188 protein-coding genes, 6 tRNA genes, 1 rRNA gene and 1 pseudogene are annotated in these 207,417 nt (G+C 56.3%); 93 read left to right on the forward strand and 103 right to left on the reverse strand.

Features of this window, described 5'->3' with window-relative positions:
• The 3 genes from ACEVJK_RS09295 to ACEVJK_RS09305 form a co-directional block, all read right to left on the reverse strand.
• On the reverse strand, positions 1 to 200 hold a 200-nt coding region (locus ACEVJK_RS09295; protein WP_374740426.1), incomplete at its 3' end, for a hypothetical protein.
• Between the two features lie 68 nt (positions 201 to 268).
• Positions 269 to 973 carry a response regulator gene (locus tag ACEVJK_RS09300; protein ID WP_147572668.1) on the reverse strand — a complete coding sequence of 235 codons (705 nt, stop codon included), beginning with the start codon at positions 971 to 973 and terminating at the stop codon, positions 269 to 271.
• Between the two features lie 41 nt (positions 974 to 1,014).
• Positions 1,015 to 1,557 carry an NUDIX domain-containing protein gene (locus ACEVJK_RS09305; protein WP_147572670.1) on the reverse strand — a complete coding sequence of 181 codons (543 nt, stop codon included), beginning with the start codon at positions 1,555 to 1,557 and terminating at the stop codon, positions 1,015 to 1,017.
• 177 nt (positions 1,558 to 1,734) lie between these two features.
• Here ACEVJK_RS09305 and ACEVJK_RS09310 point away from each other — a divergent pair, with 177 nt between their 5' ends.
• The 7 genes from ACEVJK_RS09310 to ACEVJK_RS09340 all read left to right on the forward strand — a co-directional run bounded on the left by ACEVJK_RS09310 (position 1,735) and on the right by ACEVJK_RS09340 (position 7,063).
• A complete protein-coding gene (locus tag ACEVJK_RS09310) occupies positions 1,735 to 2,247 on the forward strand; it encodes a GNAT family N-acetyltransferase (RefSeq protein ID WP_186852286.1) in 513 nt (170 codons plus the stop codon).
• Positions 2,248 to 2,252: 5 nt separating this feature from the next.
• Positions 2,253 to 2,906: a CatA-like O-acetyltransferase gene (locus ACEVJK_RS09315; protein ID WP_186852287.1), complete on the forward strand. Its 654-nt coding sequence runs from the start codon at positions 2,253 to 2,255 to the stop codon at positions 2,904 to 2,906.
• Between the two features lie 112 nt (positions 2,907 to 3,018).
• A complete protein-coding gene (locus ACEVJK_RS09320) occupies positions 3,019 to 3,951 on the forward strand; it encodes a sugar-binding transcriptional regulator (protein WP_186852288.1) in 933 nt (310 codons plus the stop codon).
• A 225-nt stretch (positions 3,952 to 4,176) separates the two neighbouring features.
• Positions 4,177 to 4,785: a DAK2 domain-containing protein gene (locus tag ACEVJK_RS09325; protein ID WP_186852438.1), complete on the forward strand. Its 609-nt coding sequence runs from the start codon at positions 4,177 to 4,179 to the stop codon at positions 4,783 to 4,785.
• 37 nt (positions 4,786 to 4,822) lie between these two features.
• Complete coding sequence (locus ACEVJK_RS09330; protein ID WP_374740427.1) at positions 4,823 to 5,821, forward strand: dihydroxyacetone kinase subunit DhaK; 999 nt, start codon at positions 4,823 to 4,825, stop codon at positions 5,819 to 5,821.
• A 3-nt stretch (positions 5,822 to 5,824) separates the two neighbouring features.
• Positions 5,825 to 6,706, forward strand: a complete 882-nt coding sequence (lsrF, locus tag ACEVJK_RS09335; RefSeq protein ID WP_186852289.1) for a 3-hydroxy-5-phosphonooxypentane-2,4-dione thiolase — start codon at positions 5,825 to 5,827, stop codon at positions 6,704 to 6,706.
• 33 nt (positions 6,707 to 6,739) lie between these two features.
• Positions 6,740 to 7,063, forward strand: a complete 324-nt coding sequence (locus ACEVJK_RS09340) for a hypothetical protein (RefSeq protein WP_186852290.1) — start codon at positions 6,740 to 6,742, stop codon at positions 7,061 to 7,063.
• A 355-nt stretch (positions 7,064 to 7,418) separates the two neighbouring features.
• Here the strand turns inward: ACEVJK_RS09340 and ACEVJK_RS09345 are convergent, their stop codons facing one another.
• The 5 genes from ACEVJK_RS09345 to dusB form a co-directional block, all read right to left on the reverse strand.
• Positions 7,419 to 9,491 (reverse strand): elongation factor G, encoded by a 2,073-nt coding sequence (locus tag ACEVJK_RS09345; protein ID WP_147572684.1) that lies wholly within the window; start codon positions 9,489 to 9,491, stop codon positions 7,419 to 7,421.
• 268 nt (positions 9,492 to 9,759) lie between these two features.
• The gene (locus tag ACEVJK_RS09350; protein WP_262669414.1) at positions 9,760 to 10,719 is read right to left on the reverse strand and encodes an anti-sigma factor; all 960 of its coding nucleotides are present in this window, start codon (positions 10,717 to 10,719) and stop codon (positions 9,760 to 9,762) included.
• A gap of 6 nt (positions 10,720 to 10,725) precedes the next feature.
• Positions 10,726 to 11,337: an RNA polymerase sigma factor gene (locus tag ACEVJK_RS09355; protein ID WP_147572688.1), complete on the reverse strand. Its 612-nt coding sequence runs from the start codon at positions 11,335 to 11,337 to the stop codon at positions 10,726 to 10,728.
• A 31-nt stretch (positions 11,338 to 11,368) separates the two neighbouring features.
• Positions 11,369 to 11,887, reverse strand: a complete 519-nt coding sequence (locus ACEVJK_RS09360; protein ID WP_374740428.1) for an adenylate kinase — start codon at positions 11,885 to 11,887, stop codon at positions 11,369 to 11,371.
• A gap of 13 nt (positions 11,888 to 11,900) precedes the next feature.
• Positions 11,901 to 12,872: a tRNA dihydrouridine synthase DusB gene (gene dusB, locus ACEVJK_RS09365; RefSeq protein WP_374740429.1), complete on the reverse strand. Its 972-nt coding sequence runs from the start codon at positions 12,870 to 12,872 to the stop codon at positions 11,901 to 11,903.
• 141 nt (positions 12,873 to 13,013) lie between these two features.
• On the opposite strand from dusB, the gene ACEVJK_RS09370 reads away from it, so the two are divergent.
• A complete protein-coding gene (locus ACEVJK_RS09370; RefSeq protein WP_374740430.1) occupies positions 13,014 to 14,213 on the forward strand; it encodes an ATP-binding protein in 1,200 nt (399 codons plus the stop codon).
• Positions 14,214 to 14,263: 50 nt separating this feature from the next.
• Here ACEVJK_RS09370 and ACEVJK_RS09375 read toward each other — a convergent pair whose 3' ends face one another.
• From ACEVJK_RS09375 to ACEVJK_RS09385, 3 genes are all read right to left on the reverse strand, one after another.
• The gene (locus tag ACEVJK_RS09375) at positions 14,264 to 14,725 is read right to left on the reverse strand and encodes a GNAT family N-acetyltransferase (protein ID WP_147572696.1); all 462 of its coding nucleotides are present in this window, start codon (positions 14,723 to 14,725) and stop codon (positions 14,264 to 14,266) included.
• A 69-nt stretch (positions 14,726 to 14,794) separates the two neighbouring features.
• Complete coding sequence (ucpA, locus tag ACEVJK_RS09380) at positions 14,795 to 15,583, reverse strand: SDR family oxidoreductase UcpA (RefSeq protein WP_147572698.1); 789 nt, start codon at positions 15,581 to 15,583, stop codon at positions 14,795 to 14,797.
• Positions 15,584 to 15,646: 63 nt separating this feature from the next.
• Positions 15,647 to 16,711, reverse strand: a complete 1,065-nt coding sequence (locus ACEVJK_RS09385) for a branched-chain amino acid aminotransferase (RefSeq protein WP_374740431.1) — start codon at positions 16,709 to 16,711, stop codon at positions 15,647 to 15,649.
• Between the two features lie 240 nt (positions 16,712 to 16,951).
• Between ACEVJK_RS09385 and ACEVJK_RS09390 the strand changes: the two genes are divergently transcribed.
• From ACEVJK_RS09390 to ftsH, 6 genes are all read left to right on the forward strand, one after another.
• Positions 16,952 to 18,940 (forward strand): DHH family phosphoesterase, encoded by a 1,989-nt coding sequence (locus ACEVJK_RS09390; protein WP_186852298.1) that lies wholly within the window; start codon positions 16,952 to 16,954, stop codon positions 18,938 to 18,940.
• A gap of 51 nt (positions 18,941 to 18,991) precedes the next feature.
• Positions 18,992 to 19,438: a 50S ribosomal protein L9 gene (gene rplI, locus ACEVJK_RS09395; protein ID WP_147572704.1), complete on the forward strand. Its 447-nt coding sequence runs from the start codon at positions 18,992 to 18,994 to the stop codon at positions 19,436 to 19,438.
• A 205-nt stretch (positions 19,439 to 19,643) separates the two neighbouring features.
• Positions 19,644 to 20,996, forward strand: coding sequence for a replicative DNA helicase (gene dnaB, locus ACEVJK_RS09400; RefSeq protein WP_240288641.1), 1,353 nt, complete (start codon positions 19,644 to 19,646; stop codon positions 20,994 to 20,996).
• 25 nt (positions 20,997 to 21,021) lie between these two features.
• Positions 21,022 to 22,422 carry a tRNA lysidine(34) synthetase TilS gene (gene tilS, locus ACEVJK_RS09405; protein WP_243200940.1) on the forward strand — a complete coding sequence of 467 codons (1,401 nt, stop codon included), beginning with the start codon at positions 21,022 to 21,024 and terminating at the stop codon, positions 22,420 to 22,422.
• A 22-nt stretch (positions 22,423 to 22,444) separates the two neighbouring features.
• The gene (gene hpt, locus ACEVJK_RS09410; RefSeq protein ID WP_147572708.1) at positions 22,445 to 22,987 is read left to right on the forward strand and encodes a hypoxanthine phosphoribosyltransferase; all 543 of its coding nucleotides are present in this window, start codon (positions 22,445 to 22,447) and stop codon (positions 22,985 to 22,987) included.
• A gap of 92 nt (positions 22,988 to 23,079) precedes the next feature.
• Positions 23,080 to 24,933, forward strand: coding sequence for an ATP-dependent zinc metalloprotease FtsH (ftsH, locus tag ACEVJK_RS09415; RefSeq protein ID WP_240288645.1), 1,854 nt, complete (start codon positions 23,080 to 23,082; stop codon positions 24,931 to 24,933).
• Between the two features lie 101 nt (positions 24,934 to 25,034).
• Here the strand turns inward: ftsH and ACEVJK_RS09420 are convergent, their stop codons facing one another.
• The 3 genes from ACEVJK_RS09420 to ACEVJK_RS09430 form a co-directional block, all read right to left on the reverse strand.
• Positions 25,035 to 25,712, reverse strand: a complete 678-nt coding sequence (locus tag ACEVJK_RS09420) for an RraA family protein (protein WP_147572710.1) — start codon at positions 25,710 to 25,712, stop codon at positions 25,035 to 25,037.
• Positions 25,709 to 26,893 carry a pyridoxal phosphate-dependent aminotransferase gene (locus tag ACEVJK_RS09425; RefSeq protein WP_147572712.1) on the reverse strand — a complete coding sequence of 395 codons (1,185 nt, stop codon included), beginning with the start codon at positions 26,891 to 26,893 and terminating at the stop codon, positions 25,709 to 25,711. The genes ACEVJK_RS09420 and ACEVJK_RS09425 overlap by 4 nt, the downstream gene beginning before the upstream one ends.
• Positions 26,894 to 27,002: 109 nt before the next feature.
• On the reverse strand, positions 27,003 to 28,217 hold the full coding sequence (locus tag ACEVJK_RS09430) for a dicarboxylate/amino acid:cation symporter (protein ID WP_147572714.1): 1,215 nt from the start codon (positions 28,215 to 28,217) through the stop codon (positions 27,003 to 27,005).
• Positions 28,218 to 28,464: 247 nt separating this feature from the next.
• Between ACEVJK_RS09430 and ACEVJK_RS09435 the strand changes: the two genes are divergently transcribed.
• Entirely contained in the window at positions 28,465 to 29,439 is a 975-nt protein-coding gene (locus ACEVJK_RS09435) for a LysR family transcriptional regulator (RefSeq protein WP_186852302.1), read from the forward strand.
• Between the two features lie 225 nt (positions 29,440 to 29,664).
• On the opposite strand, the gene ACEVJK_RS09440 is transcribed toward ACEVJK_RS09435, so the two are convergent.
• From ACEVJK_RS09440 to ACEVJK_RS09470, 7 genes and pseudogenes are all read right to left on the reverse strand, one after another.
• Entirely contained in the window at positions 29,665 to 30,657 is a 993-nt protein-coding gene (locus ACEVJK_RS09440; RefSeq protein WP_147572718.1) for a biotin--[acetyl-CoA-carboxylase] ligase, read from the reverse strand.
• A gap of 132 nt (positions 30,658 to 30,789) precedes the next feature.
• Entirely contained in the window at positions 30,790 to 31,341 is a 552-nt protein-coding gene (hpf, locus tag ACEVJK_RS09445) for a ribosome hibernation-promoting factor, HPF/YfiA family (RefSeq protein ID WP_147572720.1), read from the reverse strand.
• 157 nt (positions 31,342 to 31,498) lie between these two features.
• On the reverse strand, positions 31,499 to 32,659 hold the full coding sequence (locus ACEVJK_RS09450; protein WP_186852304.1) for an amidohydrolase: 1,161 nt from the start codon (positions 32,657 to 32,659) through the stop codon (positions 31,499 to 31,501).
• A gap of 194 nt (positions 32,660 to 32,853) precedes the next feature.
• Entirely contained in the window at positions 32,854 to 33,297 is a 444-nt protein-coding gene (locus ACEVJK_RS09455; RefSeq protein ID WP_186852305.1) for a S1 RNA-binding domain-containing protein, read from the reverse strand.
• 85 nt (positions 33,298 to 33,382) lie between these two features.
• Positions 33,383 to 33,658 carry a septum formation initiator family protein gene (locus ACEVJK_RS09460; protein WP_147572725.1) on the reverse strand — a complete coding sequence of 92 codons (276 nt, stop codon included), beginning with the start codon at positions 33,656 to 33,658 and terminating at the stop codon, positions 33,383 to 33,385.
• Between the two features lie 235 nt (positions 33,659 to 33,893).
• A pseudogene (gene yabQ / locus ACEVJK_RS09465) lies at positions 33,894 to 34,151 on the reverse strand (spore cortex biosynthesis protein YabQ); the annotation flags it as partial.
• A complete protein-coding gene (locus ACEVJK_RS09470) occupies positions 34,148 to 34,438 on the reverse strand; it encodes a YabP/YqfC family sporulation protein (protein WP_147572728.1) in 291 nt (96 codons plus the stop codon). The gene ACEVJK_RS09470 and the pseudogene yabQ, both read right to left, overlap by 4 nt.
• 165 nt (positions 34,439 to 34,603) lie before the next feature.
• On the opposite strand from ACEVJK_RS09470, the gene ACEVJK_RS09475 reads away from it, so the two are divergent.
• From ACEVJK_RS09475 to gdhA, 15 genes are all read left to right on the forward strand, one after another.
• A complete protein-coding gene (locus ACEVJK_RS09475; RefSeq protein WP_374740432.1) occupies positions 34,604 to 35,377 on the forward strand; it encodes a Cof-type HAD-IIB family hydrolase in 774 nt (257 codons plus the stop codon).
• A gap of 99 nt (positions 35,378 to 35,476) precedes the next feature.
• A complete protein-coding gene (locus ACEVJK_RS09480) occupies positions 35,477 to 37,072 on the forward strand; it encodes an MBL fold metallo-hydrolase RNA specificity domain-containing protein (protein WP_147572730.1) in 1,596 nt (531 codons plus the stop codon).
• Positions 37,073 to 37,180: 108 nt separating this feature from the next.
• The gene (locus tag ACEVJK_RS09485; RefSeq protein WP_374740433.1) at positions 37,181 to 38,065 is read left to right on the forward strand and encodes a DUF975 family protein; all 885 of its coding nucleotides are present in this window, start codon (positions 37,181 to 37,183) and stop codon (positions 38,063 to 38,065) included.
• 159 nt (positions 38,066 to 38,224) lie between these two features.
• Positions 38,225 to 38,842 (forward strand): transcriptional repressor LexA, encoded by a 618-nt coding sequence (gene lexA, locus ACEVJK_RS09490; protein ID WP_374740434.1) that lies wholly within the window; start codon positions 38,225 to 38,227, stop codon positions 38,840 to 38,842.
• 110 nt (positions 38,843 to 38,952) lie between these two features.
• Positions 38,953 to 39,753 carry an RNA-binding protein gene (locus tag ACEVJK_RS09495; protein WP_147572735.1) on the forward strand — a complete coding sequence of 267 codons (801 nt, stop codon included), beginning with the start codon at positions 38,953 to 38,955 and terminating at the stop codon, positions 39,751 to 39,753.
• A 24-nt stretch (positions 39,754 to 39,777) separates the two neighbouring features.
• Positions 39,778 to 39,999 carry a DUF4177 domain-containing protein gene (locus tag ACEVJK_RS09500; protein WP_147572737.1) on the forward strand — a complete coding sequence of 74 codons (222 nt, stop codon included), beginning with the start codon at positions 39,778 to 39,780 and terminating at the stop codon, positions 39,997 to 39,999.
• A gap of 13 nt (positions 40,000 to 40,012) precedes the next feature.
• Positions 40,013 to 40,216, forward strand: a complete 204-nt coding sequence (locus ACEVJK_RS09505; RefSeq protein WP_147572738.1) for a DUF896 domain-containing protein — start codon at positions 40,013 to 40,015, stop codon at positions 40,214 to 40,216.
• A 114-nt stretch (positions 40,217 to 40,330) separates the two neighbouring features.
• Positions 40,331 to 41,194, forward strand: a complete 864-nt coding sequence (locus tag ACEVJK_RS09510; RefSeq protein WP_186852312.1) for a DegV family protein — start codon at positions 40,331 to 40,333, stop codon at positions 41,192 to 41,194.
• Between the two features lie 145 nt (positions 41,195 to 41,339).
• A complete protein-coding gene (gene ytvI / locus ACEVJK_RS09515; RefSeq protein ID WP_186852313.1) occupies positions 41,340 to 42,497 on the forward strand; it encodes a sporulation integral membrane protein YtvI in 1,158 nt (385 codons plus the stop codon).
• A 138-nt stretch (positions 42,498 to 42,635) separates the two neighbouring features.
• Positions 42,636 to 44,009: a S1C family serine protease gene (locus ACEVJK_RS09520; RefSeq protein ID WP_374740435.1), complete on the forward strand. Its 1,374-nt coding sequence runs from the start codon at positions 42,636 to 42,638 to the stop codon at positions 44,007 to 44,009.
• 244 nt (positions 44,010 to 44,253) lie between these two features.
• Positions 44,254 to 45,435, forward strand: coding sequence for a DEAD/DEAH box helicase (locus tag ACEVJK_RS09525; protein ID WP_147572744.1), 1,182 nt, complete (start codon positions 44,254 to 44,256; stop codon positions 45,433 to 45,435).
• Positions 45,432 to 46,010, forward strand: coding sequence for a hypothetical protein (locus ACEVJK_RS09530; RefSeq protein WP_374740436.1), 579 nt, complete (start codon positions 45,432 to 45,434; stop codon positions 46,008 to 46,010). Before ACEVJK_RS09525 ends, ACEVJK_RS09530 begins: the two co-directional genes overlap by 4 nt.
• A 126-nt stretch (positions 46,011 to 46,136) precedes the next feature.
• On the forward strand, positions 46,137 to 46,346 hold the full coding sequence (locus tag ACEVJK_RS09535) for a PspC domain-containing protein (RefSeq protein WP_147572747.1): 210 nt from the start codon (positions 46,137 to 46,139) through the stop codon (positions 46,344 to 46,346).
• Between the two features lie 58 nt (positions 46,347 to 46,404).
• Complete coding sequence (locus ACEVJK_RS09540; RefSeq protein WP_374740437.1) at positions 46,405 to 47,280, forward strand: GNAT family N-acetyltransferase; 876 nt, start codon at positions 46,405 to 46,407, stop codon at positions 47,278 to 47,280.
• A gap of 260 nt (positions 47,281 to 47,540) precedes the next feature.
• A complete protein-coding gene (gene gdhA, locus ACEVJK_RS09545; RefSeq protein WP_147572750.1) occupies positions 47,541 to 48,893 on the forward strand; it encodes an NADP-specific glutamate dehydrogenase in 1,353 nt (450 codons plus the stop codon).
• 259 nt (positions 48,894 to 49,152) lie between these two features.
• Here the strand turns inward: gdhA and ACEVJK_RS09550 are convergent, their stop codons facing one another.
• Positions 49,153 to 49,476: a helix-turn-helix domain-containing protein gene (locus ACEVJK_RS09550; protein WP_374740438.1), complete on the reverse strand. Its 324-nt coding sequence runs from the start codon at positions 49,474 to 49,476 to the stop codon at positions 49,153 to 49,155.
• Positions 49,477 to 49,614: 138 nt separating this feature from the next.
• Here ACEVJK_RS09550 and ACEVJK_RS09555 point away from each other — a divergent pair, with 138 nt between their 5' ends.
• Positions 49,615 to 50,436 (forward strand): hypothetical protein, encoded by an 822-nt coding sequence (locus ACEVJK_RS09555; protein ID WP_374740439.1) that lies wholly within the window; start codon positions 49,615 to 49,617, stop codon positions 50,434 to 50,436.
• 120 nt (positions 50,437 to 50,556) lie between these two features.
• Here ACEVJK_RS09555 and ACEVJK_RS09560 read toward each other — a convergent pair whose 3' ends face one another.
• The 4 genes from ACEVJK_RS09560 to ACEVJK_RS09575 all read right to left on the reverse strand — a co-directional run bounded on the left by ACEVJK_RS09560 (position 50,557) and on the right by ACEVJK_RS09575 (position 56,480).
• Positions 50,557 to 52,302 (reverse strand): NADH-dependent [FeFe] hydrogenase, group A6, encoded by a 1,746-nt coding sequence (locus tag ACEVJK_RS09560; RefSeq protein WP_340405384.1) that lies wholly within the window; start codon positions 52,300 to 52,302, stop codon positions 50,557 to 50,559.
• Complete coding sequence (locus ACEVJK_RS09565) at positions 52,296 to 54,131, reverse strand: NAD(P)-binding protein (protein WP_374740440.1); 1,836 nt, start codon at positions 54,129 to 54,131, stop codon at positions 52,296 to 52,298. Before ACEVJK_RS09565 ends, ACEVJK_RS09560 begins: the two co-directional genes overlap by 7 nt.
• A 308-nt stretch (positions 54,132 to 54,439) precedes the next feature.
• Positions 54,440 to 55,351 (reverse strand): phosphate acyltransferase, encoded by a 912-nt coding sequence (locus tag ACEVJK_RS09570; protein ID WP_186852336.1) that lies wholly within the window; start codon positions 55,349 to 55,351, stop codon positions 54,440 to 54,442.
• A 166-nt stretch (positions 55,352 to 55,517) separates the two neighbouring features.
• Complete coding sequence (locus tag ACEVJK_RS09575) at positions 55,518 to 56,480, reverse strand: LysR family transcriptional regulator (RefSeq protein ID WP_147572762.1); 963 nt, start codon at positions 56,478 to 56,480, stop codon at positions 55,518 to 55,520.
• A gap of 161 nt (positions 56,481 to 56,641) precedes the next feature.
• Between ACEVJK_RS09575 and ACEVJK_RS09580 the strand changes: the two genes are divergently transcribed.
• From ACEVJK_RS09580 to ACEVJK_RS09615, 8 genes are all read left to right on the forward strand, one after another.
• Positions 56,642 to 57,820, forward strand: coding sequence for a pyridoxal phosphate-dependent aminotransferase (locus ACEVJK_RS09580; RefSeq protein ID WP_147572764.1), 1,179 nt, complete (start codon positions 56,642 to 56,644; stop codon positions 57,818 to 57,820).
• Positions 57,821 to 58,000: 180 nt separating this feature from the next.
• Entirely contained in the window at positions 58,001 to 60,403 is a 2,403-nt protein-coding gene (feoB, locus tag ACEVJK_RS09585; RefSeq protein WP_262669009.1) for a ferrous iron transport protein B, read from the forward strand.
• 54 nt (positions 60,404 to 60,457) lie between these two features.
• A complete protein-coding gene (locus ACEVJK_RS09590; RefSeq protein ID WP_147572768.1) occupies positions 60,458 to 61,276 on the forward strand; it encodes a Cof-type HAD-IIB family hydrolase in 819 nt (272 codons plus the stop codon).
• Positions 61,277 to 61,432: 156 nt separating this feature from the next.
• Complete coding sequence (locus ACEVJK_RS09595; RefSeq protein ID WP_262669012.1) at positions 61,433 to 61,603, forward strand: hypothetical protein; 171 nt, start codon at positions 61,433 to 61,435, stop codon at positions 61,601 to 61,603.
• Positions 61,604 to 61,849: 246 nt separating this feature from the next.
• Entirely contained in the window at positions 61,850 to 63,481 is a 1,632-nt protein-coding gene (locus tag ACEVJK_RS09600) for an efflux RND transporter periplasmic adaptor subunit (protein ID WP_374740441.1), read from the forward strand.
• Between the two features lie 5 nt (positions 63,482 to 63,486).
• Positions 63,487 to 64,227 (forward strand): ABC transporter ATP-binding protein, encoded by a 741-nt coding sequence (locus ACEVJK_RS09605; protein WP_147572772.1) that lies wholly within the window; start codon positions 63,487 to 63,489, stop codon positions 64,225 to 64,227.
• Positions 64,224 to 65,465 (forward strand): ABC transporter permease, encoded by a 1,242-nt coding sequence (locus ACEVJK_RS09610; protein ID WP_147572774.1) that lies wholly within the window; start codon positions 64,224 to 64,226, stop codon positions 65,463 to 65,465. Before ACEVJK_RS09605 ends, ACEVJK_RS09610 begins: the two co-directional genes overlap by 4 nt.
• A 111-nt stretch (positions 65,466 to 65,576) precedes the next feature.
• Positions 65,577 to 67,442 (forward strand): S-layer homology domain-containing protein, encoded by a 1,866-nt coding sequence (locus ACEVJK_RS09615; RefSeq protein WP_374740442.1) that lies wholly within the window; start codon positions 65,577 to 65,579, stop codon positions 67,440 to 67,442.
• 55 nt (positions 67,443 to 67,497) lie between these two features.
• On the opposite strand, the gene ACEVJK_RS09620 is transcribed toward ACEVJK_RS09615, so the two are convergent.
• The 3 genes from ACEVJK_RS09620 to ACEVJK_RS09630 form a co-directional block, all read right to left on the reverse strand.
• On the reverse strand, positions 67,498 to 68,838 hold the full coding sequence (locus tag ACEVJK_RS09620; protein ID WP_262669014.1) for a D-alanyl-D-alanine carboxypeptidase family protein: 1,341 nt from the start codon (positions 68,836 to 68,838) through the stop codon (positions 67,498 to 67,500).
• A gap of 63 nt (positions 68,839 to 68,901) precedes the next feature.
• A complete protein-coding gene (locus ACEVJK_RS09625) occupies positions 68,902 to 69,564 on the reverse strand; it encodes a gamma-glutamyl-gamma-aminobutyrate hydrolase family protein (RefSeq protein ID WP_240288678.1) in 663 nt (220 codons plus the stop codon).
• A 26-nt stretch (positions 69,565 to 69,590) separates the two neighbouring features.
• Positions 69,591 to 70,223 (reverse strand): AAA family ATPase, encoded by a 633-nt coding sequence (locus ACEVJK_RS09630; RefSeq protein WP_240288680.1) that lies wholly within the window; start codon positions 70,221 to 70,223, stop codon positions 69,591 to 69,593.
• Between the two features lie 260 nt (positions 70,224 to 70,483).
• Here ACEVJK_RS09630 and malQ point away from each other — a divergent pair, with 260 nt between their 5' ends.
• Positions 70,484 to 71,992: a 4-alpha-glucanotransferase gene (gene malQ, locus ACEVJK_RS09635; protein WP_374740443.1), complete on the forward strand. Its 1,509-nt coding sequence runs from the start codon at positions 70,484 to 70,486 to the stop codon at positions 71,990 to 71,992.
• An 88-nt stretch (positions 71,993 to 72,080) separates the two neighbouring features.
• Here the strand turns inward: malQ and ACEVJK_RS09640 are convergent, their stop codons facing one another.
• The 6 genes from ACEVJK_RS09640 to ACEVJK_RS09665 form a co-directional block, all read right to left on the reverse strand.
• Positions 72,081 to 73,139 carry a flavodoxin family protein gene (locus ACEVJK_RS09640; protein ID WP_374740444.1) on the reverse strand — a complete coding sequence of 353 codons (1,059 nt, stop codon included), beginning with the start codon at positions 73,137 to 73,139 and terminating at the stop codon, positions 72,081 to 72,083.
• Positions 73,140 to 73,185: 46 nt separating this feature from the next.
• Positions 73,186 to 73,593 carry a hypothetical protein gene (locus ACEVJK_RS09645; protein WP_374740445.1) on the reverse strand — a complete coding sequence of 136 codons (408 nt, stop codon included), beginning with the start codon at positions 73,591 to 73,593 and terminating at the stop codon, positions 73,186 to 73,188.
• Positions 73,594 to 73,691: 98 nt separating this feature from the next.
• Positions 73,692 to 73,922, reverse strand: coding sequence for a hypothetical protein (locus ACEVJK_RS09650; RefSeq protein ID WP_186852348.1), 231 nt, complete (start codon positions 73,920 to 73,922; stop codon positions 73,692 to 73,694).
• Between the two features lie 78 nt (positions 73,923 to 74,000).
• Positions 74,001 to 75,239 carry a lactate dehydrogenase gene (locus ACEVJK_RS09655; protein WP_240288688.1) on the reverse strand — a complete coding sequence of 413 codons (1,239 nt, stop codon included), beginning with the start codon at positions 75,237 to 75,239 and terminating at the stop codon, positions 74,001 to 74,003.
• Positions 75,240 to 75,309: 70 nt separating this feature from the next.
• On the reverse strand, positions 75,310 to 80,109 hold the full coding sequence (locus ACEVJK_RS09660; RefSeq protein ID WP_374740446.1) for a nicotinate-nicotinamide nucleotide adenylyltransferase: 4,800 nt from the start codon (positions 80,107 to 80,109) through the stop codon (positions 75,310 to 75,312).
• Positions 80,110 to 80,250: 141 nt separating this feature from the next.
• Positions 80,251 to 81,129, reverse strand: a complete 879-nt coding sequence (locus tag ACEVJK_RS09665) for a YihY/virulence factor BrkB family protein (RefSeq protein WP_207721904.1) — start codon at positions 81,127 to 81,129, stop codon at positions 80,251 to 80,253.
• Between the two features lie 230 nt (positions 81,130 to 81,359).
• Here ACEVJK_RS09665 and ACEVJK_RS09670 point away from each other — a divergent pair, with 230 nt between their 5' ends.
• Both ACEVJK_RS09670 and ACEVJK_RS09675 read left to right on the forward strand, forming a co-directional pair.
• The gene (locus tag ACEVJK_RS09670) at positions 81,360 to 82,061 is read left to right on the forward strand and encodes a response regulator transcription factor (protein ID WP_147572793.1); all 702 of its coding nucleotides are present in this window, start codon (positions 81,360 to 81,362) and stop codon (positions 82,059 to 82,061) included.
• Positions 82,036 to 84,330 carry a HAMP domain-containing sensor histidine kinase gene (locus tag ACEVJK_RS09675; RefSeq protein ID WP_240288692.1) on the forward strand — a complete coding sequence of 765 codons (2,295 nt, stop codon included), beginning with the start codon at positions 82,036 to 82,038 and terminating at the stop codon, positions 84,328 to 84,330. Before ACEVJK_RS09670 ends, ACEVJK_RS09675 begins: the two co-directional genes overlap by 26 nt.
• A 105-nt stretch (positions 84,331 to 84,435) precedes the next feature.
• On the opposite strand, the gene rpsT is transcribed toward ACEVJK_RS09675, so the two are convergent.
• Complete coding sequence (rpsT, locus tag ACEVJK_RS09680) at positions 84,436 to 84,699, reverse strand: 30S ribosomal protein S20 (RefSeq protein ID WP_147572797.1); 264 nt, start codon at positions 84,697 to 84,699, stop codon at positions 84,436 to 84,438.
• Between the two features lie 198 nt (positions 84,700 to 84,897).
• Between rpsT and gpr the strand changes: the two genes are divergently transcribed.
• The 7 genes from gpr to ACEVJK_RS09715 all read left to right on the forward strand — a co-directional run bounded on the left by gpr (position 84,898) and on the right by ACEVJK_RS09715 (position 92,236).
• Entirely contained in the window at positions 84,898 to 85,788 is an 891-nt protein-coding gene (gene gpr, locus ACEVJK_RS09685) for a GPR endopeptidase (RefSeq protein WP_147572798.1), read from the forward strand.
• A 231-nt stretch (positions 85,789 to 86,019) separates the two neighbouring features.
• Positions 86,020 to 86,295 (forward strand): translation initiation factor 2, encoded by a 276-nt coding sequence (locus ACEVJK_RS09690; protein WP_147573036.1) that lies wholly within the window; start codon positions 86,020 to 86,022, stop codon positions 86,293 to 86,295.
• A 133-nt stretch (positions 86,296 to 86,428) separates the two neighbouring features.
• A complete protein-coding gene (locus ACEVJK_RS09695) occupies positions 86,429 to 88,213 on the forward strand; it encodes an asparagine synthetase B (RefSeq protein ID WP_374740447.1) in 1,785 nt (594 codons plus the stop codon).
• 199 nt (positions 88,214 to 88,412) lie between these two features.
• A complete protein-coding gene (locus ACEVJK_RS09700; RefSeq protein ID WP_186852355.1) occupies positions 88,413 to 88,565 on the forward strand; it encodes a hypothetical protein in 153 nt (50 codons plus the stop codon).
• A 56-nt stretch (positions 88,566 to 88,621) separates the two neighbouring features.
• Positions 88,622 to 89,389 carry an ABC transporter ATP-binding protein gene (locus ACEVJK_RS09705; RefSeq protein WP_147572800.1) on the forward strand — a complete coding sequence of 256 codons (768 nt, stop codon included), beginning with the start codon at positions 88,622 to 88,624 and terminating at the stop codon, positions 89,387 to 89,389.
• Positions 89,379 to 91,226 carry an FtsX-like permease family protein gene (locus tag ACEVJK_RS09710; RefSeq protein WP_374740448.1) on the forward strand — a complete coding sequence of 616 codons (1,848 nt, stop codon included), beginning with the start codon at positions 89,379 to 89,381 and terminating at the stop codon, positions 91,224 to 91,226. Before ACEVJK_RS09705 ends, ACEVJK_RS09710 begins: the two co-directional genes overlap by 11 nt.
• Before the next feature lie 686 nt (positions 91,227 to 91,912).
• Entirely contained in the window at positions 91,913 to 92,236 is a 324-nt protein-coding gene (locus ACEVJK_RS09715) for a TnpV protein (RefSeq protein ID WP_374740449.1), read from the forward strand.
• 284 nt (positions 92,237 to 92,520) lie between these two features.
• Here ACEVJK_RS09715 and ACEVJK_RS09720 read toward each other — a convergent pair whose 3' ends face one another.
• The 6 genes from ACEVJK_RS09720 to ACEVJK_RS09745 form a co-directional block, all read right to left on the reverse strand.
• Positions 92,521 to 93,246 carry an RraA family protein gene (locus ACEVJK_RS09720; RefSeq protein ID WP_147572805.1) on the reverse strand — a complete coding sequence of 242 codons (726 nt, stop codon included), beginning with the start codon at positions 93,244 to 93,246 and terminating at the stop codon, positions 92,521 to 92,523.
• Between the two features lie 30 nt (positions 93,247 to 93,276).
• On the reverse strand, positions 93,277 to 94,248 hold the full coding sequence (locus ACEVJK_RS09725) for a 2-hydroxyacid dehydrogenase (RefSeq protein WP_147572807.1): 972 nt from the start codon (positions 94,246 to 94,248) through the stop codon (positions 93,277 to 93,279).
• A gap of 18 nt (positions 94,249 to 94,266) precedes the next feature.
• Positions 94,267 to 95,796, reverse strand: a complete 1,530-nt coding sequence (locus ACEVJK_RS09730; RefSeq protein WP_240288704.1) for a tripartite tricarboxylate transporter permease — start codon at positions 95,794 to 95,796, stop codon at positions 94,267 to 94,269.
• Between the two features lie 19 nt (positions 95,797 to 95,815).
• Entirely contained in the window at positions 95,816 to 96,277 is a 462-nt protein-coding gene (locus ACEVJK_RS09735; RefSeq protein WP_147572809.1) for a tripartite tricarboxylate transporter TctB family protein, read from the reverse strand.
• 72 nt (positions 96,278 to 96,349) lie between these two features.
• On the reverse strand, positions 96,350 to 97,363 hold the full coding sequence (locus tag ACEVJK_RS09740; RefSeq protein WP_147572811.1) for a tripartite tricarboxylate transporter substrate binding protein: 1,014 nt from the start codon (positions 97,361 to 97,363) through the stop codon (positions 96,350 to 96,352).
• 182 nt (positions 97,364 to 97,545) lie between these two features.
• Positions 97,546 to 98,556, reverse strand: coding sequence for a LacI family DNA-binding transcriptional regulator (locus tag ACEVJK_RS09745; protein WP_147572813.1), 1,011 nt, complete (start codon positions 98,554 to 98,556; stop codon positions 97,546 to 97,548).
• Between the two features lie 859 nt (positions 98,557 to 99,415).
• On the opposite strand from ACEVJK_RS09745, the gene ACEVJK_RS09750 reads away from it, so the two are divergent.
• The 3 genes from ACEVJK_RS09750 to ACEVJK_RS09760 all read left to right on the forward strand — a co-directional run bounded on the left by ACEVJK_RS09750 (position 99,416) and on the right by ACEVJK_RS09760 (position 104,031).
• Positions 99,416 to 100,825 carry an MATE family efflux transporter gene (locus tag ACEVJK_RS09750; protein ID WP_240288710.1) on the forward strand — a complete coding sequence of 470 codons (1,410 nt, stop codon included), beginning with the start codon at positions 99,416 to 99,418 and terminating at the stop codon, positions 100,823 to 100,825.
• A gap of 109 nt (positions 100,826 to 100,934) precedes the next feature.
• On the forward strand, positions 100,935 to 102,911 hold the full coding sequence (locus ACEVJK_RS09755) for a TRAP transporter permease (RefSeq protein ID WP_147572817.1): 1,977 nt from the start codon (positions 100,935 to 100,937) through the stop codon (positions 102,909 to 102,911).
• Positions 102,912 to 102,999: 88 nt separating this feature from the next.
• On the forward strand, positions 103,000 to 104,031 hold the full coding sequence (locus ACEVJK_RS09760) for a TAXI family TRAP transporter solute-binding subunit (RefSeq protein ID WP_374740450.1): 1,032 nt from the start codon (positions 103,000 to 103,002) through the stop codon (positions 104,029 to 104,031).
• 104 nt (positions 104,032 to 104,135) lie between these two features.
• On the opposite strand, the gene mnmE is transcribed toward ACEVJK_RS09760, so the two are convergent.
• Both mnmE and ACEVJK_RS09770 read right to left on the reverse strand, forming a co-directional pair.
• Entirely contained in the window at positions 104,136 to 105,518 is a 1,383-nt protein-coding gene (gene mnmE / locus ACEVJK_RS09765; RefSeq protein WP_147572821.1) for a tRNA uridine-5-carboxymethylaminomethyl(34) synthesis GTPase MnmE, read from the reverse strand.
• 377 nt (positions 105,519 to 105,895) lie between these two features.
• The gene (locus tag ACEVJK_RS09770; RefSeq protein WP_147572823.1) at positions 105,896 to 107,284 is read right to left on the reverse strand and encodes an NAD(P)/FAD-dependent oxidoreductase; all 1,389 of its coding nucleotides are present in this window, start codon (positions 107,282 to 107,284) and stop codon (positions 105,896 to 105,898) included.
• Positions 107,285 to 107,723: 439 nt separating this feature from the next.
• Between ACEVJK_RS09770 and rny the strand changes: the two genes are divergently transcribed.
• Positions 107,724 to 109,271, forward strand: coding sequence for a ribonuclease Y (gene rny, locus ACEVJK_RS09775; RefSeq protein WP_147572825.1), 1,548 nt, complete (start codon positions 107,724 to 107,726; stop codon positions 109,269 to 109,271).
• A gap of 91 nt (positions 109,272 to 109,362) precedes the next feature.
• Here the strand turns inward: rny and ACEVJK_RS09780 are convergent, their stop codons facing one another.
• The 10 genes from ACEVJK_RS09780 to ACEVJK_RS09825 form a co-directional block, all read right to left on the reverse strand.
• Positions 109,363 to 109,674: a YbjQ family protein gene (locus tag ACEVJK_RS09780; protein WP_147573039.1), complete on the reverse strand. Its 312-nt coding sequence runs from the start codon at positions 109,672 to 109,674 to the stop codon at positions 109,363 to 109,365.
• A gap of 253 nt (positions 109,675 to 109,927) precedes the next feature.
• Positions 109,928 to 110,191 (reverse strand): hypothetical protein, encoded by a 264-nt coding sequence (locus tag ACEVJK_RS09785; protein WP_147572828.1) that lies wholly within the window; start codon positions 110,189 to 110,191, stop codon positions 109,928 to 109,930.
• Positions 110,172 to 110,426 carry a hypothetical protein gene (locus tag ACEVJK_RS09790; RefSeq protein ID WP_147572830.1) on the reverse strand — a complete coding sequence of 85 codons (255 nt, stop codon included), beginning with the start codon at positions 110,424 to 110,426 and terminating at the stop codon, positions 110,172 to 110,174. Before ACEVJK_RS09790 ends, ACEVJK_RS09785 begins: the two co-directional genes overlap by 20 nt.
• On the reverse strand, positions 110,410 to 111,063 hold the full coding sequence (locus tag ACEVJK_RS09795; RefSeq protein ID WP_240288718.1) for a MerR family transcriptional regulator: 654 nt from the start codon (positions 111,061 to 111,063) through the stop codon (positions 110,410 to 110,412). The genes ACEVJK_RS09790 and ACEVJK_RS09795 overlap by 17 nt, the downstream gene beginning before the upstream one ends.
• Before the next feature lie 50 nt (positions 111,064 to 111,113).
• Positions 111,114 to 111,914, reverse strand: coding sequence for a YhfC family intramembrane metalloprotease (locus ACEVJK_RS09800; RefSeq protein ID WP_374740451.1), 801 nt, complete (start codon positions 111,912 to 111,914; stop codon positions 111,114 to 111,116).
• A 157-nt stretch (positions 111,915 to 112,071) separates the two neighbouring features.
• Positions 112,072 to 112,407 (reverse strand): cyclic-di-AMP receptor, encoded by a 336-nt coding sequence (locus tag ACEVJK_RS09805; RefSeq protein ID WP_147572836.1) that lies wholly within the window; start codon positions 112,405 to 112,407, stop codon positions 112,072 to 112,074.
• Between the two features lie 108 nt (positions 112,408 to 112,515).
• Complete coding sequence (gene tsaA, locus ACEVJK_RS09810; protein WP_374740503.1) at positions 112,516 to 113,193, reverse strand: tRNA (N6-threonylcarbamoyladenosine(37)-N6)-methyltransferase TrmO; 678 nt, start codon at positions 113,191 to 113,193, stop codon at positions 112,516 to 112,518.
• 338 nt (positions 113,194 to 113,531) lie between these two features.
• Complete coding sequence (locus ACEVJK_RS09815; protein ID WP_240288722.1) at positions 113,532 to 114,221, reverse strand: MgtC/SapB family protein; 690 nt, start codon at positions 114,219 to 114,221, stop codon at positions 113,532 to 113,534.
• 27 nt (positions 114,222 to 114,248) lie between these two features.
• On the reverse strand, positions 114,249 to 115,229 hold the full coding sequence (locus ACEVJK_RS09820; protein ID WP_147572840.1) for a lipoate--protein ligase: 981 nt from the start codon (positions 115,227 to 115,229) through the stop codon (positions 114,249 to 114,251).
• Between the two features lie 165 nt (positions 115,230 to 115,394).
• Positions 115,395 to 116,045, reverse strand: coding sequence for a GDSL-type esterase/lipase family protein (locus ACEVJK_RS09825; protein ID WP_262669036.1), 651 nt, complete (start codon positions 116,043 to 116,045; stop codon positions 115,395 to 115,397).
• 169 nt (positions 116,046 to 116,214) lie between these two features.
• Here ACEVJK_RS09825 and ACEVJK_RS09830 point away from each other — a divergent pair, with 169 nt between their 5' ends.
• Positions 116,215 to 117,033, forward strand: coding sequence for a sugar phosphate isomerase/epimerase (locus ACEVJK_RS09830; protein WP_186852363.1), 819 nt, complete (start codon positions 116,215 to 116,217; stop codon positions 117,031 to 117,033).
• A 90-nt stretch (positions 117,034 to 117,123) separates the two neighbouring features.
• Here ACEVJK_RS09830 and ACEVJK_RS09835 read toward each other — a convergent pair whose 3' ends face one another.
• The 14 genes from ACEVJK_RS09835 to ACEVJK_RS09900 all read right to left on the reverse strand — a co-directional run bounded on the left by ACEVJK_RS09835 (position 117,124) and on the right by ACEVJK_RS09900 (position 133,536).
• Complete coding sequence (locus ACEVJK_RS09835) at positions 117,124 to 118,215, reverse strand: LacI family DNA-binding transcriptional regulator (protein WP_147572846.1); 1,092 nt, start codon at positions 118,213 to 118,215, stop codon at positions 117,124 to 117,126.
• 164 nt (positions 118,216 to 118,379) lie between these two features.
• Positions 118,380 to 119,702: an alkaline phosphatase family protein gene (locus ACEVJK_RS09840; RefSeq protein ID WP_240288726.1), complete on the reverse strand. Its 1,323-nt coding sequence runs from the start codon at positions 119,700 to 119,702 to the stop codon at positions 118,380 to 118,382.
• A 54-nt stretch (positions 119,703 to 119,756) separates the two neighbouring features.
• Entirely contained in the window at positions 119,757 to 121,241 is a 1,485-nt protein-coding gene (locus ACEVJK_RS09845) for an FGGY family carbohydrate kinase (protein ID WP_374740452.1), read from the reverse strand.
• Between the two features lie 32 nt (positions 121,242 to 121,273).
• A complete protein-coding gene (locus ACEVJK_RS09850; protein WP_186852366.1) occupies positions 121,274 to 121,894 on the reverse strand; it encodes a DUF624 domain-containing protein in 621 nt (206 codons plus the stop codon).
• Between the two features lie 24 nt (positions 121,895 to 121,918).
• Entirely contained in the window at positions 121,919 to 122,998 is a 1,080-nt protein-coding gene (locus ACEVJK_RS09855; RefSeq protein ID WP_240288732.1) for a ComEC/Rec2 family competence protein, read from the reverse strand.
• Positions 122,999 to 123,090: 92 nt separating this feature from the next.
• Positions 123,091 to 124,503: an extracellular solute-binding protein gene (locus tag ACEVJK_RS09860; RefSeq protein WP_240288734.1), complete on the reverse strand. Its 1,413-nt coding sequence runs from the start codon at positions 124,501 to 124,503 to the stop codon at positions 123,091 to 123,093.
• Between the two features lie 65 nt (positions 124,504 to 124,568).
• The gene (locus ACEVJK_RS09865; protein ID WP_186852368.1) at positions 124,569 to 125,405 is read right to left on the reverse strand and encodes a carbohydrate ABC transporter permease; all 837 of its coding nucleotides are present in this window, start codon (positions 125,403 to 125,405) and stop codon (positions 124,569 to 124,571) included.
• Positions 125,402 to 126,298: a carbohydrate ABC transporter permease gene (locus tag ACEVJK_RS09870; RefSeq protein ID WP_147572860.1), complete on the reverse strand. Its 897-nt coding sequence runs from the start codon at positions 126,296 to 126,298 to the stop codon at positions 125,402 to 125,404. The genes ACEVJK_RS09865 and ACEVJK_RS09870 overlap by 4 nt, the downstream gene beginning before the upstream one ends.
• Positions 126,299 to 126,352: 54 nt before the next feature.
• Positions 126,353 to 127,489 (reverse strand): GNAT family N-acetyltransferase, encoded by a 1,137-nt coding sequence (locus ACEVJK_RS09875; RefSeq protein ID WP_374740453.1) that lies wholly within the window; start codon positions 127,487 to 127,489, stop codon positions 126,353 to 126,355.
• A gap of 173 nt (positions 127,490 to 127,662) precedes the next feature.
• Positions 127,663 to 128,412: an SDR family NAD(P)-dependent oxidoreductase gene (locus ACEVJK_RS09880; protein WP_147572862.1), complete on the reverse strand. Its 750-nt coding sequence runs from the start codon at positions 128,410 to 128,412 to the stop codon at positions 127,663 to 127,665.
• Positions 128,413 to 128,500: 88 nt separating this feature from the next.
• Positions 128,501 to 129,871, reverse strand: a complete 1,371-nt coding sequence (gene lpdA, locus ACEVJK_RS09885; RefSeq protein ID WP_147572863.1) for a dihydrolipoyl dehydrogenase — start codon at positions 129,869 to 129,871, stop codon at positions 128,501 to 128,503.
• A gap of 13 nt (positions 129,872 to 129,884) precedes the next feature.
• Positions 129,885 to 131,468, reverse strand: coding sequence for a 2-oxo acid dehydrogenase subunit E2 (locus tag ACEVJK_RS09890; protein WP_374740454.1), 1,584 nt, complete (start codon positions 131,466 to 131,468; stop codon positions 129,885 to 129,887).
• A gap of 17 nt (positions 131,469 to 131,485) precedes the next feature.
• Positions 131,486 to 132,556 (reverse strand): alpha-ketoacid dehydrogenase subunit beta, encoded by a 1,071-nt coding sequence (locus tag ACEVJK_RS09895; protein ID WP_340405436.1) that lies wholly within the window; start codon positions 132,554 to 132,556, stop codon positions 131,486 to 131,488.
• Positions 132,556 to 133,536, reverse strand: a complete 981-nt coding sequence (locus ACEVJK_RS09900) for a thiamine pyrophosphate-dependent dehydrogenase E1 component subunit alpha (RefSeq protein WP_240288741.1) — start codon at positions 133,534 to 133,536, stop codon at positions 132,556 to 132,558. The genes ACEVJK_RS09895 and ACEVJK_RS09900 overlap by 1 nt, the downstream gene beginning before the upstream one ends.
• 640 nt (positions 133,537 to 134,176) lie before the next feature.
• Here ACEVJK_RS09900 and ACEVJK_RS09905 point away from each other — a divergent pair.
• Positions 134,177 to 135,373, forward strand: coding sequence for an ABC transporter ATP-binding protein (locus ACEVJK_RS09905; protein ID WP_186852373.1), 1,197 nt, complete (start codon positions 134,177 to 134,179; stop codon positions 135,371 to 135,373).
• A 130-nt stretch (positions 135,374 to 135,503) separates the two neighbouring features.
• On the opposite strand, the gene ACEVJK_RS09910 is transcribed toward ACEVJK_RS09905, so the two are convergent.
• Genes ACEVJK_RS09910 through ACEVJK_RS09925 form a run of 4 tightly spaced genes read right to left on the reverse strand, consistent with a single transcriptional unit; the run spans position 135,504 to position 139,343 of the window.
• Entirely contained in the window at positions 135,504 to 136,466 is a 963-nt protein-coding gene (locus tag ACEVJK_RS09910) for a hydroxyacid dehydrogenase (RefSeq protein ID WP_340405403.1), read from the reverse strand.
• Between the two features lie 11 nt (positions 136,467 to 136,477).
• On the reverse strand, positions 136,478 to 137,329 hold the full coding sequence (locus tag ACEVJK_RS09915) for a DUF6282 family protein (RefSeq protein WP_374740455.1): 852 nt from the start codon (positions 137,327 to 137,329) through the stop codon (positions 136,478 to 136,480).
• Between the two features lie 15 nt (positions 137,330 to 137,344).
• Entirely contained in the window at positions 137,345 to 138,598 is a 1,254-nt protein-coding gene (locus ACEVJK_RS09920) for an SLC13 family permease (protein ID WP_240288746.1), read from the reverse strand.
• Between the two features lie 43 nt (positions 138,599 to 138,641).
• Entirely contained in the window at positions 138,642 to 139,343 is a 702-nt protein-coding gene (locus tag ACEVJK_RS09925; RefSeq protein ID WP_147572873.1) for an RraA family protein, read from the reverse strand.
• A gap of 130 nt (positions 139,344 to 139,473) precedes the next feature.
• Between ACEVJK_RS09925 and ACEVJK_RS09930 the strand changes: the two genes are divergently transcribed.
• Positions 139,474 to 140,442, forward strand: a complete 969-nt coding sequence (locus tag ACEVJK_RS09930) for a LysR substrate-binding domain-containing protein (protein ID WP_374740456.1) — start codon at positions 139,474 to 139,476, stop codon at positions 140,440 to 140,442.
• A gap of 72 nt (positions 140,443 to 140,514) precedes the next feature.
• Here ACEVJK_RS09930 and ACEVJK_RS09935 read toward each other — a convergent pair whose 3' ends face one another.
• From ACEVJK_RS09935 to ACEVJK_RS09955, 5 genes are all read right to left on the reverse strand, one after another.
• Positions 140,515 to 141,120, reverse strand: a complete 606-nt coding sequence (locus tag ACEVJK_RS09935) for an AAA family ATPase (protein ID WP_374740457.1) — start codon at positions 141,118 to 141,120, stop codon at positions 140,515 to 140,517.
• A gap of 543 nt (positions 141,121 to 141,663) precedes the next feature.
• Positions 141,664 to 143,631: a TRAP transporter fused permease subunit gene (locus ACEVJK_RS09940; protein ID WP_186852379.1), complete on the reverse strand. Its 1,968-nt coding sequence runs from the start codon at positions 143,629 to 143,631 to the stop codon at positions 141,664 to 141,666.
• Between the two features lie 136 nt (positions 143,632 to 143,767).
• Positions 143,768 to 144,799, reverse strand: coding sequence for a TAXI family TRAP transporter solute-binding subunit (locus ACEVJK_RS09945; RefSeq protein WP_240288752.1), 1,032 nt, complete (start codon positions 144,797 to 144,799; stop codon positions 143,768 to 143,770).
• Between the two features lie 483 nt (positions 144,800 to 145,282).
• Positions 145,283 to 145,813, reverse strand: a complete 531-nt coding sequence (locus ACEVJK_RS09950; protein WP_374740458.1) for an acetyl-CoA hydrolase/transferase C-terminal domain-containing protein — start codon at positions 145,811 to 145,813, stop codon at positions 145,283 to 145,285.
• A 188-nt stretch (positions 145,814 to 146,001) separates the two neighbouring features.
• A complete protein-coding gene (locus ACEVJK_RS09955) occupies positions 146,002 to 146,940 on the reverse strand; it encodes a LysR family transcriptional regulator (protein ID WP_240288759.1) in 939 nt (312 codons plus the stop codon).
• A 167-nt stretch (positions 146,941 to 147,107) separates the two neighbouring features.
• Between ACEVJK_RS09955 and ACEVJK_RS09960 the strand changes: the two genes are divergently transcribed.
• The 7 genes from ACEVJK_RS09960 (at position 147,108) to ACEVJK_RS09990 (ending at position 155,250) form a co-directional block, all read left to right on the forward strand.
• Positions 147,108 to 148,475 (forward strand): Na+/H+ antiporter NhaC family protein, encoded by a 1,368-nt coding sequence (locus ACEVJK_RS09960; RefSeq protein ID WP_374740459.1) that lies wholly within the window; start codon positions 147,108 to 147,110, stop codon positions 148,473 to 148,475.
• A gap of 58 nt (positions 148,476 to 148,533) precedes the next feature.
• Positions 148,534 to 149,226: an L-2-amino-thiazoline-4-carboxylic acid hydrolase gene (locus tag ACEVJK_RS09965; protein WP_240288762.1), complete on the forward strand. Its 693-nt coding sequence runs from the start codon at positions 148,534 to 148,536 to the stop codon at positions 149,224 to 149,226.
• A 17-nt stretch (positions 149,227 to 149,243) separates the two neighbouring features.
• Positions 149,244 to 151,061, forward strand: a complete 1,818-nt coding sequence (locus tag ACEVJK_RS09970) for an FAD-binding protein (RefSeq protein ID WP_374740460.1) — start codon at positions 149,244 to 149,246, stop codon at positions 151,059 to 151,061.
• A complete protein-coding gene (locus ACEVJK_RS09975; protein WP_240288766.1) occupies positions 151,058 to 151,366 on the forward strand; it encodes a 2Fe-2S iron-sulfur cluster-binding protein in 309 nt (102 codons plus the stop codon). Before ACEVJK_RS09970 ends, ACEVJK_RS09975 begins: the two co-directional genes overlap by 4 nt.
• A 12-nt stretch (positions 151,367 to 151,378) precedes the next feature.
• The gene (locus tag ACEVJK_RS09980; protein ID WP_374740461.1) at positions 151,379 to 152,656 is read left to right on the forward strand and encodes a serine dehydratase subunit alpha family protein; all 1,278 of its coding nucleotides are present in this window, start codon (positions 151,379 to 151,381) and stop codon (positions 152,654 to 152,656) included.
• A complete protein-coding gene (locus tag ACEVJK_RS09985) occupies positions 152,656 to 153,843 on the forward strand; it encodes a M20 family metallopeptidase (RefSeq protein ID WP_240288769.1) in 1,188 nt (395 codons plus the stop codon). Before ACEVJK_RS09980 ends, ACEVJK_RS09985 begins: the two co-directional genes overlap by 1 nt.
• A gap of 312 nt (positions 153,844 to 154,155) precedes the next feature.
• Positions 154,156 to 155,250 carry a homoserine dehydrogenase gene (locus ACEVJK_RS09990; protein WP_374740462.1) on the forward strand — a complete coding sequence of 365 codons (1,095 nt, stop codon included), beginning with the start codon at positions 154,156 to 154,158 and terminating at the stop codon, positions 155,248 to 155,250.
• 143 nt (positions 155,251 to 155,393) lie between these two features.
• Here ACEVJK_RS09990 and ACEVJK_RS09995 read toward each other — a convergent pair whose 3' ends face one another.
• The 15 genes from ACEVJK_RS09995 to ACEVJK_RS10065 form a co-directional block, all read right to left on the reverse strand.
• Positions 155,394 to 155,516, reverse strand: a complete 123-nt coding sequence (locus tag ACEVJK_RS09995; RefSeq protein WP_374740504.1) for an IS3 family transposase — start codon at positions 155,514 to 155,516, stop codon at positions 155,394 to 155,396.
• 1,241 nt (positions 155,517 to 156,757) lie between these two features.
• Positions 156,758 to 157,945, reverse strand: coding sequence for a nickel pincer cofactor biosynthesis protein LarC (gene larC / locus ACEVJK_RS10000; RefSeq protein ID WP_374740463.1), 1,188 nt, complete (start codon positions 157,943 to 157,945; stop codon positions 156,758 to 156,760).
• Positions 157,946 to 157,948: 3 nt separating this feature from the next.
• Positions 157,949 to 158,710, reverse strand: a complete 762-nt coding sequence (gene larB, locus ACEVJK_RS10005; RefSeq protein WP_374740464.1) for a nickel pincer cofactor biosynthesis protein LarB — start codon at positions 158,708 to 158,710, stop codon at positions 157,949 to 157,951.
• Complete coding sequence (gene larE / locus ACEVJK_RS10010; protein WP_374740465.1) at positions 158,707 to 159,453, reverse strand: ATP-dependent sacrificial sulfur transferase LarE; 747 nt, start codon at positions 159,451 to 159,453, stop codon at positions 158,707 to 158,709. Before larE ends, larB begins: the two co-directional genes overlap by 4 nt.
• Before the next feature lie 142 nt (positions 159,454 to 159,595).
• The gene (locus tag ACEVJK_RS10015; protein WP_374740466.1) at positions 159,596 to 160,132 is read right to left on the reverse strand and encodes an FmdE family protein; all 537 of its coding nucleotides are present in this window, start codon (positions 160,130 to 160,132) and stop codon (positions 159,596 to 159,598) included.
• Between the two features lie 9 nt (positions 160,133 to 160,141).
• Positions 160,142 to 160,891, reverse strand: coding sequence for an ABC transporter ATP-binding protein (locus ACEVJK_RS10020; RefSeq protein WP_374740467.1), 750 nt, complete (start codon positions 160,889 to 160,891; stop codon positions 160,142 to 160,144).
• Entirely contained in the window at positions 160,888 to 161,967 is a 1,080-nt protein-coding gene (locus ACEVJK_RS10025; protein ID WP_374740468.1) for a FecCD family ABC transporter permease, read from the reverse strand. The genes ACEVJK_RS10020 and ACEVJK_RS10025 overlap by 4 nt, the downstream gene beginning before the upstream one ends.
• A gap of 6 nt (positions 161,968 to 161,973) precedes the next feature.
• Positions 161,974 to 163,242, reverse strand: coding sequence for an ABC transporter substrate-binding protein (locus tag ACEVJK_RS10030; RefSeq protein WP_374740469.1), 1,269 nt, complete (start codon positions 163,240 to 163,242; stop codon positions 161,974 to 161,976).
• A 2,147-nt stretch (positions 163,243 to 165,389) separates the two neighbouring features.
• Complete coding sequence (locus tag ACEVJK_RS10035; RefSeq protein WP_374740470.1) at positions 165,390 to 166,880, reverse strand: tripartite tricarboxylate transporter permease; 1,491 nt, start codon at positions 166,878 to 166,880, stop codon at positions 165,390 to 165,392.
• An 18-nt stretch (positions 166,881 to 166,898) separates the two neighbouring features.
• Complete coding sequence (locus ACEVJK_RS10040; RefSeq protein ID WP_240288788.1) at positions 166,899 to 167,900, reverse strand: tripartite tricarboxylate transporter substrate binding protein; 1,002 nt, start codon at positions 167,898 to 167,900, stop codon at positions 166,899 to 166,901.
• 42 nt (positions 167,901 to 167,942) lie between these two features.
• Positions 167,943 to 168,398, reverse strand: coding sequence for a hypothetical protein (locus ACEVJK_RS10045; RefSeq protein WP_374740471.1), 456 nt, complete (start codon positions 168,396 to 168,398; stop codon positions 167,943 to 167,945).
• A complete protein-coding gene (locus ACEVJK_RS10050) occupies positions 168,395 to 169,510 on the reverse strand; it encodes a mandelate racemase/muconate lactonizing enzyme family protein (RefSeq protein WP_374740472.1) in 1,116 nt (371 codons plus the stop codon). The genes ACEVJK_RS10045 and ACEVJK_RS10050 overlap by 4 nt, the downstream gene beginning before the upstream one ends.
• A gap of 39 nt (positions 169,511 to 169,549) precedes the next feature.
• A complete protein-coding gene (locus ACEVJK_RS10055) occupies positions 169,550 to 170,326 on the reverse strand; it encodes a FadR/GntR family transcriptional regulator (RefSeq protein ID WP_240288794.1) in 777 nt (258 codons plus the stop codon).
• A 166-nt stretch (positions 170,327 to 170,492) separates the two neighbouring features.
• A complete protein-coding gene (locus ACEVJK_RS10060) occupies positions 170,493 to 170,687 on the reverse strand; it encodes an XRE family transcriptional regulator (protein ID WP_240288796.1) in 195 nt (64 codons plus the stop codon).
• 359 nt (positions 170,688 to 171,046) lie between these two features.
• The gene (locus tag ACEVJK_RS10065) at positions 171,047 to 171,208 is read right to left on the reverse strand and encodes a hypothetical protein (protein ID WP_240288798.1); all 162 of its coding nucleotides are present in this window, start codon (positions 171,206 to 171,208) and stop codon (positions 171,047 to 171,049) included.
• Between the two features lie 1,034 nt (positions 171,209 to 172,242).
• On the opposite strand from ACEVJK_RS10065, the gene ACEVJK_RS10070 reads away from it, so the two are divergent.
• From ACEVJK_RS10070 to ACEVJK_RS10100, 7 genes are all read left to right on the forward strand, one after another.
• Positions 172,243 to 172,635: a helix-turn-helix domain-containing protein gene (locus ACEVJK_RS10070; protein WP_374740473.1), complete on the forward strand. Its 393-nt coding sequence runs from the start codon at positions 172,243 to 172,245 to the stop codon at positions 172,633 to 172,635.
• A 214-nt stretch (positions 172,636 to 172,849) separates the two neighbouring features.
• The gene (locus ACEVJK_RS10075) at positions 172,850 to 174,871 is read left to right on the forward strand and encodes a sigma 54-interacting transcriptional regulator (protein WP_374740474.1); all 2,022 of its coding nucleotides are present in this window, start codon (positions 172,850 to 172,852) and stop codon (positions 174,869 to 174,871) included.
• Positions 174,872 to 175,049: 178 nt separating this feature from the next.
• A complete protein-coding gene (locus tag ACEVJK_RS10080; RefSeq protein ID WP_240288804.1) occupies positions 175,050 to 176,615 on the forward strand; it encodes an AbgT family transporter in 1,566 nt (521 codons plus the stop codon).
• Positions 176,616 to 176,653: 38 nt separating this feature from the next.
• A complete protein-coding gene (locus tag ACEVJK_RS10085; protein ID WP_374740475.1) occupies positions 176,654 to 177,916 on the forward strand; it encodes a M20/M25/M40 family metallo-hydrolase in 1,263 nt (420 codons plus the stop codon).
• A 21-nt stretch (positions 177,917 to 177,937) separates the two neighbouring features.
• The gene (locus ACEVJK_RS10090) at positions 177,938 to 179,224 is read left to right on the forward strand and encodes a serine dehydratase subunit alpha family protein (protein WP_240288808.1); all 1,287 of its coding nucleotides are present in this window, start codon (positions 177,938 to 177,940) and stop codon (positions 179,222 to 179,224) included.
• 1,097 nt (positions 179,225 to 180,321) lie between these two features.
• The gene (locus ACEVJK_RS10095; protein WP_374740505.1) at positions 180,322 to 180,594 is read left to right on the forward strand and encodes a hypothetical protein; all 273 of its coding nucleotides are present in this window, start codon (positions 180,322 to 180,324) and stop codon (positions 180,592 to 180,594) included.
• Between the two features lie 115 nt (positions 180,595 to 180,709).
• Positions 180,710 to 181,183, forward strand: coding sequence for a site-specific integrase (locus ACEVJK_RS10100; protein ID WP_374740506.1), 474 nt, complete (start codon positions 180,710 to 180,712; stop codon positions 181,181 to 181,183).
• A 481-nt stretch (positions 181,184 to 181,664) separates the two neighbouring features.
• Here the strand turns inward: ACEVJK_RS10100 and ACEVJK_RS10105 are convergent, their stop codons facing one another.
• Positions 181,665 to 182,021 carry a hypothetical protein gene (locus tag ACEVJK_RS10105; RefSeq protein ID WP_374740476.1) on the reverse strand — a complete coding sequence of 119 codons (357 nt, stop codon included), beginning with the start codon at positions 182,019 to 182,021 and terminating at the stop codon, positions 181,665 to 181,667.
• 401 nt (positions 182,022 to 182,422) lie between these two features.
• Between ACEVJK_RS10105 and ACEVJK_RS10110 the strand changes: the two genes are divergently transcribed.
• A complete protein-coding gene (locus ACEVJK_RS10110; RefSeq protein WP_374740477.1) occupies positions 182,423 to 183,208 on the forward strand; it encodes a hypothetical protein in 786 nt (261 codons plus the stop codon).
• Between the two features lie 239 nt (positions 183,209 to 183,447).
• Here the strand turns inward: ACEVJK_RS10110 and ACEVJK_RS10115 are convergent, their stop codons facing one another.
• On the reverse strand, positions 183,448 to 184,581 hold the full coding sequence (locus tag ACEVJK_RS10115) for an anaerobic sulfatase maturase (RefSeq protein WP_374740478.1): 1,134 nt from the start codon (positions 184,579 to 184,581) through the stop codon (positions 183,448 to 183,450).
• Between the two features lie 10 nt (positions 184,582 to 184,591).
• Positions 184,592 to 185,929 carry a sn-glycerol-1-phosphate dehydrogenase gene (locus ACEVJK_RS10120; protein WP_374740479.1) on the reverse strand — a complete coding sequence of 446 codons (1,338 nt, stop codon included), beginning with the start codon at positions 185,927 to 185,929 and terminating at the stop codon, positions 184,592 to 184,594.
• A gap of 383 nt (positions 185,930 to 186,312) precedes the next feature.
• Here ACEVJK_RS10120 and ACEVJK_RS10125 point away from each other — a divergent pair, with 383 nt between their 5' ends.
• From ACEVJK_RS10125 to ACEVJK_RS10155, 7 genes are all read left to right on the forward strand, one after another.
• The gene (locus ACEVJK_RS10125; RefSeq protein ID WP_374740480.1) at positions 186,313 to 187,353 is read left to right on the forward strand and encodes a Bug family tripartite tricarboxylate transporter substrate binding protein; all 1,041 of its coding nucleotides are present in this window, start codon (positions 186,313 to 186,315) and stop codon (positions 187,351 to 187,353) included.
• 81 nt (positions 187,354 to 187,434) lie between these two features.
• Complete coding sequence (locus ACEVJK_RS10130) at positions 187,435 to 187,923, forward strand: tripartite tricarboxylate transporter TctB family protein (RefSeq protein ID WP_374740481.1); 489 nt, start codon at positions 187,435 to 187,437, stop codon at positions 187,921 to 187,923.
• A 17-nt stretch (positions 187,924 to 187,940) separates the two neighbouring features.
• Positions 187,941 to 189,413, forward strand: a complete 1,473-nt coding sequence (locus ACEVJK_RS10135) for a tripartite tricarboxylate transporter permease (protein WP_374740482.1) — start codon at positions 187,941 to 187,943, stop codon at positions 189,411 to 189,413.
• The gene (locus ACEVJK_RS10140; RefSeq protein WP_374740483.1) at positions 189,410 to 191,014 is read left to right on the forward strand and encodes a sulfatase; all 1,605 of its coding nucleotides are present in this window, start codon (positions 189,410 to 189,412) and stop codon (positions 191,012 to 191,014) included. The genes ACEVJK_RS10135 and ACEVJK_RS10140 overlap by 4 nt, the downstream gene beginning before the upstream one ends.
• 23 nt (positions 191,015 to 191,037) lie before the next feature.
• Positions 191,038 to 191,988: an N-acetylglucosamine kinase gene (locus tag ACEVJK_RS10145; protein ID WP_374740484.1), complete on the forward strand. Its 951-nt coding sequence runs from the start codon at positions 191,038 to 191,040 to the stop codon at positions 191,986 to 191,988.
• A 67-nt stretch (positions 191,989 to 192,055) separates the two neighbouring features.
• Positions 192,056 to 192,994, forward strand: coding sequence for an N-acetylglucosamine kinase (locus ACEVJK_RS10150; protein WP_374740485.1), 939 nt, complete (start codon positions 192,056 to 192,058; stop codon positions 192,992 to 192,994).
• A 90-nt stretch (positions 192,995 to 193,084) separates the two neighbouring features.
• Positions 193,085 to 194,530, forward strand: a complete 1,446-nt coding sequence (locus ACEVJK_RS10155; RefSeq protein ID WP_374740486.1) for a sulfatase — start codon at positions 193,085 to 193,087, stop codon at positions 194,528 to 194,530.
• A gap of 43 nt (positions 194,531 to 194,573) precedes the next feature.
• Here the strand turns inward: ACEVJK_RS10155 and ACEVJK_RS10160 are convergent, their stop codons facing one another.
• Positions 194,574 to 195,326, reverse strand: coding sequence for a DeoR/GlpR family DNA-binding transcription regulator (locus tag ACEVJK_RS10160; protein ID WP_374740487.1), 753 nt, complete (start codon positions 195,324 to 195,326; stop codon positions 194,574 to 194,576).
• A gap of 120 nt (positions 195,327 to 195,446) precedes the next feature.
• On the opposite strand from ACEVJK_RS10160, the gene ACEVJK_RS10165 reads away from it, so the two are divergent.
• The 15 genes from ACEVJK_RS10165 (at position 195,447) to ACEVJK_RS10235 (ending at position 206,303) form a co-directional block, all read left to right on the forward strand.
• Positions 195,447 to 196,934: a sulfatase-like hydrolase/transferase gene (locus ACEVJK_RS10165; protein ID WP_374740488.1), complete on the forward strand. Its 1,488-nt coding sequence runs from the start codon at positions 195,447 to 195,449 to the stop codon at positions 196,932 to 196,934.
• A gap of 40 nt (positions 196,935 to 196,974) precedes the next feature.
• Entirely contained in the window at positions 196,975 to 198,405 is a 1,431-nt protein-coding gene (locus tag ACEVJK_RS10170; protein WP_374740489.1) for a sulfatase, read from the forward strand.
• Positions 198,406 to 199,200: 795 nt separating this feature from the next.
• Positions 199,201 to 199,548: a hypothetical protein gene (locus ACEVJK_RS10175; protein WP_374740490.1), complete on the forward strand. Its 348-nt coding sequence runs from the start codon at positions 199,201 to 199,203 to the stop codon at positions 199,546 to 199,548.
• Between the two features lie 73 nt (positions 199,549 to 199,621).
• Positions 199,622 to 199,948, forward strand: coding sequence for a LytTR family transcriptional regulator DNA-binding domain-containing protein (locus tag ACEVJK_RS10180; protein ID WP_374740491.1), 327 nt, complete (start codon positions 199,622 to 199,624; stop codon positions 199,946 to 199,948).
• Positions 199,948 to 200,451 carry a hypothetical protein gene (locus ACEVJK_RS10185; RefSeq protein ID WP_374740492.1) on the forward strand — a complete coding sequence of 168 codons (504 nt, stop codon included), beginning with the start codon at positions 199,948 to 199,950 and terminating at the stop codon, positions 200,449 to 200,451. Before ACEVJK_RS10180 ends, ACEVJK_RS10185 begins: the two co-directional genes overlap by 1 nt.
• A 215-nt stretch (positions 200,452 to 200,666) precedes the next feature.
• Entirely contained in the window at positions 200,667 to 201,260 is a 594-nt protein-coding gene (locus ACEVJK_RS10190; RefSeq protein ID WP_374740493.1) for a hypothetical protein, read from the forward strand.
• Complete coding sequence (locus ACEVJK_RS10195; RefSeq protein ID WP_374740494.1) at positions 201,248 to 201,379, forward strand: hypothetical protein; 132 nt, start codon at positions 201,248 to 201,250, stop codon at positions 201,377 to 201,379. The genes ACEVJK_RS10190 and ACEVJK_RS10195 overlap by 13 nt, the downstream gene beginning before the upstream one ends.
• Before the next feature lie 45 nt (positions 201,380 to 201,424).
• Positions 201,425 to 201,787: a hypothetical protein gene (locus tag ACEVJK_RS10200; RefSeq protein ID WP_374740495.1), complete on the forward strand. Its 363-nt coding sequence runs from the start codon at positions 201,425 to 201,427 to the stop codon at positions 201,785 to 201,787.
• Positions 201,769 to 202,005, forward strand: coding sequence for a hypothetical protein (locus tag ACEVJK_RS10205; protein WP_374740496.1), 237 nt, complete (start codon positions 201,769 to 201,771; stop codon positions 202,003 to 202,005). The genes ACEVJK_RS10200 and ACEVJK_RS10205 overlap by 19 nt, the downstream gene beginning before the upstream one ends.
• Before the next feature lie 154 nt (positions 202,006 to 202,159).
• Entirely contained in the window at positions 202,160 to 202,891 is a 732-nt protein-coding gene (locus ACEVJK_RS10210; protein WP_374740497.1) for a hypothetical protein, read from the forward strand.
• Positions 202,892 to 202,923: 32 nt separating this feature from the next.
• On the forward strand, positions 202,924 to 203,721 hold the full coding sequence (locus ACEVJK_RS10215) for a hypothetical protein (RefSeq protein ID WP_374740498.1): 798 nt from the start codon (positions 202,924 to 202,926) through the stop codon (positions 203,719 to 203,721).
• A complete protein-coding gene (locus tag ACEVJK_RS10220) occupies positions 203,721 to 204,200 on the forward strand; it encodes a hypothetical protein (RefSeq protein ID WP_374740499.1) in 480 nt (159 codons plus the stop codon). The genes ACEVJK_RS10215 and ACEVJK_RS10220 overlap by 1 nt, the downstream gene beginning before the upstream one ends.
• A 162-nt stretch (positions 204,201 to 204,362) precedes the next feature.
• Positions 204,363 to 204,815 (forward strand): hypothetical protein, encoded by a 453-nt coding sequence (locus tag ACEVJK_RS10225; RefSeq protein ID WP_374740500.1) that lies wholly within the window; start codon positions 204,363 to 204,365, stop codon positions 204,813 to 204,815.
• 231 nt (positions 204,816 to 205,046) lie between these two features.
• Positions 205,047 to 205,415 (forward strand): hypothetical protein, encoded by a 369-nt coding sequence (locus ACEVJK_RS10230; RefSeq protein ID WP_374740501.1) that lies wholly within the window; start codon positions 205,047 to 205,049, stop codon positions 205,413 to 205,415.
• A 207-nt stretch (positions 205,416 to 205,622) separates the two neighbouring features.
• The gene (locus ACEVJK_RS10235; protein WP_374740502.1) at positions 205,623 to 206,303 is read left to right on the forward strand and encodes an Ig-like domain-containing protein; all 681 of its coding nucleotides are present in this window, start codon (positions 205,623 to 205,625) and stop codon (positions 206,301 to 206,303) included.
• 117 nt (positions 206,304 to 206,420) lie between these two features.
• On the opposite strand, the gene ACEVJK_RS10240 is transcribed toward ACEVJK_RS10235, so the two are convergent.
• The 7 genes from ACEVJK_RS10240 to ACEVJK_RS10270 form a co-directional block, all read right to left on the reverse strand.
• A tRNA-Thr gene (locus ACEVJK_RS10240) sits at positions 206,421 to 206,496 on the reverse strand.
• Positions 206,497 to 206,608: 112 nt separating this feature from the next.
• Positions 206,609 to 206,685 (reverse strand) — tRNA-Asp (locus ACEVJK_RS10245).
• Positions 206,686 to 206,727: 42 nt separating this feature from the next.
• Positions 206,728 to 206,803: transfer RNA gene (locus tag ACEVJK_RS10250), tRNA-Trp, on the reverse strand.
• Between the two features lie 3 nt (positions 206,804 to 206,806).
• Positions 206,807 to 206,883 (reverse strand) — tRNA-Ile (locus tag ACEVJK_RS10255).
• 65 nt (positions 206,884 to 206,948) lie between these two features.
• A tRNA-Asn gene (locus tag ACEVJK_RS10260) sits at positions 206,949 to 207,024 on the reverse strand.
• A gap of 38 nt (positions 207,025 to 207,062) precedes the next feature.
• Positions 207,063 to 207,178 (reverse strand): 5S ribosomal RNA (rrf, locus tag ACEVJK_RS10265).
• A 120-nt stretch (positions 207,179 to 207,298) separates the two neighbouring features.
• Positions 207,299 to 207,373 (reverse strand) — tRNA-Glu (locus tag ACEVJK_RS10270).
• Positions 207,374 to 207,417: the final 44 nt, after the last annotated feature.

Raw genomic sequence — 207,417 nt, forward strand, 5'->3', positions numbered from 1 at the left:
TCCTCCTCTCCGAACCGGACCCGCTTCGCTGGGCTCCGCTTCGGTCTGCCGCCTTCGGCGGCTTTCTCTCCCAAAGTCCGCTTTCCTCGGAACGCCCTGGCGGGCATTCCTCCCTCGCTCCCTTGTTCCTCCTCTCCGAACCGGACCCGCTTCGCTGGGCTCCGCTTCGGTCTGCCGCCTTCGGCGGCTTTCTCTCCCAAAGTCCGCTTTCCTCGGAACGCCCTGGCGGGCATTCCTCCCTCGCTCTTATGGGGCCGGCACTGTAATCTCACTCGCCGAAAAGATAGCCCATTCCCCGCTTGGTGCGGATGAACTCGGGGTTGGCCGGATCGTCCTCGATCTTCTCTCGTAAGCGGCGGATCGCCACGTCTACCGCCCGAACGTCGCCTACATAGCCCTCATAATTCCATACATGCTCCATCAGGGCCTCCCTCGAAAAGACCTTCCCGGGCTGGGCAGCCAGGAAACAGATCAGATCGTACTCTCTCTGGCTCAACTCCAAGGGGAGCCCATCCTTGAATACGGTGGCACGGTCCCGGTCAATATTGACTCTGCCCGCCTTAATCGTGCCAAGGCCGGATTGTGCCGCGGGGACAGCGGGGGACATGGCCACCCGCCGGATATTGGCCTTGACCCGGGCCAGCAGCTCCCGCATGGAGAAGGGCTTGGTGATATAGTCGTCCGCCCCCAGCTCCAGCCCCAGGACCTTGTCCGCTTCCTCCTCCCTGGCAGTGAGCATGATGATAGGGGCGGCAGACCCGCTCTCCCGCACCTTCCGGCACACCTCAAAGCCGTCCATTCCGGGCAGCATCAGATCCAGCAGGATCAGGTCCGGGTCATTTTCCAGGGCCAGCTGTAAGCCGGCGGGCCCGTCGTATGCCTCCAGGGTATCATAGCCCTCCCGGCTCAGGTTGAAGGACAGGATATCCACGATATTCTGTTCATCCTCTACAATCAAGATGGTTTTGCCCACAAGATCCCCTCCTTCTCTTTCTCGCAAATGCCGCCGGTCTCTCACAGGCCCAGCAGCACCTTTACTTTCAGAGTGGTAGCCACGGTCTTTGCGTCTGTGATGGTGCCGTCCATCACCTGCTCCACCAGCTGCTGGAAAGGCATGGTGACCACATCCAGAAACTCGTCCTCATCCAGGTGCTGTTTTTTGCGTGTCAGCCCTTGGGCCAGATACATATGCAGAGCCTCGTCACAGAAGCCGGGCGACGCCAGGGTATAGCCCAGATATGTCCACTTTTCAGCCTCCAGCCCCGTCTCCTCGCTCAACTCCCGCTTTGCCCCCAGCAGACGGTCCTCCTCCGCCCCGTGGTCCAGCTTGCCCGCGGGCAGTTCCAGCAGCTCCTGCCGGATGGGGTAGCGGAACTGGCGGACCAGGCTCACGCTGTTGTCCCTGTCCAATGCCAGGACAGCCACCCCGCCCGGATGGTAGACGACCTCCCGGTCCGCCGTTTTCCCGTCGGGCAGCTCCACCTGGTCCATGTCGACCCGGATGATCCTGCCCTGAAAGATCGTCTGGCTGCTTACCGTTCTCTCGGTCAGCTCCATGTCCTGTCCTCCTTCCGGCCCCTGCCGGGACCCATTTGAAATCAGTATACCACACAAGGGGGAACTGGTAAAGACGCAAGGTCTCTCTCCGCCGCAAAATTTCCCCATCGCCGCTGTACGAGGTAGTTAAAACATAGTATAATGAGTAAACAAACTGAAATGATAGGGGGCCTTTCCATGATTCGTCGCGCCGTTCCGTCCGATCTGCCGGACATTTTGGAGATCTACGCCATCGCCCGCCGCTTCATGGCACAGGCGGGCAACCCGGACCAGTGGCGGGATGTCTATCCACCGGAAGATCTGGTCCAGGACGATATCCGTCAGGGGTTTTGCCATGTCTGTGTCCTGGATGGCCGCATCCAGGGCGTCTTTGCCGCCATGTGCTGGGACGACCCGGATTACCAGGTCATTCAGGGTGCCTGGCTCAACGACCGGCCCTACTGGGCCGTCCACCGAGTAGCCAGCCGGGGAGAGGTCCGGGGCGTAGCCTCCCGGTGCCTCCTCTGGTGCCTGGAGCGGGGCGGCAGCGTACGCATCGACACCCACCCGGCCAACCGCCCCATGCAGCGGGTGTTAGACAAAAATGGCTTCACCTTGTGCGGCACCGTCTGGATGGAGGACGGCTCTCCCCGCCTGGCCTACCAACGTGAGGTCCCGGCGGGCTGGCGCTGGGACAGCGGGAAGGAGTGAGGGGCTTGTTTTCTCCCATCGATCTGGAGCGTTGGGACCGGCGGGCTATATTCGAGGAATTTCTCGGCCTTGACTGCAGCTTTGCTCTGACGCGAGAGCTAACTATCACCCGGTTCCATTCCTATGTCAAGGCCAGGGGCCTTCGATTTTATCCCTCCCTTGTCTGGGCGGTGGTCACCGCGGTCAACCAGCACAAGGAGTTCCGTATGGGGCTCGACCCACAAGGCCGTCCTGGATTCTATGATCTCGTCCATGCGGAGTATACGGTGCTGGACCGGCGCTCCCACAACATGGCCAGCCTGAACACGGAATATGACCGGGACTTTTCCGCCTTTTATCGCGCCATGTCAGCGGCTTTGGACCGCTTTGAAGCGGATGGGACGCTGACCGCCAGCCGGGAAGACTCTGTGCTGCTCTCCTGTGTCCCCTGGTTCTCCTACACCGGCCTCTCCTTTCAGATGAAAAGCAGTCTAAACTTCCTTCGCCCCATGTTTGTCTGGGGCAGATTTCAGGAGCGGCAGGGCAACATCATCCTGCCCTTTACCTTCCAGGTCCACCATGGGGCGGCGGACGGCTATCACTGCCATCTCTTTTTCCAGTCCCTGGAGCAAATCCTGGCAGAGCCCGATCATTTTCTGGCCTGGTCTGGCATGATGTGAATAAAGTCTCCTGTCAGACATTTTGTCCCATCTTGTACTTTGTCGTTGCAAGCGGGCCTCTTTTGTGCTATAAGTAACATATGTAACACTTTTCGGCAAAAGAGGTATAGTCGTGAAAATAAGTCAAGAAAAACGGGCCCGCTTGGCTTACGTAGCCCGCAGGTATTATCTGGAGGATCAGAAGCAGAGCGATATCGCCCGAGAGCTGGGGGTATCCCGTCCTCTCATCAGCCGGATGCTCTCTGACGCGCGGGAGCTGGGGGTGGTGGAGATCACCATCCATGAGCCTGGGGCGAAGGCGGCGAGTCTGCTGGACCGGCTCCGGCTGTCTAGTTCCATCCGGGGCGGTGTCCTGGTAGAGGACGGCGAGGACGACGACGCCACCAATCAGACCCTCTCCAAGGGGGCCGTTGAACTGCTGGGACAGCTCGGTGCCCATCGCCTGGGTGTGGGCTGGGGGCACTTGATCGGACAGTTGGTGACCTGGCTGGAAGAAAATCCTCAGCCCCACAGCGGCGTCACCGACATCTGCCCTCTGGTGGGCAACGCCAGTATCCCAGCCCGGAATTATCAGTCCAACGAAAACGTCCGGCTGATGGCCCAGCAGTTGGGTGCCGCCCCTCACTTTCTCTATCTTCCGGCCCTGCCCGACAGCCTGGAGGAAAAGCAGCTGCTCTGCTCCACGGAGGTCTATCGGCAGATCTACCAACAATGGGAACAGATCGATACCGCACTGGTCAACATTGGAAACTATCCCTCCAGTCCTGACTTCGCCTCCCTGGTTCGGTACGGCAGTCTGCTCCAGCACCACCGCGCCTGTGGGCGGATGCTGGCCTATTATTTCAATGAGGAGGGCAAGATAATCCAGTCGGAACAGGACTTCGCCATTCAGGTCCCCATAGACGTGCTGAGGCGATGCCCCAATCTCATCGGCGTGTGCTCGGCCAACACCAGTGTGCGGGCCTTGCGCGGTGCCCTCCAGTCCGGGTTTTTTACCCATCTTGTCGCCCGGACAGGCCTGGTCAAGGCCCTGCTGGAGCAATAAATAACATATGTAACTTCCCAGAGGAGAGCAGCCTCCTCTGGGAAGTTTTATTTTTGTCTATTTCGTCTAATTTTTTTCGATTTCCTATGTAAATTATAGAGAAAAAACGTTTCATTATTGACTTTTGTTAATTTCTGCGATAGGATTTACGCACAGACGTAACCAATAAATCCAATGTAAACGGCGGGACCCTTTTGGTCACGCACAGAAGGAGGTGACATCGTGATGACGAAACGTGAGTTTCAGGATCGGCTGAAAAACGCCTGTGCCGCTGTCGCGGCGGCGGAGGCTGAATTGACCGAGATCGACTCCAAGTTCGGCGACGCCGACCACGGGCTTACTATGGCCAAGATCGCCGGAGCGATCTCCGCCGCGGTAGACGGGGCGGAAGGCGGAATCCAGTCGATGCTGGACGACGCGGCTACGGCTGTTATGGCGCTCAACGGCGGCAGTGCCGTCCCACTGTGGAACACCTGGTTGGACGGAATGCAGGAGGAGGCCCCCGAAGGAGACGAGATCGACGTGGCGGGCATTAAAGCCATCTTTGCCCGTGCCTTTACCGAGCTAGACGACATGTCCGGAGCGAAGGTGGGGGATAAGACCATGATGGACGCTCTGATCCCAGCCAGCCAGGCCATCGCCGCCTATCCTGGCAGCGACGAGAACGAGCTGTTCACTGCCGCCGCCCAGGCAGCGGTCCAGGGTGCGGAGGCTACCCGCCAGTTTGTTTCCAAATTCGGCCGGGCCAAGAGCTACGGCACACAGACCATCGGAACCCCGGACGCCGGGGCCGCCTCCATGGCCTATTTCTTCCAGGGTCTGGCCCAGATGTAAACGAATAATCCTCAATTTTGAACAGGAGGGATTCCATATGAAAATGAAAAAATTCATCAACGCCCCTGAGACCATCACCGACGAGGAGCTGGTGGGCCTGGGCCTGGCTTACCCCGACATTCTGGACGTAGACGGCCACCTGGTAATCAGCAAGGACCTGGCAGACGCCGACCGGGTGACCATCGTCACCTATGGCGGCTCCGGCCACGAGCCTGCCCAAGCCGGCTTTGTAGGCAAGGGGATGCTGGATGTCCAGGCCGTGGGCGATATCTTTGCCGCTCCCAATGGCCAGCTGGTGTTCGATGCCATGAAGCTGGCTGACAAAGGCCATGGCGTACTGCTCCTCACCCTGAACTACGCCGGCGACCAGCTTGCCGGCAAGCAGGCTATCAAGCTGGCCAAGAAGGCGGGGCTGAACTTCCGCCAGGTAGTCACCGGCGAGGAGATCCAGTACGACCCCAACGGAGAGGACAACAAGCGCGGACTGGCCGGCGCTGTTGCCCTGTACCACATCGCGGCCGCCGCGGCCCGGGAGGGTAAGAGCCTGGACGAGGTGGCCGACATCGCCCAACGCTATGCCGACAGCATGGCCTCTGTCACCGTCAAGTCCACCGACGCCACTCACCCCCAGAACGGGATGTCCTTCGGCGACCTGGGCGAGACCGACCTAATGGAGATTGGTGCCGGCCAGCACGGCGAGGGCGGCGGCGTCCGGGTGCCCATGATGTCCTCCAAGGACACGGTTGCCACCGTGGCTGAGGCCCTGTGCAAGAAGCTGGAGCTGAAGGAAGGGGACAAGGCCTTCGTTATGATCAACGGCTGTGGCGCCACCACCATGATGGAGATGCTGGTGCTGTTTAAAGACACCGTGGAGTTCCTGAAGGCCAAGGGCGTGGAAGTGGTGGCCAGCATGGTGGGCGAGATCCTCACCGTTCAGGAGGCCGGCGGCTTCCAGATGAACATCGCCAAGTGGGACGAGGAGTTCATCCGCCTGTGGAACACCCCCTGCCACACCCCCGCTTACAGCAGGGAGTAAGATATGGCTGACAATATCGGAAACAAGGCCGCCCACGACTACCATCTGGACATCCCCCAGGTCCAGGAGGGATTCTTTGTCAAGGGCGCTTCCCACTGCGACTGGGGCATGAAAAACCGCATGGCCCGCCTATTCGACCCCAAGTCGGGCAACACCGTCATGCTGGCCTTTGACCACGGCTATATCATGGGCCCTACCGCCGGACTGGAGCGCATCGACCTGGTCATCCCGCCCCTCATCCCCCATGTCAACGTGCTCATGGGCACCAAGGGCGTCATCCGCTCCTGCGTCTCCCCCGCTAACCAGGTAGCCAAGTGCGTCCGGGTGACCTATGACACCACCGTCCTGTTTGACGAGATGTCCAACGGCGGCGGTTTCGCCTGTGATATGGAAAACGCCATTCGCATGAACGCGGATTGCGTGGCGGTGCAGACCTTCATTGGCGCCCCCGGAGAGTCCCGCTCTCTGGAGCTGCTGTGCCGCACCGCCGACGCCGGCACCCGCTACGGCATACCCACCTTGGGTGTGGTGGCCGTAGGCAAGCAGATGGAACGCACGGAAAAATTCTTCCAACTGGCCACCCGCGTGCTGGCCGAGAACGGCGCCAACCTCGTCAAGAGCTACTACTGCGACGGGTTCGAGCGGGTAGCCGCCGCCTGTCCGGTGCCCATCGTCATCGCCGGCGGCAAGAAGCTGCCCGAGCTGGAGGCCCTGGAGATGGCCTACAAGGCCATCCAGGAGGGGGCCCACGGGGTGGACATGGGCCGCAACATCTTCCAGTCCGACTGCCCCGCCGGCATGGCCCAGGCCATCGGCAAGGTGGTCCACGAGGGCTATACCCCCCAGCAGGCCTACGAGGTGTATGAGACCGTCAAACACGCCTAAGTTTGGAATACAAATAGGATAGGAGGAACTCTTATGTCCGCTGAGTATATGCACATCGGTATCCCCATCACTAACCGTAAGCCCAATATGACATACAACGAGGGCGCCAAGTTCTGGGTCAGCAACGTGGACGACTACGACTACAAGATCGAGTATCTGAAGTTTGAGGAGGGCACCCCATTCCCCGAGGTGCTCCACCACCTCCCCCATGTGGCCTATAAGGTGGACGACCTGGAGAAGTACATCGCCGACGCCGACAGCGTCATCTGTGGTCCTATGGACGCCAATGGCAAGGGGGACCGGCTGGCCTTTGTCTGGAAGGATGGGGCGGTCCTGGAGCTGTATCAGGAGGCCTGAGCCCCGCCGGGCTCTGGGGTGATTGCCTTCTCTGGCAGTCTTTTTACTTCTGAACTTTTTCTATTTTATATCATAAAAGATATCCCAAATAGAAACTCCCGCCCTGTCATAGGGCGGGAGTTTCTATTTGGTTTTCGTCCCTGCAGGCGCCGCCGGCCTTCCCCTGGGCTGCGGGGGCAGTCCCCTTCACGGCTATGCCGGCGGGTCCTCTTTCTTTTCCGATCCTCATGTCATGCGGGTAAAGCTCTCCTTCCGAAAATTCTTCGCTCCGCTCCGAATTTATGCCATTGAAGCGCCCACCCTGACTGCCAGCCAAACAATGTCCGCCCAGAAAGGGGCGGACATTGTAATCACCTTATTCTTCAGCCATGGCCTTGGCAGCGGCGATGGCCTTCTCCTGAGCCGCAGGGGGACAGTCCTCGTAGCGGACAAAGTGGAACACATAGGAGCCGCGGGATTGAGTCATCGCCCGCAGGTCAATCGCATAGGATGTCATTTCAGCCATGGGTACCTCGGCCTCGATCACCTGCTCGCCGCCCTCAGTGGGGGTCATGCCCATGACACGGCCTCGGCGCTTGTTCAAATCGCCGATGACATCGCCCATGTAACTGTCAGGCACGGTGACCTTCAGCTCACCCACAGGCTCCAGCAGCACAGGGTTGGCCTCAGGCATAGCCGCCTTATAGGCCAGCTGGGCAGCGGTCTTGAAGGCGATTTCAGAGGAGTCCACAGGGTGGTAGCTTCCATCATACAGCACGGCCTTCAGGTTGACCACTGGATAGCCGGCCAGGGGGCCGTGGACGCAGGCCTCACGCAGACCCTTCTCCACAGCGGGGAAGAAGTTTTTGGGCACGGAGCCGCCGAAGACCTCCTCGGCAAAGACCATCTCTTCCTCCTCCAGGTTGGGCTCAAAGCGGATCCATACGTCACCAAACTGTCCGGAGCCGCCGGTCTGCTTCTTGTGCCGGCCCTGCTTCTGGACCGTCTTGCGAATTTTCTCCCGGTAGGGCACGCGGGGCGCCTTCAATTCAGCATCCACGTTGAAACGGCTTTTCAGCTTGGAAACCAGCACGTCTACCTGGATGTCGCCGGCGGCGTAGATGACCATCTGGTGGGTCTCGGCGTTGTTCACCACATAGAAGGAGGGATCTTCCTCATTCAGCCGGTTCAGGCCCTGAGCCACCTTGTCCTCCTGCCCCCGGGTCTTGGGGGCGATGGCCACGGAGTAACAGGCCTCAGCGAAGGGAATCTGCTTCAGGGCTACCACCTTCCGGGGGTCACACAGGGTATCGCCGGTCTTGACTTTCTCCATCTTGCCGATGGCGCCGATGTCGCCGCAGCCCAGCTCCTTGACCTCCTCGGCCTTCTTGCCCCGCATAACATACAGGCGGCCCAGCTTCTCGCTGGCGCCAGTGCGGGCGTTGACCAATGTCAAATCGGAGGTGATGACGCCGGACAACACCTTGATATAGGAGTACTTGCCGTACTGGTCGGACACGGTCTTAAACACAAAAGCGGTGGGCACGCCGCCGGGGGACACCACGAAGGGCTCGGTCTCGCCGTCCTGACGGGTGGCCTTGTGGTAGTTACCTTCCATGGGGTTAGGCAGCAGATCCACAATATAGTCCATCAGCATCAGAGAACCCATAGTGTTGACGGCGGAACCGCACAGCACGGGGAACAGAGACAGCTCCCGCACGCCTTGACGCAGGCCCTGGATCATCTCAGCGTATGTGAAATCCTCTCCGCCGAAGAATTTGTCCATAAACTCCTCGCTGGTCTCGGCCACAGACTCCTTCAGCGCGTCGTTAAACTCGGTGATGACCGCCTCCTTGCCCTCAGGAATGTCGATCTCCACCCGCTTGCCGTTCTGCATCTCATAGGCCCGCTTGTTCAGCACGTCGATGATACCGGTGACTTTCTTGCCCTCATTCCAAATGGGGACCACCACGGGGGCAATCTTGTTGCCGTACTTCTCACGCAGGGCCTCAAAGGTGGCGTTGTAGTCGGAGTTCTCCTCGTCCGTCTTGGAGATGTAGATGAAGCGGGGCATATTCCGCTCCTCGCAGTATTTCCACGCCTTCTCCAGTCCCACGGAGATGCCGTCCTTGGCGGAGCAGACGATGATAGCGGCGTCAGCGGCCCGCAGGGCTTCCATCACCTCACCGGCAAAGTCGAAGCCACCGGGGGCGTCCAGCACATTGATCTTACAGCCCTTGTACTCCAGGGGAGCGACCGCCAGAGAGATGGAGATCTGACGCTTGACTTCCTCCGGGTCATAGTCACAGACCGTATTCCCGTCCACAGACTTGCCCATCCGGTCCAGGGCGCCAGTCATATAAAGCAGGCTCTCCGCCAGAGCGGTCTTTCCGCTCCCGCCGTGGCCCAGCAGGCAGACATTTCGAATGTTTTGTACAGAATAGCTCATAATCTTGTTTCCACTCCTTATGTGTTGGACTATTGCTCCGCCCCTGTGAGGCGTTACATGCTGTTAGTCATTATACATTAAATTCGTCTCTCTGACAACTGTTTTTTTGGCATGGGAGCAGCTCTTTCCCCAGTGCCCGCCGGGAGTTCTCACTATTTTTCGTGAAAAGTGCCCAAATCGTCTAAAATCCTCCATTTTCTCCCGCGTTCTCCAGAAATGGCAAAAAAATGGCCTCCGGTCGAAACCGGAGGTCATAAATCAAAGTGTGTCACTGTCCTTCAAGCAGCACCAGGGCGCAGAGCTGGTCCTGATCCGTTTGGCCCGCCAGCGCGCTGCCGCTCTCCTCCTGCTGGGCCAGGGCAGCCAGCCCCTCTAGCTGGGCCGCTGTAATAAAACAGCAGGGGCGGCCGGCCTCATCGGTCAGCCACTCTGGGGTCTCACCCAGAACATCCTCCCAGCCCTCGGGCAGACGGTCCAGGGTAAGCACCGCGGCCACCGTCTGGCCCGCTACCTCATACATCGGGCCGGGGGCAGTCTGGAGCATCGAGGGAGTCCCATTCCCAGAGACGTTTTCCTCCGGAACACCTCTCTCCAATGCGTCCACCTTGGAGGCCCCTACATCGGATGGCTCCTGTTCCCGCGATTCCGAGCGGAGGTCGGGCGACACTCCGCTGTCTGGCGCGGGGGACTGTGCGCTCTCGTCCAGCTCCGCCCCATAGGGGGAAATATCCGTTTGTCCACCCGGTTCGCTTCTCTCTTGGCCCTCCGCCCCACTGTTCTCCGACTCCGCGCTCTGGGGATCATCGGCTTCGAACAGGCTGATATTCACCTGGGGCTCCTCCTGCCACAGATCCGTGGCGCTCGCAACGCTTAACTGATTGTCGGCGGCCCGGTCCCACAGGCCCCCGCGGTACAGGCCGATACACAGGGCGGCGCAGGCGGCCAGTCCGGCCAGCGCCTTGAACTGGGGCCGCTTAAATAAGGGGACCACCTTTGGCCTGGACTGCTCTGCCCGAACTCGGTCCATGACGCCCTGAGTGAATCCCTCAGGGGCAGGGATATCCTCTAAGCCCTGGAACGAGTCGTGCAGAGCGGCAAGCCGCTCCTCAATGGCCCGGCAAGTGGGGCATTGATCCAAATGCTCCTCCAGCTCCCGTTCCTCTTCGTCGGACAGCTGCCCGTCCAGATGGGCGGAGATCCACTCCAGATATGTTTCGCAATTTTCCATGCCGGGTCACCTCCCTTCTGTTCCTTTCGATGGTTTAGACGTGGGCGAATCGGAAAAGTTCCCATCTTCCAGCAAAATTTTTCGCAGGGCCAGCCGGGCCCGGGCGATGCGGGATTTTACGGTCCCCAGATCCAGGGCCAGGGCGTCACCGATCTCCTGATAGCTCAGTCCGGACAGCTCCCGCATAACCAGCACCTGCCGGTGGTGGTCGGGCAACCGCTCCAGCCCCTGGGACACCGCCCGGTTCAGCTCCGCCCTCTCCAACTGGCGGTGTGGGTCCTGCTCCCAATCGGCAGGCTCTGTCCAGGAAAGCTCCTCATCATCGATGGACTGAACCGGCGCCACCTCCCGGCGGCGGGCCTGCCTTCGCAAGAAGTCGATACACACGTTGGTGGCCAGCCGATAGACCCAGGTGGAGAAGCTGCTCTCCCCCTGGAAGGACGGCAGGGCCTGCCATGCCCTCAGGAATGCCTCCTGGGCCAGGTCGGCTCCCTCCTCCCGGTCCCCTGTCAGCCGCACGCACAGGGAGTAGACCTTATTCTGATTGTCCACCACCAGCCGCTCAAAAGCAGTCTGGTCGCCGGCTTTGGCCCTTGCCACAAGGTCCTGGTCGGACATCTCCGCTCCCTCCCAACTCACAGTTCTTTCATCAAAGTATTTTCTCCAGGTCTATCTCATACTCCCTGTCTATCAGCACATAGGGATGACCATATTGCTGACAGGCCCGCAGATTCTCCTCATTCTCCCACTCCAGGGCCTCCCGGTCCAGGGACGGGTCCAGCCGCCGCTCGATGGCACCGCCACAGGCCAGAATCTGGTCGAAGCGCTCCCAGATATACCGCCGGCTGAAGATCAGCCAGATAGCCTGGAGCTGATCTAGGTAGTACGGCACAAAATCTTTCGTAAAGTCGCAGGGAATGTAGCACCCCTCCACCACCAGATTCTGCCCGTTTTCAATGGCCGTCTTGATCATTTCCCGTGCAACCGGCCAGAGAAGGGCGGTCAGCTCCTTGTCCGGGCTGTCCGGCGTCAGCGAGGTCAGACCACTCCGGATCAGTCCCATTTTCAGATGGTCCAGGGACAGATAGGGCCAGCCCCGTTCCTCCAGCACCCGCTGGGCCAGCAGCGTCTTGCCGGTGTGGGTACTGCCCGCAATCAAAAGCACCATACCGCTGCCCTCTTCAACACAGGTCCCGCTTGATCCCCCTGGTCACCCGGTACACGTCCTCCAGGGTGGTGATCTTCACAATCTGTTCCTTGTAATAACCCGCATGGGGGACACCCTTTAGATACCAGGCATAGTGCCGCCTGGCCTCCAGGCAGGCGATCTTCTCCCCCTTGTTGGCCGCCGATAGCTCAAACTGGCGCACGGCGGTGTCGCACCGCTGGGCCAGGGGGGGTATCTCCGGGATGGGCCGGCCCTCCAGAGCGGCCCGGCACTGGGCAAAGAGCCAGGGGTTGCCGAACACCCCCCGGCCGATCATGGCTATGTCCGCCCCGGTATAGTTCAAAATACGGGGGGTGTCCTCCGGACGAAACACGTCGCCATTGGCGATGACTGGAATCTCCACCGCTTTTTTTACCTCTCGAATCCAGTCCCAGTCAGCGGTCCCTGCGTACATCTGATTCCTGGTCCTGCCGTGGACTGCTACGGCGGCCACACCGGCCGCCTCCATAGCCTTGGCGAACTCCACACAGTTGATGGAGCCCTTATCCCAGCCTAAGCGGAATTTGACCGTGACAGGGCAGCCCGCTCCCCGGATGACCGCCTCAGCCACCTTTACCGCCTTGTCTGGGTCCCGCATCAGCCCGGAGCCGTCTCCGGAGTTAGCCACCTTGGGGACAGGACAGCCCATGTTGATGTCGATAAAATCGGCCCCGGACACCTCATGGGCAATGGCGGCCGCCTCCTCCATGCACACCGGGTCACTGCCGAAGATCTGGGCAGCAGCGGGGCTCTCTCCGTCCCCCAGCTGGAGCAGAGGGATGGACTTCTTGTCCTGGTAGCACAGGGCCTTGGCGCTGACCATCTCGGTGCAGGTCAGTCCCGCCCCCTGCTCCCGGCAGATGGTACGGAAGGCCAGGTCTGTCACCCCCGCCATGGGGGCCAGGGCCAGGGGGGTGTCTATTTTGATTCCTCCAATAGATACCATATATCCTCCAATGTCCACGGCCGTAAAAGACGCGCGGGCCGCTTCACAAATATCTAGTTATTTTATCATACCCTTCCCTGGTTGACAAGGCCGCCCATTCCCTATTAAAATAGGAAAAAACCTTGGAATGGGGAGATCACTATGGAATTGACGGCGCTGCGGGCCGCCCTTCGGGGCCTTTCCGCTTACCGCGAACTGAAGGAGCTGCCGGTGATGGCCCATATGGTCCATCTGCTGGACCACCTAGCTGGCGGCCAGGGAGAGGAGGCCGTGGACGACTACACCGCCCTGTTTTACTATCTGCGCCGGGAAGGCTTTACCGGTCTGGGGGACTGGCTTTGGGACCAGCTTCGGTACACCGAATCCCCCTATGCTTTACTGGCCGAACGGGGGGGCGCCGACCCGGCCCTGGAGAACGCCGCCCGACGGGACGTAGGCACTCTGGTACTGTTAGCCCAGACGGACTGCGACCGGTATATCGGCGCCATGAAGGCGCTGCTATCCGGCGACTGGTCCCCCGCTCTAGCAGGGCTGCCCCGGTGGAGCGCCACCGCCCCCTTCGACTTTGACTCCCTCACCCAGTTCTATCGGGAGCACGGCGCCGGGCTCTATGCCAGGTATCGTGCCTTCCTGTGGGAGGATGGGCAGCTCATCCCCGTGGCCGACCCGGACTGCCCCCAGCCCCAGGACCTGCTGGGCTACGAGCTTCAGCGGGAGCAGGTGGAGCAGAACACCCGGCTGCTCCTCTCCGGCCGTCAGGCCAACAATGTCCTTCTATTTGGCGACGGAGGAACCGGCAAGTCAGCTACCGTCAAGTCCATGCTCTACCTGCCCGGCATGGAGGACCTGCGGCTCATTGAGATTCAGAAGGAGAACCTCACCGGCCTTCCCAGCCTGATCCGCTCTCTGGCCTCCCGGCGGCAGAAGTTCATTCTGTTCATCGACGACCTGGCCTTTGACCAGGATGACAAGACCTACTCCTCTATGAAGACTATCCTGGAGGGCAGTCTGGAGAAGCGGCCTGTCAATGTGGCGATCTACGCCACCTCCAATCGCCGCCACCTGGTCCGTCAGACCTTTACCGACCGGGCTGGGGACGAGGTGGACACCTTTGAGACGATTTCGGAAAAGACCGCCCTGGCCGAGCGCTTCGGCCTGCGTATCCCCTACCTGACGATGAACAAGGCCGGCTTTCTGGCCCTGGTGGACCATCTGGCCGACCAGGCGGGGGTCCAGATGGAGCGGGAACAGCTCCACGCTCAGGCGATGGCCTGGGAAATCCGCCACTCCGGCCGAACCCCCCGGGTGGCCCGACAGTTTATCGCCAGCCTCGGTGCCTGACTGTTTGGGAGAAAATGGGCCATACAACATGGTATGGCCCATTTCTTTTTCTATTTTCTGGGACAGAGGTACACCATGATCTGTTCCCCGTGGGGATCTCTCTTTCCTGTAAAACGAAATCCGAACTTCTGGTACAGCTCCGCCGCGGCCCAATTTCCTTCCACGATACTCAAATAGATTTTTTTACAGCGGTACTCCTCCCGGAGACGCTGGATCAGGCCGGCCAAAGCCGCCTTTCCATATCCCCTGCCCTGGTGTTCCCCCGCAATCAACAGGCGGTCCAGCCACACCCGCCCAAAGGGAAAACTCTCTAACGGAAACTTCCCATACATCGCAAATCCTACGGGGCGCTCTCCGTCTAAAATCAGGACAGGCCGCCAGCCCTTCCACTGCTCTGCCTCTGCCAAACACTGCTCTACTGGCTCTACCAGCCCCTCCTGTCCAGGAGCTCCATGGAGCCTCAATGCCTGCGCTCTGTTTTTTTCTGTCACAGGTTCAAACTTCAGTTTCATCTTTTCCTCCGCGAAAAGGCGGCCCCTCTATTCGGATGGCAGAGGGGCCGCCCTTTGGTTCCCGCTTGTCTACACGCCCATGGTACTCGTTTCCGGCAGGGTAGAGCCCCCGTCGATGACGAACTGGGCGCCGGTCAGGTAGCTGGCCTCGTCGCTGGACAGGAAAGCGGCCAGCTCGCCCACCTCCCTGGGATCGGCCAGCCGCCCCAGGGGAATGGAAGCGGCGATGCCATCAATGACGGACTGGGGGTTCTCCGGGCAGGACTGGTCCGCCATCCCCCGGACCATTGGGGTCAGGACATAGCCTGGGCAGATGGCATTGACATTGACATAGGGAGCGAACTCCCGTGCCAGGGCTTTGGTCAGCCCCACCAGGGCGGCTTTGCTCATGGCGTAGGCCGCCTCCCCCGGATCGGCTACCATATCGCCGGTGACGGAGGACATGATGACGATTTTGCCCCACTTGCGCTCCACCATACCGGGCAGCACAGCCTTGCAGGTGTTCCAGGCCCCCTTCACGTTGATGTCCAGGTGGGCATCCCGGTCCTCGTCGCTCTGGGTCAGAAAGTCCCCCAGGCGGCAGATGCCCGCGTTGGACACCAGAATATCGATTTGGCCAAACTCCTTCACCCCCGCCTCATAGCCGGCACGGACGCTGTCCATATCGGACACATCCATGCGGACGGCCACAGCCTGGGCTCCCTCGGCGCGGAGCTGGGCGGCCATATCCTCCACCCCCTGGCCGCGGGCGGCCAGCACCACTCTGGCGCCGTGCTTGACAAAGGTGCGGGCGATGCCCTCTCCGATGCCTTTGGAGGCTCCGGTAATTAAGGCTGTCTTTCCATCCAGTTTACCCATTTGAAACACTCCTATCTTTTGAAAAGGGGCCCGGTATTCACCGGACCCCTAACTTGGCTCAAATCACAGCTTCATGATCCAGTTGTGGGGATCGGCCAGGCGGCCCCACTGGATGCCGGTCAAATTGTCGTACAGCTTCTGGGTCAGCTCACCGATCTGATTGCCGCTGATGGTGACCTTCTTGCCCTCCATAGCCAGCTCGCCGATGGGGGAGACCACGGCGGCGGTGCCGGTGCCCCAGGCTTCCTCCAGAGTGCCATCCTCGGCGGCCTGGAACAGTTCCTCATAGGAGATGCGGCGCTCCTCCACCTCGTAGCCCCAGTCCTTCAGCAGCTGGATGCAGGAGCGACGGGTGATGCCGTCCAGCACGGAGCCGTTCAGGTCGGGGGTGAGGATCTTGCCGTTCACCTTGAACATGACGTTCATAGCGCCCACTTCCTCGATGTACTTGCGGTGGATGCCGTCCAGCCACAGCACCTGGCTGTAGCCCTGCTTCTCGGCCCGGTCGCCGGCCCGGAGAGACGCGGCGTAGTTGCCGCCGGTCTTGGCCATGCCGGTGCCGCCCTTGACGGCACGCACGTCCTCGCTCTCCACATAGATCTTGACAGGAGCCAGCCCCTCAGGGTAGTAGGCGCCCACCGGGCAGACGATAACGATGTACTGGACATGGTGGGAGCTGTGGACCCCCAGGGCGGGATCCGTACCGATCATGAAGGGCCGGATATACAGGGAGGTGCCCTCTTCATGGGGGACCCAGTCCCGCTCCAGTTTGACCAGCTCCGTGATGCCGGCCAGGGCCAGTTCCTCAGGAATCTGAGGCAGGCACAGACGCTCGGCGGACTTGTTCATCCGGGCAATGTTGTCCAGGGGCCGGAACAGCTGGATAGTGCCGTCGGCGGTGCGGTAAGCCTTCAGGCCCTCGAAGATCTCCTCCGCATAGTGCAGGACCTTGGCGGCGGGGTCAATCTGCAGGGGGCCGTAAGGAACGATGCGGGGATCGTGCCAGCCCTGGCCCTCGTCATAGTCCACAATAAACATATGGTCCGTCATGCTCTTGCCGAACACCAGGGTGGAGGAAGCGGGCTTTTCCTTCAGCACCGAGGCGCGGGTAATTTTGATATCTACCATTGGTGTATCCCTCCTAAGCTTTTGTTGATGTGCTTTTTATTATAACAGTCTTTTCCTTTTGGCGCAACAAAAATATCGTTCGGACGGTTCTGATGGACAGCCCCCTTTTGCTCTTGTTTTCCCGCCGTTTATTTGCTATAATAAAATATCTTTGTTTACCTCGTTTTGGAGTGATCTCGTCTTGATCGCCCCGCCTCTGCGTGACGCTGGCGGGGCATTTCCTGGGAGGAGGAATCTCTTTTGAACCGTAAGATCGCCCAGCTGTTTCAGCCCAGGCTGCAGCTCTACTTCGTCTGTCTGATCGTCTTCGCCCTGCTGTCCGCCCTCTATTCCGTCCCCCTGGCGGTGACAGAGCTGGTCATTGTCCTGGGCCTTGGCCTGTATAACCGGGAAAACAGCCGCCGCCGGCGTCGGGAGATCGGAAAATATCTGGACAGTGTCACCGGTACGGTGGATACCGCCACCAAGGACACCATGGTCAACTCTCCCCTGCCCATGATTATTTTCCGGCCGGAGAGCGACGATATTATCTGGACCAACGACCGCTTTCTCCAGCTCACCGGCCAGGGACAGCGGGAGCATATGTTTGATGCCAAGCTGGCCTCCCTAATCCCCGGCTTTGACACTCGGTGGCTCATGGAGGGCAAGAGTGAATGCCCCACCGAAGTGGAGTACGGCGGACGGCGCTTCTGGGTCTTTGGCCACCTGGTCCGCACCGGCGGCCGGGGGGGCGGCTTTCTAGCCACCACCTATTGGGTGGATATCACCGAGTTCTGCCTGATACGGGACAAATTCAACGCCTCCCGGCCGGTGGCGGCCGTTCTGCTCATCGACAATTACGAGGACCTGATGAAGAACCTGACGGAGAATGAGCGATCCAGCATCCTGGCTGAGATCGACAACCGGCTGGATGAATGGGTGGCCCAGACCGGAGGCCTGCTCCGCCGCTACCAGCGGGAGCGGTACCTGTTTCTCTTTGAGGAGCAGTACCTGGACCAATTTGTGGAGCGGAAATTTGATGTGCTGGACACCGTCCATCAGGTGGTCAATCCCAGCGGTATCAACGCCTCCCTGTCCATCGGTATCGGCAAGGACGGGGACTCCTACAAGGAACTCATGTCCTTCGCCAATCTATCCATCGACATGGCCCTGTCCCGCGGAGGCGACCAGGCAGTCATCCGCAACAAGTTTACCTTCGAGTTCTATGGTGGCCGCTCCAAGGAGACGGAGAAGCGGACCAAGGTAAAGAGTCGGGTCATGGCCAACGCCCTGTCCTCTCTGATCTCCGACTCCTCCCAGGTGTTCATCATGGGCCACAAATTCCCGGATAACGATGCTGTGGGCGCCGCCGCCGGCGTGTGTGCCCTGTGCCGGAAAAACGGGACCCCTGCCCATATCATCCGGGATCCGGGGTCTCCCCCCGCCCAGGAGCTCATTGATCGGCTGTCCACCCTGCCGGAGTACCAGGACTGCTTCCTAGCCCCACAGGATGCCCTGCTCATCGCCGATACCCGGTCCCTGGCTGTTGTGGTGGACACCAATCGACCCGAGCAGGTCCAGGCGGAGGAGCTGCTCCAGTCCTGCAACCGGGTGGCGGTCATCGACCACCACCGCCGGGCCGCCACCTATATCGAGGGGGCCGCGCTCAACTACCACGAGCCTTACGCCTCCTCCGCCTCTGAACTTGTCACGGAGCTGCTCCAGTACATTATGGAGCCCAACCAGCTTCTCCGGGCCGAGGCGGAGGCCCTGCTGGCGGGCATCGTGCTGGACACCAAGAACTTTACCATGCGCACTGGCGGACGCACCTTTGAGGCGGCGGCCTTCCTTCGCCGCTCCGGCGCCGACACCGCCGAGGTGAAAAAGCTCTTTCAGAACGACCTGGCGGGAACCATCGCCAAGTACTCCATCATCCAGAACGCCCGGCTGTATCGGGACCATATCGCCGTCGCGGTCTCCTCCGCCCCTGTGAACCGGGTGGTGGCGGCCCAGGCGGCGGACGAGCTGCTGAATATCATCGGCATCGACACCTCCTTTGTGCTCTCCAAGGATGGGGAGCAGGTGAACATCTCGGGCCGTTCTATGGGAGAAACCAATGTCCAGGTCATTCTGGAACAACTGGGTGGGGGCGGAAACGCCGCCGCCGCGGGCGGCCAGGTCACCGGCAAATCCCTGGAGGAAGTGGCGGCCGAGCTGGCCCAGGCCATCGACCGGTATCTGGACTCGTAAACAACCACTCCCGCCCCACCGGGGCGGACTCACAGAAAGGATATGAACCGTATGAAAGTTATTCTTCAGCAGGACGTGAAGGGCCAGGGCAAGAAAGGCCAGCTAGTGGATGTGTCCGACGGCTACGCGCGCAATTTTCTGCTCCCCAAAAAGCTGGCGGTCATCGCCACCGCCGAAAATCTGAACACCATGAAGCAGCAGGAGAAGGCTAGGAAGGCCCAGGAGGCCGCTGAAAAGGCGGAGGCCGAGGCCACGGCTAAAAAGCTGGAGGGGCTGACTGTCAAAATCGCCGCCAAGGCCGGCGAGGGCGGACGGCTCTTCGGCGCCGTCACCGCCAAGGAGGTCTCCGAGGCCCTGGCAGACCAGCATGGCATCACCATTGCCAAGGCCAAGCTGGTTCTGGACGAGCCCATCAAGGCATGCGGCGGCTATCAGATTCGGGCCAAGCTGGGCTATGAGGTCAACGGCACGGTCAATGTGGCAGTCAGTGAGGCGTAACCCCCTTTTCCCCTCTCCTCTGCGGCTGTGGCCATAGCGCGACAGTGGTCGGAGGACAGGGTCAATCTAAAATTTTTCCTGCGCCGGTCGATGAAAGGGCCGGCCAGAGGTCTGTAAAAGGAGATTTTCAAGGGCCTTGGCTCTTACGCGGCGGGATGTCCAACTCCCGCCCATAGACTGTCCCAATGAAAGGTGGTGGAGTCCTTTGGCTCTGGATGACAACGAGCTTCTGATAAAGCAACTGCCCCACTCGGTGGAGGCGGAGCAGGCTGTGCTGGGCTCTATCCTGTTTGATCCCCAGTGCGTGCCTGAGGTCATCGACAAGCTGCGGCCCGACGACTTCTACCTCCGTCAGAACCGTGAAATTTACGAGACCATCTACTCCATGTTCAACTACTCCCTCACCATTGATCCGGTGACGGTGCTGGAGAACATGAAGCAGCACGGCTACTATACCGACCAGTCCCGGAGCTATCTGCTTCAGCTCATCGACATCACTCCCACGGCGGCCAATGTCAAAGAGTACATCGATATCATCAAGGATAAGACGCTGCTCCGCAGGGTGGCCGAAACCGCAGGCGACCTGACGGAGATGATCCACCAGGGCACTGACACCGGGCAGGATATCCTGGAGGCGGCGGAACAACGTATCTACGCCATCCGCCAGGGCCGCTCCTCCCGTGGGCTCACCCCCATCTCCGACGTGCTGTTCGATGTCTACGACCGGTTAAGCGAGTTAGCCGCCAGCGACAGCGCCGTTCCCGGCCTGTCCACCGGTTTGAAGGATTTGGACCGGGCCATCTCCGGACTGAACAAATCCGACCTCATCCTGTTGGCCGCCCGGCCCGGCATGGGCAAGACCTCCATGGCCCTGAATATTCTGCTGGACGCGGGCAAAAAATCGGGAAAAAAAGTGGCCTTCTTCTCCCTTGAAATGAGCCGGGAACAGCTGGCCCTCCGCCTCATCGCCAGCGAGTGCTTTATTGACAACAAGAAGCTGGTCACCGGGAAGCTGACAGAGGAGGACTGGGAGAGCGTGGCAGCCGCCGCTGACTCCCTCAGCCGGTCCACCATTCTGATTGACGACGACTCCACTGTCACCGTGGCCGATATCAATGCCAAGTGCCGTCGGGTGGAGGACCTGGGCCTGGTGGTCATCGACTACCTTCAATTGATGCAGTCCGCCGGAGGCAAGAGCCGTTCTGGGGACAACCGGCAGCAGATCGTGTCCGACATCTCCCGCTCCTTAAAGATCATGGCCAAGGAGCTGAATGTGCCCGTCCTGTGCCTGTCCCAGCTCTCCCGCGCCAACGAGGGCCGCACCGACAAGCGGCCCATGCTGTCCGACCTCCGGGAATCGGGCGCCATCGAGCAGGACGCTGACATCGTACTGTTCCTCTACCGGGACGGCTACTACAACAAGGACTCAGAAAATCCCAATGAGGCCGAGTGCATCATCGCCAAGAACCGCCACGGGGAGACGGGCACCGTCTATCTCCAGTGGCAGCCCCAGTTCACTACTTTCAGCGACATGGAGTGGCAGCACTCAGAATATTGAGCCGCCGCCAGGAGGATCAGCTTTGATGGAGTCCATGGAAAAATTCATTGCCCACCTGGGCCTGATCCCCCCCGGCAGCCATGTGCTGTGCGCGGTCTCCGGCGGGGCCGACTCCGTCTGCCTGCTCCACGCCCTGTATCATCTTCGGGCGGAGCTGGACTTCACCCTGTCCGCCGCCCACTTTGACCACCAGCTTCGGGGGGAGGAGTCCCGCCGGGACGCCGATTTCGTGGCCCAGTTCGTAGCCCTCTGCTGCGGTCCTCAGCGCCTGCCCGACGGCTCTCAGCTCCCCGCTGTCCCCCTGTTTTCCGGCTCCGGCGACGTGTCTGCCCAGGCCGCACAAATGGGAATTGGGACGGAGGAGGCCGCCCGTCAGATGCGTTACGCCTTTCTCCACCGGGCCGCTCAACAGGCAGGCGCCACCCTGATCGCTACCGCCCACACCGCCGACGACAACGGGGAGACCATCCTGTTTCACCTGGCCAGGGGCACCGGGCTTCGGGGACTGGGCGGCATCCCACCGGCACGGGACGGCGTGATCCGCCCCCTGCTCACCACCACCCGGCGGCAGGTGGAAAACTATCTGGCCTACTACGGCCTGCCCCATGTGGAGGACTCCTCCAACCAGGATGACAGTTATAGCCGCAACCGAATCCGGCACCAGATAATGCCTGTGCTGGAGGGACTGTTCCCCAATTTTGCCGCTCGGCTGGCGGACAACGCCGCCCTTCTTCGGGCGGATGAGGACTATCTCACCTCCCTGGCCCGGGACCAGGCCGGTCAGGCCCAACAGAGTGGGGACTGCCTGTCCATCCCTGTACAGACACTGTTAGACCTGCCGGATCCCGTGGCCGCCCGGACTATTAGAGTCCTGTTGGGCCAGCTCAACGGGGGCGACCAGGACTGTGGGGCTGTCCATCTCCACGCCCTGTTGGACCTGTGCCGTTCGCCCCGCCCCTCCGCCCGGCTGGACCTGCCCTGGGGCCTTACCGCACGGAGGGAGTATGGATTGCTGGTCCTCGCCCGTCGGAGCAGCCCTCCGCCGATGGAGCCAATCCATCTGCCCCTTCCCGGCGAGATCCGGGTCGGGGACTGGCAGGTGGTCTGTGGGGCGGAGCGGTATATCGGCCAGCCCCAGGGTCCCCTGGAGTTCTATTTAAGCCAGGAGGCTGTGTCCTCCCTTACTGTCCGCCCCCGCCAGACAGGGGACCGGCTGACTCTCCTGGGGCGGCCGGGCAAATCCATCAAAAAATGGTTTGTGGACGAAAAGGTGCCCCGGCACCTTCGGAACCAGGTGCCGGTCTTTGCCCAGAACGGGGTTGTAGCCGCCGTGGCCGGGCTCGGTCCTGATGCCGCCTGCCTTCCCCAGCCGGGTGAAAGGTCATGGCACATCTCCCTGACCCGGCTGCGCCGTCCGGAGGAATAAACTGGAAAGGAAGAATTGCCTTATGCTAGAGAAAGATATCCAGGAAGTTTTGTTCAGCGAGGAGCAGCTGAAAACTCGGGTCAACGAGATCGCCCAGGAAATCGAGCGGGACTACGCTGGCAAGGAGATCATGCTCATCAGTGTGCTCCGAGGCTCCTTTATTTTTATGGCTGACCTATGCCGGGCCATCGATCTGGACTGCACCCTGGACTTCATGTCCGTTTCCTCCTATGGAAAGGGCACCTCCTCCAGCGGGCAGGTACAGATCACCAAGGACCTGTCTGAAGACATCTCCGGCCGCCACATCATTGTAGTGGAGGATATTCTGGACAGCGGCAACACCTTAAGCTACCTGCTAAAAATATTGGAACATCGGCATCCCGCCTCCATTCGTCTATGCACCCTGCTGGATAAACCAGATCGCCGGGTAAAGCCTGTGGAGGTCCACTACTCCGGTTTCACCATCCCAGATGCCTTTGTGGTGGGCTATGGGCTGGATTATGCGGAAAAATACCGCAATCTGCCTTATATCGGCATTCTGAAACCGGAGGTATATGGTGGATAGCCCCCTGTTCCCCCACCTCCGCGCAGCCAAGGGGAGTGTTTTGGCGGACCCTCCCTGTGGATCTCTGCCGCCGGAAAGGACATGATCCCATTATGAAACGAATGAGCTCCCGCGACCTGACCCTCTATCTGCTGGTCATCCTGTTGATGGTCTTCGCTGTCACCAGCCTTCAGCAGATGAACCGGACGGAGGCCCCTACCTACAGTCAGATCCGGTCCTACTTCCTCCAGGAGCAGGTCCAGTCCTTCACCCTGAAGGACAACACCCTGCGCCTGACGCTTCGAGGCGAGGGTGACCAGACCACCACGGTCACCTATGAGATGTCCGACCAGGCCCTCACCTACTTCTATATGGATATGCGTGAGCTCATTGACGACCAACTGGCCGCCGGCATCCTGGAGAGCTATGACTATCCCCCTGGACTGGCCAACTCCTGGTGGTACAACTGGCTGCCCTCCCTCATCGTCCTGCTCTCTGTGGGCTTTCTGCTGTTTGTCCTCTACCGTCAGCGGATGGCCAGCATGGGGGGCGGAGGAGGCGCACCTGGCGCCTCCCGCTTTGGCCATGCCCGGACCAAGACTTTGTCGGACCAGGGGAAGAAGGTCACCTTTGACGACGTGGCCGGGGCCGAGGAGGAGAAGGAGGAACTCCAGGAGATTGTGGAGTTCCTCCGTGACCCCCAGAAATTCACCGCTCTGGGGGCCCGCATCCCCAAGGGCGTACTGCTGGTGGGCCCTCCGGGCACCGGCAAGACTTTGATTGCCAAGGCTGTGGCCGGTGAAGCGGGAGTCCACTTCCTGTCCATCTCCGGCTCCGACTTTGTAGAGCTGTATGTGGGTGTGGGCGCCAGCCGGGTCCGGGACCTGTTCGATCAGGCAAAGAAAGACGCCCCCGCCATCGTCTTTATTGATGAGATCGACGCCGTGGGCCGTCAGCGCGGCGCCGGCCTGGGGGGCGGCCACGACGAACGGGAGCAGACCTTAAACCAGCTGCTTGTGGAAATGGACGGCTTTGGCTCTAACGAGGGGGTCATCGTCATGGCGGCCACCAACCGCCAGGATATCCTGGACCCCGCCCTCCTCCGCCCCGGCCGGTTCGACCGGCAGATCTATGTGGGTCTGCCTGATATCAAGGGCAGGGAGGAGATCCTGAAGGTCCACGCCAAGAAGAAACCCTTGGCAGAGGACGTATCTCTCAACCAGATTGCCCGGTCCACTGCCGGTTTTACTGGCGCCGACCTGGAAAACCTGCTCAACGAGGCGGCGCTGCTGGCCGCTCGGGAGGACAAGCGGTTCATCACCATGTCCGATCTCCATGAGGCCATGCTGAAGGTCATCGCCGGACCCGAAAAGAAGAGCCGGGTGGTCACGGAGCACGCCCGGAAGCTCACCGCCTATCACGAGGCGGGCCACGCGGTGGTCATTCATGACCTGGACAGCCAGGACCCAGTCCATCAAATCACCATCGTCCCCCGTGGTCCCGCCGGCGGCATGACCATCTCCCTGCCTAGCGAGGACAAGGCCTATCTGTCCCGCCGTGAGCTGGAGGAGCGCATCGCCGTCTGCCTGGGCGGCCGGGTGGCCGAGCAGTTGGTGCTGGGAGATATCTCCACCGGCGCCTCCAGCGACATCCAGAAAGCCTCCCAGACCGCCCGGGCCATGGTCACCAAGTACGGCATGAGCGACAAGCTGGGGACCATCGCCTATGGCAACGAGAGTGACGAGATCTTTATCGGCCGCTCTATGGCCCAGGCCCGCACCTACTCGGAGGAGGTGGCCGGTCAGATTGACCAGGAGGTCAAAGCCATTGTGGACCGGGCCTACACCCGGTGCGAGGATATCCTCACCCGGCGCCGGAAGGAACTGGACACGATTGCCCAGTACCTGCTGGAGCACGAGACCATGGACGGACAGGAGTTCGCCAAAGTCTTTGAAGCGCAGGCATGAAAAAGAAGGCCGCCCCGCGCTATGAACGGGGTGGCCTTTTCTCATCCAATATCGCTTGCGAAAAGGGAGCGGGTCCACATGGCCCGCTCCCTTTCTTATGCTCAAATCATGTCGCAGCCGATCTCGTTCAGCTTCTCATCCACCCATGGGCGGATGTAGGTGCCCTTGGTCAAAATATCCTCCATGATTTTGGCCTCCTTCTCCATGGTGGCGCGGGTCTTTTCCAGCACCTCCTGGGCCTGCTCAGGCGGAATGACGATCAGGCCGTCCTGGTCCCCCACTAGAATGTCGCCGGGGCGGACCACCCGGCCGCCGATGACCACTGGGACATTGATCTCACCAGGCCCATTTTTATAGGGGCCGTTGGGGGTAGTGCTTTTGGCGTAGATGGGCATATCCATCTCACACAGAGCCTCCTGGTCCCGGATGGCTCCATCCACCACCAGGCCGGCTACCCCCCGCACCTTGCAGTAGGTGGCCATCAGTTCGCCAAAGATAGACCGGTCATCAAAGCCGCCAGCGTCGATAACAATGACGTCGCCCGGCTTGGCCAGATCCATGGCCTTGTGGAACATCAGGTTATCCCCCTGGGGCACCTTGATGGTAAAGGCAACCCCTACCAGGGGAACCTTGTTCAGCGGCCGGATGCTCTGATGGACAGCGGCAGTGCGGCCCATGTTGTCGTCAATGTTGGCCACCGGCATTCCCCGGAAGGCCTCTACCAGCTTCGGATCAGGGCGGACAAAATCCGTCACTACTTTACAGCCAATGTTGCTCATACTTTCTCTCCTATCTGTGCCATCGCCGCGGCGATGTTTTTCACTGCCTGGGCCAGCTGGTCGTCCGCCGCCGCGAAGGAGAAGCGGATGCGGCTGCCCGTCTTGTCCCCATAGGACACGCCGGGCACACCTACTACCTTGGCCTTTTCCATAATAAACTCGCACACCTGATTGGAGTCCATACCGGGGATCTCAAAATTAGTCCAGGCGTAGAAGGCCCCCTCTGGCATCTCACAGTGGACGCCAGGGATCTGGTTCAGCCCGTTGACGAAGAGGTCGCGGCGCTGCTGATAGCGGCGGCGCATTTCCTCGATCTCCTCGCCGCAGTCAAAGGCCACGGCGGCAGCCTTCTGGATAAACCCGCTGGTACAGCTGATGGTGTGGGAGAAGAGCATCGCCGCCATAGAGGCGATCTTGGGGTCAGCGGCCAGGTAGCCGATCCGCCAGCCTGTCATGGCCACGCTCTTGGAGAAGCCGTTGACTGTGATGACACGGTCGGCAATGTCGGGGAAGGAGGCGGGGCTCACGTTTTCCTGGCCGTCAAAGAGGATGCGCTCGTACATCTCGTCGGAGAGCAGCACCAGGTCGGGGTGATTGAGCATGAATTGGCGCAGCACCTGGGCCTCTTTCTGGGTAAGCACCCGGCCAGTGGGGTTGTTGGGGTAGTTGATAATGAGCATCCGGGTCTTGGCGCTCACCTTCTCCTCCAGCAGCTCCAGGGTAATGCGGTAGCGATCCTCATAGGCAAGGTCCACCTCCACCGGAACGCCGCCGGATGCCTGGATGATGGAGGGATAGGACACCCAGCCCGGAGTCAGGTACATCACCTCATCCCCGGCGTTTACCAGGGCCCGGACGGCGATATAGATGGCGTACTTTCCGCCGGGGGTGACTACCACGCCGCTGGGGTCGTAGTGGCAGCCGTTCTCCCGCTCCAGCTTGTCAGCGATGCGCTGGCGCAGCTCCGGCAGGCCGGGACCTACGGTATAGTGGGTAAAACCCGCATTGATCTGGCGGAACAGCTCGTCACAGATCTTCTTGGGGGTGTCAAAGTCAGGCTCCCCGCCGGCCAGGTCGATGATTTCCGGGTCCTGGGCCTTCAGCTTTTTAGCCTTTGCCATGGTTTCCATGGAGGCGGAGGGCTTCATCTGCAAAATATACTTGTTGAATTGCAGTGCCATAGCTCTATTTCTTTTCCTTTCTGCCCATTGGGGCGGTCAGTAGGCAACAAGGACCCCGGCTCTGGACAGCCGGAGCCCCTGTTCACTCATCTGGGTTGTTTACGGGAGCTCAGTCGGCGTCAAAAACCTTCTTGTCCAGCTCGCCCAGGGAGTTGGACACCACCACAGTGCCTACCAGGTCATCAATATTGTTGGCAGTGGTGTGGAAGGGATCAATCACAGGCCAGATGGCGGCCAGGATGGGGATCAGAGTCAAGGGCATCCCCAGGGTCTGGAGCAGCACAGTAGACATGACCACGCCAGCCCCCTTGACGCCGGCGGCGCCGATGGAGATAATCAGACCCAGGAATACAAACTGGATCAGGCTTCCCAAGGTAATCTCATAGCCGTACAGATTGGAAGCAAAGACGCTGATGACGCCCACAGCCACAGCCATTCCGTTCATATTACAGGTGTTGCCCAGAGGAAGGGTAAAACCGTAAATCTTCTCCGGTACGCCCAGCTTGCTGTCGGCAATCTTCATGGAAACGGGCAGGGTAGCGGCGCTGGAGGAGGTAGAGGCGGCTACGATGATGGCCGGCGCGATCTTCTTGAACAGGCGCATAGGATTGACCCGGCCCAGGACAGCGGCGATAATGGGCTCCATCAGGAACATGACCAGCAGGCAGCACACCCAGTCAGTAGTGATGAAAACGATGACCTGCTTCATCATGTTGGCGCTGATCGTAGTGACCATGTCGGCAATCAGGGCCATGATGCCGATGGGAGAGAAGGCCATGACATACTCGGTCATCTTCAGCATAGCCTCGGCCCCCTGGTCGACGAGATCCACCAGGCGCTTCACCCGGTCGCCCAGTACCAGTAAGACGCAGCCCATAAAGATGGCGAAGAAGATGATCTGAAGGGTATTGCCCTCGGATAGGGAAGTAAAGATATTTTCCGGGATCCACGACACCATGTTGTCGATGAAGTTGTACTCAACAGCCTCACCAGCCTCGGAGGTCAGCAGGTCGGTAACTCCCTTGCCGGGCTGGGTGATCACGCCTCCAATCACGCCCACAGCGGACGCCAGGGTAGAGGTAATCATGTAATAGATCACGATACGGACGCCCACCTTGCGGAGCATTCCCACATCGCCCATCTTACACACGCCATTGATCAGGGTAAGCAGAACCAGGGGCGCTATGAGCATCTTCAGCAGACGCAGGAAGATATCGCCGAGGAAGCTGATGTAGGGTACGATATCTGGCACTGCCACACCAATAATAGCGCCTATGGCAATGCCTATCAGGATCTGGACCCAAAGGGGTATTTTTTTTAGCATTTCTCTCTTCTCCTTTTTCATATGATGGGTACTCGCCCCTGACCAGCCGCCGCTCAATTTTCCGCTCTTTTGCCGGCCTGGGGTCCGGCTCTCTCTGACACCACCGTCCAGAGGCGGAGACGGAAAGAGCAGTTCCACTATGCACATAATAGATGAGAGTTTCGTTCTATTTCAAATATTTTTTGTATTATTGCTCTATAATTTTAAAGTTATATATGCTATAATATTTAGTGTGGAGGTGACCCCAATGGAAAAAAACATGGAGTATATCTACCAGATCTATTTGGACGGCAGCTTCAGCCAAGCCGCCAAGAATCTATATATTTCCCAGCCAGCTCTCAGCGCGATCGTAGCTCGGACCGAGCGCAGCCTGCACGCCACTCTGTTTGACCGCTCTCAGAAGCCCATCCGCCCCACTCAGGCTGGGGAATACTATATCAGCTGCATCAAGCGATTTCAGGCCATCGAGCAGGAGATGTCAGAGTATTTCGATAATTTAAGCCAGGGAGAGCACGGCTCCCTGGCGATTGGGAGCGGCACGTTTTACTGCACCTATGTACTGCCTGAACTAATCCAGCAGTTCCAATCCCTGCACCCTGCCGTCCAGGTCAATCCTGTGGAAACCAGCAGTAACCGGGGCCTGCAGATGTTGACCCGGGGCCAGTTGGACTTTAGTTTAGATGTAAATGAAATTCACGACTGTGCTTTGGAGAGCACAGTCGTGGCCCAGGAGCATATGGTCCTGGCTGTCCCGGCCCAGCTGCCCTGCAACGAAAAGCTTCGGCGCTACCGGCTCACCTTTGACGAGGTGCGCCGGCGGCTCCATTTAGATGATCATGTCCCCCCTGTGGATATGGCCGCCTTTCGGGACGAACCTTTTATCTCTCTCAAACCGGGCAATCACAGCCACGACCTGCTGCAAAAGCTGTGTGAGTCAGCCGGTTTTACTCCCAAAGTAATCCACTACATGGACCAGTTGCTCACAGCCTACTATCTGTCTAATGAGGGGTCTGGCATCACCGTTATTCGGGATTCTTCCCTCTACCGGGTCGCTCCCTCTTCTAACCACTTTTTTTACCGCCTCCCGCCGGAGCTGTCTACCAGAAACATCTATCTCACTTACCGCAAACAGGAAGGCAGCCGGGCTCTGATTCAGCTGTTTGTGGACTACATGATTACTCAGTCAGACCGCTTTTTCCCCTCAGAACGCGACAGCGGATGAATTTTCTTTTCCTTATAAATTTCATATTATAGGAATATAACATAATTAGTATTATTTTTGTGGGAATTATCCAGCTACTCCTTCTTCATTTTTGCAATTTCTTAACGATAAGGATTCACTTTTAACTTGACTCCGCTTTTCTTTGTATTGAATTCTCCGATTGGGCGGACACCGTCAAAATAAAGGGCGGGGGACTGTCAAAGTCCTCCGCCCTTTATTGCTTAATCACACATATCCATACATTCCCCGGACGGACACCTCCCCGGAGGAAAATGCCTCCTCTGTTCCGTCCGGAAACTGGACCAGAAGGTCAAAGCCGTCGTCCACCGCAACGGCGAATCCCTCTCGCCGGGAGATGGGCGTGATGACCTGGACCTGCCTGCCAATGGTGATGCAGTCGGCCCTGTACTTCTCCAAATATTCGCCCTGGTTTTGCGGAAAACCGGCATAGGCTCGGTCCAGGGCCCGGATAATCTGAACCGCCAGCTCCGACCGGCGTACCGGCCGCCCCAGAGCCAGGGCCAAAGAAGTGGCCATATCCCGGATCTCCGGGTCAAAGTCCCCGGCGCTCTGGTTCACATTGACCCCGATTCCGGTAACCAGATAGTCCAAATCGTTGCTCTCACTAACCAGCCCCAGCTCCGTGAGGATCCCCACCAGCTTTTTCCCGTTGAGGATGATGTCGTTGGTCCACTTGATCTGGGGACGGAGCCCGCAGGCAGCCTGGATGCCATCGCACACTGCCACCGCCACCCAGGCGGTAAAATTAGCCACCTGGGCGGGCTCCAGCCGGGGCCGCAGCAAGGCGGAGAGATACAGCCCCTTCCCCCGGGGCGACTGGAAAGAGCGGCCCCTGCGGCCCCGGCCTCCGGTCTGTTCCTCCGCCGTCACTACCAGTCCCTCGACCGCGCCGGCCATAGCCTGACGCTTGCACTCTGTGTTGGTGGAGTCGATGACATCCAGGCACAGCAGGCTGCCGCCCACCAGAGAGCCGGACAGGGGACCGGACAACTCCCCCGCCCGCAGGCGGTCAGGGCCCGCCTCCAGCCGATAGCCCCGGTTTGGGGCGGAGGAGATAGTGTACCCCTCCTGCCGCAAGCCCTCAATGGCCTTCCATACGCCCGCTCGGCTGATGCCCAGCTCCCGGCTCATCGCCTCCCCGGACAAATAGTCTCCCTGCCGCTCCCGCAGCAGGGATAGGACCTTTTCACGGCTCATGCCCCGCCCTCCAAACAAAGTTTTCTTTCATTATACGGCCCAGGACACCAGTCGTCAACCGGCCTCTCCTCTTGGAAACAGAATCAGCCATAAAAAACCGGGGAGCGGAATCCCGCTCCCCGGACAACTATCTTACTGCTCGTCTTCAATAATACCATAGTCCCCATCATACCGGCGGTAGACCACGGCGAAGGCCCCACCGGCCTCCTCGTCCTTAAAGGCGAAGAAGCTGTGCCCCAGCAGATTCATCTGCAAAATAGCCTCGTCCCGGCTCATAGGCTTGATAGGGAAGGTCTTGCTCCGGACGATGCGGTACTCGCCCTCCTCCGGCTCCTCTGGGGCGAAGGAGGAGACCTCCGCCGCATCCACCGCCCGCTCGAAGGCCCCTTGGCGCAGCCGCTTCTCCAGCCGGGTCTTGTTCTTCCGAATCTGACGCTCCAGGGTGGTTACCGCGGCGTCGATGGACGCCTGCATATCAGAGGTACTCTCAGATACCCGGAAAATAGTGCCGCTGGAGCGGATGGTGATCTCCACCCTGTTCAGCCGCTCCTTCTCCACACTGAACGTGATCGAGGCGGTGGCATCCTCCTTAAAAAAACGGTCCAGCTTTCCCACCTTTTTCTCCGCGTACTTGTGGATGAAGTTGGGCAGGGTCACCTTTTTGTCCGTGAACACAAATTTCATAACTTTCGCTCCTTTCGCCCTATCAGGCAAGGTATAGCGACGGGAGGGACTCACCTCTCCAGCGGAGAGGGAGTTCCCTCCCACCGTTAATCTATTATACCACAAGCACGAAAAATATCCATAGGTTTTTGTTAATTTTTTCTAAATTTTCCTGGACCTATCCCTTTATCCGCTGTCCGCCGATCAGCACCGTCTGGACCCGGCTGAACAGATTGATGGGGTGGCCGGAGGTGATGACGATATCCGCGTCCTTCCCCGGCGTCAGGGAGCCCACCCGGTTATCGATCCCGGCAATCTGAGCGGGGTTGATGGTGATGGCGGCCAGGGCGGCCTCCGGGTTCATGCCACCTTTCACCGCCATGGCGGCACACAGGGCCAGGTGCTGGACCGGCACCTCTGGGTGGTCGGTACAGATGGCCGTCTTGACTCCGTGGAGCGCGAGGACCGCCGGGGATTCGATGGTCATATTGGCCAGCTCCGGCTTGGACCGGTCCCCCAGGCAGGGCCCGGTAATGACAGGCACCCCCTCCTGGACCAGCAGTTCGGGGATCAGATGGGCTTCCGTGCCGTGGACGATGACGCACTTCAGTCCGAACTCCTTGGAGATGCGGATGGCGGTGGCAATGTCGTCCGCCCGGTGGGCGTGAATGTGGACGGGCAGCTCCCCTCGGACCACGGGCAGCAGGGCCTCCAGCTTGGCGTCATAGTCGGGCTTGTCCTCCTCCTCGTCCTCCGCGGCTCGTTCCAGCTTCTCTCCATACTCCAGGGCCTTGGCCAGGTTTTCCCGGATGATGGCGGCGGTAGCCATACGGGTGACCGGGGTTTCATGCCGCTCGTTGTAAACGCATTTTGGATTTTCTCCCAGAGCCAGCTTCATGGCCGCCGGTGCCTGGACCACCATGGCGTCCACCCACTTTCCGGTGGTCTTAATGGCGGCGAACTGACCGGAGATGGGGTTGGCGGAGCCCGGCCCGGTGAGTACGGTGGTGACACCAGCCTGACGGGCCTCCTCAAAACACCGGTCCAGCGGATTGACCGCGTCTATGGCCCGGAGGTGGGGGGTACAGGGGTCGGTAGCCTCGTTCCCGTCGTCGGCCTCAAAGCCCAGGGCATCACCGAACATCCCCAGATGACAATGGGCGTCAATAAAGCCGGGCAGGATATGGCCCTGGCGTGCGTCCAGGGTCTCTCCCTCCCAGTGGTCGGGGCACTCCTCCATAGGCCCCACCTTGGCAATCTTGTCCCCAGACACGGCCACATATCCGTTGGGGATGGTTAGGCCATCCATGGTGTGGACGGTCCCATTGATAATAAGCATATTTTCCTCCACTGACAGGAAGCGACAAAGGCTCCCATTGACTCTTTTGAGATATTTTGTTACAGTTAAAACGGCTCGACCAATATGCTTCCCCACGGTATCTTTCTTCCCGTGGGACTGAACGCCCCATACGGGGCGTTTTCTTTTGTGAAAATCAGGGCCGCCGCATATGCGGCGGCCCTGTCATATCCCGCTTACCGGCGGCCGCCTCCCCGGCGGTTCCCGCCCTTTTTTTCAATATAGCGCAACTCGGACAGCTTGCTGTCTGACGACTGCATGAACTGCTTGAGCCGGTCCTCAAAATCGCTGGGTTCCTTGGGGGCGGGCCGGGCAAAGCCCATGGGCCGTCCGCCGCCCTGACTGGGGCGGCCGCCTCCGTTGGGACGGGGGCCACGCTGGGGGGGCGGAGCCACCTGCTTGATGGACAGGTTGATCCGGTTGGCTTGGTCGATGCCGATGACCTTCACTTTGACCTCCTGCCCCTCCTGTAGGTGGTCGGACACCTCGTTGACATAGGAATAGGCGATCTCTGAAATATGGACCAAGCCGGATCTTCCCTCCGGCAGGGACACGAAGGCCCCAAACTTTGTAATTCCCGTTACCTTACCGTCCAAGATGGACCCAACACCAAACTCCATAACTGACCGAAATATCCTCCTTGTAAATTTCCCCGCGCCGCCACACACAGATTACGGCGCTGGAGAGCCCGTTTGACTGGATCGCTCAGTTGGCCACATCGATATAGACGATCTCATCCTGCTTCACATGGCCCTTTTCCCGGGCCACCTGCTCCAGCATCTCAGGATCGTCGCTGTTTTCGATGGCGGCCTCCAGCTCCTGGTTTTCCAGCCGCTGGTCGCTGACCTGCCGGGCCAGCGTATCCCGCTGGACTTGGGCTGTCTGTATCTGGCCCCTCAGGTCCAGAAGAGAGGTGGCCATATAGATCAGCAGGGCCAGCACCACGATTTTGGTCAAAAACCCAGCTCGCTTCAGCTTCATAGACATCCTCTCCTCTCTCCCTGGCGGCTCGTCGGCGGACCGCGCGCTCCATCTCCTCGGTTTTCTGTCCTATTCTATACCATTTCACGCCGGAAAGAAAGGTATTTTTCGCAAGTTTTCCGAATTTTTTTAAAACAGCCTTCCCTAGGGCCAGCGGGAAGGTCAAAATTCCCAAAAGGAAGGTGACGATATCCGCCATAAAGTAGCCCAGCTTCAAAAACCAGGGGCTGATCACCCAGAAGTATACCCCTCCCCCCGCCATGCAGAACAAGGCGCCGTAGAAACGGATCTGTCCCCCCCAGGCCCCCTGGGACCAGAGAAACAGAGTCCCCGTGGCCACCAGCCAGAACACCAGATCCAGCAGGGGACCCACCACGGGCAGCTTCACCCGGACTCTCAGAATACGGAACAGGTCGTACAGCAGCCCAAACAGCGCCCCCAGCGCCAGAGCCTGGCACAGAGCCTGACCCTGCTGAACGGTATCGATGGTCATCTGCCGAATAGGCGGCCCAGCAGACCGCCCTGCTCCCGCCCGCCGCTCTCGTAGATCAGGGCGTTCACCGTCCCCTCGACCTTCAGATCTCCTCCGTCCAAGGACAGCTTTTCGATGTGGAGCCCCTCCCCCTGGATCTCCAGCCCCCCCTGGGCAGTTGTCAGGAAGATGGCGCTCTCGTCAAAGCTTTCCACCTCCTCCACCCCCGATATCATTAGCTGCTCCCGGTCCTCTAGGATCACATGGTGGCCTGTGTCCGGCCGAAGCTTCTCATTTTCATAGGCCATGTTTTCACCCCCTTTTGCTCCATCCTATGGGACAAGTGGGGGCTTTTATGCCTATTTTTCGCCGCTGCTCTCCCTTCCAGAAAAGATCGTCTGGAAATCTGCCCGTTCTTAGTGTACAATAGGTTTTGTTCATGCGAATCCTATTGGAAAAGGTTTGATTGTATCATGGTAAAAGCCATTTTTTTTGATATCGACGGCACTCTGGTTAGCTTCCAGACCCACACAATTTCTCCCGCTGTCTTGGAGGGCCTCCACCGCCTGCGGGAGAGGGGAATCCGGTTATTCCTGTCCACAGGCCGCCACAAAGTCATGAGTCAGTCGGTCCGGGATCTCTTTCCCTTCGATGGCTGCATCACCCTCAGCGGCCAATACTGCTTTGCTCAGGACCGGGTGCTTCGAAGCGTCCCCTTCGCTCCGGAGCGGGTGAAAGCTCTGGTGGAGCTGATGGAGCATTCCACTATCCCCTGTATCTTTTTGGAGGAGGAGGACTGCTACCTTGTAAACCCGGGGCCGCGGGCTCAGGTGTTCCCCAAGCAGCTAGCTGTCCCCCTCCCCCCCTCCGCTCCCGCCCGGCGGGCGGAAGGGCGACAGGTGTTTCAGGCCACCGCCTTCCTCACCCGGGAGGAGCAGCAGGCTTTAGGAGACCCCTTCCCAGGACTGGAGGTCATGCGCTGGCACCCAGATTTCGTGGATATTATTTCCCCAGGCGGCGGCAAGGACCAGGGTATGGACGCCATTTTGGACTTCTTCGGCATCTCCCTGGAGGACACCATGGCCTTCGGCGATGGGGAAAACGACATTCCTATGCTCCGCCACGCCCATGTGGGAGTAGCCATGGGCAACGCCGACGCTCTCGTACGCTCTCACGCCGACTTTGTGACCGGGACAGTGGATGAGGACGGTATTTTGTCCGCTCTGGAACATTTCGGTCTGCTGTAGCCCCCGTCTTTTACACATAATTTACAATTTCCTGTGGATTTTCTTCCCTGGTCCGTGTACAATAAAGACAAGAATCGGCACCGAAGGAGGAACTGTTACATGAAGCTTACGTTTTTTGGCGCGGCCCACGCGGTCACCGGCAGCTGCCACTGTCTGGAAGTCAACGGCAGGAAGATCCTGATCGACTGCGGTCTCCAGCAGGGCCGGGACGAGCACGATGACAACGCCCTGGATTTTTCCCCCAGCTACATCGACTATGTTTTGGTCACCCACGCCCATATCGACCACTCCGGCCGCATTCCGCTGCTGGTCAAGGAGGGCTTTTCCGGGCCCATCTATACCACCCGGCTCACCGCCCAGCTGCTGTCCATCATGCTCCGAGACTCCGCTCATATTCAGGAGAGCGATGCCCAGTGGCAGAACCAGAAGGGAAAGCGGGCCGGCCGGGAGGAGGTAGAGCCCCTCTACACCCTGACAGACGCGGAGGAGGCCCTCCAGCTCCTCAATACCCAGGAGTACGGACAAATCTTCGAGCTGTGCGAGGGTGTAGAGGTCCGCTTCTGCGACGCCGGCCATCTGCTGGGCTCCTCCTGTGTGGAGATCTGGGCCACTGAGAACGGTGTCACCAAAAAGCTGGTCTTCTCCGGAGATCTGGGCAACGTAGACCAGCCTGTCATCCGGGACCCCTCCTTTGTGACAGAGGCGGATTATGTCATCATGGAGTCCACCTACGGCGACCGGAACCACCAGCCCCCAGAGAGCTATACCGAGGCCCTGGCCGCCCTCATTGACGACGTGTTTTCCAAAGGTGGCAACATTGTTATCCCCTCCTTTGCCGTAGGCCGTACCCAGGAGCTGCTCTACTTCCTCCGAGAGATCAAAAATGAGGGGATGGTCAAATCGGTCCCCAACTTTACCGTCTGCGTGGACTCTCCCCTGGCCGCTGAGGCCACCAAGATCTACGCTGGCGATCTTCACGGCTACCTGGACGAGGAGGCAATTGCCGTCCTGCAGGGTGGCGACAACCTGTTCACCTTCCCCGGCCTGACCCTGACCCAGTCTACCGAGGAATCCAAGGCTCTCAATATGGACAAGAGCTCTAAAATCATCATCTCCGCCTCCGGTATGTGCGATGCCGGCCGCATCCGCCACCACCTGAAGCACAACCTATGGCGCCCCGAATGCGCTGTGGTCTTTGTGGGCTATCAGGGGGAGGGCACTCTGGGCCGCCGTCTGCTGGAGGGGGCCAAAAGTGTAAAGCTTTTTGGTGAGGAGATCGCCGTCCGGGCCCGGATCCTGAATTTCCCCGGCCTGTCCTCTCACGCCGACCGGGATCACCTGCTGGACTGGATCGGCCATTTCTCCCCCAAGCCGGACCAAGTGTTCGTGGTACACGGGGATAGTGAGATCACAGACCTCTTTGCAAATGATTTGAATGAGCGGGGCATCCCCGCCCACGCGCCTCTCTATGAGGAGGTCTATGATCTGCTGGGAAATCGTATGCTGGCAAAGGGCGTTGTTCTGGAGAGCAAGCGGACCACAGGCGGCGCCTCCGCTCCCTCCGCCGCCTTCCTGCGGCTACAAGATGTGTCCAAGGACTTGGCCGACCTTATCAGCCGCAGCCGGGGCCGTTCCAACAAGGATCTGTCCAAGCTGGCCGATCAGCTTCGGCAAATCATGGACAAGTGGGAATAGAGAGGCGTTTGAGCCGCCGCGAGCAGCGCGGATGGACCGGAGCGAAGGTTCGCTCCTGCTGGCAGCGGCGCCCTTCCCCAACTATGACAGTAAGAACGGAGAGTTTTTATGGAGATCGACCGCAGAGAACTGAAAAGGCAGGCTAGGGAGGCCATTCGGGGCTCCCGTCCTTCCTTCTGGGTGGTCACCTTGGTATATCTGCTGATGACCACTGGTGTTTCCACACTGGCCGGCCTGCTTGTTCCGGCCCCGGACACAGGAAACATCAGTCTGCCGGCTTTGTTCCTTTCCATCCTCCTCTCCCTGTACTCCACGGTAGTTGGCTTTGGCTTTACGCTATGGTCCATGTGGACCTCCCGGAAGCTGTCTCCCGGACTGGGCGCCCTAGCCGATGGCTTCTCCGTGGCCCTGCTGGTTATCATGACCTCCATTCTGATCTTTCTCCACACGCTGGCCTGGTCCCTGCTGTGCATCCCCGTCGTCTGGCTGGTCCTAATTCCGGTTCTTCTCTCCCCAGGCCTCTCCTTCCTTGTGATCCCCGTTCTAATTGCCGGCATCATGATTTTCTCTTATTGGGTCTCTCTGCGCTACGCCCTGGCCTACTATTTGCTGGCCGACCACCCTGACTACGGGGCCTTCGCCGCGGTCCGCCGCAGTGTGGAGCTGACGCGGGGCTGGAAGTGGGAGATGTTCAAGCTGGCCTTTTCCTTCATCGGCTGGGAACTGCTTGACCTGCTTCTCTACTCACTGGCACTACTTCTGGTTCTGGTCCAGGGCGGTTTCTTCCAGTCTCTTTCCCTGGAGCACTACGGGGATGCCTACATGGTCTATCAGATTATCCTCTCCTATCCCCGCTCCGCCCTTCTTCTCCTGCTAGCCTCCATCCCGGTAAAGCTGTGGCTCTATCCCTATCGCTCCGTGACCATGGCCGGCTTCTACGACGCCCGGCTGCGCCTCCAGCGGGAGGGTTTTGTGGAGATGCCCCCTCTCTGAACATCCAAAGCTACCCGCCAGGACCTCTAGGTCCTGGCGTTTTTTTAGAGGCTTCCTTATTTTTGGAACATTCGTTTGACATTCGTACAAATGTATGATAAAATACATCTAAATTTTAGTGTGTAATTTTCTGTCCGTCTGCCGAAAGGAGCCCTTGCCATGGCCAAACTGACCGCCAAGCAGCAGCAGATCTATGACTATATCCTCTCCTTTACCAATCAGCACGGCTATCCCCCTTCGGTCCGGGAGATTGGCGCGGCGGTGGGACTGAAATCCCCCTCCACCGTCCACTTCCACATGAAGGGGCTGGAGGAGGCCGGTGTCATCGTCAAGGCAGAGGGCAAGACCCGCGCCATCTCCCTGCCGGGGGCATCCATGGGCCCGGTGGCAGAGGAGGAGGACCCCCACGCCAACCAAATACCCATCCTTGGCAATGTAGCCGCCGGCACCCCTATCCTGGCCCAAGAGTGTATTGAGGACTACCTCACCTTCGACACTGCCGGTCTGTCCGGGGAGCACTTCGCCCTCACGGTCCGGGGCGAGTCCATGCTGAACGCCGGGATTCTGCCCGGTGACCTGGTGGTGGTCCACCGCCAGCAGGAGGCCCGGAATGGTGAGATCGTAGTGGCCCTTTTTGAGGATGAGGCCACCGTCAAAACCCTTCATAGAAAAGACGGCTGCACCTGGCTTCTTCCCCAAAACCCTGATTACCCGCCTATCGACGGCACCAAAGCCGAGATAGTTGGCAAGGTGGTGGCGGTAGTCCGTCGGTACTAATTTTGTCCCCCTGCGGCCGGTCATGCTCCCCATGGCCGGCTTTTTTCGTTGACAATCCCAGGTCCTGTCCAGTATACTGAACAGGCAAACAGAGGGAGGCGAGAAGGGTCGTGACCAAGAAGGAGCTTCTGGACCGCTGCGCCCGTGACGGGGCGGAGCGGGTGCTGCTGGCCCGTGTGCTGGACAAGCTGGAACTGGCTCAGGACCGGGGCATCCCAGCCCATACCCCCTTTCTCTCGCCGGGTGAACAGGCCTCTGTCACCGATTTACTCAACGCCTGGGGGCAGCCCCGCCATATCTTTTGGGGTGGCTTTCCCGGCGCAGAGCGGGCCCTGTGCGCCTTCCTCCCCGACTGGCAGGATGAGAACGACCTCCTGTTGGACCCAGAGGGACCGCTGGCCGCATTGGAGGCCGCCTTCCCTCCCGGTTCCGAGTTAAGCCACCGGGATATTCTGGGCTCCCTTATGGGCCTGGGGTTGACGAGGGAAAAGCTGGGGGACATCTTGCTCCCTGGCGACAGGACCTGTCAGGTGATCCTGCTCCGGGAGGTACTGCCCATTCTCCTCTCCCAGTGGGAGTCCGCCGGGCGTTGGCGGTTAAAGCTCCGGGAAATTCCTCTGGCTTCCCTTTCCCCTGGAGAGGCGAAGGTAAGGCTCATCCGGGACACAGTCGCCACCCCTCGCCTGGACGCGGTGCTTGCCGCCGGTTTTTCCCTGTCCCGCTCCAAAGCCATGGCCTATATCTCCGCCGGCAAGGCGGCCGTCAACCACCGGGAGTGTCTCAAAGGGGACAAGCTGGTGGATGTGGGAGACATTCTCACCTGCCGCGGACTGGGCAAGTGCGTGGTCCGGGAGATCCCCGGCCAGTCCAAAAAGGGACGGACCATGCTGGTATTGGAGAGATATATTTAAGCCGCCGGATAGGAGGGCACAGCTATGGCACACTATGAATATGAATTTGAGGTTCTGGCCCTCTCCGCCGGAGGGTACAGCCTGTTCGGCGGCGTCGGCATCCGGACTGAGGGCCACCAGGAAGTCATTCGAAGCCGGGCCGCCGCCGGCTGGCGTTATGTGGGCTATCTGCCCAGCGTTCAGCGGGCCTCTGGACATATTGAGACCATCGAGCTGGTATTTGAACGCGAGATAGAACAGGAATAAGGGAGGGAAAGGCATGGAGCAGAAGAAGATCGACCGCATCAATGAGCTGGCCCGGAAGGCCAAGTCTCCCGCCGGCCTCACCCCAGAGGAGGAGGCTGAACGGGCCCTGCTGCGACAGGAGTATATCGCCGCCTGTAAGTCCAATCTGATGGCCCATCTGGACAATACCCTCATTCAACATCCTGACGGCACCCGGACCCGGCTGCGGAAGAAGTGATCCGCTCTAGCCGGAGCAGGGGTTCATTGACAATCTCCCCGGCATCTGGGATAATACTCTCGATCCTTTTATGTCCCGCCAGGCGCTTATCCTATCTTTTTAAGGAGGCCCCCCATGGCTCATATTAAATTTTCTACCGACTCTGCTTCCGATATTCCCGCCGCTCTGCGGGAGGAGTGGAACATCCAGGTCCTCCCTTTTCCCATCGCGATGGGCGACAGGGAGTATATGGACGGCTTTGACTTCACTCCCGACGAGTTCTTTCAGATGCTGCTGGACAGCCCTCAGATCCCGACCCACGCCCAGTTGAACCCCTATCTCTTCACTGAATGCTTTGAGAAGGCGTGGAAAGAGGGCTATACCGATCTGATCCACACCTCTATCAACTCCAAGGGTTCAGCCACCTATGGCAACGCCATACAGGCCCGGGACGAGTTCTATGAGGACCACCCCGATGCCCAGGACACCTTCCATATCCATATCATCGACTCCAAAAACTACACCATGGGCTACGGCTGGGCGGTGGTGCAGGGGGCCAAGATGGCTGCTGCCGGCGCCCAGGCGGGAGAAATCGTGGATTTTATCCAGGATTGGGTGGATCATGTCCGGGTGATCTTCGCCCCTCTTGACCTGCGGTTTGCCAAAAAATCCGGCCGGATCTCCGCCGCGGCAGCCTTCATGGGCGAAGCCCTGGGGTTAAAGCCCATTATGACCTTCGCCAACGGCGAGTCCAAGATACTGTCCAAGGCGCGGGGGGAGAAAAACGCGATTTCCGCTGTTGTGGAGCTGTGCAAACAGGAGCGGAGCGCTAACAGCCCCTATCTGGTCGTCCATGGCAATAACCTGGAGCAGGCTGGCAAACTGCTAGAAGCCTGCCGCCAGGAGCTAGGCTGTGAGCCTGCCCTGGAGTATCTCATCGGTGGTGTGGTGTCCATCAACGCCGGCCCCAATGTAATTGGTCTGGTATATCGCACATAAAACTCTTTTGGGGTCCGGCTGTGGCGAGCAGTCGGACCTTTTTCTTTCTCTGGGACAGGCAGGCATCCCGAAATTTACATTTTATTCATGCTTTTTCTGGTAAGGTAGAGTAGGATACTGAAAAACAGGGAGGGATATGATACCAATGAAGCCTGGGCAACTGACCTGGCCCCAGCGGGGCGCCCTGTGGCTGCGGCTGGCCATCCGGCTGGTGCTGTCTCTGGCCGCCGTCCTTCTGGTGTCCTTTTTTGGACGGCCCCTACTGACACTTTTTGCCCCCTTTGTCTGCGCCCTCATCGCTGCCGCCCTGCTCAACCCCCTGGTCAAGTGGTTCCAGCGCAAGCTGGGATGGTCCCGAAGCGTGCTGACCTTGCTCCTTCTGCTCCTCCTCTTCGGTCTGGTAGGGAGTGCCCTGGGATGGCTGGGCTACGCGGTTGTCCGTCAGGTCATCAGTCTGGCGGAGAACTGGGACGGGGTAGTGGCCGCCGGCATCAGTGTACTGGACCAGCTGGACCAGATGTTTCAACAGGTGGTGGCCCAGTTCCCGATCCAGATCGCCGGCCCGGATCAGGGCTTTCTCGACTGGCTGGTGGACACCTTATCCTCGGCGGCCCCTGACCTGGGGAACCTGGCCACCTATGCTGGAGAGAAGGCAGTCTCCTTCTCCTCCTTTCTGTTGGCTCTGGTCTTTTTTGTCATGGCAACCTTTATGCTGACGGCGGACTACCCCTATCTCCGCTCACGGGCCGCTCAACATCTGGACGAGGGGACGCTCCACTTTCTGGGGCAGGTCCGGGCCACCGCCCTGGGGGCCTTCGGAGGCTATTTGAAGGCGGAGCTGCTGCTCTCCATCGGGGTATTCTTCATCCTGCTCATCGGCTTCTTTGTCATCCGTCAGCCGTACGGCCTTCTGCTGGCTCTGGGACTGGCCATTATGGACTTTATCCCCATCATCGGCGCCGGCACGGTCATGGTCCCCTGGGCCGTCATCGCGCTGTTTACCCACAACTACCTCGACGCCATCGAGATCATGGTCATCTGGGGCATTATTGCCATGTTCCGCCGGGTAATGGAGCCCAAATTCGTAGGGGACCAGACTGGTCTATCCCCTATCGCCTCTCTGGTCAGTATCTATGTAGGGATGCAGGTAGCCGGAGTTCTGGGTATGATTCTAGGGCCTATCCTGCTGCTGGTTCTGCTGAATCTGGCCGGAATGGGGATGTTCCGCGGGCTCCGGCTGGACATCGCCGCCGCTGTGCGGGACATCGCCGCCCTTCTCTCCCAGCGGCCAGAGCAGATGTGACCTGGTTTCAAACTTTGTTTTGGGAAAGTTCAAAAAATTTATCCTTTTTCTTCATGCTTTTTTCATATTTCGGCGGTATGATATCCACAGTTCAAAGAGGGGCGGCCCCAAGGCCCTTCTTGAAAGGAGTGCATTTACATGGAGTATCCCGACTTCAGCTTTTATAACAGTGAAAACGACGGCTACCGGGGTGGCTTCGGCGACTATACCGACCCCATTCCCACCTCTGGTGGTCCTGCTCATCCCAGCGAGCCCCCAAAGAAAAAGGGGCGCGGCAAGCGTATTGCCGCTCTTTTGCTGGCCTGCGCTGTTGTGGGCGGCGGAGCGGGCGTTGGCGGCGCGGCCGTGTACCAAAGTCTGACCGCCCCCGATACCGTAATCTATGAGGGGGAGCGCCCCCAGGTGGATACGATGGTCAACACCAACAGCGGCCAGCCCATGACGCCCGAACAGCTATATGCCGCCAACCTGCCCTCCTGCGTCGGCATCACGGTAAACACCACGGTGAACATCTTTGGTCAGACCACCACCTCCGCCGCCAGCGGTTCCGGCTTTGTACTGACCCAGGACGGCTACATTGTCACCAACTACCACGTCATTGAGGAGGCGGTCAATGATTCCTCTGTCACCATTGAGGTCTCCTTCTCCAACGGAGACAAATATACCGCCAAACTGGTGGGCGGTGAGAAGGACAACGACGTGGCCGTACTGAAGATCGAAGCTGCCGGCTTACAGCCTGTGACTTTGGGCGACAGCGACCAGTTGGTGGTAGGCGAAAGCGTGTACGCCATAGGTAACCCCCTGGGTGAGCTGACCTATACCCTCACTGATGGAATCGTATCCGCCCTAGACCGGCTGATCACCACCTCCAGCAAAAATGCTAACGGTCAGACCGAAACCACTACCCTCAATGTACTTCAGACCAACTGCGCCATCAACCCCGGCAACTCTGGCGGCCCTCTGTTCGACAGCTATGGCAACGTGGTAGGTATCGTGTCTGCCAAGTATACAGAGTCCACCTCCGGTGTGTCCGCCGAGGGGCTGGGCTTCGCGCTCCCTATCAACGACGTGAAGGAAATTATCTCTGACCTCATCGAGCACGGCTATGTTACCGGCAAGCCCTATCTGGGCGTCCAAGTTAACGTGGTTGACGAGAGCGTTCAGCGTTATGGCATCCCCGCCGGCGCGGTAGTGGAGTATGTGGCCGAGGGCTCCTGCGCCCAGAAGGCCGGCCTGCAGGTCAATGACATCATTACCGCCATCGACGACACCGCAGTGGACTCCCCCTCCGCTCTGACAGCGGCCCTGTCCTCCGACTACAAGGCCGGGGACACCGCCACCCTCACCGTGGTGCGCCAGCAGCAGGAGGTTAAGCTGACCGTCACCTTCGACGAGAAAAATGCCGAGACCGAGGCTGCTAACCAGAACCAGCAGAACACACAGCAGGGCCAGCAGCAGAACCCGAATGGCGGCTATTACTACCAGTGGCCCTTTGGAAGCTTCGGCTGGTGATCCTTCTCTCATTCTCGATTCCTTCTTGAAAGAACCGGCTCTGTCCTTGGGATGGGGCCGGTTCTCTCTTTTTGGAAAAAGATGGACAAACCGCAGAGAAAACGTTATAATTTATTATGGAATAATATTGGGGGCGATGTATTTCGTCCTTTTTGATTCGGGGCCGCGCCGGGAAGGGCGTTTTTTCTGTGTCTGTTTGGAAGGCCTTGGATCACATCCACGAACACAGAAAGGAACAACAAACATGGAGATCAACGGAACATCTGTCAACGAATCGGTCCGGTATGCCCAGCTGGACCTCTCTCCCGCACTGATGCGGGCCATCGAGAAGAAGGGGTATGTTCAGGCCACCCCTGTCCAGGCCGGCGCCATCCCCTATTTCATGGAGTGGAAGGACGTCATCGCCAAAGCTCCCACGGGCACTGGAAAGACCTTCGCCTTTGGCATCCCCATGGTGGAGCACATTGATCCGGAGAGCAGCGCGGTCCAGGCCCTGGTGCTGGCCCCCACCCGTGAGCTGGCCATCCAGATCCAGGACGAGCTAAGGGACCTGTGCGCCTTTAAAGAGGGCGTGCGGGTAGTCTGCCTCTATGGCGGGCAGCCCATTGAAAAGCAGATCACCCAGCTGAAAAAGTCCCCCCAGATCGTGGTGGCCACTCCCGGCCGCCTGATGGACCACATGAAGCGGCACACAGTCCGGCTGGACCAGGTTCAAACTGTTGTGCTGGACGAGGCCGACCGGATGCTGGACATGGGCTTTGTCCGGGATGTGACCCACATTCTGGACAAAATGCCTCAGCGCCGGAACCTGGGGATGTTCTCCGCCACCATTTCCCGGGAAGTAATGGACATCTCCTGGGTCTATCAGCGGGACCCGGTGGAAATCACCGTCCACGCTGATCAGGACAACAAGCCCGATATCGCCCAGTACCGCCTGGATGTAGACCGGGGGGAGAAGGCGGACACTATGGCCCGGCTGCTGGACATGGGCGACTATGAGCGTGTCATCGCCTTCTGCAACACCAAAAACATGACAGACCGCCTGGCCGGTCTGCTGTCCATGCGGCGCATCTCCTGCGAGGCCATCCACGGCGATATCCAGCAGCGCCAGCGGGAAAAGACGCTCCAGAAATTCCGAGACGGCCAGCTCCGGGTACTGGTAGCCACCGATGTGGCTGCCCGTGGGCTGGATATCGACGATGTGGACGCCGTCTTTAACTATGATGTCCCGGACGAGAACGAATACTATATCCACCGCATCGGCCGCACCGGCCGGGCCAAGCGCCACGGGGTCGCCTTCTCCCTGGTATCTACTATTACCGAGGGGCTTCGGCTGGACGATATCCAGAAGGTCACCGGCAGCGATATCCGCAAGGTATATTTTAATGAGCGGGGCGACCTGGTGGCCGCCGTGGAGCGCCCATGAGAGGCGGTCCACGGCGGAGCGGCCTCCTGTTGAATCTGTTCGCCTGCTTTCTAATCCCGGCCTATACCTTGCTCTTTGCGGGCAGTCGGGCCTGGTTCTCCACCAATTTTTCCGTCATCGCGGTGACCGGGCCGGACCACTACCGGGGCTTTCTCTACTGGGGCGTGCTGGCGGGAGGCTATTTCTTCCTGATGCTGATGAAGCTGGCCTCCATTCTGCGCAGCCGTGTGGCTCAAACCGCCGCCATTCTGCTCACCCTGGCCGCCTGCCTGTCCCTTTGCTATGCTCTAGCCATCCCCTATCTCCCGGAGCAGTTTCCCCGATACGCCGACTTGCATGTGATCCTGGCCGCTCTGGCCTGTGTCCTCTTGATGCTGGCCCTGCTGGTCGCCCTGCTCGCCCTATACCGGCGTCAGCCGGACCGGTATGTTCCCCTGCTCCGGGCCTGGTTTATTATCGTAGGCATTTGCGGGGTCCTGTTTCTCATCCCCCAGATGGTCTCCTCGGCGCTGGAGGTGTTTTTCACCATCTCCGCCGCCCTGCTCGTCCGCAAGGCCTGGCTGTACCGCCGATAGTGATTGGCATTTCCATCCGCTTTTTATCTTCTTTTAATCTTTTTCCCATGGATTTTTCACCGGCTTTGGCGTATGCTGGTATCAGAAAGAGGAAGTCATCTCATATCACATTGGAGGGAATACTTGATGGGATCTAAACGATTGTATCGGACCGAGGGCAGTTATAAAATGCTGTGCGGCGTGTGCGGTGGTCTGGCGGAATACTTTGACCTCGACCCCACTCTGGTCCGGGTGGGCTGGGTCATCGCCTTTTTTGCCTTCTCAGTGGGTCTCTGGGCCTATCTGATCTGTGCCATCATCATGCCAAAAAAGAGCGACGTGTACCCTGGGTACTGATTCATACCCCAAGGCCTCCCTCCGGAGGCCTTTTTATCTTTACAATGGAGGAACCGACATGGACACACGACTTTCCTTTCCCGCAGACATCCCCGCCCTGAGGGCGCTCTGGTCCCTGGCGTTTGGCGACGACGGGGCCTATGTGGACAATTTTTTTCACACCTATTACCGCCCGGACCGGGTGCTGGTACTGGAGAAGGAGGGGCAGGTCCGCTCTATGACCGCCTGGTTCGACACCGTCTTTGTGGTGCCGGGCCGGGGAAAATTCCGGGCAGCCTACCTCTACGCCGTGGCCACCCATCCGGACTGCCGGGGAAAGGGGCTGGCCGCCCGGCTGTTGAAGGGGGCGGACGAGTATTTCCGCACCTTGTCTATCCCCGCGGTCACCACCGTCCCGGCCGAACCCAGCCTCCACAGCTTTTTTGGGGCCAACGGCTTTCGGGAGTGCTTTGTTCACCAGAGCCAGGTCAGCCAACTAAATGCGGAGCGCCCCGGCTCCCCTGTCCCGCCGTCCCTCTCCCTGGAGGCGCTGTCCCCAGCCGGCTACGGCGCTCTGCGGGAGGAGCTGCTGGAGGATATTCCCCATATTTTTTATCCCGAGGACGCTCTCACCTATCAGGCCGGCTGCTGTGCCCTGGGCGGCGGCGGGCTCTACCGGGCTGATACCCCCTATGGTCCCGCCCTGCTGTGTGTGGAGTGGGCCAGCCAGGAGAAGGCCGTGGTAAAAGAGCTGCTGGCCGGCCCCCAGGCCGCCGGCTTTGTCCAGGAGAAGGGGCGCCTGCTCTCCCTGCTGGGGGCCTCCATTTTGGAGGTCCGCTCCCCAGTCCGGGAGGGCTCTCCGGTCCCCTTCGGGATGCTGAAATGGCTGGATTCGGAAGGGGCGGAAGGCTGGGACTGGTCGTCCACGGGCTACCTGGGACTAGCCTTTGACTGAAAACTTGCATATTCACCAAAAACGGCCGTTTCTTTTTGTTGAAACGGCCGTTTTTTGGTGCTGCTTTCTTCTGCCACAGTCATTTAGCTGTGGTAACCTCCACAAAAATCTTGCTTTACTCTTCCATTTTTTATGATATGCTATACATATAAAGGACCTTGATTCAGGATTTTCCTAGCGAAAATCTCTGTATCTCGGCAAAATGCAAGTAATCTGTCAATTCATCCCGTACAACATATTATAACAGGAGGAATGTCACAATGAACAAGTACATTGAGCGCGTGCTGGCCGATACCAAGGCCAAAAATGCCAACGAGCCCGAATTCCTGCAGACCGTGGAGGAGGTTCTGTCTTCTCTGGAGCCCGTCATCAACGCCCATCCCGAGTATGAGAAGGCCGCTCTGTTGGAGCGTATGGTGGAGCCTGAGCGCGCCATCGAGTTCCGTGTCACCTGGGAGGATGACAACCACGTTTGGCACGTCAACCGCGGCTACCGTGTGCAGTACAACGCGGCCCTCGGCCCCTATAAGGGCGGCATCCGCTTTGACCCCTCTGTAAACCTGTCCATCATTAAATTCCTGGGCTTTGAGCAGGTCTTCAAGGACGCCATGACCGGCCTGCCCATCGGCGGCGCCAAGGGCGGCTCCGACTTTGATCCCCGGGGCAAGAGCGACGCCGAGGTTATGCGCTTCTGCCAGGCCTTCATCACCGAGCTGTACCGCCACATCGGCCAGGACATCGACTGCCCCGCCGGCGACCTGGGCTGCGGCGGCCGTGAGATCGGCTATATGTACGGTCAGTACCGCCGCATCGTGGGCGCCGCCGAGTTCGGCGCTCTGTCCGGTAAGGCTGTCTGCACCGGCGGTTCCATCATGCGTCCCGAGGCCACTGGTTTCGGCGCTGTCTATTATCTGTGCGAGGCTCTGAAGCACGACGGCGAGTCCATCGAGGGCAAGCGCATCGCCATGTCCGGCTACGGCAACGTGGGCTGGGGCATCATGAAGAAGGCCGCTGAACTGGGCGCCAAGGTTACCTATTTCGCCGGTCCTGACGGCTACATCCACGATCCTGATGGCGTGGACACCGAGGAAAAGCTGAACTACATCCTGGAGATGCGCGCCAAGGATCCTATGCACTGCGCTCCCTATGCCGAGCGGTTCGGCTGCGAGTTCGTTCCCAACGCCAAGTGCTGGGGCGTCAAGGACGTGGACATCTATATGCCCGCCGCTACCCAGAACGATGTCAACCTCGACTGGGCCAAGAAGATCGCTGAGTCCGGCGTGAAATACTACATCGAGGTGGCTAATATGCCCACCACCAACGAGGCTCTGGAGTTCCTGAAGAGCCAGAAGCACATGGTGGTCGCTCCTTCCAAGGCCGTCAACGCCGGCGGCGTGTCCGTGTCTGAGCTGGAGATGGCCCAGAACGCCGAGCGCCTCTACTGGACCGCTGAGGAAGTGGACACCAAGCTGAAGGGCATCATGAAGAACATCTACCACTCCTCCGTGGAAGTTGCCGAGCGTTATGGCCTGGGCTATGACCTGGTAGCCGGCGCAAACATCGTGGGCTTCCAGAAGGTCGCTGACGCCATGATGGCACAGGGCATCTTCTAAGCCTTATCTCAAACTGATACGCCTGCCCCTCCATTTGAGAGGGGCAGGCGTTTTTATTAAAAATACGATGTGGGGGATGCGCTGGGCATAGAGAGACAGCGGCGGGTTCCTTTGCCCATGGCGGAAAAGGAACCAAACCGCCACTAGGGGCCGCTTCTGTTGAAATATGACGGTCACGCAATACGCGCCCCTATAAGAAAGGACGGTATTTCGCCTAAACAGCAAAACACCCGCAGGCTATTCGGCCTGCGGGTGCTCTTTATTCAAATGCGGAAAGAAAATCCTCAACTATTTTTGATAGAGCTTCCCGCTGTTTTGGCGACAGCTTCTTGATTTCATCATAGTCTGTCAACGTACTTAGCCTAGCGGATTCTCCACACAATAAATAATCCGTAGAAATGGAAAGACATTCACATATTTTGATAATATTCTCTGGCCGCATGGCCTTATGTCCATTCTCCGCCGCAGAAATCATCTTAATGGAGAGGCCAGTTAAATTCGCTACTTGCTCTTGTGTATAGTCTTTTGCCTTTCGTGCGGACAAAAGTCTTTTTCCAATTTCTTTTAGGGTTTCATTTTCCATTTCGGCCATCCCCCCTATGGGGTAATTTTATCCCCTTAAGGAGAAAATTTTAATCCCTTATAGTAGATATTATCCCCCTATGGTAGTATAATATAAAATATTTTATGCCCTAGTAGATACAAGGAGGGAAACATCGCCATGTCAGAAAGTCATACCAAACTTGAGGAGCTTCCTTTCAGCTTTCAGGGGGTGGAGGAGAAATATGGCTCCCTCATCGACGCCGAGGAACTGTGCCCTGGGGTATACTACGCCTCCGCCAGATTGTTGGAGCGTTATACCTTTCTTGTGGCCCAGTACATGGTCGTGACGGCCAGCTCCCCAGCTATCTCGCCGGAGGCCAGGGCCTACGGCGCCCCCCTGCCCGACGGCGCCCTGATCTTCGAGGCCAACGACTATTACGACAAGGGCCAGCACGTGGTCCGGTATGAGGCCCACAAATATCTCGCTGACCACGGCCTTCCTCTACCGGAAGCGGAATCTCTGCTGGGGGACCGGGTCTTTGGGATGGAGGTCTGCCCTGAATATTTCGGCCAGCTCCCGGTCCCCACGGACACACCCTGGGGACCGCCTCTCCGCCACGACCGCTTGGGGAACGGGCTCTACTGGCTGGAGACTGAGTACGCCGGCTGGGTGCTGGCCCTGGCCTACCCCATCCGTGAAGATCTGATGTTCCACACCAGGGTCTTTGCCGCCCTCATGCCAACCGACCGGGAACGGGGGCTGGACAATACCTTCGGCTACTGCTTCTATCCCTTTGAGGTGAGCTGCATCCCCCTCTTTGAGCTGCTGGAGTACGGGGAGCGGGACTGGGCGGACAAAATCGACATCGCCGCCCTGAAAAACGCCATCCTGAAATTCTACCCCGACTATCTCAAGCCCGACCTGTATGAGCGCCAGAATCCGCCGAGCATAGCGGCCACTCCCGGCGCCGGGACGGACTTTTACCGCTTCCCGGCCTGAACCCAGCACGAAAAAGGCGGCCTCCCATGGGAGGCCGCCTTGAACCCAATTTCCTCTATATCCCAACTGCCCGGGGCGCCCCAACGGGGCGCTCCGGGCAGTTTTCCGCTCTATTTCTCTCTATTGGCGCTGGCCGGGCATCTCCCAGGCCTTGTGGTCGGTGTGAAGCAGCTCCTCCGCCTTCTGACTCAACGGGGCGCCCAGAAAGTCCCGGTACAGGGCTTGGACCTGGGGGTTCTCGTGGGAAAAGCGGATGGGCTCCGCCCGGTCCAGGTCGTACAACCGCTGGCCCCGGACGCCATACAGCTCCTCGTCCTCTACGGAGATGGGCTGACCGCCGCCGCCCACACAGCCGCCGGGGCAGGCCATGACCTCCACAAAGTCGTAATGGACCTTGCCCGCCTTCAGCCGCTCGATGAGCTTTCGGGCGCTGCCCAGGCCGCTGACCACGGCGCAGCGCACAGGGGTGCCGGCCAGCTCAAAGGCGGCCTCCCGCAGTCCGGGCCCGGTACGGACCGCCGCGAAGGCGTCCGGGTCCGGGTTTTTCCCTGTGAGCACATAGGCCGCTGTCCGCAGGGCCGCCTCCATCACGCCGCCGGTGGCCCCGAAGATAACTCCGGCCCCGGTGTGGACGCCCAAGGGGCTGTCCGGCTCCTCTTCCGGCAGGAGGGCGGGGTCCAGCTTGTCGGCCCGGAGCATACGGACCAGCTCCCGGGTCGTGAGAACCAGGTCCACATCCGGGCGGCCGTCCACCGCCATGGTAGGCAGCTCACTCTCCGCCTTTTTGGCCACACAGGGCATGATGGACACGCAGAAGATTTTTTCCGGCGCTACCCCCAGCGTTTGAGCAAACCAGCTCTTAGCCACGCTGCCAAACATCTGCTGGGGCGACTTGGCGGAGGAAAGCTGATGGGTCAGCTCCGGGTATTGGCTCTTCAGGAACCGGACCCAGCCGGGGCAGCAGCTTGTGAACATGGGCCAGCGGGTCAGCCCCCCGGCCTGGAGGCGGTGGAGGAACTCGCTGCCCTCCTCCATAATGGTCAGGTCGGCGGCGAAGTTGGTGTCAAACACATATTGGAAGCCCAGCCGCCGCAGGGCGGCGGCCATGCGGCCCATGGTGGCCTCCTCCCGCTTCAGCCCAAATGCCTCGCCCCAGGCGGCACGGACGGCGGGAGCCACCTGGACCACGGTAATCTTGTCCGGGTCGGCCAGGGCGGCAAAGGCCCGCTGGGTGTCGTCCCGCTCCCGCAGGCCGCCCACGGGACAGTGGGTGATGCACTGGCCGCACAGGGCACAGTCCGAGTCCTTAATGACCCGGTTGTCCGACACGTCGATGGTGGTGCGGCCGCCGGTGCCCGCCAGGTCCCAGATGGACAGGGACTGGACCTTGTCACAAATCTGGATGCAGCGCATGCATTTGATGCACTTATTATAATCATGGTACAGGGGGAAGGTGGTGGTCCAGGCCCCCCGCAGTCCCCGTGGCAGCTGGCTCTCATAGGGCAGGGACAGGATGCCCAGGTCATTGGCAATCGCTTGAAGCTGGCAGTTCCCGCTGCGGACGCAGGTGGCGCACTTGCAGTCGTGCTGGGACAGAATCAGCTCCACATTGGTCCGCCGGGTGGTCCTGGCACGGGGGGAATTGGTGTGGACCACCATTCCCTCCTTCACCGGGTTGTTGCAGGCGGTGACCATGGCCCGCTCCCCCTCCACCTCCACGCAGCAGACCCGGCAGGCAGCGATCTCATTGATCCCCTTCAGGTAGCACAGGTGGGGAATACGGATGTGGGCCGTTTTGGCGGCCTCCAGGATGGTGGTGCCCTCCGGCACCTGGACAGTCAGTCCGTCAATGGTCATCGTCACCATTCCGTGTTCCTCCCTCCCTTGAAGATACCGTAGCCGAAGTGGTCACAGCGCAGACAGCGGCTGGCCTCCTGCTGGGCCTCCTCCAGTGTCATGCCCTCCTTGAGCAGAGAGAAGTCCCCGCTGTAACAGGAGAGATGGCGGTTTTTCAGATTCACCCGGCCGCAGGGCGGGGTGTTGGTCATATGGGCCGGCGGGATCTCCACATCGCAGCGGATCTTGTGGTCAAAGCCCAGATAGTTGTCAATGTTGGCGGCGGCCACCTTTCCGGCGGCCACGGCCCGAATCACGGTGGCTGGGCCGGACACGGCGTCGCCGCCGGCAAAGACGTTGTCCACGCCTGGGACCGAGCTGGTCAGGTCGGTCTGGATGGCCCCCCGGCGTGTGGCAATGCCCACCGCCTCGAAGGGCTGGGCCTCGATGGCCTGGCCGATGGCCACGATGACGTAGTCGCAGGGGATGCGGAATTCCTTTGTCTGGGCGCCGGCCGGAGCGGGCCGGCCATCCCGGCCATAGCGGCTGATGATTTGGGGCTGTGTCCACAGGGCGGCCACCTTTCCCTCCTCGTCCGCCTCAATGCGGGCGGGGGCCTGGAGGGGCAGAATTTGGCAGCCCTCGGCCATGGCCTCCTCGATCTCTTCAGACAGGGCGGTCATGTCCTCCACCCGGCGGCGGTAGACACAGGTGACGCTGTCCGCCCCCAGGCGCAGGGCGGTGCGGGTGGCGTCCATGGACACGTTGCCGCCGCCGATGACGCACACCTTCTTTCCCGTGAAGTCCGGGACCTGGCCCTCGCCAATGCCCCGGAGCAGCTCCACAGCGCTGATGACGTTTTGGGAGTCCTCCCCCTCCAGCCCCAGCTTTTTGTCGTTGTGGGCGCCGATGGCGATGTACACCGCGTCAAAACTCTTCTGGATGTCCTCCATGGTCAGATCTCTGCCAATGGACACCCCAGTATGGACTCGGACTCCGGCGGACAGGATGTGGTCGATATCCCGGTCCAGGATCTCCTGAGGCAGACGGTAGTCCGGGATGCCGTACCGCAGCATACCGCCCAGTTTAGGGCGCTGCTCATACACCGTCACCTGGTGCCCCATAAGGGACAGATAATAGGCGGCGGTCATGCCGCCTGGGCCGCCGCCTATGACGGCAACTGTCTTTCCAGTGTCCGCCGCCCGCTCCGGCGGGGCGGCAGGGGCGGCGTGATCCACCGCAAACCGCTTCAGCCCGCAGATGTTGACCGCGTCATCCACCATCCGGCGGCGGCACTGGGCCTCGCAGGGATGCTCGCACACATAGGCGCAGGCGGAGGGAAAGGGATTGTCCTTCCGAATCAGGCGGACCGCGTCGTCGTACCGCTCCTCCCGGACCAGGGCCACATAGCCGGGGACATCCACATGGGCCGGACAGACGGACACGCAGGGCACCGGGTGGCTCAGGCCGCAGATACAGCGGCCGTGGACCACATGCTCCTCATAGTCCTCCCGAAAGCCCCGCACTCCCCTGAGCACCATGTGGGCAGCCTCATAGCCGATGGCGCAGTCGGCGGAATCGGCTATGACCTGGGCAGTGCTCTCAATCAGGTCGATGGTCTCCAGCGTAGCGGTGCGGTCCAGCACCTGCTCGATCAGGATGGCCAGCTGGTTCAGCCCCACCCGGCAGGGAACACACTTGCCGCAGGTCTGGGCGTGGCACAGCCGCAAAAAATTCAGGGACATGTCCACAGGACACAGGCCAGAGGAGCTGGCACTGATCCTGCGCTCCATGTCCCGACTGAGCCACGAAAGGACGGTCTGGGCCCGCCCCGGCGTTTCGATGGACAATCGGCTCAAAGGGATCTCCTCCTTCACATCTTCTCGCTGTTCTGCAAAGCATTCCTTCCTTGTCTTTCATAGTTCGGCAAAAAGTTTCTGCTTTCCAGCGTTTTTCCTGCCTCGATTGCAAAAATCTTGACAGCTTCACTTTTCCTATATTCAAAAAAGTATCACAAGGCCCAGCCGTTGTCAATGGCAACCGGGCATTCTCTTATTTCATATGATATCATTTTTATCCGGGGGATATTTTTGTTCCAGCCTACCAAAATGAAAACCGGCCGGCGGCCGCTGGAGCGCGGACGCCGGCCGGGAACTCTCGGTCCAGTTCAGGCCTTCTGAGACAGGGCAGTACAGAAGGCCAGGGAGTGGAAGGCCACCTCTTTGTCATCACTTCTGGAGGTGAGGGCCACAGGGATTTTGGCCCCGATGACCACGCCGCAGGTCTGGGCGTGGGCGTGCATCTGCCAGCACTTGACAATCAGGTTGCCCGCCAGCAGACTGGGAACGACGATCCCGTCGAACTCCCCACACAAGGGACAGTCGTAGCCCTTCAACCGGGCGGCCTCCTTGGACAGGATCAGGTCATAGGCGATAGGGCCCACCAATTGGCAGTCCGCGATGGGGTGCCGGCAGTGCTCTCGGACCAGCTCCTGGGCCTCGATGGTGTCCTTCATATGGAAGGCGACCTTCTCCACCATGGATAGCAGGGCAATATTGGGCCTCTCATAACCCACAGTCTTCAGCATATCCACCATGTCAGCGATGATGGTCTTTTTCTGTTGAAGATTGGGCTCAATGGTGACGGTGACATCTCCGATGGCTATGACCTTGGGATACTCGGGCATACAGACCAAGTCAATGTGGGCCAGCAGCTTGTCGGTGCGCAGCCCATTCTCCGGCACCAGGAGGGGCAGCAGGAACTCCCGGGTCTGGGTGTTGCCCCGCATGAGCATATCCCCCTCGCCCCGGTTGACCACATCCACCGCCGTCTGGGCCACATTCTCCCCAGGCTGGGTGGGTACCAGGCGGTAGGGCCTGTCTTTCATCCCCAGCCGCTCCAGCATGGGGACCACCTTCTCCTCCTCGCCCACTAGGACGGGAAATACAAAGCCGGCCTCCTGAGCCATAAAGGCCCCCAGCAGGATATTCTCCGCGTCCGCACCGGCGATAACGACAGTCTTAGGCTTCTGAACGCTCTTAGCCTGCTCCACGATCTGATCAAAATTTTTCAGCGCCATGGTACACAACATCTCCTTTTTCACATCGATCCTTCGTCACAGTTCAAAAGCGGGAAACAGGGACTCTGTCTGGTCTTTTTCCCCATCTTAGCATCTTTCTTCCGCTAAAACAAGGCTTTCCAGGGATAATTGTGGGAAAAAGTTGTGATTACAAGTCCGGCGGCACTCACCGGCGGGACCAGTTCTTCCCTGGGCTTTCGCCGCGCATAAATTCGATGAGCTGCCGATGAATTGGGCTGGTCTTGTTCCTAGAGTAGGATAAATAGATGTTTCGGAATGCCTGGGGGTCGTCCAGCAGATAGAACACCACGCCACTGGTGGGAGTGACAAACTCTGGGATAGTGGTTCGCAGAAATGTGATTCCCTTTCCCTCGCACACCAGGTAATAGGCGGTCATCATCTGGCTGAGGTACAGGGATACGTTGGGGGTGAATCCGGCATTCCGGCACAGGGTCAGGCTCCGGTCGTGGACGTCGTTGTCCGGCTTGAGCAAAAGGAAAGGCTCGTCCTTGAAATGGTGCAGTGGGACTGGCGGACGCCTGTGCTCCAGCTCGTCCCGTCGGAGCAGCCCCTCAAAGGTGTATCGGTAGGGCTCCAGCCGCTGGTTGATCTCATAGTGGGCCGGAACCGCCAGGATAATCTGCTCTGACGCCCAGGGAAAGGTCTGTATATCGCTACCAGAGGGGCACTCCGCTTCCAGCAAAAAGTCCAGCTGGCCCGCCCTCAGCTTCTCAGTCAGGCCAGAGGTAGTCCCCTCGGTGAAGGTTAGGGTGACCTGGGGGTACAGAGCGCAGAAGTCGGTAAGCAGCTTAGGCAGCACATAGGTACAGAAAAACATAGAACTGCCAATGTGCAGCTCCACATTGTTGACGCTGCGCATCTCGTTGAAATGCCGCTGCATCTCCTCCTCGATGGCCATAATGCGCTCGATCTGCTCAATATAGTACCGCCCCGCATCGGTAAGACTGATAGGGTTGGTGCTCCGGTCAAAGAGGGGGATCTGGAGCTGCTGCTCCACCTTTTTCACTGTGGCACTCAGCCAGGGCTGGGACACATATAGTTTTTTTGCCGCCTTGGAAAAGCTCTTCTCCTGATATATGGCGTAAATGTACTCTTTATAATCCGTCATAGCAGCCCTCTATAAGGAAAATCATATAGTGCCTTCAACGATTTGCTATTTTACATCGCGGCCGGCACCTGCTAGAATTATATCAGAATGTCCCCCCGTCCAGCAAGAGGATTCCTCTCCGCGGCGGGTACAATTTAACATTTTAAGGGAGAATCATCGCTATGGAACTGAAAACTTCAGCCAGAATGGACCAACTGGCCCCCTCCGGCATCCGAAAAGTCAATGAGAAGGCTCTGGCTATGGAGCGGGCCGGGGAGCATGTCATTCATTTTGAAATTGGCCGTCCCGATTTTGACACCCCTGAATATATCAAGAAGGCGGCTGAGGCGGCTCTGGACAAGGGGGACGTGTTTTACACCTCCAACTTCGGCACTCTGGAGCTGCGGCAGGAGATTGCCAACAAGCTGAAGCGGCAGAACAATGTGGACTATAAGGCCAGCGAGGTGCTGGTCACCGTAGGCCTGTCCGAGGCTGTCTTTGCTGTTCTGGCCGCTATTCTGGACGAGGGGGACGAGATCCTGGTCCCCGACCCTGCTTGGCTCAACTACCACAATGTGCCCCGTATGTTGGGCGCCGTCCCCGTCACCTACTCTCTGAAGGAGGAGAATGGCTACCAAATGGACCTGGCCGAGCTGCGCTCCAAGGTGACGGACAAGACCAAGGCCGTGGTCATCATCACCCCTAACAATCCCACTGGCGGCGTTCTGTCCCAGGATACCCTCCAGGGCCTAGCCGACCTGGCCATCGAGAAGGACCTGTTAGTCATCTCCGACGAGGTGTATGAGCGGCTCATCTACGATGGGGAGAAGCACATTAGCATCGCCTCCCTGCCGGGCATGAAGGAGCGGACCTTCACCATGAACGGCATGTCCAAGGCCTACTCCATGACCGGCTGGCGCCTGGGCTATGTGGCCGCCCCCGAGGCCTATATCGCGGTCCTCAACAAGTTCCACCAGCATAACACCACCTGCGCCCCCTCCTTCGTCCAGACGGCCTCTGTGGCAGCTCTCCGTGACGAGAAGAACGAGGTCAACGACATGGTTAAGGAGTATCAGCGCCGCCGGGATTATGCCGTCAAGGCCATCAACGACATTCCCGGTTTGAGCTGTCTGTGCCCCAAGGGCGCCTTCTACATCTTCATCAACTGCAAATCCCTGGGAAAACCCTCCGCCGAGCTGGCCTCCTATCTGCTGGATGAGGCCAAGATCGCCCTGGTTCCCGGCGATGTCTTTGGTCCCGGCGGAGAGGGATATCTCCGCCTCTCCTTCGCCAACAGCTATGACAATATCGTGGAGGGCTGCAAGCGGCTGGCCCAGGCTGTGGCTAAACTGCGGCAGTAAGTCTTCCCGATGGAACAAACTGCACAAGAGAGCGCCCAAAAGGGCGCTCTCTTTTTCCGTTCAGAGGAGGGAAAGGGAGAGGCACGGCCTTGCAAAAAGCCCTCCTTTCCATTACAATGACGTTAGGAGAAGATTAACCGATTCGTGATAGCAGACCGTTTCAAAAGAAGGGAAACTTGGATGGAAACGACAGTGCAGCGGAAGACTCTCAATGACCTGGCTCCGGGCCAGAGCGGCACGATCCTGTCTGTGGGCAATCAGTCCGGGGCAGTGAAGCGCCGGCTAGTGGATATGGGGCTGACCCCCGGCACCCAGGTGAAGGTAAATAAAATCGCCCCTCTGGGCGACCCCCTGGAGGTGTCCCTCCGGGGCTATGAGCTGTCCCTGCGCCGGGCGGACGCCGAACAGATCGTCATAGGGCAGCCCCGCCTGCGGCGGGCCGGAGGGACCACCCTCCAGACCGGTCCAGATCCCGAAGCCGCCCGCCGGCAGCTGCGGGACCACGAGCATGAGCTGGAGGCCCACGGCGGCCGCTATGACGCCGCCGCCCACGACAGTCGGTCTATGCGTGTGGCTCTGGCTGGCAATCCCAACTGCGGCAAGACTACTCTGTTCAACGCCCTCACCGGCTCCAACCAGTATGTAGGAAACTGGCCCGGTGTCACCGTGGAAAAGAAGGAGGGCACCGCCCGTTTGGGCGATAAGTCCATGACGGTGGTGGACCTGCCTGGCATCTATTCCCTGTCCCCCTATTCCATGGAGGAGATCGTAGCCAGGGATTTTATTATCGGCGAGGCGCCGGACTGTATCATCGACATCGTAGACGCCACCAATCTGGAGCGCAATCTGTACCTCACAGTCCAGCTTCTGGAGCTGGAGCGGCCCATGGTGGTGGCGCTGAACTTTATGGACGAGGTTGCTAAACGGGGCGACCAGATCGACGTGGCCCGGCTGTCCAAGGAGCTGGGTATTCCCGTAGTCCCTATCACCGCCCGAACCGGCGAGGGGCTGGACACCCTGCTCCACACCGCCCACCGTCAGATGCACTTGGGCTTTACAATCGAACCTGACGATTTGTACGACAGCTTCACCCATGACATCCACCACCGGATGGGCGAGCTGATCCACGACTACGCCTACGCCGCCGGGCTGCCCGCCCACTGGGCCGCCATCAAGCTGCTGGAGGGAGACGACATCGTAGCCAAGGCCCTGAAGTTGCCCGCACGGGTGTCCGGCCTGCTGGATGCGGTAGTGGCCGAGTACGAGGGATCCAGTGACCTGGGCGACCGGGAGACCCTGATTGCCGACAGCCGTTACCAGTACATCGAAAAGGTGGTAGCCGCCTCTGTGGTCAAGGGCGGCCGTCCCGGCGAGCTGACCTTCAGCGAGAAGGTGGATAAGGTGGTCACCCACCGCCTGTTCGCCATTCCCCTGTTTCTGTTGACTATGCTGCTTATGTTTGTCGTCACCTTTGGTCCCTTTGGCTCCTGGCTGTCCAACGGGGTGGGGGCCGCCGTGGACAGTCTATCCGGCTGGCTCTCCGGGGCGCTGTCCGGGGCGGGAGTGTCCCCGGTCCTGGTGTCCCTGGTGTGCGACGGCATCATTGCCGGGGTGGGGGGCGTGCTCACCTTTCTGCCCCAGATCGCCCTGCTCTTTTTCTTCCTGTCCTTCCTGGAGGACTCGGGCTATATGTCTCGGGCCGCTTTTATCATGGACCGCCTGCTCCGCCGGTTCGGACTGTCTGGAAAGGCGTTCATCCCCATGCTCATGGGCTTTGGCTGCTCGGTGCCCGCCATCATGGGGGCCCGGACCATGGAAAACGAGAAGGACCGGAGGATGACCATTCTACTGGTTCCCTTCATGTCCTGCTCGGCCAAGCTGCCCGTCTACGGGCTGCTATCCGCCGCCTTCTTCGGCCCCTACGCCGGACTGGTGGTCTTTGGGCTGTATCTCATCGGCATGGCGGCGGGCATCCTGTCCGGCCTGTTCTTTAAAAAGACCCTGTTCGCCGGGGAGCCCGCCCCCTTTGTACTGGAGCTGCCCCCCTATCGCCTCCCCTCCCTGTCCAATATGCTCACCCATGTGTGGCAGAAGGTGCGGGGCTTCCTCATCAAGGCAGGCACCCTCATCCTTCTCATGTCCATGGTGCTGTGGCTGCTCCAGTCCTTCGACTTCTCTCTGCGCATGGTGGAGGACGCCGGCCAGAGTATGCTGGGTACTCTGGGCTCCCTCATCGCCCCCATCTTTGCCCCCTGCGGCTTCGGCCACTGGCAGGCCGCTGTTGCCCTGCTCACCGGGCTTGTCGCTAAGGAGATGGTGGTGTCCTCCCTGTCCATGTTCTACGGCTTCTCCCTCACCGCCTCCAGCGGAGCGGTGGCAGCGGCCATGGCTGGCTTCACCCCCCTGTCCGCCTTCTCCATGCTGGTGTTCATTCTGCTGTACGTCCCCTGTGTGGCCGCCGTATCCACCCTGTTCAAGGAGATGAACAGCCCCAAGTGGGCTTGGTTCTCCATCGCCTGGCAGGTAGGCTGCGCCTATGTGGTATCTCTGCTGGTGTATCAGGCGGGCAGTCTGTTTTTCTAAATGGTGGGAGCGGCCGAAGGCCTCTCTGACCTCTCGATCTAGGAGGAATCTGTTATGGTAAAACTCATCTCGCTGGACCTGGACGGCACGCTGCTGGATCCACAGGGCCAGATCACCCCGGCCTCTAAGGCGGCTATCGCCCTGGCCCGGGCCGCTGAGATTCGGGTAGTGCTGAATACTGGCCGTCCCATCCCTGAGGCCTGCTTTTTCGCCAGGCAGGCCGGGTGTGATGATCTGGTATCTGCTTTGGGAGGGGCGGCGCTGGCGGACAGCTCCACTGGCCAGGTCCTCCAGCGCCAGGACCTGCCCCAAAACACGGGGCGGAGGGTGCTGGAGCTGTGTCTGGGCCGGCGGATCGAGCTGATGATTTTCGCCGGGGAGGAGATCGTCCTGGACCCCTTCTCCAAGGAGTCCCTGCTGCGGACCTATCCCTATCCAGTCTTTCATGACAACGCCGTGGTGGTGGAGGACCCCCTGGCCTATCTGGAGGAGCACCGCCTGCCCTTGACCAAGGTACACGGGGACTGGAATCAGCCGGCTTATCCCTTGGAGGAGCTGCGGGCCCTGGAGGGGTTGGAGCTGACCTCCTCCAACGACCATGATTTCGAGGTGGTGCCCGCCGGGGTGGATAAGGGGGTTGCTCTGGCCCAGCTGGCCCAGCGGTACGGCGTGCCCCTGGACCAGTGCGCCGCCGTGGGGGACAGCGACAACGACTTGGCCATGCTCCAGGCGGCTGGCGTTCCTATCGCCATGGGCAACGCCTCCCAGGCCGTCAAGGACCTGGCCCTCCGGGTCGTTGCGGACAATGGACAGGACGGTGTGGCTGCGGCTATTCTGAACTGCCTGGACCCGAAACTTTCTCCATCCCTTTAATCGTCGCATCGTGCCGCCGGAGCTCCGGCGGCACTTTTATATTTTCCTCTTTTCTTTGAAGGGATTAAGGACGCGGCAGCTTTTTTAAGGAAAATACCCTTAAATCCCACCCTTTCCCTTACCATCTGGTATCATGTTCTACCAGGAGGTGATTTTATGTACAGAGGTCCCCATGTAGACGATCCGAAAAAGTCGGTGACCGTCGTTCTCCCACTGGACCGCTACCAGGCGCTGGCCCGTCTGGCGGAGCAGAACTCATACAGCCTTCCCGCCTATATCCGCCAGGTGCTGCGGAACCATATCCAGTCCCTGGAGGGGGAGCCATAAGGCCGAAATTCCCGCCCGGTTTCACCGGGCAGGAATTTTTATGCCCTCTCCCCCACTGGAATACAAATTTCCCCTTGACCTTCCACCTACTGGACGGTATAAACTGTCACGGCAGCGGTGGGACAAATTTTAATGAAATTTTCATCTATTCTTTCAATGGATATAAACTTTGTCCCGTACAATGGAAGCACACAGGGACACCCCGGCGAAACCGGCCCTCGGGCCATGAAGATAAGGAGTTTTTTTATGGACGCGACACAGGTCAGCACACAGGAGGAGATACAGCTCCCACAGGAGCCGGGGAAGAAGGGACCTCTTTTTCCAGTCCCCCGGAAAAAGAAGAAGTGGATCAAGCGGGGGGCCATCCTCCTTGTGGTCCTTCTAGCCATATGGTGGTTTTTCCTCCGCCCGTCGGGTGGAGGGGGCGGCGTCAGCGCCGCCGGGCAGTACATTCCTGTTCCCGCCTCTCTCCAGGATCTGACGGTGGCGGTGGACGGCTCCGGGGCGGTGACGCCCATCGAGTCCTATCAGGTGGGCGCCCTGGTCAGCGGCGAGGTGCTTGCCGCCCCCTTCGAGGTGGGCGACTGGATTGAGAAGGGAGATCTGCTCTATCAACTGGATGCCGGGGACGCGGAAATCGGTCTTCAGCAGGCCCAGTTATCCCTGCGTCAGGCCCAGCTCAACTATGATGAGCTGCTCTCCGGCATGAGCCCAAGCGCCTCCGCCGCCGGGGTGGTCCAACAGGTCCACGTCCAAAAGGGGGACTTGGTCTCTCCCGGCACCCCTATTGCCGACGTGGCGGACAACTCCACCATGACCTTGACCCTCCCCTTCCAGTCGGCGGATGCCGCCAGCCTGTCCCCCGGTCAGGGGGCCCAGGTGACCATCGCCGGCACCATGGAGGTGCTGTCCGGCACAGTGGAGTCCATCTCCTCCGCCGAGCTGGTGGGAAATGGCGGCGCTCTGGTCCGGCAGGTGAAGATACGGGTGGATAACCCAGGCGCTCTAACCTCCGCCAATTCGGCCACCGCCACTGTGGGGGACATCGCCTGTGCCGGAAGCGGCTCCTTTGAGGAAAATACGCGCCAGACCGTGGTGGCCCAGACCTCCGGCGAGGTGACTGCCGTCCACGTCACCGCTGGCAGCAGGGTGTCCGCCGGTACCGCCCTGGTCACCCTGGGGGGCGATGGGGCCCAGAGCGCCCTGGAAAACAGCGCCATCTCCGTGGAAAATGCCCAGCTGGCCCTCCAAAGGGCCCAGGACGCCCTGGAGAGCTACACCATCACCGCCCCTATCTCCGGCACGATCATTGAGAAGAACTATAAGGTGGGTGACAAGGTAGACGGCATGGACGCCGGCTCCCTGGCCATTCTCTATGACATGAGCAGTCTGAAGCTGACCATGAACATCAGTGAGTTGGACCTGAACCAGGTCCAGGAGGGTCAGGAGGTAGACATCACCGCCGAGGCGCTGCCCGGACAGGTCTTTCAAGGCGTAGTGGACCGGGTGTCCATCAACGGCACCACCACCAACGGCTTTACCACCTATCCCGTCACCATTCTGCTGCGGGAGTTCGGCGACCTGAATCCAGGCATGAACGTGTCCGCCGATATCGTTGTCGAGCGGACCACGGGCGTCCTCTGTGTCCCGGTGTCCGCCGTCAACAGCGACGGCACTGTGCTGGTAGCCGGACCGGGCACACTTTCTGAGGATGGCCTCACCATAGCCGATCTTTCCAAGGCGGAGCGCCGCCCTGTGGAGCTGGGACGGAGCAACGAGGAGTACATCGAAATCACTTCCGGACTGTCTCAGGACGAGGTGGTGCTGGTTCCTGACCAGGCCACCAGCTCCATGGGCGCCGTTGCGATGGGAGGCTGACCGGCTTGGAACATCTCATCGAACTGAAGGACATATATAAGATCTATCCGATGGGGGAGGAGACAGTCCATGCCCTGGATGGGGTGAACATCACCATCGACCAGGGGGAGTTCGTGGCCATTGTAGGCTCCTCCGGTTCAGGCAAGTCCACAGCTATGAACATTATCGGCTGCCTGGACGTGCCCACCTCCGGCACCTACCATCTGGGGGGTGTGGATGTGTCCACCATGGAGGACGACCAGCAGGCGGACATTCGCAACAAGATGCTGGGTTTTATCTTCCAGCAGTACAACCTGATCCCCAAGCTGTCTGTGCTGGAAAATGTGGAGCTTCCCCTGCTCTACGCCGGCGTGCCCGCCGACCAGCGTCGGGAGCGGGCCATCCGCTCTCTGGAGCGGGTGGGACTGGCGGACAAGAAAAAGAATCTGCCCAGCCAGCTCTCCGGCGGCCAGCAGCAGCGGGTGTCCATCGCCCGTGCCCTGGCCGGGGACCCCTCGGTCATCCTGGCTGACGAGCCCACTGGAGCCCTGGACTCCAAAACAGGCCGGGAGGTACTGGGCTTTTTGAAAAAGCTCAATCGGGAGGGGGACACGGTGGTCCTCATCACCCACGACAACTCCATCGCCGTCAAGGCGGACCGCATCATCCGCCTTCAGGACGGCAAGGTCATCTATGACGGGGACGCCCACGATCCACGGGCTGTGGTCCAGCCCGACGCGGCGGACGAGGAGGTGGAGGCGGTATGAACTATGGACAGTCCTTCCGCCTGGCCATCAAGGCCCTGGCCACCAGCAAGATGCGCTCCCTGCTCACCATGCTGGGCATCATCATCGGCGTGGCCGCCGTCATCATTATCCTGGCCCTGGGCAACGGCCTGACCGGCATGGTGCAGCAGCAGGTGGATAAGCTGGGGGTCAACATGATGATGACCTATGTCTGGGGACGAGGGGATGGGTCCACCTCTACCCTGGACCCCCAGGATATGTATGATCTGGTGGAGGAAAACCCGGACGTGCTCTCCGGTGTTTCCCCCTATGTGAACGCCCAGGCCACCGTCCGCAAGGGGGACGAAAAATTTGACAAGACCTCTCTCTACGGAGTCAGCGAGGTCATGTTCAACAACAGTACCAAGGGCACCATCGACGGCGGGGAGAAGCTGGGCCAGGGACGGTTCCTCTCCTGGCTGGACGTGGAGCGGCGAAGCCAGGTGTGTGTCATTGGAAGCTATCTGGCGGAAAACGCCTTTGGGGGCGACGCCCTGGGCCAGACTCTGACCATCAACGGTCAGGCTTACACTGTCATCGGCGTGCTGGAGCAAATCCGGGAGAACATGGAGGAGGGCGGCCCTGACGACCAGGTGTACATCCCCTATGAGAACGCCCTGGAGATGCTGGGCACCCGGAACGTGACCTTGTATATGTTCACCAGCACTTCCGGCGAAACAGCGGCCGCCGCGCGAATGGTCATCGACAGTATGCTGCTGGAGTATTTTGACGGGGATTATGACGCCTTCTACACCCAGACCATGGCGGAGCAGGCCGAAATGATCAACCTGATGATGGGGGTGGCCATGGGGGTACTGGTGGCCATCGCCGCCATCTCCCTGTTAGTAGGGGGCATCGGCATCATGAACATCATGCTGGTATCCGTCACCGAGCGCACCCGTGAAATCGGCATTCGGAAATCTCTGGGCGCCAAACGGCGGGACATCCGCCGCCAGTTCGTCATCGAGGCCGGGACCACCTCCGCCATTGGCGGGCTGCTGGGCATCGGCCTGGGCTGTCTGCTGGCGATGGGACTGGGGGCATTGTTCGGTGGGATGCTGTCCGCCCAGATGGGCGGCGCCGTCTTTAACGCCACTCCTACTCTGGGCGCTATTGCCATCAGCTTCGGGGTGTCTGTGGGCATCGGTGTCCTGTTCGGCTATCTGCCCGCCAACAAGGCGGCCAAGCTGAATCCTATTGACGCGCTGCGATATGACTGATAAATTAGAGACAGAAGAAGCGCGGCGGTCCCTTTCTAACGGTCGTTTTTTCCTTAGGGCCCTGTTGGACGCTCAATCTTCTGACCTCTGATGAAAAAAGGAGCCATTAAAATGAGAAAAAAATTCACATCCGCCCTGTTGACCGCCTGTCTGGTGCTGGGCTTGGCTCTCCCCGCTCGCGCGGCAAGCCAGCCCCAGAAGGAGGAGGCCATCCAGGTGGTCAACGCCCTAGGCATCATGGTGGGGGACACCAATGGCAACATGAATTTGTCCAGCCGGGTCACCCGTGCGGAGTTTATCACCATGGCTGTCAAAGCCACGCCCGGCGGGGAGCAAATTGGTCAGGCCGCCACCTCCCCCTACCCCGATGTCCCACGGAGCCACTGGGCCTCCGGCTATGTGGAGGCGGGAGTGGCCGCTGGACTGGTATCCGGCTACACAGACGGTACTTTCCGCCCCAACCGGGAGATCAGTCTGGCCGAGGGCGTGACCATTGCCCTGCAGCTTCTGGGTTATGGCCCCAGTGATTTCTCAGGCGCCTACCCCACCGGACAGCTTGCCATGTATCACAGTCTAAAGCTGGACCAGGGTGTGACCGCTGCCGGGCCCTCTACCCTTCTGACCCGGCAGGATGCCATGTACCTGTTCTATAACCTGATGACCGCCAACACCAAGGAGGGGCGTCCCTACCTGGAGAGTCTCGGCTATTCCCTCAACGCCGCTGGTGAAATCGACCTGGTGGCCTTGATCAGCGGACAGATGGAGGGCCCGGTGGTCGCACAGGGGAACTGGCAGTCCTCCCTCTCCTTTGACCCGGCCCAGGCCAAGGTTTACCGCAACGGCGGCGTGTCCACGCTGTCTGCCATTCAGAACTACGACGTGGTCTATTGGAACCGGGCCATGCGCACCCTGTGGGCTTACTCCGACAAGGTAACAGGCACGATCCAGGCCCTGGAGCCCAGCGCCTCTAACCCTACCTCTGTCACGGTATCTGGAAGGACCTGCACCATTGAAACCTCCTCTGCCGCCTATTCCCTTTCCACACTGGGAGAATATGCCCTGGGCGACACAGTGACCCTGCTGTTGGGACGCGAGGGGGGTGTGGCCGCTGTGATAGGGGCCCTATCCGCCGATGAGAGCCAGCAGGTGGGCGTGGTCACCTCAGTGTCCAATTCCTCTTACCCCGATGGCAAGGGCGGCACCTATCAGGCCAAAACCGTGACGCTGTTGTCCACGGATGGCCAGACCTACCGCTATCAGACCACCAGCTCTGTCAAAGAGGGAGCCCTGGTCCGAGCCGCGGTGGATGACCAGGGGAAGGTGACCCTGAAGGGCCTGACCAGCGCCTCTCTCACCGGCAAGGTGAACGCCGCCGGCACCAAGCTGGGCAGCCACCCCTTTGCGGAGGGTGCAGAGATTCTGGATGTCAGCGATGGGCAGGGCGCGCGGATCTATCCCAGCCGTCTGGCCGGACTGGAACTGACCGACAGCATGGTCAAGTACCACTCCCTAAACGGCTCCGGTGAAATCGAGACACTGGTACTCAACGATGTGACCGGCGACGCTTACCGGTACGGCATCCTCACCCGCATGGAGAGTACGTCTGCCGGGGAATTTTCCTCCTATTACAGCTACGAGCTGGATGTAGGAGGACAGCAGATCTCCCTTCCCCAGAGCACGACCCGCTACCCTGTGGAGCGGGGGCCGATCCGCATTAAGGGCGACCCTGCCCATCCTGACGGGCTCTACTCCCTGACACTCGCCGGCAAGGGCGAGGCCAGCGGGGGCCAGTTCCTGTCCGGTTCCAAGGGATATACCCTCTCCGACAATCTGATGGTCTACGAGTACCAGGACGGGGCGTACTATTTGTCCACCCTGGCCAGAGTCCAGGGCGGCCGCTTTGAGCTAAGTGGCTGGTATGACAAGTCTGAATCCTTGGGAGGCCGCATCCGGGTCATCGTAGCCCGAAGCATCTAACTAAAACAGAAAGACCGCTCCAGCGCCTTTTCAGGCGCCGGAGCGGTCTTATTTGTCACATGGCAGGAGTGGTATCGGAAACATAGGTCTGTTCCAAGCCGAGATCCAGCTCCAACAGGAAATTCAAGTCATCCAGGGCCAGGTACAGCTCCCCCTCCAGCATCAGCGCCGGGGCGGACAGTTCTACCCTTTGGCCGTCCCGCTGACTGTTCTGGCCGGTCGTCAGCGTATACCAGTGCTCCCCGCCGTACAGGACGACTTCCTCCCCGCCGAATGTGGTTCCGACCCGCCACCCCAGCGCCTGGGCCAGACGGCCGGCAGAGAGGTAAACTCTGCCCTCCAGCATCAGAGCGCCGGAGCCCAGCTCCAGCTCCCGTCCCTGTATGTACAAAGCCGGCACGCCATTTGTGCCCTGGACAGGGAGGCGGGCCACATATTCCTCATAGGTCAAGTCCCGCTCCATACAGAGCTTGGCAATGTCCTTGCCCACATAGCGGTAATGCCAGGGCTCAAACCGGTAGCCGGTGATCCGCTCCTTCCCCTCTGGATAGCGGAGGATAAATCCGTACTCCGCACAGTGCTCTACCAGCCAGGCGTAGGTGGGCGTGTTCTCAAAGTGGGCCTGGACACTGGCGGTATTGATGTCCAGTGCCAGTCCGGTCTGATGCTCCGAGGAGCCTGGACGGGCGGAATAGGTGTCCGCCAGGCTCTGACCATCCTGGGACACATATCGGTCATATACCCGCTCCTGTGTCCCATAGGAGCGGTAGGAGGATACGTTCCACAGCCGAATCCCCTCCGTCCGGGCCTGGTCCGCCATGGCCTTGAACTGCTCCCAGGCCTCCCGCTGGAGATAAGCTGTCCCATAAGTATAGGCTGTCCCCATCCGGACCAGATCAGGTTTATAGTCCGGGCTGAGTTGGTGGTACTTATTGACCAGGACGGTCTGGCTGTCCGGGTCCTCCACCATCTGGATTCCCTGATAGAATGGGCGGTCCAGGCCGATATTCACCTCGGTCGCCACCTGTTCTGTGGTCAGCTCCGGGTGCCGCTCCCCGTAGTCCAGATAGCGGCCCATATTTTCCACATGGCAGTAGGGCAGGACCAGCAATTCCAATTCCCGCTGGGACAGCGCTCCCTCCATCAGCCGGTGATAGAGCTCTCGGTCCAGGCGGCTCCAAACCTGGGCGATTTGATCCCGCTCCAGCCCTCTCCGGGCCAGCAGAGCGGACACATCCCGATAGGCTGCCGCCGGGTCGCCGTTGTCCAGCACCAGGGGCGAGGGATCCCCAGGCTCCTCTGGCGGTATGGCAAAGACCACCGCCGGGAGCAAAAATACCAAAAGTCCAGCCGCCAACATCCTGGACAGGCGGCGCTTCGGGAAAAAGCTGCGCATGGTGATATAATATCCTCCTCAGGCGGAACAGCTCCGCCGTTCTCTGTCAGTATACGGCCGGGCCTAGCCCCGGCACAGGTCCATAAAATATTGGAAGATCGGCGCTCCATCCACCGCATCCCCCCGTCTTTGGTCAAAGGACATCCGCTCCGGATGGAACTGGACCCCCAGCACCGGCCGCTGTGTGTGAATCAAAGCCTCCGGAAAGCCGCTCTCCGCCCAAGCGATGGTCTCCAGTCCCTCACCCAGTCGGTCCACCGCCTGGTGGTGGGCACTGTTCACCGGGAATATGGGGCCGTACAGCCGGTGGAGCAGAGTGCCCTCCCGGCTGCGCACAGGGTGGACCCGGTCCTCCTCCCCGCCGCCATGGAAAGGTCTGATTTCTCCCGGCAGGTCTTGGAGCAGGGTGCCCCCCAGCGCCACATTGACCACCTGCATCCCCCGGCAGATCGCCAGGATTGGCTTGCCCGCCTGAAAAAAGGCCCAGAACAGCTCCAGCTCCGCTTGGTCTCTCTGCCGGTCCGGGGGCTGGGAGCCCCGGTTTTCCTGCCCAAAGAGGGCAGGGTCCATATCCCCGCCTCCGCACAGGATGAGCCCAGCGCAGGACAGGTCAGGAGATGGGCAACAGCCGGGGACAGGCCTCGCCCCTGTTTCACAGGCCGCCCGACAGTAGTTATCCATACGTCCGGCCTGACCAGAAATCTGGATGGAAGGGAGATGGTCCATAAAAGCTCCTCTCTGATGGGGCCCGGTCAGCTCTGCTGGGCGTCTACCGCCGCTCTGGACCGGACCAGCGCGCAGATCAGCTCCACCGCTCCGGCAATACCAGAAGTGCTGGAATTAAGGGTCAGGTCATAGCGGCGCATATCGCCCCAGGTGTGGCCGGTGTAATAATTGTAGTAGTTAGCGCGCCCCCGGTCCATCTGGATGATGCGCCGTTCCATGTCGTCTGACGGGATGTGGTACTCCTCCACACACCGGGTCACCCGGCTGGGCAGATCGGCGTGGACAAAGACCTTCAGACATTCTGGCCGATCCCCCAGCACATAGTCGCTGCACCGCCCCACAATAACACACGGGCCTTCGTCGGCCAGCTCCCGGATCACGTCGGCCTGGGCGAAAAAGGCCTGGTGGCTGACGGGCACACCTTGGTGGGCAAAGGCGGGGGTCCCGATCCCGATGGGGGTAATGGACAAATGGAAGCGGCTGCGGGCCCGCTCCTCCGCACGGGCAATAAAGTCCGGGGACAGGCCGCTCTTCTCCGCTGTCTTTTGGATGATGGTCCGGTCATAGCATGGGATGCCCAGCTGGGCAGCCAGGCGCTTGCCAATCAGTCTGCCTCCACTGCCAAATTCGCGGCTGATGGAAATGACGTAATTACTCATAGTGCGCCTCCTGATCCTAAAGATATGATACCAAACCGTCAGGTATCCAACAAATTTTCTTTTGTTGTTAAATATATTATAGCGGATAAACCGAAAAATGACAATGGAAAACTGGGCCGGACCCTAAAACAGCTCTGAGAAGGCTATTCCTCCGGTTTTCCCTGATAAAACGGTTGCGGACCGTCCCCCCAGGGGGTAAAATAAGATACCGCCCCCTCTGATTCGGGGTGGAAAACACAGACAGAAAGGCGGACTCCAACGTGAGAAAAGCCGGGGTGCTGCTGCCCATCTCCTCCCTCCCCTCCCCTTGGGGCATCGGCGCCCTGGGGGCAGCGGCCAGGGAGTTCATCGACTTTTTGGCCGCTGCCGGACAGTCCTTCTGGCAGATCCTGCCCTTGGGCCCTACCAGCTATGGCGACTCCCCCTACCAGTCCTTCTCCTCCTGGGCCGGTAATCCCTATTTCATCGATCTGGATGATCTGGCGGCGGAGGGACTGCTGGAGCGGCAGGAATATCAGCGTCTGAACTGGGGGGAGGACCCGGTCCGTGTGGACTATGGGCTGCTATACAAAACGCGCTATCCCGTTCTGCGGAAGGCCTGCGCCCGGCTGCTGGAGCGGGGGGATGCCCGCTTCCATTCCTTTTGTTTGGGCGAGGCTGACTGGCTGGAGGACTACGCCCTGTTTATGGCCCTGAAAGAGCGGTTTGACGGCCGCTCCTGGCAGGAGTGGCCCCAGCCGATCCGGCTGCGGGAGCCCGCCGCCCTGGAGGCGGCCCGAACTCAGCTAGCTGGCGAGGTGAACTTCTGGAAGGGTGTTCAGTATTTGTTCTGCCAGCAGTGGAAAAAGCTGAAGTCCTATGCCAACGAGAAGGGCGTCTCCATCCTGGGGGATCTGCCCATCTACACCGCCCTGGACAGCGCCGACGTGTGGGCCAGTCCGGAGCAGTTTCAGTTGGATGACCGGGGCTGCCCCACCGAAGTGGCCGGGTGTCCCCCGGACGCCTTTTCTGAGGACGGCCAGCTCTGGGGCAACCCCCTGTTTGACTGGGAACGGATGAAGCGGGACGGCTACCAGTGGTGGCTGCACCGCGTAGGCTATCAGTTATGCCTCTATGACGCGCTGCGCATCGACCACTTCCGGGGTTTCGAGTCCTATTACGCCATCCCTTACGGGGACACCACCGCCCGCAACGGCCGCTGGCGGCCCGGCCCCGGCCTGGATTTTTTCCAGGCGGTGAACAGCGCCCTGGGGAAACAGAACATCGTCGCTGAGGACCTTGGCTTTCTCACTCCGGAGGTCCACCGCCTGCTGGAAGAGACCGGCTATCCTGGAATGAAGGTATTGGAGTTCGCCTTTGGCAGCCGGGAGCTGGGCAGCGCCTATCTGCCCCACTGCTACCCCACCAACTGCGTGGTCTACACCGGCACCCACGACAATGACACCATCCGCGGCTGGATGGCCTCCGCCCCCCGGAAAGAGGCCGCCTTTGCCAAGGAGTATCTGCGCCTGAGCCGCGGGGAGGGATACCACTGGGGGATGATGCGGGCGGCCTGGGCCTCCCCCGCCGGTCTGGCCATGGTCCAGATGCAGGACCTGCTGGGCCTGGGCTCCGAGGCCCGAATGAATATTCCCTCCACCCTGGGCGGTAACTGGCAGTGGCGCGCCCTTCCCGGCAGCTACGGCCCTAAGCTGGCCCGGCGGCTTCACCGGGAGATGAAGGTATATCAGCGCCTTCCCAGTCAGAATGAAAATGGCGGGCCCCGTTGAATGGAAATCCCAGCTTCTGTTACCGCCAGGTGTTCCGAGCTCTGTAACAAAACGCCGGAGCCGCCCCAAAAGGGGCGGCTCCGGCACTTCATTTCAGCAGGGTCCGCTTGATATTGCCGGCAAAGCGGTCCAGCCTCTCCCCCACGCCTGGAGCGGCCAGGGCCTCCCCTGGGTCGTTGGCCCGCTCCAGCATGACAAACTTCCCCGGCAGGAAAAAGGACTTGTTCATGTTCATGGCGGCAATGAGCTGGCGGGCCAGAATATCCCCGCCGGAATAGCCAGAAACCACGATGGCGAACAGGGCCTTGTCATAAAAGCGGGTCTGGCGGAACAGGGCGGTAAGCCGGTTCACAAAGGCGGTGAGGTTGGCGGACAGAGCGTCGTTGTAATTGGGGCACAGCATAACCACCCCCTGGCACCGGCGGACAGCGGGATAGACCTCCTGCTGCATCAGCCCGCCGTAGAAGCACCCCCCCTTTTCTCCGAAGTGGAGGCACATGGTGTAGGGGCAGCCGGAGCAGTCGGACAGGGTGCCATTGCGCAAACCGATTTCCGTATAAATAAACCGGTCCCCCAGCCGCTTTTTGGTCTGCTCCCACAGGGCCATGGTGTTGGAGGTATGGTGGCTGGAGGCGTGGAGCACCAGCAGCTCCGGGCTGTCCTGGGTCAGATCAGCGGGCTGCTCCAGCCGTTCTGTCAGCTCTTGGGCGGCAGCCCGGTAGGCTCCCGCCAGGTCCGTCCCCAGATTATTGGCCTGGACCTTGAAGTTGGACAGGTCTCCCGTCCCCTCCACCAGGGGGCGGCCCACAAAGGAACAGCCCGCCAGGTTGGCGGCCAGTGTCAGCTCGGCGGCGGCGGACTTGGTGTACAGGTGAGAGGTCCCGTCCACGATCAGCCCGGCAGTACAGCCCGCCAGCAACTCCGGCTCCCGGCGCATCCGGGCCAGCATCCTGACATACTCCAGGTTCACTCCCTCCGCCCCCAGAGGCAGGGCGAAGAGGAGCCTCTGGCCCTCTAGCCTCTCCAGCTCCTCCGCGGTGCGGATGGTTCTCCCCGCCCGGCCCGCCAGGGCGTGGGCGAGAATGCCGGACAGGCGGGTGTCCGCCTCCGGCCGGTCAGGGTATGGATGAATCAAAACGAGGGACATGAGATCGCCTTCTTCAAAAGTTGATGTACGGGGGCGCCGGGGAAACTCAGCCATTTCTCAGGGGCGGCCGCTGGTTGTCCACGACAGGGGACAGGGACCCCAGGGTGGTAAGCGCCACGACAACAAAGAGGTGGAGCGCCACATTGGGGAGCGTAAAGTCTTCGGTATTGGACACCTCGCCAAACTCCATCAAGAACCGGCAGGCCAGCCCCAGCAACGTCATACCGAGGGCCAGGGCGGCTGATCTCCGCACCTTGCCCCGGCTATGCAGCACACCCAGGATCTGTCCGATTTCATAGTAAAAGAAGCAGAGCGCTAGCAGCAAATACCAGCTGCCAAACCGCCGCCCTGTGGTGAAATTGTAGATAGGGAAGCCGAAGCAACCGAAAAACACCAGACACGCACACAGACCGATAAGCCAGCGGATAGGGTGGGCCAAAATTTTTTCTCTCATGGAGTACCTCCTTTATAATCCAGGGCAAAGTAAGGGACATAAAATCGCCTTCTTTCAAGGTAGGATGTCCGCATGGTAAAACAAAGCAGCTGACCAAGTTATTTTTTCCTGATCTTGGTATATACCCAGAACAAGAGCTCAAGGATGCCCCACACCAGCAAGGCGGACAGAATGGCCGAAACGACAACCCCCTCCTCAGTGCTGAGAAAAAGTCCACCCGGAATCATACCAGTCTCCAGCTCAGGGGGATTGAACCCACGCTTCAGCTGGATGAAAAACACAAGCAGGATGACAATAGAAATCAGAGTGTCTTTTTTGCTCCGTTTCATTCTGTTCTGTCCTCCTTATTACAGTAAATGTTAAAAAGAGGCCGGGCGGAAAAGGCCAGACTTCGAGGATGCCGCTCTCTACAAAATCTCTTTCAGGTGTTCCGCCGCATCCTTAATATGCCCAAACAGAGGGTCCGGGATCTGGGGTAGCAGCTCTGTTTCGATTCCTGCCGGGGTATAACGGTTTTTCACCCCCATATAGACCCCGTCCAGAAAGACAGAACCGCAGTGCCACTCCCCCCGGAGAGTAAGCAGCAGAGACAGGGCCCCGGAGGACAGAGCGGGGGCCACATAGGGCTTAAAGCCGATCTCCCGCATCTTCAGATTGGCAGTGACGGTGAGGCGGGTCAGCTCCTGGGAGACGGCCTCATCATAATGTTTGATGGAGTTGGCGATGGTCAGCCCGGTGCCGTGGGGCCCGAAGGACCGGCCCTCTGTCAGAAAGGAGGCGAATCTGGCGTCCCGCTTGGCAAAGTAGGCCGCCCGGGCGTTCATCACCCCCAGGCCGAAGCCCTGTACCTGCTCCGGCCGCAGGCCGAGGCCGTCCCAGTTTCCATTCTCGTCCCGGTTGCTCTCCAGATAGGCGGTTTTGGCCAGGGGGTCCACCGGGTCGGACACCGCGCACCACAGTCCCTGAAACTTCTTCTCCCGCGCCATGCGGGCGTAGCCCTTGACGATGGCGGCGTTTGCCTCGAACTGGGCCATCCGCACATCCTTCACCTGGGAGCCCACCGGGGGAATACCACGGGAGGCCACAAAGACGAACAGGTCGCAGTCAAAGAGATTTTCCGGAGAAATGATCTCCACCTCGGGGAAGGCGCTGTACTCCCAAGGCAGGGAGATCTGCCCCATCTCAAACTCCCACCGGGCGGTGATCTGGTCGGACAGGTCACAGATACCGATGGAGGAGATCACATCTCCCCCCAGCAGCTTCAGCCCGGTGAGCAGGGTGGAGCCCACATCACCGATGGCCAGGAGATTCACCCGTTTCTTCCCTTCTTTGGGGGAGGCGGCGAGGAGGGCCTCCCACCCCGCCCGGCCAGGGTTGACGGCGGTGAGCCGCCCCTCTGTGATGGCGGCAGACAGGGCCGGGTCCGCCTCCACCCAGGGCAGGCGGGAGGCATCCAGCGCCTCCAGCCCGTGGCCGGCCAGCAGCTGGCCGGGGTGATTTACCCGGAACGAGCCCCGGCCCAGAACCGGATCTCCGGGCACCAGGGCAAAAATAGGGCCGTCGGCGGCAGGATCGGTTTCAGGGCCGAAGCCCTCCAGAGGGGCTGGAGAAACCAGGGCAGCCCCTTTCCAGCGGTAATAATACATACAGATCACCTGTCCTTTTTACAGTTTCAGCGGTTGGGACACAGGGGGCACAAGCGTGGCAGCTCCGCTGTCATCCGTTTTGACGGAGAAGCTGCTCCAGGTCGTTCTCCAGATAGACGGAGGGGGACAAATTGGGGTCGTAGCTCAAGCAGGTACCCTTGTCCGGGCACAGGGGCAGGACGACCGCCTCTGGCAGCCGGGACAGGGTCAGGTTGCGGCCATAGAGGACCCGGTACTCCCGCTCCAGCACCCGCATCATATCCAGAGCGGCCTCCAGGCAGGTGCGTGACAGTTGAAAGACAGCTTCCCGACCGCACTCATCCTGGTAGGGCGGCGCCGCATAGGGCAGGATGTGGTTGATGCCCGGCAGCAGCCCCGGCACCGGGGAGGCGGGCCGGCGGACCGTATTGCCGCCGATAAAGGGATACAGGGTGGCCTCTACGAACCACTGGCGCAGCCGGGGCAGGAAGTAGACGCAGTCCACCGGCCGGTCCCAGGAGCGCATCAGATCCCGGCCATAGCCGGACAGGATACCCACCAGCACCATACGGATATCCACCCCCTCTTGGCGAAGGATGGGGTCCAGACTCCCCATCCGAAAGCCGGGGTGCATCAGGTCGTCCACCAGGATAACCGGGCGATTGAAGGACTTGATGGTGCGGATCTGGCTGGGGATGGGGGCATAGTATGGGAACGCCTCCATCACGCTCTCCGACAGATCAGGCGTAAACACCTTGTCGGTGTGGATGGTCTTGGTCACCGTGTTGGGCACAATCTTTCCCCGGAGCATCTTGCCGAAGGGGACACACATATCCTCGCCCAGCGTCCTGGGGGTGGTGGGGGTGGCGGGGACATTGTTATAAGCCGTGATTTTCTCCAGCAGGCGGTGGTGGATGATATCGGTGGACAAAGTCAGCACCAGGCAGCCGGGATAAAGGCCGGTCATAGCCCGCTGGAGCCGCTCGTGCCCGCGGCGGATAGCGGACAGCACCCTGGGATTGCCGGACAGAGGCTCCTGAATGGTGGTCTCCAAATTCTGGATAAGCACTGTGGGCGTCCGCATATCCACCTCCCAGATGGCGGTACCGCCCCCCTCCCGGTCCACAAAGCCGGACCGGGACAGGATGTCGCCCAGCTCCTGAGGCAGCTTTCCGTCGTGGGGGGAGAACACGGCGTAAACATACTCCTCCTCCAGAGCTCGGGCCAGCAGTTCGCTCAGGATGAGCTGGCCGTAGTCCTTATGCCGGTCGGTCCGGTCGGCAGACAGGGTAGTAATAAGCAGCACCTTTCCCCCCGCCCGCAGCCGCAGGCGGTCCGCCAGCCGCGGGTCCTCGGTAGCCGGGAACAGGTCGGAGGAGGCCAGATAGCGGTAGCTGGCATAGCCCAGCAGCTTCCCTTCCTCCCCGGTACGGTGGAGAAGGAGAAGCTGGTCCCCCTTCCGGATAATGGCGGAGCGCAGGGCCTCCCCCTCGGGATGACCGGCGGTGATGTCCGCCAGCAGCAGCGGGGAGGGGTCCTTCACCCACTGGAACTCCAAGTCCCCGGCATAGAGCAGGGGCTTGTCCTGGCTGTCCCGGAGGTAGAGGCCGTTTTGATAGATAAAGTCCTGAATGACCGGGTCGATGAAGTTGGAAATGTCCCGGTTCAGGTCCACGTTCTCCCGGATGCGGGAGGAGCTGATGTCCTCCAGATGGTGGGGCAGCTGGAGCTGAATGACCCGCCCCGTGATGGGCAGGGGCTGCGGCAGCTCCGCCTCTCCCGCCCGGCGAAAGATGACGTGGTCCATGTGGTGGATGGAGAAGGGCCTGGGCTCCGTTTTGTAAGAGGACGCGTTGGCCACCACATCGCTGCCCGCCACGATATAGACCTGCTGTCCGGGAAACAGCTCCACCAGCCGCTTCAGATCCCTGGGATTGGCGATATTCACCGGGATGTCGTCCGGGAACAGGTGGACGTGGAAGTCCCCGGCAATAGACAGGTTGACGATCTGCCGGCGGACCAGGTGGGGCTGGGCCTTCTTGGACCAGGAGAACTCGTCCACAGCCAGATAGACCTCGAACCCCAGGTCCCGGATGGCGTGGACGATGCCCTTGTGGGACAGGGTGAAGGGGTCAAAGGTGCCAGGGAAAAAGGCGATCTTCGTGGGGCAGGAGAACTGAAAAGGCCCTTGGTCCAACCGCCGCAGGGCGATGAATCTGTTGATATGGGCCAGGGCGGCGGCCCGGTAGAAGAAGGTCAAGCCGCTGTGCCCCGTGGTCTCCTGTGTCAGGAAAAGGAGCTTGCGGTAGCACAGGGCAAAGAGCCGGGCCTTCTCCTCCATGTCCAGGATGGGGGACTCAAAGAGGAGCTTGCCAGTCACCAGCAGGGCCTCCTGCCGCACTGCCTCCCGATAGTGGGCCAGCCCCTGGAGAAGCAGTCCCAGCAGCTCCTGCCGCCGGCCCTCGTAGTGCTTGTCCGGCTCAGGAAAGCGATCCCGGTAGGCGGGATAGTGCTGTAAGAGGACTCCAATGGTATTCAGGGCGCCGGATACGGCGGAGTCGTTGGGGGAGCCCAGCAGCCCCTTGAGCCAAAGCACCTGCTCGTCCAGCTCAGAGGGGTAAAGATAGAGGGCGGCCTCCCCCAGGTATTGGGGGATATATTTGGATATCTCGTACTGTCCCATCTCCAGCCCTTTGCCCAGCTCCACCACTACCTCGTTGCGCTGGTCCCGGCGCAGCAGGGACAGAGTGCGTACCAGGGCGGAGCCGGCGGTATGCCGGACCACCACCCGCTCAGATACCTTGACCAGGTTGGAAAAGTGGGTGGCGATGTGAAGAATATGGGTGCGCATCCCGTATTCCACCTGGTCCCGGAGCAGCTCCACGCCGGCCACCTTGACGATCCAGGGGGTAGCCGTCTTTAGGTTGTCCAAAAAGACCTCGCTGGTGATGTCCAACTGGTACAGAGTCTGCTCCAGAGGGGTGGCGTCCTCCCCGGCCCGGCTTAAGATCTTATACTTCAGGAAAATTGTGGTCAGCTGGTCGGAGCCAGCCTGTCGGGCCACCTGGGCGATGCGGGCCATCTGGGGATGGCTCCGAGGGATGGACCGCTCCGCCTCCCGCAGGAACTCCAGGGCGGCGGTGACCAGGCGCAGGTCGTCGGACCTGATAAAGTGGGCGGCAAACTCGATCAGCCTGCCACGGACGTCATCTCCGTAGTATTGGGGCGGCAGGTAACGTACCGCATCCAGCAGGGTAAAGGCGGTGTCTGGGATGGTGTCCTCTGGGGTCTCAAAATAGCGCAGAAAGGCCCCCAGGAACCGGGGAATATCTCCCGGCCGGGCGTGGTCCAGCATAGAACCGATGACCAGCTTCAGAGTATAGCCGATGTGGGATCGCTGCTGAGGGGTGGTCTTGTGGTCTGGAAAAATGATCATGTCCAGATACTGCTCCCACAGGGTAAAGGGTACCTCCTCCGCCGGGTCGCTCTGGGCGTCGGCGGGCACCTCCTTGCGGTACACCAGGTGGAAACGGGCGATCAGCTGGCCGATGAGGCCACCGGCCTGGCGGCGGATATCGCCCTCACGGTGCATCAGCAGCTCGTAGAGGAAGGACAGGGCCTGGGTCTTCTGTCGGACAGACAGATAGGTAAAATATTCCTCAAAGATATTCAGATAGGCCCGCAGCTGCTGCCAGCTCTTGACAGAGCGGGCCTCCTCGATGATGTTGCCAAACTTCTGCTCGTTGGACAGCATGTGCATCAGCCGCAGATTGTGATCCACCGACAGCAGAATCAGCCCCTCCAGCGTTTCCTCCGGATCCATGAGCGCCGGGTCCTTGTGGGGCAGCGGAGGCTGGGGGCGGCCAGTGAGGTCCACGTCTACCCCCAGTGAACGCATATAGTCCTCGAAGTCATGAAGCTTTCCATAGACGAACTCATACCGGCGGCGCTTCTCATAGTCCACATTGTCCAGCTTGGACAGAATGACCTGGAAGGACTGATCCAGGGGAAAAATGGTGGTCACCTCGTTTCCTTCCTGGTCCCGCTCCTGCTTGCAGCGGAAGTCGGCGTAGATAAGAAGCAGGGACTCCACAGACAGGGACTCCAACTCCAGATCCCAGGTCGAGTGGTTGGAGGCGATGTGACTCACCGCCTCCATCTTCCGGCCCAGCAGCCACTGGTCAGTATAGTAATAGTGGAGGTAGGGCACCCGCTCCCCAGGCCGGCAGCCGAATTTGCCCACATCGTGGGCAGCGGCCGCGGCGGAGATCAGGGCCAGATCCACGTCCACCTGAGCCTCCGCCAGACCTCTGGCCGCCGTCATAGCGATATAGTGAACGCCGGCAATATGATTCAGGGCACGGAAGGGAGTAACCTCCAATCCCATCCGCATCAGTTCGTAGACGAACTCCTCCCGCCACGCAGCCAGAAACCAGCGGTACTCCTTTGCCTGGTCGCAGAGGGAGTACTCCTCCTCCGTCAAAAACTGGAAGTCCAGCATTGGGTCAAAGGGCAGGGCAGCCCGCTCATGGTCCAGCAGGACCTGGAGTACGGTGAGATAGAACTCCGCCCCCTGGGCATACCGGCCGGCCTCCGGCGCAAAGCCGTTTTCTGGGAACATCAGCCGGCACACATACTGATAGATAAAGGGCTCCCACCCCTTCTCCGGTCCCTGGGGACAGAGACGCTCCAGGACCGGGGCGCACAGCTCCAGCACCCGTACGCAGCTCAACCGCTCCCGGATGGGAAACAGGGCCGCCAGGCTCTCGGCCATGCCGCAGGACTTCAGCAGGGCCTGGGCGGCCTTTCGGTTGGGAATCGCGGCCAGCTTTCGGGATACCAGGGCCTCGGCGATCTCGCTGGTGATCTGACGAATCAGCTTGTCATTCATAGTGGGCCCGCCTTTCTCCGCGCCCGTGTGGCACGGGATACTATTGTAAAAAGTGTAACACATCCCTGCCGGTTTGGAAAGTGTGTCCGGCCGAGAAAATGTCCACACGCTGGGAGGCTGCGGGATGGGGCGGCCCGCATCTCACGCGGGCGGTCCCTGCCGCCTCCTCTCTCCCCTCCGGGCCGCAACCTGGCCGAAGATTGCCCCCAAAAGCAGGATATTTCCGCAGAAATACAGCCATACCAGCAGGATGATCAGCGAGGCCAAGGAGCCGTACACCAAGGTATACCGAGAAGACAGGCCGATAAACCAAGAGAAGAGGACGGAGCAGGCCACCATGGCCAGGGAGGCCAGCAGGGCGGCTCCCCGCACGATCCGACGCCCGGCCCGGTCTCTAGGCGTCCCTACCCGATAGATCACCAGCACCAGCAGCAGGAAAAAGAAGAAGAGCAACAGATAGCGGGTCCATCGCCACAGCCCGGACAGCGCCTGCAGCGGGATCAGCTCCACCACTCTGGGGGGCAGATGGGTCTGAAGCAGGCCAAAGAACCAGTCCCCGGTGAAGATTACCACCACGGACAGGTAGATGGTCAGCAGGAAGAGCAGAGACAGCCCCAGGCTGAGAAGAAACCGGGCCGGGCCGTTGTTCCGCCTGACCTGGTACAGCTCGTCCATGGTCAGGAATAGCGTCCGGATGCCGGCGGAAGCTGAAACCAGGATGGTAAACAGTCCGGCGGCCAACAGGGCTGGGGACTGGATGTCCGCCGCGTAAGCCAGATAGTCCTCCATAATGGCCAGAGCCTGGGCGGGGAGCAACTGGTCCAGGGCGGTCAGGAGCTGCTCCAAGTCTAGATGGAACAGCCCAATGAAGTAGTTGACACACAACAGCATGGGAAACAGAGTCAAAATTAAAAAATAGGACAGGGCCGCCGCCGACCGGGCCACACCCACCCGGATGTAGGTGTGGGCCATCTCCAGAGCAAGGGCCACGGGCGGAAATGTTATCAGCTTTTTCACCATAGGAGGTCCCTCCTTCTTAGACCATTGTACTGGTCCCGCCTGTCAAAAAAAGTATGTTTTCGGGGGGCGAGGTCTTTCTTCCCTCTGATCCCCCGGCCTGTCTGGGAAAATCCCCTTGATGAATTGGGGTATCCGTCGTAAACTGTAAGAGATTTGTAAGAGATATCCGCTGAAATCTGTAAGAAATCTCTGTTATCCTGTATCCAGTGACCGAGGAAGGAGCTGTTTTCATGGCTGAACAAGCGGCTATCCTGGTGGTGGACGACGACCGGGAGATTGTGGGGGCCATCGCCGCCGCCCTGGAGAAGGAGGGCTACCGGGTGCTTCGGGCCTACGACGGCATGGAGGCGCTGGACAAGGCCCTGGACCCGGACCTGCGGCTCATTCTGATGGATGTGATGATGCCCAGGCTGGACGGCCTGTCCGCCGTCCTCCGCATCCGGGAGCGCCGGAACCTGCCCGTCATTCTCCTGTCCGCCAAGAGTGAGGAGAGCGACAAGGTGCTTGGCCTGTCCATGGGGGCGGACGACTATATGACCAAGCCCTTCGGCATCCAGGAGTTGGTGGCCCGTGTCCGCAGTCAGCTTCGGCGGTATACCCGGCTGGGGGATGTGAATGCCGCCCCCGCTGGGGCCATCGTCAATGGCCGGCTGGTTTATGACCCGGACCGCCGCGCCCTGACGGCGGATGGGGATGAGGTACGTCTCACCGCCACCGAAACAGGCATCGTGGACCTGCTGATGCGGAACCTGGGCCGGGTCTTTCCAGCGGAGGAGATCTACCGCCGGGTTTGGGGGGAAGACGCGTTCGCCTCCGATAACACGGTAATGGTCCATATCCGCCGCATTCGGGAGAAAATTGAGCTGAATCCTCGGGAACCAGACTATTTGAAGGTGGTGTGGGGCATTGGATACAAAATGGAAAAAAAGTAGAGCGGCTGCCGGGTTTTTGGCCTTCCTGCTGGGGATCTCCATGCTTCTGGAGGGGGCCCTGTACTTTGGCACGGCGCTGACCTCCTCTGGCAGCCGCCGGTGGATCTCCGACAGCTTCCAAGCCGACTGGCGGGATACCACAGAGTTTCAGGGCTTTATCAGCGCCCGGCTGGTGCAGCTGATCACTATGGGCGCCGGAGGCGATGTCTTTGGGGATATCAATGGCTATGACGGGGGCGACTGGGGGCTACGGGATACAAAGGTCCGCTCTCTTCACAACGTCATGAAGGAAGACTTGAACATCCTCTACCGCATTGAGCGAGAAGGAAAAGAACTTTACAGCAACAGTGACACTTTGACCTCCTCTACAACGGCGGCACAGCTCCCCGATGGCTATGGATTCCTGCTCCAGTTCGACGGAGCGAAGGTCCGGGCCTGGCGGGACGGTGTCGAGCTGGACATCTATGGTGATGGCTACTACCGCTATCAGAATATTGACGAGCCCTATCAGTGGTATGTCCCCGGCTACAAAAACTTTACCATAGATGAGGCAGGGAGCAAAGTCAGGGTAACCATGGCGGTCATCGACGAGCCGCATATCTTTATTAGGGGGGACTATGGCAATTCCGGGACAAAAGAGTATAACGAGCTGTATTATTTAAAGCAAAATTTACAGATCTATCGAGAAACGATCCTCGCCCACGCCGCCTGCATGGGTGTGGGAGGGGCGCTGTTCCTGGTGTATATTCTTCTGCGGAAGGACAAACAGCGGGCCGACCGACTTCTGGCCCGTGGGACGGGAAGGATATGGTTTGAGGCGAAGCTCGTCCTGGCTTTCCTGCTGGTGTTTTTCTGTATGCCCCGGACGCAGTATCTGGGGGATGTATGGCAGGATCTGGTGTACAGCGACACGCCACAAAGCACTGCTTCTGGCTCCACCTCCGCCGCTACCTATGACCCCGAAACGGGAGAGTGGGTCTCTGTCGAACCCGTTTACGAATACGGCTACTCCTTTGAGCAGGCCATTGGCATCGGTACGGCGGTGACCACTCTGTCGGAGAACCACGGCTGGCTGCTGCGGGAGTATCTGCCCCAGCTGGCAGACCACGCTCCCGGCCTGCTGGCGGTGCTCTGGGGACTATACCTGCTCATCATCAACGACTGGCGGTATAACAAAAAGCCCTGGCGGCACGGCGTGCTGGGAATGCTGGCCGCCCGGGAGCTAAGTCGTCCTATCCAGAAGCAAATGAGCCGATTGGCTGGGCTGACGGGGCTGACCTTCGGAGCGCTGGGACTGATGGCGGGCTATCTCTTTTTAGTTATTGTGTCAAATGAGGGCTGGCCCGATCCCCTGTGGTGGTATTTCCTAGTGCTAGGACCTTGTATGTCGGCACTGCTCTTGTTGGTATGGGCCCTGGGGCGACAGAAGAATATCTGGACTGACCTGGGGGCCCTGGCCAACCACACCGCCCGGCTCCGGGCGGGAGAAATGGACCGGCCTTTGGATCTGCCCCCGGATCACGGCCTTTATCAGTTGGCCGACGACCTGAATCACATCCAGCAGGGCCTCCACCAGGCGGTGGAGGAGCGCACCCGCAGCGAGCGGATGAAGGTAGAGCTGGTCACCAACGTATCCCACGATCTGAAGACCCCCCTGACCTCCATCCTGAGCTACACCGAGCTGCTGGCCCAGGAGCCCCTGAATCCCCCGGCCAGCGAATATGTGGCTATTTTGGAGGAAAAGGCCCATCGGCTGCGGGCTATGGTTCAGGATGTATTCGAGGTAAGCAAGGCCGCTACCGGTCAGCTTCCGGTAAAACTGGAGCGGCTGGACCTGGGCCGGCTGCTTCGACAGACCTTGGCGGACATGGACCAGGCGATTCAGAACAGCGGTCTGGTCCTGCGGCCCTCCATCCCGGATGAGGGTATCCCCATCACGGCGGACAGCGACCGGCTGTACCGGGTCTTCCAGAATCTGCTGTCCAATGCCCTAGCATACTCCCTGCCCGGCTCCCGGGTCTATCTGACCCTGACCGTGGAGGGGGAACAGGCCCGGGCCAGCGTGCAGAACACCTCCGCCGCCGAGCTAAAGCCGGGAGTGGACTACACCGCCCGCTTTGTCCGGGGGGATGAGAGCCGGACCGACGGCGGCTCCGGTCTGGGGCTGTCCATCGCGGACTCCTTCACCCAGGCCTGCGGCGGTGTGCTGGAAATCACCACAGAGGCGGACCTGTTCACCGCCACAGTCATTTTTCCTCTCGCGCGGTGAATAAAATACTGCTCTCGGCACGGGGACGAACTTTCGTCCCCGTGTTTTGATTCAGATACGAAAAAAGCCGTCTGTCAGTACAGACGGCTTTCCCCACATCGGCCCTTAGGCCAGCTTGTTCAGCTTGATGGTCATGCTGCTCTTCTTGTTGGCAGCGTTGTTCTTATGCAGCAGCCCCTTGGCAGCGGCCTTGTCCACAGCCTTGACGGCCACCTTATAGGCGACATCGGCCTCGCTGCGGTTGCCTTCCGCCACAGCGGCGTCAAACTTCTTCAGTTCGGTCTTCAGCGCGGACTTCGCGGCCTTGTTCTGCGCGGCCTTGGCCTGATTGACCAGCACACGCTTCTTGGCAGACTTGATATTCGGCAAACCAAACACCTCCTCCGATCTTATCGTTGATTTGAGCACAGTACGCCTGTGCAGATATGTATTGTACCATCGGTTTTTGAAAAAATCAACTGTTTTTTTCATTTTTTCCAGATTTTTTGGATAGAACGGAATGTGCCGCAAAGACTAGGGGCGCAAAGAAATCATCCGCACAAGATATAGCGTGAAGGAGGGATGGTCATGACTATGCGCCGGACCGACCTGGCCCTGGAAGCCAGAGAGCTGTGGCAGGAGAGCGCCGGAGAGACCACCAAGCTGCCTGGGGTGGAGGCCAGGGATGGAGAACGGGAGGGCCTGCCTGTCACCACAGTGGACATTCTGGACCAGGAGGGGGAAAAGGCCCTTGGCAAGCCCAAGGGCCGCTATGTGACTCTCACTCTGGAGGGGTTGGCCAGCCGGGAGGGGGACATCTTCGCCCGCTCGATACAGGCCCTGGCCGCCGAGCTCTCCCTGCTGCTGAAGGATATTCCTCCCCAGGGGCTGGTGCTGGTGGCCGGGCTGGGCAACCGGGCCATCACCCCGGACGCCATCGGCCCCAAGGTCCACAACTACACTCTGGTAACCCGGCACTTGGTCCGCCAGATGCCGGAGACGTTTGGCGCCTTCCGGCCTGTAGCCTCCCTGGCGGCGGAGGTCATGGGGACCACGGGGGTGGAAAGCGGCGAGCTGATCCAGTCCCTGTGTGAAAAGATATGTCCCCACTGTGTCATCGCCGTGGATGCTCTGGCCTCCCGCTCCCTCCACCGGCTGTGCCGGACCGTGCAGCTGACGGATACCGGCATCACCCCTGGCTCCGGGGTGGGCAACCACCGGATGGGGCTGGACCGGAAGTCCCTAGGCGTGCCCGTTATCGCCATCGGGGTTCCCACGGTGGTGGATGCCGCCACCCTCGCTGCCGATCTGATGGGCGTGGAAGAACTGCCCGATCTTGGGGAAGGCCGGGACCTGCTGGTCACCCCCAAGGACATCGACAGTCAGGTGGGCGACCTGTCCAAAATCATCGGCTACGCCATCGATCTGGCCCTCCAGCCCGGCCTGACCATTGAGGAGCTGGAGCTGCTCCTGAGCTGACCGCTCCCCCTCTTTCTTTCACAGCTTCTGGGCAAGCCAGATCAGGACCACATTTACCACATAAATCAGAGCCAGCCCTGCCAGCCGCTGCCACTGCTTTTCCTTCACAACGTCCCCCCTTTTCCTCCACGCCTAGTCTACGGGTGGGACAAGGGAGAATATACCGGCCAAAAAGTGGACACACTAGTTCCATGATTGGGAATGTGGATCCCCGGAAAGGATGTGGCAGATATGGTCAAGGGCATCACCCGCCAGGTCATCCTGGTCAAGTCCCCGGACCCCCGGCTCTTTGAGGAGGCCATTTTTATTGTCAAGGAGGAGGCTCTGGCCCGGGAGGGCGTCAGCGCCGACCGGGTCTTGAAGGAGGCCCGTCAGGCGGCGGATGGCTATCTCAAGCAGGGTCGGGCCTGGAACCGGCGGCTGGAGCGGCTGCCCGGTCCCGTCTGGGGAGCGGCGGGGGCCCTTCTGGCCTCTCTGGGCTGGACGGTGTGGCTGTTGCTGCTGTGAGCCCTCTCCCGGCGGCGGAATAGAATGGAGATGGCAGGCCCCCTCCCACTCTCTGCGGGGCAGCCAGCCTCCGCCGCCGGACCGGCTCCGGGCGGACACTCCAAATTGATCCCATAAAGGAGCGTATGTACTTATGTCTGGTATCTGTGGATCCTGCGACTTTTTTCGTGACGGCGGCACTTTGGCCCGCCGGGAAGAGGCCCATCAGATGGGAGAGGGGCTGACCTGCCCTCAGCCTGTGGAGCGCGGCCTATGGCAGAGCCGGCACTGTGTGCTGGTCCACCGCCGGCCGGCGTGTCTGGCGCCCCAGGCCCGTCAGCCCATGGTCCGGGGTTGGGAGGGGGCGGAGTACGCCCTTGTATGGGATGGGGCCCTGACCAACGGCCCGGAGCTTCGCCGGGAGCTGGCGGAAGCCGGTTTTCCCCTTGACTCCCACGATGATACGGAAACTCTGCTTGCCGCCTGTATCCTCTGGGGAGTAGAGACGCCCAGACGGCTGCGGGGCTCCTTTGCCTACGCCTTCTGGGACGGGGGCTCCAGGCGGCTCCTCTGCTGCCGGGACCGGCTGGGAGGGCGGTCTCTGTTCTGGACCTGGGTGGACGGCACCTTTCTCTTTGCTTCCCAGCAGCGGGCCCTGTTCTGTTTCCCCGGTCTGGCCCCTCGGCTGAGTCAGGACGGCCTACGGCAGCTTCTGAGCCTGGCTCCAGTCCCACCGCCCGGCATTGAAATGTTTGAGGGTATCCATCTGCTGCCCCCCGCCTCCCTGCTGATCTTTTCCCCGGACGGGGTCAGTGTCCACCCCTATTGGGCGCTGGAAAGCCGTCCGCACCCCGACGACTACCCCACCACCGCCGCCAGGGTGCGCCAGCTGGCCGACGAGGCTGTCCGCCGGGAGCTGGCCGGCTCGCCTGCACTGGGCTCTTTTTTGTCGGGCAGTCTTTCCTCCTCATTTGTAACCGCGGCCGCCGCCCTGGCGTATACTGAGGATGGGCGGCCGCCATTGGACACCTGGTCCCTTCAGCGGAACGGGGAATCCTCCGTCCGACAGGTGGCCGATGCCTTTCATACCCGGCACCGCGCTCTGGAGTGTCCCCTGCCCTCCTTGGTCAATTGTATGGAGGAGGAAGGGGAGATTCTGGAGTTTCCCGCCATGGCCCTGTCGGACGCCGGACTGTTCTTTCTCTGCCTCCAGGTCTCCGGGACCTGTCACACGGTCCTCACAGGGACTGGGGGCGGCTGTATTCTGGGCGGCTCCCTCTGGCCGGAGGGGGAAGGCGGGACTTTTCTCCCCCTCCCCCGGTCCACCGCCCTGCCCCTAGGCAGGCAGATCTTTGATCCCGGTCTGTGGCACTCCTCTGGAGTGGAGGAACACGGCAGGGACCACCTGTCCCGGCTCCTAGATCGCTGTCCCACACTGGATGGTGAGAGTCCTCGAGAGACACAGCGCCGCCGGGAGAGCTGGCTGGCCTTCAACTGGCTCCTTCCCGCCCTGCTGGCCCGCAACGAGCGTTTGGGCCGGGCCTCCGGCCTAGACCTCCGCTCCCCTCTGTGCGACCACCTTTTAGTGGAGTACGCCTGGAACATCCCCTGGTCTATGAAGACGGCCAACGGCAGACCCCTTCAGCTGCTGCGGGACGGGACAGAGGACCTTCTCCCCCAGGCAGTCCGGGACCAGGCCGTTCTCCCCCGCATCCTTGCCGCAGAATCCCTGTATGGGCAACTGGTTCGGGCCAGGCTGGCCCGTCTCCTGGACGACACCAACGCCCCGATCCGCCCTCTGGCGGAGGAGCGGGCCCTGCGCCGCCTCCTTATGGAGGATGGCGGCGCTCCCGTGGGCTCCTCCATCCCGAAGGCCCATGTCATGGCCTATCTGGTTCAGCTCAACCGCTGGATGGAGGCATTCCATCTGTCGGTATGACACCGGCGCAACCAATTTTCTTTGCTCTCATTCTTTTCCTCCTTATCCTGGCGCCCCGGTTTTCCGGGGCGTTTTCTTATTGAAAGTTTTAAAACAATTTTAATGAAATCCTCATAATTCCTTTAGAGCAATCGTCAAAACTGTATGATATGATTTGATACAGTTTTAGGGGTAATCCCCCGAAGGGAGCGGATATACGATGACGAACCATATCAAGACGGGACTGTGCGCGGCTGTATTGGTGCTGGCTCTGCTGGCAGCCTATCTCCAGGATGTGTCCTATCAGGGTGGAGGGCCTGGGGCAAGCTCCGCTTCCCCCATTCCCTTTTCCTATCTGGCTCCCGGACGATAGGGTTTACTCCGCGGGCCAGCTTTGTCCGCGCTTACAGTATGACAAGGAGGAACATCATGGCAGAGATTTTAACAGTAACAGACCTTCGGCGGGTCTATGGCAAAGGGGCGGCCGCCACCCGCGCGCTGGACGGGGTGTCCCTGTCTCTGGAAGCGGGGGAGTTCGTGGGGGTCATGGGCCCCTCTGGCTCGGGCAAGACTACCCTGCTCAACTGCGTGTCCACCATCGACCGGCCCACCGCCGGCTCCATCGTTATCGACGGCCGGGAGCTCACCGCCCTGCGGGGTAAGGAGCTGGCCCGGTTCCGCCGGGAGCGGCTCGGCTTCATCTTTCAGGACTGCAATCTGCTGGACACCCTGACCGCCGGGGAGAACATCGCCCTGGCGCTGTCCATCGTCAAGGCCCCCGCCCAAGAGATCGACGGCCGGGTGAAGGAGATGGCCGGACTGCTGGGTATCTCTGACTGTCTGAACAAGTACCCCTATCAGATGTCCGGCGGCCAGCAGCAGCGGTGCGCCGCCGCCAGGGCCATGGTCACCCGGCCGGCCCTGGTACTGGCCGACGAGCCCACAGGGGCCCTGGACTCCAAGTCGGCCAAGCTCCTGCTGGACCGGCTGGAACACTTGAACCGGGAGATGGGAGCCACCATCCTGATGGTTACCCACGATGCCTTCACCGCCAGCTGCTGCCGCCGGGTGGTCTTTCTCCGGGACGGGCAGATTTTCCTGGAGCTCCGCCGCGGAGGGGAGGACCGGCGCGCCTTCTTCCAGAAAATCATCCGTGTGGTGTCTGAAATGGGAGGAGAGATGGCCGATGTTCTCTAAGCTGGCCCTTCGGAATGTGCGCCGGTCCTTCCGGGATTATGGGGTCTATCTGCTGACCCTCACCTTCGGCGTGTGCCTGTTCTATACCTTTAATTCCATCGACGGGCAGGGGGCCATGGTCTATCTGGCCCAAAATCAAAATCCCATGGTGGAACCCATCCTCATGCTGATCGACATCTTTTCCGTCTTTGTGGCGGTGGTGCTGGCCTGCCTGATCCTATATGCCAACCGCTTCCTCCTCCGGAGGCGGAAGCGGGAGCTGGGCACCTATCTCCTGCTGGGCCTGTCCCAAGGGCAGGTTTCAAGACTGCTCTTTCTGGAGACCGGAGTTGTCGGGCTCCTCTCCCTAGCCGCCGGGCTGGGTCTTGGAGTGGCCGCCTCCTACGGGATGTCTGCCCTCACCCTGTCCATGTTCGAGATGGATGTGTCCGACCTGCTGGCCATCACCTTCTCCCCAGGGGCCGCGGTCAAAACCGTCCTATACTTTGGGCTCATCTTCCTGCTGGTGATGCTCTTCAGCGGTGTGCAGGTATCTCGGGCCAAGCTCATCGACCTGATGCAGGGGGAGAGAAAAAACGAAGTGCTAAAGCCCCGCCCCCTGGGAGTGGCCGTGTTCCAATTTCTGCTGGGCGTTGTATTTTTGGCCGCCGCCTATGCCATCCTGCTTACCTTCGGCATGGCCATCGCCGTAGCCGTTCTGCCCATCTGCGTCCCCATGCTGACTCTTGGTACCCTGGGCACCCTGCTCATTTTCCGCTCCCTGTCCGGCTTTGTGTTGAAATTTGTCCAGGGGCGGCCCCGGCTCTACTACAAAAATCTCAATCTGTTTACCCTGCGCCAGTGGATCAGCAAGGTCCATTCCACTTATCTGGCCCAGACCGTGGTGTGTATTCTCCTCCTGCTGGCCATCGGCATCACCGCCAGCTCGGTCGGACTGAACAGCACCATCGAATCCATGACCGGCTATCAGTCCCCCTTCGATATCACTGTCCAGAACCGGAACGCCGACGCCTTGGGTCCTATGGACTTTGACGCCCTGCTGGAAGAACATGGGGTAAACTCCTCCGCCCTTTCCTGGCAGCAGGACACCATTTTTTATTATAATGACGCCTCCGTCACCGGCATTGAGGAGGCCAGCGCCGCCGTCCGGCTGTCCGACTATAACGCCCTGCTGGCCCGCCAGGGAGAACCGGGGTACAGCGGCCCCCTGCCCCATCTCCAGGAGGGCAGCGACGTGACGCTGACCACCGGGAATCTGGGGTTAAGCTATCTCATTATTCCGGATGAGATGGCATCCGAACTCAAAATACGCCGTCAGGTCTGGTCAGCGGATTACGCCGGAAACCCGGAGGAAACGGAGGCGGAGGTCATGGCCGCCTTGCGCCAGTTCCAGGAGGAAAACTGGTACTTGTCCATCAACAGTCGGTTGACCATCTATCAAGAGGCCATGGGCAACAAGATCCTGGCCCTGTTCCTGGGACTGTACCTGGGCTTTACCTTCCTGCTGGCAGCGGCGGCTGTGCTGGCCCTCCAGCAGCTGAGTCAGGGGGCGGACAATACCGGCCGGTATGCCATCCTCCGCCGGCTGGGGGCCGAGGAACGGCTGGTGGCCCGATCAGCTACCCAGCAGGTGGCCCTGGCCTTCCTGCTCCCCCTCGGGCTGGCCCTGATCCATTCCGCCGTTGGAATGAGAGCAGCCAACGAGCTCATCTCCACCGCCGGGAAGGTGGACAGCGCCGCCAGCAGCGCCGTCACCGCCCTGGTCCTGCTAGCTGTGTACGGGGGCTACTTCTTGGCTACCGCTCTGGCATGCCGACGGATGGCTAGACAGGCATAGACCGCCAGGTCAATGAGAAGCTAAACGCCTCAGTGTCTGACTGCCGTGAAGAAGATTAGCGCTATCGGGATATAGCATAAAATTGAAGCTGCTAATTTGTATAATCTCCGCATTTTCTTCTTCCATAGATACGACATTCGAAAATACTCAAGGGGAAGCAGGGATAAAGCCTCCACTTACCATAAATGGGATACACTTTTTCCTGACGAAGCTAAAATCTTGCTTTCCATTCAAAAAGCACAAGAAACTAGTTCAGATTTTAATTCTATATTCCATCACTATGGAATTACTAAAGTTCTATCTTTCGTAAAGATATCGGACAAAATCCTGGTGGTTTCTCCTGTGAACAACACCCTAGTTGTTGGCTCCGCATATTATGATCTTCCATTCCGCATTTTCCTTCGCTCTGATTACCGAAGCGGCCCAAGGAGAGGGATTTCTGGCTGCTTTGGCCGAACTACTTCCTTGATCACCCCTATTCTCTATTTGGTGGTTCTGGGCCTGTGCTTAAAAATCCGGGCCAGGAAGTACGAGGGCAATAGGCCACCGAAATTCTCTCCATAGTGTTCTTATATATATGGCCGCCCAAGGGAGGTGCTTCGTAATTGAGTGTCTCCCTTATTATTTTTAAGACGGACGAGAGTGTTTGAATTCTCTGCAATTCAGACACCACGAAGGACTGTGTTATGAAAAAATCAGAGAAAACAGGTAGAACTTACCAACCAGAAAACAATTATCACTTGCCCGACCTTACCGTCCCTGAAGCCATAGCCGCTCAGTATATGGGGTCAATGGCATTTGCAACACATCAAAGCACGATCCAATATCATTACACCGCCCTGCTACTCAGCGGAAAGCCGGGCAGCTATCTGGTCAAAATAAATCAGCAAGCTTGGGAAATATATTTCCGGCTGGTAGCGCAGATAGCGGAGTGCAAGGGCATTACAGAACAACACAAAGCAGAAAATTGGATAGAGTGGTCAGGGCAGATGAATCACATCCAAAATTGAGCGACAGAGATCTTTAATGCTGAATTGATTTACATTTTTGGTGATACAATATGGGGGGGAGGATAACACTTTGCCCCTCATATTGTATTATTATTCAAACAACAAGGCCATAATTATGTGCGTTATTTCAGCGTCTTTTTCTGTATCTCTGTATATTTCTGCAACTTTTTGACTTTATACACTTCAGCGGCATAAATAAAAATCCGCATCGCATTCTGGTCATTGCGAAGTATATAAAGGCAGGCGGAAGTAATTACTTCCGCCTGCCTTTTATCAGTGCGCTATCAAATTTCGTAGAGGTCTGCGTAGCTTCCGTAGGTAGCGGGGTTCTTGCCCTCCATACGCTTGATGGTACTCTCCAGATGCTTGGTGGTATAGGCGGCAAAATCGGACTCCATCAGTTCAAAAGTTTTGTCCTCAGCGGCCTTTTTCTTCTGAGCCGCCTCTGCCACAGCCTCAGCATCCTGACGGCGGATGACGACGATACCATCCTTATCCCCCGCCAGAATATCGCCTGGAAACACCACCTGTCCACCGCAGGCTACAGGCACATTGACTTCGCCAGGGCCAAACTTCCAGGGGCCCTGAGGAGTAATACCCTTAGCATAGATAGGCATATCCAGTAGTTCAATACCGTCCAGGTCACGAAGGCAACCGTCCACCACGATGCCAGCCAGCCCCTTTTTTGCCGCAAAACGCATCATAATCTCGCCGGCCAAAGAGCGATTGCAGCCACTAGCACCGTCCACGACGATAACATCGCCAGGCTGTGCCATATCAAGGGCCTTGTGGAAAAACAGATTATCTCCAATAGGAGCCTTTACAGTAATAGCGGTCCCCAGCAGGGGTTTAGCCCTAGCAGGGTTCAGCAGACGAATGTAATCATGCATACAGTAGAGACGGTTCATCTCATCGTTAATATTGCTAGATGGCAATCCCCGGAACTTTTCTATCAGAGTGGGGTCGGAGCGGGTAAATTCGGTGAAGATACGGTTTCCAATTGTAATCATAGTATCCCGTCTTTCTTAACTTAGATTTAATTAAACTAGTAGGTCCTGGTTGACGATAGCCCGCATATTCTTGTTACCGGAGCTATCATACTTGGCGATATTCTCCATACAGATAGCGGCCATGTTCATGTCATTGTCGATGGTATTCCCGCCGCAGTGGGGTGTAGTAACCACATTGTCCATCTTCAGCAAAGGGGAATTCTGGGGCAGAGGCTCTTGTTCAAAGGTGTCCAGTCCGGCACCCAGAATTTTGTTTTCTTGGAGGGTTTGGATCAGATCAGCTTCGTTGATGACTCCACCACGAGAGGTGTTAATGATACAGGCGCTGGGCTTCATCAAATCCAATTTGGCCTTGTTAATCATGCCTGCAGTGGAGTCAAGCAGAGGAACATGGATACTGACGATATCAGACTGGGCCATCAGGGTATCCAAGTCCACATAGGTCACACCCAGGGCATCTTCCTGCTCCTCAGTCAAGCGAAACACGTCATAGTAGAGCACATGGCAGTCAAAGCCACCCTTCACGATGGCAACCACCTTCTTAGCAATATTGCCAATGCCGATCAGGCCTACGGTCTTTCCGTGAAGCAGATAGGACCGTGAAGAAAACTGCTCGCGCGCCCACTCGCCTTTCTTCATTCGCTCGGTCATAGGGACCACATTGCGCAGGAGGGTCAGCATTAAGGTTACCGCTACCTCGGCCACGGGCATGGCGTTCCCACCCACGCAAATAGCCACGGGGATGGATCGCTCACCGGCAGCCTTCACGTCAATTTTGTCATAGCCCGCACCCCATTTCTGGATCATCTTTAGTTGGGGGGCCGCATTTATTATGGCAGCATCTACGGTCCCTCCCCGGTTGACTATATAGTCAGCCGGGGCAAGTTGGGCTAGGTCGCCATCTACCGGCACATGGCAGGTTTCAAAGCCTAAAGGGCATTTCTCCTCCAGTGCGGAGAGCATATTGGGGGTAAAGGAACCGTACAGTATAATTTTTTTCATGGGAACATACACCTCTAATTACTTCTCGTTGGCGATGGCTCGGGATTTCTTGTTGACATAGTTCATCAGGATGGGGGAGAACAGAGAAATCACAATCAGGATCGCCAGCACAATAGCAATGGGACGGCCCATGAAGTATTGGAGCATTCCGCCCTTGGCGTTGGCTAGGATGACGGCGCGGCGCCAGTTGTTTTCACAAATCTCGCTGAGCACCATACCCAGGATCATGGGGGGAGCGGCGAATCCACACTTCTTCAGCACAAAGCCAATTAGGCCGAAAGCCAGCATTACGTACACATCAAACATATTGTTGCGGATAGCAAAAGTGCCTGCAGTAGCCAAGGCAACGATAACAGGACCCAGAAGACCCATAGGTACAGTACTAACACGGGCAATATATTTGGCGGCAAACATACCGATAACGCCCATCAGGATGTTGGCGATAAGGAAACCGATCATGATAGCATAAGTAGTAGGGGCGTGCTCAGTAAACATGGAGGCGCCAGGGGTCAGGCCGTGAATCATCATACCGCCCAAAAGAATGGCCGCCACGGAACTGCCAGGCAGTCCAAGAGTGATGAGGGGGATTAGGGCTCCGCCGGTAGCGGCGTTGTTTCCGGTCTCACAGGAGGCCACGCCTTCCAAAGCGCCGTGGCCGAACTCCTCCGGATGTTTGGAAAAGCGCTTGCCAAGAGAGTAACAGATCCAGGAGGAAACACCAGCGCCAGCGGCGGGGACTATGCCCACAATAGTACCTACGATGGAGCAGCGACCCATAGTGGGAAACAGGGTCTTCATTTCTTTCCAAGGGGGCAGGCGGCGACTCTTCTTTAGGTTCTCCTGGTCTTCGATGACAGACCCCTTCTTTCCATGGTACACGTCCCAGGCTAAGGACATGACCTGGGAGATAGAGAACAAGCCTATCAGAGCTGGAACGAAGTTAATGCCGTCCTCCAGTTGGATGACACCCAAAGTCATACGGGGAACACCGGTGATGGCGTCCAGGCCTACACATCCCAGAGCCAGCCCCATTACACCGGAAAACAGGCCTTTGATAACCGAGTCTCCAGCCAAACTGGCGATCACAGTCAGTCCAAAGACGGCCAGTAGGAAATACTCCAGCACGGAGAATTTTAGGGAGAAGGCTCCCAGGGCAGGGGCAATCAACAGCATAGCAATGGCACTGACGGTGCCGCCCAATGCCGAGCCAAAGGTAGCCACACCCATAGCCTCCATACCACGGCCCTTCTTCGTCAACTGATAACCATCAATGGCAGTAGCGGCAGAGGCGGGGGTACCGGGGGTATGACATAAAATCGCGGTGATGGAACCGCCGTAAATGGCGGAGGTGTACATAGCCACCAGCATAGTCAGGGCGGCCACAGGGTTCATACCGTAAGTGATGGGAATCAGCAGGGAGACGCCCATAGCGGCGGAGAAGCCAGGCAAAGCACCGATAACCATACCCCCCACTGTACCGGCTACCAGGGCCAGTACAGCGTCAAGAGTCAGCAGGTTCTGAGCCCCGGCCATAATATTTGCTAACACAGTTCTGTATCCTCCCTTCTTACAGCAAACGGCCCAGAATGCCGAAGCCGTCAATGGAGACGTTGAGCATACGGGCAAAGACAAAATACATTAACAATAAGTAGACTACATCAATGGTAATGATGATGGGCCAGGAAGTCTGTTTCATAAAGCGCATTAAAATGATAAGGATGATGGCAGTTGCAGGGATGTAGCCGATAAACGCAAACAGAGCCACATATAGGGCCACAATACACCAAGTGATCACAGGAATCTTCAGGACATCCCAGGTCAGTTCCTTCTTCTCCGCCTCGGCGGGATCTTGGCTCTTACGCATACCGTGATAGATAATAAGGATGGACAAAATTGTCAAAAGAGCAGCCAGCAAACGGGGCATCATAGCCGCGTCAGAGGGCAGGTCCATGTTCAGGGCAAAAATCAGAAGGGTGATCGCCAAACAAACGAATCCAATAAAAACATCTTGATGAATTTGTTTCTTCATAGGAGTGCTCCTTTCTCAGTGGAGTGTCAAACTCTCGTCCGGCACTCCACAAGGTATTTGGCCAGAGAAGTCTTATTTCTCAACATCCCACAGTTCCAATCGGGTGTCTAGTTGATCCATCAGCAGATTGTAGTAGTCATCGCCGGTATACAATTCCAGTTGAGCACCCATGGCCGCCATGTTATTCTGATAGTCCTCATCGTCCATAACCTTGATCAGAGCTTCAGTCATTCGGTCCACTATCGCCTGGTCCACACCGGGCATATAGGCGTATCCACGGGCGGAGAAGGACACATAGTCATCCAGCCCCAGTTCAATGGAGGTGGGCACATCGGGAGCAAATGGGGAACGCTCAGGAGCAAAAATAACAATTGGCTTGTAGCCATTGGCCTCAGCGTCCATCACATCGCCCAAGTTAGCGGACAGAAAATCAGTTTCACCGGCCAGGAACATGGTAGTGGCGTCGCCAGCACCATCTACGGGGATAACGGTCAACTGGCAGCCGTGCTCCTTCTCCAGCATCTTGGCTACGGTAGCGTCGCCACTGGTGATACCGGCTGTGGCGGAAGCCAAGATCAGGGGGTTTTCCTTGGCGTACTCGATCAGGGAGGCATAATCCGTGAACCGGGTCTCATCGCTGCGGATGGCCAGGACCTGATAGTCAATGACATGGTTGGCCAGTAGCTCGAAATCATCCAAAGTAGTCTCGCGTGGGTTGGCCTCGTCATAGTGGCCATACATGGCGGACAGATTGACCAGAGCCATAGTGTAGCCGTCAGGCTCTGTGTTGTTCAGCAACTGGTTCCAAGCCAACCAGCTACCGCTGCCAGGGACGTTCTCAACGACAACGGGTACGCCCAGTTCCTTACGCAGGGCCTCCGCTACATAGCGGCAGCCTAAGTCAGAGGAGCCGCCAGCGGAATAGCCGCACAAGATGGTGATGGGTTTGTCGGGCCACGTTCCATCGGCCACCACAGAAGTATCACCGCCGGTACTGCCAGTGCTGCCGGTAGAGTTGTTGCCGCCACAGGCGACCAGACTCAGAGCCATGGCTGCAGTCAGGAACATTGCAAATAACTTTTTCATGCTTGTAGTCCTCCCACTTTTTTGTTTTATTTTGATTGGGTAAACATCCCCACAACCAACAATTTGTATAAATAATATTTATTTTGTTAAATATTTTTATTGATTAGTTTTGTTAACCGATTTTGTTAATCGATAAATAAATGTTAAAAAAGAGAAGGATGCTTAGCATCCCGTCTCTCGATTTAATTCCGCTTGGTAGAATCCCGAAAAAAAACTTTCCCGCTGAGGGCCACATGATTCTGGCTCATACGATTTTCCGCTAGAGCGGCCATCAACTCCTCCGCCGCCTGAATACCCATCTGGTCCATGGGCTGGCGGATAGCAGAAATGCCTGGCGAGACCAACTCAGCCCAGCCTTGGGCATCATAGCCGCAAACCCCGATATCCTCTGGGATGTGGCATCCCCGTCGCTCCAGTTCTTGTAGGGTCAGAAACAAGGTATGGGTATTCACGGCCATCACAGCCTTCCGCGTCCCCACCCATTTGGCTTTGAATTGGTCCAAGGCTTCCGGAATCTTTGGGTCCTTCCGCCCCACCAGGGCAATGGACTCATCCGGCTCCATGTCAAACAGCTCTTTGGCTCTCTGAGCAAAGGCGTCTCCCATTCTTCTTTTGTGGAAGTTGTTCACATCCAGTAGAAACTGGACCTTCTCAAAGCCCTGCTCCTTTAGATGAACCATCATCTGGCCGATCATTTCTTCATGTTTTACATAGACACAGCCATAAGGCCAGTCTGTCAATCGCCGGGTGCACAGCACCACTGGGGTCCCCCGCTGGCACAGTTCTATATAACGGTCCGATTTCTCCAGACAGGGAATAATGATAAATCCGTCCACCTGCTGGTTCTGACAAAGCTGTATGGCCTCCAACTCTTTGTCAGGATCATCGTCGCTACAGCACACCACTGTGCCATAGCCATATTTGTTGCACACATCCTGGATTCCAGTGACAGTCTGTGCCCCAACCTGGTACCGCAGAGTGTTCACTACCACACCAATCAGGTTGCTCTTCTTAGACCTGAGCGTCCGGGCCACATTGTTGGGCACATAGCCTGTCTGCTCAATGACTTGCTCGATACGGCGGCGGGTCTTATCCGACATATAGCCGTAGCTGCCATTCAAATACCGGGAAATCGTGGTCTTGGATACTCCTACCTCCCGAGCAATATCTGAAATTGTTACCTTCTCATCCATAATTTCTCCAATTAGGCTGCCTTTGTGTATCGGTTTCTATGTATAAAATAACAAACCCCATCTATTTTGTCAAGCTGACGATATCCACAAAATATGATTTCATATTTGTTGAGTTCCTACAAGAACTTCGGACACACATTTATCTGTCCCAGTTGTTGCCCTCCTAAAATAACCTATCCCTAGTCATCGGCTCCGTGCCCTCTATCAGCAGTTAAAGACCACTTCCGGACGTGCCGGAACTGGCACGTGGCGGGACAGCCGCTGGAGGAAGATTTTGTCCGCATAAATGTCCGCTACATTTCTATTGTGGACAACATTAACCTTGCTGATAGCACAGCAGCATCTAGTATAAAGTCTTTTTCAATACGCCCTGACATCACCTAGCATTTGCGCAGAATCTCCGCCAGCAGCGCCGTCACCGCCCTGGTCCTGCTAGCTGTATACGGGGGCTACTTCCTGGCTACCGCTCTGGCCTGCCGCCGGATGGCAAAACAGGCCTGAGGCTGTACAAGAAAGAGGCGATCCACTGACGATGTATCCGCTGTAAATGGGCATATTCCACACTTACGGGGTGAGGTACGCTTTTATTCTTTCGCACCTGTGGGCACGAAACTCTGTGAGGTTTTTTTGATAGTTTGTGGCCCGCCCATGGATATCCATGGGCGGGCCTTTCTGCCTTTACCCAGTCGAGAGGGGCCTCCATTTCCCTCATGGGCCGCCGGCCGAGGCATTCTTTGCGTTTTAATGCAAAACAGTTCGCTCTCTAGCCATAAAGATTGTATAAAAAAGCTCTATGCAGGCCGGGAACAGGTGACTATAATACGGATGATTATTTTGGCTCCTGTTTGGAGGTATGTGCATGACTAAGGACCTGACCCAAGGCAGTCCCATGGGACTAATCGTCCGATTCGCCCTTCCCACTCTGCTGGGGATGCTGTTCCAGCAGCTTTATAATATGGTGGATACCATGATCGTGGGCAAGCTGTTGGGGGCTTCCGCCCTGGCGGCGGTGGGCTCTACCGGCTCCATCAACTTTTTTGTCATCGGCTTCTGTATGGGGCTGTGCGGCGGCTTTGCCATCCCGGTGGCCCAGCGGATGGGGGCCAACGAGCCCTCCAAGATGAGGCGCTATGTGGCCAACTCCGCCTATCTCGCCGCCCTTTTCTCCCTGTTGCTCACCACGGCCACTGGTCTGCTCTGCCGCACGATCCTGACCGTCATGCGGACTCCGGCGGACATCTTTGACAACGCCTACACCTATATCTTTATCATCTTTATGGGCATCCCCGCCACCATTCTCTACAATCTGCTGGCCGGCATCCTCCGCTCCCTGGGAGACAGCAAGACGCCGGTGGTCTTTCTGGCGCTGTCCTCCTTTCTCAATATTTTCCTGGACTTCGCCCTTATCCTGTGGTTCGACGCCGGGGTGGCGGGGGCAGCCATCGCCACGGTGGTATCCCAGGGGATCTCCGGTGTAGCTTGCCTATGCTACATGGCCAAAAAATATCCCATCCTCCGCATGAGTCGGGAGGAACGGCGGCTGGACGTCCACTCCTGCCGGGTGCTGTGCGCCATGGGAATCCCCATGGGCCTGCAATACTCCATCACCGCCATCGGATCCATTATCCTCCAGTCCTCCGTCAACGCCCTGGGCAGTCTCTATGTGGCCGCCGTAGCGGCCGGAGCCAAGCTTTTTCAGCTGCTGGCCTGTCCCTTCGACGCCATGGGAGCCACTATGGCCACATACTGCGGACAGAACGTGGGAGCCTGCAAGCTGGACCGGCTGGGCCGGGGCATCCGCTCCTGCACGGCGCTGGGGCTGGGCTGGTCCCTCCTGGTGCTGTGCGCCATGCTGGCCTTCGCCCCTCAGTGTGCCATGCTCTTCCTGGACCCCAGTGAGGAACAGTTGGCCCTGCTGGTGGAACTGACCGCCCGGTATACTGTGATCCAAGTATCTTTCTACTTTCCCCTGGCCCTTGTGAATATTGTCCGCTTCTCCATCCAGGGGATGGGCTTCTCCACCTTCGCCATCCTGGCCGGGGTGCTGGAGATGTTTGCCCGGACCGGCGTAGCCACCCTGCTGGTCCCCATCTTTGGCTATACCGCCGCCTGTCTGGCCTCCCCCGCCGCCTGGCTGGCCGCAGACCTGTTCCTGCTTCCAGCCAGTATCTTCTGCATCTCCCGGCTGCGCAAGCTCTACCCCTCTGTCCCGGACAATGAGCGGACTGCCGACCCCGCCCCCGCTCTTCTGTCGGACCCGGCCCGGTAAGAGCAAAAACTTTTCTTCAGGACTTGACACAGGGCTCTATCTATGATACAACAAGTAGCGTTGTTGCTTCAGCACTTTTAAGCGATAAAGTATTTGGGGAGGAACTCCAATGGAAGAAAACCGACCAATGGCCCAGCACGAGCAGGAACAGCTGGAAGCCAAGGCCCAGAAGCTGCTGGAGGAAAAGGAGGCAGAATCCCGCACCCGCTCCTACTCCGGCCCGGCAGGTACAGCAATCACCATCCTTCTGTGTGTGTGGACGGTGTTCCAGCTGTATTACAGCACCTTTGGTGTCATGAGCGCCATCAACCTGCGGGCATTCCACTGTATTTTTCTGCTGGCTTTCACCTTTCTGCTCTACCCCACCTATAAGCGGGAGAGGCGGGTGCGGAAGCTGCCTCCAGTGTGGGACCTGGCGCTAGTCGTGCTCACCGTTCTCACCTTTGGCTATCTCATCTTGAATTATGAGCGCATCGCCCAGAACGGCGGCCGGATCAACCAGTTTGAGCTGATCATCGCCGGTGTGGCCCTGGTGCTGGCCTTTGAGGCTGCCCGCCGGGCCTCTGGCAATCTGGCTATCCTGGCCCTGATCTTCCTGGCCTACAACTGGTTTGGCCAGTATCTGCCCGGTAAGCTGGGCCACAACGGCTTTACTTTGAAGCGGGTGCTGTCCACCCAGTTCTGGGGGACCCAGGGACTGTTGGGCACCGGCATCGGCGTTTCCGCCACTTACATCTTCCTGTTCGTTGTGTTCGGCGCCTTCTTGAAGTACAGCGGCTTCTCCCGCTTTATCAATGACTTCTCCCTGACCCTGGTGGGTCAGACCGCCGGCGGTCCGGCCAAGGTGGCGGTCCTCGCCTCCGCCCTGATGGGCATGATCAACGGCTCCGCCATTGCCAACGTGGCCACTACCGGCACCATTACCATCCCCCTGATGAAGCAGACGGGATATAAGAAGGAATTTGCCGGCGCCGTGGAGGCGGTGGCCTCCACCGGCGGTCAGTTCTGTCCCCCCATTATGGGCGCGGTAGGCTTCGTCATGGCGGAATTTTTGAACCTGAGCTACACTGCCGTCATGCTGGCCGCCATCGTCCCCGCCTTTTTATACTATTTGGGGCTGCTGTTTGCCGTCCACTTCGAGGCCAGGCGGCTAGGACTGTCCGGCCTGTCCAAGGAGAACATCCCCGACGCCATGAAGGTACTCCGGGAGCAGGGGCATCTGGTGATTCCCCTGGTGGTCCTCATCGCCCTGATGGCCATGGGTTACACCCCTCTATATGCCGCCGTCATCGCCATCTTTGCCACTATCGCCGCCAGCTGGCTGCGGAAGGACACCCGAATGACCTGGTCCAAGATCGTCGCCGCCACGGTGGAGGGGGCCAAGGGCGCTGTTTCCGTGGGTGTCTGCTGTGTTATCATCGGCGTCATCATTGGCACCGTCACCCTCACCAGCCTGGGGTTGAATATGGGCTACCTCATCCTCTCCGTCGTGGAGAACAGCAGCATCTATCTCACTGGTCTGCTGGTCATGATCATGTCCACTATCCTGGGCATGGGCGTCCCCGGAGTGGCCGCCTACGTCATCGTTCAGGCGGTGGCCGTCCCCGTTCTGATCGACGTGAACGTACTGCCTATCTCCGCCCATATGTTCTGCCTTATCTACGCCTGTCTGTCCAATATCACCCCCCCGGTGGCCATGAGCAGCTATGTGGCCGCCGGCATCGCCGGCTCCAACCAGACCAAGACTGGTCTGCTGTCTGTCCGCCTGGGCCTGGTTGGCTTCCTGATCCCCTTCTTCTTCCTGGATAACCCCATCCTCCTCATTGGAGCCGACCCCACCGCCACCATCGCTGGCAGCCTGTGGGCCATGTTCACCGCCTCCATCGGCACTGTGGCCCTGGTGGGCGGACTGGAGGGTTGGTTCGTCCGCAAGTCCAGCTGGCCTGAACGTATCGTCCTCATCGCTGTGGCCCCCCTGATGCTCTATCCCGGAGCGGTCACCGACTTCATCGGCTTTGCCATCCTAGCGGCAGTCATTCTCTTCCAGTTCTTCACCCGCCGCCACGCCCCGGCACAGACTGCCTGAACCTTGTCCCGGACCCCATCTGTTGTTCCTCATCCTCCTGCCACAGGGTGTTGGACATATGAAATCACATCGCAAAGGAGTATTCGAAATGAAAAAGATCCTCTCTCTTGCCCTGGCCGCCGCTATGACCCTTTCTCTGCTGGCCGGCTGCGGCTCCAAGGACAGCGGCAGCTCCACCAGCTCCACCAGCTCCGCCAACAGCGGCGGCGCCTCCAGTCAGACCACCGGGACCCATGACCCGGTCACCATCAATTTCCCCACTGCCTCCGCCTCCGGCGCCCTATACGCCGTCGGCGCCGCCATCACCAATCTGTGGGATACTGAGATTGATTATGTCAGCGCCTCCAGCCAGGCCTCTGCCGGCGGCATCGAGAACCTGACTCTGGTATCCGAGGGCGAGGCCCAGGTGTCCATTGCCATCTCCAGCAACTGCTACCAGTGCCTCAACGGCACCGACAGTTTCGAGGGTTACGCCTATGACGATCTGAAGGTCATCGCCGGCCTGTACTTTAACCCCAATCAGGTGGTGGTCACCGAGAAGTCCGGCATTACCTCTCTGGCCGATGTGGCCGGCAAGCACTTCGCTGTGGCCGCCGCCGGCTCCTCTGTGGAGGGTGAGTGCCGCAACCACTTCACCGCCGCCGGCCTGACCTACCCCGACGACATCCAGGCCGAATATATCGACTTTACCGCCGCCGCCGATATGCTGGCCAACGGCACTATCGACGGCGCCTGGATTATGTCCGGCGCCCCGGCCGCCGCTGTGTCCCAGGCCCTCTCCTCCGGCTGCAAGCTGCTGAACATCGACGACACCATCATCTCCTCCCTGCAGGAGCAGTACCCCTGGTACGCCCCTTTGACCATCCCCGCCGGCACTTATCCCAACCAGGACGAAGACATCCAGACCTCCGCCATCAAGATGGTCATGTTCTGCCGGGGCGATCTAGATGAGGAGACCGTCTATCAGCTCACCAAGACTTTCTGGGAAAATATTGATAAGTTGGGCGACTCCCAGGCCAATCTGAAGGGTCTGACTCCCGAGGAGGCGGTGAAGGATATCGCCGATCTGCCCCTCCATTCCGGCGCTGAGAAGTACTACACCGAAATCGGTGTGCTGTGAGCTTCTCTATTGGACCGAATAATTTAAATAGCTCCGGGACCTGAACAGGTCCCGGAGCTATTTTTATCATCTTATCCACAGGCCGCCGTTCCCTTTGGCATACCTTATTTTCCCACGCAAAACCGGGAAAAGATGCGGTCAGTGATATCCTCCCGGACCGATTGGCCGGTCAGCTCCCCAAGGGCGGACAGGGCCTCCTCCACATCGGTAAGCAAGGCGTCCGGGGTAATCCCCGCCTCCAGGGCCTCTCGGGCCCGGCCTACCGCCTCCCGGGCCCGACCAGCCGCCTCGGCCTGCCGCTGGTTGGTGAGCATCTGGCCATAAGAGGCATCGCTGCCGCGGGGAAACAGGTATTCCACGGCGGCGGCCAGATCATCAAGGCCCTCACCAGTGGCAGAGCTGACAGCCACCGCGTGGGGCGCTTTTGCGCCGATCACCCCCAGGCTGCTGGCATTGCGGGCCAGGTCCTTCTTGGACACTACCAGTACCCAAGGTTTTCCGGTATCTGAAACGGTCCGCATCAGATCCAGGTCCTCCGGGGTGAGGCGGACAGTCCCGTCCACTATCAGGAGGATGAGCTCCGCCTGTTCTATGGCCTGCCGGGAACGCTCTACTCCCATCCGCTCAATGGGGTCGTCGGTGTCCCGAAGACCGGCGGTATCAATGAGGCGGAGGGTGACGTTGCCCAGTTCCACCCGCTCCTCCACCGTATCCCTGGTCGTTCCCGGAATATCGGTGACAATGGCCCGCTCATATCCCGCCAGCGCGTTCAACAGGGAAGATTTGCCTGCGTTGGGCCGCCCCACGATGGCACAGGGGATCCCATCCCGAAGATAGCGCCCCCTCTGGTAACTGCCTGCCAGCGTCCGGAGCGCATCCTCCTGACCCCGCAAAATCCCATTCAGCTCCTCCAGCCGGAAGGGGTCTATGTCCTCGTCCGGGTAATCCAGTACCGCGTGGAAATGGGCCATCACGTCCACTAAGGCGGAATAGATCTCCCCGATCCTTTTGGATAGAGCTCCGGCCAGCTGTCCGGCCGCATGGCGGGCCCCCTCCCGGCTTCTGGCTTCCAACAGGTCGCCCACCGCTTCCGCCTGGGCCAGATCCAGCTTGCCGTTCAAAAAGGCTCGCCGGGTAAACTCCCCAGGCCCCGCCTGACGGGCTCCCTGCGCAAACAGGGCCTCCAGCCCTAGAGAGAGCACCATAGGCGCCCCATGGCAGTGGAACTCAGCGGTATCCTCCCCGGTGTAGCTGGCTGGGCTCAGGCTGTAGGTACACAGCACCCGGTCGATGGGACGGCCCTCCAGGTCCAGCAGGTCTCCATAGACCAGGCAGCGGGGGGCATGATCCGTTAATCCCTTGGGTCCCAGCGGTTTGAAGCACTTTCCCGCAATCTCTACCGCCTGCGGGCCAGACAGGCGGAGTACCCCGATGGCTCCGGAGCCAGCAGGAGTGGAGATGGCGGCTATAGTGTCAGTGTAGCACATAAAAGCCTCCTTCGGTATGCGAGCCGACAGGAAGCGGTCCGCTTCCTGCAAAAACAGACGGCAAGTTTTTTGTCGAATTTTTACCCTTGACAATAATTATGGAAACCAAAATAAATCGTCTGCTCCCCAGTAGTTAACATAACACACTGTGGAAAACCCTGTGGATAATGTGGACAACCCTTGAAAACAGGGCATACTTTCTTCTGTGAAAATCAAAATAACGGTTTTGCGAAACTGCATATACAGCTACCAAAAAATAACCGGCATCCCTCGGGTCTCGGCGCCCACCTTACCCAAAAATGCAGGAAGACCGCCGCGCCCTGAGCCGGCCACGGTAGCCGGAAGGACGGGCGGCCTTCCTGTCCAGGGGGCCGGCCTTACATCCGTTTTACGACAGCTCTGGCCGCCTGCACACCAGAGGCACCGGCCTGAGCTAGTCCTCTGGTAACACCGGCGCCATCACCCGCGGCAAAGAAGTTGGGCAGGGCGGTTTCCAACTCCTCGGTGAGCTGCAGGCGGGCGGAGTAGAACTTCACCTCTGCCCCGTAGAGCAGGGTGTCATAGTTGGCAGTACCGGGGGCGATCTTATCCAGCTGATAGATCATCTCAATGATGTTGTCCAACTGCCGCTTGGGCAATGTCAGGGACAGGTCTCCGGGGACGGCGGCGGTAAGGGTGGGCCGGACAAAGGACTTGCTCATCCGATGCTCATTGGTGCGCCGTCCACCCACCAGATCCCCGAACCGCTGGACCAGTACGCCACCGGCCAGCATATTGGACAGGGAGGCCACGTGCTTGCCGTAGCGGTATGGTTCATTGAATGGCTTGGTAAAGCGGTTGCTGACCAGCAGGGCAAAGTTGGTGTTCTCACTCCGGAGGGCCGGGTCAGCGTAGGAGTGGCCGTTCACCGTGTTAATGCCCTCCACGTTCTCCGCCACCACATGGCCGTAGGGGTTCATGCAGAAGGTGCGCACCTGGTCGCCGTACTGCTTGGTGCGGTAGACTAGCTTGGACTCGTACACCACGTCGGTGATGTGCTCAAAAACGGTGGCGGGCAGCTCCACCCGCACACCAATGTCTACCTGGTTGTTGAGCAGCTCCAGCCCCAGGTCCTTACACTGGTTGGAGAACCACTCAGCACCGGATCGGCCCGGGGCGGCGATGAGATATTTGCAGGCCACCTCGCCCCCCTTGGCCAGAGTCAGGCGGTAGCCCCCCTCTGCCCGGGCGATGGCGGCCACCTCGGTATTAAAGGAGAACTCCAGCTTGTCCCGCAGTCCCTCGTAGATATTGGTGAGGATGCGCAGATTATTCTCTGTGCCCAGGTGCTTACACCGGGCCTGAAGCAGGTGGAGGTCAAAGGCCAGGGCCCGGCGGGCCAGAGCCTTGGCCTCTGGGGACTCGGTGGAGAATACCTGGTCAGTGGCCCCGTGACGGACGTTGATGGAGTCCACATAGTCGATCAGCTCCATCACCTTGCCAGGCTCCATGAAGTCAGTGAGCCAGCCCCCAAACTGGGTGGTAAAGTTGAACTTCCCGTCGGAAAAGGCTCCGGCCCCGCCGAAGCCGCACATGGTGTGGCACACCGGGCAGTGGATGCACTCCTTCACCTTACCGGCCACGATGGGACAGCTCCGGTGGTAGATATCGCTGCCCTGATCTATGGCCAGTACCTTTAGGCCGGGGGCTAGATGGGTCAGTTCGTAGGCGGCAAAGATGCCAGCCTCGCCGCAGCCCAGGATGACAACGTCATAATTGGCGTTCATGGGAACGTCTCTCCTTTATCCTTATCTTGAAAATCCATTTTTGTCAGGGATCTCCCCTCAGACACATACAGGAAATAGTATAGCATACTTTTTAAAAAAAAGAAAGAGATTTCCCATAGCGGCGGCCTGTTTCAGTACCTACATGGCTCTAACCGTCCCTTTTCACCAGAGAGAACTGTAAAAAATCGGCAGAAAAGCCGCGCCCATAAATATGAATAAATCTTGACAGGAAAGACAGATGCCTTTACAATAGAAACGGACAAAAATGAAAAACTTTGGGGATGTTTTTCAGTTGTCGCAGAGAGGCCAGCCATTCCAAGTCGGGCGCTCTTTGCGGCTGATTTTATGTACAAGTCCCGTGAGGGCTGGCGGCCTGGACACGGGCGCTGGGGCGGTCCGCTCCAGCCTTATGAAATTTCATGGAGGTGTAAAAGACCAAATGCTACCCTATATCATCGGAGCGATCATCGGTATCGTGATCGGTCTGGCGGTAGGTATCCCTGTAGGCATTCAACGTCGGAAGAAGTCCGCCGAGCAGCAGATCGGCTCCGCCGAGGAGGAGGCTACCCGCATCGTTAATGAGGCCTATAAAAGCGCCGAGAGCAAAAAGCGCGAGGCCATGGTGGAGGCCAAGGAGGAGATCCTGAAGGCCAAGAACGAGCATGAGCGTGAAGTCAAGGAGCGTCGGGCCGACCTGCAGCGCCAGGAGCACCGGCTCCAGCAGAAGGAAGAGAACCTAGACCGCAAAACCGAGAACATCGAGAAGAAGGAGGAGCAGCTCTCCTCCAAGCTGTCCAGGCTGGAGGCCACCCAGGCCGAGGCGGAACAGATCAAAAAGAGCCAGTTGGAGGTGCTGGAGCGCATCTCCGGCTACACCGCGGAGGAGGCCAAACACTACCTGCTCCAGCAGTTGGAGGAGGAAGTCACCCACGAGTCGGCCATGAAGATCAAGGAGATCGAGGCCCGGTTCAAGGACGAGGCGGACACCAAGGCGCGGGAGATCATCTCCCTGGCCATCCAGCGCTGTGCCGCGGACCACGTGGCCGAGGCCACAGTTTCTGTCGTTCCCCTGCCCAACGACGAGATGAAGGGCCGTATCATCGGCCGCGAGGGCCGGAACATCCGCACCCTGGAGACCCTGACCGGGGTGGACTTAATCATCGACGACACGCCGGAGGCCATTACAGTCTCCTGCTTTGACCCCGTCCGCCGCGAGGTCGCCCGGCTTGCCCTGGAGAAGCTGATTCTGGACGGCCGCATTCATCCCGCCCGCATCGAGGAGATGGTGGAGAAGGCCAAGCGCGAGGTAGACGCCGTCATCAAGTCCGAGGGCGAGCGGGCCATCTTTGAGACCAACGTCCACGGCCTGCATCCGGAGTTGGTCAAGCTGCTGGGCCGGATGCGTTACCGCACCAGCTACGGTCAGAACGTGCTCAATCACTCCATCGAAGTATCCCATGTGGCTGGACTGCTGGCCGCTGAGATCGGCGCCAACGTGGCCGAGGCCAAGCGGGCCGGTCTGCTCCACGATCTGGGCAAGTCCATTGACCATGAGGTGGAGGGCTCCCACGTTCAGATTGGCGTGGAGCTGGCCAAAAAATACCGGGAGAGCGAGGGCGTCATCCACGCCATCCAGGCCCATCACAACGACGTGGAGCCCCGGACCGTCGTCGCCTGTCTGGTCCAGGCGGCTGACGCCATTTCCGCCGCCCGCCCCGGGGCCCGGCGGGAGAATTTGGAAAACTATATCAAGCGGCTGGAGATGCTGGAGGAGATCACCTCCTCCTTCAATGGGGTGGAGAAATCCTTTGCCATTCAGGCCGGCCGTGAGGTCCGTATCATGGTCAAGCCCGAGGTCATCAGTGAGGACCAGATGGTCCTGCTGGCCCGGGAGATCGCCAAGAAGATTGAGGACGAGCTGGAATATCCCGGCCAGATCAAGGTCAACCTGCTGCGGGAGACCAAGGCCATCGAGTACGCCAAATAATACAGTCAAAAAGAGCGGGACGCCCCCCAGCGTCCCGCTCTTTTTTGTTGATATTCTCGGAAGAACCACCGCGAAAGGCGGCGATCCGTCTTCAGCGGTACTTCACCGCGGTACCGTAGGCGATGACCTCGGCCGCCCCCTGCATGACTGAGGATGAGCCGTAACGCACGTTGATGACCGCGTCCGCCCCCATGGACTCCGCCTCGTCCACCATACGCTTGACAGCGATCTGACGGGCCTCGTTGAGCATCTCGGTGTAGCTGGTGATCTCACCGCCCACCAAAGTTTTCATCCCGGCCATAAAATCCTTGCCAAAGTTCTTGGACTGGACGACAGTACCTTTAGCAATCCCCAGCACCTCAAGCTCCCTGCCCGGAATATAATCAATGTTTACCAATAGCATATGTCTTTCCTCCTTATACAAACTCACAAACTCCTTTGCTGTATCCAGCTCCTGAAACCGCTTCCGCAGTGTCCACAGTGCGGGCAGCAGCACAGCGGCACAGACCGCCGCCAGTACAGTAAACAGGATAAACAGCCACCGTGGAATGTTCGGGATAGCGCTCAGGGCCGCAAATCCAATGACACAGGCCATCTGGAGCAGACCAAAAAGGGCCATTCCCAAGACAGCCGATCTCTTTTCTCTCCGCAGCCACTCAATATTTCCGCGCTTCATCCAGCTCCCCCCTCTCGATCTCCCGAATCCGCTGGATCAGCACGACAAAACTGAAGGGGATGGTAAGCAGATCTAGAATGGCCAGCAGAAGCAGCAGGCCGTGGAGTTCAGGCCAGGGGGTGTGCTCCCGTGTGAAAAGCAGCAGGGCCGCTCCAAGGATTCGGAATAGGCCGCTGAACAGCACGCTTTTAACGGCAGCCCGCTTCTGTTCCCTCTTGCGGATGTCAGTACCTTTTGGCTTCATCCTCCTCACCCCCTTGGATCTCTTTCCAGCGGCGGTACAAAGAGATGATCGCGCCTAGAGCCACCGCCAGATACAGCAGGGCAAAAAACAGAACGACGCCGGTGGCAAATGGCTCGGTATCCCCGCCGAAGTAGCCGGTCAATAGGGCGCCAGTGAGCAGGAACATCAGGACCGCCACAGTGATCGTGACCAGTACAGCACCCAGGAAGCCTTTTCCTTTAGTAGTTTTTCGCATCGTCTTCCTCCCCCCGCTGAATCTCCCGAATCCGCTGGATCAGTGCCAGCAGAACCCCCAGAATGACCACTGCCGGGAGGGCCACCAGCACCACGATCAGCGGAAGGGGCGGAGCTTCCGCAGCCTCCACCGTAAACCCCCAAACCATCAGCGCGATGACACCAGCCATAAAGGCGGTCATTACCAGGGCCGCGATTACGGCCGCGGCATAGCGGATGGGCTTCACATCTCCGTACTGCTTATCCTGGAAGGTGGAGCCCGCCTGCTCCATCTGCTCCATCTCCGCCAGCAAGGATCCGGCATCCAGCTCGGCCAGCCGCTCCTCCCGGTTCTTCAGGCAGCGGCACAGTTCCATAGACTGCTCCAGACTGCGCTGCTCCCGCTCCAAGGTGACCAGGTGCCGCCTCATCCCGTCCGCTACCGTGATCCTGCCCGCCTGCATCCGCCGGATCTCCTCCAACGGGACACCCAACTTGCGCAGCAGCTTGATCTGCCGCAGAGTATCCACTTCCTCCTGGCCGTAGTCCCGATAGCCGTTCTCACTGTTGCGCCTGGGAGAGAGCAGGCCCTGCTCCTCATAAAACCGGATGTTCTTTTTGGTGATGCCCACCAGGGCCTCCACCTCGTTGATCTTCATGGGCTACGCCCCTTTCTGGTCCTACTCTACACCTTCCACCTGGGGGAAGGTCAAGACTTTTTCCATTTTTCCTGTAAATAGACCCGTCGGGCCAGCAGGGCCAGGGCTACCGCCCATGCTGCCAGCAGCGCCTCGGTAGCCGGAATAGGCAGGAAGGCCCCGGCTGCCACAGCGGTGACGTCCACCGCGGCGTGGAGCAGAATGGCGGCAGGGAACCAATACCAGCCGCTCTTCCTGGTAACGGCGGCGTACACCAGTACCGACAGGGCGATCTGTACCACCATCGCCGTGATCCGCTCGAAGGCCCCCCAGAGGTAGAGTGCGGCGGGGGTAACAGCAAGAGAGGTGATAGCCGCCATACCAGCTTCTGGAATGGGGCCTATCAGCTCCTCCACCGCTGGCAGGCCGCCCCGGTTGATGGTCAGGGACAGAATGACATTGTTGACCATGGTCATTCCCAAGAGGAGGAATGACTCCGCCCCTCCGTGGCCCGCCCCATACATCAGGGCGTCTCCGGGACCCTGAGTCCACCGCCGGCCCAGCCGGAAGGCCACCCAGCGGCCGCACTCCTCAAAGATACCGGCCATCAGCCCCCCGTACAGAGCGTATAGCCAGATGCTGCTGTTCAGCGCCTGGCTCCAGACCCCGTAGTACAGCAGCCGGTGCCCCTGGGCCTCCAGCCCCATGGCGAACAGCGGGAACACCACACAGCCCAAGAGGAAGAATCTCGTGCGTCCCCCGGTCCTCCGCCGAAATAGCAGGGCCAGTCCCAGCGGGAGGGCGACCGAGAACAGCCCCACCAGCCCCATGACCAGTATGGCCGAGGAGGCTACCGCTCCATTCATTTCCATATCGCTTCCACTCCTTTCTGGTCAGACCATACATGGTCCAGAAGGGGGAATGTCAAGACTATTTTATAAATAACTTTTCTTCCTGTTGGTGGAAGGTCTTCTTTTTCAAAAAGCGGCCCCGGTCTGGCGAGACCGGGGCCGCTGTCCGCAGGTGCGCTTACAGTTTTTTAAAATCTGATACGTCCAGCACGAAGACTGTGGCTCCCCCAGCCTCCACCTGGATGGTGCTATAATTATAGTTCCAAATGGGCGCCCCGCCTATGGGATAGGGTGCGGCCACATCGATCTGGGTCCGCTTCGCACAGTTCTCCCGCAGGATCCCCATGACTTCCTCCACCCTGCTGTCCTCGACCCCGATCATCAGTGTGGTATTGCCCTCCCGCAAAAAGCCTCCGCTGCTAGCTAATTTTGTCACACCGATATTTTTTTCACTCAGAGCGCCGATGGCGGCATAGCTGTCCTTGTCCCGGATCACCGCAAAGATCATTTTCATAGGTTGCTCCTCCTGTACTTCTGTTTTTTCGATGCTTTTAAGACTGATATCCCTAGTCACTAATGTAGTATATAGCGATATTATACACCATTTTGAATCAAAACTTTATTAAGATTTCCTCCGGGATATTTGGCACACATTCAGGATATCCCCCTCTACCTGAAACTTTACCTCCAGACCTCCAAACTCCATGGTGTAGATCCGGTCCGGAGCCTGTTGATAAGAGGGCCTGGGGTCCTGGGCCAGCACCCCAGTCAGTGCGGGCAGCAGTCCTTCTGGAATCAGAGCCTTCCACCGCTCCGGGATATCTACCGCCAGGGACGCCTCCTTGGGTCGGCTGGCAAAGCCCCCCACCGCCTCCGGCTTACAGTCGGAATAGGGCAGGTAGGGCTTGATATCATAGATCGGGGTCCCATCCATCAGGTCAGCCCCCCTGACACGGAGGACAGGCCCCCGTTCCGTGTGCGGATCTATTCCCGCCAGCCGGACACAGCTTAGGCCGATAGGGTTTGGACGGAAGGGGGACCGGGTGGCAAAAACTCCCAATCGGCGGTTTCCCCCCAGTCTGGGCGGCCGGACAGTGGGCGTCCAGCCTTTGTCCCTGACCTCGGAAAAGTCCCAGATAAGCCAGATATGGGAAAATCCTTCCAGCCCCCGCAGCGCATTGAGGTCCCGAAACTGGGGTTCGAACACGACGTCCGCCTCCAACTCCTCCACCAGACCGCTCTGCCGAGGGATACCAAATTTTGTGTGGAACTGGCTCTCGATGTGGGCGATTACCGTCATCGCTCCGTTTTCCTCCACTCCATATCCCCTCCTCCGCCGTCCATTGTCCCCTCTATTATACAACAGGTCAGCCCCGATTTCATCCCCTGAAGCAAATTTGTTTTCGCCCCTAAAAGCCCTCCCGCAAGGAGTTCCGTCGCCCGCAGGCGACGGAATAAAATTTGATCCCGTCATTTCCGGCGACATACGCGTCGGAAATGACACTTCTCCCGCAGGGTGGGCCGACTTTTCCGCTGGGAGTGGAGGACCACCCTGCGTATGGCTTTTCTCGAAAAAGTGTCTTTGCCGCTTTTTTAACAGTTTCAAGCCCCCCTGGTCTTTGACCAGGGGGGCTTCCTTCAGACAGAAAAGGAGCTAATCTGTTCATGCCGGTCCATCAGCCCCTGCAGCTCCTGGGCGCTGATGGGTTCCTTGACCCGGACGGTCAAGGTATAGGCCACATCTCCATCTCCCGTCTTGTTCACGGCGCAGTTGCAGATACTGCCTCCCCGCTCTTGTAGAAGGCGGAAGAGATAGTCCCGAAATTCCAGGGAGTCCCGGAATCGCACCTTGATCTCCTGCATGGTGTAGGCGTCGTTTCCAAAGTGGAATCGGTGCATCAAAAATTGTTCCAACACAATAAGCAGCGTACCTGTGATGCCGATGATATACATACCCGCCCCTAGTGCCAGCCCCACGGCAGACGTGGTCCACAAACCCGCAGCGGTGGTCAGGCCCTTGATGGAAACCCCGGTGCGGAAAATAACTCCGGCCCCCAAAAATCCCACACCGCTGACTACCTGAGAGGCTATCCGCGACGCATCCGCCCCCTTCGTCCCGTAGAGATACACCCCGGCCTCCTGCACAAGATCCGCAAAACCATATTTGGAAACAATCATCATCAACGCCGCTCCGCAGGCGACCATACAGTGTGTGCGCACCCCGGCCTCCTTCAGCCTTTTGGACCGCTCAAAGCCAATTAAAATACCGCAGACGCTGGCCAACACGATACGGAGAAAAAACTCAGCTTCCAGTATGTAGGGGATCATGGACATATACTCCTCTCAAAAACCTCTTCAGCCGCACAGCAGCTGGATCAATGTATCCCAATCCAGGCCGGACACATAGGCCCCAAGGTCCACCCCGGTTAGAGGGGACAAGTCTTCTGGGATGAGCCGCCGTCCCCGGAACAGGTCTTCCAGGGAAGACAGCTCTTCCCTGCCAAAAAAGTCACCGGACAGTTTCAGGCATTGAATCCGGCCTTTCTCCATCGCCAGTTCAGCTGATATCTGACCGAAGGGGTAATACCCCTCCCTCCTGATATCACAGCGGGGAGACGCCCCGTAGTTCCACTCCCACGTCGCGTAGCGGCTGTCCCGCAAAATCTGGATTTCCGACAAATCTCCCTGGCTCAAGACGACTGGATGGGGTGCCGCCGCAAAGACTTGTTTCCGTAGCACCTCTTTGAAACGGGCCATAGTAATGGGGCGCTCCAGATGCTCGTTGATTGAGGTGACACGGCTGCGCACGGATTTGATGCTCTTGGAGCGAATCTTGCCCTCCTTCACCTGGAGCGCCCTGGTCAGAGTATCCCGGTCACAGTCCAGCAGGATACAGCCATGATGGAGCAGCCGCCCATTCCTGAAATACTGAGAACTGCCGGATATCTTTTTCCCATCAATGGTGATGTCATTCCGACCGGATGTCTCCGCCGCCACGCCCAGTTCCTTCAAGGCAGCCAGCAGAGGCTTTGTAAACACTTCAAAACGAAATGCTTCAGCCCGGTCTTCCTCCACGATAAATGTGTAGTTCAGATTCCCCAGATCATGATACACCGCGCCTCCGCCCGACAGGCGGCGGGCTACCCGGATTCCCCTCTCATCCACGAATGTCTGGTCAACTTCCTCCAGAGTATTCTGGTATTTTCCTACTATAACAGCTTTATCATTCTGCCACAGCAAAAAATAGTCCTTCATGGGATCCATATGGGTAAAAAAATAGTCCTCCAGCGCCAGATTGTAATAGGGATCTGTGCTGGTGCTTTCATAAAATTCCATAGCGCCGGCGACCTGCTTTCTAAAACAAAAATATTACTAATAATATTTCATTTTTATATTAGATAGTATAGAGTATACTTTCTATTTTGTCAATAGCACTCCGTTTTTTGCCTATATTTTTTATCAATTATTCAACTTTTAAAATTTTTTCTTCAGAAAATATTATTAATATATTTTATCCAATTCTTTTGCCAATCGCCGGGCCATTTCCCGATGCCCCTCAAGATTTGGGTGGATTCCATCCAAAAACAACTCATGGCGCACCTGCCCGGAAACGCTCAGGAAATCCGACGCAAAGTCTACCAGGACCAGCCCGGCACTGGCTGCAAAACGTCTGAGCCACTCATTGTAGGCCAAAATGCGTGGGGCACTCTGATAGAAGTCCACCACCCCCGTCCATTTCTCTGGAGCTTTGGACCAGTCTACCGGAAGCGGAATGCCAATTCCCGGAAAAATTCCCTCCGCCTCCAGTTGGTGACAGATCGCGGTCATATTGCCTCTGGCCTGGCTGTCTGTCCCGGAAAAAAAGATATCGTTGCTGCCCCCCATCACCAAGACCCGGCAGTCTCCGCCGCATCGGCGTTCCTCCAGCGCCGGACCCAGGACATCCCGTTGCAGACGAACCAGCATTCCGCCGGTCGTATCACCACTGATCCCCCGGTTGACCACCGTCCACCCACACTCTCTCTGAACAAGAGAGGTCCAGCAGTCCCGGCGAGTTACTCCCGCTCCAAATGTCAGGCTGTCTCCCAGGCATATCAGTTTCCTCCGAATGCCGTCCCCGTTTCTCCCTAGATCTTTACCTATACCACACATCGAATTTTGCCTCCAAGTTTTAATAATATATTTTTCCATCTTCCCTTGACATCTCTGTATATTCCGTCTAAAATATTGATATTCAAAATATATTTTCCTGTTTTTTGCCAATTTTAGAGCAATTTTAAGTAATATCAAACTAATATTTTAATAGAATCGGAGGTCAACTATGCGAGACATTTACTTATCTACTTACTGCGTGGCCTTTCAAGACTACCCCTGGCTGGCGGAGTGCATCCGTACCTTCCCAGACTTCCCTGTAGGTGTAGAATTTGCCACCAGCTGGACCACACCCAATTTTGACGAAAATCTGGTCCGTCAGATCCCAGTCTTCTCCCATCTGCCTATTACCCTCCACGCCCCTTTTGTGGAGGAGTGCACCATCCCCGGCAGCCCAGAGGAGCAATTCATGGAAAAGGAGTACAACAAGGCTTGTCGCCTCTATCATCAATTCCACGCTACCTCCATGGTTATGCATACCCACGAGGGTAGCTTTCCCGCCCAGGAGGGGGACCGCTGGCGAGCCCGCTCTCTGGAGGTCTTGCTGGACTGGACCCGCCGCATGATAGACGAGGGCATCCACGTAACAGTGGAAAATGTGGGCTATCCCAAAAAGAACAGCGTCCTTTTTGACCAGGAGCAGTTCGTAGCTCTTTTTGACCGTCTCCCCCAGGAGGTCGGCTGTCTGATCGATACCGGTCACGCCATGCTCAACCGCTGGGATATTCCCGCCCTTATCCGCCGAATGGGGACCCGCATCAAAGGATACCACCTCAACAACAACGACGGCTTCCACGACAGCCACTACCCTATTTACGACCCAGAGGGCTTCTGTTCCCATCAGGAGATGGACGACATTCTCCGCGCCATCGCCCAATATACACCTCAGGCCCACCTAGTGCTGGAATACGCCCCCGACGGGAGGGCAACCACGCCCGTCATCCACTCCGACATCCGCCGAGTGGTTCAAATCACAGAGTCCCTGTAGCAGCTGTACTCCCTCACAAATATTGCGCGCCCCGGCATCCGGCCTCTCAGGCCGGCTTTGCCGGGGCGCATATTTTGTGTCCGCTTCCTGTCACTTTAACACCAGCCGGCTCTGGGCAGGAGGAGGAGCCGTGGTCCCACGGGCCACCAGCTGAGGATGGCACTCCACCTTGTACCGCGGCACTGTGCCGGCCGCCCCAGCTCCCCCCGGAGGCATTTTGAGCTTTTGCAGCAGCACTTCCACCGCGCTCCGGGCCAACATCTCAGTGTGCTGATCCACTGTGGTCAACGATACACCGGTCAGCCGGGAATAAAATAAATTATCAAACCCCAGCACCGATACATCTTCCGGCACAGAAATGCCCCTCTCTCGAAGGGAGTCAATCACTCCGTATGCCAGCATATCATTGATACAGACAATGGCGGTGACTCCTTGGTCGTACAGCTTCTCGTTCTGGGCCAGCAAGTAACCCGCGTGGTAATCATTGAGCCGTTCGGCCAGGTTGTCCGCCTCCGAATTGTTTTCAATACATAAGACCAGGTCATTGTCGGGCAGATGCTGTGCGAAATAGGCTTTCAGCCCGTTCAGCCGCTCCGTCCGAGCAGTGTTCCGTTTCAGAGGGCTGGTAAGTACAGCGATGCGCTGATGTCCCAGCGCATGGAGGTGTTCAGCAGCCAACCGGCCCGCCAGACAGTTATTCAGCTCTATGATATCTGTTTCCAGATTAGAGATGCGGTCACAAATGGTAACTACCGGTATCTTAGCTGACACCTCAGCAAAGGCAGCCGGATTATCCGGCGGCGACAGCAGGATAACTCCGGGATAGTTATTGCTGACCGCCATCTCCATATACAGCTTTTCCGACTCCGTATCGTGGTAAGTGCAGCAGGAGACCACCTTATACCCCTGGGCGTAACACACGTCCTCGATGCTGCTGAGCATGGCTGTGTAATACGGGTTGGTCACGTTTGCCATCAGCACCATAACGGTCTTGGGCCGAGGCCCCTGCGTAATGGGACGTTTCGCCTTATAGTTCAACTGGGCAGCAGCGGCATAGACCCGGTTGACAGTTTCCTGGGAAAAGGAGGCACTGCCGCTCTGGTTCAGAATCAGAGAAACCGTGGTCTGGGAAACTCCAGCTAAACGCGCCACGTCGTGCATGGTAACGGTAACCCTTTTCATTGTTCAACACCTTGCTCAGCTTTTCAGAATACCACCGCCCAGCAGAGGAGCAGGGAACCCCCTCCGCTGGCCGATGGTAATATTTTATCACAAATTCCAGCCTCTGTATAGTTTTTATGTGCGATACCTTTCGGTTTTGTTCTTTTTATGGTCAATACGGTCATCTAACGCAGGAAGCAGTCCATAGCCTTACCATCCGCCTGAGGCAGTTCCACCCCCAGAAGCTTGGCGTAGGTGGGCGCCTCATCTACCACCAGCCCCCGCTCCAGCGTAGTCCTCTCCCGAAAATCAGGTCCCTTTGCCACAAAAACGGGCTGCGCTCCCAGGTCCGGGAGGTATCCGTGGGTAGCCCGGCCGAAGCGGTAATCGTTCACGTCGAAGTTCTGCACCAGCGGACGCACCGCCTTGTCTCCAAAGGAGGTATAGCCGTCGCTCTCGATCACGAAGCTGAAGCCGCCGTAAAGATGCTCCTCATCTCGTGCTTCCTCGGCTGTGAACAGTCTGCCGATCCCATAAACTCCCTCCTGCCGCAGCTCCTCCAGGCACTGATAGACGGCCTGTTTCAACGCCTGGTCCTCCGGGTCCCGGAGATAGACATTGGAGGACATGGCATTGGAGAAGCAGTAGGCACGCCAGTCCACTACGTTGCCCTGTTTGTCCACATCGATAAAGCCACGATCAGCCAGCAGCACATTCAAATTGATAGCCCGGCAGATATCCCTCTGTCCATGGTCACTGACCAGAACCAAGTTGGTTTCCTCGGCTACACCGGCGATCCGGCACGCCTCCATCAGCTCCCCGATATACCGGTCCAGATTGGCCCGAGCCTCGTCCAAATAGGAGCTAAACACCCCGTGGGCATGGCGGTAAGTATCAAAGGTGCCCGTGTGAACAAACATTACCTCAGGGGCATGTTGACGAATCACATCGCTGGCCACATGGATGATGAAGTCGTCCACCGTGGGCCACTGCATGAAATTCTTTTTGCCGCCTTTTTCATAGCCAGCGGGCAGGTACCTCTTATTAGCCTCTATGATGTCCAGCATAGCAGGGCTGGAACCCGCGTCGGCGAAGCTGCTGCGCAATGTGTCTCCAGGATGGGGCATCCAGTATTCAGCCATCAGCCAATCCACATTCTTGTTCCCAGCGGTAACAGGCCAGGAGATGGCGCCTGTGGTATACCCGGCTTTTTTTGCCGCCTGGAAGATGTCCTCCACCTGGATGGCGTCGCTGAACCACAGCCAGTTGTCATCCTTGTTGGTGGTGGTAAAGGAAAAGTTACTGGTGACACCGTGCTTTCCCACATAGCATCCGGTCATCATGGACACATGGGCCGGATAAGTCACAGAGGGATATATGGTACGCATACCTCCCGTGACCTCACAGCCTCCCGCCAAAAATTTCTGAAAATTAGGCAGCCTCCGCAGGGCGTCTACGTCCTCACATACCATAGCGTCTACGGAGTAGACTAAAATACGTTTTTTCATTGCAGCATCTCCTTATTTGCGTACTCCGCTCCCGCCCGCCGGCAGGCCAGAGTCCTATCGGCTCAACGCCTTTTGCACCGCCCGGGCCCAGCCATCCAGCCGTTCCAGGCGCTCCTTCTGTTCCATCCGCGGCCGGAACAGCTGTGTCCGCCGAAGCCGTTCCAGCTCCGGCAGGTCATACAGTCCCATAGCCAGTCCAGCCATTTGTCCCGCGCCCACGGCTACCAGCTCCTCATACTTTCCAAGGACAACAGGGCGGTCCATAATGTCACTCTGAAATTGCGTCAGATAGCGATTTTTCGTAGGCCCCCCAGCCATCCGCACCTGACTGGCAGGCGCGCCCATATCCCGCTCCATGGCTCTCACGATATCGGCCACTTGGTATCCAATGCTCTCTATCCCAGCTCTGACCAGCTCCGCCCGCCCGGTCAGCCGGCTCATCCCCACAAAGCAGGCAGAGGCGCCATCGTCCCAGTAGGGCGCTCCGATCCCCGTGAAGGCAGGTACCAGATAGGTATGGTCACCTGGGTCAGCCCGACAGGCCAGCGCCTCGGTTTCCTCTGGGCAGGACACCAGCTCCAGACCGTCCTTCAGCCAGGTGGTGACCGCTCCAGCATAGTTCACCACACCCTCCAGAGCGTATACAGTCTTTCCATTCATCCGCCAGGCCACCGTGGTATTGAGTCCATTCTGGGACTCCAGCGGTTCTTCTCCAATATTCATCAGTACGCAGGTGCCTGTTCCATGACCCGCCATGCAGTCCCCCCGCTCCACGCATCCGTGTCCAAAAAGGGAGGCATGGGAGTCCCCGATAGCACTTCGGATCGGCACCGGATGGTCCAGCAGTCCTCCCAGATCTGTCTGTCCATATTCCCCATCAGAGCCGCACACCTGGGGCAGCACTGACATGGGGATATCAAATATCCGGCACAGCTCCGGATCCCACTCCATGGTATGGATATTAAACAGCTGGGTGCGGGAGGCGTTGCTGCAATCCGTTCTGTGGACTTTTCCTCCGGTGAGCTGCCAGATCGTCCAAGTATCCATGGTGCCGATGCAGAGCTGTCCCCGTTCAGCCTTCTCTCTGGCCCCAGGCACATGTTCCAGCGCCCAGGCCACCTTCCCGGCAGAGAAAAAGGGGGAGGGGACCAGCCCGGTACGCCGCTGAATTTCCGGATAATCGCCTCGTTCCTGGATATGGCGGCACAGCTCCGCCGCTCGGTTACACTGCCAGACGATAGACTCACACACCGGCCTGCCTGTATCCCGCTCCCACAGGGCCACGCTCTCCCGCTGATTGGTGACCGCCACGCCGGCCAGCCGCCGGGAATCAATCCCGCTGTCCCGTACCGCCGCCTGAGCAACCCGAATAATATTTTCCGCGATCTCCTTGGCATCGTGCCCCACCCATCCCTGGGCGCTGATTAACTGCCGGTGGGGCAGGTCCCGGCGCAGGACGAACTGGCCCTGGCCATCCAGCAGGATCGCTTTGGTCCCCTGGGTGCTCTGGTCAATCGACAAAATATAGCCTCGTTCCATAGAGATCCTCCTTTCCCGCTCCTTTCACAATTTTATTCCTGGGGAAAAATCAGTTCATTGATAGCCGGCCACACCAGCGCTACGGAGAGGGCGGCAGCAGCGGCCAAAAGCAGCATGGCCCACGGCAATACAGAAATGGGATAAAGCAGCAGGAACACACAAAGCGACCCGTACACCGCCCCCATAGCCAACAGCGTACGGGGGAGCCGGGCGAAGGACAGCAGCGCAGCGTCCCACAGCGCTGAAAAGAACGGTATGCTACTGTCCGCCAGCAGAGGGACCAGATATACGCCCGTCATTGCCGCCAAAAACAGCGACAGGGATATAAAGAGCCAAAGCATTGTCCGTCCCGCTCCATCCAACTGTCCAGCTACGCTGGCGCTCCACAGGATAATCAGCAGGTACAGTCCTACCACCGCTTCCAGCTGGATGCCCCGCCAGAATTTGGCTTTAAATACATACCAAAAGTCTACCCAGCAGCTCGAATTTCCCCGGTCATCAGCCCGTCTGGTCAGCACCCCATTCATGGCCAGCAGCGCCGGTCCTACTGTGAGCAGCGGCAGAGAAAAGGCCGTGAATAGGAGATTGGCCAGCAGCAGAGCCTTCCACTCCTCCAGAAAAAGCCGTTTAAGCAGTTCCGTTGTCTGTCCCATGTATGCCTCCCAATGTATGGACGGTCAAGAGATCACGATGTGTCCCTCCGAAGGGGCATCCGGCAGGACCGCCACATCTCTTATTTTCTGGATCTGGACATCATACACGCCGTCGCCGGCAGTGGATACCCGGATCGCTCCGTCTGTGCTGTTGTAGAATACCTCGGCCCCACCGGCTATATACCGCATTGCCACTGTCCGGCTGGCCACGCTGTCGAACATCCCCACCGCGATCTTGGGAGACATGGCCTGAACGAAGTCCTTGCCGTTGGAGGTATCCTTGCCGTGGTGGTTCATTTTTACCACATCGCTAGCAATATCCTGCCCATACGTCTCTGTCAGCGCCTGTTCCCCAGTAATGTACAGGTCGCCGCTAGTCCAAAAGCTAGACTGACCATAGGTCAGACGCATGGCAATCGAACCGTCATTGGCATCCAGATAGCCGCCGGCCACCTCCTCCGTATCCCCCGGAGTCGGACCAAACACCTGGACTTGGACTTCCTCCCCCAAAGAGAAGGCGTCCCCCGCCTCTAAAACTTCACAGGGCAGGGACAGTTCTTCTATCTTTTCCATCATGGCTCGGTAGGTCCCGCTGTCATATTCATGCCCATTGACATAGACCTGCCCGATTTCAAAATTGTCTGCTACTGTGACAAACCCTCCCACATGGTCCGCATGCGGATGAGAGAGGACCAGGACGTCGATCTTATCTACACCCATAGCCAGCAATTGGTTTGTCACCTCCTGCCCTCCAGGTACGTTTCCACAGTCCACCAGCATCACCATCCCATCCGGCGAAGTATAGACCGCGCTGTCGCCGGTGGTGACCGCCTCCTTACCCGTTCCGTAGATCGTCTGCAGATAAAGGTAGCGGGCGGTCAATTTCCCTTGGTCTTGGCTGGTGTCAAAAACCAGATCAAAGTAATCCTCCGGCTGGGAAATTTCTCCCTCTTTCAAAGCCGAGGAGCCAGAAGCGGAGTCCCCTGGTCCTGACGCGGACACAGATGTGCCGCTCTGACCGCCGCTGATATCCCCTGGCTCTCCCGCACACGCGGCCAGCATCGCTAGCGCCAGAAGGGAAGTCCAGAAAAGTTTATGTTTCATGACCAAGTTCCCCCTTTATCATCGGAAAAGGGGGGCAGGGCCTGGCCCTGCCCCCACATGGGAAGTTATGCTATACCTGGAACACCGTCCGCTCAGGGATTGGACATATTGTATAGGTCAATCGCTTCCTGAATGGTCTCCTCAGCAGTCTTGATGACGTCGTCGATGTTAGCCTTAGGATCGCTGGACACGGTTTCGATGGCCAGCTTGTTAGCCACCTTCATCTCGTTGGAGATGGGGATATAGGGGTTGGTAGCGGAGTCGTCAGAGGCGGCCAGGGACTCGTACACGCCGGTAACGGCGGGGAAGGTGTTGGCCACATAGTCGTTATAAGTATCGCTGGTATAGGACTCCTGGTTGGGAGCCAGATAGCCGGTGGCGACAGCAAAGGAAGCGGCCTGCTCGCCGGTGCTGGCGAACTTGATAAATTCATAGGCGCCCTGCTGTTCAGCGGTGTCGCCGGTGTTGCAGATCCACAGTCCGGTGCCGCCGGCGGGCTCGCCGGAATTCATGCCGGCCTCAGTGGCGGAGATCATGGGGATGATTCCCACTTCAAAAGCGCCGTTGGCAGCGTCCAGAATCTTGGTGGTCATAGAAACCACGCCCATGAACATGGCGCAGTCGCCGGAAGCCATCTGGGGAATAACCTCAGCCTGGTAGTCAGAACCGTAGGCCACACACAGCTTTTCCGCGTGGAGCTTCTGATACACGTCCAGCATATTGTAGATGGCGTCGTGTACTTTGGCATCCTTGGTGTACAGACACTCGGTAATCCGCTCGCTGCCCAGGCCGTTGTTGTTGTTATATGCCTGCAGGCCCTCACGGCCCAGAGCGGCGTTGAAGTAGAAGCCATCGGGATGGAAGCCGACGCCGTAGGTGGTATAACCGCCCTCGACCAGTTTGACGCAGGCGTCATAGAGATCGTTGAAGCTCTTGATCTCCTTGGGATCGATGCCGGCCTCAGCCAGCATATCGGCGTTATAGTAAATGCCGGGATAGCTGTAGCCCACGGGGTAACCGACCTGGTTGCCCTCGTTGTCGCAGTAAGCGGTGCGGATGGCTTCCCAGGTGCTCTCCAGCTCAGGCCAGCCGTTGGTATCGGCGTCGATAAAGCCCTGGAGCGGGACACAGTATTCAGCCGTGGCGTACATAGCTACGTTCTCCACAGGACCAGAGAACATGGAGGGCAGATCGGCCTGGGCGGTAGAGCCCAGCTTGGCGTTCAGCTCGGTCTGATTGCCCTGATACTCGATGGTCACATGATAGGCGTCCTGGCTCTCATTGAAGGCGTCAATCACCTTCTGCAGGTGGTCCACGTTGGCCTGGCCAAAGGCGGTCCACCACAGAACCTCGACAGGCTCGCCGGAGGTGGAGGGGGTGCTGGCGCTGGTGCCCGCGCCGGAAGACGCGCTGCCCTTGCTGTCGTCGGGCTTGTCTTTGCTGCCGCAGGCCGCCAAGCTCATAGTCATGGCAAGCGCAAGAACAATGGATAAGACCTTTTTCATACTAATGCTCCTTTTCCAATTTTTTATAAAAAGCCTCTTTGCTTTTTACAACATCAGGATAGGCCTCAGCCCTTCAGGCCGCCGGCTGTCATGCCCTTGATAATGTAATCCTGACCCAAAATATAGATTAGGACCGAGGGAATGATAGCTACCACGGCGCCGGCCAGAATATGTCCGTAGTTCACCACATCGGCTGTGACTAGATAGGAGATTCCAATCTGGATCGTCCGCATCTCGTCCCGGCTGGTGACCAGCATAGGCCAGAAATACTGGTTGTAGATCTGGACGAACAGATAGATCGCCAACGAGGAAATGGTAGGGATGGACAGGGGCATAGCCACACGGAAGAGAAATCCCATGTCACCGCAGCCATCCAGAATAGCGGCCTCCTTATAATCTTTGGGCAGGGTCATAAAATACTGCCGCATTAGGAAAATAGCGGTGCCCGAAATGAGGGAGGGCAGAACCAAACCGATATAGGTGTCAATCAGGTCCATGTTCTGAATGGTAACATAGTTGGTGATGACCACCACCTCGCCGGGGATCATCGTCGTCATCAAAATCAGGGTAAACAGCAGGTTTTTCCCAGGGAATTTGAAGAACACGAAGCCGTAGGCTGCCAGACAGGAGATTATGACTTGGGCCACGATACACACCAAGCATACCACGGCAGAGTTTTTCAGATAGTGAAGAATGGGGATCTGCCGAAAAACCTGAGCATAGCTCTCCAGGGTGGGGTTGGCTGTGATCAGCTTCAGGGGATAGGTCATCAGCTCCTGATCCGTCTGCAGCGAGAAGCATACGCCGACAATCAGCGGAGAAATGAACAAAATACCGATGATCGTCTTGAGAGCAAAGGAGGATATCTCTCCCGCTATTTTCTTCTGATGGGGCGTAATCATTGGTAATGCACCACCTTTTTCTCCAGGGCGAACTGGATCCTGGTGAACAGGAAGATCAGCCCAAACAGGAACAGGGCCTGCACGCAGGCCGTTTCAAATCGACCGTTAATAATGGCGTTCTCGTATATGTAGTAGATTAGTGTCTTCGTCTGGTTAGCCGGACCGCCCTGGGTCAGCAGTCTGATCTGAGCAAAGCTCTTGAACGAGCTGCCGATGTTCAGAAACAGGACAAAGAAAATCTGAGGAGAGGCCATTGGAATAATAATATCCTTAATTCGGCGGAAAGGGCCGGCCCCGTCCAGCAGGGCACTCTCCAGCAGGTCCTCAGGCACATTCCGAAAGCCTACCAACAGGAAGATGAAACTCACGCCAATATGCATCCAGATTGTCATAGCGCAGACCGCCCAGATGGCATGGGGCATCTCGTTTGTCCAGGCGATCTCCGTACCCAGAATATTATTCAGCAGGCCGTTCTTCTGGCGGTAGATAAACAAGAAGATAGCGGCAGCCGGGGAGGAGGCGATGGCCATGGGCAAGGCGTACATGGTCTGGTAGACCTTGGAAAAACGGACCTTTTTAGTCGCCATCAGGGCAAAAATCATGGCGACAATAAAGGTAAAAAACAGGTTGATAGCGGCCATCTTCAAGGTAACGGCCACCACATCCCAGAAGGAGTCCTTGGTCAGCACTCGGATCCAGTTGTCCGGACCAACCCACTGGGTAAAGTTACCCTGCTTATTGGTCAGCGCGAAGGACAGTACAATAGTCTTGATAAAGGGATAAAAGGTAAACAGCGTGAACAGGGCCATAGCAGGAAAGATCAGTACATAGGGCAGCGGTTTGACCCGTCCCAGGCGCCGTTCCTTCCCCGGTTCCCTTTGGAGTTTGCTCAAAATTTTCACCCTTCCTCTGTTCGCTCAAAGCATCAAACGGTCATCCACCCGGCCTCAGGCCAGGATGGGATAAGGGCACGGGGGAGAGAACAGCTCAAGGGCCATACGGTCCCGGAAGCCCCGCATAGGGGTAAAGGTAAACCGCTCCACCACCCGCCGGTCCTCGGGCAGCCGAGGAACAGAGACGGTCAGAACACGTTTCCCCTGATACCGAAACACATGAGCCGCATATCCGAACAGCTGTTCAGTATAACCCTTACCCTGAAGCTCTGGCAGGACAAACATGGTCCTGACATGGCCGCAGTCCTCAGGAGTCTCCTCCTCGTTTTCCATCCAGACAAAGCCCACGGGGCGGCCCTTTAGGCGGCAGACAGCCAAATAATCCGGATTGTAAGCCGTCAGCTCTCTGGCCCGTGCCAGCCACTCCGCTCCGTCAAAGGGCACTTCCGCTCCCTCTGTCTGCCGGGCGTGGGCTCTGGCCAGTTCCTCCAGGACCTCACTCTCCTTGTCTAAGTCCACCGGGTCCACAGCCATATTGATGTCGGCTCCCGCTACGCCGCTCCAGGCCCGCCGCAGTTCCGGCGGGAGGTGGGAGCCGTCATTCATATACTCCACAGAGAAATTGCCCTCCCGGTCTACATGAATCAGGCTGACCGAGGTGTTGTCCCCATGGCCTACCACTTTCACATCAGACATGGGCCGCCCCATCATAGCGCATAGGCCAGCCTTGATGGTACAGGAGTGGGATACGCACAGGGCATTCCCGTCCCCCACTTCCCGGGCAATGCGCCGCAGGCCGAACAGCAGACGGTCTGCCACCTGCTGAAAGGTACTGGCCCCCGGAGTAGTATTGGCCCAGGGGTGCTCATCCCAATCTTTGCTTTCTTTTGGATATTCCTTGGCAATATTGCCCCAGGCCATATCCTCCCAGACACCAGTGGTGACTTCCCGCAGGTGGATCCTCACTCGGATGGGCAGCCCTCGCTCCTTGGCGATGGGCTCCACTGTCATGATAGAACGGAAGGCGTCGCTAGAATAGATGCTGTCGATAGGGATATCCCGAAAACGGCGGCGAAGCATCTCATTTTGCAGATAGCCCTTCGTGGTGACCAGAGCGTCCGTCTGTGCCTGAGTCCGCCGGCAGGCGTTTCCTTCTGACTCGCAGTGCCGGACCAAGTAAATGTTTGCCATTCCAGATTCTCCCTCCATTCCGCCTCGTTACTATTAGTAAAATTTTAACGATTTCTTTTAAGAATTTTCAATTTTATTTTACACATATTTTATTACTTAGTCAAGATTTTTTGTTTAATTCTTGTAAAAATTGTGTAAAATATCTCCTTAAATGTTTTTTAATATTATTAATATTACATATAAAGGCCGCCGTTTATATTCATGGCATCACCAGTCACATAGCTGGACAGGTCGCTGGCGTAGAACAGCACCGCGTTAGCAATGTCCTCGGCAGTGCCGTACCGGCCCAGGGGGATATAGGTCTTGGGGTCCTTCTGGGACCAGGAGAGCGTTTTGCCCATCGGCGTCAGGATATTGCCAGGACACACAGCGTTGGAGGTAATGTTGTATGCGGCGCCATGAAGCGCAAAGCATTTGCTCAGGTTCAGGATGCCGGCCTTGGCCGCCGCATAGGAGGCGTCAGAACTTCGGCCGCCCCGCAGCGCCGCCAGAGAGGACATATGGACGAGCTTGCCGTAATTCTGCTCCTTCATGACGGCAAATACCGCCTGGGTGCAGAAGAACATAGCCTTCAGGTCAATGTTCATCATCTTGTCCCAGCTCTCCAGACTGATCTCCTCTATAGGTGTGGAGCCGGTAATGCCGGCGTTGTTGACCCACACATCGATCCGGCCGAACAGCCCCTTGATCTCCTCAACCTTCTCCTTGATATGGTCAAAGTCCGCCACGTTGAACAGCACACACTTGGCCTGCCCCCCCTGGGCGATGATGTCGTCCACCACCCTCTGGGCCGTTTCCATATTGATGTCAGTAATGACCACCTTGGCCCCAAACTCCGCCAGGCGGCGGGCAATCGCCTCGCCAATCCCCCGGCCGGAGCCGGTGACCACGGCCACCTTATCTCGCATAAACATATGGTCCATTGAACCGATCTCCTTTCCTGTCGGGCAGGCGGGGTCATCGCCGCGCCCGCCCCTCCGAAGGGCGGCAGGAGGCCGCCCTTCGGGTCCGTTAAGCCTTATGAACCGCGGCTCCGAAGGCGTCCAGAGCGGCCTCCCGCACCATCTCCGCCAGAGAGGGGTGGGCCACTACCATCCGTTCCCACTCCTCCAGAGTCAGCTTTTTGTCTACCGCCAGGGCCCCAAAGGCAATCAGCTCAGAGGCGTTTTCTCCGACGATGGTAACGCCCAGAGTCTGCTTGGTGGCCTTATCCGCCACCACGAACACCCGTCCGGAGGCTCCCTCCGCCAGCGCCATACCATTAGCGGAGTAGTCAAAGGTACCCAGAGCCGGATCAAAGCCGGCCTCTTTGGCACTGTCCGTATTCAGTCCCACAGAGGCAAAGCAGGGATTCGTATAGACGCAGCTGGGCACAGGTGCCCGGTCTTTGGGTGCCTTGCCTGTCAAGATATGGGTCAGAGCCGCTTCGCCCTCGGCGTAAGCCGCATGGGCCAGCTGGATCCCTCCCGCTACATCCCCGATGGCGTATACGCCCTTCAAATTTGTGCGCTGGGCGCCGTCTACCAGGATGTGCTTCTTCTCGCTCAACTTCAGTCCCAGGGCCTCCGCGTCGATCCCGGACAGATTGGGGCGTCGTCCCACCGCCATCAGCACCTGATCCGCTTCTACGCTGTCCTGCTTTCCGTCCAGCTCATAGACCGCCCGCAGGGCGCCGTTTCCTTTCTCCACCCGCAGCATCTTAGCCCCGGTGAGAATACGGATCCCCTGCTTTTTCAGCGCAGATACCACCATATTGGCAGCTTCCTTCTGATCCCGGGGCAGCAGACTGGGCAGCATCTCAATAATCGTGATCTCAGTGCCGTAGCAGGCAAAGGCGCTGGCCAGTTCCAACCCGATGACACCGCCGCCCATCACCACCATACGGCGGGGCAGCCGCTCCAGATTCAGCGCTCCGGTGCTGTCAATCGTCAGCTCATGGCCGGGGATGGGCACCGTCATGGGGACCGAGCCGGTGGCAATCACCACATTTTTCCCCTTGTACTCCTGTCCGCCGCAGCGGACCACCCGGTTTTTCTCCAGACTGGCCTCGCCGTTTATCACGGTGACGCCGCACTTTTTCAGCAGAAACTGTACGCCGCCCACCAGCTTGGCCGTCACTTCCCCTTTGCCCTTCTGAATCTTGCGGAAGCTGAAAGAACCGGCATCCCGGAAAATCTCCCTGTCTACCAGCGAGCGGACCTTTTCCATGGCGTTGGCCTTGTCCACCAGGTATTTAGTAGGGATGCAGCCTACGTTCAGGCAGGTCCCACCCAGATGCTCCTTTTCAAACAGGGCTACCTTCTGCCCCTTTTTAGCCGCGGCGATGGCTAAAGAGTATCCCCCCGGGCCGCCGCCCAGCACCAAAATATCAAACGTTTCCACAGCGAATTCCTCCTCAGCCCAGCATCAGGGCAGGATTCTCCATCAGCAGCTTCAGCTCACGCAGGAACTGGGCTCCATAAGCTCCGTCAATGATCCGGTGATCGAAGGACCCGGTCACGCTCATCATATGGACGGGCTGGAACTGCTGTCCGTCCCAAACGGGCTGCACAGCGATCCGTCCCACCGCCAGGATACAGCTCTCCGGCGGATTAACGATGGCAATAAACTGATCCACGTCAAACATACCCAGATTGGAGATGGTAATGCTGCCACATCCCATGTCCGAGGGGGCCAGTTTGCTGTCCCGGGCCTTTTTCACCACCTGGCGGTACTTGTCCGCGATCTCCTCCAGCCCCATTGTGTCAATTCCCTTTACTACAGGGACCAGCAGAGCGCCCTCCAGACCCACGGCCAGACCCACATTGGTATGGCGGTAGACCCGGACCTCGCCGCCCTCGCAGCGGGCGTTGACCAGAGGGAACTTTCGGGAGGCCACGGCGATGGCTTTGGCCATAATGTCGTTGTAGGATAGCTTGACGCCCCGCTTCTCCTGATAGCTCTGCTTGAGGGCCATGCAGGCCTCCATATTGATATTTACCGTACACTGCCAAGCCGGGATGTTCTGGACGGACTCCAGCATCCGGCGGCCGATGACCTCCCGGGTCTTGGTCATGGGCAGGACCTCATATTCCGCCTCGGTGGGCACGGCGATTGGAGCGGGCCGGGCCTGCTCCGCCGCCTGAGCAGCAGCCTGAGCCGCGCGCACATCCTTACGGGTAAGCATCACCCCATTGGCCGGAGTCAGACCGGCCAGCTCCACACCCAGCTCCCGGGCCAGCATTTTGGCGTTGGGCATAGCGGGCCACAGGGCCTTGGCTACAGCGGGAGCAGCGGGACGAGGGGCGGGAGCAGCGCCCTTGATGATGGGGATATATTCCTCCTCATCCAGAACGCCGGCGGCAGGAGCGGCAGGGGCGGCTGGTGCCTGAACCGCAGGAGCGGCAGCAGGACGGGGGGCAGCGGCTCCGCTCCCGATCATCATCAGCACATCCCCGGAGGTGACATCGTCCCCCTCCTTGACCAAAATCTCCAGCACGGTGCCGGCCAGGTAACTCTCTACCGGCAGCACCGCCTTGTCTGTTTCCGCCTCCACCAAAGTATCGCCCCGTTTGACCTTGTCGCCCACCTTGACCAGTACGCTGGTGATCCGGGCCGCGTCGGTGGTCTGGCCGGCGGAGGGCATTTTGATGGGCTGGCCGCCGGCCGCCGGCGCCGGCTTCTCCGGTTCGGGCCGGGCCGCCTGAACCGGAGGAGCGGCAGGGGCGGATTCCCCACTCCGGACATAGCTCTTCCGATCCTCCTCAGAGCCCACGGCTATCAATACATCTCCGGCGTGGACATCGTCGCCCTCCGCGACCAGAACATCCAGCACGACGCCGGCAGCATAGCTCTCTACCGGCAGAATTGCCTTATCAGTTTCCGCCTCTACCAGAATATCGCCCCGCTTCACCGGATCTCCCGCCTTTACCTTGACGCTGGTAATCCGGGCTTCATCGGTGGTCTGTCCGGCAGAGGGCATTTTGATCTGCTGTACCATAGTTCGGTCCCTCCCGATCACAGTCTGGCCAGTTTGCGTGCGCCCTCAATGATGCGCTGGGTAGAGGGGATCACAAACTGCTCCAGCGGCGGAGAGAAGGGGGTAGGCGTATCTGTGGCGCCCAGGCGGACAATAGGCGCATCCAGCAGGGTGATGGCGTTCTCAGCTACATAGGAGCCCAGTTGAGCGCCCCAGCCGCAGTTGTAGTGGTCCTCGTGGACGATCATCAGCTTTCCGGTCTTCTCCAGCGAGGCCAGCACCGTATCATAGTCGAAGGGGACCAGGCTGCGGGGGTCGATAATCTCACAGCTGATGCCCTCCTTCTCCAGCTCTTCCGCGGCCTCCATCGCCCGATACCACATCAGCAGGTTGGCCACGATGGTTACATCCTTGCCCTCCCGGCGGATGGCCGCCTTTCCAAAGGGAACGGTGTAATCTCCCTCGGGCACCTCGCCGGCGGAGCTGAGCTGGCCGGCCTCCTTTCGGGAGCCTCCGTACAGCAGCTTGTGCTCGAATACCAGCACCGGGTTGTTGTCCCGGATGGCCTGCTTCATCATGCCCTTGGCATCATAGGCGGTAGAGGGGCAGATGACCTTCAGTCCGGGCACATGAGTAAAATAGCTCTCCAGGCTTTGGGCGTGCTGGGCACCGCGGTTGGTGGCGCCGCAAGGGGCCCGCATGACCATCGGCACAGACACCTGACCGTTGGACATATAGCGCATCTTGGCCGCCTGATTGACCAGCTGATCCATCATGCAGAACAGGAAATCGCCATACTGCAGGTCGGCCACCGGGCGCATCCCCGCCATAGCCGCGCCGACACACACGCCGGAAATCATGATCTCCGCGATGGGCGTGTTGATGACCCGAGCCTCGCCAATGGGCACCGGCGTGCCGCCGAAGCCCTTATCGTCAGCGGATCTCACATTAGCGCCGAACTCGTCAGCCAGCCCCTTCGTAACGGTAAAGGCGCCGCCCATACCTCCGGGGATATCCTCGTCCTCACCGATGCAGAATACGGTGGGATCTCTTCTCATTTCTTCCGCAATGGCGCTCTTGAGCGCGTCAGCGATAGACATCACAGCCATCACTCATCATCCTCCTTAAACACGTTGATCAGAGCGTCCTCGTTGGCCGGGAAGGGCGCCTGCTTGGCGTATTCCACCGCGTCCTCGATCTCCTGCTCGATAGCCGCCTCTTCTTTTTGCAGTTCCTCCTCCGTGATCACGCCGTGTTCCAGGATCTTCTTCCGGAACAGAACCACAGGGTCCTTGGCAAACCACTCGGCCTCCTCCTCCTTGGGGCGGTAGCCGCAGGCGTCGTTTCGGGAGTGTCCGCCGTGGCGGTAGGTCTTCAGCTCCAGGATAGTAGGACCCTCCCCAGCCCTAGCCCGAGCAATGGCCCGCGTAGCAGCCTCGTTGACAGCCAGCACGTCGTTGCCGTCTACCACCTCGCTGGGAATGCCGTAGATGGCGGCCCGGTCGGCGGCCACGTTCTCCTGCAGGCAGGTCAGGCTGATTGAGGTGGTGGCAGAGTACAGGTTGTTCTCGCACACAAAGATCACCGGCAGCTTCCACAGGCCGGCCACATTCATCGTTTCATGGTAGGAGCCCTCATTGCTGGCCCCGTCGCCAAAGAAGCAGACCACCACATTGTTCTTCTTCTGCATCTTAAAGGCCAGAGCGACACCCGCCGCGATGGGCAGGTTTCCGCCAACGATGGCGTTGGCCACCATAGCGCCCACAGAGATGTCGCCGGTGTGCATAGCGCCGCCCTTGCCGCCGCAGCAGCCCTCGGCCTTGCCGAACATCTCACACATCATGGCCTTGACGCTGATACCCTTGGCGATATCATGGCCGGCGGGCCGATGGGTGGAGGCCATCCAGTCCTCATGGCTCAAATCGTAGAGCATACCGACGGCGCTGGCCTCCTCGCCAGTGCTCTGGTGGATGGTGCCGGGCATGATGCCCTCTAAAAACAGATAGTAGATACTCTCCTCATACTTTCTGATCTCGTACATCTTTTTGTACATTCCAAGGGCTTTTTCTTTCGATGGGAAATCGCTCATGATCATATCCTCCTGCTCATTACATTTTGCCGGCTGTGCCGTATTCCTTCCCACTGTTTTCCAACCAGTCCCGTCCCTTCTCCCCCTCTTTTTATTACTAATATTTTATTTCCTCGAACGTAAAGCAAGTATACTTCTAGCTCTTATTTTTGTCAATAATAGACTGAAAATAATTTTTTTCAAATCTAATTTATCTATTTTTTCTCAACCTTCTTTTACTCACGTTGTTTTTTTATTTTTCGAACAATATTTTATTTTCTTTTATAATTATTTATTTTTACTAACATTTTTCTTTTATTTTTCTTATTTTTTACATTTCATTTCTCTTTTTATTAATTACTAATATATTTTTCAGGTTGATGGTATTCCTCTTTACCTTTTTATTCGGCACTTTTTACCTTCATTTTACTTGTGTTTCCCAAAATCATCATGTATAATAGCCAAAATCGAGCGATCGATTTAGATCAGGCCGGCAGCCTACTCCATTCTTATAGTCTGTCAGGCTAATAAAGTAAGGAGGACCAAATATCCGCGCGGCTTGCGGTACAGCAGTGTGGAGACCTGCTGCAACGTCCGCGGAGTTCCGCTCTCCGCGGGCAAGGGGTCACAGGCAGAGGCCGTGACACCAAAGCCGATCACTATGGCGACTCTCTCCCTTAGAAACATCAAAAAGATCTATCCCCATGCCAGCAACGGCAAGAAAAAGAAGGCTTCCAAAAAAGGCGAGGCTCCCACAGGCGAAAAAGCCAATCTTGAGGTGACCTCCCAGGGCGTGGTAGCTGTCCAGCAATTCAATCTGGATATCGCTGACAAGGAGTTTATCGTACTGGTCGGTCCCTCCGGCTGCGGAAAATCCACCACGCTTCGGATGGTCGCCGGTCTGGAGGAGATCTCAGAAGGCGAGCTGTACATTGACGGCAAACTGATGAACGACGTAGAGCCCAAAGACCGTGATATCGCAATGGTCTTCCAGAGCTATGCCCTGTACCCCCATATGACTGTATATGAAAATATGGCCTTCCCCCTGAAGCTTCGGAAAATGCCCAAAGACGAGATCGACCGCAAGGTGAAAGAGGCCGCAGCCACTCTGGACATCACCCAGTACCTGAACCGGAAGCCCAAGGCCCTGTCCGGCGGCCAGCGTCAGCGTGTGGCCATCGGCCGCGCCATTGTCCGCGAACCCAAAGTGCTGCTGATGGACGAGCCCCTGTCCAATTTGGACGCCAAGCTCCGCAACCAGATGCGCTCCGAAATCATCAAACTGCGCCAGAAAATCGATACCACATTTATGTACGTTACCCACGATCAGACCGAGGCTATGACCCTGGGTGACCGTATTGTCATCATGAAGGACGGCTTTATCCAGCAGATCGGCACGCCTCAGGAGGTCTTTGACCACCCGGCCAATCTGTTCGTTGCCGGCTTTATTGGCACGCCCCAGATGAATTTCTTTGATGCCAAACTGCTTCTGGAAGGTGGGCGCTATTTTGTCACCACCGGGGCGGTCAAGGTGGAGCTTTCTGAAGAGAAGCAGCAAGCCCTAGCGGCGAAGAAAGTTTCCGCTCAGGATGTCACCTTAGGCGTCCGCCCCAACCACATTATCCTCAACGACGGCACCAACGCCATCGAAGCCACGGTAGATGTGTCAGAGATGATGGGCAGCGAGGTCCATCTCCACGCCAACACCCAGGGCCGGGATGTAATTATCATTGTCCCCACCATGGACATCTCCGGCAGCCATAAGGAGACATTCTCCTACGGCGCCAAGATCAATTTCACTTTCGGCGGCAACGTATGCCACATTTTTGGTGCTGACGAGAACAATTTGGAGCTTTAATCCGCTCCAGCAAATCGTTTCTTTTTGATAACAGATGAGACCGGAACCCCTACGGGCTCCGGCCTCATCGTTTCAGCAAGGAAAAGAGCGCGGGCCCCACTGGGGCTCCGCGCTCTTTTTTGGTCAATCGTTATCCAATCAGGTCCCGCAGTTCAGGGACGATGAACTTGGGCGTACGGCCGGAGAAAAAGTCGTCGATGGCCTGGGCACAGGCCAGGGAGGACCGGGTGGACGCCTCCTTGGTCGCGCCGCCGATGTGAGGGGCGACCAGTACGTTCTCCATCTTCAGCAGAGGATTCTTTAGGTCGAAGGGCTCCTGCTCCACCACATCAAGGCCGGCTCCCGCGATCTTCTTCGCTTCAAGGGCTCGGATCAGCGCCGCCTCGTCTACGATCTTTCCTCGGGAAGTGTTGATGAGAAAGGCGCTCTCCTTCATCAGGTCAAACTCATGGTCACTGATGCTGTGAACAGTGTCCTTGGTAGCGGGTACATGGAGAGACACATAGTCGGCACAGCGGAACACCTCGTCCCGATCCTCTGTTAATTGAATGTAGTCCGGCAGCTCCCGGGCGAAGGGGTCATATGCCACTACCTTCATATCAAAGCCAAGCGCCGCTTTCTTCGCCACCAGTTTTCCGATGTTGCCCGTGCCAATCAAGCCCAAGGTCTTGCCCTCCAGCTCGGTCTTTGGGATTCCCATCTTGGCATAGCGGTAGTCGCTCTCGCAGTGGGCCATCACGGCCTTAAAATTCCGGGAGCAGTAGAGCATATAGAAAATCGCCAGCTCCGCCACCGAGATGGCGTTGGCCCCGCCGGCAGTGGTGACCAGCACCTTATTGCGGCGGGCAGCCTCCAAGTCAACTCCGTCATAGCCCGCCCCATGGCGGGCTATGATCTTCAGTTTGGGGGCGTTGTCCAGTATCTTCGCGGTAATCTTAGCGGTCCGGACAATCATGGCGTCACAGTCAGCCACATCCGCCAGCACATCCTCCTCCGCAAAGCCACGTCCATCCACCACTTCATAGCCGTGGTCACGGAGATAGGCATAGCCTTCGGGTAGAATCGGCTGGGGCAGTAAAACCTTATAACTCATTATTACACTCCTTAGTCTGCGGAGGACATCCCTTCCAGCAAACGCTCAGGCACTTGCCGCATCATGATCCCCAACTCCTTTGCGGTAAATCCCTGGGTCATCAGCACCCGGGCATATTCCTCCATACCCTCGTCAGAATAGAGGGAATTCAGCTGACCAAAATCTGTGGTCAGCAGCACATGTTCACATCCTACCGTCCTGATTTGCCGGGCGATCTCCTCGATAGGTGTCCTGTTGTGGTATGTGGTAAAAAAGCTGTGTTCCACATAGGCTCCCAACGCCACGGCCTCCTGCTGTTGTTGGATCGAATAGCAATCGGCCGGGTTATCCGCATGGGTCAAGACAACGGTGCAGCCTCGCTCTGCCGCAGCCCGGACTAGAGCCATACCCTCATCGGCCCCAATGTGGCCAGTCCCCACCACCATTTGGTGTCGTGTGGCCACATCCAGCACTTCCAGCGCCTGGGGCAGGAGATTTCCCTTTTCATCGCAGACCGACAAAAACCGGGACAGGTCTGCACTGGGCTCGTTCCGATGCTGATATTGCTGGTATGACCGGGCCTCCAGGGTGGGAAACCAGACCAGCTTGCCGCCCGCCTGGGCGGAACGCTCCACCGCATCGGGATTTACACCCCCAACAGAACGGTTCAACGTCACGCCGCCCGCAACTCTTAGCTGAGGAAATTGCTCTTGAAGGAGTTTCGCCCGGACGGCAGTATCGAAATAGTGATTCTTGATTGCGCACCCGGCCATCCCCCGATGGACCAGCCGCCGGGCCAGCTCCAGATCTCCGCATTTCCGTTGAACTACATCAGGAGCCGTATGGATATGCAGGTCATATGCGCCCTTTAGGAGGTCTTCCATCGTGCACCTCTTTCTTTAGTAAGGCAGGAAAATCGGAACCAGCGCAACCACCACCACATAGGTGACCAACAGCATAGGCAGACCAATCTTGCAGAAGTCCACAAACTTGTAGTGGGTCCAGCCGACCGTCATCATGTTCTGGGGCGCAGCAAAGGGGGTGGCATAGGAAGCGGCACCCGCCAAAGTGATAGTCATGGCCACAGGATATGGGCTGACACCGATCTGCTCGGCAATGGAGATGCCGATAGGCAGGAACAGCATAATAGAGGGAATGTTGGACATGAACTGGGTCAGGATGGCGGCGGCAAAGAAGATCACAGTCGTAACCATAAAGGGACTGGGATCTTCGCCCAGGATCTTCAAGATTAGTTCCGCCACGGCATCACCCGCGCCGCTGTTCTTGAATCCGGTTGAAATTGCGGTAAGAGAACCAACCAGCAACATGCAGTTCCAGTCAATAGCCCGTATAGCCTCCTGGACAGTCATACACTTGGTACCCACAATAATCAGAGCACCAATCACAGCTGCCACATGCATAGGCATGTTCTTGGGGCTGGCCGCGATCACCACCAGCACGCACAGCAGTGTAATCACAGAAATAGCGGCCTTTCTCTTGTCCAAGGGCTTTTTATCGGTCTTGGCAAACTCAGGAACATAGCCGGTGTCGGGGATCAGCTTGCGCCCTATAAAGGTGAAGTACAGGGTACCCAGGATGCAGATACCGATGCCGAAGGGAGTGATGCTGAAGAATCCGAAGGGAGTAATGCCCAATTCACTCATTACACTGTTGGCCGTGGCGTTGGAGCCGACACCCACCAGGGTCACAAAGCCTCCAAACTGAGCGCCGAACAGCAGGGAGAGCAGAGCCTTGGAGGGACCAACTCCGGCGGCGATGCACATGGCGGTAACCAGGGGAGCCATTGCAGTCATCACACCAATATTGCTGCATACAGAACTGAGGGCGCAGGACACGATCAATGTGGCAAGAATGATATTCCTTTCACTTTTACCCGTTACACGAACCATCTTTTCACCAATCAAATCGGTGATGCCGGCGTGGAACAGGGACGATCCAATCACCATCATACCAGCCAAAAGAACGATAGTTGTGCTGTTATAGCCGGTAAAGATATCATCAATGGTAATTAGACCAGTGTAGGCGAACGCGATAGACGCGCCAATGGCAGTGACGATGATGGGAATCGGCTCCCAGATAAAGAGGACGACAGTGATTGCCAGAATGATCAGTGCGATCGTAATTGGACTCATGGTTCTCTCTCCTTATGTCGTTGTATTGGCGGGAAATATGTGTTCAGGGCCGGTATACGTCGTCGATGATTTCAAACCCCTTTTCTTCCAGTGTCTTTTCCACCCAGGCCCGGTTTGCAGTACCCTCTCTGGCCGCAATCAGCTTCTTTTCATCCGCGGCCTGGAATTTCTTGGCCTCCTCCAGAATCACGGGAGCGTCTTTTCTGGGGATCACGATCACTCCGTCAGGATCAGCCAGGATAATATCCCCAGGGTTAACACTGACACCGCCGCAGGAGATGGGCACGTTGATCTCGCCGGGACCCTCTTTATAGGGGCCGCCAGGGGTAGTTCCGGTGCAGTAGACCGGGAAATCCCAATGTCCAATCTCGTCGATGTCACGAATGGGGCCGTCCAGAACGATACCGGCGATTTTTTTGGTATACTTCAGGTAAGCCATCATCACCTCGCCCATCAGAGCTCTGGTATCGTCCTCCTCGTTGGACACCACCAGCACATCCCCCTCCTGACACAGGTTCAGCGCCGCGTGGAGAGCCAGATTGTCCCCCGCCCGGCCCTTGACGGTATAGGCCGGACCCACCATCATCTGGTCCTTTGGCTGACTCACCAGCTTGATACGGGGGTTCATGGCACAGCTGCGGCCCATGACATCGGCGGTGTTGGATGCGGGAATGCTCTTAAACTGCGCCATGATCTCGGGGTCCGGCATCTCGCGCTTGAGGTAGATCCTCTTGCCAACAGACATAATCAATTCCTCCTCTGCTTTCCTTGTTTTTTGCGTTGCGGATTTTGTAGTTTCATAGTAATATAGTGGTATGCAAAAATCAAACGGAGTTTTTTTGAGTTTTTAACAAAAAAATTTTGTGGAGGTATGTATGGATCTGACCAGTCTATATTACTTCTCCGAGTTGGCAAAGGACCTGCATATGACTCGCACCGCCAACCGCCTCTTTATCTCCCAGCAGACGTTAAGCAACCACATCCAACGTCTGGAGGACTACTATGGCGTTCGGCTGCTTCACCGCAAGCCGTCCCTCTCCCTGACCACGGCAGGGGAGTTTGTGCTGGCCTTTGCGGAGGTGATGATGAAGGAGCAGACCAATCTGAAGGACATTCTGTCCGATATCGAGCAGCAGGAGCGGGGCGTCCTCCGTTTCGGCGCCAGCGCCTTGCGCTTAAATATGTGTTTGCCCGCTGTCCTGCCGCAGTTCTCTGCCCGCTATCCCAATGTGGACATCCACATTACCGACACCATCACACCCCGTCTGGAGCCGCTGGTATTAGACCGGTCCCTCGACTTTGCTATCACCCTCAACGGGGAGGAGCACCCCAAGTTGGTCACCCACCACCTGATGGACGACCAGGTCTATCTCTGTGTCGCGGACTCCCTGCTTCAGTCCTACTATGGTGACCAGGCCCCGATGCTGAAACGGAAGGCCCTCTCCGGCGCCCATGTGGAGGACTTCTCCAAGCTCCCCTTCTGCATTTTTGACAACCGTATGGGACGCCAGATCAACCAGTGTTTTGAAAGCGCCAATTTGATTCCCCGCGCCTATATCACCAGCACCTATACCCAGGCCGGCATCACCGCCTGTTTCCAGGGACTGGCCGCCTGCTTCTGCTCCCAGGCGAACCTGGTCAGCCAGCGGGACAACATTCCTTCGGATATCAACATTTTTCCCCTGCTTTACCGGAATGAGCCCCTGTCCCAGCGGCTCTCTCTCATCCGCATGAAGGACCGCTATCTGTCCCACTATTCCAAATTCTTTTTGGAGCAGCTTTTCGGCTATTTCAGCGACGTGGAGCGCACCCGCATGGAGCGTCTGGGACAGATCTCCGACTGATGTTTCCGTCCGTCTGGTAGCAAAAGCGCCGGCTGGAAAGAGTATCTTTCCGTCCGGCGCTTTTCTATTCTATTATCTGGACCGGACCAGTTCCACGATCATGGAAACACACTTTTCAACGCCAATGACACCGCTGTCCAGAGAGAGGTGGTAGTTCTGGCAGCGCCCCCACTCCCTGCCGGTGAAGTGCTTATAGTTGACCTTTCGCCTTGTGTCCTTGTCGCGCAGCCGCTCCTCCGGCTTCTTCTCGCTCTCACCGTACAGACGGACGATCCGGTCTGCCCGGAAGGCAGGAGCGGCGTGGACAAAGACATGGAAGGCGTCTGGGTTATCCTTCAAAATATAGTCGGCGCAGCGGCCTACGATCACACAGGAACCCTTTTCCACTAGATCCAGAATGACCTGGCGCTGCATACACCATAGGAAGTCGGAGGCGTTCATGCCGCCCATGACATCGGCCCGCCCACTGAAGGCGGCGAAATAGGCCAGAATGGACTTTCCAGGCGCGTACTCCCCCGCGTTCTCTACATACTCTGGCGCGAAGCCGGTCTTCTCCGCCACTTGTTTGATGAGTTCCTTGTCGTAGTAGGGGATCTCCAGAGCCTCGGCCACTGATTTTCCGATACTTCTGCCCCCGCTGCCAAACTCCCGGCTAATGGTAATGATTGTCTTGCTCATATTCGTTCCTCCTCATTTAGCTCTCGATAGATTTTTCGGATGACCGGCGCCACAATCAAAAAAGTCAACAGGTTTAACCCCGGCATAGAATTCAGGACTCTATCCAGATCCTAAAAGCATCGGCAGCGGCAGGTAGGAGCACACGCAGAGCACAGCCGCGTTCCCAGTGCCCCGATGAGCCCCCTCGGCGCGTCCCGCTCCTATGCTGATGCTGGAAAAGCAGCCGTCCTGATTATCACTTCCGCCACCTGTGCCACCATGGTGATTGGACAGGCCACCATATTGGCAGCAAAAATCTGCTTTATCATATTATACAACGCCGCGGCCAATAAGGAAATAGTACGTGGTATCGCATATTTTCCCATCAGGATGCCCAGCCCCTCCCGCCTTTTTCAATTCCTCGGGATTTTGGAATTTTTATCTTCAAGCAAGCTGTTCCAAATTTAAACACTTTATGGCAAGTGGGCAAAAAAGGGCTCGGGACTGTCATCAACAGTTCCGAGCCTCTCACATATGTTATAAAGAATTCCTATGTATGTCAGGCTACACAGATTGCTTTATCTTCTTCCATTTTCTCATGTTAATCAAGATCAGGAGAAGCGCAATAGCAAGACCGATCAGGTCTGTCACTGTTCCAGGAATGAACATTAACAGACCACCTACGATAAAGGCTGTCCGTTCCAGGATATTCAGTTTCCACAGCAACCAGCCTTGGAAGGCCGCGGAAATCACAGCCGTACCAACAATGGCTGAAACCGCCACCGAAATAATATCCACCACGTTGCCTTGCATCATCATTGCCTCATTATAGCAGAAGGCGAATGGCACCATGAATCCGGCAAAGCCCAGTTTGCATGCCTCGATTGCCGTTGTCATGGGGCTTGTCTTTGCGATACCAGCGCCAGCATAGGCTGCCAGGGCTACAGGAGGTGTAATGGCAGACAGGCAGGCAAAATAAAACACGAACAGGTGGGCGGTCAGCGCAGGCAGACCTAGCTTGATCAGGGAGGGAGCCAGGATAGAGGCGGCAATGACATAGGCCGCTGTGGTGGGCAGGCCCATGCCCAGGATAACACAAGTGATAGCAGTAAAGAGCAGTGAAGGGAACAGCAAGCCGTGGGCCGCTTGGATCATCATGTCACCGAAGATGACTCCGATACCGGTGAGAGACACCATGCCTACCACAAATCCGGCGCAGGCACAACCGATAACAATGGACATGGAACTAAAGGCAGATTTTGCCATGGCAGGCAAAATGCTTTTTAGGGTGAATCGCTTTTTCTTGTCAAAAAGCATGATAACAGGCACTGCGCAGGTCGCCCACAGGGCGGAGTACAGCGGGGAATACTGGGCCACCAACAGGCAATACAGCAGGATCGCAATAATCAGCAGATAGATCCAGCCGGTCTTCATCACGTCCCGGGATTTGGGCACATCCTTGGGATCCATTAACTTGATGTCCGCCAACTCAGACTGGCTGACAACCGCCACTCCGCAGCCCCAATAGTATAACAGGGCAGGAATGACGGCGGCAATACAGATCGTAATATACTGGTTTTCAGTAAATGCCGCCATTAGGAAGGCACCGGAGCCCATAACTGGAGGAAGTATCTGGCCGCCAGTGGAGGCCACCGCCTCCACACCGCCAGCAAAAGCGGGCTTGTAGCCGCGGGACTTCATCAGCGGAATGGTAAAGGTGCCCGTGCCCACCACGTTGGCTACGGCGGAACCGTTAATGGAGCCCATCAGTCCGGAAGCCACCACTGCAGAGAGGGCAGGGCCGCTCTTGATTTTTCCGGTCAGGGAGATAGCGATGTTATTGATGAAATCGGAACAGCCGGAGGATTCCAGAAATGCGCCAAACATTACAAACATGAAAATGACGGTGGCCGACACACTCATTGTCGTACCAAATAAGCCGTCCAAGTCGGTGGCCAGGAAGGAACAAATACGCTCCAGTGAGTAGCCCCGGTGAGCAATAGCCCAAGGCAGATGGGGCCCAGCCAAGGCGTAGGCCACAAAAATCAGAGCTAACACAGGCATAATGTAGCCCAGCACACGCCGGGCACACTCCAGAACTACCAGACCCAGAACCGCACCAGCAAAGACGGCCATCCATGTTGTCTGGCTCAGGCGTTCGGTCATGTGATGCACCTCATCCTGGGCCATCCACCAAGCCAGCCAAGTGAGGGCGATCAAGGCAATATCCACCACCCGGCAAAATATCCGGAAGCCTTTATTCCCGGCAAACTTGTCCTTGAAGACGTGCTTATAAAGGGGCTGCGTCAGCAACACTAAGGTAAGGGCAAAGCTGAGATGGACACCTCGCTGTGTCACAAAATCAAACAGGCCGAAGAACCCGGTGTAGATATGAAAGATCGTCATGGCGATCGCCACAATGGTAGCAATCTTGATAAATTTGTCCTTTCTCCCATCTTCTACGGCTTTGGCCGCGGCCAGTTCGCTGTCCAACGAGGTTATGTCGATCTCCTTGTACTCTTTTTCTGCCATAAAATTGAATCCTTTCCTTACTACAGATTCACACAGTATCGTGTCCTACATAAAGAGAGGCCGGAGCCGAGGGCTCCTCAGTTCCGGCCGCTAGCGCATTGATATTGAAACTACCAAACCTTGTAGCTCAGGGCGCTCAAATCAGGCCCTGCTCGGCATAATACTTCTCAGCGCCTGGGTGCAGGGGAATAGGCATGTTGGTACACAGGAAGGAGGGATCGGTCATTTCGCTGAGGATAGCGTTGCCGGCCGCCAAATCGGCAGAGTTCTCGTTCATGGTCTTGCACATATCATAGACCAGGCTCTCGTCCAAATCCGCGCTCACGATGACCAGGCACTTCACACCGAAAGTCAAGGTATCATAGTCCTGACCAGTGTAGGTGCCCGCGGGAATGGTGGACTGAATGTATGCCTCGTTTCCAGCCAGAATGTCGTCGATCTCTTCCTGGGTATAGTTCAGGACCACAATGTCCTTAGTGGCAGCCAAGTTGAGCTGTCCGCCAATGGGCAGCCCAGCAAAGCCAAAGGCCGCATCAATGATGCCGTCGCCCACAGAATCGGCACCATCACCCAGCCCAAGGTTCTCCAGGCTGGTATTCTCGGCGCTGATGCCCATAACCTCGAAGGCATCCAAGCAGGAGTTCTCAGTAGCGGAAGCGGCGGGGCCAACAGCAACACGCTTGCCCAGCAGATCATGGACATACTCCAGACCGGACTCCTTCAGCGCTACGCCACTGGAAACAGAGGTGTAAACCGCACCGATAACCCGGACATTCTCCAGTGCGGATGTAAAGGGTTCGACTCCATTGTAACCATTCAGCACCACGTCGGCGGTAGCCACGGCTACATCCACTTCGCCGCTGGCCACATCCTGAACGTTTTGGAAGGATCCAGTAGAGGTTTGGGTATTGCACTTCACACCCTGAACGCTGTTGGTCCATAACTGTGAGAGCGCCGCGCCAGCCGGATATAGGGAACCGCCAGTATCACCAGTTCCAAAAGTCATCATCACATTTCCACGGGAGGGGCTGTTCGAACCGCTTGCGGCACCACTACTGTTGTCCCTGCCGCCCTGAGAGGTGCTGGGCTTTCCGCCGCAGCCAGCCAGCATAGCCAGCATCATCGCCGCAGACAGCAAAATCCCGATCGCTTGTTTTGTTCTTTTCATTTTTTCGCTCCCTTTCTTCGATATTGAACCATTTCATTGGTTCTCAAACCATTTGCTGTGTACGACCGTACACAGCAAATCCCCCGGGGGATTTGCTTTCCATTTTTTCCCTCATTGGGTGAGTGTATTATATCACGGCTCATCTTTCTGCGCAATATCTCTTCTTTATTTCGCGAAATATTTGTGAGATATTACAATTTTCTGGATTTTTCTTAAACTTTTGTAATTTAGCCTACTTTTGCTCCAACTTTTTCATTTCAAATTCCGCTGTGTTTGATATGCGCTCGGTGAAGCAGGTAGTAAAGTAGTAAAAGTGAGGAGGCAGAACTCTAAAATTTCCGTAACAATCGGGATACAGAACACCTTTCACAGTCAGCAATTCAACCACTTTTTAAATATTTTATCGCTGTAGAGGCGCGCCGGATAGGGAAGCACTGTCCCCATCCGGCACTTTTTTATAAAGGCTTCTCCTCTCCACGCTCTCTACTGGAAGTGCTCTTGAGCGTATTGCGCCCAGCTGTCCCGAAAATCAGGATGTGCTATTGCGATCATAGCCTCTGCCCTCTCTCGAAGCGTTTGTCCAGATATCCTCGCTATCCCATACTCGGTTGCTACATATTGGACCATCGTCCGGGGAACAGAAACAGCGCTTCCACTGAAAATGTATGGGACAATATTCGATTTTAGTGTTCCGTCTTTGTATCTATGAACAGCATTCAAGCAGATAAAACCTTTTCCTCCTCTGGAGCGGCAGGCTCCCTCTAAGAAGTCCATCTGTCCTCCAATGCCTGAGAGCCGACGGGTGCCAGCAGATTCTGCATTTTCTTGTCCCATAAGATCCAGTTCTACTCCGCCATCGATACTGATCACATTACTCATCCGGCCGATACGCTCCACCTCTTTTCTTGCATTGGTCAGTTTACCTGCCTTCCACAGCTCTAAAAAGGTGTCGCTGATCGTTCCTGTGTGGCAGCCCAGGTCCTTCCGATCTGACCAAGCTGGCAGCTTGACCACAGTAAAGGGCACGCTCCCCACCCCTGGGGCAGCACCGCTCCATCGGGGATTTCCTTCACCACCAGCTTGGCGATCTCAAGGTCCGCTCCACTGGGCTCCCGATAGCTGCGTTGAGAGAGCATCTCTATTTTCAGTCTCCAAAAATACTATTTTAGTTATCCTAAAAAGCAATAATAGATATATTATTTTCATATAGCCGAAGAAAAGTTTTGAATGATGCGTTTGATTACTTCGTCTGCCAGCGGGGAGAGGGGACGGTTGTCTTTTTTTATCCAGGCGATCTCGGAACGAATATTACAATCCTTTAAACGTAAAGTCCGAAAGCTGGAATAAGGGGTGTAAGCTTCTGCTTGCGTAATGTTATGAGGGTAAGCGGAATTGAGATAATATGCGTCACTGCTGTGTAGCGTTTGGTAGAGGATTGAGCGGGAAGAGACGACAAAGTAGCTGCCGGCATCGGGCAGGTGCAGGCGGTTATAAATATCCGAATAGGGACCGGAATCCAGGTAGACATATTTGATGGCGGGAAAATCTTTTAGATCCGACGCGGCTATCGTATCCTCCTTGCTGTAAAAAAGGGGATTCTTTTCGCCGATCGTGATCGCAACATCAAGTTCTGCAATGGGATAATAAAGCAATCCACGGGAACTGAGCTGCTTGAGATATCCCGGTTTATAGCAAGTCCATAGATGCGTAACGCCGATCTCGGCCACAGAGTCGACGACCATATCGGCGATGCCGTTGATGGAATTTTCATACTCCTCAATGCGGATCCCCATGGCTTTGTATTTCTTATAGATATCTGCACAGATCAGATCCAGAAAATAATAGCCTGTGCTGGCGATTGAAAGAGAAAATTCGATCTTTGGTGTGCTGTGATAGATCAGATAGTCCAATTGCTGCAGCTGCGATTGGATAGAGGACACATAGGAAACGAATGTAATGCCGAAAGGAGTAAGCGATACGCCGTTTGGTGTACGGTTGAAAATCGTACGGCCAATTTCGGTTTCAAAATTTTTGATGGATGTTGATAATACGCTTTGGGAGACAAAGAGATTCGCGGCAGCACGATTAATGGACCCTGCCTTCGCAGCCTCTACTATGTATTTTAATTGATTGAGTGTCATATGTTCCTCCTGGATCGATAACATATCTGTTATCTGTAATTACGATAACAGATATATATACTATGAACTATCTTTTTTAAAAAATCAAGTGGTATAATCAACTTGCGCTCTGGACTTTAATCGCAATTCTGAGTTGTAAAATTTAAAAAAAGGAGGAGTTTAATTTAATGGTTGGCAAGAGCGAAAATGTTCTGACAAAAAAGAACTATGGTGGATTGGCGTTTATTCCCATGCTCGCATTTTTAGTCCCATATCTCGGATGCGGCCTCTTTTTCTACTTTAGAGGCGAGAGCAGCCCCTTCAGCTTTGTTCCGCGTGAAGCGGCTCTAATGTTCGGTATCGCTGCGGCGCTTCTGATGGGCTCTGGTAAATTCGAGCAGAAAACGGAAAGCTTCATGAGACATGCGGCGAGCCCTACCTTGATCCAGCAGTGCTTGATTTTCCTTATGGCAGGTATGTTTTCCTCGGTAAGCAAGGCCATGGGTGGTGTGGATGCTGTCGTTAACGCTGGTATGTCAATCCTGCCTGAGCGCTTCATCGTTCCCGGCCTATTTTTGATCTCCTGCCTGATTTCCATTTCCATGGGCACAAGCTTTGGTACCATCAGTGCAGTTGGTCCTATCGCGGTTGGCTTTGTTGAAGCGGGCGGCTATGATATGACGTTGGTCCTTTGCGCGGTTCTTGGCGGTGCCATGTTCGGCGACAACCTGTCCTTTATCTCCGATACGACCATCGCTGCTACACAGGGTGCCGGCTGCGAAATGAAGGACAAATTTAGGATGAACTTTGCTATCGCGGCACCTGCAGCAATTTTTGCAACGGTTATGTATGCGATCTTCGGTGTTGGCAATACGGTTGCCGGCACCTCCAGTGAAATTGAGATTATTAAGATTCTCCCGTATCTGGCTGTTCTTGTCATGGCTTTCTGTGGTCTGAACGTTATCTATGTTCTTGGTCTCGGCCTTGTTTTCTCCGCTACAGTCGGCTTTGCGACCGGTGGCATGAACTTTTTTGATATGTGCACTAACATGAGTTCTGGTATCAGCGGCATGTACACCATCTGCCTGATGGCCTTCACCCTCAAGGGTATCGTTGGCCGTGTGCAGGACATGGGCGGTATCGACTGGCTGCTGTCGAGAGCTACCAGTAACATCAAGACCCGTAAGGGTGCGCAGTACTTCATGGCAGTGATGATCAGCCTGGTAAACATCAGCATCGGCAACAACTGCATCACCATCATCATTTCCTGCGAAATGCTCAAACCCCTGGCCAAAAAGTTCAAAATTGCGCCCAAACGCTTCGCGTCTATCCTAGATATCTTTGCTTGCATTATGCCGGGCCTATCCCCGATTGGTATGAACGTTCTTGCGATCATGGCATTTGGTGGCCTGACCAATCCGTTCAGCATGATGAAGTATGCCTTTTATCTGTATGCACTGGGCATCATCATGCTCCTCACCATCCACTTCGATCTGATGAAGACAAAGGAAGAGATCGAAGGTCAGGAGTTCTATCCCGAACTCGATGCACAGTAAGCGGAATGGAACATTAATTGGCATAACAATGTGCAATAGATCAGAAAGAGGAGTTCTAATGAGAGAATTTACTGAAAAACATCACGCATTTATTGTCGGTTCGTTCTACTCACTTCTGACAGAACGTTTCGCACAAAGAGGGGAAGCGGCATTCGTCCATGCGACGCAGCGCTACGCTGAACAGCGCGGTGCTCGTATGGCACAACGTGCCATACGGGATGGACGAAAGCTGGATTTTGCAACCTATCGAGAATACGGCGAATGGGTCAATACGCAGACCGTAAAGGATGAGGGTTGTGATAACCAAGGGTATGTTGTATCCTATTCCCCTGATTTTGACGAACGTGTAACCCAGTGCCCCTGGGCAGCACAATTCAAAGAGATGGGGCTTACCAAATGTGGAACGACCTATTGTACTTATGTTGACAACTCGGTATGCCGCGGATTTAACCCGGATCTTGTCTTCGATGTACCGCAGTCCATGCATGAGCATGGCAGCTGTATTCAAATCCTCCGGGGAGCAAACTTCCCCGAAGGCGCAAAGTTCCAAAAGCATGCAGAGTATTTGCGGACATTCGATTTCCATTGTGGTCATGTTTACAAGACATTCAGTTCCATCACGATTGCGATTTTTGGAGCTGAAGGTCAGGTCACCGCGACCGAAGTTCTCTCTCGCTTTGCAGCGACGTATGGAGAAGATATGGCAAACGTTCTCGTCAGCTACTACGATACCGACTTTGATGTGATCTAAGAGGAAGGGGAAAATAAATGCTGAAAATTGCTAAGAAAGTCGTTACAGACGTTTTAGTAATTGGCGGCGGCGGTGCAGCTTGCACCGCCGCGGTCGCCGCATCCCGAAACGGCGCCAAGGTCGTGATGGTAAGCAAAGGAAAAGTCGGCAATAGCGGCAATACCATCATGATCGGCGGCTCCTACGGAATGGATGGAGAGAGCGCCTACTACGATTACAAAATTCCCGGAGCAGATCCGTCCTTCACCCGTGAAGTTATGTTTGAGTCTATCGTAAACGACGGATTCAATTTGAGCGACCAAAAGATAGTTCAGCAGTTTGTTGACGACAGCCCGCTCATTGTTTACGAAGTCAAGCAGTGGGGCGAGGAGCTCGGTGAGCGCTTTGACTTCTATCCTCCCGGCAACTGGGACGTAACCGGGCGCAGCTTTGGCCGTGCATTGATAAACGGTATTAAGAAATGTGAAAACATTACGATCTATAATGATGTCTCAGTGACCGATCTGCTCAAAAACGGGGACAAGGTGACCGGTGCGCTCGGTATGGATCTTTACAACGGCGAGTTGATCCAGTTTGAAGCGAAGGCGACGATCCTTGGCACAGGCGGATTCCAACCGTACACGCTCAAAAGTTCCAATACGGATAGCACCGGTGACGGGCAAGCGATGGCTTATCGGGCTGGAGCAAAGCTCGCCGATATGGAATTCATTTTGTTCATGGTCACGGCGATTGAGCCGAAGGAGTATAGGGGTTCCATCCTGCCTGCACTTTGCACCTTCCGTGCAGCGTTTGACTATGATGCGGTCGATGCCTCTGGCAAGCTAATTGACATTCCCAAAAAGGTTCGTGAGATGGAATCTGTGAGCGAAATGGCCAAAGTTCTGGACATGTACTACTATGGCAAAGTCCTCAACGAAGGCCGCGGCACGAAGAACGACGGTTTTTATTTCGATTTCCACCGTTTTACGGACGAGGAAATTGACCGTATGTTTGATGCGGTTATGGAGCACTTTGAAGGCTTTTATCCCCATGGATATTATCATGGGGAGAGCATCATCAATTACCGAGACTACATTAAGAAACATCGCCGTATAGAGGTTGGTTTTGGCGGCGAGTACAGTGTTGGCGGTATCTATATCGATGAGAACATGATGACTGGTGTACCTGGCCTGTACGCGGCAGGCGAAGTCGGCTGTGGCGCTTTCGGCGCAAACCGTGTAGCGGATGCAGTAGTTGAAATGATAGTTCAGGGCTATAAGGCCGGTGAGGTCGCCGCACAGCGCAGCGCAGGTGAAGTTTTGGTCGAAGCAGAAAAGGCTTCTGTTGCAAAGGCTGTCGGCACGCTGGAGAAGATCCTCAGCAATAAAGGCGGTATCACGGTCAAACAGGCGAAAGAGCGACTGCAGAGCATCTCTGACGCTACATTGAAGCTTCTGCGCAACGAGCAGACTTTAGCAAAGGGCATCAGCGACTATGAAGCATTGAAGGAGGAAATGGATAACATCAGCATTACCGCAAAGGGACTGTTGTATAACCGGGAACTTCTCGAAGCGTTACAGTTACGTAATCTGCTGACTTGCTCTACAGTGTCGGCCAAGATGGCGCTGATGCGTAAGGAAAGCCGCGGCGTGCATTTGCGTGAAGATTACCCGTTGATTGACAATGTGGATTGGCAGGTTCGTCTGGTATCTGAACAGAAGTGCGATAACGACAATCTGTCTACGGTGCTGCCTGTAGTAACGAAAATTCCCATGAAAAAGGCTGAGAGAATCGATTATGGGACTTACGTTATGACAGAGGATTTGGGAATGAAGAATCAGGAGGACGCCAAATGATTGCAAAGATTTTTCGTTACGATCCGACGGTCGACAAAGAGCCGTATTTCAAAGAATATGAAGTGACGATCGATCCGGAAGAACATATGACGGTCATGGCTCTATTGGAACAGATCGCAGAAACGATGGATGGTACCCTGAGCTTCTTTTCGCACAGTGCATGCCTCCATGGAATCTGTGGCCGCTGCGCTGTCAAATGCAACGGAAAGGCCGGCCTTGCCTGTCAGATGGTCCTAACAGGGGAGGACGTTGTGATCGAGCCGGCCAGGAAAGCTGTCGTAAAAGATCTTGTCATTCAAAATTAAAGGATAAACGCAATGAAAAAGAACGACCCTGCCTATCAGGCATACGTCGATATTCTCTCGCGGGAACTGGTTCCTGCTATGGGCTGTACAGAACCAATTGCGATCGCCTATTGCGCGGCTAAGGCCAGATCTGTTCTGGGAGCACTCCCAGAACGGATTCTGGTTGAGGCCAGCGGAAACATGATAAAAAATGTCAAAAGCGTTGTGGTTCCCAATACAAACGGTCAAAAGGGGGTCAAGGCCGCAGCAGCGATTGGCGCATTTGGCGGCGACGAAGCCGCAGTTCTCGAGGTGATTGCGCATATCAGCAACGGAGTAAAGGAAAAGCTTCCGGAGTATATCGATGCACTTGATTTTAAGCTTTTGCCGTTGGAAACGACAGAGGCACTTGATTTTATTATAACCGTTTTTGTAAAGAACTCTTATGCTCGTGTCCGTATTGCACAGGAACACAGCAATATTGTTCTGATCGAAAAAGATGGGGAAATTCTTTTCGAAAAAGCACTTTCATCTGTTGTATCTACGGATATACCGGACTATACTTTTTTGAACATGGCGGGGATCTTTGATTTTGCCACAAGCTGCGACCTCGAAGACGTTAAGGATATCCTGGCGAGACAAATTGCGATGAACAGTGCCATTTCGGATGAGGGCCTGCGCGGAAATTATGGTGTAAACGTCGGAAAAACCTTACTTGCCACCTACGGAACAGATATCAAAACAAGAGCAAGGGCCAGAGCCGCCGCAGGATCTGACGCCCGTATGAACGGCTGTGAGCTGCCGGTGGTTATTAACTCCGGCAGTGGTAATCAGGGTATAACGGCATCTTTGCCAGTTATCGAGTATGCCGCGGCGCTAGGAGTAGATGACGAGAAGCTCTACCGTGCATTGTTGATCTCCAATTTGACGACAATCCATGAAAAATGTAGTATAGGGCGGCTTTCTGCCTACTGCGGTGCTGTAAGTGCCGGCGCAGGTGCAGGTGCGGGAATCACCTATTTGATGGGTGGAGATTTGAACGCAATATCACATACGGTGGTCAATGCGCTGGCTATTACGTCCGGAATTGTCTGCGACGGGGCCAAATCCTCCTGTGCGGCTAAAATTGCCGTAGCAGTTGACGCCGGAATTTTGGGTTACGAAATGTACCGCAGCGGAAACCAATTCTATGACGGCGAAGGTTTGGTCGTCAAGGGTGTTGATAACAGCATCCGGCGGTTTGGGCGGCTCGGAAGAGTTGGGATGCACGAAACTGACAAAGAAATCATGCGTATGATGACGGAGGAATAATGAGAGAGCAGCAGAGTATTCAGTATCCCGCATGGTACGAAGAGATTGCTTTATTGCGGGCAAAGCTGCATGCAGCGCCGGAACTAGGGCATTGTGAGGTTATGACGACGCAGTTGATTAAAGAAAGACTGCGCGCTTACGGTGTCGAGGTACTGCCCTTCGATTTGCCTACAGGAGTCGTCGGCCGTCTTCGTGGCGCAAAACCGGGCAAGATCCTTGCGATTCGGGAGGACATTGACGCACTGCCGCTGCAAGAAGATACCGGTTTACCGTATGCTTCGACGGTCGCAGGTGTCAGCCATGCTTGCGGACATGATATCCACGCCGCCGCTCTTTTGGGCTGCGCGAAACAACTTGCACAGCAGCGCGAGGCTCTACAAGGGACAGTACTGTTTGTTTTCCAATGTGCGGAAGAAACCTTCGACGGAGCGAGCACGATGCTTTCCAAAGGAATTTTTCAGGATGAATCTCCCGATGCATTGGTGGGATTTCATTGCGCCCCGGCATTACCTCTTGGCAAAATTGGTCTGTTCAGCGGCGTGGCAAACGCAAGTTGTGATGTAATCACGATCCGTGTGATCGGTAAGGGTGGGCACGGGGCACATCCGGATGATTGTATTGACCCCATTGTGACTGCCGCTGGCCTGCTGATGCAGTTGCAGACCATTGTGAGCCGCCGTAATAAAGCAACCCATCCCCTTGTGCTCACGTTTGGCGAATTCCATGGCGGAAGTGCACCAAACATTATTCCCGATGAAGTGCTCTTGCGAGGAACAATGCGCTGTATGGACAATGCGTTCCGCTTAAAACGGTTGGAAGAGATCCGAACGCTCTGTCATTCTTTTTGTCAGTCGATGGGGGCACAGTGCGAAGTGGTCGTGGAGAAGGGGATGCCGCCGCTCGAAAATGCGGAGGACATCTGCACACAGTTGGCGGAATCCTCGAGAAAAGTACTCGGTGCAGACTGCGTAGTGCAGGACTTGACACCGTCTATGGGTTCCGATGATTTCTCCTGCATGTTGGAGGCCTGCAAAAACCACGGCGCACAGTATCTGTTGGGGACCCATCTTGCAAGCTTACCACAAAGCGGCCTGGGACTTCATGTCGCACAATGCATTTTCCCATCAGAGGCACTTTGCCCCGGTGTTGAGACCTTGACGCAGTTCGCTTTGGACTATCTCAAATGAAACAGGAGTAGGAACATCAAGGTTGTGCATCCTCAACAAGCTGTAAATAAAGGTGGAGCAGAAAAAGCGTGCAAAAATCAAGCTCAGAGAATCTGGACTATTTTTGCACACTGTGCCATCTCGATTAAAGAATGGGACAAGGCATTTACCACAACACCAGCATATCAGATATAAAATCGATGGTGAATCCAATGCCCAATACTGGGAGGCAGGCACTCTTGACCAAATTATATCGCCCTGCGCCATATAGGTGAAGCGGGTCTCATGTCCCTTTGGTGCCTTGAAGTACAGCAGAAAGGAATGGTCATACATATGAATATCGCGTTGCTTGGCTTTGGTAATGTTGGGAAGGCATTCTACAGCCTTGCCTGTAACCGAACCGATATGGCTGTAACAAAGGTCCTCTCCCGCCACCCCCGCCCCGAATTGACATGCGAGATCACGGCAGACTTTGCACAAATCGAAAATGATTCAAGTATCGATACGGTTATCGAAGTGTTGGGCGGACTGAATCCTTCTCACGACTATGTGTGCCGTGCGTTGCGTGCCGGTAAGAATGTAGTGACGGCCAATAAGCACTTGATGGTGGTATACTATGACGAGCTGGTTTCGCTGGCGCATAAAAATGATGTCAAATTGCGCTGTACAGCAGCGGCAGCAGGAGGAATCCCGTGGCTGAGTTCTATCTCTCGCGGGGCGCGCATGGACAATATTGTCGAGATTGCGGGAATACTGAATGGTACGACCAACTACATTTTAAACGAAATGACTAACCATGGATCGGATTATATGACTGCGTTGAAAGGCGCACAGGATATTGGTTTTGCGGAAAAAGATCCGACGGATGACGTAGAGGCCCTGGATCCACGACGTAAGCTTGTGCTGTCTGCAAATCTAGCCTTTGGTGTTTCGTTACGTGAAGATGACATCCCCTGTTTTGGCATTTCAACGATTTCCGCGGAAGATATCACGTTCTTTCGTGAACATGGGTGGATCTGTAAGCTGTTCACCCGTGCAAAAAAGGTGTCAAGTGGAGTTTCCGCTTTTGTCATTCCCACCCTTTTTGGCATAACAGCACCGGAAATTTACAGCAATGTGGCATTTTATGGTGAGCGCATTGGCAAGTTTGGCTTTTCCGGTGCAGGGACCAGTGCGGGTGTTTATCCTACTGGCAGCAGTGTATTGGCAGACTGTCTGGACATTCAGGCGGGCTGCGATCCATTCTATCACGTCATTGCCCCCCACCCCTGTCTGATAAATAACAGCAATGAAATGAAACGGTTTTATTTCCGTACGCAAGGAAAACAGTTTATCACCGAGCCGATATGTGTTGGAGAAGCGTTTGATCAAATAAGGCAGATCCAAAAAGCCGAACCGAGGGCCTTCATGGCTTGCCTAAACGAATAAAAAAGGATTGATTGGGTCCGCACCAAGTGAGCTTCTTTCCGTCAAGAGGACAGTGAAAAATGTAAAATTCCCCCGGCCAGCAGCCTGTAGGCTGCTGGCCACTTTTTATGCACCAAGGAACAGCTCATGTCCCTCTACCGGTGTCAACACGCCCGGGCTGGCTGAATTCTCCTGGTGTTGTAATAACAGATGTAATTCACTACAATTGGCGCAAGTTCCATCTTACTGGTGAATTGTCTTCCGTCATAGCGCTCCCGCTTCTTCAGAAAGCCCTAAAAGCCTTGGGCCATTGTCAATACAGCGGGCCATACGAGACATGCTTTGTACCGTTTCCGACTATACAAATTTCTGGTGGAACACTTGGCTTGTGTATTGAGATGTGCATCCGGAGTATCCTTAACAGCCCTGTCAAATGTCTTGAATATGAGTGAATCATCGTTGCGCTCACCCAGCGCCCAGAAAAGAGCACGACGGTCTCAGAGATTTTAGCACTCAGATAAAGCTTATGTACCTCAATGCACTCATTTGAGCTCCATCGCATCAGCGATCCATTTCTCGCTGGGCCTTTCAGCATAAAATGGCGGCCCGGCAAATCCTCAGCCCCCTCTTGTCGTTACCCTAGATACCATCATTATGGCGCAGATCGTTATCAGTCTCCGGCAGCCTTTATCCTAGCTTCCTGTATGGCTCCTTTCAATCTTATCTGCTACTTGCCCGTTCTCCGCAGTTTTGCTGCTCAACTTCCTGAAGCTAATTTGTGGTAATCGAAACACGCCACATCAAGCATGAACTGCCCCAGCTATACGGACAACACACAAAGTGCCCATTTTAAGATGTAGGAATATAAAATTTTAGGCTTTATCGGCTTCTTGACAACAAGGGTAGGCTTTGTTTCTTAGCAAGAGCAATTTCCATCGAGGACTACTGCTGTACCTCCATACTCTCATAATCCGCTCGACTGATAATGTTATAGAACAGGCTGACATTCTCTGCGGCATCGTGCTTTCGCAATCTATTGTATTCAAGGCTTGAATCCCCATATCGCTTGAACTTGTACACTGCTTCGTTCATCAGTGTGTCGTTGAAAGCACCAAGGGAAACCAGAAGGACAAAGTCTTTTACATCCAAGCCGGTAACTTTTTATAAAAGTGCAGGCTCAAATTATATACTGGGATTTTGTTCTGGCGCTCTGTATATACCGTACCATAAGGACCATCTTTTGCTTTAAAGAACGTTTGAAATATCTAGAAATATATTTTCCATCGTGCAGGCCGGAGCAAGCGAGAGAAGGAGCAGCAAGCGCCAATACTGAAAGCAAAGCAGATTTTTGATGACAATCAGCATCGATTTAGTATCGAGGAGATCAAAACGGTTTTAACACAAAATGGGGGTACGGGTCAGTGTCAAACAAGTCTCGGCAATCATACAGGAGTTGAAAGACTCAATACGCAAGGCTTTCTGAAAATGACAAGTCCATTTTTCGATAAAAATGTTCAAAAAGCGGACTTCATTTATCCACTGCAGCAATAACATCCTCAATGCACACGTCTTGTTCTCTGGCAATGCGCGCCAAATCTTCGTACTCATACTTCGAACGGCTCACACCATACCCACGGGAGTTTTTGAGGCGAATGGTTCCATAAGGAGTGTCCATCATTGTCACATCACGATCCAGAATATATCGTTGCGTTTTCGTTTCCCGCACGCCAATCGTCGTTGTGTATTTAAACATCCAACGAACCAATTTCCCTTTGTCCTGTTCACGGCACATGACCCTAATCAGTGCGCCAGGACGAGATTTTTTCATGCCGATAGGGATAGTATAAACCTCCAACGCACCACCGTCAAACAGTCGTTCCATAGCAAAGCCGATCTGTTCTGCCGTCATGTCATCCACGTTACAGGATAGTTCCAGAACGGCATCCGTTTTTCCCTCTCTCTCGCCCAGCATGGCCCGAATACAGTTAGCGGCCTCAAAATTTTTCTTTCCCATGCCATATCCAATGGCCTGCAACTTTATCACCGGCATATCACCAAATCTCGTCGCAAAGTGCTTCAGCAACGCAGCTCCTGTGGGCGTACAGAGTTCGCCCTGAATGCTTCCGCCGTAGATGGGAACATCTTTGAGAATGAAGGTGGTTGCGGGAGCCGGTACCGGCAGAACACCATGGGCACACCACACCGTACCGCTTCCCACATGGACAGGAGAAACAATCACCTCATCGGGTGCGATCTCATTCATCAGCAAGCAAACCGCAGTAATATCGGTGATAGCATCCATCGTCCCAACTTCATGGAAGTGGATCGCACTCACAGGTACTCCATGAGAATGGCTCTCTGCCTCAGCAATCAGTTCATAAACAGCCATGATATCCTCCTTGACCTTCTGCGGAATGGGAAGATGATCATAGACAATGTGGGAAATATCGTCTATACCACTGTGGTGATGATGGTCGTGATGATGCTCGTGGTCATGATGGTCATGGCTTTCTTCTTCTCCATGAACCTTCACAGAAAAATGGGTGCCGGCAATTCCGCACTTGACAGATGTCTCTTGTGTAATTGTTACACCGGGCAGGCCAAATGAGTTCATCCAACTGACAAAGCCATCACGCTCCGGAATCAACTCCAGCAGGGCTGCCGCCAGCATATCACCCGCAGCACCCATGCCGCAATCCAAGTACAGCGTCTTCATATGTTAATTCTCCTTTTTTGCATCCATATGGTTAATCATGCTGGCCAGATAACCAGCTCCAAAACCATTATCGATATTCACGACAGAAACGCCGCTGGCGCAAGAATTCAGCATAGACAACAGGGCAGATAAGCCGTTGAAAGACGCCCCATAGCCCACACTGGTGGGCACAGCAATAACCGGGCAGTCCGCAAGACCGCCGATGACACTGGCAAGGGCTCCCTCCATGCCTGCTATGGCCACAATCACGCTGGCGCTCATAATGTCGTCCAAGTACCTCAGAGTACGGTGAAGCCCAGCAACGCCCACATCGTACAATCGCACAACCTCATTGCCCAAGATCTGTACAGTCAAGGCAGCTTCCTCTGCTATGGGAATGTCACTGGTTCCTCCGGTAGCAATCACAATTCTTCCGATACCGGTAGGCTCCGGTAGCTGACCGACGATCCCTACTCTGGCATCAGCGTGATAGTCCAACTCATGAGCCTGTCCAACGGTGGCAGCGGCCTCCGGCGACATACGGGTAATAAGGATGGTGTCTTGCCGATTTTTCTTCATCACATCCAGAATTCCGATGATCTGTTGCGGTGTTTTACCTGCGCCGTAGATAACCTCCGCCACTCCCTGACGGATCTTGCGGTGCAAATCCACCTTTGCAAACCCGATGTCCTCAAAGGGTTCAGCTTTAATTTTCAGCAAAGCATCATCCACTGACAGTTCTCCGGTCTGCACGGATTCCAGTACACGTTTAATTTCGTTGTTCATTCCCGTACCTCCAGATCTAGCAGCACAGCACTGTAACTCTTTTTTAATTCGGAGAAGATTGCCTGCCGCTTTTCCAGCAAAAGCGGCAGCTGTGCCTCAGGCAGTTGTAGCCGAGCGGCAGTTCCAATCATTCTCACCCGAAAATCCGCAAACCCCTGTGAAAACAGGAAGTCCTCCGCCGTTTCAGTCCTTTGCAGCATTTCCTGCGTAATCTCCACGCCGGTAGGGATTCGGGTGGCGAGGCAGGCATAGGCCGACTTGTCCCAGGTGAAAAGCCCCGCCTTTTTGGAGAGTCGCCGCACCTCCGCCTTTGTTAACCCACATTCCCGCAGAGGGGAGCGAATCGAAAGCTCCCCCAGCGCGCGCATCCCGGGACGATCTCCCGCATCATCAGAGGCGTTGGTCCCGTCTATCAGTACAGAAAATCCATCCTCTGACGCCGCCCTGATAATGGAATTGAAAATAAAATATTTGCAGTAATAGCACCGGTCGGCGGAATTAGCTGTAATCTGTGGATCGTTCAAGATATCCACATCCAGCATCTTCATATCCGCCCCTAATTCCGACGCAAGCCGCCTAGCGTCATCCAGTTCAAACCTGGGCTGAAATACCGACTTTACATAGTAGGCCCTGACCTTGGCACGGCAGTTGGTTGCGGCATACAGCAAATACGAAGAATCTACCCCGCCTGAAAAAGCTAACGCAACTTTTGGATTTTCAGCAAAGAATTCCTGCAAGGTCATAATTTACACCTGTCATACTTTGATTTTACAGAGATCATAATAGATGAAAGTATCTTTTCCGTCAAACACTTTCATATTAACCAGTAAAGGTATGCCGAACCAAATTATGAGCATCGGCCTTTTCCCAAAATCCACTCTCAAATTATACACGGAAACGGTCATAACTTTGGTAACAATCTATGCAAAGCTTCCTGCCCTCTTGAATCCGAATCCAGTTGGCAGCGGCAGATTCACCACAGCACTCACAAATGTAAGAATCAAAAATACGCGCACGTTCCGGCAAATCAATTCTAACCTGTTTTGCATCAAACATTTCATTGTTGTTGCAATCGTGGTAATAACGAAACGTTTCTTCTCGGCTCATAGAAGCAGTCTTATTTTTCAAAACCAGCCTGACAGATGTCCCATTGGCTCGGTTATAGAAAGAAAATGCCTGTTTTCCGGTCATATGGAATAACAAATTTCCTTTACCCACACTACAGCCCAAAATAACCTGGATTGCATCCACACCACAGGCATCGTTTTCTGTGATACATGCCACCTGCTCGTCCTTTGAAAACTCAATTCCCAGTAACTCGATGGCATACAAAGCTGCCCTATATCCAATCGTCAGGCCTGGGCACGCATGACCATGGAACGCTGCACATTTTTCCCACAAGGCCTTTTTATCTATCTCCATCTTTTTCACCTATCCAATCATGACAAATTTTCGTCCATCAACTTCCATGACTTGCGCGGAGATCCCGTAAACCTCCTCAATGGCTGACTCTTCTACTGTTTCTATTCCACCATAGCGGTAACCCACGCCATTTTTCAAAAAGTAAAAACGGTCACAATAGCGCAACGCCAGATTCAAGTCATGAATGACAATCAGCACCGTGATTCTTTGTTCCTTCGCAATTTGCCGCACCAATGCCATCATTTCGTATTGATTTCTTGGATCAAGATTGCTGGTTGGTTCATCCAACAATAGCACTTTTGGTTGCTGCACCAAGGCACGCGCCAACATGACCTTTTGCAGTTCTCCACCTGAAAGTTCGTCCATCTGCCTCACCTGAAATTCTTCCAACCCAACCCGTTGGATCATGGCCGCGCACAAATCCAGATCCTCTTGGCTAACTCCCCACTTGATATATGGTTTTCTTCCCAATAACACACAGTCAAACACCGTAGCCTGCATCATTTCATTTTTCTGTGCTACATACGCAATGGTTCGGGCCATCTCGTTCCGACTCATGCTCTGGACAGATTTCCCATCAATGAGGACCTCACCAGCTTCAGGTATGCGGATGCGATTAATACAGGTAATCAACGTACTCTTACCTGCTCCATTATTGCCCAAAATCCCTACACATTCACTGTCCTGAGCCGCAAAACTCACATCCCGCAAAATTTGACTTTTTCCATAAGAAAAGGAAATGTTTTTTATTTCGATCATTTTACACTCCCTCTCCGCATGATCAGCCACAGGAAAAGAGGTGCACCAAGAAAAGAAGTCAATGCGCCGATGGGCAGCACTACAGGCGGGACCAACATCCGGCAGGCAATATCCGAGGCCAGCATAAGCACTGCACCGCATAGTGCCGTGCAGGGGATCAAAAACCGAAAATCATTTCCTACAAAGCGCCGCATGATGTGTGAGGCAATCAAACCGATAAAATTGATACATCCCACAAACGCCACAGAAACTGAGGAAATCAGCGCACATATGACCATGCTGGTGGGAATAAGAAAGTCCACAGGCACGCCCAGACTTTTCGCTGTATGGGTCCCGCTCTCCATGGCGTTATAGCTCCAGCGATGGTAGTAGAAAAACAAGAATGCAACCAAACTGAGCTCTGCGATTAAGGTAATCTCACCCCAGCCAGCGCGTCCCAAGTTGCCAAAAGTCCAGTGGACTACTGTGGCCACCATCACATCATCCGCAAAATATTGTACTAATGTCGTTCCACCGCTGAACATGGAGCTGATTGCAACACCTGCCAGTACCATAACAGATGGTGTGACACCTCGTAGCCGGGACAACGCCAGAATCACTGCCGTTGTTGCTACTCCACCCAAAAAGGCGCAAAATGTCACCATTGCCGGATTGGTAATAGTAAGAGAGGCAACAGAACCGCTGCCAGTATTGACCTGCGTTCCGGCTCCCAGATAGATAATCGACACCGCAGCGCCAAAGGATGCTCCTTGAGATACCCCCAATGTAGATGCGGACGCCAACGGATTGCGTAACACATTTTGCATGATGCACCCACACATAGCAAGTGCCATACCCACTACAAGTGCTGCGGCAATCCTTGGCATTCGCACGTTCCAGACAATGGTGGATGTTTGCCTTGTTCCGTTCCCGAACACAGCGAGAACGACTTCCTTCAAGGTCAATCCAGCGGAACCTGCCATCAAAGAAGCAAGGCTGGCAATCACTGCCAAAATTACCATTACCAGCAGCACCAGCCATTTCCGCCTGATATATTGCTGATATTTCACCATATCATTTGGCTGATGCTTTATCATTGGGAATTACGCTCCAATCTCAATCTTTCCGTAATACAGACCGCCGGCCTTCATCTGCTCAAAGGTGTTGTCACCCAGCATGAACTCCAAAATCTCACCGGCCTTTTCCTCAAAATCAATGTCAGCAAATTGCTTGGGATACAGGATGCTACCAGCAAAATAAGAGTTGACCAGAATATAAGAAACATTAGGACCTGCCGCATTGGTGGAAGGCATGGTATAGACCTGGCCTTCCTGAATGGCACGCAAGGATTCAAACACACCTGGGTTGGTGGCATACTCGTCATTTACAAGATCCATATTGCCAGGATCAAGGAATACGATATCAGGATCCCATTCAATAATCTGCTCCCAGTCCACCTCAAAGCCATTTTGTCCCAGATATGCCTTTCCGGACTCCTGTGCGGTATCTGTCGCCTCGCCAGTGACCTCTTCTATGTAGCTATCCGCCACATTATTCGCATTCACAGCCAGGAACGGCGGGAAATTGACATAAGTAAAGGGGAACCCGTGGCGCCCATTGAATGTAACTGCTCCTGTATAGGCTTTCAGCTTTTCCGTGTCAGGAATATCTTTGGTGCGCTCATTCAAATCGTCTTTACAGGCATCAACATAGGCCAGCACTTCTTCACACCGATCCTCAGCGCCAACGACCTCGGCAAACACACGCATAGCACGATAGAAGCCCTCATCAATAAAATACTGGGTTCGATAGCGAACACAAACAACCGGGATACCAGTCTGGTTTTGCAGTTCCTCAGCGGCATCTTCGTTGAATCCAGCAATGATGACATCAGGCTGAACCTGAATGATTTGTTCAGCGTAACCATTATTTTCTCCACTGCCGCCACCAGAACCGACAGAGGGAAGTCCTTTCAGTTGCTCATGATAAACAGGGCTGTAATCATAACGAGCTGTCATCCCGTTGATGTCGCTATCCTCGGCACCCACCATCATGTCTACTACATCTAAATAGGCAGCAAAGCGGGGAGCCATGGAGCCAAGACAAATAATGGAATCTACTTCATAGGGAATTTCCACTTCACGGTTCCACACATCAACAACTGTGCGGGCCTCTGGCTGCTCAGTACCGTAGGTATCTGGTGTCTGATCTTGATCGATGCTATTTTCAGGACCGTCAGAGCTGCCACAAGCCACAAGACTAAATGCCATTATCAACGCCCACAGCAGTACAGGAAACTTTTTCATGGTAATTTCAAATCCTTTCAAGTTGAATCCATCTGCATCTTGCCAAAAATAAAAAGAGGCATACAACCTCCCTTCAGAGAAGTCATATGCCTCTTAGCATACATTTCAGCAGCTTATCAGATACGCCAGCAATTGGAGCGCTTCAGCCTCCTCAACTTGCTTCACACAAGTTATTTTTACCTATCATACATGACCCTTTTCTTTTTGTCAAGACTCGTCCTTTAAGAATCCACCGATTTCTTTGACCGCCTCTTTAATCAAAAAGCTGCTAAAAATAATGAGAATTCCTTCTCTGATATTGCGTCAGCCCACCCAATCTGCAGATATGTGTTGGCTCGTGCCCCTCTATATAATTGGCAAGGCCACTAAGTTTCGTTACCTTACAGTTAGGCGAAAGCCTAATCTCATACCTGGTGAGGTTCACACCTATGTGTGGTCTCAGACATTCCTGACCTCGTAGCGCACCACCACTCCTATATACAGGAAACTTCCATGAAGGTCTATAGTTTTTGGTGCTGTCCCGGCAGAGCAAGTGTGTATCTCTTTGTTGAGAGTGGAAGGGACACAAATGAACCACTATGTCGTGATCAAATACAACGGTGAGCAATTATGGGTGCCAAAGGATGTAGCAGAGTTCCCGGAGCAGGATCGTAAATAGGAACAAGCACAGAAGAGGCAGGACGTGGGGCATCTGGGTAAAAACGAGTTTGAAACGGTGTGGCCCGGCTTGGACTGTGTCAGGCGATCCGTGGAGGATGCCGTGCTCCGGAACCTCCGATTTGAAGATCTCATGGAGCCATTGAAAGGCTGAATGCCAGAGAGCAGAAAATGATCTCTCTACAGTATGACGACAAGGTGACCACGCTAACCAAATGCCCATTATGGACAAGCTGCTGGAGTATGTGGGAGGCATCCTGCGGACGTTCTGCGATCTAATCTGCTATTAACAAATGAACCAAGTCCCGCATCGGCAACCCAGTCTAAGAATTGTCGAACTGTTCTGTCCCAATGAAAAGGAGTGTTGAAATGAAATCGTCTATTTATAAAAGCTACGATAAACTGCCGCTGCTCCTCCACTCTGATATAGTGTCAAAGGCTTTGGGCTTCGCGCCGTCCAGTGACTATGGATTGATGCACGAAAAAAAATTCCCCATACGGCAGGGGCCAATGAAGCATCGATTCGGCGTGCTTTTGATGCAAATAATATCTGTGTGAGATCTTGCAGCGAGGCGATATTCTTATAAGCCTGCTTTCGATCTGAGCAGATCCCATGGACCTCCCAACAACGCAGAATAGCCGCCGACAATATGGAACAGAGCTCATTCGTGCTTTGATACAGAAATTGCAGCAGATACAGGATTCGCATTTGACTTTCATTTTTCAAACTGCGCCCTCTCACTATCCTTTGTTAATATCAGCTGTCTAATTTCCCGTATTTTAACAGTCTAATTCTTCAGATATTCAGATAGAGTTTTTTACAGATGTCCGGCATAAATGATAATCAGTTGGTTTGTAATAAAGCCGACAATATTCCTATCTGTTCTATAGGAAATAAACAAGCTAAAACTTCATATTTTAGTAATACTGTTTCGTTGTTCTCAGAAGTTCGGCCACTTGCTCCTAAGTCAAATCGCACTCCTCCCCCAAATCCTTGAGTCGAGATTCAATGCCCATATCATGTTTCCCCATAACAATACATCAAAGGTAGTTTAATCATTACGGTGCTTAAAGTCCACGATAATTATTGATGATAGTCTCCAGAGAATCCGTCTGTTTTGATGTCAGGCCAGAGACGTCCAGAAAACAGTACTTTTGATCATTTAGGCCAAAAAGGAAATCCCTTATCACACCTAATGCAAGAAACAGGAAAATAAGCCTATGTAATGAAAGTAGGGCACACATAGTTTTGAAATTACCCAATGACGACTGTTCCCGTACTACCTCCCCTTGCTGACGGTGTGTACCACATTACCAGCTTCTCTGCCGCAATCTACAGGAAAATATGGATGTTCATCTGGATGACTAAACAGAGTAGGCCGCCTGCCCCGGCCAGTACAACCCATTTACCTCTCCCCCTGCCCCGCACTGTGCCGAGTTTAAGCGCATCCGCTTCGTCTCCCATGTTGTACTTATCCCGCCCCTGAAACCGCTACAGGCCCCGCCGCAAAACGATTTTGCGGCGGGGCCTGCTCGGCTTTTTCTCAGATAATTTTTTATTCCTCATTTTTTTTACGCAATGCCGTTTTGAAATTGCCGTAAACCAGAAGAATCAGCAAAATCAGAATGACCAGAGAAATGGGGCGGAGCAGAATGTAGGACACAATGTTACTGTTCTTGGCAGCTGCAATGGTCAAAGACCGACGCAGATTTTTTTCCGCCATGGATCCTAGGATCATACCCAGTACCGCAGGCGCAATAGGGATCTGGAACCGCTTGAACACCAAGCCGATAAGGCCAAATACCACCGCCACCAGAACGTCAAACAGGCTGTTGCGTGCACTGTATGCGCCGAAAATGGAGAAGGCCAGCACAGCTGGAATAATTAGCTTGATGTCCACACTCAGCACCTTGCTGAACGCGGGGGTAGCCAGCAGGCCAATCACCACCATGAGAATAGTGCTGACAAGCAAACCCAGCATCAGAGAGTAGACAACATCGGCGTGCTCGCTGAACAACTTGGGACCAGGAATCATCCCATGCACAGTTAATGCCCCAAAAATGATGGCCGAAGTGGCCGAACCCGGAATACCCAAGGCCAGCAACGGGACAAAGGATCCGCCCACAGCGGCGTTATTGGCACTTTCAGGGGCTACAATTCCGTCTATTGCTCCTTTGCCAAACTGACTGGCTTCCTTGGAAGTGCGTTTTGCCTCTCCATAGGAGATAAAGGAGGCAATTGCTCCTCCAGTACCAGGCAGAATTCCAATTATCGTACCAATAATTGAGGACTTGATCAGTAGCTTCCACCGTTTGGCCACACCCCGGATACCCTCCAGCACCGGGAAAGGATGGTTTTTCCCACTGATGACGGAGTTGTCTCCCTGATTGCAAATCAGGTTGAGCATCTCCGCGATGGCAAATAGGCCCACACTTACAGGAATGAGATCGAAGCCGGCCTGAAGATTGACGTTGTCGAAAGTAAATCGGTAGTTGGCACTGACTGCGTCCATTCCCACAATGGACAGCACTAGGCCGATGGCCACAGAAATAAAGCCTTTGCTGAAACTCTTGCCCATCAGGCTCCCCACCACGGCCAGACCTCCTAGACAGACTAGAAATAACTCCGGCGGGCCAAATTTGAGTGCCGCCTGGGAAAGGAAGGGTGTGAACAGCATCATGATAACTACGCCGAACACACCGCCAAATCCACTGGCCAGCACGGAATAGCTCAGAGCCTCCTTGGCCCGGCCCTGGCGGGCCAGGGGACTACCGTTCAGGGCGGTGCAGGCAGCCTCTCCTGTCCCGGGGCAGTTGAGCAGGATGGCGGAAATCGAACCACCGTAGGTAGCCCCCATATACAGGCCGCTGAGCATAATAAGCCCAAGAGAAGGAGACAGCCCATAGGTCAGTGGGAGCAACAGTGCCACACCCACCACGCCGTTTAGTCCGGGCATGGCCCCGAAGATAATTCCCAATACCACGCCCAACAGGTTGATAAGCAGGGCCATGGGGGAAAATACTGTGGAAATAACCTCTGCAAGCATAGTGGTCCTCCCTGGTTGTCAACGGTTGAGGGCGTCGGGATTCTCCTCCAGAAGCTGTTGGATCATTTCATAATCTTGATCTAATCGCTGCTTGACCTGATCCTGATCCAGGAAGCGATAGATCTCACCCATGTTGGCCATACTCTCCTGGAACTCCTCGGCAGAAGAGACCTCCTGAATCTTCTGGGTGATGGCATCCTCGATCTCCTTGGGGGTGCCAGCAGGGGCAACGATCACCCGGTAAGTCTCCGTCGACACATCATAACCCAAGCTTTTCATGGTGGGAATATCAGGAATAGTGGGGATAGCCTCTCCGGCAAAGGTCGCCAGGGTGTTGATGCCCTGTCCCTCTACCTGGGCGACGTAGTTCTTATCCAGCACAGCACAGTCCACATGTCCGCCCATAATAGCGTTGAGGCTGTCTCCGCCACCATCCTGCATCACAGTGGTCAACTGGATACCAGCCGCCTGCTCAAACAGAGAGACCTCAGCCACATGGGTCTTGCCGGATACAGCTACAGTCAACTCGCCGGGATGTTCCTTGGCGTAGTCGATCATCTGCTGCAGATCAGTAAATCCGCTGTCTTTACTGGCCATAAGCACATTGGCTGTGGTATTAATAGCCCCCAAATAATCGAAGGACTCGTAATCGTAGGAAACATTTTCGCCGGTAAACAGCACCAGGATATGGTCCAGATTGGACAGAGCACCGATGGTGTAGCCATCCGGGTCAGCCCCAGACAGCTCAGTCAGGCCTACTTGGCTGAGGCCGCCAGGTTTATTGGCGATGAGGAAGGACTCGCCCCAGGACTTCTCCATGGAGGAAGCCAGCAGACGGCACAGAGTGTCCGTGCCTCCACCCGCAGCATAAGGAATGATGAATTGCACGCTCTTTTCCGGGTAGGATGTCGCGGCACTCCCGTCTTGGTTTTCTGAGTCGTTGCTCTTAGGGGTGTTAGCACAGCCGCCAAGCAACAAACTGGCCGAAAGAATAATCGCAAACAAGCTTCTCTTTTTCATAATAATACCTCCATTTTTCTAGTTAGTTTAACATTCTACGGGTTAATAAAAAATCCCGGTTGGGGTAGCCATCTTTAGCAGCAGGCCAAAGCAGACATAGGTCAGCGCTAGAAGAATGATGTCAAAAACCAGAGTGGATACCACAGTCTTGGGAGTGAATTCCTTCTGCACCAGAAGGGAAATCGCCACCAAAACCAAAAAGATGGTTGCGTAAAAGCCCAGACGGTCATAGCTGAAATAAGATGCCAATAAAACCAACAAAGCCAGCCACTCCCGACCAGTCAGCAGGGCCTTGTGAACATCAAGGAAATCTCCCTTTCCAAACACATGCACAGCCTGAATCGCTGCCGCAGAAATGGACACCGCCAAAATAACAGAGGGGAAAATCCGGCTTTCGGACACAGTAATGATGGAGAACTGCCAGACCAGAATGGCGCAGAATACCAGCATCCCCAACAGAAGATAGAACTCCGCATTGGACCATACATTCTTTTTCATACCGAATCCCCCTTGTAGGTTGTCCATCGCCCGTCCCGGAAGCACGTTCCATAACGAGCCAAGGCCTGTTCCGACAAGTCCAGCCCGATTCCCGGGTTATCAAGGAAGTAGTAGCGTCCCTTGCGAATCTGCTCGGCAGGCTCACACAAAAGCTCCCGCTGCTCCACAGCACCATAAGGGTACTCCATGGGCGCCCCAGAACCGATCAAAGCAGAGAGATGGGCGCTGTGGGCAGTGGCAATAATGCCGTTGGGGTTATGTAAAGTCATCTTGAAGTTCAGGCTCTCCAACACGGGAATGAGGGCCCGCACCGCGTCTGGACCACCGATGTACTTCACATCGGGCATGAGAATCTCATAACACCCAGAGTTAGCCAATGTCATCATGGCCTTGGGGCACAGGGAGTCCTCCCCTGCAGCCCAGCGGACAGTGGGAAAGCTCGCTCTTGCCCGCTTCATAGAAGCAAAATCGTCAGCGGGCACCGGATCCTCCATCCAGTATGGGATACCCCATCGCCGGGTGATGGCCTCTACGGCCCGTTCCAGGGTATACCCTTGGAATCGCTGGTGACAGTCGATGGCAATCTGAGCAAATGGCACTGCCTCGGCTAGGGCTTGAATGCGGTCCATTGCCGGCCCCATGTTCGGGTCCATTTGGGTGGGAATCACCTCATCAAAGGGGGTACACTTCACCATGGAGAACCCCTCAGCCAAGGCAGCCGCGCCATTGCGTTGCAATGAATCGGGAGACCGGTCCCCCCATAGGGCCTTATTCAGGTTGGCATAGAGGGGGATGGAATCTACCCCGTCCGCTCCATAAAGCTTGTACAGGGGAACGTTATAATACCGGGCGGTCAAATCCCACAGGGCCTGGTTCAGTCCACTTAGAGCAGTGGAGACGGTGCGTATAGTCCGCACTACTGGATAGCGCCAGTTTTCCAACAAAGAACAGCAATTCTTGATTGCTAGTAAATTCTTCCCCGATAAGGACTCAGTAAGGTCGGACAATAAACTGGCCACGGCGCTGTCGTCGCAGCTACCGGTAATCTCACCCCAGCCAGACAGGCCGTCCTGGCTCTGAAGTCGCACCAAAAGCCACTGATCCCGGAGCATCGCTACCCTTATGATGTCAAGTCGTTTAAGTTTCAGGGCCTATTCCTCCTTAAATAGATTCTTAAAGCGTTCCAGGTTGTACTCAAATGTTCCTTCAATAATCCGCTTTGTCTTTTCTGCATCACGCTCCAAAATTGCCTGATAAATATTTGAGTGGTTTTGAATCGCCCGTTGGAAGTTCCCGCCAGAGGCGTCCGCCATCTCCCGAAAGTATTTCAGCAACTCGGTCTTGCATCCCCTCATCACTGTAGCAAACAAAGGGTTGTGAGAGCCCTTAATCATAGCCATATGGAACTCAAAGTCCGCCTCTACATACTTGCGGGCATCCGAACCACTGGCAACCATATGATCCAGGGCGGTTTTCAGCGCCTCAAAATCCTGGGACTGACCATGTTGGCACATCAACTCCACACTGGTAAATTCAATCGCCCGCCGTAGCTCCATAACATACCGGTACTCGTTGCTGGTAATGTTCATCTTTTCTATAGAAAATGAAATCATGTTTTCGCCAATATGATTGGAGCTGACGAAGGACCCCTTTCCCGGCTTGGTAACTACCAGGTTTTGCGCCTGAAGCTTTTGGATGGCGGTTCGAATGCTAATGCGGCTGACATGAAACTGCTCACAAAGTTTGTTTTCTGAAGGGAGCTTATCCCCCACCTTCCACTCCTTTTCAGTAATTTTGTTGAGCAGAATGTTATACACTTCATCGGTCAATAGCTTACTGTTCATGTGTTCTCCCTCAGAAACTGTTAATACCTGTATTACAGGTTTTATATGTTTATTATAGCATCCAGGCTTTTTATTGTCAATCATTAGTTTTCACCCAAATACATCTCCATCTCCATTTAAACAGCCCCGGTACCACAGGTGGAGAATGTTCCCCTGACCACGAAAAAAGTCTGCTGACAGGCAAGCTACTCCCCATTGTCCTAATATTCGTTGGTCCCAGTACCTGTAATTACCCCGTTGTAGGGATGTTCTAGACCTCCGCTATTCTGAACATGGTTTTCATAGAGACTCCGAAAATACATGTCGGGTTTTCAATTTTGGCAACAAATGGCCATGACTCTCCAATCTCATCGGCAAATGCTTCCCGTGCCAAACTGCGCAGTTTCCAGTAATATTGAACCTTCAGGACAAATCTAATGTACCGCTTTTGATATTTTGTTTCCATAGCATACCTCTTTCACTAAAGGAGGTATCCTTTATAGAGGAAATATATTAATATTTTTAGTGTATACTCTGAGTACAGGCGGATTACAAAATTAACATCCAGTCTGCGCGGTTTACTTCCGGGAAAGTAATACAACCCTCGAAAAACCAGAAGTTAATTTTACAAACATTACTCGATCTGAGATTTATTCTTACAAAGGGAATTGAAATATTTCTGACCGATGTTTTAGCATATATATGAACCGGACACTCAGCGAAGAGATAGGCATGCGAAGCGGAGATCGAAGCGTTTTTGCAAATCTTGCCAGAGTAACTTCCACCTCTAGATACAGATATATTCCGAATGGCGGCAGCCTAGTTTTACTTCTTGAGCAGATGGGGTGTCAGGTTAATATCGTTGGCGAGGATCTCCTGAATGCCGAGGGAAGACAAAGCGGATTCTCCATATAAGAAGCTGAACAGCCGGCGTACAGATTGGCTGTTCAGCTTTTTTCTTGTATAGGAGTTAATGTGACTCATCATAAACAGAATATCCCTCTTCCGCAGATGGTCAAAGGATATGCCCTTCGGGATGATACAGAAAATAAATTTATGTGTAACCTCACAGCTACTCTTTTGTCCGGAATGCTGCGGATTGCAGTAGAAAACTCTGCTCGTACTTCACCAAATTCGGTATATGCAATAGCCACGGAATCAGTAAACTTACTGTTCCTGTCAGTCAATATGATTTGGAATAGGCGGCAATACTGTTCATGTTCAAGGGCTTTATATAACCACTCAAAAACCTCTGCAGCAAACCGTGCAGTGTTCCGGTCTCTCAGGAGTGCCAGCATGAGTTTGGAACTGCGGAAAAATACCGTATCGATCTACACGAAGGGGATATCCGGATTGATTGTTGTGTGCTCAAAAAAATCTTCCTAGGTTCTTCCGAGATAGCACTGTTTATCTACCCATACAGACGTTTTCTTCCTGCGCACCTTGAGCGCACCTTTCTGGGCAAATCAATATCCCCAAGGAACAGGAGACCTGTGTCCATATAATTGTAGATAGTTGTCTCGTCCAGCATGATCTCATGTGTATTATCTACTCAGATCTGGCTAAACTCTGCCAGTGTTACCGCAAGCCCCGCCGGGATGTGCCGCGGGCATTTTCGTATGCCTTCCAGGCAAATTTGGCTTCATAAAGACGACGTTCCAATTTGCAAGTTTGACGCTGCTCGCATCCATCACAGATATACGGAGTCTTATTCAGTTTTTCGCATTTCTCCTACTGAAAGTTCTAGCATATTTCAATGTACTTAGCTTTGTAACAGGAACTGCAGGACTTCCCATAGGCAAATCGGCAAGAGTTGCATAAATCGCTGTAGTGTTTGCAATCTTTGCGGACAATACATGGATTATATTCTCCTGCTTGTTTAAGTTTAGTATACATACGAACTTCCTTGGATATTGTGGTCCTGGTCCTTGCTCCACTCCGTTGCAATGACAGAAAATCTTTTTCGTTCTCTGAGACCAACTTCAATGACGATTTGGTCACTAAAGGTTACATGTGTATTTTTGGCTATGGTTTTCTCCGTTTCTCGACGCCGCCATACAGGGAAAGTGAAGGAACTCTGCCTCTTAAGCCCCGGGGTTTATCGCTTTTATTTCCGGAAAAGCAGCAAAAAAGCAGCATCCGTTAAAGATGCTGCTTTCCCGCACACCCTATGTGCTGTTCAGGTCGCTCCTCAGCGTTGCCCTATCCCGCACATAGATAAGCATTTTTATTATAATTTGCTGTTGGAGTCAATTCAAGCGCTGCGGAAACTCCTGATTGATAAGAATGCAAAGAAAAAGGACCTGCGTCTGTCCAACGGTATGTCCACCAATGCCCTCACCAAGCCGGGCCGTAACGAGCATATCAGCACGAAGATCTTCACCAAGATCTGTGAGATGCTAGACCGGGGGTAGTGTATCTGTGGTCCGATATTGGGTGAGTGGCTGTGCATCCTGGGCTGTCAGGTCTCTGTATGGCATCGTGACATAGGCCTTGCCCGTGTACAGGACCTTTGGGGCTGCCACCTGGACTTTACTTTTATCTTCCTGTAGGATATGATATTTTTATTCGAATACATCGTTGCGGCTGTTTTGTGCAGCAGAGATATCCAGACTGGAGGCTCATACTGTGAAAAAACTGCTCCTTGTGGTCAAACATGAGCAAGAGATGCTACGATTTCAAAATACGTTGGAGAACTACTTCCTGGGGACTATCCACATAGAGGCTATCTGCGAAGATACGGTAGTCCCCGGCGTCATTTATAGCACAGACGTGCTTCTCACCTACTCTGACTTGGTCCACGCACCGGTGTGCCGGTCAGTCCGCTATGAGAGTTATATCCCTCTTACCGTCACCCTGACACGCAGTACATATCCGGCTATCATGCAGATCCCCAAAGACGAACTGCTGGTGCTGTTGGATGACGACGAGGATAGTGCCCGGCAGATCACGGTGCTGATCCACCAGCTCTTCCGCGGTGATCTTCGCTTTCTGTCGCTCAATAATTGCCGGACGGCCCCTACTGCGCTGGCATTCCGGGGGGATGACTGGTTCATCCCTATGATGGAAGATACGAGAACAGATCTTGTTCTATTGGATGAGAAGGTCATTGACCGCTCCTCTCTGTTGGATATCATCCATCGTTTGGATATGGATGCAGATCTGTACCGCGGTAAGGACATGATCCATCCCCGCCGCACCTTCCCTGCGGTAAACAGCTTCAATTCCCTATTTCAAGAGCATACCCGCTCTGAGGACCGGATGTCCATGATATTCGACCATATGACCAACGGAGCCATCACATTCTGTCGTCACGGCATCGTATTCGATTGCAGTGCTAAGGTCCAGTCTATCCTCCATATGAGCCGGGAGGAACTTTTGCGCTGCAATGTGACCCAGTTGCTGCCGCTTTCGCTGAATGAACTGGTGAACGGCCAGGTAAGTGAAAAAGTTATTGAATTTGACGGCAGTGACTATATCCTTACTATCATCCCAGCCGACAGTGAAAAGGACCGATATGGTCTGCTGATGATGAATAATTTCGATGTAGAACAGCGCCGCTTCATCCGGCATCGCAAGGTCATTGTGGAAAAACGAAACACTGCTAAGTATGACTTGCAGGATTTGGTAGGCACCAGCCAAAGATTAGCCATTTGCAAACGGACTGCCCTCCAGATTGCGAAGTCTGATGGAGCTGCGTTGCTACTGGGTGAGAGCGGTACCGGCAAGGAACTTTTCGCCCACATCATCCATCGCCACTCTCCCCGGCGGGACGGTCCCTTTTTGGCTGTAAACTGTGCGGCATTTTCTCCATCACTGCTGGAGAGCGAACTGTTCGGCTATGAATCCGGCGCATTTACCGGAGCCGCCAAGGGAGGCAAAGCCGGATTGTTCGAAGCTGCCCACAACGGGACCGTCTTTCTGGATGAGATTGGGGAGATGCCGGTACAACTGCAAACACGTCTGCTGCGTGTTCTTCAGGAACATGAGGTCATCCGGGTGGGAGGCCATAACACCACCGATGTGGATGTGCGGATCATCGCTGCGACCAATCAGGATCTGCACCGGGCGGTGGCGGAGGGTAGATTCCGCAAAGACCTTTATTACCGCCTCAGCGTCCTGCCCTTATATATCCCGCCGCTTCGCGACCGGCGCGAGGATATCCCGGAGCTGTTCCGTTTTTTTATGGAGCAACGACAGGTCGAATTTGCGCTCTCCCCTGCTCTACGCAGTTTTTTCCTCACATATCCCTGGCCGGGAAATATACGGGAATTGCGCAATCTTGTGGAATATTTCTCGGTTCTTGGCAAATCCGTCGTGGGGACAGAGGATCTTCCGTGCAGCTGTGCGCCGGTACCTGTCCCAATCCCGGAAGAGCCTATGCCTGTACCGCAGCCGGCTACACAGGGGCAGACGGAAACAGCGCTTGCCATATTGCTGGATCATTATCGCAACGGCTACCGCATCGGGCGGGTAGAGTTTGCCAAACAGATGACACAGCGGGGCTATTTTATGGGAGAGCAACAGGCGCGAGCCATACTAAAAAAGTTGGAGCAGCAAGGCCTTGTCACGATTTTGCGTGGCCGTGGAGGTACGGTCCTTACAGAGGCAGGCTTGCTTCGTGCCACCTCTGCGGATGTGCTGGTTTAATCGGCTATTAGCAGTACAGCAAATACAATTTATACATTTTTGGGCCAGGCCATTTATAGTGTGCGTACAAAAAGCCGGGGAAAAGGTGGACTTTTCCCCGGCTTTTTGTTGGCACGAATTTTGCTTTATATTTTTGTAGAGACATTGTCTCGGTGAGAAATAAAAGGAGGAATCTGTTATGAGCAACACCGCGCAAAAGCCAAAAGCAAAAGGCATGGATCGATTTTTCGACTTTATCGAGCGAACAGGAAATAAGCTTCCTACGCCGTTCATGCTGTTTGTCTATCTGACCATCGCAACTGCTGCATTGTCTGCAATTTTGTCCTATATGGGCGTATCTGTGACCTATATGGCCGCCGGAAAGGACGGCGTTCTAGCAGAGACTACGGTCGCAGTCAAAAATCTCTTCAGCAGTGATGTGCTATACGCTACGATGAAGGGATTCGTGTCCAACTATGTTTCTTTCGCACCATTGGGCATCATCATCGTGATGATGTTCGGCATTGCGCTGATTGACTATACCGGTCTAGTCCGCACACTGGTTAAAAAGACCTTACTGGGTGCGCCCACCGTCTTGATAACCTTTGCGCTTGCCTTCGTGGGTGCCAACGCCAGTATCGCTTCCAATGCGGGCTGGATGCTGGCGATGGTATTGGGCGGCACGATCTTCGGAGCTATCGGTCGTAATCCTCTGGCTGGCGTCATCATCGGCAACGCTGGTTTTGCTGGCGGATTTTGCGCCAATCTGCTGGTCACCGGATCTGATGCCATGCTAGCCGGGATCACCCAAGGCGTAGCACAGGGAGCCGGGATCCCTCATGAAGGGATCCATCCACTGATCAACTGGTATTTTCTGATGATCTCCACGGTCACGGTGGCATTTGTGATCGTCCTGGTGGCCAAGCGGTTTACCTTTACCCGCTTGGATCAGATGTATGGCATTGCCAAGATGGATGTGGCCGACGAAGATAAGACCGTCAGTGCTGCTGAGATGCGGGGATTGAAGTTCGCGGGGATTGCCTGCGTCATTTTTATCTTGATCCTGCTATGCCTCACAGTTCCGGAACATAGCTTTTTCCGCAGTCCTGAGGGCAAGATTCTTCCCTCTTCCCCCTTCATGGATTCTTTGATGTTCCTGCTATTTGCCTTCTTCACCACCGTAGGCATCGCATATGGCATTGGCGCCGGAGTCATCAAATCTGAAAAGGACATTTCTCTAATCATGGCCAAGGGCGTGAACAGCGTGGCCAGCTTCCTGGTCGTATCCCTGTCTGCATCCTTGTTCATCAAGCTCTTCAACACCAGCAATATCACAACCATCATTGCGGTCAACGGCGCTGAACTGCTGAAAAAGCTCCATCTGGGCGGCATCCCACTGGCAGTTCTGTTTATCATCCTGGTGGCGATTGCAAACCTTTTCCTGGTCAGTGGTTCAGCTAAGTGGATGATCTTCGCTCCTATTTTTGTTCCTATGTTCTTTGAGGTCGGGTTCTCTCCGGCACTGACCCAGATGGCTTACCGCATTGGCGACTCCGTTACGAATATCATCTCTCCCCTGTCCACCTTCATCCCAGTGGTGCTTGGTATCATGGAGCAGTACAACCCCAAGAAGGAACCTATCAAGATGGGCACATATATCTCGTTGATGCTCCCCTATTCTGTTGCGATCTTCTTTACATATACTATCCAACTGATCATCTGGATGATCTTCAAGCTACCTCTTGGCCCCGGTGCCGGTATTTGACCTTGTTTGATTCTGTATTCTTAAGGAGGAATTTTATTATGGGTTGCGAAAGAAAGAGTTTGGTCTCCGAAAAAGTATGGGCACTGTATGATACGCTGCTCCATGATGATGCGGTAAAAAAGGCACTCCAATATTTGGAGGACACAGAGCCTGAGACGATTGCCCATCAAGTCCGTTTGTGTGAAACGCCGGCACCCTCGTTCTCAGAAAAGGCACGGGCAGATTACCTTGCCGACCAGTTGGAGAAAGCAGGGATGGAAAATGTCTATTTGGATGAGGTATGGAATGTTTACTCTCAGTGGCCGGGCAGCCAAGGGAAAGCAACGCTGTATGCCTGTGCACATATGGACACCGTGTTCGATGGCATTAATGAGATCCATGCTGAACTGCGTGAGGACGGGAAGTACTATGCGCCGGGCATCGCTGACAACGCCCGGGGCATGGCCGCAATCATTGCCATTGCCAATGCCCTCCACCACGCAGGCCTGCGCACCGTTCATAACCTAAAGCTATGCGGCAGCGTCTGCGAGGAATGCAACGGTAATATGCGGGGTAGCAAGACCATGTTCGCCAATCATCGCGATATCGACGGCTTCCTGGCCGTGGACGGTGCGGGACTGAAGATGATCTATCAGGGGCTGGGTGGCAACCGCTATCGTGTCACCTTCCACGGTCCCGGTGGGCATAGTTATATGCACTTCGGAACGCCGAACGCCATCCATGCCATGGGGCGGGCAATCGCCAAGATCGATGATATCCAAGTGCCTGACCGGCCAAAGACCACCTTTGCCGTTGGCGTGGTAGAAGGGGGCACTGCCATCACGGCCATCGCCTCTGAGGCTACCATGTTTGTTGATCTGCGCTCGGAGGATAGTGCGGAGATGAAAAAGCTAGAGCAGGGCTTCCAGCAGGCAGTAGACGCAGCCGTCCAGGAAGAGAACCGGCGTTGGAACACCGATACTATCTCAGCGGAGGTGGAAATGATTGGAGACACACCCAGTGGGACTCAGTCCATCCACTCCGTCATGGTGCAAACGGCTCTTGGTGCGACCTACTCTCTGGGACAAACTCCTGATCTCTGGGACGTGGCCGGCGGCACAGACGCCAATGTGCCGCTGAGTTTGGGGATCCCTGCTATCCATATGAGTGCGGGAGGATTTGCCATGTGCGGACATTCCGTCAATGAATGGTTCGATCCCACTAACTCCCACTATGGCCCGCAAAGCATCCTGTTGGCGATCTTGGCTCTGGCTGGTGTGGAAGGGCTGAGTGAACCGCTACTGTCCCTGGAAAAGAATTAACAGAAAAGAGGAGACTGTTTTATGACAGATCAAGCGATCCTGGATATCCTTCTGGCTGAAGTGAAGCCCGCTCTGGGCTGTACCGGCCCCATTTCTGTGGCCTTTGCAGCTGCCGCTGCCAAGGATGCGGTGGGTGGTACCCCGCTCCAGGTCCGGGTCCTGATGGACAAGGACACCTATAAAAACTCTATCGCAGTCGTTACACCGGGCACTCCGTTCATGGGCGTCCTCAAGCCGGCTGTCACCGGAGCGATGTACGGCGACTCTTCCCTGGGTTTGGAGGTCCTCAAGACCATGAAAGATTTTGATCAAGAGAAAGTGGAGCGCTTTGCCAAGGAGTGTGCCACAGTCGAGATCAAATGGGACTACGAGGGGATGGGTGTCTACATCGAGGCGTACGTCACCACTGAAAACGGAATTGGCCATGCTGTTGTGGCAAAATCTCACGCCAACGTGGTCCTGCTAGAAGCCAATGAGCAACTTCTCAAAAAAGACGAGTTCTATTTTCAAGATGCGCATACCTTTGAGACAAAGGCACCGATCCGTGCGTTCAAAATCCGTGATTTTTATCGATTTGCCAAACAGGTGGATCGTGAGGATATCTCCTTCTTAGACGAGGCGTTACGCATCAATCGTGCGTTGTCCGAGGCGGGCCTGAAGGGCAAGCTAGGTGCTGGCATCGGAGCTGCTATCCAAACGCTTCCTGGAGATCCGATCTATCTCCGGGCCAAGGTCCTAGCGGCTGCCGCTTCTGATGCACGTATGTCTGGCGAAAATCTCTCTGCCATGAGCTGTGCCAGTAGCGGGAATGTAGGGATCACAGCATCCGTGCCTCTCATCCCGATTGCGGAAGCCTTTGGCTGCTCCCATGAGACTCTCCTCCGTGCAGTGGCACTCAGCTACCTCATGACAATATACATCAAGAGCCATATCGGCCGCCTGTCTGCTATGTGTGCCTGTGCCATTGCGGCCAGCATCGGCATCGGTTGCGGCGTATCCTTCCTGCTGGATGATGACTATGATAAGATCGAGATGACGATCAAAAATATCGTAGGCAGCATTGGTGGCGTGCTGTGTGATGGTGCCAAGTTTGGCTGCGCTATGAAGCTGTCCACAGCGGTAGGTGTCGCCATCGAGTCTGCCAGAATGGCCAGCATCGGAGCGGCGATCCCGGATGGCGACGGCATCGTTTGCTATAGTGCCGATGATACGCTGGCCATGCTGGGCCGCATAGCATCCAATGGCATGCTAGACGCGGATGCCTATATGTGCAAGGAGATCATTGAACGCGAGCAGCACAGGGAGTGACCCTTCTTTTGGAGGTGCGGACCCCTGCAAGCTCAAAAAGAACACTGGGATAGTAATCGCTATCTCAGTGTTCTTTCATATCCGTCGGAAGAGATATAACGACCTGCCTGTAGGGGTAGCTTTCCTGGGCGCTCATTTGTGACACATTTTCGCATTGTTGCAGGCGATTCTTTGCACTATGCCAGATACGGGCTCATCTGTCAGTGTTTTGGATGATGGCCGCTATGAGATACCCAAGGCGGTGAAGGAATCCTATCGTTGGTTGCTATTCCATAATTTCGGCATTGACACAGAACATCCGTTTTCTTAAAATAAAAGCACAATTTAAACAGCCGCAGCAATGCTGCACCGAGCACAGAGGTACACTGACAGCCAGTCAGCGTCGAATGAAAAGTCTCCACCGAATCGCCGGGCGCATGAGAAACATACGAAACAAGGCAGGTCTCTGCCGAGTATCGTACCGTTCCCATATGCCCGGGTTTTATTTTTCTCAGAATCCTGTTTGTCAGCCCTTTGGGCAACAAGAAGTTGTCCAATCGTCAGGCAGAGAGCTCCCGCAAAATAAGAACTAAAATTCTGCAGAGAAGAAAGCAAGAAGAGGTAACTTGAGTGAAAAATTAATCTGCAAACGCTACGAGGAGTTGCCCCAGGGCGGCTTGATCATAGGCTGGATGTGATATCCCTAGGAATTACTACGCTGAAAACAATAGAGGTCCCCACGACGGAAATTGCGATGGTGTTGACAATGAGTGCGCCTATCCTCTCAAATAATAACATTCTGATAACTCTGCTCATTTCCCCTAGCCTCTCTCCGCTTCTGGGATATTTTGTGCAACTTCAAAAGAGGATATCTCATGGCAAAACAACGAGTCAACGGCGAAGGGAACATCGGAAAACGTAAGGATGGCCGCTGAGGGGGGAACACCGCTGAATACGACAACAAGGCCGACCAGCGGATCATCGAGAATGTACTGGGTAGGACTCAGGCCGAAGTCAACAAAGCAGCAACTGAATACACAGCAGCCACCTAGCTGCGGACATGGTATAAGCTCTACGCCAAGCCAAACATCCGCACCGCCACCGCCAACCGCTATGAGCTGATGGCCGAGAAATATACCATTCCTCGCATCGGGATTGTCAAGCTGAAAAAGCTGACCACCCGGCACCTGCAAAAGCTCTACAAGGAGTTATTAGAAAGCGGCAGAGTCCAAATTGGAAAGAGCCAGAGCAAAGGACTCAGCACTACCACAGTCCACAGCGTCCACCTGATGCTCCACGTCGCTCTGGACCGGGCGGTGAAGGAGCGATTCATCCCCCACAATCCCTGCAAGGACTGCATCGTCCCAAAGCCCCGGAAGCTGGATATATGACAGTTCTTTCCCCAAAGCAGATGGGGGCCTATCTGGAAGCCGCACAGCGGCGGGAGCTGCTACCCATGTTCTATATGGAGCTGGTCAGCGAGTTGCGGAAGGGAGACTGGTAGCCCTGCGGTGGGATGGCCTCAATGTCCAGAGCAAAACCATCTCGGTGAGCAGGCAGTATGTCCGAAACCCGGACGGTTCTCTGGAGCTTACCCGTCCCAAGACAGAGAATTCCGTGCGGCTAGTGTCCATCCCTCAGACAGCGGTGGATCTGCTGATCCTGGAACACGACCATCATCCAGACAATCCATATCTGTTCCCCTCTCCCCTGACCGGAGACATGTACCACCCGGACATCGTGGTGAATCTCCACAAAAAGATCCTGAAAGGCACCGGATTGGAGCATCTCAGATTCTACGATCTCCGGCACACCTTCGCCACCACCGCCCTGCAAAACGGCGTGGACGTGAAAACTGTCTCCTCCATGCTTGGGCACTTCGACGCTGTCTTTACTCTGCGCACCTATACCCACGCAGCAAGGCAAAAGCAGGACGAAGCCGCCCAGACCATGGGAAACCTCATGGACCAGGTCATATAAGCCAGAAAGGAAAGCAGGGCAGGAAGCATAAACTTCCTGCCCTGTACTCTTTAAACCTTTCCGGCCTTTTCGGCGCGTGGGTCACGGTGTGGGTCAACGGTCTGATCCACATTTTGATCCACACCAAAAAGTCAAAATTTGCAACAAAAAATCCTCAAAGCTGAAGTTTTTGAGGATTTTTGGAGCTGCTACCCAGATTTGAACTGGGAATCTCATTCTCACCAAGCGATTTTAGATATTTTTTGAAACAATTTTCGCTTTTTTAGTTGTTTTTGCTTCGATCGGTATCGTTTTCGGAACTTTCGCAACGTACGGCCTCCGTTGTTTCCACAGCTGTCTGTGGTGGAACTGTGGTCAAACCACGACTTCACGTATTCGCCCTCTGAAAATAAAACTCACTCTCCGCACCATGCGCTTCAATTTTTCCAGTTCATCCATACGGTTCTGCTCCATGTCAGTCACTCCTTTCAAAGTCTTTGATTCACCACTGTGCGGCATCTTCCCAAATGACCAGCCAGAACAGATCATAGGAACCAACACGGCTTGCGCCAAATTCACGGATATAGTATTCCACTAATTCGCCCGTTTTTGCCTTGAACACCAAAACACCGTCATATCCATTTTTGATTGAAATAGACACCGCACAGGCAAACAGGACTTTTGCAATTCCAATATATTTCTTCGTTCTTCCCTCTGCATAAAGGGGGTTTGCGTTACTGTGGTCTACACTCTCGACATAGACGATCTCCATCGCAAGGTTCCTGCCATCAACGATGTATGCCATCAGGCCAAGCAGTTCATCCGTATCCGCGCAGCGAAGCACCACTTTATCGGGCATCTCCAGCGCAACTTTGCCGGTCCACTGCGTTTGTCATTTAGCTGTAGCGCACAAATCTTTAGGAGTAGCTGCAGAAACATACATCGATTCCTTACGACCATTTGTATCCAGAACAAATAAGTTCAACACAGTCTCGCCCCCTATCTTTATCTATAAAATAGTACAGATTTACAATCAACGCAAGTATGGAGGGAAGTCGTTTTGCGGTCATATTTTGGGCTACTGTAATCAATGGGAAGTATCGTTTTCTCGGTCCCACCAAATCATTCTTCAAATATTGTTTTTAGACGAAAATCAAGTTAAAATAGATTCTGAAAAACTGATGATTTTAAACACACTGGTTTTGCAGTCAATCTATATCTTTATACCTGGCAGGACGGCAGAACAGGAAGGGATAAAATATGAAAAAGAAGATATCCGAGAACGGCATCCGCATTCTGATCGCCCTCATAACGGCAGCAATCACGGCAGGTATTCCGTTGATTTTTAACGCACTCCAGCCGTCCGAACCGCTCCATGTAGTTTTGCAAGATCTGCGGGCACAGGAGCCAGAAGCCTTTGAGCAATACATCGAATCTGAATTCAAAAATCAGTCTCAAATCATCATGAAACATTCGGACACTGGACTGCTTTTAAACGGTGCTGAATTGGACTGCTATTCTGTAGGTGGAAAAACATTTGTTTCTTTATCGGACCTTCTTCTGGCAAGTGGCGGGGTGTTAGACATGGATGCAAACGGCTCGCTCGTGTTTTCCAAAGTTTTTACATCCGAGGGAGATGCAGTTCCTTTTGAGCAGAATTGGCTCGATGTGTGTCCACCCTATGAGTTGGGCAACTTTGAGCTTGTGCAGGCATCTGATGGCCGCAGCATACAGATCGGGGGTTGCTCCTATACGGATGTCCTGCGTTCAGATGCGGCTTGGAGCTCTCAGGTACTGTTTAACCTCCAAAAAAAGTACCAAGAGTTGACTGTCTCCGTCGGGCATGTGGATGGCTCCGCTATGGTGGATTGCACTTATAATTTCTATGTAGATGGTGAGCTTGTGAAAACCGTCACGATAAAGGCGGATGCGCTACCAGTCACGCTGGAGATCCCTTTGAATTATGGACAGCAACTAAAAATCGAAAACCCTGACACCATCGCATATACGGAATTCGGCTTCTTCAACGGACAATTTTCTGGGTGAGCCTCCTTTGCATCCTCATAGCGGCGTTGATGTTTTCCATAGCTACTAACTTGGGTCAGTGGCCAGCAGGTCCAGTTATCCGTAACAATATATGAGCGCCTGTTGCCTCTGTAACTTTAGGAGGTGAATCTTTTGTTCCCTCTAACTACAAAGCTTTTTCTCATCTGGAACCTGTGTAGAACGGTCTATGCAGAACCTACGCAGAAACGCTCTGCCTCATATCGAGGCAGAGCGTTTTCCTACTTTTCGGGGCGTCCGTTACGGACGATCTCCCTGCACAACAGTTCCAGGTGCGGCATGGCATGGGAGAAAAAGGCCTGATAGGCGGAGCAGAAATAATTTAGGCCAACCGTCCCATCCTCCCCCAATAGGCGGTCGCGGCGGCAACCGTTGCGGCACACGCTCCGCCAACAGCAAGTGCCGCATTGTTCCGGCCAGACGGCAGAGTTTTCTATAAAGCGAAGCTCCTGCCGCCGCTGCTTAAGCTGGTCAAAGCTGTCCATCGTCAGCGTGCCAAGCTTATACTCATCCAACATATAAAAGTCGCAGGGGTACACACTTCCGTCTGCCTCTACCACATATTGGCAGGAGCAGACTCCGCTGACACCGCAACTTTCCGGTGCCATGCCTAGCAACATACCCAGCAGATTTTCAAAATAACGGATGTAAATAAATCTGCCATGGATCACGTCGTCATACCACAAATCGAACAGATCCGTCAAAAAGCGTCCGTACAGCTCCGGTGTCAGGGAATATTTGTTTTTTCCCCGCTGCGCATCCAACGGGTCAAGGCAGGGAATATACTGCTGGTAGCGCAGATTCTTCCGCGCAAAAAACTTGTAAACCTCCTTAATGTGTTTGGCCGTCTGTGCTGTCACAACAGTAAGAATGTTATAGTCCACCTTGTACTGATCCAGCAGTTTTATAGTATGCATGACCCGTTCAAAAGTCCCCTTGTCCTCCGCATCTCTGCGGTAGAGATTGTGAAGGCTGTCATATCCGTCCAGAGAAATGCCGACTAAATAATGGTTTTCTGCAAAAAAAGCCGCCCAGCTCTCATCGATCAGATATCCGTTTGTCTGCAAAGCGTTATGAATGACAAGGCCCTTTGTATTATATTTTTCCTGGAACTCTGCCAGCGTTTTAAAAAAGTCCAGTCCTGCCAGCGTCGGTTCTCCACCCTGCAGGCCGAATGTGCACTCTCCCTCGGCAGACTCTAGGGTCCTGCAGACGATGGCTTCCAGCGTGTCGCGGGACATAAACCCATAAGAGGGCGTAGTCCGGTTTTTCATCTCATCTGAATAGAAGCAATAGCGGCAACGCATATTGCATAGCCCCGACGCGGGCTTGAGCATAATATGAATGGGAGGCATAGCACAGTCCTCACAGTATCGTCTCTACAAGCGGCTTCAGCAGTTCCAAGTCCCACAGCATTTGGAGAATCGTATAGCGTGGACGGACCTCCTTGCAGTAAAGGAGGGTTTTTTTCAGCAGCTCCGTATCCACGCCGATCTCCGCCGGAGTACAGGACGACTCTAGGGATTTCAGGACAGCACTCACTTCCTCCGACCTGGGCAGGGCATCCAGCAGGTTCAGGATTTCGCTCCAATGCGCCTGCATTGTGTCAATTCGCTGCAGCCGGTCTTCCGTGCTGTTTTTATGGGCAATCTGCTCCAACTCGATGATCCCCTGGGCGGCCGGTCCGTATGCATCCCGAACCTCTTTCTCCCAAACCTCTGGGCAGTAGGCGTGGGCGGCGGCGCGAGCTGTCTCAAAGTCCACCGGCGTCTCCTTGAGCGCCTCCACTAACTTGAGGATCAGCACCGTGCCTACCCCCACCTGAGTCCCGTGGGGGACAGGCCGTGTTCCCGACTGCTCAAACATCATTTCCCAATAATGGGAAATGTGATGTTCGCAGCCGGAGGCGGGACGGGAGTTCCCGTAGAGGCTCATGGCAACTCCGGTCAGCACCAGCCCCTCCATGATTTTTCCGAGCACCTCCGGGTCGCGCTCCTTCACCCGGTCGGTCTGACTCAGCACCTGCTGCACGCAGTTCTCCACCAGAGCCACGAGATTTTCACAGTAGTGCTCCCGGTTGATGAGCCGGGACAGCTTCCAGTCACAAAGACAGGTGGACTTACCCAGCAAGTCACCGAGGCCGGCGGCGATCATACGGTACGGTGCATTTTTCAAAATCTCCGTGTCGCCAACGATGGCCGTGGGCGTTTGGGCGTTTACGGAGGTCTTAAAATGATTGATGTTCAGCACGGCAAGGGCTGAAGCAAAGCCGTCCATAGGTGCCGCTGTCGCGACGGTGAAGAAGGGGCGCCCCATCCGGTGACTTAAAAAGCGGGTCATGTCGTTGATGGAACCCGTGCCGACCGCCACCATCAAATCGCAGTCTCTGGGCATATAAAAGAGCAGTTCTCCCACCGTAGCCTCGTCAAAGCCGATGTGCTCCAGGATCCGCACCGCTGCAGTGACACCCTCCTCCGCCAAGATCTCCATGCAGCGCCGACCGGCAATGTCATAGGTGACGGTGTCGCAGATCAGGTAAAGGCTGCGAAATCCCAGTTCCTTAGCACAGCGGGGCAGATCGTACAGCGCGTCCTTGCGTATGCTGACCCGCTTCAGTGGTGCGTAATGCTCCCGGCCGCAGGAGCAGGTGAAGTGGGTATCCAGGTAAGTGGACAAGTCCTGTGGAGTCGACGGGATATTCATACTGCTCTCTCCTTTAACAATTCTCTCGTTTATAGTTCAAAAACTTTCGTTTCGAAACATATGATACCCCCTCTTATTTTGACTGTCAAGAAAAAACATTCAAATTCCGGCATGGAAACATACGTTCGTAGGCCGATTCCTATCTTTGTCAAACTATGCCAAAAAATTGTTAGGAAATAAGACGAAAATATAAAATTCTAACCCAAAGTCATTCAGCTATATTGCCTAAAACCAAGGGTGGTTCTTTGTGAAAAAAGCCGTATTTATTGGGAATCCCCAAATTGTGGCTTGACTTGTCCATTACTCCCCCATTAAAATCAAAATGAAATTTGTTTTGTTTAAAAATAACTTTCAAATCAAAATATAATTAGGAGGCACAAAAGATGAAAAAGTTTACAGCTCTTGCTCTCGCCATGGCACTGTCGCTCACTGCGTGCGGCTCCTCCAGCAGCAAGGAACCCAACAGCTCCACCACTCCCCCTCCCGTCGCATCCAGCACCCCCGCAGGAGATAAAGCCGACGAATTGGCGGATTATCCCTCCGGCACCGTGACTTGGATCGCTCCGGTCGCCGCTGGCGCCGCCGTCGATCTGCCCACCCGTGCCTGTGCGGACCTGCTTACCTTCGGCACCGTCGTGGTGGAAAACATCGCGGGTGCCAGCCAGACCTTGGGCGCTGCGGAAGCCGCCGCCCGCGACGCGGATGGCCACACTCTGCTTACCATGGCCAATGCCTGCGGCATTTCCCAGCCCATCCTGAACTCCGAGCTGGCCTATTCTCTGGACGATTTTCGTTTCCTGTCCATGCTAACCCCCAGTGTGCAGGCAACCATCTGCGTCAAGAAGGGTTCTGATCTGGCCGACGTCGACAAGTTCCTAGAGTACATCAAGAACAATGAGTTCGTGTATGCCCTCCCCAACGCCGGTGGCTATGCCGACATCGCGGCAATCACCACCCTGGACCAACTGGGTATCGACAAAGGCACCAAGATGGTCTACGACGGATCTAACGGCGCTATCACTGCCGTGCTCAATGGCGAGGCGCTGTTCTCCTGTTCTGATGCCACCGATGCCGTGAAGCATTTGGATGAGCTGGAAGTGGTTGCTATCTTTGACTCCGTGGCCTGCCCCATCCTGCCGGACGTCCCCCTGCTGGGTGACTACGGCGTGGAGAACCTGAACGTTATCACTGGCCTCAAGTGGGTCGCTGTCCGCACCGATACCCCCGATGCCATTGTCGATTACCTGAAGGAGCAGTTGAACACCGCTATTGCTTCCCAGGAGTATCAGGATTATTTGAAGACCATGGGCTTCCTGACCGAGAACGACACCTTCGAGGTAATGACCGAGGAAGAGGTCACGGATATCGTTGAGACTGCAGGAACCGTTTATAGAGATGTTATGGAAAAGGCCGGCATGGTCTAAGCCCAATTTTTTAGACAGTATGCAGGCACTGCCCGTATACTGTCTTTTTGTTTTCGTACTGTCTAAGGAGGGACACCTGCTGTGAAAAAGGCCAAGAAAGATATGCTCGCCATGTTGGCATTCATGTTTTTGAGTGCCACAACCTATTTTATCTTTATTCCTTCGCAGATTAAGCTGGCCGCAAATGCTACCGGCTTCAACAACCGCACCTTCCCCCAGTTCACCATGATCGTCATCTTCCTTGCTGCTACAGCTGGCTTTATGAGAGCTTTCCGGCACTATCGTAAGGAAGTAAAAAGCGGTGCCGCAGAAAGTGAGGAAACACCCCGTCTTGCAAGCCAGCTCAAGCCGTATCTCGGCTTTCTGATCATTTTAGGGTATGCTCTTTTATTCCACTACATCAGCATCCAATGGAGAGGCTTTGGCTTTATCGTTTCGACAGCTGTTTTTATTCCCGTGTTTCTGCTGTTCATTGGCTGTAAGAAGTGGCAATATTATGTAGCGGTCTACGCATTTGCATCGGGCATGTACCTTGTATTCCGTTTTATCCTGCGGGTCGCAATTCGGTGAAAAAGGGGTAAGCTGATATGAGCATCGAGGTTTTAAAGGATATTTTTACGATTGAGAATATTTTGATGATGAATGTTGGCATGGCCGCCGGCACCATCATCGGCGCGATGCCTGGTCTAAACGTTATCTTCGCCATTGCGATCCTGTTGCCGCTGACCTTCGGCATGGACTCCCTGGCGGGTATGTACCTCATGTTGGCCTCCTATTGCGGCGCAACCTATGGCGGTTCCATTACCGCCATCCTCATCAACACCCCTGGCACCCCCAATGCCGCAGCCACCACGTTTGACGGCTATCCCCTGGCCCAGAAGGGTCGGGCTGGCGATGCGCTGAAGATTGCGCTAGTTGGTTCCACATTTGGTGGCATCATCAGTTGTCTGGCACTGCTGTTTTTCGCACCGAAAATTGCAAAAATCGCCTATCATATCGCATCCCCAGAATATTTCGCCCTCTGTCTGTTCGGCATTTCCTGCGTCGTCGGCATGGCCGAAAAAAACGTGTTCAAGGGTATCATCATGGCGTTTCTGGGAATGGGCGTGTCCACTGTGGGTATTTCCCTGCTGGACGGCACCTCCCGGTTCACCTTCGGCAATTCCAACCTGCTGGCCGGCTTCCGGCAGGCAACGGTCATCCTCGGTGTGTTCGCCATCAGCGAGGTGCTGATGAAACTGCGCAACATCTCCAAAGATGATGTAACGTCCATCAACACCAATTTCGAAAAATCCACCCTCCGCACCATGGATATTCTGAAGCACTGGAAGGTGATCATCACCTCCTCCATCATCGGCGTTGTGATCGGCGCAATCCCCGGTACGGGAGGTGCGCTGTCTGCCATGTTTTCCTATGACACAGCGCGGCGTATGTCCAAGAATCCGGAGAGCTTTGGAACTGGTGTCATCGAGGGCGTACTTGCTCCCGAAACAGGCAACAACGCCGTTACCGGCGCCACTCTGATCCCCTTGCTGACTCTGGGCATCCCCGGCGATGCTGCCGTTGCGGTACTGTTGGGCGCTTTGACCATGCAGGGCATCACCCCCGGTTTCGCCCTGTTCACCGACGGTTCCACCTGGGTCTGGGCTATCATGCTGGGCCTAGTAATCATCAACCTCCTTATGCTCCTACAGGGACGAATTTTCATTCGCCTCTTTGCCAACGTCACCAAGGTTCCTATGGTGGTACTGCTTCCCTGCATCGTCATCGCCACGGTGATGGGCGCGTTCGCCATCGCCAACACCACCTTCGATATTTTCGTTATGATCATCTTTGGCGTTATTGGGTATGCCCTGCGCCGGCTGGACTTCCCCATCCCGCCCTTCGTGATCGGTCTGGTTCTGGGTTCCCTCGCCGAAGTCAATCTGCGCCGCAGCATGATGCTCGGTGGCATCGGTATTTTCTTCACTCGCCCCATCAGCCTAGTCATTATTATTGTTTCTCTCCTGATCCTCTGCATACCCCTGTTTAAAAAATTGAAAGGGAGTCGCAAGGCATGAAAAAACAAAATCTGCTGGTGATCATGTGCGACCAGCTTCGTAAGGACTATCTTGGCTGCTATGGCAACGAGGTCGTCCGCACCCCCAACATCGACAGCATCGCCTCCCAGGCCTTGCGCTTCAACAACTGTTTCGTAAACAATCCCATCTGCATGCCCAACCGCATGTCCATCTTCACTGGCCTCTACCCCCATAACCACAACCAATGGACAAACGGCAACCAGCTTGAGCATCCCCTCCCAACACTGGCCGACCATCTAGCGGAAAATGGGTACTCCACGGCCAGCATCGGCAAGATCCACTTCCAGTGCACAGACTGCGGCGAGAATGCGCCCCGGATCTCCATGGAAGACCACCGTCTCTGGAAGGAAAAGGGCGACAATATCGACTGGTACGGTCCCTATTGGGGCTATCAGCATGTGGAATTGACCGTAGGACATTCCACCGCGCCCATCGCCCACTACGGCAAGTGGTACCATGAGCACGGCGGTCGTGACGAGTGGGCGGTGGCCCAAAAGGTGGAGGGTTTTGATGCCTGTCCCGTGACCACCATGCCGGAGGAACTGCACGACTCCATGTTTATCGGAGAGCGCAGCGCCGACTACATCCGGGAGCACGCCAATTCGGACAAGCCCTTTTTCCTGGTGGCCAGCTTCCCCGATCCCCACCATCCGTTCCAGCCTCCGCTGGAAACGGCAAAACGCTACCAGGACGCACCGGTCAAATATCCGGTCAACGAGGATGACGAGCTCCTGGATCGGCCCAGACGCTACCGCTACCAGAAGTACGGTGTTTGGCACCGTGCGGGCCTGCTCCAGCCCATCGAAGGAATGCCGGAGGAGGATGTGGCCAAGTGCGGCAAGTGCGCAGATATGATCGCCGAGTTTATGGATCCCAAGATCCTGGCGGGCCTGGGCCTTGAGAGCCACGGAAACAGCGACGGGAAAAAGACCGCCCCCAGCGTCATCTCTTCCCACGAGCGCGACCAGCGCATCCGCAACACCTACGCGATGGTCGATCTCATCGACCAGGGCATCGGAAAAATGCTCTCCGCACTGGAGGAAACCGGCGAACTGGACAACACCGTTATCGTCTTCCTTTCCGACCACGGAGAATTGATGGGCGACCACGGCACCTGGCTAAAAGGCCCCTTCTTCTACGACGGCCTCGTCCAGACGCCTCTCCTGATCCGTGCGCCCGGCCGAACCGGCACGGAAACGGACGCGCTGGTCTCCTCCATCGACTTGTTCCCTACTTGTTGCGAGTTGCTGAACATTCCAGTTCCCTACCAGTGTGACGGTGTTTCCCAGACCCCTGCTTATGATGGTTCCACTCCCCGAACGGAATGCCTCATCGAGTACCGGAACGGCTACTTGTCCAATGACGACTACACCCTTGTCTATGTGGATAAGGACTACAAGTTCAGCCAGGATCAAAACGGGGAATTTGAGATGACGGACAGGAAACAGGATCCGGAGGAAAATGTGAACATTCTTGCCAACGGCCAGAATCCGGAGCTGCTGAACGAGTATCGCTCTAAGCTGCTACAGATGCTACTGAGCACGGCCAGCCGTTTCCCCAAGCAGTATTGTCACGCTTGACCGGCAGAATCGAGGACAAACTTATGCATAACATAATCGCCATCGACGGCGGCGGCACTAAAACACTGACAGTTCTTTTTCAAGAGGATGGACATATCCTCTATCTCCGTTCCGACCCGGGAACAAATCCCCTGGATATCGGCGTGGAAGCCTCCCAGAACCGGATCCTGCACGCCATCTACTCCGCCGCTAAACACGCCACAGAAAAGTTGAGCGCAATTTACGCCGGTGTCGCGGGCCTCGTATATTTTGACCAATACTTCCAGCAGGACATCTGCGCCATGTTTGGTGCGGACAATTTTACAATCGAGACCGACGGCCGGAATCTGATCTCCAGCGAGCTGACGCACAATGAGGACGGCTGCTGTCTGATCGTAGGAACAGGGTGTGGGACATGGATCCGGACAAAGCAGCGGGATCACATCTTCCATGTGGGCGGCTGGGGATATCTGGTGGATACTTTGGGCAGCGGTTACGCACTGGGCCGGGATGTGTTGCGGGCTGTCTGCCTTGCTCACGACGGAAGAGGGCCAAAAACCGTGCTGACCCAGTTGCTTGAAGAGGAGACGGGAAAGTCCCTGCTGCCCGTCATGCCGGAGCTGTATGCCGGCGGAAGAGCACGGTTCGCCTCCCTGGCACACCTGGTCTTTGAGGGGCAGCAGTTAGGAGATAAGATCTGCCATGACATCATCGAGGCCGGCGCAACACGGCTTTCCGAGCTGATTTGGGCGGCAGATTCTTACTTCGACCGCGAGTACACAGTGGTCTCCGGCGGCGGCATCGTCACCGCCTACCCCAGCTATTTCGAACGAATACGGATGAAGTGCCCCGAGCGTGCAAACCTGATTTTGGCCTCCGTGCCTCCCATTTTCGGCGCGGCTGTGGAGGCCATGCACCGAAGCGGTCTAGAGTTGTCCGACCACTTCCGGGATGTGTTTATAGCAGACCTTTGCGCCATGACAGCGCACAAATAAACCAAATACACGGCGGTGCCCCATCCAAAGGGGCGCCGCCACAAAAAAGAAATATGGGAGGGATTGGATGGAATACTATATCGGCATCGATGCGGGCGGCACCAAGACAGAGGCAGCGCTTACCGACCAAACAGGCCACATTCTCCACAGGCACCGCGGGAAGGGGTGTAATCCGATGGATATCGGCATCCCTGCGGTGAAAGAGCTGATCCTGTCTGTGGTGGAGGCGCTGACAGCAGTCTCCCCCAACATCCCCGCGTCCCTGTACGGCGGCATCGCAGGTCTTGACCGCATTGACGTGGATCTGGACGCTTTTTTGGCAAAGCATACCGACATCCCCATCATCCGCACCGAGGATGACGGGTGCAACATGATATCTGGCATGCTGGGCCATGTGGATGGCTGCGGTATGGTCTGCGGCACCGGCTCCTCCCTGTTTGTGCGGATCGAGGGAAGGCCCCTGGTGCACATCGGCGGCCTAGGCTATTTGATCGATACCGGCGGCAGCGGCTTTGAGCTGGCACGGGACGGCCTCAAGCGGGCGTACCGCTATCTGGATGGCAGAGGCGAACAGACACTTCTGGTGGAGCAGTTTTCAAATGCCCTCCATAAAGATTTGAAGCACGCCTTTCTTGACCTTTACTCCGAAGGCCGGCCCTTTATCGCCTCTCTTGCCCATGTGGTATTCGAGTGTGCGACAGCGGGGGATGCAGTCGCCTGCGCACTTTTGGAGGAGGGCTCCTTTAAACTGGCGGAGCTGACCCATGCTGCGGCAAAGCATTTTGACGGCGACTTCACCGTGGTGATGAACGGCGGGATTTTCCACGCATATCCCCATTATGCGGAAGCAGTGCGAAAAAAGGCATCTCCCCGCGCAAACATGATTCTAGCAGATGTCCCCGCCATTTACGGTGCCTTCGTTGAGGCGCTGTGGCAGGGGAATGTCCGCGCGGACGAAGAGACCCGCCGCCAATTTATGGCCGATTACGAGCGCATTATAACATAACTTGGACATCAGACTTGCCGGGCAAGAAGCTGCGGTTAAATGCACAGCAAGCAGACTCTATATCACAAAAAGGCGAGGCAATTGATTCAAATGGAGAAAAAAAGACCGAACATTCTTTTTATCATGACAGATCAGTTCCGTGCGGACGCAATGAGCTGCACCGGCGGCTGTGCACACACCCCGGCCCTGGATCGTCTCGCTGCGGAGGGCATCCGTTTCACGCAGTGCCATACGGTATCGCCTCTTTGCGTTCCTGCCCGCGTCAGCATGATGACAGGACTCTATCCTCACACAACGGGTGTCTGGAAAAACTCCGATTTTGTGCTTTCCCCTGACGCAAACCTCTGGGTCAGGGCAATTCGGGACAGCGGCTATGCTACTTCAGTGTTTGGAAAGTTGCACCTGCATACGGATTACGGAGACTTTATCCAGCGGGAATACCTGGTGAATGGGTATGGTTTTGAGACGGTTAATGAGGTAAGCGGACCTCACTCCACCTGCCAGACGCGCACGCATATGTCCGAGGAATGGAGCAAGCGCGGTCTGTGGGACATGTTCTGCGAAGACATGCTATCCCGCTCCAAGCGCCCCTATGCAAAGCCCTCTCCCCTCTCGCCCGAGGACTACTATGACACATACGTTGGCCGGAAGGCCCGCGAATACCTGGAGCAGTATACAGACGACCGCCCCTGGTTCTGCCATGTCAGCTTCCCCGGCCCCCACGAGCCCTGGGATGCGCCTAAGCCGTATTCCGATCTGTACTCCCCCGAGGACATGCCGGACCCCCTCCCCCGTACAATGGACGGAGCCCCCGACAGGCCACAGGGAGAATATGACAAGCTGTTACAAAACCCCATTATCCAATGCAGCAACGCAGAATCCAAGGAGATCCAGGCCAACTACTGCGGAAGCGTGACGCTCATCGACGATCTGATCGGCTCCATCATCGAAACCATAAAAAAGAGGGGTGAGTGGGACAACACTATTGTCCTGTTCACCTCCGACCACGGAGAGATGAACGGAGATCACGGTTTTGTCCACAAACGGAACTTCTTCCGCTCCGCCATGAATATTCCGCTCATCATCCGCACTCCGGACCGTGCAAAAAACGGTGGATCCGTGAACCATTCCCTGGTCAGCCTGTTGGATGTGGGGCCCACCCTTGCAGAGTTTGCAGGTGCAGAGCTGAACTACGAGCAGTTCGGAAAATCCCTGTGCGGTAATATTGCAAACCCTGAGCGGGTGCACAGGGACTGCATTTTGGGCGAGTACGCCTGTGAACACATGCTTTATGACGGAACGTGGAAAATTGCCTTGAACCGCCAGGGGGAGACTTATCTCCTGTTTGACGAGGCAAACGACCCCACGGAACACAAAAACCTGGCAGCCATGCCGGAGCACCGGCAAACCGATGCCGCGTTGCGGGAGCGGCTGCTGTGTGCAGTGATGCAAAATAACCGCCTTGCCCCGTCCCTGCTCCAACTTGCGCCCCAAAGTGAAACGGAAGCCTTCCACCGCTGTGTGGCGGTCGAATAAAAAAGATTTGCGGCATCCGGTGGATGCCGCAAATCAAAACACATCACAAAACGGTGATTCCGTTATCCTCCAGAAACGCCACAACGTCATCTGGCAAATGGTCATCGGATACCACGATATCAACTGCTTTAAAGGGAATATTGCGGGGCGTGCACAGTTGATTCACCTTGGAAGAGTCCATGAGGATCACAGTTTTTTTGCTGTGTTCCACGGTCTTCATGTTGGACGCCGCAATGTTGGACGTGGCGACGGAAAAACCTGCCCGTTCATTGAACCCCACCGTTCCGATAAAGGCATAGTCAAAGTAGAGTGTGTCCAACGCAGCAAACACCGAGGGCCCGGTCACTCGCATAAGATTACGGTTGACCACGCCGCCCAGCAGTTCGATGGTAATATCAGACGAGACCGGCGATTCCAGCGCAACGGAAATTCCGTCCGTAAAAACCTGCAGTGGCACCTGAGGGATCCGCTTCGCCAATTCCAGACAAGTACTGCCAGAGGAGATAAAAACGGACATGCCGTCTTTGAGCAGTTCTGCAGCTTTTTCTCCGATCTGGGCTTTCTCGCTCGGATGCAGCTGTGCGCGGGTATTAAAGTTGCTGCTCTTGAGGGTAACATCGTCAATGGAACGGGCGCCGCCATGTACGCGGACAATCTGGTTTTCTTCGTTGAGCATTTGTAGGTCTTTCCGGAGCGTGACCTCGGAAACGCTGGGAAACAAACTTTTCAATTCACGAACACTGATCTCGCCAAGCTGATTGACAAGATCGGCAATGGCCTGTCTTCTTTTGTTCATAATAGCAATTCTTCCATTTAAATATTTTTTGAATCTCAAAAGATATTTTAGCATGTTCTTCGTCATTTCACAAGTTTTTATCACAGTAATACGGTCGGAATAACAGAGAGGAAATATCATATGGGAAAACCAAATATTTTTTTTATCCTGACGGACGACCAGCGCTCGGGCACCATCCACGCACTTGGGAACGAAGAGATCCACACTCCCAACATGGACTGGCTGGTCCGGGAGGGCACGTCCTTTACCCGGGCACACATCCCCGGTGGTACGGCATCGGCGGTCTGCATGCCAAGCCGGGCGATGATCAATTCCGGAAAAACCTTGTTCCATCTGGAGGAGAGCGGACGGAACATCCCTGCCTGCGACATCACCATGGGCCAATGCTTCCTAAAAAACGGTTATCATGCCATGGAGATCGGCAAGTGGCACAACGGCGTAGAGAGCTTCTGTCGCAGCTTTGACAACGGCGCAAACATCTTCTTCGGCGGCATGTGGGATCACTGGAACGTGCCGGTGAACGATTTTCAGCCAGATGGGCATTACGATAAGCAGATAAACTTTACCCCCAACTTCTCCGCCAACAGCGACTCCATCTGTGTCCTGGCGGAAAAGATCAGCGCAGGTTCCCATTCCACGGACCTGTTCTCCGGCTCCGCCGTGGATTATATCAAGAGCTACAACAGCGACCAACCCTTCTTCATGTACCTATCGTTCCTTGCCCCCCACGATCCCCGCACCATGCCGGAGCAGTTCAAAACCATGTACGACCCGGAGAAGATCACCCTGCCTCCCAACTACATGGAGATGCCAGTGGTAAACTGCGGCTGGTCCAACAAAGGCCGGGACGAAAACACAGAAGCCTACCCCCGCCTCCCGGAGGCTATCCGCCGCCACATCGCAGACTATTACGCCATGATCAGCCATGTGGACTGGTGCATCGGTCACATCTTGGACGCACTGCGGGAGAAAAAGATGCTGGAGGATACCATTATCGTCTTCACCGGAGACAACGGCCTGGCGGTGGGACAGCATGGCCTGATGGGGAAGCAGAACATCTATGAGCACAGCGTGGGGGTGCCGCTGGTTATGTGTGGCCCCGGTATCCCCAAGAACCAGATCAATGAAAACTTTGTGTACCTGTTGGATATTTATCCCACCCTGTGTGAGTTGTGCGGCATGGAGATCCCCTCTTCCGTGGACGGCATCAGCTTCGCACCGATGTTCCGCAACCCGGCCTATGTGACCCGGCCGGAGCTGTATTTGGCCTTCCAGTCCCGCATTCGCGGTGTGATGGACAATCGTTACAAGCTGGTAGAGTATCGGACGGAGGATTTGAAGCTGACCCAGCTCTTCGATTTGCAGAACGACCCATGGGAGAAGAACAACTTCTATGACATCGCCGGATATGAGGAGATCACTGAGCATCTACGAAAAAAGCTGTTCGCCCTGCGGGACGAGTGGGACGACGAGCAAACAATCTTCGGCCAGCAGTATTGGCAGCAGTGGCGGCAGTATGAAGCCGCAGCCGTCCACGGTGTGAGCAAGCCAAAGGGCTCCAACATGGCCAATCAGGTCAAGGACTGGGGAACCGAGAAAAAATTGTAAAGAACATGTTATGCCCTTTGCCGAAAAATAGGAGGACGTCATGAGTAACAGACCAAATTTTTTATTTCTGTTTACCGACCAGCAGCGCTTCGACACCATCCACGCCCTGGGCAATGATCAAATCCAGACGCCGAATCTGGATGCGCTTGCCGCATCGTCGGTGGTGTTTGACCGATGCTATACACCAGCTCCCGTCTGCGTGCCGGCACGCTTCTCCATGCTCTCCGGGCAATATTGCGCACATACAGGGTGCTGCAACAATAACGGAACATATCAGTACGAGGGGGAAGGGTTTTACGACGCCTTTACCAAAGCAGGCTACGACACCTGCTGCGTCGGAAAAATGCACCACGCGAAAGACCTGTATGGCCCGATGGGCTTTGCCCAGCGCTTCACGCAGGAGGAGCTGTCCCACCCCCTGGACGACTATACCCGCTTCGTGATGGAATCCCCTTACTGCAATGTATTCGACTACAACGGACAGCGCTCCGAACTGTACTACATCCCGCAGATCTCCCAGCTTCCCGCAGAATACCACCCGACACAATGGGTCGCAGACCGGAGCCTGGATTTCCTGCTGAATCAGGTTTCGGAGGACAAGCCCTTTTTCCTGATGGCTTCCTTCATCCACCCTCACCCCCCCTTCGCTCCGCCTGCGCCATGGAACAAGCTGTACCGCACGGTCTCGACAGACCCCTATATACCTGAGCATCCCGAGGAATTCACGCCGTTCCTCAGCGACCGGTTCACCTGTGAAAAAATCGGTATCAGCCGACAAGACCTGTCTCTGCTTCGCAACTATTACCATTCCTGCGTTTCGTTTGTGGACTACCAAGTGGGCAGACTCGTGGAGGCACTGAAACAGCGCAGGCTCTATGATAACACCGTTATCGTCTTCTCCACGGACCACGGCGAAATGTTAGGGGATTTCGGCACGATGGGAAAACGTTCCATGCTGGACGCTGCGTCTCGTATCCCGCTACTACTTCGGGTTCCCGGAAAGCCAGCACAGCTACGTCACGATGTGTGCTCCCTGGTGGACATCGCACCCACACTGCTCCGCTGCGCCAATATCCCCAGCAACGACCGCTTCGACGGAATCGACCTATTCTCGGAGCAGCGGCATGATGTGGTCTTTTCCCAATATGGAACCGGAAAGGCGGGCGCTTACATGGTCGCCAGCAACGAGGACCGTCTAATCTACCTCCCGGCTTTGGACCGCTACTTCTATTACAATACGATCCCGGAGGACACCAACAAATATGACGAGAGCTCTCCCCGCGTCAAGGCCCTGCAAAAGCTGCTACTGGACTACATCGCCAGCGACTGCTGCGACCCCAACAGCGCGGCAACAGCGGACGACGTGTCGGGCACGAACCGCTTCCCCTATGGTCCCAAGCGTGCAGACCACCTGATGCGGCAGGCGGAGGAGCGCGCCCGTATTCCGGCGGGATACACCATCGACCTTTGATCTATCTCTTGTCTCGGAGGGATCCTTATACCAGCCGTCCTGTTTCTGATCTGCCTTGCAATCGGTGCAATTGCGGGTGCCCGGGGCGGTGTTATTATCAAGCCTGTTTTGGATCTGTTCTACTTGCTTCCGCTCTCAACCGTCAGCTTTTGCAGCAGCTACACCGTATTGGACATGTCCATCTGTTCGCTCATCCGCACCCGCAGCAATGGCGTAAAGCTGGAACTGCGCACCAGCACCCCTGTGCGGGGGACGCAGTACTGGGCGGGCTTGTGGGGAAATGGCTCTTCGAACTGGTCCGCAACGGATTTGGCCGTGAAAATGTTCTTGGTGCAGTCTAGGCAGTCTTTCTCACAATCATCACCTTCTGTGTGTTTTTCTATGTCTGATATAAAGAGTTGAAGAAAAGTTTTTTGTATAATTTCGGTTTATTTTCTGCCGTTTCCACTCCGGTTTATTTGCTTTCCGTCGCTCTTTTGAAGGTGCTGTTTCCATGTGTTTCACACCGCACTGTGGCTAAAACTGTGGTCAAAAGCACCCCGTGCCTTTTACAAGTACCGCATGGAAACGATAAAGGGCGGGAATGTTTGCGTTTTCAGATGTCCGCATTGGCGCCTCATATTCAGAGCACTCGGCTCCATTTTGCCTCAACCCACGGATCAGAATTTGTGGAACATGAAACAAAAAACAATTGGCACCGCCTTAAGTATGAAAAGGGAGTCCTGCATGGCTGGTCATGTGGAAACAGGCATGGTATAATGACAGTGAAAATCCACAGGCCCTGGAGGTGGGAACGTGTACCGCGTTGCCGTATGTGAAGATGATCCGCGCACTGCGGAGCAAAATAAAATCGCCGTCTGCCGCGTCCTGAACGGAAGGGGCCGTGTGCAGGGACGAGATTATGATGTAGAGGTGTTCCATGCCGTTGCACCGCTGATGGAACGGCTGACCGCAAACTCGAATGCCTATCAGCTCCTGCTGCTGGACATTCAGCTGGACGGGGATAACGGTGTGGAGCTGGCCCGCTTCCTGCGGGAAACATCAGGTCAATGCCTCCATCATCTACATCACAGACCACCCCGGCTTCGCGCTGGACAGTTTCCCGACCTATCCGCTGGAATACCTGCTCAAGCCGGTGGATAAGGACCGCCTGTCCGCCGCCTTGGACTGGGACTAGCGGCAAAGACATATCCGAAAAAAGCGCCCGGTGCTGCGTGTGGGCGGTCGGCGCATTCCTCTGGATGAGATCACCTATCTGGAGATCTCCGGGCAAAAAACTGTCATTCACACCAAAGAGGAGTGGATCGAGTACGCTATCCCGCTCTCCAAACTAAAGGAAGGCTTCCAACAGGAGGGCTTCTGCCTGAGTCATTTCAGCTATCTGGTCAATCTGTGCCATGTGACGCGGGTGGAGCGGAATGCCTTCCAAATGGACGATCTGCAAAGTCCCACGGTGCTGATCGCCACCGTCACCCTGCCCCATACCCTCTCCGTGGAGGCCATGATCGGGCAGGTGGATTTCCTGCTCTGGATGGCCAGGTGATGACGGCCCGGGGCCGGGAATACACCCTGGACGGCTCCAAGCCGGTGGGCACCTTTGATGGCGGCATCAAGCTTACGCTTGAGAACAAAAAGACTGGAGAGATCAAGGAACAGACCAGCGACACAGACTATTTTGACCTGACGGAGATGGCGGACTGGGACATGACGCTGTCCTTCACCCTGAAGGAGGGTGACTTCACCTGGGGCGATTTCACCAAGGTCACCGCTTACCCGGAGGATCAAAAGCCGGAAGGGATCGACGATCAATTTCACTTTGCATGGGAGTACTCCGGCCCCGTCACGGTCGAAGCAAAGGCGGACGGCAGCGCCAGCTTCCTCCCCACCGGGGGACGGGATCTGCCAGTGTTACGCTGTAGCCCTCAACGGAGGTATGCCGGACAAACGAATTGGAAGCATCACCCTCCATTGCGAATACTGGGGAGGCGGGACAGGGGACGCTTTTCTCCAGATTCCCGAAAGCGGCAGACACATCTCCGTCCGTGAGGGGAATGACGCCCGGATCTACTGGAGCAGCAACGTTTGCGCCCTGAACCAGAACGCTGGGGAGAGCGGGGCCTTTGTACCCACCACCTTTACGGTACAGTTGGGTATGCTCAATTCAGAGGATGTAGATGTAACGGTAACGAACATTAAGAAGTGGACAGTGACGACCGATGAGGAGACCCCCATTCTCTCTTCCGTGGAAGGACGGACTGGATGTGTTTGCGCAGGAAGGCAGAACGGGGATTACTGTTGCCTGTATCTCTGCTGAATATCAGGGAAAGAGGCTCGGTACCTATATCAGCAAGGATGGTGTGCCGGAGATGGGAGCGGTCGAGGAGCCTGCCATCGCCTACATCACGCTGCTCTCACCACCTGCTTCCGTCAAACTGGAGCAGCCCGAAGGCGGTCTGTACCACACCGACAATGGCGGGAACGGCAAGGATATCACCCTTAGCTGGACGGCGGACGATCTGGACGTGGAGAACGGCGGCGGACAGTTCGAACTGTATATCGCCGGCGGAGCGCTGGAGAATCCGATCTCAGAAACCGACCTGAAAGGAGGTGTCACGCAGGACGGCGATACCCATTCCTACACCCTGCACGTCCAGGATGTAAAGCCGGATATCGGTGCCCCCACCAGTTACCGGGACAGCTATATCATCTCACCGTCAAGGTCAAGAACGCCGCTGACTCCACCTAAGCCTACGACAGCTATGTGCTGTATGTCTACTCAGAGGACATTCTGGACATCCTGCTGGACCACGGGGAGATCCAAACCGATGGCGGCAGCTACACCATGTCCAACGTAGAAACGATCAAGGTGCTGTGGGGCACTGGCGGCGAGGACAGCTCGCAGGCCATTGTGGACCTCCAGCGGGACATCGCACTGAAAAATATCATCTCCATCAACTATGGGAAGTATGCCTAGGCCGAGCTGGCCGACCAGATCACCTGGGCCTCTAGCGGCAGCGCGGTGGCCACTGTTAACTACCAGCAGGGGACCCTGTATGAGAACATTGAAAACTTCTCCTATACCTCATACCGCCCCTCTATCGACTTTATCCTCTCCGGCCTGGAGGAGGGCGAGGCCACTATCACCGCCACCCATGTCAAGACTGGGATCACAGACATCGTGAAGGTCAATGTGGAGACCCCGCAGGACCAACTCTATCTGTTCCAGTGTTACCCCAAGGCGAAAACCACCTTGAACCACACGGTCTACACCGCCGAGAGCCGCACTGCCCAAGCACGGCCGACTTCTCGGTGGAGTTTGGCTTGCAGTATGAGAAGGACCGCACAAAGTGGCAGACCGGCGATGTGGCCCAGACCGTTATGATGGATGAAAAGAGCTGTCTGCTGGTGACCATGGATCTGATGCAATTTTTGACGGAGGATCTCACAGAGCCGGTTCAAGCAGGTGAAAAACTCTACTATCTGTTCCAGCTGGAGTCCGGTGATGGGAGCAGTGCGGAGTATTATCCAATCATGCTGCGGGTGGACGCCAGCCTAAACCTAGACGATATCGCCGCCACTGGCGACAGCATCGTGGCCTAGGAGGAAAACGAGAGCGGACAGAGGCAGCCCTATATCGCCCAGCAGACCCTGAAATACAACTCCAGTCCCAACGCCAACGTGGCAGACATCCGTAAGAATACTGGAAATGTAGGCCAGCGACACCTTCCCTACCGCCTATGTCACCACCTCCGTCATGTGGTGGGGGGACGAGCACGCCAAGGACGAAGGACGGGTCAACTCCGTCATGATCCAGGACACCACCAGCAAGACCCCGGCGTGCCAGACCAGCAAGACCACTACATACCCCTTCACCGATCTGGTGTTCACCGAGAACGTAATGACGTTGGATAAGAGTGGTATGGAGGAGTGGGGCGTTCTAAGCGGGGCGAGGCGGAATGTACAGGTCGTCCTCAGCGAGGATGGGACTGCCACGAGCCGCACCATAAGCCTGCCCTTCCGGATCGTAAGCATGATTGGCGTTCAGAAAGCGGAGGATTCCGATGCCCTGACGGGTTCTCTGGATAACATCAAGAATAATCTGACCGTGGATGACAAGCAGGACGCCAGCGACCTCACGGTATTCCGCACCCTGTTCTGTGTCAGCGGCGGCAATATGAGTTCCGATGACAATGTGACCGGCGTCTATCCCGAGTACGGTAATACGGAGGACATGGCATTTGTCAACGGCTACTCCAATGCGGCAGAGACGCAGGATCTGGACAGCCTCTCCAATCCTCTGAACGTCTATAAGATGCTCAAGGGCACCTATATGGACGGTGTCAAGGAGAAAGGCAGAAATACCATGGCCGGCAAAAAGGCCCGCAGCTTCAATATGGATCTGGGCGGCTACATGGAGGCGGACACCGCTTATAACAGCCAAACCAAGAGCTGGGAGTGCCGCTCATCAACGGCGGCTTCCATGTAGGCGGCGTGAACTTTACATAGAATTTCAACGCGGTGGTGGGCGTCGTTCCCGTTACCACCAGCCTGACCCTGGGCGGCAGCATGGAACTGCGGCTCGATATGCAGCAGGGCAACTACATTGTGGCGTATTCCTACCCTTATGAGCTAAAGCAGGCGGCGCAGGCGAACGACAGGCAGAAATTCAATGAAATTCTTGCACAGGCTGACCATGATGAAGCGACAGCCACCGATTACCTGACCCAGCTACGCCTGTTCCTCTACATCCGGACGTTTGCCGGTGTAGGCTTCGACTACTCAGTGGTGGCCTTTAAGATCGGTGTGTTCGGTCAGCTGGATCTGGATTTTCAGTTTGAATGGCTTAACTGCGATTATCTGGATAGCTGGAAATACAGCATGGCGGGACCGCTTAGTACCAGTATGGATCAGGAGATGTTCGGCGCGGATTTGAACTTCTCCGGCTCCACCGGCATCAAATTCTTGTTTAAGTTCCTGTTCGTCAGCTATGAAAAGATCTTCTGTTCTGTAGGCTTCCAATTTGGCGGTCCCTTGGGCGAATGGGAAACGATTGAGGATATCTGGGCGGACAACAAAACCATCAGCGGAAAGCCGGTCGCCCGCGTGGCCATGTCTAATGGACAGGTGATGTATGCGGTGGACGTGGGTGTGCAGATGGAGCAGCGGGATTATGTGGACGCCGCCGAGCAGGAATGGCTGGGCGGGCAGCCCTCTATTGAGCTGTTCAGTCTGGACGAAGATCAGGGTGTGACAGATATGCTTCAGTCCGGGGCCTACTCCTACCCAACCCCGTACTGTCCGACGACAGCGAGGTAATGTTCTATCTCAGCGACCGGGAGAACAATGATCCGAAGAGTGCCAGGGACATCAGAAATACCCGGGGGGCCGTGTCCACAAAGGATGAAAGCGGCCAGTTCCAGCAGGGCGGCCGACTGGAATCCGGATTCGGTACAAGCAGCTATGTCGATACCGGTTATGGCGACAGCATCGTGAAGGCGGCCGACTCCGATGGAAATTGCGCCGCCGTGTGGGTCCGGCAGACGGAGGACATCACTATGGGCACTGCAAACCTTGACGGCACGCTGGACGAGGGACAGCAGATGCTTCAGATGAACTCCACCGAGATCATTGCCGACATCCCCAATGGAGATGTCTGGTGGTTGCTGACCCAACTCACCAATAACAGCACCCCCGACCTAGCCCCCATGGTGGCTACCAATGGTGAGCGTACCATCGTAGCTTGGCGTGAGGTCAGTTCCTCCGGGGTAGATAACCTCACCAACTTTGACCAGTAGGACGCCATTCGCTTTGCCATCTGCGAGGACGGCAAGTGGGCGTGGGATGAGGATACGTTCGGGAACGGCTACGTCGCTGCCCGGACCCTGTATGATGGCACCGGCTTCAACGCCACCCTCAAGGGACTGGAGATAGCTATTCTGGAGGATGGTACCGCCGCTGTGGTCTACACGCTGGACACCGACATCTCCAACGGCGGCAGTACCGACTGGGAGACCGTTGTAGCAATCATCCCGGCTGGCGAGGAGTCTGAGAGCGAGGATTCCGTCCGCACTTTCCAGCTTACAAGTGATGCCAACTTGGAGGAAAATCCGCAGATCACCACTACGGAGTTTGAGGACAACGAGGAGAGGTTCGTGGTGGCTTGGCACACTGAGTGGGCGATCACCAAGTCCACCAACGGCGAAACCGAGTCGGATATCCACCTGGCTGTTCTGGACAAAGACGGCGTACTCTATGGGAATATGCCCGAGTCGCTGAGAATAACCACCGGCGGGGCTGGCGACACCGTTGGTTCCAATTTCCGCTTTGCCAAAAATATCGAGGATCTGTCCATCCTGTGGGCGGACACCATCAGCGGCGAGGCTGACGAACAGTCGTATGACAGTATTTAACTGGCGGTTATAATAGCACAGGCCACGATGTGCTCAAGGCCGTGAAATTTGTGGAAGACGGCAGATCCTACACCCTGTCCGGCACCGCGGAGGTGGCGGAGATGAAGGATCAGGCCTTCATCGACCACTTCGATGCCTACTGGAACGGCTAGGAGATCAAGTCGGTCATTCTGGGCACCGATTACAGCCAGACGATGGAACGTGAGGTGACCGTTTCCGACGGCAAGCTATATGCAGGACGAAAGCGGTACACAGGAGGAAATCCCCAGCACCGGCATTCCGGTCTATGTCAAGGCCTGGATCGAAGCCCCTGTGGAAGATCCAGTTATGCGAGCCAGGATCGGTTCCGAGTTCGACAGTGTCAGTGAGTATTTTACCGGCAACAATACCACCTCCCTGACGCTGGATAACCTAGCTGTGCACCGGGACGAGGATGTCACAATACAGCAGGGCATAGACAACTCCACCGGCGGCTCAAAGGTGGATGTCAATGTTCAGTACAACAAGCTCTCCGGCACCACCAGTGGTAACCTGATCGTCACCTTGCTGGATAAGGACGGCAGTGTGCTGGCTAAACAGCAGTGTTACACCCCCGGCTAGGGTGAGAACAACGGCTTCGTCACTCTGAGTGGTGAGGAAAAGTAGCAGTTCACCTTTACATTTGACCGGTCGGGTGCGTCTGTCCGAGTCGCCTATACCGATGCTAAGTTGGAATTGGAAGACAATACGGAGATACAACTGCAATTACAGGGAATCTCGCCAGAATACGACGAGAAGGACAAGACCTAGTATATCTCCAGCCGGGATGTGGCCCTTGGCAGCACCTTGCTGACCATTACTCCGGAAGACCCATGTGCGACGATGATGGTCGGCGGTGTTCGCTATGAAGAGACGTTAGCCCAAGCGCTGCCGACAATCGGCTCCAATATCCCCATAGTAGTGACAGCTCAAGACGGTACAACAAAGGCAACCTACTATATTGCAGTCCGGGACGATGGGACGAGTATTCCGGTCACCGGCGCAAGTTTGGACAAAACCAGTCTGGAACTGACAGTGGGCGCTTCTGAGCAGTTGAAGGTCACGGTTTCTCCTGGCAATGCTACGGATAAGAGCGAGACCTGGACCTCCAGTGATCTCGCCGTGGCCAAAGTAGACAGCAACAGCAATGTTGAGGCCGTCGGCAAGGGCTCCGCAACGATCGCTGTTACCACTGTTGATGGTGGTAAGACTGCCGTCTGTACGGTTACGGTCAGTACGGATAATAAACCCGATCCAGAACCTACACCTGACCCTTGGGAAAGACGGTACTCTCCCAGGCTCCCCAACGGCACTCGCCTCGCACGAAATATCTATGCCCACAGTGAGGAAGAATGTGAGCAGAAGCTGGCCCAGCTGATCCAGGAGATGAAGCAGGAAATCGCCGCAAGGAAGACAAAGGCGGGCTGGAAAGCACAGTGCTCTGGCGGAATAGCACCGCCGGAGCACTGATTTTTCTGTCTGTGGCTTGTTCTGTGGTCAAAACCCTGATTGCAAATTTGAAGCAAGCCAAAAAGTCAAAAAAAGCAAAACAAAACCGCTCTTTTCGGTTGAAAAAAGCGGTTTTTCTGGAGCTGCTACCCAGATTTGAACTGGGGACCTCATCCTTACCAAGGATGCGCTCTACCGACTGAGCTATAGCAGCAAATCTGTTCCCAAACGGAAACTATTCTAACAGGACATGGCTTAGAATTTTTACAGATAATTAAAAAACTGGGAGACTATTTAAACAACCGTATGGTTGAAAATCTATAAAATGGCGACTCGGAAGGGACTTGAACCCTCGACCTCCGGCGTGACAGGCCGGCGTTCTAACCAACTGAACTACCGAGCCATTTTAAACATATGAAACAGAATGACATCTGATATTCTTTTTTGGCAGGGGCAGAAGGAATCGAACCCTCGGCACGCGGTTTTGGAGACCGCTGCTCTACCTGCTGAGCTATACCCCTATATGGTGGGCCTTCACGGGCTCGAACCGTGGACCGGCCGGTTATGAGCCGGCTGCTCTAACCAACTGAGCTAAAGGCCCATGACCGTTCTCACATTATTTCGGAAAGAGCGGCTTGCCGTCATATATTGGCGGCAAGCCGCTTCTGGCTCCCCAAGTTGGACTCGAACCAACGACCCTGCGGTTAACAGCCGCATGCTCTACCGACTGAGCTATTGAGGAATGTGAAAGGGTCCGGTCCGGATGGACCGGACCCTTTATGTTGGCGTTACCTATCTTCCCGGTCCGTCTCCAGACAAGTATTTTCGGCAGAAGCGAGCTTAACTTCCGTGTTCGGAATGGGAACGGGTGGACCCTCGCCCTAATCAACACCAACTACTACTTTCTCTTTGAAAGAAAGTAAGCAAAGAAAAAACTACCTTTTCTCTCCTTACCGTCTTTCCAACAGTAAGTATTATATCCGTTTTTGCTCAATTGTCAAGAACCATTTTATAAATGGTGACCCGTACGGGAATCGAACCCATGTTTGCGGCGTGAGAGGCCGCCGTCTTAACCGCTTGACCAACGGGCCGTGTGGTGCGCCTTCAGGGATTCGAACCCGGGACCCACTGATTA

Origin of the sequence: Flintibacter sp. P01028, from assembly GCF_041925235.1 — a bacterium.
Taxonomy (GTDB): domain Bacteria; phylum Bacillota; class Clostridia; order Oscillospirales; family Oscillospiraceae; genus Lawsonibacter; species Lawsonibacter aceti.

Bases quoted from the DNA above. Each gene is read 5' to 3' on its own strand.
- ACEVJK_RS09305 (WP_147572670.1), bottom strand. From the start codon at position 1,557: ATGGAGCTGACCGAGAGAACGGTAAGCAGCCAGACGATCTTTCAGGGC.
- ACEVJK_RS09310 (WP_186852286.1), top strand. From the start codon at position 1,735: ATGATTCGTCGCGCCGTTCCGTCCGATCTGCCGGACATTTTGGAGATC.
- ACEVJK_RS09325 (WP_186852438.1), top strand. From the start codon at position 4,177: ATGACGAAACGTGAGTTTCAGGATCGGCTGAAAAACGCCTGTGCCGCT.
- ACEVJK_RS09330 (WP_374740427.1), top strand. From the start codon at position 4,823: ATGAAAATGAAAAAATTCATCAACGCCCCTGAGACCATCACCGACGAG.
- lsrF (WP_186852289.1), top strand. From the start codon at position 5,825: ATGGCTGACAATATCGGAAACAAGGCCGCCCACGACTACCATCTGGAC.
- ACEVJK_RS09340 (WP_186852290.1), top strand. From the start codon at position 6,740: ATGTCCGCTGAGTATATGCACATCGGTATCCCCATCACTAACCGTAAG.
- ACEVJK_RS09345 (WP_147572684.1), bottom strand. From the start codon at position 9,491: ATGAGCTATTCTGTACAAAACATTCGAAATGTCTGCCTGCTGGGCCAC.
- ACEVJK_RS09350 (WP_262669414.1), bottom strand. From the start codon at position 10,719: ATGGAAAATTGCGAAACATATCTGGAGTGGATCTCCGCCCATCTGGAC.
- ACEVJK_RS09355 (WP_147572688.1), bottom strand. From the start codon at position 11,337: ATGTCCGACCAGGACCTTGTGGCAAGGGCCAAAGCCGGCGACCAGACT.
- ACEVJK_RS09360 (WP_374740428.1), bottom strand. From the start codon at position 11,887: ATGGTGCTTTTGATTGCGGGCAGTACCCACACCGGCAAGACGCTGCTG.
- dusB (WP_374740429.1), bottom strand. From the start codon at position 12,872: ATGGTATCTATTGGAGGAATCAAAATAGACACCCCCCTGGCCCTGGCC.
- ACEVJK_RS09370 (WP_374740430.1), top strand. From the start codon at position 13,014: ATGGAATTGACGGCGCTGCGGGCCGCCCTTCGGGGCCTTTCCGCTTAC.
- ACEVJK_RS09375 (WP_147572696.1), bottom strand. From the start codon at position 14,725: ATGAAACTGAAGTTTGAACCTGTGACAGAAAAAAACAGAGCGCAGGCA.
- ucpA (WP_147572698.1), bottom strand. From the start codon at position 15,583: ATGGGTAAACTGGATGGAAAGACAGCCTTAATTACCGGAGCCTCCAAA.
- ACEVJK_RS09385 (WP_374740431.1), bottom strand. From the start codon at position 16,711: ATGGTAGATATCAAAATTACCCGCGCCTCGGTGCTGAAGGAAAAGCCC.
- rplI (WP_147572704.1), top strand. From the start codon at position 18,992: ATGAAAGTTATTCTTCAGCAGGACGTGAAGGGCCAGGGCAAGAAAGGC.
- tilS (WP_243200940.1), top strand. From the start codon at position 21,022: ATGGAGTCCATGGAAAAATTCATTGCCCACCTGGGCCTGATCCCCCCC.
- hpt (WP_147572708.1), top strand. From the start codon at position 22,445: ATGCTAGAGAAAGATATCCAGGAAGTTTTGTTCAGCGAGGAGCAGCTG.
- ftsH (WP_240288645.1), top strand. From the start codon at position 23,080: ATGAAACGAATGAGCTCCCGCGACCTGACCCTCTATCTGCTGGTCATC.
- ACEVJK_RS09420 (WP_147572710.1), bottom strand. From the start codon at position 25,712: ATGAGCAACATTGGCTGTAAAGTAGTGACGGATTTTGTCCGCCCTGAT.
- ACEVJK_RS09425 (WP_147572712.1), bottom strand. From the start codon at position 26,893: ATGGCACTGCAATTCAACAAGTATATTTTGCAGATGAAGCCCTCCGCC.
- ACEVJK_RS09430 (WP_147572714.1), bottom strand. From the start codon at position 28,217: ATGCTAAAAAAAATACCCCTTTGGGTCCAGATCCTGATAGGCATTGCC.
- ACEVJK_RS09435 (WP_186852302.1), top strand. From the start codon at position 28,465: ATGGAAAAAAACATGGAGTATATCTACCAGATCTATTTGGACGGCAGC.
- ACEVJK_RS09440 (WP_147572718.1), bottom strand. From the start codon at position 30,657: ATGAGCCGTGAAAAGGTCCTATCCCTGCTGCGGGAGCGGCAGGGAGAC.
- hpf (WP_147572720.1), bottom strand. From the start codon at position 31,341: ATGAAATTTGTGTTCACGGACAAAAAGGTGACCCTGCCCAACTTCATC.
- ACEVJK_RS09450 (WP_186852304.1), bottom strand. From the start codon at position 32,659: ATGCTTATTATCAATGGGACCGTCCACACCATGGATGGCCTAACCATC.
- ACEVJK_RS09455 (WP_186852305.1), bottom strand. From the start codon at position 33,297: ATGGAGTTTGGTGTTGGGTCCATCTTGGACGGTAAGGTAACGGGAATT.
- ACEVJK_RS09460 (WP_147572725.1), bottom strand. From the start codon at position 33,658: ATGAAGCTGAAGCGAGCTGGGTTTTTGACCAAAATCGTGGTGCTGGCC.
- ACEVJK_RS09470 (WP_147572728.1), bottom strand. From the start codon at position 34,438: ATGGCCTATGAAAATGAGAAGCTTCGGCCGGACACAGGCCACCATGTG.
- ACEVJK_RS09475 (WP_374740432.1), top strand. From the start codon at position 34,604: ATGGTAAAAGCCATTTTTTTTGATATCGACGGCACTCTGGTTAGCTTC.
- ACEVJK_RS09480 (WP_147572730.1), top strand. From the start codon at position 35,477: ATGAAGCTTACGTTTTTTGGCGCGGCCCACGCGGTCACCGGCAGCTGC.
- ACEVJK_RS09485 (WP_374740433.1), top strand. From the start codon at position 37,181: ATGGAGATCGACCGCAGAGAACTGAAAAGGCAGGCTAGGGAGGCCATT.
- lexA (WP_374740434.1), top strand. From the start codon at position 38,225: ATGGCCAAACTGACCGCCAAGCAGCAGCAGATCTATGACTATATCCTC.
- ACEVJK_RS09500 (WP_147572737.1), top strand. From the start codon at position 39,778: ATGGCACACTATGAATATGAATTTGAGGTTCTGGCCCTCTCCGCCGGA.
- ACEVJK_RS09505 (WP_147572738.1), top strand. From the start codon at position 40,013: ATGGAGCAGAAGAAGATCGACCGCATCAATGAGCTGGCCCGGAAGGCC.
- ACEVJK_RS09510 (WP_186852312.1), top strand. From the start codon at position 40,331: ATGGCTCATATTAAATTTTCTACCGACTCTGCTTCCGATATTCCCGCC.
- ytvI (WP_186852313.1), top strand. From the start codon at position 41,340: ATGAAGCCTGGGCAACTGACCTGGCCCCAGCGGGGCGCCCTGTGGCTG.
- ACEVJK_RS09520 (WP_374740435.1), top strand. From the start codon at position 42,636: ATGGAGTATCCCGACTTCAGCTTTTATAACAGTGAAAACGACGGCTAC.
- ACEVJK_RS09525 (WP_147572744.1), top strand. From the start codon at position 44,254: ATGGAGATCAACGGAACATCTGTCAACGAATCGGTCCGGTATGCCCAG.
- ACEVJK_RS09530 (WP_374740436.1), top strand. From the start codon at position 45,432: ATGAGAGGCGGTCCACGGCGGAGCGGCCTCCTGTTGAATCTGTTCGCC.
- ACEVJK_RS09535 (WP_147572747.1), top strand. From the start codon at position 46,137: ATGGGATCTAAACGATTGTATCGGACCGAGGGCAGTTATAAAATGCTG.
- ACEVJK_RS09540 (WP_374740437.1), top strand. From the start codon at position 46,405: ATGGACACACGACTTTCCTTTCCCGCAGACATCCCCGCCCTGAGGGCG.
- gdhA (WP_147572750.1), top strand. From the start codon at position 47,541: ATGAACAAGTACATTGAGCGCGTGCTGGCCGATACCAAGGCCAAAAAT.
- ACEVJK_RS09550 (WP_374740438.1), bottom strand. From the start codon at position 49,476: ATGGAAAATGAAACCCTAAAAGAAATTGGAAAAAGACTTTTGTCCGCA.
- ACEVJK_RS09555 (WP_374740439.1), top strand. From the start codon at position 49,615: ATGTCAGAAAGTCATACCAAACTTGAGGAGCTTCCTTTCAGCTTTCAG.
- ACEVJK_RS09560 (WP_340405384.1), bottom strand. From the start codon at position 52,302: ATGGTGACGATGACCATTGACGGACTGACTGTCCAGGTGCCGGAGGGC.
- ACEVJK_RS09570 (WP_186852336.1), bottom strand. From the start codon at position 55,351: ATGGCGCTGAAAAATTTTGATCAGATCGTGGAGCAGGCTAAGAGCGTT.
- ACEVJK_RS09575 (WP_147572762.1), bottom strand. From the start codon at position 56,480: ATGACGGATTATAAAGAGTACATTTACGCCATATATCAGGAGAAGAGC.
- ACEVJK_RS09580 (WP_147572764.1), top strand. From the start codon at position 56,642: ATGGAACTGAAAACTTCAGCCAGAATGGACCAACTGGCCCCCTCCGGC.
- feoB (WP_262669009.1), top strand. From the start codon at position 58,001: ATGGAAACGACAGTGCAGCGGAAGACTCTCAATGACCTGGCTCCGGGC.
- ACEVJK_RS09590 (WP_147572768.1), top strand. From the start codon at position 60,458: ATGGTAAAACTCATCTCGCTGGACCTGGACGGCACGCTGCTGGATCCA.
- ACEVJK_RS09595 (WP_262669012.1), top strand. From the start codon at position 61,433: ATGTACAGAGGTCCCCATGTAGACGATCCGAAAAAGTCGGTGACCGTC.
- ACEVJK_RS09600 (WP_374740441.1), top strand. From the start codon at position 61,850: ATGGACGCGACACAGGTCAGCACACAGGAGGAGATACAGCTCCCACAG.
- ACEVJK_RS09610 (WP_147572774.1), top strand. From the start codon at position 64,224: ATGAACTATGGACAGTCCTTCCGCCTGGCCATCAAGGCCCTGGCCACC.
- ACEVJK_RS09615 (WP_374740442.1), top strand. From the start codon at position 65,577: ATGAGAAAAAAATTCACATCCGCCCTGTTGACCGCCTGTCTGGTGCTG.
- ACEVJK_RS09620 (WP_262669014.1), bottom strand. From the start codon at position 68,838: ATGCGCAGCTTTTTCCCGAAGCGCCGCCTGTCCAGGATGTTGGCGGCT.
- ACEVJK_RS09625 (WP_240288678.1), bottom strand. From the start codon at position 69,564: ATGGACCATCTCCCTTCCATCCAGATTTCTGGTCAGGCCGGACGTATG.
- ACEVJK_RS09630 (WP_240288680.1), bottom strand. From the start codon at position 70,223: ATGAGTAATTACGTCATTTCCATCAGCCGCGAATTTGGCAGTGGAGGC.
- ACEVJK_RS09640 (WP_374740444.1), bottom strand. From the start codon at position 73,139: ATGTCCCTCGTTTTGATTCATCCATACCCTGACCGGCCGGAGGCGGAC.
- ACEVJK_RS09645 (WP_374740445.1), bottom strand. From the start codon at position 73,593: ATGAGAGAAAAAATTTTGGCCCACCCTATCCGCTGGCTTATCGGTCTG.
- ACEVJK_RS09650 (WP_186852348.1), bottom strand. From the start codon at position 73,922: ATGAAACGGAGCAAAAAAGACACTCTGATTTCTATTGTCATCCTGCTT.
- ACEVJK_RS09655 (WP_240288688.1), bottom strand. From the start codon at position 75,239: ATGTATTATTACCGCTGGAAAGGGGCTGCCCTGGTTTCTCCAGCCCCT.
- ACEVJK_RS09660 (WP_374740446.1), bottom strand. From the start codon at position 80,109: ATGAATGACAAGCTGATTCGTCAGATCACCAGCGAGATCGCCGAGGCC.
- ACEVJK_RS09665 (WP_207721904.1), bottom strand. From the start codon at position 81,129: ATGGTGAAAAAGCTGATAACATTTCCGCCCGTGGCCCTTGCTCTGGAG.
- ACEVJK_RS09670 (WP_147572793.1), top strand. From the start codon at position 81,360: ATGGCTGAACAAGCGGCTATCCTGGTGGTGGACGACGACCGGGAGATT.
- gpr (WP_147572798.1), top strand. From the start codon at position 84,898: ATGACTATGCGCCGGACCGACCTGGCCCTGGAAGCCAGAGAGCTGTGG.
- ACEVJK_RS09690 (WP_147573036.1), top strand. From the start codon at position 86,020: ATGGTCAAGGGCATCACCCGCCAGGTCATCCTGGTCAAGTCCCCGGAC.
- ACEVJK_RS09695 (WP_374740447.1), top strand. From the start codon at position 86,429: ATGTCTGGTATCTGTGGATCCTGCGACTTTTTTCGTGACGGCGGCACT.
- ACEVJK_RS09700 (WP_186852355.1), top strand. From the start codon at position 88,413: ATGACGAACCATATCAAGACGGGACTGTGCGCGGCTGTATTGGTGCTG.
- ACEVJK_RS09705 (WP_147572800.1), top strand. From the start codon at position 88,622: ATGGCAGAGATTTTAACAGTAACAGACCTTCGGCGGGTCTATGGCAAA.
- ACEVJK_RS09710 (WP_374740448.1), top strand. From the start codon at position 89,379: ATGTTCTCTAAGCTGGCCCTTCGGAATGTGCGCCGGTCCTTCCGGGAT.
- ACEVJK_RS09715 (WP_374740449.1), top strand. From the start codon at position 91,913: ATGAAAAAATCAGAGAAAACAGGTAGAACTTACCAACCAGAAAACAAT.
- ACEVJK_RS09720 (WP_147572805.1), bottom strand. From the start codon at position 93,246: ATGATTACAATTGGAAACCGTATCTTCACCGAATTTACCCGCTCCGAC.
- ACEVJK_RS09725 (WP_147572807.1), bottom strand. From the start codon at position 94,248: ATGAAAAAAATTATACTGTACGGTTCCTTTACCCCCAATATGCTCTCC.
- ACEVJK_RS09735 (WP_147572809.1), bottom strand. From the start codon at position 96,277: ATGAAGAAACAAATTCATCAAGATGTTTTTATTGGATTCGTTTGTTTG.
- ACEVJK_RS09740 (WP_147572811.1), bottom strand. From the start codon at position 97,363: ATGAAAAAGTTATTTGCAATGTTCCTGACTGCAGCCATGGCTCTGAGT.
- ACEVJK_RS09745 (WP_147572813.1), bottom strand. From the start codon at position 98,556: ATGGATGAGAAGGTAACAATTTCAGATATTGCTCGGGAGGTAGGAGTA.
- ACEVJK_RS09750 (WP_240288710.1), top strand. From the start codon at position 99,416: ATGACTAAGGACCTGACCCAAGGCAGTCCCATGGGACTAATCGTCCGA.
- ACEVJK_RS09755 (WP_147572817.1), top strand. From the start codon at position 100,935: ATGGAAGAAAACCGACCAATGGCCCAGCACGAGCAGGAACAGCTGGAA.
- ACEVJK_RS09760 (WP_374740450.1), top strand. From the start codon at position 103,000: ATGAAAAAGATCCTCTCTCTTGCCCTGGCCGCCGCTATGACCCTTTCT.
- mnmE (WP_147572821.1), bottom strand. From the start codon at position 105,518: ATGTGCTACACTGACACTATAGCCGCCATCTCCACTCCTGCTGGCTCC.
- ACEVJK_RS09770 (WP_147572823.1), bottom strand. From the start codon at position 107,284: ATGAACGCCAATTATGACGTTGTCATCCTGGGCTGCGGCGAGGCTGGC.
- rny (WP_147572825.1), top strand. From the start codon at position 107,724: ATGCTACCCTATATCATCGGAGCGATCATCGGTATCGTGATCGGTCTG.
- ACEVJK_RS09780 (WP_147573039.1), bottom strand. From the start codon at position 109,674: ATGCTATTGGTAAACATTGATTATATTCCGGGCAGGGAGCTTGAGGTG.
- ACEVJK_RS09785 (WP_147572828.1), bottom strand. From the start codon at position 110,191: ATGAAGCCAAAAGGTACTGACATCCGCAAGAGGGAACAGAAGCGGGCT.
- ACEVJK_RS09790 (WP_147572830.1), bottom strand. From the start codon at position 110,426: ATGCGAAAAACTACTAAAGGAAAAGGCTTCCTGGGTGCTGTACTGGTC.
- ACEVJK_RS09795 (WP_240288718.1), bottom strand. From the start codon at position 111,063: ATGAAGATCAACGAGGTGGAGGCCCTGGTGGGCATCACCAAAAAGAAC.
- ACEVJK_RS09800 (WP_374740451.1), bottom strand. From the start codon at position 111,914: ATGGAAATGAATGGAGCGGTAGCCTCCTCGGCCATACTGGTCATGGGG.
- ACEVJK_RS09805 (WP_147572836.1), bottom strand. From the start codon at position 112,407: ATGAAAATGATCTTTGCGGTGATCCGGGACAAGGACAGCTATGCCGCC.
- tsaA (WP_374740503.1), bottom strand. From the start codon at position 113,193: ATGACGGTAATCGCCCACATCGAGAGCCAGTTCCACACAAAATTTGGT.
- ACEVJK_RS09815 (WP_240288722.1), bottom strand. From the start codon at position 114,221: ATGATCCCCTACATACTGGAAGCTGAGTTTTTTCTCCGTATCGTGTTG.
- ACEVJK_RS09820 (WP_147572840.1), bottom strand. From the start codon at position 115,229: ATGGAATTTTATGAAAGCACCAGCACAGATCCCTATTACAATCTGGCG.
- ACEVJK_RS09825 (WP_262669036.1), bottom strand. From the start codon at position 116,045: ATGTGTGGTATAGGTAAAGATCTAGGGAGAAACGGGGACGGCATTCGG.
- ACEVJK_RS09830 (WP_186852363.1), top strand. From the start codon at position 116,215: ATGCGAGACATTTACTTATCTACTTACTGCGTGGCCTTTCAAGACTAC.
- ACEVJK_RS09835 (WP_147572846.1), bottom strand. From the start codon at position 118,215: ATGAAAAGGGTTACCGTTACCATGCACGACGTGGCGCGTTTAGCTGGA.
- ACEVJK_RS09840 (WP_240288726.1), bottom strand. From the start codon at position 119,702: ATGAAAAAACGTATTTTAGTCTACTCCGTAGACGCTATGGTATGTGAG.
- ACEVJK_RS09845 (WP_374740452.1), bottom strand. From the start codon at position 121,241: ATGGAACGAGGCTATATTTTGTCGATTGACCAGAGCACCCAGGGGACC.
- ACEVJK_RS09850 (WP_186852366.1), bottom strand. From the start codon at position 121,894: ATGGGACAGACAACGGAACTGCTTAAACGGCTTTTTCTGGAGGAGTGG.
- ACEVJK_RS09855 (WP_240288732.1), bottom strand. From the start codon at position 122,998: ATGAAACATAAACTTTTCTGGACTTCCCTTCTGGCGCTAGCGATGCTG.
- ACEVJK_RS09860 (WP_240288734.1), bottom strand. From the start codon at position 124,503: ATGAAAAAGGTCTTATCCATTGTTCTTGCGCTTGCCATGACTATGAGC.
- ACEVJK_RS09865 (WP_186852368.1), bottom strand. From the start codon at position 125,405: ATGATTACGCCCCATCAGAAGAAAATAGCGGGAGAGATATCCTCCTTT.
- ACEVJK_RS09875 (WP_374740453.1), bottom strand. From the start codon at position 127,489: ATGGCAAACATTTACTTGGTCCGGCACTGCGAGTCAGAAGGAAACGCC.
- ACEVJK_RS09880 (WP_147572862.1), bottom strand. From the start codon at position 128,412: ATGGACCATATGTTTATGCGAGATAAGGTGGCCGTGGTCACCGGCTCC.
- ACEVJK_RS09890 (WP_374740454.1), bottom strand. From the start codon at position 131,468: ATGGTACAGCAGATCAAAATGCCCTCTGCCGGACAGACCACCGATGAA.
- ACEVJK_RS09895 (WP_340405436.1), bottom strand. From the start codon at position 132,556: ATGGCTGTGATGTCTATCGCTGACGCGCTCAAGAGCGCCATTGCGGAA.
- ACEVJK_RS09900 (WP_240288741.1), bottom strand. From the start codon at position 133,536: ATGAGCGATTTCCCATCGAAAGAAAAAGCCCTTGGAATGTACAAAAAG.
- ACEVJK_RS09905 (WP_186852373.1), top strand. From the start codon at position 134,177: ATGGCGACTCTCTCCCTTAGAAACATCAAAAAGATCTATCCCCATGCC.
- ACEVJK_RS09910 (WP_340405403.1), bottom strand. From the start codon at position 136,466: ATGAGTTATAAGGTTTTACTGCCCCAGCCGATTCTACCCGAAGGCTAT.
- ACEVJK_RS09915 (WP_374740455.1), bottom strand. From the start codon at position 137,329: ATGGAAGACCTCCTAAAGGGCGCATATGACCTGCATATCCATACGGCT.
- ACEVJK_RS09920 (WP_240288746.1), bottom strand. From the start codon at position 138,598: ATGAGTCCAATTACGATCGCACTGATCATTCTGGCAATCACTGTCGTC.
- ACEVJK_RS09925 (WP_147572873.1), bottom strand. From the start codon at position 139,343: ATGTCTGTTGGCAAGAGGATCTACCTCAAGCGCGAGATGCCGGACCCC.
- ACEVJK_RS09930 (WP_374740456.1), top strand. From the start codon at position 139,474: ATGGATCTGACCAGTCTATATTACTTCTCCGAGTTGGCAAAGGACCTG.
- ACEVJK_RS09935 (WP_374740457.1), bottom strand. From the start codon at position 141,120: ATGAGCAAGACAATCATTACCATTAGCCGGGAGTTTGGCAGCGGGGGC.
- ACEVJK_RS09940 (WP_186852379.1), bottom strand. From the start codon at position 143,631: ATGGCAGAAAAAGAGTACAAGGAGATCGACATAACCTCGTTGGACAGC.
- ACEVJK_RS09945 (WP_240288752.1), bottom strand. From the start codon at position 144,799: ATGAAAAGAACAAAACAAGCGATCGGGATTTTGCTGTCTGCGGCGATG.
- ACEVJK_RS09955 (WP_240288759.1), bottom strand. From the start codon at position 146,940: ATGACACTCAATCAATTAAAATACATAGTAGAGGCTGCGAAGGCAGGG.
- ACEVJK_RS09960 (WP_374740459.1), top strand. From the start codon at position 147,108: ATGGTTGGCAAGAGCGAAAATGTTCTGACAAAAAAGAACTATGGTGGA.
- ACEVJK_RS09965 (WP_240288762.1), top strand. From the start codon at position 148,534: ATGAGAGAATTTACTGAAAAACATCACGCATTTATTGTCGGTTCGTTC.
- ACEVJK_RS09970 (WP_374740460.1), top strand. From the start codon at position 149,244: ATGCTGAAAATTGCTAAGAAAGTCGTTACAGACGTTTTAGTAATTGGC.
- ACEVJK_RS09975 (WP_240288766.1), top strand. From the start codon at position 151,058: ATGATTGCAAAGATTTTTCGTTACGATCCGACGGTCGACAAAGAGCCG.
- ACEVJK_RS09980 (WP_374740461.1), top strand. From the start codon at position 151,379: ATGAAAAAGAACGACCCTGCCTATCAGGCATACGTCGATATTCTCTCG.
- ACEVJK_RS09985 (WP_240288769.1), top strand. From the start codon at position 152,656: ATGAGAGAGCAGCAGAGTATTCAGTATCCCGCATGGTACGAAGAGATT.
- ACEVJK_RS09990 (WP_374740462.1), top strand. From the start codon at position 154,156: ATGAATATCGCGTTGCTTGGCTTTGGTAATGTTGGGAAGGCATTCTAC.
- larC (WP_374740463.1), bottom strand. From the start codon at position 157,945: ATGAAGACGCTGTACTTGGATTGCGGCATGGGTGCTGCGGGTGATATG.
- larB (WP_374740464.1), bottom strand. From the start codon at position 158,710: ATGAACAACGAAATTAAACGTGTACTGGAATCCGTGCAGACCGGAGAA.
- larE (WP_374740465.1), bottom strand. From the start codon at position 159,453: ATGACCTTGCAGGAATTCTTTGCTGAAAATCCAAAAGTTGCGTTAGCT.
- ACEVJK_RS10015 (WP_374740466.1), bottom strand. From the start codon at position 160,132: ATGGAGATAGATAAAAAGGCCTTGTGGGAAAAATGTGCAGCGTTCCAT.
- ACEVJK_RS10020 (WP_374740467.1), bottom strand. From the start codon at position 160,891: ATGATCGAAATAAAAAACATTTCCTTTTCTTATGGAAAAAGTCAAATT.
- ACEVJK_RS10025 (WP_374740468.1), bottom strand. From the start codon at position 161,967: ATGATAAAGCATCAGCCAAATGATATGGTGAAATATCAGCAATATATC.
- ACEVJK_RS10035 (WP_374740470.1), bottom strand. From the start codon at position 166,880: ATGCTTGCAGAGGTTATTTCCACAGTATTTTCCCCCATGGCCCTGCTT.
- ACEVJK_RS10040 (WP_240288788.1), bottom strand. From the start codon at position 167,900: ATGAAAAAGAGAAGCTTGTTTGCGATTATTCTTTCGGCCAGTTTGTTG.
- ACEVJK_RS10045 (WP_374740471.1), bottom strand. From the start codon at position 168,398: ATGAAAAAGAATGTATGGTCCAATGCGGAGTTCTATCTTCTGTTGGGG.
- ACEVJK_RS10050 (WP_374740472.1), bottom strand. From the start codon at position 169,510: ATGCTCCGGGATCAGTGGCTTTTGGTGCGACTTCAGAGCCAGGACGGC.
- ACEVJK_RS10055 (WP_240288794.1), bottom strand. From the start codon at position 170,326: ATGATTGACAATAAAAAGCCTGGATGCTATAATAAACATATAAAACCT.
- ACEVJK_RS10060 (WP_240288796.1), bottom strand. From the start codon at position 170,687: ATGGAAACAAAATATCAAAAGCGGTACATTAGATTTGTCCTGAAGGTT.
- ACEVJK_RS10065 (WP_240288798.1), bottom strand. From the start codon at position 171,208: ATGATGAGTCACATTAACTCCTATACAAGAAAAAAGCTGAACAGCCAA.
- ACEVJK_RS10080 (WP_240288804.1), top strand. From the start codon at position 175,050: ATGAGCAACACCGCGCAAAAGCCAAAAGCAAAAGGCATGGATCGATTT.
- ACEVJK_RS10085 (WP_374740475.1), top strand. From the start codon at position 176,654: ATGGGTTGCGAAAGAAAGAGTTTGGTCTCCGAAAAAGTATGGGCACTG.
- ACEVJK_RS10090 (WP_240288808.1), top strand. From the start codon at position 177,938: ATGACAGATCAAGCGATCCTGGATATCCTTCTGGCTGAAGTGAAGCCC.
- ACEVJK_RS10105 (WP_374740476.1), bottom strand. From the start codon at position 182,021: ATGCCCGATAAAGTGGTGCTTCGCTGCGCGGATACGGATGAACTGCTT.
- ACEVJK_RS10110 (WP_374740477.1), top strand. From the start codon at position 182,423: ATGAAAAAGAAGATATCCGAGAACGGCATCCGCATTCTGATCGCCCTC.
- ACEVJK_RS10115 (WP_374740478.1), bottom strand. From the start codon at position 184,581: ATGCCTCCCATTCATATTATGCTCAAGCCCGCGTCGGGGCTATGCAAT.
- ACEVJK_RS10120 (WP_374740479.1), bottom strand. From the start codon at position 185,929: ATGAATATCCCGTCGACTCCACAGGACTTGTCCACTTACCTGGATACC.
- ACEVJK_RS10125 (WP_374740480.1), top strand. From the start codon at position 186,313: ATGAAAAAGTTTACAGCTCTTGCTCTCGCCATGGCACTGTCGCTCACT.
- ACEVJK_RS10135 (WP_374740482.1), top strand. From the start codon at position 187,941: ATGAGCATCGAGGTTTTAAAGGATATTTTTACGATTGAGAATATTTTG.
- ACEVJK_RS10140 (WP_374740483.1), top strand. From the start codon at position 189,410: ATGAAAAAACAAAATCTGCTGGTGATCATGTGCGACCAGCTTCGTAAG.
- ACEVJK_RS10145 (WP_374740484.1), top strand. From the start codon at position 191,038: ATGCATAACATAATCGCCATCGACGGCGGCGGCACTAAAACACTGACA.
- ACEVJK_RS10150 (WP_374740485.1), top strand. From the start codon at position 192,056: ATGGAATACTATATCGGCATCGATGCGGGCGGCACCAAGACAGAGGCA.
- ACEVJK_RS10155 (WP_374740486.1), top strand. From the start codon at position 193,085: ATGGAGAAAAAAAGACCGAACATTCTTTTTATCATGACAGATCAGTTC.
- ACEVJK_RS10160 (WP_374740487.1), bottom strand. From the start codon at position 195,326: ATGAACAAAAGAAGACAGGCCATTGCCGATCTTGTCAATCAGCTTGGC.
- ACEVJK_RS10165 (WP_374740488.1), top strand. From the start codon at position 195,447: ATGGGAAAACCAAATATTTTTTTTATCCTGACGGACGACCAGCGCTCG.
- ACEVJK_RS10170 (WP_374740489.1), top strand. From the start codon at position 196,975: ATGAGTAACAGACCAAATTTTTTATTTCTGTTTACCGACCAGCAGCGC.
- ACEVJK_RS10185 (WP_374740492.1), top strand. From the start codon at position 199,948: ATGACGGCCCGGGGCCGGGAATACACCCTGGACGGCTCCAAGCCGGTG.
- ACEVJK_RS10195 (WP_374740494.1), top strand. From the start codon at position 201,248: ATGTCCAACGTAGAAACGATCAAGGTGCTGTGGGGCACTGGCGGCGAG.
- ACEVJK_RS10210 (WP_374740497.1), top strand. From the start codon at position 202,160: ATGTGGTGGGGGGACGAGCACGCCAAGGACGAAGGACGGGTCAACTCC.
- ACEVJK_RS10220 (WP_374740499.1), top strand. From the start codon at position 203,721: ATGTTCTATCTCAGCGACCGGGAGAACAATGATCCGAAGAGTGCCAGG.
- ACEVJK_RS10230 (WP_374740501.1), top strand. From the start codon at position 205,047: ATGCAGGACGAAAGCGGTACACAGGAGGAAATCCCCAGCACCGGCATT.